General features: G+C 62.8%; 236 protein-coding genes and 4 tRNA genes (2 of these 240 running past the window's edge). 173 read left to right on the top strand and 67 right to left on the bottom strand.

The window, feature by feature from the left end; genetic code table 11:
• The 3 genes from V9K84_RS15645 to V9K84_RS15635 all read right to left on the bottom strand — a co-directional run.
• Positions 1–594, bottom strand: partial view of a Bro-N domain-containing protein gene (locus V9K84_RS15645; protein WP_338791174.1) — the 5' portion only. The gene continues 201 nt to the left of window position 1, outside the view; the window shows 594 of its 795 coding nt (coding positions 1–594); its start codon is at positions 592–594; its stop codon lies off the left edge, out of view.
• A 95-nt stretch (positions 595–689) separates the two neighbouring features.
• Positions 690–1076 (bottom strand): LuxR C-terminal-related transcriptional regulator, encoded by a 387-nt coding sequence (locus tag V9K84_RS15640; protein WP_338791172.1) that lies wholly within the window; start codon positions 1074–1076, stop codon positions 690–692.
• Between the two features lie 130 nt (positions 1077–1206).
• Positions 1207–1932 (bottom strand): XRE family transcriptional regulator, encoded by a 726-nt coding sequence (locus V9K84_RS15635; RefSeq protein ID WP_338791170.1) that lies wholly within the window; start codon positions 1930–1932, stop codon positions 1207–1209.
• Positions 1933–2007: 75 nt separating this feature from the next.
• Between V9K84_RS15635 and V9K84_RS15630 the strand changes: the two genes are divergently transcribed.
• From V9K84_RS15630 to V9K84_RS15380, 51 genes are all read left to right on the top strand, one after another.
• The gene (locus tag V9K84_RS15630; protein WP_338791168.1) at positions 2008–2307 is read left to right on the top strand and encodes a YdaS family helix-turn-helix protein; all 300 of its coding nucleotides are present in this window, start codon (positions 2008–2010) and stop codon (positions 2305–2307) included.
• Between the two features lie 144 nt (positions 2308–2451).
• The gene (locus tag V9K84_RS15625) at positions 2452–2727 is read left to right on the top strand and encodes a hypothetical protein (protein WP_338791166.1); all 276 of its coding nucleotides are present in this window, start codon (positions 2452–2454) and stop codon (positions 2725–2727) included.
• Positions 2724–3026 carry a hypothetical protein gene (locus tag V9K84_RS15620; RefSeq protein WP_338791164.1) on the top strand — a complete coding sequence of 101 codons (303 nt, stop codon included), beginning with the start codon at positions 2724–2726 and terminating at the stop codon, positions 3024–3026. Before V9K84_RS15625 ends, V9K84_RS15620 begins: the two co-directional genes overlap by 4 nt.
• Positions 3023–3259, top strand: coding sequence for a hypothetical protein (locus tag V9K84_RS15615; RefSeq protein WP_338791163.1), 237 nt, complete (start codon positions 3023–3025; stop codon positions 3257–3259). The genes V9K84_RS15620 and V9K84_RS15615 overlap by 4 nt, the downstream gene beginning before the upstream one ends.
• The gene (locus tag V9K84_RS15610; RefSeq protein ID WP_338791161.1) at positions 3256–3546 is read left to right on the top strand and encodes a hypothetical protein; all 291 of its coding nucleotides are present in this window, start codon (positions 3256–3258) and stop codon (positions 3544–3546) included. Before V9K84_RS15615 ends, V9K84_RS15610 begins: the two co-directional genes overlap by 4 nt.
• On the top strand, positions 3543–3779 hold the full coding sequence (locus tag V9K84_RS15605; RefSeq protein ID WP_338791159.1) for a hypothetical protein: 237 nt from the start codon (positions 3543–3545) through the stop codon (positions 3777–3779). Before V9K84_RS15610 ends, V9K84_RS15605 begins: the two co-directional genes overlap by 4 nt.
• Positions 3776–4549 carry a Rha family transcriptional regulator gene (locus V9K84_RS15600; RefSeq protein ID WP_338791157.1) on the top strand — a complete coding sequence of 258 codons (774 nt, stop codon included), beginning with the start codon at positions 3776–3778 and terminating at the stop codon, positions 4547–4549. The genes V9K84_RS15605 and V9K84_RS15600 overlap by 4 nt, the downstream gene beginning before the upstream one ends.
• A complete protein-coding gene (locus V9K84_RS15595) occupies positions 4546–4860 on the top strand; it encodes a hypothetical protein (RefSeq protein WP_338791155.1) in 315 nt (104 codons plus the stop codon). Before V9K84_RS15600 ends, V9K84_RS15595 begins: the two co-directional genes overlap by 4 nt.
• Positions 4857–5462, top strand: coding sequence for a hypothetical protein (locus tag V9K84_RS15590; RefSeq protein WP_338791153.1), 606 nt, complete (start codon positions 4857–4859; stop codon positions 5460–5462). The genes V9K84_RS15595 and V9K84_RS15590 overlap by 4 nt, the downstream gene beginning before the upstream one ends.
• Positions 5459–5689 carry a hypothetical protein gene (locus V9K84_RS15585; RefSeq protein WP_338791151.1) on the top strand — a complete coding sequence of 77 codons (231 nt, stop codon included), beginning with the start codon at positions 5459–5461 and terminating at the stop codon, positions 5687–5689. Before V9K84_RS15590 ends, V9K84_RS15585 begins: the two co-directional genes overlap by 4 nt.
• Before the next feature lie 4 nt (positions 5690–5693).
• Positions 5694–6434: a helix-turn-helix domain-containing protein gene (locus V9K84_RS15580; RefSeq protein ID WP_338791149.1), complete on the top strand. Its 741-nt coding sequence runs from the start codon at positions 5694–5696 to the stop codon at positions 6432–6434.
• Positions 6435–6507: 73 nt separating this feature from the next.
• Positions 6508–7239 carry an ATP-binding protein gene (locus V9K84_RS15575; protein ID WP_338791147.1) on the top strand — a complete coding sequence of 244 codons (732 nt, stop codon included), beginning with the start codon at positions 6508–6510 and terminating at the stop codon, positions 7237–7239.
• Positions 7236–8648: a DnaB-like helicase C-terminal domain-containing protein gene (locus V9K84_RS15570; RefSeq protein ID WP_338791145.1), complete on the top strand. Its 1413-nt coding sequence runs from the start codon at positions 7236–7238 to the stop codon at positions 8646–8648. The genes V9K84_RS15575 and V9K84_RS15570 overlap by 4 nt, the downstream gene beginning before the upstream one ends.
• Complete coding sequence (locus V9K84_RS15565; protein ID WP_338791143.1) at positions 8635–9189, top strand: hypothetical protein; 555 nt, start codon at positions 8635–8637, stop codon at positions 9187–9189. The genes V9K84_RS15570 and V9K84_RS15565 overlap by 14 nt, the downstream gene beginning before the upstream one ends.
• Complete coding sequence (locus tag V9K84_RS15560) at positions 9186–9743, top strand: hypothetical protein (RefSeq protein WP_338791141.1); 558 nt, start codon at positions 9186–9188, stop codon at positions 9741–9743. The genes V9K84_RS15565 and V9K84_RS15560 overlap by 4 nt, the downstream gene beginning before the upstream one ends.
• Positions 9740–10039, top strand: a complete 300-nt coding sequence (locus V9K84_RS15555; protein WP_338791139.1) for a hypothetical protein — start codon at positions 9740–9742, stop codon at positions 10037–10039. The genes V9K84_RS15560 and V9K84_RS15555 overlap by 4 nt, the downstream gene beginning before the upstream one ends.
• A complete protein-coding gene (locus V9K84_RS15550; RefSeq protein WP_313326999.1) occupies positions 10036–10584 on the top strand; it encodes a hypothetical protein in 549 nt (182 codons plus the stop codon). Before V9K84_RS15555 ends, V9K84_RS15550 begins: the two co-directional genes overlap by 4 nt.
• A 149-nt stretch (positions 10585–10733) precedes the next feature.
• Positions 10734–11504: a hypothetical protein gene (locus V9K84_RS15545; protein WP_338791136.1), complete on the top strand. Its 771-nt coding sequence runs from the start codon at positions 10734–10736 to the stop codon at positions 11502–11504.
• 68 nt (positions 11505–11572) lie between these two features.
• The gene (locus V9K84_RS15540) at positions 11573–11905 is read left to right on the top strand and encodes a phage holin, lambda family (protein WP_229589072.1); all 333 of its coding nucleotides are present in this window, start codon (positions 11573–11575) and stop codon (positions 11903–11905) included.
• Between the two features lie 48 nt (positions 11906–11953).
• Positions 11954–12184, top strand: a complete 231-nt coding sequence (locus tag V9K84_RS15535; RefSeq protein ID WP_338791133.1) for a hypothetical protein — start codon at positions 11954–11956, stop codon at positions 12182–12184.
• Positions 12185–12199: 15 nt separating this feature from the next.
• On the top strand, positions 12200–12430 hold the full coding sequence (locus V9K84_RS15530) for a hypothetical protein (RefSeq protein ID WP_338791131.1): 231 nt from the start codon (positions 12200–12202) through the stop codon (positions 12428–12430).
• 12 nt (positions 12431–12442) lie between these two features.
• The gene (locus V9K84_RS15525; RefSeq protein WP_338791129.1) at positions 12443–12601 is read left to right on the top strand and encodes a hypothetical protein; all 159 of its coding nucleotides are present in this window, start codon (positions 12443–12445) and stop codon (positions 12599–12601) included.
• The gene (locus V9K84_RS15520) at positions 12601–12942 is read left to right on the top strand and encodes an HNH endonuclease signature motif containing protein (protein WP_338791127.1); all 342 of its coding nucleotides are present in this window, start codon (positions 12601–12603) and stop codon (positions 12940–12942) included. The genes V9K84_RS15525 and V9K84_RS15520 overlap by 1 nt, the downstream gene beginning before the upstream one ends.
• A 165-nt stretch (positions 12943–13107) precedes the next feature.
• Complete coding sequence (locus V9K84_RS15515; protein WP_338791125.1) at positions 13108–13581, top strand: terminase small subunit; 474 nt, start codon at positions 13108–13110, stop codon at positions 13579–13581.
• Complete coding sequence (locus V9K84_RS15510; RefSeq protein WP_338791123.1) at positions 13578–15275, top strand: terminase large subunit; 1698 nt, start codon at positions 13578–13580, stop codon at positions 15273–15275. The genes V9K84_RS15515 and V9K84_RS15510 overlap by 4 nt, the downstream gene beginning before the upstream one ends.
• Positions 15272–16672, top strand: coding sequence for a phage portal protein (locus tag V9K84_RS15505; RefSeq protein ID WP_338794411.1), 1401 nt, complete (start codon positions 15272–15274; stop codon positions 16670–16672). Before V9K84_RS15510 ends, V9K84_RS15505 begins: the two co-directional genes overlap by 4 nt.
• A gap of 13 nt (positions 16673–16685) precedes the next feature.
• Positions 16686–17561, top strand: coding sequence for a head maturation protease, ClpP-related (locus V9K84_RS15500; protein WP_338791121.1), 876 nt, complete (start codon positions 16686–16688; stop codon positions 17559–17561).
• Positions 17562–17575: 14 nt separating this feature from the next.
• Entirely contained in the window at positions 17576–18790 is a 1215-nt protein-coding gene (locus tag V9K84_RS15495; protein WP_338791119.1) for a phage major capsid protein, read from the top strand.
• Between the two features lie 43 nt (positions 18791–18833).
• Positions 18834–19220, top strand: coding sequence for a hypothetical protein (locus V9K84_RS15490; protein WP_338791117.1), 387 nt, complete (start codon positions 18834–18836; stop codon positions 19218–19220).
• Between the two features lie 3 nt (positions 19221–19223).
• On the top strand, positions 19224–19700 hold the full coding sequence (locus V9K84_RS15485; protein WP_338791115.1) for a head-tail connector protein: 477 nt from the start codon (positions 19224–19226) through the stop codon (positions 19698–19700).
• Complete coding sequence (locus V9K84_RS15480; protein ID WP_338791112.1) at positions 19700–20026, top strand: phage head closure protein; 327 nt, start codon at positions 19700–19702, stop codon at positions 20024–20026. The genes V9K84_RS15485 and V9K84_RS15480 overlap by 1 nt, the downstream gene beginning before the upstream one ends.
• A 10-nt stretch (positions 20027–20036) precedes the next feature.
• Positions 20037–20204 (top strand): hypothetical protein, encoded by a 168-nt coding sequence (locus V9K84_RS15475; protein WP_315403114.1) that lies wholly within the window; start codon positions 20037–20039, stop codon positions 20202–20204.
• Positions 20205–20207: 3 nt separating this feature from the next.
• On the top strand, positions 20208–20783 hold the full coding sequence (locus V9K84_RS15470; RefSeq protein ID WP_338791106.1) for an HK97-gp10 family putative phage morphogenesis protein: 576 nt from the start codon (positions 20208–20210) through the stop codon (positions 20781–20783).
• Positions 20776–21162, top strand: coding sequence for a DUF3168 domain-containing protein (locus V9K84_RS15465; protein WP_313327016.1), 387 nt, complete (start codon positions 20776–20778; stop codon positions 21160–21162). The genes V9K84_RS15470 and V9K84_RS15465 overlap by 8 nt, the downstream gene beginning before the upstream one ends.
• A gap of 54 nt (positions 21163–21216) precedes the next feature.
• Complete coding sequence (locus tag V9K84_RS15460) at positions 21217–21714, top strand: hypothetical protein (RefSeq protein WP_338791104.1); 498 nt, start codon at positions 21217–21219, stop codon at positions 21712–21714.
• Between the two features lie 12 nt (positions 21715–21726).
• Positions 21727–22065: a hypothetical protein gene (locus tag V9K84_RS15455; RefSeq protein WP_338791102.1), complete on the top strand. Its 339-nt coding sequence runs from the start codon at positions 21727–21729 to the stop codon at positions 22063–22065.
• Between the two features lie 23 nt (positions 22066–22088).
• Positions 22089–22307, top strand: a complete 219-nt coding sequence (locus V9K84_RS15450) for a hypothetical protein (protein WP_338791100.1) — start codon at positions 22089–22091, stop codon at positions 22305–22307.
• A 49-nt stretch (positions 22308–22356) separates the two neighbouring features.
• Positions 22357–22992, top strand: a complete 636-nt coding sequence (locus V9K84_RS15445) for a hypothetical protein (protein ID WP_176516368.1) — start codon at positions 22357–22359, stop codon at positions 22990–22992.
• Between the two features lie 6 nt (positions 22993–22998).
• On the top strand, positions 22999–26247 hold the full coding sequence (locus V9K84_RS15440; RefSeq protein ID WP_338791094.1) for a phage tail tape measure protein: 3249 nt from the start codon (positions 22999–23001) through the stop codon (positions 26245–26247).
• An 8-nt stretch (positions 26248–26255) separates the two neighbouring features.
• Positions 26256–26531: a hypothetical protein gene (locus V9K84_RS15435; protein WP_338791092.1), complete on the top strand. Its 276-nt coding sequence runs from the start codon at positions 26256–26258 to the stop codon at positions 26529–26531.
• Positions 26532–26674: 143 nt separating this feature from the next.
• Positions 26675–27259, top strand: coding sequence for a hypothetical protein (locus tag V9K84_RS15430; protein ID WP_338791089.1), 585 nt, complete (start codon positions 26675–26677; stop codon positions 27257–27259).
• Entirely contained in the window at positions 27259–27861 is a 603-nt protein-coding gene (locus V9K84_RS15425) for a hypothetical protein (RefSeq protein WP_313327023.1), read from the top strand. Before V9K84_RS15430 ends, V9K84_RS15425 begins: the two co-directional genes overlap by 1 nt.
• A 2-nt stretch (positions 27862–27863) precedes the next feature.
• Positions 27864–28262 (top strand): hypothetical protein, encoded by a 399-nt coding sequence (locus V9K84_RS15420; protein WP_338791083.1) that lies wholly within the window; start codon positions 27864–27866, stop codon positions 28260–28262.
• Positions 28262–31213, top strand: coding sequence for a DUF1983 domain-containing protein (locus tag V9K84_RS15415; RefSeq protein WP_338791081.1), 2952 nt, complete (start codon positions 28262–28264; stop codon positions 31211–31213). The genes V9K84_RS15420 and V9K84_RS15415 overlap by 1 nt, the downstream gene beginning before the upstream one ends.
• A 484-nt stretch (positions 31214–31697) precedes the next feature.
• Positions 31698–32219, top strand: a complete 522-nt coding sequence (locus V9K84_RS15410) for a hypothetical protein (protein WP_338791079.1) — start codon at positions 31698–31700, stop codon at positions 32217–32219.
• Positions 32220–32283: 64 nt separating this feature from the next.
• A complete protein-coding gene (locus tag V9K84_RS15405) occupies positions 32284–33066 on the top strand; it encodes a phage tail protein (RefSeq protein ID WP_338791077.1) in 783 nt (260 codons plus the stop codon).
• Positions 33066–33677, top strand: a complete 612-nt coding sequence (locus tag V9K84_RS15400; protein WP_338791075.1) for a tail fiber assembly protein — start codon at positions 33066–33068, stop codon at positions 33675–33677. The genes V9K84_RS15405 and V9K84_RS15400 overlap by 1 nt, the downstream gene beginning before the upstream one ends.
• Positions 33678–33734: 57 nt before the next feature.
• Complete coding sequence (locus tag V9K84_RS15395; RefSeq protein ID WP_338791073.1) at positions 33735–34229, top strand: glycoside hydrolase family 104 protein; 495 nt, start codon at positions 33735–33737, stop codon at positions 34227–34229.
• The gene (locus tag V9K84_RS15390) at positions 34226–34588 is read left to right on the top strand and encodes a hypothetical protein (RefSeq protein WP_338791071.1); all 363 of its coding nucleotides are present in this window, start codon (positions 34226–34228) and stop codon (positions 34586–34588) included. Before V9K84_RS15395 ends, V9K84_RS15390 begins: the two co-directional genes overlap by 4 nt.
• Entirely contained in the window at positions 34585–34926 is a 342-nt protein-coding gene (locus V9K84_RS15385; protein ID WP_338791069.1) for a hypothetical protein, read from the top strand. The genes V9K84_RS15390 and V9K84_RS15385 overlap by 4 nt, the downstream gene beginning before the upstream one ends.
• A 349-nt stretch (positions 34927–35275) precedes the next feature.
• Positions 35276–36010, top strand: coding sequence for an XRE family transcriptional regulator (locus tag V9K84_RS15380; RefSeq protein ID WP_088514463.1), 735 nt, complete (start codon positions 35276–35278; stop codon positions 36008–36010).
• A 138-nt stretch (positions 36011–36148) separates the two neighbouring features.
• On the opposite strand, the gene V9K84_RS15375 is transcribed toward V9K84_RS15380, so the two are convergent.
• Positions 36149–38158, bottom strand: a complete 2010-nt coding sequence (locus tag V9K84_RS15375; protein WP_338791067.1) for an acyltransferase family protein — start codon at positions 38156–38158, stop codon at positions 36149–36151.
• Positions 38159–38829: 671 nt separating this feature from the next.
• Here V9K84_RS15375 and V9K84_RS15370 point away from each other — a divergent pair.
• From V9K84_RS15370 to recX, 23 genes are all read left to right on the top strand, one after another.
• Positions 38830–39183: a phage holin family protein gene (locus V9K84_RS15370; RefSeq protein ID WP_043864289.1), complete on the top strand. Its 354-nt coding sequence runs from the start codon at positions 38830–38832 to the stop codon at positions 39181–39183.
• A gap of 106 nt (positions 39184–39289) precedes the next feature.
• Positions 39290–39646, top strand: coding sequence for a hypothetical protein (locus tag V9K84_RS15365; protein WP_088514464.1), 357 nt, complete (start codon positions 39290–39292; stop codon positions 39644–39646).
• Between the two features lie 103 nt (positions 39647–39749).
• Positions 39750–40271 (top strand): hypothetical protein, encoded by a 522-nt coding sequence (locus V9K84_RS15360; protein WP_043864287.1) that lies wholly within the window; start codon positions 39750–39752, stop codon positions 40269–40271.
• Positions 40268–40828, top strand: coding sequence for a phage baseplate assembly protein V (locus V9K84_RS15355; RefSeq protein WP_088514465.1), 561 nt, complete (start codon positions 40268–40270; stop codon positions 40826–40828). Before V9K84_RS15360 ends, V9K84_RS15355 begins: the two co-directional genes overlap by 4 nt.
• Positions 40829–40908: 80 nt before the next feature.
• Positions 40909–41235 (top strand): GPW/gp25 family protein, encoded by a 327-nt coding sequence (locus tag V9K84_RS15350; RefSeq protein ID WP_088514466.1) that lies wholly within the window; start codon positions 40909–40911, stop codon positions 41233–41235.
• Positions 41232–42113 (top strand): baseplate J/gp47 family protein, encoded by an 882-nt coding sequence (locus V9K84_RS15345; protein WP_088514467.1) that lies wholly within the window; start codon positions 41232–41234, stop codon positions 42111–42113. The genes V9K84_RS15350 and V9K84_RS15345 overlap by 4 nt, the downstream gene beginning before the upstream one ends.
• A 1-nt stretch (position 42114) precedes the next feature.
• Entirely contained in the window at positions 42115–42717 is a 603-nt protein-coding gene (locus tag V9K84_RS15340) for a phage tail protein I (protein WP_088514468.1), read from the top strand.
• Complete coding sequence (locus tag V9K84_RS15335; protein ID WP_088514469.1) at positions 42717–44633, top strand: phage tail protein; 1917 nt, start codon at positions 42717–42719, stop codon at positions 44631–44633. The genes V9K84_RS15340 and V9K84_RS15335 overlap by 1 nt, the downstream gene beginning before the upstream one ends.
• Before the next feature lie 2 nt (positions 44634–44635).
• A complete protein-coding gene (locus V9K84_RS15330; protein WP_043864281.1) occupies positions 44636–45073 on the top strand; it encodes a phage tail assembly chaperone in 438 nt (145 codons plus the stop codon).
• A gap of 67 nt (positions 45074–45140) precedes the next feature.
• Positions 45141–45326 carry a Com family DNA-binding transcriptional regulator gene (locus V9K84_RS15325; protein WP_080922947.1) on the top strand — a complete coding sequence of 62 codons (186 nt, stop codon included), beginning with the start codon at positions 45141–45143 and terminating at the stop codon, positions 45324–45326.
• A 10-nt stretch (positions 45327–45336) separates the two neighbouring features.
• Entirely contained in the window at positions 45337–45669 is a 333-nt protein-coding gene (locus tag V9K84_RS15320; protein WP_088514470.1) for a hypothetical protein, read from the top strand.
• A 109-nt stretch (positions 45670–45778) separates the two neighbouring features.
• Positions 45779–46945, top strand: a complete 1167-nt coding sequence (locus tag V9K84_RS15315; protein WP_088514471.1) for a phage tail sheath family protein — start codon at positions 45779–45781, stop codon at positions 46943–46945.
• 12 nt (positions 46946–46957) lie between these two features.
• Positions 46958–47467: a phage major tail tube protein gene (locus V9K84_RS15310; RefSeq protein ID WP_088514472.1), complete on the top strand. Its 510-nt coding sequence runs from the start codon at positions 46958–46960 to the stop codon at positions 47465–47467.
• Positions 47468–47476: 9 nt separating this feature from the next.
• Positions 47477–47776 carry a phage tail assembly protein gene (locus V9K84_RS15305; RefSeq protein WP_043864277.1) on the top strand — a complete coding sequence of 100 codons (300 nt, stop codon included), beginning with the start codon at positions 47477–47479 and terminating at the stop codon, positions 47774–47776.
• A 140-nt stretch (positions 47777–47916) separates the two neighbouring features.
• Positions 47917–49299, top strand: a complete 1383-nt coding sequence (locus tag V9K84_RS15300; RefSeq protein ID WP_088514473.1) for a hypothetical protein — start codon at positions 47917–47919, stop codon at positions 49297–49299.
• A 9-nt stretch (positions 49300–49308) separates the two neighbouring features.
• Positions 49309–50154 carry a phage tail protein gene (locus V9K84_RS15295; protein ID WP_088514474.1) on the top strand — a complete coding sequence of 282 codons (846 nt, stop codon included), beginning with the start codon at positions 49309–49311 and terminating at the stop codon, positions 50152–50154.
• Positions 50129–50335: a tail protein X gene (locus V9K84_RS15290; RefSeq protein WP_088514532.1), complete on the top strand. Its 207-nt coding sequence runs from the start codon at positions 50129–50131 to the stop codon at positions 50333–50335. Before V9K84_RS15295 ends, V9K84_RS15290 begins: the two co-directional genes overlap by 26 nt.
• 64 nt (positions 50336–50399) lie before the next feature.
• Entirely contained in the window at positions 50400–51443 is a 1044-nt protein-coding gene (locus V9K84_RS15285) for a contractile injection system protein, VgrG/Pvc8 family (RefSeq protein ID WP_088514475.1), read from the top strand.
• Between the two features lie 26 nt (positions 51444–51469).
• A complete protein-coding gene (locus tag V9K84_RS15280; protein WP_088514476.1) occupies positions 51470–52021 on the top strand; it encodes a glycoside hydrolase family 19 protein in 552 nt (183 codons plus the stop codon).
• Positions 52018–52512 (top strand): lysis system i-spanin subunit Rz, encoded by a 495-nt coding sequence (locus tag V9K84_RS15275; RefSeq protein WP_088514477.1) that lies wholly within the window; start codon positions 52018–52020, stop codon positions 52510–52512. Before V9K84_RS15280 ends, V9K84_RS15275 begins: the two co-directional genes overlap by 4 nt.
• A gap of 59 nt (positions 52513–52571) precedes the next feature.
• Positions 52572–53054 carry a nicotinamide-nucleotide amidohydrolase family protein gene (locus tag V9K84_RS15270; RefSeq protein ID WP_054914980.1) on the top strand — a complete coding sequence of 161 codons (483 nt, stop codon included), beginning with the start codon at positions 52572–52574 and terminating at the stop codon, positions 53052–53054.
• A 106-nt stretch (positions 53055–53160) separates the two neighbouring features.
• On the top strand, positions 53161–54243 hold the full coding sequence (gene recA, locus V9K84_RS15265) for a recombinase RecA (protein ID WP_043864269.1): 1083 nt from the start codon (positions 53161–53163) through the stop codon (positions 54241–54243).
• A 14-nt stretch (positions 54244–54257) separates the two neighbouring features.
• Positions 54258–54725, top strand: coding sequence for a recombination regulator RecX (gene recX, locus V9K84_RS15260; RefSeq protein WP_043864268.1), 468 nt, complete (start codon positions 54258–54260; stop codon positions 54723–54725).
• A 53-nt stretch (positions 54726–54778) separates the two neighbouring features.
• On the opposite strand, the gene V9K84_RS15255 is transcribed toward recX, so the two are convergent.
• Both V9K84_RS15255 and V9K84_RS15250 read right to left on the bottom strand, forming a co-directional pair.
• Positions 54779–55897 (bottom strand): LOG family protein, encoded by a 1119-nt coding sequence (locus V9K84_RS15255; RefSeq protein ID WP_088514478.1) that lies wholly within the window; start codon positions 55895–55897, stop codon positions 54779–54781.
• A 343-nt stretch (positions 55898–56240) separates the two neighbouring features.
• The gene (locus tag V9K84_RS15250) at positions 56241–56660 is read right to left on the bottom strand and encodes a quorum-sensing-regulated virulence factor family protein (protein ID WP_043864266.1); all 420 of its coding nucleotides are present in this window, start codon (positions 56658–56660) and stop codon (positions 56241–56243) included.
• A 246-nt stretch (positions 56661–56906) separates the two neighbouring features.
• Here V9K84_RS15250 and V9K84_RS15245 point away from each other — a divergent pair, with 246 nt between their 5' ends.
• The 3 genes from V9K84_RS15245 (at position 56907) to V9K84_RS15235 (ending at position 58972) form a co-directional block, all read left to right on the top strand.
• The gene (locus tag V9K84_RS15245) at positions 56907–57617 is read left to right on the top strand and encodes a tRNA-uridine aminocarboxypropyltransferase (protein ID WP_088514479.1); all 711 of its coding nucleotides are present in this window, start codon (positions 56907–56909) and stop codon (positions 57615–57617) included.
• A gap of 264 nt (positions 57618–57881) precedes the next feature.
• Complete coding sequence (erdR, locus tag V9K84_RS15240) at positions 57882–58532, top strand: response regulator transcription factor ErdR (RefSeq protein ID WP_043864264.1); 651 nt, start codon at positions 57882–57884, stop codon at positions 58530–58532.
• 77 nt (positions 58533–58609) lie between these two features.
• The gene (locus tag V9K84_RS15235; protein ID WP_054914977.1) at positions 58610–58972 is read left to right on the top strand and encodes a diacylglycerol kinase; all 363 of its coding nucleotides are present in this window, start codon (positions 58610–58612) and stop codon (positions 58970–58972) included.
• Here V9K84_RS15235 and V9K84_RS15230 read toward each other — a convergent pair.
• Positions 58969–59895, bottom strand: coding sequence for a LysR family transcriptional regulator (locus V9K84_RS15230; RefSeq protein ID WP_088514480.1), 927 nt, complete (start codon positions 59893–59895; stop codon positions 58969–58971). The genes V9K84_RS15235 and V9K84_RS15230 overlap by 4 nt on opposite strands.
• Before the next feature lie 121 nt (positions 59896–60016).
• On the opposite strand from V9K84_RS15230, the gene fpr reads away from it, so the two are divergent.
• A complete protein-coding gene (gene fpr / locus V9K84_RS15225; RefSeq protein WP_043864261.1) occupies positions 60017–60796 on the top strand; it encodes a ferredoxin-NADP reductase in 780 nt (259 codons plus the stop codon).
• A gap of 115 nt (positions 60797–60911) precedes the next feature.
• Here the strand turns inward: fpr and tsaA are convergent, their stop codons facing one another.
• The 5 genes from tsaA to rimO all read right to left on the bottom strand — a co-directional run bounded on the left by tsaA (position 60912) and on the right by rimO (position 64853).
• Positions 60912–61607 carry a tRNA (N6-threonylcarbamoyladenosine(37)-N6)-methyltransferase TrmO gene (gene tsaA, locus V9K84_RS15220; RefSeq protein WP_043864304.1) on the bottom strand — a complete coding sequence of 232 codons (696 nt, stop codon included), beginning with the start codon at positions 61605–61607 and terminating at the stop codon, positions 60912–60914.
• A 7-nt stretch (positions 61608–61614) separates the two neighbouring features.
• Entirely contained in the window at positions 61615–62076 is a 462-nt protein-coding gene (locus tag V9K84_RS15215; protein WP_088514481.1) for a DUF1456 family protein, read from the bottom strand.
• A gap of 41 nt (positions 62077–62117) precedes the next feature.
• Entirely contained in the window at positions 62118–62828 is a 711-nt protein-coding gene (locus tag V9K84_RS15210; protein ID WP_088514533.1) for an rRNA pseudouridine synthase, read from the bottom strand.
• A gap of 130 nt (positions 62829–62958) precedes the next feature.
• Positions 62959–63426 (bottom strand): acetyltransferase, encoded by a 468-nt coding sequence (locus tag V9K84_RS15205; RefSeq protein WP_054914976.1) that lies wholly within the window; start codon positions 63424–63426, stop codon positions 62959–62961.
• Positions 63427–63515: 89 nt separating this feature from the next.
• A complete protein-coding gene (gene rimO, locus V9K84_RS15200) occupies positions 63516–64853 on the bottom strand; it encodes a 30S ribosomal protein S12 methylthiotransferase RimO (RefSeq protein WP_058541505.1) in 1338 nt (445 codons plus the stop codon).
• Positions 64854–65120: 267 nt separating this feature from the next.
• Between rimO and V9K84_RS15195 the strand changes: the two genes are divergently transcribed.
• Positions 65121–67019, top strand: a complete 1899-nt coding sequence (locus V9K84_RS15195) for a potassium transporter Kup (protein ID WP_043864257.1) — start codon at positions 65121–65123, stop codon at positions 67017–67019.
• A 74-nt stretch (positions 67020–67093) separates the two neighbouring features.
• Here the strand turns inward: V9K84_RS15195 and V9K84_RS15190 are convergent, their stop codons facing one another.
• The 4 genes from V9K84_RS15190 to V9K84_RS15175 form a co-directional block, all read right to left on the bottom strand.
• Positions 67094–68386 (bottom strand): AcvB/VirJ family lysyl-phosphatidylglycerol hydrolase, encoded by a 1293-nt coding sequence (locus V9K84_RS15190; protein WP_088514482.1) that lies wholly within the window; start codon positions 68384–68386, stop codon positions 67094–67096.
• Positions 68386–71028 (bottom strand): bifunctional lysylphosphatidylglycerol flippase/synthetase MprF, encoded by a 2643-nt coding sequence (mprF, locus tag V9K84_RS15185; RefSeq protein WP_088514483.1) that lies wholly within the window; start codon positions 71026–71028, stop codon positions 68386–68388. Before mprF ends, V9K84_RS15190 begins: the two co-directional genes overlap by 1 nt.
• 224 nt (positions 71029–71252) lie before the next feature.
• Positions 71253–71329: transfer RNA gene (locus tag V9K84_RS15180), tRNA-Met, on the bottom strand.
• Positions 71330–71461: 132 nt separating this feature from the next.
• Positions 71462–71538: transfer RNA gene (locus tag V9K84_RS15175), tRNA-Met, on the bottom strand.
• A 213-nt stretch (positions 71539–71751) separates the two neighbouring features.
• Here V9K84_RS15175 and dinB point away from each other — a divergent pair.
• Positions 71752–72816, top strand: coding sequence for a DNA polymerase IV (gene dinB / locus V9K84_RS15170; protein WP_043864254.1), 1065 nt, complete (start codon positions 71752–71754; stop codon positions 72814–72816).
• 45 nt (positions 72817–72861) lie between these two features.
• Here the strand turns inward: dinB and V9K84_RS15165 are convergent, their stop codons facing one another.
• From V9K84_RS15165 to V9K84_RS15155, 3 genes are all read right to left on the bottom strand, one after another.
• Positions 72862–73809 (bottom strand): lipoprotein, encoded by a 948-nt coding sequence (locus tag V9K84_RS15165; RefSeq protein ID WP_043864253.1) that lies wholly within the window; start codon positions 73807–73809, stop codon positions 72862–72864.
• A 20-nt stretch (positions 73810–73829) separates the two neighbouring features.
• Positions 73830–75545 carry a proline--tRNA ligase gene (locus tag V9K84_RS15160; RefSeq protein ID WP_088514484.1) on the bottom strand — a complete coding sequence of 572 codons (1716 nt, stop codon included), beginning with the start codon at positions 75543–75545 and terminating at the stop codon, positions 73830–73832.
• 166 nt (positions 75546–75711) lie between these two features.
• The gene (locus V9K84_RS15155; RefSeq protein WP_078480041.1) at positions 75712–76986 is read right to left on the bottom strand and encodes an OprD family porin; all 1275 of its coding nucleotides are present in this window, start codon (positions 76984–76986) and stop codon (positions 75712–75714) included.
• A gap of 771 nt (positions 76987–77757) precedes the next feature.
• Between V9K84_RS15155 and V9K84_RS15150 the strand changes: the two genes are divergently transcribed.
• Positions 77758–78183, top strand: coding sequence for an HIT domain-containing protein (locus V9K84_RS15150; RefSeq protein WP_088514485.1), 426 nt, complete (start codon positions 77758–77760; stop codon positions 78181–78183).
• Between the two features lie 3 nt (positions 78184–78186).
• Positions 78187–78393, top strand: coding sequence for a SlyX family protein (locus V9K84_RS15145; RefSeq protein WP_043864249.1), 207 nt, complete (start codon positions 78187–78189; stop codon positions 78391–78393).
• 115 nt (positions 78394–78508) lie between these two features.
• Here V9K84_RS15145 and V9K84_RS15140 read toward each other — a convergent pair whose 3' ends face one another.
• Positions 78509–79096 (bottom strand): cold-shock protein, encoded by a 588-nt coding sequence (locus tag V9K84_RS15140; RefSeq protein ID WP_043864302.1) that lies wholly within the window; start codon positions 79094–79096, stop codon positions 78509–78511.
• Positions 79097–79399: 303 nt separating this feature from the next.
• Here V9K84_RS15140 and V9K84_RS15135 point away from each other — a divergent pair, with 303 nt between their 5' ends.
• The 18 genes from V9K84_RS15135 to V9K84_RS15050 all read left to right on the top strand — a co-directional run bounded on the left by V9K84_RS15135 (position 79400) and on the right by V9K84_RS15050 (position 93092).
• Complete coding sequence (locus tag V9K84_RS15135) at positions 79400–79870, top strand: Dps family protein (RefSeq protein ID WP_043864248.1); 471 nt, start codon at positions 79400–79402, stop codon at positions 79868–79870.
• Between the two features lie 275 nt (positions 79871–80145).
• Positions 80146–80475, top strand: coding sequence for a ribbon-helix-helix domain-containing protein (locus tag V9K84_RS15130; RefSeq protein WP_054914974.1), 330 nt, complete (start codon positions 80146–80148; stop codon positions 80473–80475).
• Between the two features lie 110 nt (positions 80476–80585).
• On the top strand, positions 80586–80807 hold the full coding sequence (locus tag V9K84_RS15125; RefSeq protein WP_043864246.1) for a zinc ribbon domain-containing protein: 222 nt from the start codon (positions 80586–80588) through the stop codon (positions 80805–80807).
• Between the two features lie 96 nt (positions 80808–80903).
• Complete coding sequence (gene aspS / locus V9K84_RS15120; RefSeq protein WP_043864301.1) at positions 80904–82679, top strand: aspartate--tRNA ligase; 1776 nt, start codon at positions 80904–80906, stop codon at positions 82677–82679.
• Between the two features lie 121 nt (positions 82680–82800).
• On the top strand, positions 82801–83547 hold the full coding sequence (locus V9K84_RS15115) for a YebC/PmpR family DNA-binding transcriptional regulator (RefSeq protein WP_043864245.1): 747 nt from the start codon (positions 82801–82803) through the stop codon (positions 83545–83547).
• Positions 83548–83663: 116 nt separating this feature from the next.
• Positions 83664–84188 (top strand): crossover junction endodeoxyribonuclease RuvC, encoded by a 525-nt coding sequence (gene ruvC, locus V9K84_RS15110; protein WP_043864244.1) that lies wholly within the window; start codon positions 83664–83666, stop codon positions 84186–84188.
• Positions 84189–84296: 108 nt separating this feature from the next.
• Positions 84297–84905, top strand: coding sequence for a Holliday junction branch migration protein RuvA (gene ruvA / locus V9K84_RS15105; RefSeq protein ID WP_043864300.1), 609 nt, complete (start codon positions 84297–84299; stop codon positions 84903–84905).
• Entirely contained in the window at positions 84906–85961 is a 1056-nt protein-coding gene (gene ruvB / locus V9K84_RS15100; protein WP_043864243.1) for a Holliday junction branch migration DNA helicase RuvB, read from the top strand.
• 125 nt (positions 85962–86086) lie between these two features.
• The gene (ybgC, locus tag V9K84_RS15095) at positions 86087–86542 is read left to right on the top strand and encodes a tol-pal system-associated acyl-CoA thioesterase (protein ID WP_043864242.1); all 456 of its coding nucleotides are present in this window, start codon (positions 86087–86089) and stop codon (positions 86540–86542) included.
• 2 nt (positions 86543–86544) lie between these two features.
• A complete protein-coding gene (gene tolQ, locus V9K84_RS15090; RefSeq protein ID WP_043864241.1) occupies positions 86545–87240 on the top strand; it encodes a protein TolQ in 696 nt (231 codons plus the stop codon).
• A 14-nt stretch (positions 87241–87254) separates the two neighbouring features.
• Positions 87255–87707 carry a protein TolR gene (gene tolR / locus V9K84_RS15085; RefSeq protein ID WP_043864240.1) on the top strand — a complete coding sequence of 151 codons (453 nt, stop codon included), beginning with the start codon at positions 87255–87257 and terminating at the stop codon, positions 87705–87707.
• Positions 87707–88792: a cell envelope integrity protein TolA gene (gene tolA / locus V9K84_RS15080; RefSeq protein ID WP_043864239.1), complete on the top strand. Its 1086-nt coding sequence runs from the start codon at positions 87707–87709 to the stop codon at positions 88790–88792. Before tolR ends, tolA begins: the two co-directional genes overlap by 1 nt.
• A 47-nt stretch (positions 88793–88839) precedes the next feature.
• Positions 88840–90090: a Tol-Pal system beta propeller repeat protein TolB gene (tolB, locus tag V9K84_RS15075; RefSeq protein ID WP_213085823.1), complete on the top strand. Its 1251-nt coding sequence runs from the start codon at positions 88840–88842 to the stop codon at positions 90088–90090.
• Positions 90091–90142: 52 nt separating this feature from the next.
• Entirely contained in the window at positions 90143–90640 is a 498-nt protein-coding gene (pal, locus tag V9K84_RS15070; RefSeq protein WP_042121796.1) for a peptidoglycan-associated lipoprotein Pal, read from the top strand.
• A gap of 6 nt (positions 90641–90646) precedes the next feature.
• A complete protein-coding gene (gene ybgF / locus V9K84_RS15065) occupies positions 90647–91459 on the top strand; it encodes a tol-pal system protein YbgF (RefSeq protein ID WP_054914972.1) in 813 nt (270 codons plus the stop codon).
• A gap of 158 nt (positions 91460–91617) precedes the next feature.
• The gene (queE, locus tag V9K84_RS15060) at positions 91618–92265 is read left to right on the top strand and encodes a 7-carboxy-7-deazaguanine synthase QueE (RefSeq protein ID WP_043864236.1); all 648 of its coding nucleotides are present in this window, start codon (positions 91618–91620) and stop codon (positions 92263–92265) included.
• A gap of 15 nt (positions 92266–92280) precedes the next feature.
• A complete protein-coding gene (gene queC / locus V9K84_RS15055; protein ID WP_058541509.1) occupies positions 92281–92955 on the top strand; it encodes a 7-cyano-7-deazaguanine synthase QueC in 675 nt (224 codons plus the stop codon).
• A gap of 61 nt (positions 92956–93016) precedes the next feature.
• Positions 93017–93092, top strand: a tRNA-Lys gene (locus tag V9K84_RS15050).
• A 158-nt stretch (positions 93093–93250) separates the two neighbouring features.
• Here V9K84_RS15050 and V9K84_RS15045 read toward each other — a convergent pair.
• Complete coding sequence (locus tag V9K84_RS15045; protein WP_078480038.1) at positions 93251–93601, bottom strand: DUF2493 domain-containing protein; 351 nt, start codon at positions 93599–93601, stop codon at positions 93251–93253.
• 25 nt (positions 93602–93626) lie between these two features.
• Entirely contained in the window at positions 93627–96338 is a 2712-nt protein-coding gene (gene mgtA, locus V9K84_RS15040) for a magnesium-translocating P-type ATPase (protein ID WP_088514486.1), read from the bottom strand.
• A gap of 1055 nt (positions 96339–97393) precedes the next feature.
• Here mgtA and V9K84_RS15035 point away from each other — a divergent pair.
• From V9K84_RS15035 to nadA, 6 genes are all read left to right on the top strand, one after another.
• Entirely contained in the window at positions 97394–98584 is a 1191-nt protein-coding gene (locus tag V9K84_RS15035) for an FAD/NAD(P)-binding oxidoreductase (protein ID WP_058541512.1), read from the top strand.
• Between the two features lie 26 nt (positions 98585–98610).
• Positions 98611–98973, top strand: coding sequence for a DUF1641 domain-containing protein (locus V9K84_RS15030; protein WP_078480035.1), 363 nt, complete (start codon positions 98611–98613; stop codon positions 98971–98973).
• Between the two features lie 26 nt (positions 98974–98999).
• Positions 99000–99818, top strand: a complete 819-nt coding sequence (locus V9K84_RS15025) for a methyltransferase domain-containing protein (RefSeq protein ID WP_088514488.1) — start codon at positions 99000–99002, stop codon at positions 99816–99818.
• A 215-nt stretch (positions 99819–100033) separates the two neighbouring features.
• Positions 100034–100903, top strand: coding sequence for an oxaloacetate decarboxylase (locus tag V9K84_RS15020; protein ID WP_043864299.1), 870 nt, complete (start codon positions 100034–100036; stop codon positions 100901–100903).
• Between the two features lie 40 nt (positions 100904–100943).
• A complete protein-coding gene (locus V9K84_RS15015) occupies positions 100944–102434 on the top strand; it encodes a YdgA family protein (protein WP_088514489.1) in 1491 nt (496 codons plus the stop codon).
• Between the two features lie 209 nt (positions 102435–102643).
• A complete protein-coding gene (nadA, locus tag V9K84_RS15010) occupies positions 102644–103702 on the top strand; it encodes a quinolinate synthase NadA (protein ID WP_043864228.1) in 1059 nt (352 codons plus the stop codon).
• Between the two features lie 82 nt (positions 103703–103784).
• Here nadA and V9K84_RS15005 read toward each other — a convergent pair whose 3' ends face one another.
• Positions 103785–105218 carry a M48 family metalloprotease gene (locus V9K84_RS15005; protein ID WP_043864227.1) on the bottom strand — a complete coding sequence of 478 codons (1434 nt, stop codon included), beginning with the start codon at positions 105216–105218 and terminating at the stop codon, positions 103785–103787.
• A gap of 128 nt (positions 105219–105346) precedes the next feature.
• Between V9K84_RS15005 and V9K84_RS15000 the strand changes: the two genes are divergently transcribed.
• Positions 105347–105586: a sulfurtransferase TusA family protein gene (locus V9K84_RS15000; RefSeq protein ID WP_043864226.1), complete on the top strand. Its 240-nt coding sequence runs from the start codon at positions 105347–105349 to the stop codon at positions 105584–105586.
• A 23-nt stretch (positions 105587–105609) separates the two neighbouring features.
• Positions 105610–106680, top strand: a complete 1071-nt coding sequence (locus V9K84_RS14995; RefSeq protein WP_043864225.1) for an AI-2E family transporter — start codon at positions 105610–105612, stop codon at positions 106678–106680.
• A 30-nt stretch (positions 106681–106710) separates the two neighbouring features.
• Here V9K84_RS14995 and V9K84_RS14990 read toward each other — a convergent pair whose 3' ends face one another.
• Complete coding sequence (locus V9K84_RS14990; protein WP_043864224.1) at positions 106711–107184, bottom strand: peroxiredoxin; 474 nt, start codon at positions 107182–107184, stop codon at positions 106711–106713.
• Positions 107185–107195: 11 nt separating this feature from the next.
• The gene (locus V9K84_RS14985; RefSeq protein ID WP_043864223.1) at positions 107196–107756 is read right to left on the bottom strand and encodes a glycine cleavage system protein R; all 561 of its coding nucleotides are present in this window, start codon (positions 107754–107756) and stop codon (positions 107196–107198) included.
• 260 nt (positions 107757–108016) lie between these two features.
• Between V9K84_RS14985 and dapA the strand changes: the two genes are divergently transcribed.
• The 9 genes from dapA to V9K84_RS14940 all read left to right on the top strand — a co-directional run bounded on the left by dapA (position 108017) and on the right by V9K84_RS14940 (position 115093).
• Positions 108017–108895, top strand: a complete 879-nt coding sequence (gene dapA / locus V9K84_RS14980; RefSeq protein ID WP_043864222.1) for a 4-hydroxy-tetrahydrodipicolinate synthase — start codon at positions 108017–108019, stop codon at positions 108893–108895.
• A 17-nt stretch (positions 108896–108912) separates the two neighbouring features.
• Positions 108913–110028 carry an outer membrane protein assembly factor BamC gene (gene bamC, locus V9K84_RS14975; RefSeq protein ID WP_043864221.1) on the top strand — a complete coding sequence of 372 codons (1116 nt, stop codon included), beginning with the start codon at positions 108913–108915 and terminating at the stop codon, positions 110026–110028.
• Positions 110029–110787, top strand: coding sequence for an MBL fold metallo-hydrolase (locus V9K84_RS14970; protein WP_043864220.1), 759 nt, complete (start codon positions 110029–110031; stop codon positions 110785–110787). It abuts the gene before it with no gap.
• 30 nt (positions 110788–110817) lie between these two features.
• A complete protein-coding gene (gene purC / locus V9K84_RS14965; protein WP_010223163.1) occupies positions 110818–111528 on the top strand; it encodes a phosphoribosylaminoimidazolesuccinocarboxamide synthase in 711 nt (236 codons plus the stop codon).
• Positions 111529–111620: 92 nt separating this feature from the next.
• Positions 111621–111710 (top strand) — tRNA-Ser (locus tag V9K84_RS14960).
• 249 nt (positions 111711–111959) lie between these two features.
• Positions 111960–112085: a hypothetical protein gene (locus V9K84_RS14955; protein WP_254996984.1), complete on the top strand. Its 126-nt coding sequence runs from the start codon at positions 111960–111962 to the stop codon at positions 112083–112085.
• Between the two features lie 64 nt (positions 112086–112149).
• Positions 112150–113367: a YcaO-like family protein gene (locus V9K84_RS14950; protein WP_054914966.1), complete on the top strand. Its 1218-nt coding sequence runs from the start codon at positions 112150–112152 to the stop codon at positions 113365–113367.
• Positions 113368–113447: 80 nt separating this feature from the next.
• Positions 113448–114713: an aminotransferase class I/II-fold pyridoxal phosphate-dependent enzyme gene (locus V9K84_RS14945; RefSeq protein ID WP_088514490.1), complete on the top strand. Its 1266-nt coding sequence runs from the start codon at positions 113448–113450 to the stop codon at positions 114711–114713.
• 188 nt (positions 114714–114901) lie between these two features.
• Positions 114902–115093: a YhfL family protein gene (locus tag V9K84_RS14940; RefSeq protein WP_043864211.1), complete on the top strand. Its 192-nt coding sequence runs from the start codon at positions 114902–114904 to the stop codon at positions 115091–115093.
• Positions 115094–115255: 162 nt separating this feature from the next.
• On the opposite strand, the gene V9K84_RS14935 is transcribed toward V9K84_RS14940, so the two are convergent.
• Positions 115256–115483 carry a YdcH family protein gene (locus tag V9K84_RS14935; RefSeq protein WP_043864210.1) on the bottom strand — a complete coding sequence of 76 codons (228 nt, stop codon included), beginning with the start codon at positions 115481–115483 and terminating at the stop codon, positions 115256–115258.
• Positions 115484–115597: 114 nt separating this feature from the next.
• Here V9K84_RS14935 and V9K84_RS14930 point away from each other — a divergent pair, with 114 nt between their 5' ends.
• The 5 genes from V9K84_RS14930 (at position 115598) to V9K84_RS14910 (ending at position 120330) form a co-directional block, all read left to right on the top strand.
• Complete coding sequence (locus tag V9K84_RS14930) at positions 115598–115963, top strand: 5-carboxymethyl-2-hydroxymuconate Delta-isomerase (protein WP_058541519.1); 366 nt, start codon at positions 115598–115600, stop codon at positions 115961–115963.
• Between the two features lie 200 nt (positions 115964–116163).
• Complete coding sequence (locus tag V9K84_RS14925) at positions 116164–117798, top strand: phosphoethanolamine--lipid A transferase (protein WP_088514491.1); 1635 nt, start codon at positions 116164–116166, stop codon at positions 117796–117798.
• A 97-nt stretch (positions 117799–117895) separates the two neighbouring features.
• Positions 117896–119029 (top strand): ribonuclease D, encoded by a 1134-nt coding sequence (gene rnd, locus V9K84_RS14920; protein ID WP_043864207.1) that lies wholly within the window; start codon positions 117896–117898, stop codon positions 119027–119029.
• Positions 119026–119319: a YcgL domain-containing protein gene (locus V9K84_RS14915; protein ID WP_043864206.1), complete on the top strand. Its 294-nt coding sequence runs from the start codon at positions 119026–119028 to the stop codon at positions 119317–119319. Before rnd ends, V9K84_RS14915 begins: the two co-directional genes overlap by 4 nt.
• A gap of 78 nt (positions 119320–119397) precedes the next feature.
• Positions 119398–120330: a D-2-hydroxyacid dehydrogenase gene (locus tag V9K84_RS14910; protein WP_043864205.1), complete on the top strand. Its 933-nt coding sequence runs from the start codon at positions 119398–119400 to the stop codon at positions 120328–120330.
• A 99-nt stretch (positions 120331–120429) separates the two neighbouring features.
• Here the strand turns inward: V9K84_RS14910 and V9K84_RS14905 are convergent, their stop codons facing one another.
• Positions 120430–121023 carry a nitroreductase family protein gene (locus tag V9K84_RS14905; protein WP_058541521.1) on the bottom strand — a complete coding sequence of 198 codons (594 nt, stop codon included), beginning with the start codon at positions 121021–121023 and terminating at the stop codon, positions 120430–120432.
• A 152-nt stretch (positions 121024–121175) separates the two neighbouring features.
• Here V9K84_RS14905 and V9K84_RS14900 point away from each other — a divergent pair, with 152 nt between their 5' ends.
• Complete coding sequence (locus tag V9K84_RS14900; RefSeq protein ID WP_043864203.1) at positions 121176–121622, top strand: YcgN family cysteine cluster protein; 447 nt, start codon at positions 121176–121178, stop codon at positions 121620–121622.
• A gap of 23 nt (positions 121623–121645) precedes the next feature.
• Positions 121646–122866 (top strand): hypothetical protein, encoded by a 1221-nt coding sequence (locus tag V9K84_RS14895; RefSeq protein ID WP_088514492.1) that lies wholly within the window; start codon positions 121646–121648, stop codon positions 122864–122866.
• On the opposite strand, the gene V9K84_RS14890 is transcribed toward V9K84_RS14895, so the two are convergent.
• The 3 genes from V9K84_RS14890 to V9K84_RS14880 form a co-directional block, all read right to left on the bottom strand.
• Positions 122863–123228: a DUF2892 domain-containing protein gene (locus tag V9K84_RS14890; protein ID WP_043864201.1), complete on the bottom strand. Its 366-nt coding sequence runs from the start codon at positions 123226–123228 to the stop codon at positions 122863–122865. The genes V9K84_RS14895 and V9K84_RS14890 overlap by 4 nt on opposite strands.
• 66 nt (positions 123229–123294) lie before the next feature.
• Positions 123295–123765, bottom strand: a complete 471-nt coding sequence (locus V9K84_RS14885) for an RNA methyltransferase (RefSeq protein ID WP_043864200.1) — start codon at positions 123763–123765, stop codon at positions 123295–123297.
• A gap of 65 nt (positions 123766–123830) precedes the next feature.
• A complete protein-coding gene (locus V9K84_RS14880) occupies positions 123831–124205 on the bottom strand; it encodes a YajD family HNH nuclease (RefSeq protein WP_043864199.1) in 375 nt (124 codons plus the stop codon).
• 126 nt (positions 124206–124331) lie between these two features.
• Between V9K84_RS14880 and V9K84_RS14875 the strand changes: the two genes are divergently transcribed.
• Positions 124332–124610, top strand: a complete 279-nt coding sequence (locus V9K84_RS14875; RefSeq protein WP_043864198.1) for a hypothetical protein — start codon at positions 124332–124334, stop codon at positions 124608–124610.
• Here V9K84_RS14875 and V9K84_RS14870 read toward each other — a convergent pair.
• Together V9K84_RS14870 and V9K84_RS14865 are read right to left on the bottom strand one after the other, a co-directional pair.
• A complete protein-coding gene (locus V9K84_RS14870) occupies positions 124607–125080 on the bottom strand; it encodes a cyclic nucleotide-binding domain-containing protein (RefSeq protein WP_088514493.1) in 474 nt (157 codons plus the stop codon). The genes V9K84_RS14875 and V9K84_RS14870 overlap by 4 nt on opposite strands.
• A gap of 136 nt (positions 125081–125216) precedes the next feature.
• Positions 125217–127268, bottom strand: coding sequence for a S9 family peptidase (locus V9K84_RS14865; RefSeq protein ID WP_088514494.1), 2052 nt, complete (start codon positions 127266–127268; stop codon positions 125217–125219).
• Positions 127269–127352: 84 nt separating this feature from the next.
• Between V9K84_RS14865 and V9K84_RS14860 the strand changes: the two genes are divergently transcribed.
• The 6 genes from V9K84_RS14860 (at position 127353) to V9K84_RS14835 (ending at position 131585) form a co-directional block, all read left to right on the top strand.
• Complete coding sequence (locus V9K84_RS14860) at positions 127353–127844, top strand: hypothetical protein (RefSeq protein WP_043864195.1); 492 nt, start codon at positions 127353–127355, stop codon at positions 127842–127844.
• A 24-nt stretch (positions 127845–127868) separates the two neighbouring features.
• Positions 127869–128645 (top strand): class II glutamine amidotransferase, encoded by a 777-nt coding sequence (locus V9K84_RS14855; RefSeq protein WP_088514495.1) that lies wholly within the window; start codon positions 127869–127871, stop codon positions 128643–128645.
• 12 nt (positions 128646–128657) lie between these two features.
• Positions 128658–129179, top strand: a complete 522-nt coding sequence (locus tag V9K84_RS14850; RefSeq protein WP_054914961.1) for a DUF2937 family protein — start codon at positions 128658–128660, stop codon at positions 129177–129179.
• 71 nt (positions 129180–129250) lie between these two features.
• Positions 129251–129976 (top strand): 5-oxoprolinase subunit PxpA, encoded by a 726-nt coding sequence (locus V9K84_RS14845; RefSeq protein WP_338794410.1) that lies wholly within the window; start codon positions 129251–129253, stop codon positions 129974–129976.
• Positions 129973–130668, top strand: a complete 696-nt coding sequence (locus tag V9K84_RS14840) for an allophanate hydrolase subunit 1 (protein ID WP_088514497.1) — start codon at positions 129973–129975, stop codon at positions 130666–130668. The genes V9K84_RS14845 and V9K84_RS14840 overlap by 4 nt, the downstream gene beginning before the upstream one ends.
• Positions 130665–131585: a biotin-dependent carboxyltransferase family protein gene (locus V9K84_RS14835; RefSeq protein ID WP_088514498.1), complete on the top strand. Its 921-nt coding sequence runs from the start codon at positions 130665–130667 to the stop codon at positions 131583–131585. The genes V9K84_RS14840 and V9K84_RS14835 overlap by 4 nt, the downstream gene beginning before the upstream one ends.
• A gap of 40 nt (positions 131586–131625) precedes the next feature.
• Here the strand turns inward: V9K84_RS14835 and V9K84_RS14830 are convergent, their stop codons facing one another.
• The 3 genes from V9K84_RS14830 to V9K84_RS14820 all read right to left on the bottom strand — a co-directional run bounded on the left by V9K84_RS14830 (position 131626) and on the right by V9K84_RS14820 (position 134920).
• Positions 131626–132804: a VWA domain-containing protein gene (locus V9K84_RS14830; RefSeq protein ID WP_043864189.1), complete on the bottom strand. Its 1179-nt coding sequence runs from the start codon at positions 132802–132804 to the stop codon at positions 131626–131628.
• An 18-nt stretch (positions 132805–132822) separates the two neighbouring features.
• Positions 132823–133668, bottom strand: coding sequence for a MoxR family ATPase (locus V9K84_RS14825; protein WP_043864188.1), 846 nt, complete (start codon positions 133666–133668; stop codon positions 132823–132825).
• Positions 133669–133846: 178 nt separating this feature from the next.
• Positions 133847–134920: a DUF748 domain-containing protein gene (locus V9K84_RS14820; RefSeq protein WP_054914958.1), complete on the bottom strand. Its 1074-nt coding sequence runs from the start codon at positions 134918–134920 to the stop codon at positions 133847–133849.
• A 130-nt stretch (positions 134921–135050) separates the two neighbouring features.
• On the opposite strand from V9K84_RS14820, the gene cysK reads away from it, so the two are divergent.
• The 3 genes from cysK (at position 135051) to V9K84_RS14805 (ending at position 138404) form a co-directional block, all read left to right on the top strand.
• Positions 135051–136025, top strand: coding sequence for a cysteine synthase A (gene cysK / locus V9K84_RS14815; RefSeq protein ID WP_043864186.1), 975 nt, complete (start codon positions 135051–135053; stop codon positions 136023–136025).
• A 171-nt stretch (positions 136026–136196) separates the two neighbouring features.
• Positions 136197–137132, top strand: a complete 936-nt coding sequence (locus V9K84_RS14810; protein ID WP_043864185.1) for an aspartyl/asparaginyl beta-hydroxylase domain-containing protein — start codon at positions 136197–136199, stop codon at positions 137130–137132.
• 372 nt (positions 137133–137504) lie between these two features.
• Positions 137505–138404 carry a DMT family transporter gene (locus V9K84_RS14805; RefSeq protein WP_078481634.1) on the top strand — a complete coding sequence of 300 codons (900 nt, stop codon included), beginning with the start codon at positions 137505–137507 and terminating at the stop codon, positions 138402–138404.
• Here the strand turns inward: V9K84_RS14805 and V9K84_RS14800 are convergent.
• Positions 138386–139291: a DMT family transporter gene (locus V9K84_RS14800; protein WP_054914956.1), complete on the bottom strand. Its 906-nt coding sequence runs from the start codon at positions 139289–139291 to the stop codon at positions 138386–138388. The genes V9K84_RS14805 and V9K84_RS14800 overlap by 19 nt on opposite strands.
• 245 nt (positions 139292–139536) lie before the next feature.
• Here V9K84_RS14800 and aceK point away from each other — a divergent pair, with 245 nt between their 5' ends.
• Positions 139537–141258: a bifunctional isocitrate dehydrogenase kinase/phosphatase gene (gene aceK, locus V9K84_RS14795; RefSeq protein WP_043864182.1), complete on the top strand. Its 1722-nt coding sequence runs from the start codon at positions 139537–139539 to the stop codon at positions 141256–141258.
• A gap of 76 nt (positions 141259–141334) precedes the next feature.
• Here the strand turns inward: aceK and V9K84_RS14790 are convergent, their stop codons facing one another.
• Positions 141335–142123 carry a DUF6279 family lipoprotein gene (locus V9K84_RS14790; RefSeq protein WP_236066344.1) on the bottom strand — a complete coding sequence of 263 codons (789 nt, stop codon included), beginning with the start codon at positions 142121–142123 and terminating at the stop codon, positions 141335–141337.
• Positions 142124–142309: 186 nt separating this feature from the next.
• Here V9K84_RS14790 and V9K84_RS14785 point away from each other — a divergent pair, with 186 nt between their 5' ends.
• Positions 142310–143146 carry a S1-like domain-containing RNA-binding protein gene (locus V9K84_RS14785; RefSeq protein ID WP_043864180.1) on the top strand — a complete coding sequence of 279 codons (837 nt, stop codon included), beginning with the start codon at positions 142310–142312 and terminating at the stop codon, positions 143144–143146.
• On the opposite strand, the gene V9K84_RS14780 is transcribed toward V9K84_RS14785, so the two are convergent.
• A complete protein-coding gene (locus tag V9K84_RS14780; RefSeq protein WP_043864179.1) occupies positions 143147–143530 on the bottom strand; it encodes a hypothetical protein in 384 nt (127 codons plus the stop codon).
• A gap of 132 nt (positions 143531–143662) precedes the next feature.
• Positions 143663–145147: a NosD domain-containing protein gene (locus V9K84_RS14775; RefSeq protein WP_088514500.1), complete on the bottom strand. Its 1485-nt coding sequence runs from the start codon at positions 145145–145147 to the stop codon at positions 143663–143665.
• A gap of 242 nt (positions 145148–145389) precedes the next feature.
• Between V9K84_RS14775 and V9K84_RS14770 the strand changes: the two genes are divergently transcribed.
• From V9K84_RS14770 to def, 3 genes are all read left to right on the top strand, one after another.
• Complete coding sequence (locus V9K84_RS14770; RefSeq protein ID WP_043864177.1) at positions 145390–145581, top strand: CsbD family protein; 192 nt, start codon at positions 145390–145392, stop codon at positions 145579–145581.
• A 167-nt stretch (positions 145582–145748) separates the two neighbouring features.
• Complete coding sequence (locus tag V9K84_RS14765; protein ID WP_043864176.1) at positions 145749–146732, top strand: YihY/virulence factor BrkB family protein; 984 nt, start codon at positions 145749–145751, stop codon at positions 146730–146732.
• Positions 146722–147261, top strand: coding sequence for a peptide deformylase (def, locus tag V9K84_RS14760; protein ID WP_043864175.1), 540 nt, complete (start codon positions 146722–146724; stop codon positions 147259–147261). Before V9K84_RS14765 ends, def begins: the two co-directional genes overlap by 11 nt.
• On the opposite strand, the gene V9K84_RS14755 is transcribed toward def, so the two are convergent.
• Positions 147213–147665 carry a GNAT family N-acetyltransferase gene (locus V9K84_RS14755; protein WP_167400236.1) on the bottom strand — a complete coding sequence of 151 codons (453 nt, stop codon included), beginning with the start codon at positions 147663–147665 and terminating at the stop codon, positions 147213–147215. The genes def and V9K84_RS14755 overlap by 49 nt on opposite strands.
• A gap of 282 nt (positions 147666–147947) precedes the next feature.
• On the opposite strand from V9K84_RS14755, the gene V9K84_RS14750 reads away from it, so the two are divergent.
• Positions 147948–148205: a DUF2790 domain-containing protein gene (locus V9K84_RS14750; RefSeq protein ID WP_043864173.1), complete on the top strand. Its 258-nt coding sequence runs from the start codon at positions 147948–147950 to the stop codon at positions 148203–148205.
• 3 nt (positions 148206–148208) lie between these two features.
• On the opposite strand, the gene ada is transcribed toward V9K84_RS14750, so the two are convergent.
• The 3 genes from ada to V9K84_RS14735 form a co-directional block, all read right to left on the bottom strand.
• On the bottom strand, positions 148209–149279 hold the full coding sequence (ada, locus tag V9K84_RS14745; RefSeq protein ID WP_043864172.1) for a bifunctional DNA-binding transcriptional regulator/O6-methylguanine-DNA methyltransferase Ada: 1071 nt from the start codon (positions 149277–149279) through the stop codon (positions 148209–148211).
• Between the two features lie 93 nt (positions 149280–149372).
• On the bottom strand, positions 149373–149996 hold the full coding sequence (locus V9K84_RS14740; RefSeq protein WP_088514501.1) for a DNA-3-methyladenine glycosylase: 624 nt from the start codon (positions 149994–149996) through the stop codon (positions 149373–149375).
• 132 nt (positions 149997–150128) lie between these two features.
• Positions 150129–151454 (bottom strand): PLP-dependent aminotransferase family protein, encoded by a 1326-nt coding sequence (locus tag V9K84_RS14735; RefSeq protein WP_078481630.1) that lies wholly within the window; start codon positions 151452–151454, stop codon positions 150129–150131.
• A gap of 88 nt (positions 151455–151542) precedes the next feature.
• Between V9K84_RS14735 and V9K84_RS14730 the strand changes: the two genes are divergently transcribed.
• The 4 genes from V9K84_RS14730 to V9K84_RS14715 all read left to right on the top strand — a co-directional run bounded on the left by V9K84_RS14730 (position 151543) and on the right by V9K84_RS14715 (position 153881).
• Positions 151543–152499 carry a threonine dehydratase gene (locus V9K84_RS14730; RefSeq protein ID WP_043864169.1) on the top strand — a complete coding sequence of 319 codons (957 nt, stop codon included), beginning with the start codon at positions 151543–151545 and terminating at the stop codon, positions 152497–152499.
• 116 nt (positions 152500–152615) lie between these two features.
• Complete coding sequence (locus tag V9K84_RS14725) at positions 152616–152810, top strand: type II toxin-antitoxin system HicA family toxin (protein WP_238596464.1); 195 nt, start codon at positions 152616–152618, stop codon at positions 152808–152810.
• Positions 152807–153139 carry a type II toxin-antitoxin system HicB family antitoxin gene (locus V9K84_RS14720; RefSeq protein WP_043864168.1) on the top strand — a complete coding sequence of 111 codons (333 nt, stop codon included), beginning with the start codon at positions 152807–152809 and terminating at the stop codon, positions 153137–153139. The genes V9K84_RS14725 and V9K84_RS14720 overlap by 4 nt, the downstream gene beginning before the upstream one ends.
• 82 nt (positions 153140–153221) lie before the next feature.
• Positions 153222–153881 carry a LysE family translocator gene (locus V9K84_RS14715; RefSeq protein WP_078481629.1) on the top strand — a complete coding sequence of 220 codons (660 nt, stop codon included), beginning with the start codon at positions 153222–153224 and terminating at the stop codon, positions 153879–153881.
• A 194-nt stretch (positions 153882–154075) separates the two neighbouring features.
• On the opposite strand, the gene V9K84_RS14710 is transcribed toward V9K84_RS14715, so the two are convergent.
• Genes V9K84_RS14710 through V9K84_RS14700 form a run of 3 tightly spaced genes read right to left on the bottom strand, consistent with a single transcriptional unit; the run spans position 154076 to position 156322 of the window.
• Positions 154076–154855, bottom strand: a complete 780-nt coding sequence (locus V9K84_RS14710; protein ID WP_088514502.1) for an AraC family transcriptional regulator — start codon at positions 154853–154855, stop codon at positions 154076–154078.
• Positions 154856–154864: 9 nt separating this feature from the next.
• Entirely contained in the window at positions 154865–155335 is a 471-nt protein-coding gene (locus tag V9K84_RS14705; protein ID WP_043864165.1) for a MaoC family dehydratase, read from the bottom strand.
• Positions 155336–155377: 42 nt separating this feature from the next.
• Positions 155378–156322, bottom strand: a complete 945-nt coding sequence (locus tag V9K84_RS14700; RefSeq protein WP_088514503.1) for an alpha/beta hydrolase — start codon at positions 156320–156322, stop codon at positions 155378–155380.
• A 201-nt stretch (positions 156323–156523) separates the two neighbouring features.
• Here V9K84_RS14700 and fadD2 point away from each other — a divergent pair, with 201 nt between their 5' ends.
• Both fadD2 and fadD1 read left to right on the top strand, forming a co-directional pair.
• Positions 156524–158212 carry a long-chain-fatty-acid--CoA ligase FadD2 gene (gene fadD2, locus V9K84_RS14695; protein ID WP_058541533.1) on the top strand — a complete coding sequence of 563 codons (1689 nt, stop codon included), beginning with the start codon at positions 156524–156526 and terminating at the stop codon, positions 158210–158212.
• A 283-nt stretch (positions 158213–158495) separates the two neighbouring features.
• Complete coding sequence (gene fadD1, locus V9K84_RS14690) at positions 158496–160193, top strand: long-chain-fatty-acid--CoA ligase FadD1 (protein WP_088514504.1); 1698 nt, start codon at positions 158496–158498, stop codon at positions 160191–160193.
• 96 nt (positions 160194–160289) lie between these two features.
• Here fadD1 and V9K84_RS14685 read toward each other — a convergent pair whose 3' ends face one another.
• Entirely contained in the window at positions 160290–161597 is a 1308-nt protein-coding gene (locus V9K84_RS14685; RefSeq protein ID WP_054914947.1) for an FAD-binding oxidoreductase, read from the bottom strand.
• A 27-nt stretch (positions 161598–161624) separates the two neighbouring features.
• The gene (locus tag V9K84_RS14680; protein ID WP_088514505.1) at positions 161625–162989 is read right to left on the bottom strand and encodes a glutamine synthetase family protein; all 1365 of its coding nucleotides are present in this window, start codon (positions 162987–162989) and stop codon (positions 161625–161627) included.
• Positions 162990–163433: 444 nt separating this feature from the next.
• Between V9K84_RS14680 and hrpA the strand changes: the two genes are divergently transcribed.
• The 6 genes from hrpA (at position 163434) to V9K84_RS14650 (ending at position 172248) form a co-directional block, all read left to right on the top strand.
• Positions 163434–167345: an ATP-dependent RNA helicase HrpA gene (gene hrpA, locus V9K84_RS14675; RefSeq protein WP_054914945.1), complete on the top strand. Its 3912-nt coding sequence runs from the start codon at positions 163434–163436 to the stop codon at positions 167343–167345.
• A 194-nt stretch (positions 167346–167539) separates the two neighbouring features.
• Positions 167540–168661: a beta-ketoacyl-ACP synthase III gene (locus V9K84_RS14670; protein ID WP_043864158.1), complete on the top strand. Its 1122-nt coding sequence runs from the start codon at positions 167540–167542 to the stop codon at positions 168659–168661.
• 12 nt (positions 168662–168673) lie between these two features.
• A complete protein-coding gene (locus V9K84_RS14665; RefSeq protein WP_043864157.1) occupies positions 168674–169282 on the top strand; it encodes a sigma-70 family RNA polymerase sigma factor in 609 nt (202 codons plus the stop codon).
• Positions 169276–169509 (top strand): zf-HC2 domain-containing protein, encoded by a 234-nt coding sequence (locus tag V9K84_RS14660; protein WP_054914943.1) that lies wholly within the window; start codon positions 169276–169278, stop codon positions 169507–169509. Before V9K84_RS14665 ends, V9K84_RS14660 begins: the two co-directional genes overlap by 7 nt.
• A 206-nt stretch (positions 169510–169715) precedes the next feature.
• Complete coding sequence (locus tag V9K84_RS14655) at positions 169716–171029, top strand: porin (protein ID WP_043864155.1); 1314 nt, start codon at positions 169716–169718, stop codon at positions 171027–171029.
• Between the two features lie 94 nt (positions 171030–171123).
• On the top strand, positions 171124–172248 hold the full coding sequence (locus tag V9K84_RS14650) for a GNAT family N-acetyltransferase (RefSeq protein WP_088514506.1): 1125 nt from the start codon (positions 171124–171126) through the stop codon (positions 172246–172248).
• A 77-nt stretch (positions 172249–172325) separates the two neighbouring features.
• Here V9K84_RS14650 and V9K84_RS14645 read toward each other — a convergent pair whose 3' ends face one another.
• The 4 genes from V9K84_RS14645 to V9K84_RS14630 form a co-directional block, all read right to left on the bottom strand.
• Complete coding sequence (locus V9K84_RS14645; protein WP_058541540.1) at positions 172326–174155, bottom strand: ABC transporter ATP-binding protein; 1830 nt, start codon at positions 174153–174155, stop codon at positions 172326–172328.
• A 68-nt stretch (positions 174156–174223) separates the two neighbouring features.
• Positions 174224–174781: a peptidylprolyl isomerase gene (locus V9K84_RS14640; RefSeq protein WP_088514507.1), complete on the bottom strand. Its 558-nt coding sequence runs from the start codon at positions 174779–174781 to the stop codon at positions 174224–174226.
• The gene (locus V9K84_RS14635) at positions 174775–175590 is read right to left on the bottom strand and encodes an alpha/beta hydrolase (RefSeq protein WP_043864151.1); all 816 of its coding nucleotides are present in this window, start codon (positions 175588–175590) and stop codon (positions 174775–174777) included. The genes V9K84_RS14640 and V9K84_RS14635 overlap by 7 nt, the downstream gene beginning before the upstream one ends.
• Before the next feature lie 12 nt (positions 175591–175602).
• Positions 175603–176526 carry a LysR family transcriptional regulator gene (locus V9K84_RS14630; RefSeq protein WP_043864150.1) on the bottom strand — a complete coding sequence of 308 codons (924 nt, stop codon included), beginning with the start codon at positions 176524–176526 and terminating at the stop codon, positions 175603–175605.
• Between the two features lie 50 nt (positions 176527–176576).
• On the opposite strand from V9K84_RS14630, the gene V9K84_RS14625 reads away from it, so the two are divergent.
• The 5 genes from V9K84_RS14625 to V9K84_RS14605 all read left to right on the top strand — a co-directional run bounded on the left by V9K84_RS14625 (position 176577) and on the right by V9K84_RS14605 (position 180625).
• Positions 176577–176891 carry a hypothetical protein gene (locus tag V9K84_RS14625; RefSeq protein ID WP_043864149.1) on the top strand — a complete coding sequence of 105 codons (315 nt, stop codon included), beginning with the start codon at positions 176577–176579 and terminating at the stop codon, positions 176889–176891.
• A 107-nt stretch (positions 176892–176998) separates the two neighbouring features.
• Positions 176999–177598 carry an FMN-dependent NADH-azoreductase gene (locus V9K84_RS14620; protein WP_088514508.1) on the top strand — a complete coding sequence of 200 codons (600 nt, stop codon included), beginning with the start codon at positions 176999–177001 and terminating at the stop codon, positions 177596–177598.
• 249 nt (positions 177599–177847) lie between these two features.
• Positions 177848–178669, top strand: a complete 822-nt coding sequence (locus V9K84_RS14615; protein ID WP_143516630.1) for a hypothetical protein — start codon at positions 177848–177850, stop codon at positions 178667–178669.
• Positions 178670–178714: 45 nt separating this feature from the next.
• Positions 178715–179653: a hypothetical protein gene (locus V9K84_RS14610; protein WP_088514510.1), complete on the top strand. Its 939-nt coding sequence runs from the start codon at positions 178715–178717 to the stop codon at positions 179651–179653.
• Between the two features lie 93 nt (positions 179654–179746).
• Complete coding sequence (locus V9K84_RS14605) at positions 179747–180625, top strand: carboxylate/amino acid/amine transporter (RefSeq protein WP_043864146.1); 879 nt, start codon at positions 179747–179749, stop codon at positions 180623–180625.
• On the opposite strand, the gene V9K84_RS14600 is transcribed toward V9K84_RS14605, so the two are convergent.
• The gene (locus V9K84_RS14600; protein WP_043864145.1) at positions 180566–181867 is read right to left on the bottom strand and encodes a mechanosensitive ion channel family protein; all 1302 of its coding nucleotides are present in this window, start codon (positions 181865–181867) and stop codon (positions 180566–180568) included. The two genes, V9K84_RS14605 and V9K84_RS14600, sit on opposite strands and share 60 nt — an antisense overlap.
• A gap of 142 nt (positions 181868–182009) precedes the next feature.
• On the opposite strand from V9K84_RS14600, the gene V9K84_RS14595 reads away from it, so the two are divergent.
• The gene (locus tag V9K84_RS14595) at positions 182010–183338 is read left to right on the top strand and encodes a DEAD/DEAH box helicase (protein WP_088514511.1); all 1329 of its coding nucleotides are present in this window, start codon (positions 182010–182012) and stop codon (positions 183336–183338) included.
• A gap of 73 nt (positions 183339–183411) precedes the next feature.
• Here V9K84_RS14595 and V9K84_RS14590 read toward each other — a convergent pair whose 3' ends face one another.
• The gene (locus tag V9K84_RS14590) at positions 183412–183681 is read right to left on the bottom strand and encodes a hypothetical protein (protein ID WP_043864143.1); all 270 of its coding nucleotides are present in this window, start codon (positions 183679–183681) and stop codon (positions 183412–183414) included.
• A gap of 128 nt (positions 183682–183809) precedes the next feature.
• Between V9K84_RS14590 and V9K84_RS14585 the strand changes: the two genes are divergently transcribed.
• Positions 183810–184205 (top strand): hypothetical protein, encoded by a 396-nt coding sequence (locus V9K84_RS14585; RefSeq protein WP_043864142.1) that lies wholly within the window; start codon positions 183810–183812, stop codon positions 184203–184205.
• 98 nt (positions 184206–184303) lie between these two features.
• Positions 184304–185233, top strand: coding sequence for a DMT family transporter (locus V9K84_RS14580; protein WP_043864141.1), 930 nt, complete (start codon positions 184304–184306; stop codon positions 185231–185233).
• On the opposite strand, the gene V9K84_RS14575 is transcribed toward V9K84_RS14580, so the two are convergent.
• Positions 185181–186356, bottom strand: coding sequence for an MFS transporter (locus tag V9K84_RS14575; RefSeq protein WP_088514512.1), 1176 nt, complete (start codon positions 186354–186356; stop codon positions 185181–185183). The genes V9K84_RS14580 and V9K84_RS14575 overlap by 53 nt on opposite strands.
• Before the next feature lie 104 nt (positions 186357–186460).
• Here V9K84_RS14575 and V9K84_RS14570 point away from each other — a divergent pair, with 104 nt between their 5' ends.
• From V9K84_RS14570 to V9K84_RS14560, 3 genes are all read left to right on the top strand, one after another.
• Positions 186461–187360, top strand: a complete 900-nt coding sequence (locus tag V9K84_RS14570) for a LysR family transcriptional regulator (protein WP_088514513.1) — start codon at positions 186461–186463, stop codon at positions 187358–187360.
• Between the two features lie 111 nt (positions 187361–187471).
• Entirely contained in the window at positions 187472–187597 is a 126-nt protein-coding gene (locus tag V9K84_RS14565; RefSeq protein WP_286900691.1) for a PA1414 family protein, read from the top strand.
• Positions 187598–187641: 44 nt separating this feature from the next.
• On the top strand, positions 187642–187914 hold the full coding sequence (locus tag V9K84_RS14560) for a hypothetical protein (protein WP_338790865.1): 273 nt from the start codon (positions 187642–187644) through the stop codon (positions 187912–187914).
• A gap of 410 nt (positions 187915–188324) precedes the next feature.
• Here V9K84_RS14560 and V9K84_RS14555 read toward each other — a convergent pair whose 3' ends face one another.
• Both V9K84_RS14555 and speB read right to left on the bottom strand, forming a co-directional pair.
• Entirely contained in the window at positions 188325–189704 is a 1380-nt protein-coding gene (locus V9K84_RS14555) for a sodium:solute symporter (protein WP_043864137.1), read from the bottom strand.
• A gap of 138 nt (positions 189705–189842) precedes the next feature.
• On the bottom strand, positions 189843–190793 hold the full coding sequence (gene speB / locus V9K84_RS14550; protein ID WP_043864136.1) for an agmatinase: 951 nt from the start codon (positions 190791–190793) through the stop codon (positions 189843–189845).
• Positions 190794–191016: 223 nt separating this feature from the next.
• On the opposite strand from speB, the gene V9K84_RS14545 reads away from it, so the two are divergent.
• From V9K84_RS14545 to V9K84_RS14535, 3 genes are all read left to right on the top strand, one after another.
• Positions 191017–191910: a LysR family transcriptional regulator gene (locus tag V9K84_RS14545; RefSeq protein WP_043864135.1), complete on the top strand. Its 894-nt coding sequence runs from the start codon at positions 191017–191019 to the stop codon at positions 191908–191910.
• A gap of 136 nt (positions 191911–192046) precedes the next feature.
• Entirely contained in the window at positions 192047–193612 is a 1566-nt protein-coding gene (locus tag V9K84_RS14540; RefSeq protein WP_043864134.1) for a PAS domain-containing methyl-accepting chemotaxis protein, read from the top strand.
• A 76-nt stretch (positions 193613–193688) separates the two neighbouring features.
• Positions 193689–194282, top strand: a complete 594-nt coding sequence (locus V9K84_RS14535) for a DTW domain-containing protein (protein ID WP_088514514.1) — start codon at positions 193689–193691, stop codon at positions 194280–194282.
• Positions 194283–194288: 6 nt separating this feature from the next.
• Here the strand turns inward: V9K84_RS14535 and V9K84_RS14530 are convergent, their stop codons facing one another.
• From V9K84_RS14530 to V9K84_RS14520, 3 genes are read right to left on the bottom strand one after another with little or no spacing between them, the layout of a single operon-like run.
• Positions 194289–195644, bottom strand: coding sequence for an HlyD family type I secretion periplasmic adaptor subunit (locus V9K84_RS14530; RefSeq protein WP_043864132.1), 1356 nt, complete (start codon positions 195642–195644; stop codon positions 194289–194291).
• An 11-nt stretch (positions 195645–195655) separates the two neighbouring features.
• A complete protein-coding gene (locus tag V9K84_RS14525) occupies positions 195656–197809 on the bottom strand; it encodes a type I secretion system permease/ATPase (RefSeq protein ID WP_043864131.1) in 2154 nt (717 codons plus the stop codon).
• Positions 197810–197837: 28 nt separating this feature from the next.
• Entirely contained in the window at positions 197838–199211 is a 1374-nt protein-coding gene (locus V9K84_RS14520) for a TolC family outer membrane protein (protein ID WP_043864130.1), read from the bottom strand.
• Between the two features lie 510 nt (positions 199212–199721).
• Here V9K84_RS14520 and V9K84_RS14515 point away from each other — a divergent pair.
• Positions 199722–207572 (top strand): retention module-containing protein, encoded by a 7851-nt coding sequence (locus V9K84_RS14515; protein WP_338790854.1) that lies wholly within the window; start codon positions 199722–199724, stop codon positions 207570–207572.
• Positions 207573–207696: 124 nt separating this feature from the next.
• On the opposite strand, the gene V9K84_RS14510 is transcribed toward V9K84_RS14515, so the two are convergent.
• Both V9K84_RS14510 and V9K84_RS14505 read right to left on the bottom strand, forming a co-directional pair.
• Positions 207697–208062: a YbaN family protein gene (locus V9K84_RS14510; protein ID WP_058540758.1), complete on the bottom strand. Its 366-nt coding sequence runs from the start codon at positions 208060–208062 to the stop codon at positions 207697–207699.
• Positions 208063–208072: 10 nt separating this feature from the next.
• Positions 208073–208660, bottom strand: a complete 588-nt coding sequence (locus tag V9K84_RS14505) for a YecA family protein (RefSeq protein WP_054916593.1) — start codon at positions 208658–208660, stop codon at positions 208073–208075.
• A 245-nt stretch (positions 208661–208905) separates the two neighbouring features.
• Between V9K84_RS14505 and recQ the strand changes: the two genes are divergently transcribed.
• A complete protein-coding gene (gene recQ / locus V9K84_RS14500; RefSeq protein ID WP_043864126.1) occupies positions 208906–211038 on the top strand; it encodes a DNA helicase RecQ in 2133 nt (710 codons plus the stop codon).
• A 118-nt stretch (positions 211039–211156) separates the two neighbouring features.
• On the top strand, positions 211157–211591 hold the full coding sequence (locus V9K84_RS14495; RefSeq protein WP_043864125.1) for a MarR family transcriptional regulator: 435 nt from the start codon (positions 211157–211159) through the stop codon (positions 211589–211591).
• Here V9K84_RS14495 and V9K84_RS14490 read toward each other — a convergent pair.
• On the bottom strand, positions 211588–213777 hold the full coding sequence (locus V9K84_RS14490) for a patatin-like phospholipase family protein (RefSeq protein ID WP_043864124.1): 2190 nt from the start codon (positions 213775–213777) through the stop codon (positions 211588–211590). The two genes, V9K84_RS14495 and V9K84_RS14490, sit on opposite strands and share 4 nt — an antisense overlap.
• Positions 213778–213847: 70 nt before the next feature.
• Here V9K84_RS14490 and V9K84_RS14485 point away from each other — a divergent pair, with 70 nt between their 5' ends.
• A complete protein-coding gene (locus V9K84_RS14485) occupies positions 213848–214132 on the top strand; it encodes a SelT/SelW/SelH family protein (RefSeq protein ID WP_054916592.1) in 285 nt (94 codons plus the stop codon).
• A gap of 1 nt (position 214133) precedes the next feature.
• Here the strand turns inward: V9K84_RS14485 and V9K84_RS14480 are convergent, their stop codons facing one another.
• The gene (locus V9K84_RS14480; protein ID WP_088514516.1) at positions 214134–215018 is read right to left on the bottom strand and encodes a DMT family transporter; all 885 of its coding nucleotides are present in this window, start codon (positions 215016–215018) and stop codon (positions 214134–214136) included.
• Between the two features lie 140 nt (positions 215019–215158).
• On the opposite strand from V9K84_RS14480, the gene V9K84_RS14475 reads away from it, so the two are divergent.
• Positions 215159–215977 carry a UDP-2,3-diacylglucosamine diphosphatase gene (locus V9K84_RS14475; RefSeq protein WP_088514517.1) on the top strand — a complete coding sequence of 273 codons (819 nt, stop codon included), beginning with the start codon at positions 215159–215161 and terminating at the stop codon, positions 215975–215977.
• 25 nt (positions 215978–216002) lie between these two features.
• Here V9K84_RS14475 and V9K84_RS14470 read toward each other — a convergent pair whose 3' ends face one another.
• Positions 216003–216314 (bottom strand): DUF962 domain-containing protein, encoded by a 312-nt coding sequence (locus V9K84_RS14470; protein WP_043864120.1) that lies wholly within the window; start codon positions 216312–216314, stop codon positions 216003–216005.
• Positions 216315–216473: 159 nt separating this feature from the next.
• Between V9K84_RS14470 and V9K84_RS14465 the strand changes: the two genes are divergently transcribed.
• Positions 216474–217559, top strand: a complete 1086-nt coding sequence (locus V9K84_RS14465; protein WP_088514518.1) for an AraC family transcriptional regulator — start codon at positions 216474–216476, stop codon at positions 217557–217559.
• On the opposite strand, the gene V9K84_RS14460 is transcribed toward V9K84_RS14465, so the two are convergent.
• Complete coding sequence (locus V9K84_RS14460; protein ID WP_088514519.1) at positions 217516–218970, bottom strand: TrkH family potassium uptake protein; 1455 nt, start codon at positions 218968–218970, stop codon at positions 217516–217518. The genes V9K84_RS14465 and V9K84_RS14460 overlap by 44 nt on opposite strands.
• Positions 218971–219070: 100 nt before the next feature.
• Here V9K84_RS14460 and V9K84_RS14455 point away from each other — a divergent pair, with 100 nt between their 5' ends.
• Positions 219071–219634 carry a nitroreductase family protein gene (locus tag V9K84_RS14455; protein ID WP_088514520.1) on the top strand — a complete coding sequence of 188 codons (564 nt, stop codon included), beginning with the start codon at positions 219071–219073 and terminating at the stop codon, positions 219632–219634.
• Between the two features lie 128 nt (positions 219635–219762).
• Here the strand turns inward: V9K84_RS14455 and V9K84_RS14450 are convergent, their stop codons facing one another.
• Positions 219763–220329 carry the 3' portion of a HAMP domain-containing sensor histidine kinase gene (locus V9K84_RS14450; protein WP_088514521.1) on the bottom strand. Its footprint extends 771 nt past the window's final position, so the window shows 567 of its 1338 coding nt (coding positions 772–1338); its start codon lies beyond the right edge, outside the window; its stop codon occupies positions 219763–219765.

Raw genomic sequence — 220329 nt, 5'->3', positions numbered from 1 at the left:
CATCGCCAAGTAGACAGCGCGAGCCGTCACCGGCAATCCGGACTTCTTGATCAGCGTGGCCAAGGCGGCGGTTGTGTGGCTGGAGGTGTCGCCGTCTGGCGCATCGATCGCATACACCGGGAGCAGGTCGGCATGACCGATCTTCGCGGCGTACCGCTGGTACATGCCCAAGGTGGCCGACGGCGCCAGCTTCATGGTTCGCGCCATCGACTCGATCAAGATCGTCGCGTCGTTGGCGCTTGGTAGCTGTTGCTGCTGGGCCATCGAATAGCTGCCGGTGCGGCGGATGGTTGGCAGTACTTCGTGGGTCACCCAGCGCTTGAACGGCTTGGCTTCCGGCTTGCTGCTCGTGAGGATCGCCGAGTACAGGCCAGACTCATTGATAACGATAACTCCGCGCCCGCCAGTGGCCGGACCCAAACCGCCGATTTGGCGGTTTGACTTCTCGTCATCGTCGAGCTTGGAAGTCATCTTGTGCGCATCGCTGTAGCCCAGCACCTCGGCCACCTCCATTGCGACAAACCACGGTTCGCCGCTCTCATCCAGAATTACTTGGATCGAGTGGCCGTTGAAGCTGCGTTGAATCAAGTTCATCTGGTCTCTCCGAAAGGATGGGGTGGCGAAAGACCACCTCGTCGCTCAGGCTTGGTCACCGCGCAGGGATCTCGCTGGAAAGCCCTCGACGCTAACTACGCCGCCACCTGCTGCTCGACCCGCCGCGCCGCAACGCGAAGCTCTACCCGGCGCTCGCCGCCGTTGCCGCTGCGGCGGATGCGCATCGCTTGGTCGTCGCCGAGCATTCCGTGGATGGCCATCAGCAGGGCCAGTGCCGTCGCTGCCGGACTAATCAATCCGCGGCGCATCGCTTCTGCCACCAACTGGGCGCGCTTGATCACGCCGAGCTTTGTCGATGCCGAGAGCAGGCGCTTGTCGATAGTGTCCTTAGCCAGTCCGAACTCTCGTGCAGCTTCCTTGCTGGTCAGCCCACAAGCCACCGCCATGACGCACTGCAGCTCGCGCTCCGCCAGGCCCATTCCTAGGTTGGCGGTCCAGCGTCCAAAAGTCAGACCTGTCATGTGGCGGCTCCATGCGATTAAGAATGAAGAGAGTAAACATCATGTTTAGTTTTTGGTCAACACAAAACGTTTATGTTTTTTCTACAGGCATAAAAAAACCGCCACGCGGCGGTTTATAGGTGGGAGGGCTCTAAAGGAAAAGAGATGCTGGCATTTTTCCATCTACAACGGTGCCAACAACCTCCCACTCATCATCAAGGGCTTTGATCGGAAATGCGGAATTCAATGGTTTTAGGAAGACGTCTCCAGCTTCCCGCACGAGCTGCCTAAAGGCCGCTTCGTTCTCGGCCTTTAGGCGCGCCACGACGAATCGTCCGCTTTCAGGCTGTACGTCTGGATCCACCAAAATCAACGAACCCTCGGGAAATGTCGCAACGGACATGCTCATCATTGAGTAGCCGTTAACCCGTAGCCAGAAAGCAGTATCCCCAGCTTCAACGTCTGATGAGTGTCTAGCCCTTTCGTCAAAATCCGCTCTATCTCTCGTTTCGCGTGAGGCGCCCGCCTCTGCCCAGGATATTTCCGGGTACGAGGATGCTCTGCTTGCTCGGCGGGTTCTCCCAAGGTTTCGAGTCTTGAGCCAGCTCTGTAGCTCATCGGGGCTCATCTCGGCAAGCCGCTTGATGTCTTCTATCTCACCAGCTGTGAGTGGCTCACCTGCACCGCTCTGAAGCCAGTCCGGCTTCACGCCAAGAAATTTTGAGATAGTCAGAATCTGTCGGCCTGGAACGCCGCGAGCAAACCAGTTGTTTATGGTTTGCGGGCTAACCCTCAATGAGTGAGCTAGGTCGGACGGGGACTTTCCGCTCGCCCGCAGGGCGTACCTGAGCCTTTCGCCAGAGTGTTCAGTATTCATGCGAACGAGTCTACAGGCCTTGCCCTGTTTAAAAAATAAACGTATTGTTGATTCATCGCTCGAAATATACCCGGAATGTTTATGTCTATCACGCCCATAGATCAGGCAATAACCCGCGCGGGCTCAGGAGTTGAGCTGGCGAAAATTCTTGGCGTAACCCCTATGGCCGTTTCGCACTGGAAGGCTAGGGGGGTGCCTGCTCACCAGGTTTTAGCAATTGAGTCCGCTACGGGCGTATCGAGGCACACATTGCGGCCCGACATCTATCCGGAGCACCTCGCGCCAGCTATAGGAAATCTACAGTCGTTCAGCGAGCATGAGCAGTCCAACGAATCTGCTGTAAATCCATCCAGTGTTCAGCAGGGCTTCACATGAGCCCCTGCAATCCATCCCACTTTTTGCTGAGCGGTTGACCTTTTCGACCGCCCACAAAAAAGCCCAGCCTTAGCTGAGCTTCTTAGTCGGCACCCGCGCCAACGGGTGTCTCGGTACCACTTTGTCTTCAGAAAGGACAAAACAATGCAACACGAAAATACCACCGCGCCATCACTGGCGCAACTGTCGCAAGCAGATCTCAGCGCGCTGCGTCACCGCTTCCGCGCTGCCCATGGCGCCCAAGCCATCGCTCGAGTCTTGCTAGAGGACGCAGCGGACCTCGGTGCGCTACTGGAAATCCGCGACCGCGAGGGTCTACTCAGCGCTCTGGCCTGCTGTACCCATGAGCTGTACGCCTTCCACGAAGCTGCCTATTACGACGCAGTCAATCCTGACGATGCGGAAGGCGGTGCCCAATGACGGCTCTCGTAACCCGCGCTCAACGCTTTGTAGTCTCCGGCATTTCGTACCAAGTCGAAGCTGGAACGTCTTGCAGCACCACGCTGGCAGCAGCAGGCAGCATCCTGTCTGGGGTCAACATCATCCTCGGCGACCTCATTGCTGAAGACGAGTTCAGCTGTCAGCTGTTTGCTATTCGAACGCTCGTCATGCAGGTCGAGGCCCTGATCGGAGCTGTCGAGGATCCCGTCCGCGCAGCTGAACTTCTCGCGCCACAAGACCAAACCTCCCCAGTTCGTGGCGCGGAGGTGTCCCAATGACCACCACCGTCAGTGACCTGGGCGAGAAGGTTATGGCTCGCCTGCGCGCCATCAGCGGCCTGAGCTACGTGCTTATGGCGAATGACAGTTTCAAGGATGAAGCCCAGCAGGGCTTCCAGCCTCAGTTAGCGAGCGCCGATGAAGCCACCCTGCACGAAACCATCCACCTGCTTGATGAGGATGCGCAAGACCACCTCATCGGCATGATGAACGCTCAGGGGGTAGCCCAATGAAAACCCTTCAAAACATCGCAAACGAGGCCTACGACGATCTGCTGGTTCTCCATGAAAAGCTCGGCGAGTTCAAAACGATGTTCCTGGCTGTGAGTCAGTTGCTGTCCGAGCACGACACTGCTGGCCGGCTGGCAGGTATTGGGGCGCAGCAAGCCGAAGAGTGGGCCAGCAACACCGAGGACTGGGCGCGGAAGATGGATGAAAACCTCCGCAGCCTTGAAGCCCAACAACCCGTCGCGCCACAAAAACCTGCCGTTGCAAAACGTGGCGTGGGAGGTGCGGTATGACTCCGTCACTCAACGGCAACACCGACCTTGCCGACACCGTGCTCAAACTGATCTTCGACCGTGCCACTGAATCAGGCATTTCGACCACTGAGGTCAAAGTGCAGATCGTCTATCACCTGATCGTGGAAGTTCTGCTGTCCGACGTGCCGATGGCGCTGTTGTTGCAGATCGCGGCCCAAGCTGCAGACGACATTGAGCGCCGGCTTGATGAGATCGTTGGAGGTGCAGCATGAACCTGGTCACCACCGCCGCACTCACCATGTCGTCGAGGGAGATCGCCGACTTGGTTGGTTCCCGCCATGACAAGGTGAAGCAGTCGATCGAGCGCCTCGTAGAGCGCGCCGTAATCGTCCAACCCCCAATGGGGGATGAACACTTCACCGACTCTCTGGGGCGCCCGCGGACTGAATCCGTCTACCACGTCAACAAGCGTGACAGCTTCGTCGTGGTCGCCCAGCTCAGCCCAGAGTTCACTGCCGCGCTGGTTGATCGCTGGCAAGAATTGGAAGCGCAGCTTGCAGGTCGACCAGTTGTTCCGCAGAGCCTCCCTGAAGCTCTGCGCCTTGCTGCTGATCTGGCCGAGGAGAAGGCCGTGCTGGCGCTGGAGAACCAGCAGCAGGCCAAAAAGATCGAGGCCTTGGAAAACCTGTTCATGCCTGGCGAGACCGTTCCTCAGTTCGCCAAGCGGCTAAACGGCGTGAACTCCCAGTTGGTACTGGCATTCCTGGCCGAACTCAAGTGGATCTACGACACCGAATCCAACCCGGACCATTCGCCTAAGTATCGCGTGTACGCCATGGCGCGTGACAGACACCTGCTCACCGAAAAGCCCTACAAGGTCAGCGGCGAAGGCATGACGGGGTTCATCCGCTATGCCCCGGTGATGCTGGAGAAGGGCGCCCAACGCCTGCACGACCTCTACATGGAAGGCCGCTTGCCCATGAAAAAGACCTGGGACGGCAAGTTCTTCTACACCAAGTTCAACCCGGAGAATCCCCTGTGAGCAAGAAACCGACCTACGAACAACTCATGGGGCAGATCGCCGAGGCTGCCGTGGGCTATCAGCAGGCTGAAACCAAGCGCAACGCCCTGCGCCGCGAACTGAACGGTCTGTACAAGACCTACTTTGCCGCCTATGGCCATCCATACCCAGGCGAGCCACGCAAGCGCATTGACCCAGACGACGAGCGTTTCATGGGTGTCCTGAGCTTCACCGACGCGGCCTTCCAGCGCTGGCTCGATTCACGAGAGCTGACCACCAAGCTGAAACGCAAGCTGCGCGGACTCGTTCAGCGCCTGGAGCGTGCTCAATGAGCAAGGTCTCTGATTTGTTTCCTGCCCCGGACGGCCCTGCGGAAGTCATCAACGAGGAGCACTTCGCCAAGTTCGAAGATGCCGCCTTGCAGCTGATGTGCTTCGAGGTCATCGCCGATGCGGCTGAGGCGATCGAGGAGGGTACCACGCTGGATCGTCATGGCGAGGTCCACGTCGGGCTCATTGAGGCCTGTATGGCGCTCGCAGTGATGTTTCGCCGCCGAACTGGTCATGGCGTCCAAGAGGTCGCGTCAGATCACCTGGACCAGCAGCGGCGCAGCCTCCTTGAGTCAGGGGAGGCGGTCTCGCCAGCGATACCGATCAAGTCTTGGGCGCTGTTAAAGCCTCATGCGCCCGAAGCCTTCGATCAGCTGGACGATGCGGCTCTCGCTCGGGCTGGATTCAGCTATGCCAGAAGGTTCCGCGAGCATATCCAGGCCAACGGTCCAGAGCTGTTCGACCTTGAGCATGCACGTGTTCTCTCGATTGACGCGATGAGCGCACTCTCAGTTCTGGCTGGGCGCCTGGCTGCTGCTGATCCCGGCGAGCCGTCCGATCTGCACCTGATAGGCAACGCGCCAAGCTCGGAGACTCTCCAATGACCCCGATTCCAACCCCCCCCCAGGCGCTCCAGCAGCGCGATGGCGCCTCGATCATCAGCGGACCCTGGCCTACCTACACCCAGTTCAAGGGCTTTCCAGAGCGCGAGCGCTGGACGATCTACGAGCTAGCCAAGGCTGGGCGGCGTGCGATGGAAGACAAAGGCTTCGCTATGGGCGAGAGCTACGACCAGTTTGTCCAGCGGGTCACCGCTGAGTTGGAGATCTGAACCCATGAGTATGGAATTGATGGTCAAGGCCATGAAGACCAAGGTCGGCAATCCGCTGCGCAAGCTGGTGCTGATCAAGCTGGCGGACAACGCGAGCGACCAAGGCGAGTGCTGGCCGTCCTACCAGCACATTGCCGACCAGTGCGAGATCGCTCGATCGACAGTGAAAACACACATCCGCGAGCTGGAGAAAGCTGGCCTGGTACGCCGGGAGTTCCGTCGCAATGGCGAGTTGAACCAGTCCAATGTGTTCCACCTGACCCTAAGTGGTGGGGCGGGAGCTGCCCGAGGGGGTGGGGCGGCAGAAAACCCACCTGGGGCGGCAGAAAACCCAGGGGGTGGGGCGGGAGCTGCCCCCAGAACCAGTCACTCTTTTGAACCAGTCAATGAACCAGTAGAGCAGACGGTCGCTGACGCTCCCTCGGCGAAGAAGAAGGCGCCCAAGTTCGACCCAATCACCTGCAAGCCGGCCAACGTCAGCGAGCAGACCTGGGCCGACTGGTGCCAGCACCGCAAAGAGATCCGCAAGCCACTGACCGCCACCACCTGTGCGAAACAAGCCAAGACCCTAGCCGGCCACCACGCGCCTGATGCCGTGATCAACCAGTCCATCAGCAATGGCTGGACCGGCCTGTTTCCGGAGAAGGTGCTGCCTGCAGCCGGTGCCTACCAACAACCCCAGACAAGCGCAGTGCTGCATGTGCCCGCCCACCACCAGGAGATGTACCCTGATGACTTCATCTAAGTTCAGCTCGGAGCCACGGGTCACTGGCTCTTACACCGCTGACTGCCCGGTACCTGGGCATGACCAATACAAGGTGACCCGGGTCGAGCAGTTCGATGGCGACTGGAAGCAGACCGGCTGCCCGCGCTGCCAATGGGAGAGCCTGAACCTCCAGTGCGAGACCAGCGTGCGGGATGCTGCATACGCCGCCAAGGAAGCCGATGAGCTTAACCGCGACCTGTTTGCCACTGGCATCACGCCGCGCTTCCGTGGGTGCACGTTCGACAACTTCATCACCAATGCTGAATCAGCCAAGGTCCGCGCCCAGTCTATCTGCCGGCGCTACGCCGAGGAGTTCGAAGAACACTACCGGGCTGGGCGCGCCCTGATGCTGCTGGGTGAGGTCGGGAACGGTAAAACCCACCTGGCATGCGCGATCCTGCAGCACGTCGTGCGGGAGCACGCCGCCAAGGGTCTGATCATCACCGCCGAGGCGATCATGCAGGCCGTGACGGACAGCTTCCGCAGCAATGCCGGGCCTTCGAAGTCCGACCTGCTGGCCGAGCTGGCTGCTGTCGACCTGCTGGTGATCGATGAGGTGGGCATGCACACGCCGCGCCCAGGCAAGGATTTCATGCCGAGCCTGTTGCACGAGGTGATTGACAGGAGGTATCAGTTGGTCCGCCCAACAATCCTTGTCAGCAATCAGGACCGCGAGCAACTGCCGGCCTACATCGGGCCGCGGGCGATGGACCGCTTGCGCGAGAATGGTGGCCTGCTGGCGCCCTTCACTTGGGCCTCTGCTCGAGTTGGGGGTGGCGCATGATTAGTCAGGACTATCTGGACTGCATGCAGAACGAATCGCGCCTGCACAGCCCCGAGGCGGAGCACGCCCTCATCGGCGCAATGATTCACCAGTCGGCGCTCATCGATGACGTGAAGCTTGAGGTCGGTGATTTCTACCAGCCTGACTGCGCCGAGCTGTTCGAGCTGCTGCTGGCGCTCAAGTCGAAGGGGCGCCAGATCGACGTGGTAACGCTTTCTGATGCCCGTCCGAACCTGGCGGACGGGAGCAGCACGCTGGCCGTGGCCGCCCATATCGCCCGCAACACCCCGAGCGTCGCCAACTTCGCGGAGTACGCCCGGATCGTGAAGCAGCGATCGGTGGCTCGCCGCGTGATCGCCGCGGCTCACATCATGACGGAGCGCCTGAAGGACGGGGAACCGCTGGACGAAGTGTTGGCGCAGGGCCAGCAGGCCTGGGTTTCCCTGGAGGCGGAAGGGATCGATTCGCGCAAGCGTTATCGGTTCATCGGGGAGATTCTGCCAGAAGCCATCGATGGGGTTGACCGTAGGTTCAACCGCGAGGCGGTACTCGGCTTCGACACTGGGCTGCCATCTCTCGACAAGTTCATCCCTGGTATCTGCCCGGGACACATGGTGGTGATTGCTGGCGCCCCTGGTAGCGGCAAAACGACCCTGGGCCTGGGTATCGCCGAGCGAGTGGCGCTTGTGGCCAAGTCCACCTCGCTGGTGTTCAGCCTCGAGATGACGGATGTGGAGCTTACAAACCGCTCGTTGGCGTCGGTTGGTAGCGTTCAGCTCAAGCACATCACCGAAGGGCACTCGATGGCGGACAGCGATTGGCCGGGCCTGACTTCTGCGGTCAGCCGGCTGAACGGGGCGCCCCTGATCTTCTGCGACGATGCCTCCCTGACGATGCGAGATATCCGGCAGATCTGCCGCACGGTTAAGCGCGAGCACGGCCTGGGCTCTGTCACGCTGGACTATATCGGCCTGGTCAACGGAGAGAGCAAGTCGGCCAGCCGCTACGAGCAGGTCACCGACATCAGCAAGTCGATCAAGCGTTTGGCCAAGGAGCTCGGGGTGCCGGTGATGGTGCTGGCGCAGTTGAACCGTGGGCCTACCCAGCGCGCCAACAAGCGCCCCACCAAGAGTGACCTGCGCGACTCTGGCCAGATCGAAGCCGACGCTGACGTGGTGGTGCTGGTCCACCGAGACAGCGAATCCGAGGAAGGGCAGTCAGGCGTCACCGAGCTGATCGTGGACAAAAACCGCCACGGGGAGACCGGATTCTGCCGTGTTCAGCACCAAGGTGCTTACCACAGGTTTGCCGAGCTGGTCGGGTATCAGCCAAGCAACGAAGAAGTCGAAATGGGCAGGACATTTGCCGGCCGCCACCGAACCAAAGGAGCACAGCATGAATCTTTCTAATTTCGGGCCGCGCTCTGGCGCAGGCAGATCCACAACACCGGTCGTGACGGTGGCTGTGGCCAAGCGCGCTGGCGCCGAAAAGCCCACCACCACCCCAAGCCAGGAACCACGGGGCTCCAGTCATGATTCCATGCTGGAAAACGGGCGCTCCCCCACCACCAGGGTAACCAGCAGTGCCACCTACGGGCCAATCGAACTGCCTGCTACCTTGGCCGAATGCGAAGCTCTGCACGAGCGACTGGTCACTGACTCGATTCGCTTGGAGCTCGCGCTGAGCCAGGCCCAGGAGAGTTCGACCCAAGGGCGACCATACGACCGCAGCTGGTACCACCGGGCCAAGGCCGCACTCAAACACATCAACCATGACCGCACCCGCCTGCTGTACCGCTGCGGCCAGTTGCGCAAGGATGCCAAGGCCCAAACCCAGCAGCACCTGGATCGGGTCATCCTCGATGTGATCAAGGAAGCACTCCCGGCCGACCAGTTCATGGGGTATGTACGCATTGCTGAGGCGCGTGCAGCGTCGGGGGTGGGCAAGTGAACCTGCTCAAGTTGATCGCTCGGGTGCTGGCGCCCGTGCATGAGCAGGCAGGGTATCAGCCCGTTGTCGCTGACGGGGCTGCCGTGCTTCCGACATGGGCGCAGCTGGTCAAGGCGAAGCAATACCCTGAGGCAGAGCGAATAGCCGCCTCACTGCGTGACTATCCAGGTGACTGGGGTTGGGAGCACAAAGGGCACACGCTCAAGCACTTGCCGACAGGCTTTGTGCTGTGGGTAGCCAACGAGGACTACGGCCTGGGCGAGCGCTCTAGCGGACATACTTCGAAGTTCTCAGCGCCGGAGCAGGCGATCATCTGGCCCGCTGCCCAGGTCTGGCTGGCGTCTCACAAGGTCGGCTTCACCGGCCGCCTGCCCAGGGTGAAGATCACGAGCCGCAATGGGACCTGGTGGTGTGTCGCCGAATCGCATCCATGGGCTGGCGCTGGTGGCTCGCCTGCTGAGGCCTACCGGTCTTGGGCAAGGGCTGTATCGATCGAGGCGCGCACCGACAAGTGCCCCGGTGAAATTCTGCACGTATGGAGTGCCGCACAATGAGCAAGGTAACTGCGGCACTGCCGCGCAAGAGCCTCCAGGAGCACGAACGCCAGTTCCTGAAGATCGCAGGCCAGCATCTGGCCGAAGAGAAACTGGGTGGCGCTGCCGCTATGGCTTGCCTGCTCGACATGGTCGCCAGCTGGCACGCGACACGCGTCAACATCGAGTTCGGTGATTACTGTAAACGCTGGGTCACGGAGGGCAACGCCAAGAGCAAGCTGGCCGACAGACTGCTGCGCGACCTGCTGGGGCTGGATGACAACCCACCACCTCGCCGTATCCGGAGGGCTGCATGAGCGTTTACCGCGACGCCGAGCATGGCGTGGTTAGAGCGATGACTCTTGATGCCATATCGCTGCACAAGGGCCAGGCCTGGCAGGGCAAATATCAGCCCCCTGGCGCTCAGCCAGGCAAAAGCGACAACCCATGCCCCTTGGATCGCTTCGACCAGCTCACCCAGGACGCGATGACCCGCTCCCTGCTGCACAGGGTGCTTTCGCCGCTGCACTGGAACATGCTCGAGGCGTTCTACAAGGTCGACAGCAGCAAGTCGTTGCAGCAGGAAAGGGCGCTCGCCATCCAGTATGTGGCCAGGGCGGCACCTGGCAAGGCACATTGGCTGTTCAGGCAGAAGTGCGTGACGGCCTGGGCGGTGTCCAATCTGCCAGAAGGGTTCATGGTGCTGCACACTTGGGACAACCTCGACTCACCAACACCGGAAAAGACGCTGTACCGGTGGAGGTCAGATATTCGGAGGTGGCTCAAGCAGGAGCTGGACAAAGCCTTCGCCTCAGCTGCGGTTATCCTCGACGAAGCGGGCCTCATTGCAGAAGCCGCTTGACGCGGTGAGAAAATGAGAATCTAATTATCCACATTGCGGTTCTGCGTTTTGAAAATGCGAACCCCGAAAGCCTCGGCCAATGTGTCGGGGCTTTTTTCATTTCAGCCCTCGCCAAAGTGCGGGGGCTTTCTGTTTCTGGAGGTCAGCAAATGCGCTGCTCGATCCAATCCGCCAACTACACGCCCAAAACGCCATGCGGCAAGAAGGGTTCCGGCTGGAAGCTCGATCTGGCTTCAGGTGACTTCGAGATCAATTCTTGTGCCTTCGGCAGCGCCTCTGCCGCGCCCGAACGCCAGATGGTGTCGGTCGAGGTGGCCAGCTGGAGCAAGCACGACTTGCCCAAGAACGCCGCCAACCTGCTCCAGTTCTTGCAGGTCGAGCTGCAACGAGTTCCGGAAGAGTATCGCCACGCCGCAGAGTTCGAAGAGTTCGATGCGGGCTACGGCGATGAGTCGTTCAATGCTCGCTTGTTCCTTAGCTACTCCCGCCTTGAAACCGAGGAGGAGCTGGCTGATCGCCTGGAGAAGGCGAAGGTGGCCGGCACTCGGACAGTGCACGCCGGTGGTTGCACTACTGTGATTGTCGACGGAGTGGTTCGGTATCGTATTGGCAACTTAGACGCGCCGCTGCCAGAGCCTGAACAGCCAAAGACTTTCAAGGCTGATGGCGGTCAGGTCTATATCAGCGAGGCGCTCATTGATGAAGGCTCAATCGGCCCCGGCCCCGTCGCTATGCCAGAGTCGCAGTGCGTGGTGTCAGCGCACGAGTTCGCACTGAAAATGCAGGTCAACGCCCAGGGCCACTATGTGGTTGCTGGTATTGGGGTAGGCGCAAATCAAGACGAGCCCTCGCCAAATGAATGGGTCCGGCAGATCCTGCGCGAAGAGCTTCAACCTGGCGGAATGCTGCACCGCAACTGACTTCCTCATATTGCCCGCCTTGCGCGGGCTTTTTTTGGTTTCAGCTCCCCGAAAGGGAGGTATCGAGTATGTCCAACATGCCAGACAAACCAGACACCTGGGCGATTGCTCTTGCGTGGTTGAGCCAGCATTCGCCCCTCCTGTACGCGGCCGGTCTTTCATGCGCCATGGCAGTCCTTCGGATCACCTACGGAGGCGGCACCCGGCGCCAGATGTTGGTTGAGGGCGCCATCTGCGGAGGTCTGACCCTGACCATGATCAGCGGCTTCGAGTTCTTCGGGCTGCCCCAAAGCATGGCTGCCTTCGTCGGCGGCTGGGTTGGCCTACTTGGGGTGGATAAGGTGCGGGCCATCGCTGACCGAGTGACCGACTTCAAGCTGCCGGGCAGAAAGGCAGAGTAGTCCGCGCCACAAAATAGCAGTGCGCCGTTTCGTGGCGCGGAGACACTGATGAATCGACAGCAGATTGCCTGCGCACACAGCCTGTTCTACACCCGCGACCAAGTGCAGCGGCGATTGGATACGGTGCTGAGCGGCAAGGGCCTGTCACTGGCCATCACCAGCGACTATCAGGACGAGACTGTTCTGCACTCGGTGACCGAGCCTCTGGCAGATCACTTCAGGGCTGAGATTGCCGCAATCGATGACCAGCTCAAGCTATTGGGCTGGAACGGCGAGTAGCGCAGGGAGCAGAGGATGGCCAGAACGCGATCGCCTTACACATCCTGCAAGCTCTACGTGGACGGCGCCGAAGGCATTGCGGTCGGTGACTTCATCACTACGGCTGCCGGATCTGCCTATCTGGTGCAGACCCTCCGGGTCAGTCGCACGCGGCCAGAGCGCAAGCACATGAGCTGCCTGCGCTGGCCCATCGCTGAGGTGCCGCCTGATGCGCGGTGCTACCTGCTGACCTGGTACAAGAGATAAGGAGCACAGGCCATGGCTAAGGTCTACGCCACGATCGTCTGCCGCCATCGCTGGTGGTTGAAGTACTACCTGGCTGGCGTCCTGGTCATGTCCCACATCACTGGGCGCGAGCCGGACATGACTCGGGGGATGCGCTGGATCGAGCGTGCCATCGTGGTTGAGGTGCGCTGATGGGCAGACTCACCTCTCTCAAACCAGCCCTGCAGGCCCAGCCATCAAGGCTGGCTACGGTCAATCCTGAGTCATGGCGTACGGCCAAGGGAACGGCTGCCCAGCGTGGCTATGGGTACAAGTGGCAAGTAGCTCGGGCTGCATGGCTCGAGGCCCACCCGCTGTGCGTTTACTGTCAGCGCGAGGGGCGCGTGACTGCAGCGACTGTCGTTGACCACAGCACACCACACCGCGGCGACATGAAGATCTTCTGGGACCGCAGCAACTGGGTCTCGCTGTGCACCCATTGCCACTCCTCGGTCAAGCAGGCTGAGGAACGCGAGGCCGATCGATTTTTATAGCGTTATAAAAATCTTATTTTTCTAAGAAAAAAAGCATGAGAAGGGCTCTGGATTGAAAAATCCGGTCATGGGGGGAGGGGTGGGGTCAGAGTTCGTGGCTTCACGTAGCTAGACCACCTCTGCCCCCACGTGTGAATTTTTTTCCCGTTTCAGAGGTTTTTGTTAATGGCGTTAACATCGAAAAAGCGCCGTTTTGTCGAATCCAAGGCTGCTGGTGCCTCGAATCGCGAAGCGGCGGAGGCTGCAGGCTACGCGGCGGGCAGCGCTTCGGCGGCAGGTTCTCGGCTCGCAAAAGACCCTGATGTTGTTGCTGCCCTGGAGAAGTTAAAGGCGCCCCGAAATGTTAAGCCGGAGCCAGAGCGCGAGGCCGTCGAAACCGCTCCGGTGGGTGACGAGTCTGGCGATCTGGTCGACCTGCCCAACACCGACGACCCCCTCGTTTGGCTACTGGCGCTGATGAACGACCCTCAAGCCAAGATCTTTGATCGACGCAATGCCGCCCAGTCGGCGCTCCCGTACTTCCACGGGAAGAAATCCGGTATGGGCAAGAAAGAACAGAAGCTCGAAGATGCAGCGAAGGTGGGGGCTAGCGGCAACCGCTTCGCGCTGCGCGAGCGTCACTTGAAGGCCGTCAAATGAAGAAGTGGACAACCGCTTGCCCTGACTGGGAAAGCCGGATCGTCCGCGGGCAGTCGCTTGTCCCGCTGGAGCCCATCTTCCCGGAGCAGGCAGAAGACGCGCTCGATGTGTTCGGCAACCTTCGGATGGTGGATGCTGACGGCAGCCCCCTGATGGGAGAGACCTGTCGAAGCTGGGTGCTCGACTTGGTTGGCGCGCTGTTCGGTGCGTATGACGCGGAGGCCGGCCGCCGACTGATCACCAACTACTTCCTGATGGTCAGCAAGAAGAACGGTAAGTCGACGATCGCTGCTGGCATCATGCTGACGGCGCTGATCTTGAACACCCGACCGTCTGGTGAGTTCCTGATCCTGGCGCCGACGAAGGAAGCGGCAGATAACGCATTCAAACCGATCCGGGACATGATCGATGCGGACGAGGACCTGCAGGCCAGGTTCCATGTGCAGGAATACAACCGGATTGTCACCGACAACCTGAACAAGGCGAACCTGAAGGTAGTGGCGGCTGACTCGGCCACCGTCACCGGAAAGAAAGCCACCGGCGTGTTCATTGACGAGCTCTGGGAGTTCGGCAAGCAGGCCAAGTCGGCGAAGATGCTGGTCGAGGCTACCGGTGGCCTGGCATCGCGCCCTGAAGGGTTCGTTTTCTACTGCACTACCCAGTCCGATGAGCCGCCGGCTGGTGCCTTTAAAGACAAATTGCACTACGCGCGGAAAGTGCGCGACGGCGAAATCGAAGACCGGCGTTTCCTGCCAGTGATCTATGAATTCCCCAAGGCCATGATTGATCGGAACGAACACCGCGATCTGGCAAACGCCCATGTAACGAATCCCAACTGGGGGCTTTCTGTCGATCAGGAGGTGATCGAGCAGAAGTATCAGGAAGCCCAGGCGGTGGGCGAGAGCGCTGTTCGCGGCTTCCTGGCCAAGCACCTCAATGTCGAGATCGGCCTCGACCTGCGGTCAGATCGCTGGGCAGGCTCTGATCACTGGGAGTCTGCAGCCGAGGCGGGACTGAGCTTGGAAGGGCTGCTGGAGCGCTCCGAGGTTGTGACGGTGGGCATCGACGGTGGCGGCCTTGACGACTTGCTCGGCCTGACAGTGCTTGGCCGAGAGCCAGTCAGTCGGCAATGGCTCCACTGGTCTCACGCTTGGGCGCACAACATCGTGTTTGAGCGGCGGAAGGATATCGCCAGCGTGCTGATGGACTTCGAGAAGGCCGGCGATCTGACGGTTGTTGATCGACCAGGTGACGATGTTCAGCAGATCGCTGACATCATCTGCGACATCAGGGATCGTGGTCTGCTGCCCGAGAAGCTGGCTATCGGCGTCGATGCGGCCGGTATTGGTGACATCGTCGACGAGCTGACTACTCAAGAGCGCGGCATCACCATGGAACAGATCGTGGCGATCTCGCAGGGCTGGAAGCTCAATGGCGCGATCAAGACCACAGAGCGGAAGGTGGCCGGCGGTGAGCTGGTTCACTGCGGCAGCGCGATGATGAACTGGTGCGTCGGTAACGCGCGCATCGTCCCCCAAGGCAACGCAATCACCATCACGAAGCAGGCCAGCGGCTCGGCAAAGATCGACCCGCTGATGTCGACGTTTGACGCTGTGTCCCTGATGGCCCTGAATCCAGAAGCTTCTGGCGACCTTCAGGGCTTCTTTGATAACCCGATCATGGTAGGAATCTGATGGCCAAAAAGAAACCGGGCCGGGTTAAGGCTGCGCTGCAGAACTGGCTGGGGGTGCCCATCGGACTGAAGGATGGCGCATTTTGGCAAGAGTGGTTTGGCAGCTCCGCGTCTGGGAAGCACGTTTCGGTCGACAAGGCCATGCAGCTGTCCACGGTGTGGGCGTGCGTGAGGTTGCTGTCAGAGTCCGTCTCAACGCTTCCGCTCAAGCTGTACCGGCGCCTCCCTGATGGGTCTCGCGAGGTCGCCAAAGACCATCCGCTGTTCCGCGTGCTATGCCGCGTTCCGAACGCCGAGATGACCCCGCAGCGCTTCATGCTGCTGGTGGTGGCGAGCATTTGCCTTCGAGGCAATGCCTTCATCGAGAAGAAGATGATCGGCAGCAGGATCATCGCCCTGGTACCGCTTCTACCCCAGTGCATGAGGGTGAAGCGTGAGGACAACGGGCGCCTGAAGTACACGTACACCGAGAACGGCGTAGATCGCGACATTCCCGAGAAGAACCTGATGCACATTCGTGGCTTCGGCCTGGATGGGGTGTGTGGGATGCTCCCGGTAACCACCGGGCGGGAAATCTTCGGCTCGGCCATGGCCATCGAGGAGGCCGCCGCGAAGGTGTTCGCTCAGGGTATGCAGGCATCAGGCATCCTGAGCAGCGATTCCAAGATCACGCCGCAGCAGCGCGAGCAGCTGCGGGCCAGCATGCAGGCATTCATGGGGTCGAAGAACGCTGGCAAGATCATGGTGGCGGAGGCAGGCTTCAAGTACCAGGGCATCACGATGAACCCTGAGGCTGCGCAGATGCTGGAGTCCAGGTCTTTCGGGATCGAGGAGATGTGCCGCTGGTTCCGCGTTCCTCCGTTCATGGTTGGCCACATGGACAAGCAGTCCAGCTGGGCGGCCTCGGTTGAGGCGCAGAACCTTCACTTTCTCACCAACAGCCTGCGGCCATTGCTGGTCAACATCGAGCAGGAGATCACGCGCTGTCTGATCGGCGAGGCCGATGCCGACGACTACTATGCCGAGTTCGCAGTGGAGGGCTTGCTTCGCGCGGACAACGCGGGTCGAGCAGCCTGGTACAACACGGCCCTGCAAAATGGCTGGATGTCTCGCAACGAGGTGCGGCGACTGGAGAACTATCCGCCGATCCCGGGCGGCGACACCTACACGGTCCAGTCCGCACTCGTGCCGTTGGAGGAGCTCGGTAAGCCGGCAGCAGGGGTATCGCCGGCGGCCTCGGCATTCATGCTCAGGCTAGTCTCGGCGCGCAACAACGATGACCGAGAGGCCATCGACAAGGCGGTCGAACTGGCATCCCAGGCTCTGGAAGCTGGAAACCCAGACGGACCCATGATGGCCCACGCGCTGATATCGATGCCGCTGCTCAAAGCGGCCTGACCTGGAGTAACCCATGACCCTTAAGACACTACCGGCAGCGCCGGCGGTGCGGCCGCACGCGCGCGTCGAATCAGACCTACTGCCAAAGGCCATGGAGCGCTGGAATCCAGCGATCAGGGCGGCAGCCGGTGACGACTCCACCACCATCACCATGTACGACCCGATCGGCATGGACTGGTGGACGGGCGAGGGCGTCACCGCCAAGCGTGTCAGTGCCGCGCTTCGCAGCATTGGCGACAAAGACATCACCGTGAAGATCAACAGCCCAGGCGGCGATGTTTTCGAAGGCTTGGCGATCTACAACCTGCTGCGCGAGCACAAGGGCAAGGTGACCGTCCAGGTGCTTGGTCTGGCCGCATCGGCTGCATCGTTCATCGCCATGGCCGGTGATGAAATCCAGATCGCGCGAGCCGGTTTCATGATGATCCACAACGCCTGGACCATCGCTGCTGGTGATCGAAACGACTTCACCGAGGTTGCCGACTTCCTCGACCAGATCGACGGCACCTTGGCCGACATCTACTCGGTCAGAACCGGCGATGAGGTCGCAGCGATGCGCGCCCTCATGGACGTCGAGACCTGGATGGGCGGAAGCGGTGCTGTAGAAGCGGGCTTCGCTGACGGCCTTCTTCCATCGGACGCAGCGCAGGAAGACCCGCAGGCCAAGGCGCCGCACCAGATCGCAGCTCGTCGACTGGACGCGATTCTGGCCAAACAGGGCATGCCGCGCTCCGAGCGGCGCTCCCTTATTCAAGAACTCAAGGGTGGTACGCCTGGCGCTGCCCCCTCCGGTACGCGCAGCGCTGCCGACAACCAGGCCGACCTGGCCACCCACTTTGCCGATCTACAGGCCGCAATGTCGCGGTTCTCGGCAGCAGCCCTCAAGTAACCGGAGAACATCCCATGGCAGACAACACCGCTGACCTGCTGAAGCAGGTTTCCGCCGAGCTCAAGCAGGCCACCAGCGATTTCAGCCGCCAGGCCGAAAACGCGCTGGCCGAGGCCAAGAAGGCCGGCAGCCTGTCCGAAGAAACCAAAGCCGCCGTCGATGAGATGGCCACCAAGTTCAACAGCCTGACCGAGGCCGAGAAGCAACTGAAAGCCCAGCTGGGCGAGCTCGAGCAGGAATTCGCGCGCCTGCCCTCGCCTGGCACCCCGCAAGCCCAGGATAGCCTCGGCGGCGTCGTGATCAAAAGCGAAGCGCTGAAGCAGTTCGCGGCCAGCATCGAGGGCGGCAAGCGCGTCAACATTCCGGTCAGCGCCGCCTTGCTGTCCACCGACGTTCCGGCCGGTATCGTCGAGCCTCAGCGACTGCCCGGTATCGACACCGCGCCGAAGCAACGCCTGTTCATCCGCGACCTGATCGCCCCGGGTCGAACCACTGCGCCGGCCATCTTCTGGGTGCAGCAGACCGGTTTCACCAACGCCGCCAAAGTCGTGGCCGAGGGAACCGCCAAGCCGTATTCGAGCATCGAGTTCGCGTCGAAGCTCACCGCGGTGTCGACCATTGCCCACATGTTCAAGGCCTCCAAGCAGATCTTGGACGACTTCGCCCAACTGGGTTCCACCATCGACGTTGAAATGCGCTACGGCCTCAAGTACGTCGAAGAGCAGGAGATCCTGTTCGGTGACGGCACCGGCGTCCACCTGCACGGCATCGTCCCGCAGGCGTCGAAGTATGTCCCGGCCTTCGAGGTGGAGAAGCGGTCGGGTATCGATGACCTGCGTTTGGCGATGTTGCAGGCACAGCTTGCGCGTCTGCCAGCCTCTGGCCATGTCCTGCATTTCATGGACTGGGCGAAGATCGAGCTGACCAAAGACACGCTGGGCCGCTACATCCTTGCCAACCCGCTGGGACTGGCTGGCCCCGTGCTGTGGGGTCTGCCGGTGGTGGCCACCGAGGTCGCCGCATTCATGGGCAAGTTCCTGACCGGTGCATTCCAGACCGGGGCTCAGCTGTTCGACCGTGAAGACGCCAACGTGGTCATCTCGACCGAGAACGCCGACGACTTCGAGAAGAACCTGATCTCGATCCGCTGTGAGGAGCGTGCGGCCTTGGCGGTGAAGTGTCCGGAAGCGTTCATCTTCGGTGACTTCAACGCGCCGGTCACTCCGTAACCCTTAGCGAGGGCCGCCCGAGCGGCGGCCCCTGGAGGCATTCATGAAACTGAAAACCCTGAAACCTCTGTACCTGGGCGGCCAAACGCTGGCGGAGGGCGCGCCATTCGAGACTATCGAGCAGCATGGTCGCCAGCTGATCCAGAAGGGCTATGCCGAGCTGGACGAATCCGAACGTGAGGTGGTGGTGACCATCTCGCAGGAAGATGCCGCCGGCGCTGGCGTGCTGACCACCACCAGCCTGGATTCCTTCACCTTGCCGACTGTCCTGCCAGGCGCCGACTTCAAGGCGAAACACAAGGGCGGCGGCAAGTGGATCGTGGTTGACGCCGAGGGCAATCAGGTCGGCGAGTTCTCCGGTAAACAGGAAGAAGCCAATGCGGAAGCTGAGCGGCTGATCGCTGGCGTCGAGACGCAGGCCAAGGAGTAAGCCATGTCTGTGATTGCCATCGACCTCGCCATGGAGCACCTACGGGCTGACCCCGATGACCAGGTGCTGGTGCAGTCGCAACTCGACGCGGCTGAAGAATCGGCGATGAAATTCCTCAATCGCCGCTTCTACTTCGACCAGGCATCACTCGAGCAGGCTAAGGGCACCGTCCAGGCCTTGATGCAGCAGGCCAAGGCGGCAAATGCTGCTGCAGTGAGCGCCGCCGAGGCAGAGCAAGATCAAACACTGCGTTTTCGGCTACTCGACCACGCCCGCGAGGCGCTGGCGGATGCCTACGACAGCGCAGACGCTGTGGCCTATGGGATGGTGGTGACCCCGTCTATCCAGGCAGCGTGTTTGCTGAAGCTTGGCCACCTGTACGCCAATCGAGAGGAGGTCGTAACAACGGGCTCGGCCTCCGAGCTGCCGCTGGCTTCCCAGCACCTACTGATGCCGCACCGCATCCGGATGGGTGTGTGATGAGGGCTGGTCCTTTGCGTCATCGCTGCATCTTGGCCAGTCCGGTGCGCGAGCAGAACAAGTCGGGTGGCTTCACCGTGACCTGGCCACCTGTTGGCGAGATCTGGGCCGAAGTCACGTTGCCAACCGGCAGGGTCACGCCAGTCGCCGAGCAGTTGCAGGCCACGGTCACTGCCGAGATCCGCATTCGGCCCCGCAAGGATATCGCTGCTGGCTGGCGAATCACTGAAAAGCGCACCGGCGTCACCTACAAGGTCGAGGCCGCGTTGCTCAACAACGAACGGGACATGCTGCGCCTGTTGTGCTCATCAGTCCCCAACCCATGAGGTACACCCAATGAAAATTCGTGCACTGGGCCGTCTCTCGGGCGCCTCTGGTGATCGAGAGAAGGGCGAAGAGTTTGAGGTGGCCAAGGAGTACGCCGAGGGCCTGATTGCCCGCGGCTACGCCGAAGCGGTCACCGAGAAAGCCGAGAAGCCGAAGGCCGCCCCGGCCAAGGAGTAGGCGATGGCCCGTCGATCCAAGCTGCTTGGTGATTTCAAGCTGCGCCGCACGTTGCGCAACATCAACAAGACGATGGACAACGAGCTGAAGCCTGCCATGGAACAGGCGGCGGGGCGCATCCTGGCCACCCAGCAACAGCTGATCCCCAAGGACACCGGCGCTGCCGCCTCCGCATTGAGGGTCTACGTTTCACCCAGCGGTCTGGACGCGCAGATCGGTATACGCGGCAAGCGGGACAATCGCCGCTTCTACTACCTGCGCTTCATCGAGTACGGGACCAAGGGGTACTCCGGCACCCTGTATCAGCGGGCCGACCGAAATGCCGTTGGCGGGGTGCACACCAACAACCGCGACAAGTCACAACTGCGCGGGCGTCGAAACTCGATTCGTCAGCGCGACACCAAGAACAAGTCTGATGGGCGGAACTTCTTCGGGAAGTACCCAGATATTCCGGCCAGGCCTGCCCATCCGTGGCTGCGCCCTTCGATGGACGTGAACAGGGAGTATGTGATGGCGGATATCGAGACAGCGATTCGGCGCACGCTGCGCAAGGCGAGCCTGGGGGCCGGCAATGGCTGATCCATCCCTTGCGCTGCAGGAAGCGCTGTTCGCCCGTCTGCGTGCCGAGGTCGATTGTCCTGTGCTGGATGGGGCCGGCATCAACACCCCGATGCCCTATGTGTCCATCGATCGCGAGGTCTCGACCAACATCAGCCCCATCGCCGGTCGCAAGCGCGAGCAGCGCCTGATCTACCTGTCTGTCTGGTCTGATGCCGTTGGCCAGGCAGAGGTCAAGTGCATCAACGGCAAGATCATTGCCGCCCTCGACGAGCGCCGGCTGGTGCTTGAGCACGGGCGTGCGGTGTCTGTGCGCGTGCTCCAGGCCGACGCCCAGCGCGATGCTGATGGCACCACGTACCAGGGCTCGATCACCGTCCGCGTGATCACCACCCACTGATTTACCTACCGGCCGCCCTGCGGCTTTATCCAATGTGCCTTTGGAGGAACCCCCATGGCCGAAGACAACCTGAACACAGCCGCCGGCTGCCGCCTGGGCATTGGCGGCAAGACCGGTGCCGACACCGAAACCGAGTACAAGGCTGACACCTACGCCGACGTGGGCGAGATCGAAGACCTGGGCCAGTTCGGCGACACCTTCAGCAGCGTGACCTTCACGTCGCTCAAGGATGGTCGCGTGCGCAAGTACAAGGGCACTGCCGACGCTGGTGACCTAACCCTGACCGTGGGCCTCGACAACGGCGACGGGGGCCAGAATGCGGTGAAGACTGCCCACAAGGACCGCAGCAAGGGCGACTACAACATCAAGATCACCCTCAACGACGGCGATCCTACCGCTACCCCGGTGATCAACCCCACCACGTTCTACATGCGCGGCAAGGTGATGAACAACACCGTCGCACCAGGTGCGGCTGACAACGTCGTGCGCCGTAACATCACCATCGGCATCAACTCCGACATTCTGGAGCTGGTGCCGGCGCCCGCAGCCTAATAGGGAATCGCCATGAGCAAGACGTTGCACGGTACCGTTGAGGTCGAGGTTGGTGAGCGCACTCTGGTGTTGAAGCCGACCCTCAAGGCCGTACGCTTCATCGAGAGCCGTTTCGGCGGCCTGCGTGCGGCTTCGCATGGCCTGCACGCGGTCAGCGTAGATGCAGTGGCGCTCGTGATCGCAGCGGGAGCTGGGATCGAGGGCGAGGATATCAATCTGCTGACCGAAGAGGTTTGGCAGCATGGTGTTTCTGACCTCACGCTTGCCGCCACCAAGTTCCTGGGAGCGCTCTACAACCCACGCGGCGGTGAGCCGGGAAAGCCGCAAGAGCCGAAGGAGTCAGCGCCGTAGAGGATGGCAGCTACGTCGACCGGATGTATTCGGTCGCCGTGGGCTGGCTTGGCTGGGCGCCGGATGTGGCGTGGAGCACGCCACTTCCCGAACTGTTCTTGGCGATGGATGCACGAGTGGAGTGGGCGCGCATGACCAATCCCTTCGGCTCAGGTAAGCAGCAGGGCGCGAAGGAGAAGCCAGGTGCTTCGAGCGTTGCTGATAAGCTGAGGGCGGCGCTGACTGGGAGAAAGGCGCAGTGATTAGCGCGCTGATTTTGATACCCTTCGTATTTTTGAAGGGGTGGAAGTTATGCGTGAATGGATTTGTGCTGGGGCTCTGTTGATACTTGCGGGCTGTGGAGCAGGAGATCCCGAGCCCAAGAGTGCCGCCGAAGCCGCTGGGATCATCGACGACTGGATTCTTGCTGACTATCAGGACAATTCAATAGTGATCGGGAGCGATCCGGCCGATCCGACTTATGGCAAGTTTAAAGATCATATTCCTCGCGTTAATAGAGAAAAAAATGAAGTAGCCACCATGGTGGCCAAGAAATGTAAGCACGTGGTGAGTGTTCTGTTCATGCGCAGGGAAAGCTCTCTTGATAATTTGAAGTTTTTGGTGGATTGCCAGAACGGTGAGCGATTTGAGGTAAAAAGTTCAGAGCTAGTTGGAAGTGGGGCGATTCGCTCCAACTCAGACAGGTCGATTGGAAGATCTGACGCAATCGAAAAGTGCAAGGATCTAGTGAGTACTAAACTAGGAGCTTCACGTGGTCTGGATTTCCATACATTGTCAGACTCAAGTTATCATAAGGCTCAGAATGGTAATGTTAGGCTGGTTCTCGGGTTCGAAGAAAAGAATCCAAATGGCCTAGGTGTTAGGTGGCGCGCTGCTTGTACATTTGACACTGACTGGAATGGGGATGTGACAATAAACCCCAGTTAAAACAGATTGATTATTAAGCTCGGCTTGATGCCGGGCTTTTTTTTGGGTGCGATTATGGCTGATCAACAAATCCAGGGAATGCTTGTTCAGATCGAGGCGACCACCTCCCAACTGCGCCGCGAGTTGGCGAGCGCAGATCAGATGGTTGCGCGCAGTTCGCAGGCGATTGACCGCAATCTTGCGACGGTGGATTCGGCTTTCGACAGAGCGGGTGGGGCCGCCCAGCAGGCAGGAACTTTGATTCGCGGTGCTTTCGCTGCGGTTGCTGGTGCGGGATTGATCGGCAGCATAATCAAGCAAGTTGATGCTTATGGGCAGATGTCCGACCGGCTTAAAGCGGCAGCTGGTAGCGCGGACGAATATCAGAAAGTCCAGCAACATCTTATTCAGACTGCGCAGGAAACCTACCGCCCCTTGGCCGAAGCCCAGGAGCTGTACATCCGCACGGCCGACGTGATGCGCAGCTTAGGCTTCAACACTCAGCAGACCCTGGATATCACCGACAGCTTCAGTTTTCTGCTTGTTACCAATGCTGCGTCTGCCGACAAGGCAGGCTCCGCGCTCGACGCCTACTCCAAGGCGCTGCAGACAGGAAAAATCGAGGCTGACGGGTGGGTCTCCATACAAGGCGCAATGCCGACCATCGTGGACGCCATCGCATCCGGTACCGGAAAGAGTGCTGATGAAATCCGCAAGCTTGGGGTGCAGGGCAAGCTTTCTCTGGATGACTTAAACGCCGGCCTGCTGCGCACGGTTGAAGCCAACCGCAAGGCTGCTGCCGATATGTCCACCAGCGTCCAGGACGCGCTGAACAACATCGGTAATGCAGTCGGCACCTTCCTGGGGGGGCTAGAGGAACAAACTGGAGCTGTAGCAGGGCTATCTAAGTTGTTGCTGGTCCTGGCCGATCACATCGATCTCGTCGCTGCAGCGATGGGGGCTGCTGGCGCAGGCGCACTCACAATCTACACCGCGAAAGCATATGCCGCGGTGAAGGCGTTGTTCGCCCAGCGGGCTGCCGCCGTCAGAAGTGCTGAAGCTGCAGTGATCGCTGCGGATGCTCAAAGGTTATTGGCCCAGGCCCAGCTTCAGCAAGCTGAGGCCTCGGTTGCTTCCGCCACGGGATTGCAGCGCCTGGCACTGGTCCAGACCCAATTGATTCCCAAGCAGGCCGCGCTTACAGCTTCGACTGAGGCTCTCGCTCTTGCGCAGGCCAACGTTACGCGCGCTGCAACTGGCGGGCTCCTGACGGCCCTGGGCGGCCCGGTGGGGCTGGCGATTCTAGCCGGCACTGCGGCTGCCAGCTTCCTGCTGCTACGCGACAATGCCGACAAAGCCAGCGTAAGTCTCGACGAGCTGCAGAAGCCAGTCGCCCAGTTGCGCGAGGAGTTCGCCAAGCTCAACAAGGACCAGCGCGAAGCGTCGCTGGTGAAATGGCAGCAGGAGCAGGTCGCGGCCACAGACAAGGTCAAGGATGCCTATGGCAATCTGGCCCAGTCCATTCGCTCGGCCGTGGTGACCGCACCTGCGCGCGACTCCGGCGGGCAGTACAACAAGCAGTTGGCTGACTACCGTTCGATCATCGATCGGCTGAACGAGGCGCGCGCTGCCGGGGAAGATCTCTCGCCGACGCTCAAAGAGGTTGCCGATCGGTTGCAGATCCCGGTCAGCACGGCACAGCAATGGCTGACGCAGGCCGGCGCGGTCAGTAATGCCGATCAGCGCTCGGGAAAGATCGCCGAAACACTGCGGGTATTGACCAGCGTAACCGATCAGAACACCGCCTCGACCGAGGGGAACAACGCTGCCAAGGCCGGCATGAGCACTGCTGGCCAGACCTACCTCGAGACGCTGCAGAAGCAGCTGGCCGGCCTGCAAGACAATGGCGACATGATCAAGGTCGTCAATCGGTACCTGGCCGAGCACACCGACCTGACCGAGACGGATCGACAGGCTGCTCTCTCTTTCGCGAACGCCATCGAGGCTCAGAAGAAAGCCAACCAAGGCGCGAAGCAGGAGACCAAAGACGCCACCTCAGCACAGGCCAAGCTGAACCAACAGCTGAAAGAGGCTGAAACTGCTTTCCAGCAGTTGAAAAAGGTGTATGACCCGGTTGGAGCTGCAGCTGATGAGTTCAAGAAACAGGCCCAGAGCCTTGACCTGCTGCTCACCCAGAAGAAGATCACCACCGAGGAGTATGGCCGCGCGATTGCGGCGCTGGCCGGTCAATTCAACCAGGCCGTCCAGGCTTCCACCGGGCTCTCCCAGGCCATGAAGTACCAAGCCGACCTCGAGCGTCAGTTGGCTATTGCCCAGCAGCAGGGAGACGCCGCAGCGGCAGCGATCGGGATGGGCGACAAACGAGCAGGCCGTGCTCAGTCTCGCCTGGCGCTCGAGCAGGAGAACAACAACAAGATCTTGGCCCTGCGCGACGAGCTGGCCACCGCTTCGAACGAGAAGCAGCGTCAGGAGCTCGAAAAGCAGATCGCCCTGAGGCAGGAGTACGGCGCGAAGCTTGTGCAGGTCCAGGAGGACACGTTCAACAAGATCGATGCTGCCCAATCTGACTGGAGCAATGGCGCATCGGCTGCCTTCGAGAACTACCTCGACAGCGCCTCTGATGTGGCTGGCCAGACGCAGGAGTTGTTCACCAATGCTTTCGGCAACCTGGAGGATGGGGTTGTCCAGTTCGTGAAGACCGGTAAGTTCCAGTTCAAGGACTTCGCCGACGCGATCATCGAGGACTTGATCCGCATTCAGGTGCGCCAGGCGGCTGCAGGGTTCCTCAGTACGGCTTTCGGTTTTCTGGGTGGCGGTGGCTCGGCGCTGGGGCAGGGCACCATGACCGGATTCAGCGAGGGCTCGTTTGTAGCCAACGCCAAGGGCGGCGTCTATGACTCGCCGAGCCTTTCTTCCTTCTCGAACCAGGTGCACGACTCGCCGCAGGTGTTCGCTTTCGCCAAGGGCGCGGGTATCTTCGCCGAGGCTGGGCCGGAGGCGATCATGCCGCTGGCGCGCGGCCCGGATGGTTCGCTTGGGGTAGTATCGATGGGTACCGGAGGCAGCGACGGTGATCAAGCCCCTATCACCATGGGGAACATCACCCAGCACTTCCACTTCAACGGCAGCCCTGATGGTGTAACCAAGGAAGAACTGGCCAGAACGACGCGCCAGGCAATAAATGACGGTTACCAGATGATGCTGCGTGATTTCAAAACCAACGGACCAGGCCGTCAGCTACTTAGAAAGTCTTAGGAGGTGAAATGAAGATTACCGATCTGAATCTGGAAGAAATGCTCGGGGAGATTGCTGCTGCTGTATCTCCCTTCGTGTTTGGCGATCTGGGGCCTGAAACCCCGGCAAAGACCTATGTTGAGCGGACAGCCCTGCAGGGTGAGGTGATGGGCAGAATCATGGCAGTTTTGATGAAGGATGAGATCTGTGGCGATACGCTGGTCGAAGAGGTTGAGGCATGCTCGCGCCACGTTCACGAGCACACCCTGAAGCACCTAAGGTCAGCGATGATCAAAGAGGTCTGATAGGCGCGAGCAGGCTCACAATGGACGTGTTCGCAATCGCGCGATGACCGACATTCAGTAGATCTGGCTTATCACATCAGGCATCACTGGCAACGGTGAATCACCACAACCCGCTTCGGCGGGTTTTTTATTGGAGCTGCCAAATGGCGGAAGCATGGCCCGAAGACTTGGAGCCCACTGACATGACCTGGGGTGTGGTCTACAACAACCGGGCTTTCACCTCCTCGCTTAGCAACGCGCAGCAGATCACATCCCACCCCGGTGCGTACTGGACCTGTACGCTCAACTTCGGCGTGCTCTACGAGGAGGATGAGCGTGAGCTGACTTCGTTGCTGGGCCGCCTGCAGGGCATGCTCGGGACGGTAAACATTCCCTCCATCACCAGGATCAGGACTGACAACATTGGATCTCCAGTGGTGGCTTCTGCAGTAGCGCAGTCGACGAAAATTCAACTGCGCGGTATGACGCCTGGTGTCAGGGTGTTCAGCCGCGGTGATCACATCACCATCCTCGGTGAGATGTTCGAGGTGGTGGAGCACGTTAGTTCCGATGGCGCCGGCGTTGCGACGATCCAGGTCAACAAGCGTGTCCGCAAGGCGATTACAGCTGGCGCCGCCGTCGAGTACCGAAACCCCTATTGTGAGATGAGGCGGGCGGATGACACCAACCAGTGGAGCATTCAGCCCATCGTGTCCAATGGCAGCTACCAGTTCCGGGAGGCCTTCTGATGCCCTCATCGTTCCCTTTTAGCCAGAGCGTGGTGGATATCATCGCTCGCGGCCGTTTCATGACAGTGTATGCCTGCCAGCTCGACTTCGAAGATGGGCCGGTGTACGCCCACACGGGCACTGGTGACCTGGTGATCGACGGTATCACCTACCTGGGGGTAGGCCAGTTTGGCGAGGTTGGACAGTCGCAGGAGAGCGACAACTCCAACTCGCCCATGTCCGTCGAGCTGAGCCTGAACGGCCTGGACAGCTACATCATCACCGAGACGAACATCCGCGGCTGCCGTGGGCGCTCGGGCAAGCTGCTTTTCGTGGTGTTCGACGAGGCTGGTAATTACGCCGTGGACATCCTGTTCTCTGGGCGAATGGACGCGGCCACATTCTCTTACTCGGGCAACGGTGAGGACGGCAACAAGATCACTGTGCCGATCGTTGACCGGATGGCTGAATGGAGCCGTACCGGCACCGAGCGATTCACCGACGAGAACCACCGCGCCCGACACCAGGGCGACCGTTTCTTCTACGCGGTCGCTCAGCTGTCCGAGTGGCCGATCTACTGGGGCTCCAAAAAGGACGCGCCGACCTTCAACTACGAGAAATAGCGATGCGCAATCGAGACTGGACGATACGTCTGACCGAAGTGATCAAGGCCGCCTCCGAGCGGCCTTTTTCATGGGGCGAATTCGACTGCTGCCTGTTCGCGGCAGATTGTGCGGTGGCGGTCTGCGGAGTTGATCCAGCGGTGCTGTACCGGGGCGCTTACAAGACCGAGGCCGGCGCGAAGCGCGCGCTCAAGAAGAACCACGGAAGCCTAGAGGCTGCCTGGGACGCCCACTTTGCCCGGGTGGCGCCTGCCTTCATCCAGCGCGGTGACGTGGCCATGTACGACGCACCTGGTGGCAGGTCCATGGCGGTGTTCTGGGCCGGAGAGTTCTGGGCAGCGACCGATGACGGCGTTGCACGAGTCGTGTGCGAACCTACAGCAGCATGGAGAGTTGAGTAATGAGCGGAGGAGTCAAGAAGGTCGCTCAGGTCGCGGTCGGCGCTGTAATAGGTTTTGTTTCCAGTGGTGGCAATCCTCTTGGTGCTTTGTTTGGCGCCGGCCTGGCGTTCTACTCGGCGCAGCAGCAGGAGAAGCTAAACACAAAATCACCGCTTCGCGACAACGAGCCATCCGCACAGACTGTACGATCGTCCAAGGCCCCGGCGCGCTTTATCCTGGGCAGAGTCAGCACTGGCGGAGTGCTGGTGTGGGCACAGGAAGAGGCCGGCGCCCAGCGTGATAGGGAGTGGCTGCACCTGGTGTACGTCCTTTGTGAAGGTGCGGTCGAAGCGCTTGAGGACATCTATCTGGGTGAGGAGCTGATTGGCACCTATGGGGCAGATGCCACCTACGAGCTGGTGGTCAATCCGAGCCAGGTAAACGCTTTCCTCAAGGCCAACTGCCCGGACTGGAAGGATGAGCAGATTGGTCGCGGCCTGTCGTTCGTACGCCTGTCCCTGCGGTACAACGCCGAGAAATTCCCTTCTGGCATTCCAGATGCTCGCTTCGTCGTGCGCGGCCGGAACGATCTATACGACCCCCGCACCGGCATGGTCGGATACAGTGAGAACACCGCACTGCACATTCTGTGGTTCCTGCGCACTCGCTGCGGTGTGCCGGACGATGAAATCGTGTTCGAGACCTTCGCCAGCGGCGCGAACGTGTGTGATGAGTCTGTGGCCAATCCGGGTAACACTACCAGCCCGCGCTACCGCAGCAGCTGCGTCATCGGCGCCGATGAGCAGCGCACCAACGTGCTGCAGAAGCTGGAGGCGGCGTGCGGAGGCAAGGTCATCCGCGTGGGTGGTCGCTGGATGTTCCAGGCTGGCGCCTACTACGGCCCTTGGGACTTCGAGATCACCGAGGACATGGTGATCGGCACTATCACCGGCAGCACCGAGCCGACCAATGACGCTGCGATCAATACCATTCGCGGCACCTTCACCGACACGACCCAGTCCTGGACCGAGACGGACTACCCGGAAGTCAGCGTAGCCGAGTGGGTAGTTGCGGATGGCGGCGAGGCAGCGGAGACGCTGAGCTTTTCCTACGTCACCAATCCATACCAAGCCCAGCGCCTGGCCAACATAGAACTGCGCCGCCGTCGCGCGGGTGGAGTGATCAGCGTCCCGCTCAATCTGCTGGGCTACAACTGCCGGCCTGGCCGGGCCGTGCGCGCGAACTTGCCTTCACTGAACATCCTGGGCGAGTTCATCGTCACAGGCTGGTCGATGGGCACGAGCGAAGGTTGCACTGCGTCGCTGCAGGTCTACGATCCAGCGATCTTCGACGACGCCGTGGGCAAACCCTACAATCCGATTGGCTTCATCAACTTGCCGTCTGGCGGCCTGGGCAGCCCGACTGGCGTGGCCTGGACTGTCGACGAAACGGCCGAGGTAACTCAGGGGGTACTGAGCTGGTCAGCGCCAGTTGGTATTGTGACAGGCTACGCGATTACTGTGCGTCAGGCAGGTACTGCGGTGCAGGCGCTGCAGGCGCCTGAAACCACCCTGCAGGTGCCGCTGGCCGGCCTACCGTCGGGTAGCTACACGATGAGTGTTGCGGCCTTGGGGCCGCTGGCCCGATCAGGTGAAGCCAGCATCACGGTCAACATCAACGGCCCGGCAGCGCCCGAGGCGTGCGTGGTGAAGGCGACGATCGACACGATCACGCTGCTCCCGAGCAACGTGCAGCACGGCCTGAACGGTGGAACCTACGAGTACTTCTTCAGCATGGACCCGATGGCGACCGCTGGGCAGGCTGCGTATCTAGGGCAGGGACTCAGTCTGGTGCACACGGCGCTGGCCTTTTCAACCAACTACTTCTATTTCATTCGCGCTCGAAACGCCTATGGAGTGAGCGGGTTCCTCAAGGTCATCGCCTCAACCTCGACCGACGTAACCACCATGCTGCAGGCTCTTACCGGCAAGGTCGGCGAGAGCCAGCTGGGCAAAGAAGTCGTCGATAAGATCGACGGCCTGCAAGACCAGATTGACGCCCTGGACGGACTGAAAGCCTACGACAAGGATACGGCCTACGAGGAAGGTCAGATGGTCGTGGTCGACGGCCGGATTTACCAAGCGGTGCATGATGTGCCAGCCGACCCGAGCGGCGCCAATGCACCACCCAACGTTGCGTTCTGGCTTGACGTGGGGCAGTCGATCGAGACGGCCAATGGTCTGGCCCAGCAAGTCACCGCCAACACGACGAAGATCACTGAGGTCGACGGAAAGACCACGGCGACAGCCGAGAGCCTGCAGGCTCTGCGCGCGTCGGCTCGCGACGACGATGCCGAAGGCGATCTGGCCGGCGCACTGCACCAGTGGGACGCGACAGCAGCTTTCGGAGTGGAGGTGCGAGCAAGCGCGTCTCGCGACGAAGCGATCGTGCGCAAAACCGAAACGCTTGAGGCAACTCTGGCCGATACGGCGACGGCTGTGCAGACAGTCGCCCAGGCACAGGTCGACGCAGATGGCAGGGCGTCGACGATGTGGGCAGTGAAGATGCAGCTCAACTCGCAAGGAAAGTATGTCGTCGCCGGGATCGGGCTTGGCATCGAGAACGGACCAGCTGGACTGCAAAGCCAGTTCATCGTCAATGCCGACAGGTTCGCGGTCGTGAACGACATCAATGGGGCGCCCGTGTCTTTCTTCGCAATCCAGGGTGGACAGACGTTCATCGAAGCGGCGTTCATTCAGGATGGCACGATCACAAACGCAAAGATCGGGAGCTTCATTGCGTCGACAAACTATGTTGCTGGCGTGCAGGGGTGGCGCCTGAACAAAGACGGGACGTTTGAGATCAACGGCACGATAGCGGGGCAGGGTCGCACAATGATCACGCACCGGTCATATCGCGTGTGGGATGAAAACAACGTCAAGCGCGTGCAACTTGGAGATCTAACGGAATGACATACGGTGTCAGGACCTGGACTGCAAGCGCCCAGGTTGAAATGGACACTGACAGCTTTACTTATCAGGTCCTGCACAACCAAGTTTATAAACTATCGACAAACGCAGTAATTACAGTTCCGGTGCCTGAATTTAGCCCTTCCAATTGCGTCGCTGCGATACTTCCCACCCAGGCCGCAACGGGGGATTACGCATCAAATGCGATGCCATATCAGACAGTGGCGAATGGAGTGATTGTTATCCGGTCGCGCCACCCAAACGAGCCATTTCCAGAAGGTGGTTCGCTGATTCAGTTCAGGCTTCTCGTAATGAGGTATAAAATTTGAGCTTCGGTTTATATGTCAGAAATGACGCGAGCTATGTGCAGATAGACTCAGATACTCCGAGGCTATGTGCGCTGTACAGCGGCGCTTATGCGGCATCAGGTTCAAGTTCGGTAACAGTTACGTTTCCCTCGCCGATCAAGACTGCGGAACCGCCCTGCGTGTTTATCAGAAACTCGCCCAACCAGCCTGACGTGCTGTACTTCGGTATGACCATTCTCGGGGGCGCAGAAAACTGGACGGGGTTTCGCCTGGATTCTGGCAATGTGACGTGGCGTCCGGCAGGGAAGTGGTTCGTTGCAGTGTTCGCATCCCGCTCTGCAGCCGCGTGGGGCCTGCGAATGTGGGATGCAGTGGGCAACGTGATCTATGACTCAGGTGCGGCGCCAGTTATTTTCACGAAGGCCACAAACTCGTGGAGTTTCCAGGGGGTAGTGAACCTAACTATTGGCCAGGCCTACTACCATCGAGCCGAGGCGACTGGCGCGCTCGCAACTGATGAGTACTTCATGATCAACCCATTCTCCCGTGGAACGATGGCTCCCCAGCAGGTCGTATGGAACCAAACTGGCGTCAGGTTTAATTACAGTGAAAACAGGCTGCAGATGTATTCAGTTGGGTTCACCGGATGGAGCACCCTAGGACAGCCGGGCGCTGTTTTTGCGCGCTTGCCCGGCACCTGAGTTGCAATAACAAGAACATATACAAGCCCGCCTTGAGCGGGTTTTTTATTGAATGGAGAATCGCATGGCCTGGTCCAGAGCAGGGACAGTTTCAGTAACAAAGGGCTCAACAACTGTTACCGGGGTGAATGCAGACTTCGCGGCAAACTCGCGCGTCGGTGACGCATTTATCGGGCCGGATGGGATTGTGCGGGAAGTAACGAACGTTGCCAGCGCAACAGTGATTTCGATCTTCCCCGCGTACTCTGGCGCTACGGCCACAGGAGCGGCGTACGCGCTTGTTCCGGTACAGGGGTACGTGAAACAGCTCGCAGATCAAGCGCGCCAGATAATCCAGCAATGGGGCGGCACGCTAGCCGGGCTGGGCGCCGTATCAACAGAGGATGTTGTGCCTGTCGAAAAAGGTGGCACTGGCGGCAAAAGCCAGGCCGAAGCCAGGTCAGGGCTTGGCCTCAAGAGCGCAGCAGTGGCGGATATTGTCGGTACGGTGAGTGCTACCGGCGGCGCGATCATAGAACGAGGCAGCAATGCCAACGGCGACTACACGAAGTTTGCAGACGGAACGCTCGAGGGCTGGATCACAAACTCAAACTCGCAGTCCGTAAGCAACAACTCGGGCATCGAAATCTCCGTGACATACCCGGCTACGTTTGTTGGCACACCGACGATCACTGGGACGGCGGGGCTGGCAACGAGCGGTACAACTGGGCTCGCGGCACGCGTCGCGGTTGGCTTCCCGTTCGCCGCCCCGGGGTTGAGCAGCGCCAGGGTACACATTTTCAACACTACGGGGATCACCATCGGCGGCTTTTCATACTTCATCAAAATCAAAGGCAGGTGGCGGTAATGATCATCAAGCTTTCCCCGGTGCGCTCCGACGAGCGCCTTCATCTCGAAAAGATGGGCGATGTACTTCGCTTGAACGGCGCAACTCTGGATTTCGCTGCGCTGCCAGACGGCGCAACGCTGCCATCCGAAGCAGTCAGCAGCAGGTGGATCTGTGAGCCCGTAGAGCGGGTCGACGGTGAGCTGGTGGTGACTGTGATCATGCCGCACGGCGCGGATGCGAGTGAGCAATCGCGCTTCCCTGTCGACATCGTCAGCCCAGCAGATGGCCGGGTGCCACTGCCCACCGACCGCGACCCGCAGCCAGATGCGCCGGCGAGCTGGCCCGCAGGTGTCGGCGCAATCGACTGGAGTCAGATGGTCACGGCAGAGATGAAGCAAGAAGCCACTGCTGCACAGCTTCTCGGTGCCGTGCAGGCTGATGCGGCTAGCCGCCGTGCCGCTGCCGACTCAGCGATTGCCCCGTTGCAGGATGCCGTCGACATCGACGACGCGACCGATGCCGAGGTGCTTGCGCTCAAGGCCTGGAAGAAATACCGGGTCGCGCTGAACCGCCTGCCTGAGCAGCCAGGATACCCAATCGACATCGACTGGCCCGCGCCGCCGGCCTGACCACAGCTGTACACCGATACCCGCCTTGAGCGGGTTTTTTATTGCCTGGAGAAACGCATGGCTCGAATTTCCGACTCCCTGGCGGGCAGCAAGAACGCGCTCGCTTTCCTCGATATGCTGGCCTGGTCCGAAGGCACCTCGACTAGCAAGCACACCCGCGACGATGGTTATGACGTGGTTGTTGGCGGCATCGATAGCCCGAACACGTTCAAGAGCTACAGCACTCACCCTGGCGTGCTGGTGACAGTGAACAACAAGGGCCTGAAGTCCACGGCCGCTGGCCGGTACCAGCAGCTCCAGCGCTACTGGCCGCACTACCGCGACCTGCTCAAGCTGCCTGACTTCGGGCCCACCAGCCAAGACAGGCTGGCCCTGCACCTGGTCAAGGAGCGCGGCGCCCTGGCGGACGTGCACGCCGGCCGTGTCCAGGCCGCAATCACGAAGTGCCGGAACATCTGGGCCAGCCTGCCAGGCGCCGGGTACGGGCAGCATGAGCGCAAGCTGGATGACCTGCTGGCACACTACATCGCCGCCGGCGGGAGGCTGGCGTGAGTGGCCTGGCGTTGCGCCTCGCTGGCGGCGGCCTGTTGATCCTGCTCGGCATCGTAGTGGGCACATGGGCCACCACCAGCCACTTTCGCCCGGCTCTCGATCAGGTGCAGGACCAGGCATCCGTGTGCGCCGCCGCGCGCGAGAACCTCGCAGGTCTGGCGGCGGAGCAGGGTAAGGCCCTGGGCGAGCTGACCCTGGCCGCGAGCAAGCGCCAGGCCAGGGTAGAGCAAGCGGTCAGTGAGGCCAGGGCCAGCGCCCAAGGCGACTACGCCGCGGCGAACCGGCTGCAGCAGGAGCGCACCGGTGGCGACCAGTGCGCGGCCGCCACCTCGATCATCGACAAGGAGCTTGGCCTATGAGGCTGGTGCTGAACTCACACATCTGTAGGAGCGGAATGGGTATTTATCAGGCAGCAAGCCACGTAATCCGTGGCCTCGTCTGTGGGAGCGGGCTGGTGCTGGCGCTGGGGCTGGTCGGGTGTGCTGGGAAGAGCGAACCTCGGATTCAGTACGTGCGTGTCGAGGTGCCAGTGCAGGTGCCGTGCCGGGCGCCGGAGGTCGCGGTGCCGGCATGGGCGGCTGCCGGCCTGCTCAAGACCGACAGCCTGGAGGTGAAAGTGCGGGCGCTGCTGGCTGAGCGTCGGCAGAGGATCGGGTATGAGCGGGAGCTGGCTGCGGTGGCCGATGCGTGCCGATGACTTGCCCGCCATGCTGTCTAAAACTACACGTGAAAACCCCCATTTTGCTGGCCCGATCTCCAGTAAAAAGAGCAATGCATATTAGACAGTGAAAATGCATAGGCCGCACAGATCAAGGCCTAGAGCAGACCTTACCCCATACTGCTGCATCATCGGGGTGTGTGCGGAAAGATCGCTCATTACAGAAACTTGGCTCGCAGTGTCGTTTAGACCAAAGGCAGCGGGCAATGGTACAGGGATTTTTTCCCCGTTGCCGGGCCTAACGCTGCGCAGCGACCTTTTGCCCCTGGCATTTTGTTAATGCATATTTGAATTTGCATTTGTGCACGAGATGGGTACTATGCACGTTATGCAAAAACGCAACGTAGCTACCGTCTTGAGAGCATTGCTCGACCGCCACGGGATCTCCCCCACGGAGCTTCACCGTCGCACCGGCGTGCCCCAATCCACCCTGTCGCGGATTCTCAGCGAGAAGATCGTCGATCCTTCCGACAAGCATGTGTCGAAGATCGCCGAGTACTTCGGCGTGAGCACCGATCAGTTGCGCGGCCGTGCCGACCTGGGCGATACCCGCCCGGCGAACGCGCCGCGCGCCGACGTGCAGCTGCAGGACATCAGCCTGTGGGATGACGACACCCCCGTCGAGGACGACGAGGTGTCCATTCCGTTTCTTCGTGAGGTCGAGTTGGCAGCAGGATCAGGACGATTCGTCATCGAGGAAAGCGAGAAGGCCAGCCTGCGCTTCGGCAAGCGCAGCCTGCGTCACAACGGCGTGCAGTTCGACCAGGCCAAGTGCGTGACGGTGCGCGGCAACAGCATGCTGCCGGTGCTGCGTGATGGCGCCACGGTGGGGGTGAATGCGGGCAAGAGCGGCGTCGGCGACATTGTCGACGGCGACCTGTATGCCATCAACCACAATGGCCAGTTGCGCGTGAAACAGCTGTATCGCCTGCCCACGGGTATCCGCCTGCGCAGCTTCAACCGCGACGAGCACCCGGACGAGGACTACACCTTCCAGCAGATGCAGGAGGAGCAGATCAGCATCCTCGGGCATGTGTTCTGGTGGGGCATGTACGCCCGCTAGGTTCTACGCTTTCTCAGAAACCCGCCCCGGCGGGTTTTTTGTGCCTGCTCAAACCCCTTATTGATCCTTTTCCGGCAAGACCGATACCTGCAAAAGTTTGCGGGGTCGGCCCTGTCGGAGCAAGCATCAGCGCGCTGGCTACTTCGCCATTTCGGCGGTTTGTGCCGAGCGGGTAAGCCCTTCGGCCAGCGCGGGATAGACCTTGAGCGCCCCTGTGATACTCAGGTGATCATCATCGGAATACAGAAACGCGTTCCCCTCGACCAGCGGGCAAATATCCCCAGGGCACAGCGCGCGGTCGAAGTTGATGATTGTGGCGGATGTCTTGCGCAACGCCGCGTTCACGAATGCTTGATTGCGAACATGCTCTTCGCGGCTGACCGACAACTTCAAGTATTCGCGTTCTATACCTCGCCCACGCCGTAATACATCCTTGGGCTCATACCGCTGCTGCGGGTTATCCTCGATGAAGATAACATTCACGCCAATCTGGGCGTAGCGAGAAACGGTGTTATCCATTGCCCAGACAAGGTCATGGGTTGAGCTCTGGACCGTTGCCTTGGCGGACGGGGCTCTTGCAATGCCATTGAACTCCGAAGGGCGTGACGGTGATGAAGTGTAATACGTCCAGCGATTGATCAATATGACGTGCTTAATACCCGAGGCCCGAACGTCGTTGAAAATGCGCTCGTTCAATGCCTGGCAATTGTGTTTTTCAATTCCGGCTTCGCCACGTAGTGACTGGATACCCAGCAGCGAGGGGCAGCCAGATGTTCCCGTAAACTTCATGCCTACCTTATGGTCGCGTGCGAACTTCTCCAATGCCGGCACCAGGCTCAGTGCATGACTGTCACCGTACGCAAAGTACTCAACGGGCGCACCACGCTCACCCAGCCCACAGAACCAGCCATCCGGCTTCTTGTAGGCATAGGGTATTTCAAAACATTCGGCCGCTCGCTCAGTGACTTTTATACTGTTCTGGTAGGCCATGAGTTTTTGGTTTTGCGTTCGCTGCGCAATGCTGTCCTGCGTGTAGGTCGCATAGCCTGTTGCTCCGCAGCCAGCTGCCAGCAGCACGAGCACAATGACCTTGGAGCGTCCCTGCCACCTTGAACGCAGGGGAAGCTCCACCAGCCTGAATGTCAGCCAAGCCAGAAGAATAGCCAACAGTACGGCCGCTACGCGAATGCCGACAGTGGGTACTTCGCCTTCCACGATCCTTGCGAACGACAGCAAGGGCCAGTGCCACAGGTAGAGAGGGAAGCTGATCAAGCCGAACCACACGGCCAACTTGTTACCCAGCACCCTGCGATTGAACCAGGCATCAGGGCCCGCCGCAATGATCAACACAGCGCCCAGTACTGGAACGAGTGCCCATTTTCCAGGAAAGTTGAGGCCTTTGTTTATCCTGAAGAAACCGAATACCAGTAAACACACCCCCAGTACGGAAAGCACATGCCCAAGTCGTTTTCGCACGGCACGCGTTCTATAAAGGGTTAGCCAGGCGAGAAGCGTGCCGGCCAGCAACTCCCAGAAACGTGTATGTGGTGAATAGAATGTGGCGATCGCATCATGCTTGACGCCTTTGACGCTCAGAAAAAATGAGACAGCACCCAAGAGGATCGTCAAGGCCAGAACGTTGAACCTGAATCGCCACGCCACCCACAACAATATTGGCCAGACAATGTAAAACTGTTCCTCTACCCCCAAACTCCACAAATGCAATAGCGGTTTGGTTTCCACGGAGTTGTCGAAATAACCGACCTCACTCCATAGCACCAGGTTCGAGACGAAACCGGCACCTCCTGCGATATGTTTTCCCAGTTGCCTGAATTCATCATCCAGCAACGTGAACCAGCCGAAGCCATAACACGCTGAAAGTATCAGCAGCAGCGCAGGAAATATCCGTTTTATACGTCGTGCATAGAACTCGGTAAAACTGAATGCGCCCCGATCCAGGCTTTCAAAAATGATGGTGGAAATCAGATAGCCTGAGATGACAAAGAATATATCGACGCCGATAAACCCTCCCCTGAGCACACTGGGGAAGGCGTGATAGATAACTACTGCCAAGACGGCAACAGCCCGCAAACCGTCGATATCTGGGCGATATTTGGGATGAGAAAGATGAAGGGTAGGTTGTGTCATTTATAGGGTAAGCGCTTGATGTCCGACGGAGGAGAACAGCCCCGTAAAAGCGAGGAAAATTCCGCGATTATAGTCATTCGCGTCACTTCCAATGCAACGTTGATAGCGATGCCACAGCTATCTAGCTGCCCGCTCAGGAGCAACTGCGCAGATCTCACCGATCACGAGCAACCAGATGGAAACGGAATTCATCTGCTGGCGCCGGTCAAAATCCTCCGCTCCTCATGAGCCCGCTCTCGCCGATTCGCAGCCGGTGTTGACTGCAAAAACAGCGCTCAACCAACGTGGCGATAAGCCCTGCAGGCCCACCGCGCAAGGCCTGCATGCGTCAATGCAAAATCAAATGCATAAATATTTCCAAAAATGCATTGACTGCATATGCATTGGTGCATAACCTTTGTCTCAAGCCGGTCAGACACCGGCAGTGGCAAAGGCAGCGATGAACAGGCCTGAACTGTTCAGAGGGTTGGCAACTGACCCGGGTGTGCAGCGTAAAGCACCGTAAGCAGTTATCCGGCGGGCAGGCGGCCGCGGTCGGAGGAACAATTTGAGGCGGGATCGCACGGCGCACCAGCAGTGGCCGGCGATCCGACAACGCATTACTGAAAAGCCTGGGCGACCGGGCTTTTTGGAATGCCGAGTGATCGGCTGTTCAACAAGGGAGCACGAGCATGACAAACGAGCAACAGACGTTGCTGGAAATGCCGATCTGGCTGGTGATCGTCCTGGCATTGCTGGGCGGTCTGTCTGGCGAGATGTGGCGCGCAGACAAGGAGGGCGCCCGCGGCTGGGGCCTGTTCAGGCGACTGCTGCTGCGCTCCGGGGCCTGCATGGTCTGCGGCGTATCGACCGTGATGCTGCTGTATGCCAGCGGGCTGTCGATCTGGAGCGCTGCAGCCTTTGGTTGCCTGACCGCCATGGCGGGCGCCGACGTGGCCATCGGGCTTTACGAGCGCTGGGCTGCGAAGCGGCTGGGTGTGAAGGATTGCACACCTGCGCAACCAACCGACCATCCACCCCGCTGACGGGCGTCGGTGTTCGGAGGTGAAGGCCATGAGCCTCCAGTCATCGCCTGCGAGCGACACCTACAGGGCACACGCCCGCATTTGATCAATCAACGGAGAAAGACTCATGTCACTTACTGCTGAACAGATTCAGAACTGCAAGGCCCTGGTCACCAGCATCTGGGGCGCCAGTGTGGCAAACAACCTGGACTATAACGAGGAGGTCCTGGCCGTGGTAGGTACGGCGGTGAGCGAAATCGGCACATGCAGTGCTCTGCTGGCTGATTTGTTCCGGGCCCTGGTGATCGCCACCGGGGCGGGTGCCGCATTGATCTACTCACGCATGTGGATCGTGGAAGGCGCGCAGAAGATCGCCGATACCATCAACGACATGAAGGAGGCCAATCTGCAGGCCCGGGCCTGCATCGCCACTGCTGCCGCAACCTATCGATCGCCGCTTGAAATGGCATCGATGGGTATTTGAACCCTTGCAGTAGACCCGGCATCCATCTGTCACGCCCAGGTTCGCCTGGGCGTTTTCATTGCGATGCAATAACAGAACAGTGCACCGATAGCGAGGAGTGACCGTGAACGAACTTGGGACGTTACATCAAGCGATCAGCGCCACCCTGAGTGCGGGCATGCCCCAGTTGCGGCACGTGGAAGCGTTTGCGCTGCCGGACGAGAACACGGCCTTGCCTGCACTGATGCACACCCTCACCGGCATGAGGCCTGGCGTCGACCCCGGCGATGGGCGTACATGCGTTAACGCCTCGTTCGAGGCGAGGATTCTGGTGAGTAAAGCGCGCCAGCAGGCTTCGCTGGAAGCAATGACACTGGCCGCGCAATTGACCGCGCTGCTGCGCCAGCAGTTCTGGAGCCTGGGTTTCGTCGACGCCATCTCCCAGGTGCAGGCCCGCCCTTCAGCCATACCTGCCGAAGTACCCGGCACCCTGGAATGGCGGGTGCAATGGCAGCAGCCCGTTTACCTTGGCGACCTGCAGTGGCCCTGGCCAGACCAGCCACCCGGTTCGCTGCTGTTCGCCTTCAGCCCTGACACAGGGCCCGCGCACAAGGACAGCTACCAGGCACCGGAGGACATGGCATGAGTTACGCCAGCTCCATGCATGACCGAATGCTGGCGGCGCTGGTCATTCCATGTCGGGTGGTCGGCATCGACCTGGCAGCAGCGCGGGTACGGGTCTCCGATGGCGCCGGCTGGACCAGCGCCTGGGTGCGCTGGCACAGCCAGGCGGCGGGCAAGGCCCGTCACTGGCGTGCGCCGAGCCTGAACGAGCAGGGTGCACTGCTCAGCCCCAGCGGTGAGCCGGCGCAAGGCACCTTCGTACCGGGCCTGTACGGCAATGCCGGCGCGCCACCCGACAACCGCGAGCACGTCGAGGTATGGCGCTTCGATGACGGTGGCTCGCTGGTCTACGACTGGCAGGCCCGCAGCTACAGCATCGAGCTGCCTGGTGGCACCGTCAGCCTCAAGGTGGCCGGCAGCTCGCTGCTGGTCACCGACAACGCAATCACCCTGAACGCCGCCAACATTGCCCTGACCGGTGAGGTGAGCATCAACGGTGGCCTGCGTGTGACCGGTGACATCCTGGGGGCCGGCAAGATCATCGACACCGGCGGCAACACCGCCAATCACAAGCACTGAACCCCGCCCGCCGACGCGGGCTTTTTTATGCCTGGAGACAACATGGCTAGTGAATGCATTCAGGCCAGGGAGGTACCGCGATGATCGGCATGAGCCGCCACGGCGGGCAGACGCTGTCCGGCATCGGGCACCTGCACCAGTCCATCGAAGACATCCTCACCACCCCGCTGGGCAGCCGGCGCATGCGCCCCGACTACGGCAGCAAGCTGCGCCGTTTCGTCGACCTGCCAGTCAACGAGGGCTGGAAGAGTGCGGTGCAGGCCGAGGTCGCCCGCGCCCTGACCCGCTGGGAACCACGCCTGAAATTGCAGCGGGTGCGCGTGGTGGCGGTAGTGGGCGGGCAGATCAGCCTGCAGCTGAGCGGGCAGTACCTGGGCGACAGCCAACTGCTGGAGATAACGGCATGAGCAACGTGGAACTGTCGGCGCTGCCCGCGCCGCAGGTGCTGGAAGACCTCGACTTCGAGGACATCTTCCAGGATGACCTGGCGGCCTTTCGGTCGCACATGGGCGAGAACTGGGACGCGCTGCTGGAAAGCGACCCGGTGACCAAACTGCTGGAGGTGGGCGCGTACCGAAAGCTGCTCAATCGGGCGCGGGTCAACGATGCCGCCAAGGCGCTGCTGCTGGCCTATGCCCAGGGCAGCGACCTGGACCAGCTGGCAGCCAACGTGCAGCTCAAGCGGCTGGTGGTACAGGCCGAAGACGCGAACAGTGTGCCACCGACCCTCGAAGTGCTTGAGGAAGACGATGCACTGCGCGAGCGGGTGCAACTGGTGTACGAGGGCCTGACCACCGCCGGCCCGCGCAACAGCTACATCCTGCATGCACGCAATGCCTCGGGGCAGGTGGCCGATGCCTCTGCAGAAAGCCCGTCACCGGCAGTGGTGGAGGTGACGGTGCTGAGCCTGGAGGAGCACGGCATCGCCAGTGCGCAGTTGCTGGCCGAAGTGGCCGCCTACCTCAACGACGACGATGTACGCCCGGTGGCGGACCGCCTGGAAGTGCGCAGTGCCGAGGTGATTCCTTATCGCATCGATGCCGTGCTCTACATGGCCGGGACGGGGCCGGAGAACGAAGCGACCCTGGCCGAGTGCCAGCGGCGCCTGCAGGCCTGGGTCAACCCCCGACGACGCCTGGGCGTGGAGGTCTCACGCTCGGCCATCGATGCGCAGTTGCACATCGCCGGTGTGAGCCGGGTGGAGCTGCGCAACTGGACCGACATCCGCCCGAGCAAGGCGCAGGCGGCCTGGTGCACCGGGTTCGAACTGACACGGGGGGGCTGACATGCACAGCCTCCTGCCGCTCAACAGCACGTCGCTGGAACGGGCCGTCGAGGCGGCCTCCAGCGAAGACCTCAAGGTCACCCTGCGCACCCTGTACAACCCCGATACCTGCCCGGCGAACCTGTTGTACCAGCTGGCCTGGGCCTGGTCGGTGGACCGTTGGGACGACACCTGGCCCGAGGCGATCAAGCGCTCGGTGATTCGCTCCTCGTTCTATGTGCATGCCCACAAGGGCACGATCGGCGCATTGCGCCGCGTGGTGGAGCCGTTTGGCTATTTGATCGAAGTGATCGAGTGGTTCAAGGCCACGCCCCCGGCGGTGCCCGGCACGTTCGCGCTGAAGATCGGCGTGTCCGAGGCGGGGATCAGCGAACAGACGTACCAGGAACTGACCTGGCTGATCGACGACGCCAGGCCCGTCAGCCGACACCTGAGCGGCCTGGTCATCAGCCTGGAAACCGCCGGCTCGCTTTACCTCGGCGCCGCGCTGCAAGACGGCGACGAACTTGACATCTACCCGCCTGCGCCGGCCGACCTCACGGTCATGGGGGCCATCGGGCGTGGTGGGCGAGAACACACCATTGACTATCTGGACATTTACTAATGGTTGATCAGAACTCCCAGTTCTACGCGATCCTGACCAAGGTGGGGGCCGCGAAACAGGCCAATGCGGATGCCCTGGGCATTCCTTGGAAAATCACACACATGGCCGTCGGTGACGCCAGTCCGGCAGGGCTGGACAACCCGCCGCTGCCAATGCCCGACGCGAGCTGGACCAGCCTGCTCAACGAGTGGCGGCGGGCGCCGCTGAACCAGCTCAAGGTCGACGAAAAGGACAGTGCGGTCATCGTCGCCGAGCAGGTGATTCCGGCCGAGATCGGCGGTCGCTGGATTCGCGAGGTTGGGCTGTACGACGCCGACGGCGACCTGGTGGCGGTGGCCAACTGTGCGCCTACCTACAAGCCGTTGCTCAACCAGGGCTCGGGCCGTACCCAGGTGGTGCGCATGAACCTGGTGGTCAGCAGCGCCAGCAATGTGCAACTCAAGATCGATCCGGGTGTAGTGCTGGCGACCCGCGAGTTCGTGACCGAGGAACTGGCCAAGCGCGACTTCAAGCACTCGGTGCTGGCTGCGACCACGGCCGCGATCACCTTGAGCGGGTTGCAGACGATGGATGGTGTTGCGCTACAGGCGGGCGCGCGCGTGCTGGTGAAGAATCAGGCCGCTGCCAAGGACAACGGCCTGTATCTGGTTGCCAGTGGAGCGTGGACACGTTGCCCGGATGCGGACAGCAGCGCCAAGGTCACGCCCGGCCTGCTGGTGCTGGTGGAGCGGGGTACGGCCAACGGTGACAGCGCCTGGCAACTGACCACGGATGCCCCCATTACTCTGGGCGTAACGGCGCTGGCGTTTGAAATGGCGTTCGGGCGCAGCGGGGTTGCCGCTGGCACCTATCGCAGCGTGAAGGTGGATGCTTACGGCCGCGTTGTCGCCGCGACGAATCCGACCACGCTGAGCGGGTATGGCATCACCGACAGTTACACCAAAGCGCAGATTGAAGAGATGATCGCCGAGGCCTCGGCGATGCCGGTGGGAGTCATGGCAGCACTGCCGGTGAACAAGATCCCGCCAGGCTGGCTTGAGGTCGATAACAGTGCGAAGAGTATCGCTGCTTATCCCGACTTGGCTGCGTTCCTTGGCGGCGCCTACAACAACGGCACAGAACCGGCGGGTTACTTCCGTTTGCCGGAGTCGCGCGGCGCTGCATTGCGGGGCTGGGATCATGGCCGTGGTATCGACGTCGGCCGTGCGCTGGGTGACGAGCAGCTTGATGCGATGCAGCGGATTACTGGCAAATTTGGCATCCGTGGTGCCTATCAGGGCGGCGTTATGGTTGCCGATCAGGAAGGGGCTTTCAAAGCGTCCTCAACTACTACCGCCGGCTTTTATGTTGCAAATGGCAGCACCAGTGGAGCATTTCAGGGTACTGAGTTCGATACGGGGCTTGTAGCCCGTACTGCCTCTGAAACCCGCATGCGCAACGTTTCTGTGGTCTGGTGCATCAAGGCCTGGAGCGCACCGATCAATCAGGGAAACATTGATATTGCTGCGTTGGCCGCGTTGGCCGCTCAAGCGACCGAAACCAATTTGGGTATGGTGAGAATCGCCACCCAAGCGCAGGTCAACGCAGGCTTGGCCGATGATGTGCTCGTTACACCCAAAAAACTGCGCTGGGGGCTCACGGCCAGTTTCACTACCAACGGCTACCTGGTTTTCCCTTCCTGGCTTGGTGGGTTCACTGTGCAGTGGGGCTTGTTGTCAGGTAGCGCGGGAGTGCATGACCTCAACTTCCCTCTCGAATTTCCGAGCAGTGTCCTGCAGTTGATGCTCACCGGACAAGCCACCCAGGCGACCGTCGGCGAGTACAACGACCAGTGGGTGAACTCACTGTCGAAGTCGGGTGCGGTGATCTATGCAGAGGCCGCTCAATCCATACGTTGGCTCGCCCTAGGACGATAAATATGCAGCGCTACTACAGTCTCTCCACCGCTACTACCTATCTGGAGGGCATTCACCTGGAAATGCCACCGGACGCCCGCCCTATCACCGAAGCGCTTTTTCTTGACGTGATCGCCAATCCTGATCCGAGCAAGGTACGCTCCCACGGCCCCGATGGGCTGCCCATTCTGATTGAGCCCCCGCCGGTGGTACTGACTTTGGAACAACATTCGGCCCGCGAGCGCGCAGGCCGTGATTCGCAAATAGGTGCTACGGAATGGTTAGTCACTCGCCATAGAGATGAGCTTGACATGCAGTTGACTACCAGCTTGTCAGCCGAACAGTTCGCCGAGATGCTGCAGTACCGTCAGGCTCTGCGCGACTGGCCCCAGTCGGAGCTGTTCCCAGTTTCTGAGCACCGGCCGGTACCGCCGCTCTGGTTGGAAAGCATGACCCCCTGAAGCCCCGCACTGTCGGGGCTTTTTCATTCTTCAAGACCCTTCAGCAGAAAATCTTAAGGCTTTGCAGATGTTGAAAGATTGCAGATGCGGCAGATGCAAACGACTGCTTGCCCGTATGGGCGAGTTCACCGAACTCCAGATCAAATGTTCCCGCTGCGGAACGTTGAATCATGTGAAGGCCACGAGCCTCGAACCATCGCCTGTGAGCGACATGAACGCGGAATGTTCCGCGACTCAGCATTCGACTCGATAGGTAAAAAATCATGGAACCAGTAAAAGTAGGCAAGCATTTCTTCAACGCTCACCCGACCACGGTGACTCAAGTCTTCAGCCCGGAAGAAAACAAGGAAGGCGTCTATCTGCGCACCGCCACCATTTGCACCGGCGGCGGCATCATCAACCTGTACAGCGGTCCCAAGGCACCTGCTCGTCTGGGTGACATGACGGTGCACGCCATCATGGGCGGAGTAGCCAGTAGCAACAACTGGCAGTACACCCAACCCTACCCACTGCTTATCCCTGCTGGCTACGGGCTGTGGACCGTCTCGAACAACTCTGTCGCCGCGATCTCGCTGACCTGGGACTTCCTCGCCTGATTTTGGCCACCGCACCTGTACCTGCAACGGGCGGTTCGCCCCGATAGTTGCCGATCCAACCTTACAAGGCCCTGCATTGCAGGGCCTTTTTCATACCCGGAGTTTACCCATGAGTGGTTTCTTTCACGGCGTCACCGTCACCAACGTCGACACCGGCGCACGCACCATCGCGTTGCCGTCGTCCTCGATCATCGGCCTGGTGGACACCTTCACCGAAGGCCCGACCGCCAGCGCCAAGTTCAACGACCTGGTGCTGATCACCAGCGAGCGTGAAGCCATCGCCGCCTTCGGCGCCGACGCGGCCATCACCCGTGCCTGCCAGGCCATCTACCAGCGCGCCAAGGCGGTCATCGTCGCCTGCGGCGTGGCCAAGGTGGCCGACGCCGCCGAGCAGACCTCCGCCATCATCGGCAGCGTGCTGGCCGACGGCAAGCGTACCGGCCTGCAAGCGCTGCTCGACGGCAAGAGCCGTTTCAACGCCCAGCCGCGCCTGCTGGTTACTCCAAAGCACAGCGCAACTCAAGCCGTCGCCACCGCCCTGGTGGCCCTGGCCGACAAGCTGCGCGGCCTGGCCATCATCGACGGCCCGGCCACCACCGACGAGGCCGCCCTGGCCTACGCCGAAAACTTCGGTGCCAAGCGCGCCTTCCTGGTCGACCCGGGCGTGCAGTACTGGGACACCACCGCCAGCGCCACCGTCGATGCAGCGGCCTCGGCCTGGGTCGCCGGCCTGTTCGCCTGGACCGACAACGAGTACGGCTTCTGGGCCTCGCCCTCGAACAAGGAGTTCGTCGGCATCACCGGCACCACCCGCCCCATCGAGTTCCTCGATGGCGACGAGACCTGCCGCGCCAACCTGCTCAACAACGCCAACATCACCACCATCATCCGCGATGACGGCTATCGCCTGTGGGGCAACCGCACCCTGAGCAGCGACCCGAAGTGGGCCTTCGTCACCCGCGTGCGCACCATGGACATCGTGATGGACGCGATTCTCTACGGGCACAAATGGGCAGTCGACCGCTCGATCACCGCCACCTACGTCAAGGACGTGACCGAAGGCCTGCAGGCGTTCATGCGCGACCTCAAGGCCCAGGGCGCGATCATCAACTTCGAAGTGTTCGCCGACCCGGAACTCAACAGTGCCAGCCAGCTGGAGCAGGGCAAGGTGTACTGGAACATCCGCTTCACCGACGTACCACCGGCCGAAAACCCCAACTTCCGCGTCGAGGTCACCAACCAGTGGCTGACCGAAGTTCTCGATAACGCAGCTTAAGGAGCACTAGCAATGGCAATGATTCCCGAAACCCTGGCGAACCTGAACCTGTTCGTCGATGGCACCAGCTTCCAGGGCGATGTCACCAGCCTGACCCTGCCCAAGCTCACCCTGAAAATGGAAGAGCACCGGGTGGGCGGCATGGACATGCCCATCGAGATGGACATGGGCATGGAGAAGCAGGAAGCCGGCTTCACCACTACCGGCGTGCGCCGTGAGTCGCTGAAGTTCTTCGGCCTGGCCGATGGCGCTGCGTTCAACGGCACCTTCCGCGGTGCCTTCAAGGGCCTCAAGGGCGCTGTCACCCCGGTGATCGTGACCCTGCGCGGCGCGCTCAAGGAAGTCGACATGGGCGACTGGAAGGCCGGTGACAAGGCCGAGGTCAAGCACACCGTCGCCGTCACCTACTACAAGCTGGAAGTCGGCGGACGCCTGATCTACGAGATCGAACCCATCGGCATGAAGCGCGTGATCGACGGCGTCGACCAGCTCGCGGCACAACGTTCGGCCCTGGGCCTGTAAGGACTTCTCATGACCCAAGCAAAGATCCCCAGCTGGATGAAGCTGAGCGCCGACGGCGTGGTGGTGGCGCTGACCCGGCCCAGCGAAGCCAATGGCATCAAGGTCGACAGCCTGTCGTTGCGCTCGCCTACGGTACGCGACATTCGTGCGGCTCAGTCGGCCGGCAGCGGCGACGACGAGCAGCGTGAGCTGAACCTGTTCGCCTCCCTCGCCGAGGTGGGCATCAAGGACCTGGAGGGCCTCGCGCTCAAGGACTATGGCCGCCTGCAGGCGGGCTATTTTCGCCTGGTGCAAGACGACGAGCTTTGACCCCTCCCTTCAGAAGGTGGCCGCCAGGCGGCTTGCCCGTGAGCTGAATTTTTCTGCCACCGAGATCATGACCATGTCGTTCAACGACATGGTCTGGTGGCTCACGGAGTGAGCCGGTTTTGCACGCACAGGGGGACCGTATGGCAAACGCGTTAGCGTTGAAACTGGTTATCGGCGCCTCGGTCAGTTCGACGATCGGCGCATCATTCAAGCTGCTTGAGGCGCGGATCCGGCAACTCAGGCAATTGAGCAGCGAAGGCAAGGGCGACCTGTACCCGCTCGGGCACGAGACGCTGGGCAACGGAATGCTCGACAGCGCTCCTGGTGACCCGCCAGGCGCGAGAACTCAAGCAAAGACCGGGGGCGCCGTACAGGCTGCTGAAACACAGGGCTCCCGGCACAGGCTGACATTGTTGAAGAGCATCGACGGGCACTTGCAGGTGATCAGTTTCCAGGTCGCCGATGTTGCGCGCCGGCTTTCGCAATCGAAGCCCGCCAGGGTATCCGTAAACATCAGATCGCAAGCGGCACCGCAGGCACCCGCAGGGGCAGCTGCGGCTGCTTCACTGGAGACTGCAGCGCCTGCATCTCTGCCAACCGATGGGACACCTGCGGCGGGTCGGGTATCCGACCCGCTCAGCAGGAGGATGGCGGGGAGCGATGATACCGAGCCCCCGGCAAAGGGGCCGCAGCCCATAGGCATCATCGCTGTTGCCAGTGATTTCAGGGCAGGGCCACGGAAGGCTGGCGTGCTGGGTGGCGACGCTCCCAAAGGCGCAAGGGCGCCGCAACGCGTGTTTGTCGTCAATGCCCAGGACTTTTGCTGCGGCGCGATAACTTCGAGAAGGGGTAGAGGGGGAAGAAAGAACAGCCCCTCCAGGCGCCGACCTTCATCTGCTCCGGTTGGGCGCTGGGAAAGCATCAAAGGTTACCTCGGCAAGGCTGTTCCGGCGATCAAGGCCGCTCGAGCGCCTGCAGCCGTCGAGGCCATCTACAAGTTCGGCAAGACCTTCCTCACTGCAGAAACCACCGAGCAGAAGGCCGAGGGATATGGTGGGGCAGTGGGCGGTTTTGGTGGCGCACTGGCCGGGGCTGCGCTGGGCGCTTTCGTTCCTGTCATCGGTCCTGCGATCGGTTCGCTGATCGGGGGTATTGTGTTCAGCGAGTGGGGCTCCTCGTTAGCCAAGAAGTGGTTTGCAGACGACGATGCTGCCAAGCCTCCTGCTGGCGAACCCACTCACTTGTCCAAGTCGCTGGGCGATGTCGCTCGTTCGATGAATCCCGGCGCTGGCGAGCCGATGACAATTCTGTCGTTGCCGCCTGCGCCACCTTCGATCAGCCCTGCGCCGCAGCCGATTGCCCAACAGATCACCTTCGCCCCGAACATGCCCATCACCGTGCAGGGCAGTGTCACCGACCCGGCCCAGTTGGCGATGAACATCGAGCCGATCATTCGACGTCAGTTCCTCGAACTGACCCGTCAGGCTTCGATGCGGCAACTGGCCGACCCCACATTTGTATAAGGAGCTGCCATGACCTACATGGACCAGTTGCATTCGGCCCTGCGGGCGCTGATCGCAGCGGGGGAGGCGGGCCGGCGCAGTGCCGACGAGATGCTGGAGCCCATGACCGGCGCCATCAGCGATATCGCCGAAGCCGCTGCGGCGCTCGAGGACATCCCCTACGTCGGGCCGCTGATCGGCGCCAGGCTGCAACGCACGATGCGCGCCATCAACCGGGCGCAGCGGGGCGTCGACAAGGTGCTGGGCCGTTACAGCCGCGCCGTGGCCAAGGTTGCGCTGGTGCAGGAGCGCATCGTCATCTTCGAGCAGAAGGCGGCCAAGGCTGCCGCAGCCATCAACAAGGTGGCGGGTCGCATCAGCCCATCGCTGGGCACGTCGCTGCCCACCGGCAGTTTCGCGCCGTCGGTCACGCCGGCAGCCGAGGTGGTCAAGCCGTTCCCGCACCTGCTCATTCTGCAGTCGTTGCAGGCGCAGGCGCAGCCTTACTACTTCAACCTCGACACCGCGACCTTCGATGAACTGCGTCGCCAGAGCGGCTTTCGCTGGGCGGGCCAGGAGCGCCTGAGCCGCCACCCGGCGCAGCAGGCGGTGGGGCTGGGCGAAGAGCGCATCACCCTCAAGGGCACGATCTTTCCCGGTGCCAAAAGCGGGCTCGGCCAGTTGCAGGCGCTGCGCAGCATCGGTCGGCAATTGCAACCACTGAGCCTGACCACCGGCTACGGCGAGGTACTGGGCAACTGGTGCCTGACCAGCATCGAGGAGGACCAGAGCAGCCTGGTGGCTGGCGGCATTCCTCGCAAACAAGGCTTTTCATTGGAGTTCGTGAGCTATGGCGATGATCTGCAGAACCTCTGACGGCGATCTGCTCGACACCCTCTGCCAGCACTACTACGGGCACCTCAACGGCAGCGTCGAAGCGGTACTCGATGCCAACCAGGGCCTGGCCGACCAGGCGCAGCCGTTTTGTGCCGGGGTGCTCATCAGGCTGCCCGCGTTGACGCCCGCCCGCCAGGCCCTGGTGCAGTTGTGGGACTGAGCTGGCGCGCCCCCCCTGCCTGCCAGCGCTGCGTGCGCGGGCAGGCCCTTCTGGAGCAGCAACCATGCAACCTGTGTTTCGCATCGTGGCCGATGGCAAGGACATCACCGCGCTGATCAATGATCGCCTGCTGTCGCTGCGTACCACCGACAAGCCGGGCATGGACTCGGACGAGTTCGAACTGCGTATCGACGATCGCGACGGCGAGGTGGCATTGCCGGCACGCGGTGCCTTCATCGAGGTGCATCTGGGCTACGCCGGCCAGGCATTGACCCGCCTGGGGCGCTACGCCGTGGATGAGGTGGAGCTGTCCGGGCCGCCCGACAGCATCGTGATCCGAGGCAAGGCCAGCGACATGCGCGGCAGCGGCAAGACCACCCGCAGCGGCAGCTGGGAGAACGTCACCCTGCAGCAGATCGTGCGCGACATCGCCGCGCGCAATGGCTGGCAGCCAGCGTGCCCGGTGACGCTGCGCATACCGCGCATCGACCAGTTCAACGAGTCGGACTTCAACTTCATCACCCGTCTGGGGCGCCTGTTCGACTGCACCGCCAAGGTAGCGAACGGCGCGCTGCTGGTGATGCCGCGCCAGGCCGGCAAGAGCGCCAGCGGCAAGGCCCTTGGCAACGTCAGGATCAGCCGTGGCGATGTGCGCAGCTGGCAGTTTCGCATGACCGACAAAGGCACCCACAAGGCCGTGCAAACCCGTCATCTGGACAGCAAGAGCGGCCAGCAGAGCGTGGTCGACCTGCCCAACGACGACGCGCCCGACGGCCTGTCGCCTGTGCACACCGACCGCCACCTGTACCCCAACCGTAGCGCTGCCGAGCAGGCCGCCAAGGCCCGCCTGGCGGCGCTCAACCGCAGCACCGCCAACCTGCGCCTGGAAATGCCGGGCCGCACCGACCTGTTCGTCGAACGCACCCTCGATGCTCAGGGCTTCAAGCCCGGCCTCGATGGCGAGTACCTGATCGAGTCGATCGAGCAGGTGTTCAGCGCGTCCGGGTGGAGCACCACGGTCGAGTGCAATGGCGGCAAGCAAGGCAAGGCCAGGGCCAAGGGCGGGCAGGGTAATGCCGGTCGTTCGCTCAAGGCCGGACAGGTCTGAACCCCTATGCATTTTGGAGAATGATGATGGTCATCACTCAGCAGAACTTGATGCAGATTCTTCCCAGTGCCGGCGCCAATGCCGGCATTTTTGTACCCGCCCTGAACACTGCCATGGCCGGTTGGGAAATCGACAACCCCCGACGCATTGCCGCCTTCCTCGCGCAGATCGGCCACGAGTCGGGCCACCTGCGTTACGTGAAGGAGCTGGGCAGCGATCGCTACCTGTCCCGTTACGACACCGGCGCCCTGGCCCTGCGCCTGGGCAACACGCCGGAGGCGGACGGCGACGGTCAGCGGTACTGCGGCAGGGGGCTGATCCAGGTTACAGGGCGCAACAACTACCGCGCCTGCAGCATGGCGCTGTTTGGCGACGAGCGTCTGCTGGAGTTGCCGCAGTTGCTCGAGCAACCGCGTTGGGCCGCCGAGTCGGCTGCCTGGTTCTGGCACTCGCGCGGGCTTAACGCGCTGGCCGACCGCGGTGAGTTCAACCGCATCACGCGGCATATCAACGGTGGCCTCAATGGCCTGGAGGATCGCCTCAAACTCTGGGCCCGCGCCCGCGAGGTGCTGTGTTGAACCGCTTGCACGCTGGCGTGCTGCTGAGCCTGGCGCTGCTGGCCTGCGCATTGACCTGGCAGGTCCAGGGCTGGCGCCTGGGCCGCCAGCTGGCGCAGCAGCAACAGGCCTGGGCATTCGAACGCCAGCAACTGGCCGAGCGTGCTGCCACCGAGCTGCAGGGCGAACGCCAGCAACGCCATGTGCTGGAGCGCCAGCTGGACTTGAACGACAATACCCATTATCAGGAGCTTCTCGATGCACAACAGGCTCAGGCACGCTTGCGTGATCGGCTGGCTACTGCTGATCTGCGGTTGTCGGTCCTTCTCGACCGCGACGCCACTCCCGACCTGCCTGCCGCCCCCGGCGCCGGCGGCCTGGATCATGGCGCCCCACGCGCCCGACTTGACCCGGCGCATGCTCGACGAATTATCGCCATCACCGATGCCGGTGACGCCGGACTGATCGCCCTGCGCGCCTGCCAGGGTTACATACGCGCGCTCACACCTTGAGTGTTCAGCCACGCCGATAGCTGGTGTAGGGTAGGCGCCAGACCTTCAAGGAGCCTGCCATGGACCCGATCACCGCACTTTCTGCCCGGCTGGGGGAACACCTGCGCCGTTACAATGCCCAAGTCACCACGGCCGAGTCCTGCACCGGCGGCGGTATCGCCGAGGCCATCACGCGTATTCCTGGCAGTTCGGCCTGGTTCGAAGCGGGCTACGTGACCTACTCCAACGCCCAGAAGACTCGCCAGCTGGGGGTAGACCAGGCACTGTTCCCGCAGGTCGGTGCGGTCAGCCAGGAAGTGGTCGAGGCCATGGTGCGCGGCGCCCAGGCTGCCAGCGGGGCACGCTTTGCCGTGGCGGTCAGCGGCGTGGCAGGGCCCGATGGCGGCTCGCCGGCCAAACCGGTGGGCACTGTATGGCTGGCCTGGGGCGACGGTGCGCATGTGGCCAGCGAGCGCCGGCACTTCGATGGCGACCGCGATGCGGTGCGCCGACAAACGGTAATCGCCGCCCTAGAGGGCTTGTTACAGCTTGGCGCAGAGTAAATCGCAAATCGGGGGTAGGCGGAAAGAAAACCCTGTGGAATAATACTGGCTACTTATACAGGTGTTGTGGCCGTCAGGCCCTATCGATGATTACGTGAGGACTTCAATGGACGACAACAAGAAGCGTGCCTTGGCTGCGGCCCTGGGTCAGATCGAACGTCAATTCGGTAAAGGCGCGGTCATGCGCATGGGCGATCACGATCGCCAGGCGATTCCGGCAATCTCGACCGGCTCGCTGGGTCTGGACATTGCTCTGGGCATCGGCGGCCTGCCAAAGGGTCGTATCGTCGAAATCTACGGTCCTGAGTCGTCGGGTAAGACCACGCTGACCCTGTCGGTGATCGCCCAGGCACAAAAAGCCGGCGCCACCTGCGCATTCGTCGACGCCGAACACGCCCTCGACCCCGAGTACGCCGGCAAGCTGGGCGTCAATGTCGACGACCTGCTGGTCTCGCAGCCGGACACCGGTGAGCAGGCCCTGGAAATCACCGACATGCTGGTGCGCTCCAACGCTGTCGACGTGATCATCGTCGACTCCGTGGCAGCCCTGGTACCCAAGGCCGAGATCGAAGGCGAAATGGGCGACATGCACGTGGGCCTGCAGGCTCGCCTGATGTCCCAGGCACTGCGCAAGATCACCGGCAACATCAAGAACGCCAACTGCCTGGTGATCTTCATCAACCAGATCCGCATGAAAATCGGCGTGATGTTCGGCAGCCCGGAAACCACCACCGGTGGTAACGCGCTGAAGTTCTACGCTTCGGTACGTCTGGACATCCGCCGTACCGGCGCGGTGAAGGAAGGCGACGAAGTGGTCGGCAGCGAAACCCGGGTCAAAATCGTCAAGAACAAGGTGGCCCCGCCGTTCCGCCAGGCCGAGTTCCAGATTCTGTACGGCAAGGGCATCTACCGCAACGGCGAGATCATCGACCTGGGCGTGCTGCACGGTTTCCTCGAAAAAGCCGGTGCCTGGTACAGCTACCAAGGCAGCAAGATCGGTCAGGGTAAAGCCAACTCCGCCAAGTTCCTGGCAGAGAACCCGGAAATCGCCGCGACCCTCGAGAAGCAGATCCGCGACAAGCTGCTGACCGGTGGTGTTGAAGCTGCAGCTGCTGCGGCTGCTGGTAAAACGGCTGCTGCAGAACCTGAAGATGATCTGGTCGACGCTGACGCCGACGCCAACTTCTGATTTGCAGATAAACCATGTCCGTCGTACTCGATACCCCCGTCGCCGTAAGGCGGACAGCTATGGACCTGCTCGCGCGACGCGAGCATGGTCGTGTCGAGTTGACGCGCAAGTTGCGTCAGCGCGGCGCTGAGCTCGAATTGATCGACCAGGAACTCGACCGTCTGACGGAAGAGGGCCTGCTCAGCGAAGCGCGCTATCTCGAAAGTTTCATCAGTTACCGCTCCCGTTCGGGCTATGGCCCTGCGCGTATCCGTGAAGAGCTCAGTCAGCGCGGTTTGCAGCGTAGTGATATCGAACAGGCCTTGCGTGAATGCGGCATCGACTGGCAAAGCCTGCTGATTGATGTATGGCAACGCAAGTTTTCCGGGCAACTGCCCTCCGATCCGCGCAGTCGCGCACAGCAAACCCGTTTTCTGGTCTACCGTGGTTTTTCCATGGAGATGGTCGGTCGTGTGCTGAGTGGTCGCAGCCTGGACGATTGAGCGATGGCCGACCCCGAAAAGGGGTAGGCCAGGCATGTTCACGGTGTGGCTGTTCAGGTGACCTTGAGGGGTTCACGTGTCCGTTGCGGGGCTTCATTGTGCTGAGGCTTTGCCCAGTTTTCCGAGCGGTTGATGAAGTCCACCAGCTCGCGCAGGCGGCCCTGATCGCGTCCATTGAAGGCAAAAGCCAGGCGTGACAAGTGGCTGAACTGTGCCTCGTCATGCTCCTCGCCTGCATAGGCGTGCTGATGGAAGTCGCCACTCAGGCGCAGGTCGGCGAAGGACTGCTGGATGTCGAGCAGGGCCGCTTCGCTGAGCGGGTGGTGTGTGCGAATCACGAACTGGTTCTTCAGCCAGCGGCTGGAGTGGTAGTTGCTGTAGAACTGGTTGATTTCCGCTACCGCATCGTCGGCGTTGTTCACCAGGCGCACCAGCTTCAGATCGTTCGGCAGGATGTAGCGATTGCCTTCGAGCTGGCGGGTAATGAAGTCCAGTGCATCCTGCCAGAAGGTCCCCCCCGGTGAGTCGAGCAGTACCACCGGCACCAGCGGACTCTTGCCGGTCTGGATCAGGGTCAGCACTTCCAGGGCCTCGTCCAGGGTGCCGAAACCGCCCGGGCACAGTACCAGCGCGTCAGCTTCCTTGACGAAGAACAGCTTGCGAATGAAAAAGAAGTGGAACGGCAGCAACTTGTCCGTTCCATCCACCGTGGCATTGGCGTGCTGCTCGAAGGGCAGGGTGATGTTGAAGCCCAGGCAGTTGTCGACGCCTGCGCCTTCGTGAGCCGCAGCCATGATGCCGCCCCCGGCCCCGGTGATCACCATCAGGTCCGAGCGCGCCAGGGTCGCACCCAGCTCGCGGGCCAGGGCATACATGGGGTGTTCGACCGGGGTGCGTGCCGAGCCGAACACGGTGACCTTGCGTCGCCCCTTGTACTGGTGCAGCACACGGAAGGCGTGGTCGAGTTCACGCAGTGCCTGCAGGGTGATCTTGGCGCTCCAGCGGTCGCTGTCATCGTGCGCCATGCGCAACACGGTCAGCATCATGTCCCGGTACAGTGGCAGGTTGGGGCTGTTGGGGGCGACCAGGTTGAGCTGTTGTTCGAGGTGGGTCAGGTCGATTGCATTGTTCTTGAAATGGTTGGCTAGCAATTCGTTGGTCTGGTACGGCATTCAACTTCTCCTTTTGCAGCAAAACCTTCGGCCTGGCCGCACATCGGTCAGGCCCCTCTGCTTGTCCGCAAAGTGAAAGGTCCTGGCTATAAATCTAGACCTTGTCGCAGGGTTATGCCGGTGTCGATCGTGGGCTCGCGAGGACGCGGCAGGCAATGGGCTGTACATGATGTTCAGGTGGGAGCCGGGCGGACAAGCCGGGCCCAAACTGCAGTACAGGCCAACAACCGGGGCCTGAAGTGACAAGGCCTGTAGTGACCGTGCGTAGAGTACGCGTCACATTCAGGCCTTGATCGCTGAGCTGCGCGCCGATGGCGAGCAGCGGCGCAACAGAGAACGCTGGTTACTTCTTCTTCTGCCCGGAAACGCAACTGGCCTTGTTGAACGACTGGTCGATCACCGGGCGGTTGGTCTTGTACTCGGTGAAACGGTAGGTCAGCACGGCACCGCGGTCCATCAACTGGCGAAAGCCGGTGTTACGGCACACGCTGTCTCCCAGTTGGCCGCGCATGACTTCCGGGTTTTGCTGCATTTTTTGTGCATGGCCGGCGCGAACGCTGAGGTGGTTGATCAACTGGTTGCCTTCGACAGTGTAGCCCTGATCGAGAATGTCTTCGTTGATTGCCCGAGGGGTACCCACGCTGCTTTCCTTGGCGACTTCTTGAAGCTTCTGGTTCAGGGCGTACTCTTGCTTGGAGACGGCATGCGCGCCCAACGGCAGGGCAAGCAACAGGCTCAAGGATGGGGCAATGAAACGCAGCATGAATCTCTCCTGGTTCGATAACTGGCGATTTGACCGGTCATTGCGCGCAGTGTTCCGTCACAGGCGCGATGGCAGTACTGGCAGGTCTGTACAGGCTGGAGATTATAAGGGAGTAGCGCGCAACGCTGCACGGCAAATACGGCCAGTGGAGGCGGGCTCTGGTAAACTGCCGGGGTTTTAGTCTCGCTGAGCCTGCGTCGTGCCCTGCCTTTATTGCCATCCCCATTGCCACCGTTGCGTCCTGTCATGAGCCATGCCGTCTCGCGCCTGCGCGCCGAGCGCCTGGCGCGCAGTGTCAAACCCTTCGTCGCGCGCGGCTCGCGTGCGCCACGCTGTCCCGGCTGCCGGGTAATCCCCGAGTACTGTCTGTGTGCCTGGCGCCCGCGGGTGCAGGCGCACTCGGGCATTTGCCTGCTCATGCATGACACCGAACCACTCAAGCCTACGAACACGGGCTGGCTGATTGCCGACGTGATCGGTGACACCACGGCGTTTGCCTGGGAGCGCAAGGCGGTGGATGCACAGTTGCAGGCGCTGCTCGATGATCCACAGTGGCAGCCCTACATCGTTTTCCCGGGTGAATTCGTGGCGCCGGAGCGAGTGGTCAGCAGCGTCGCCCCAACGTCGGGCAAGCGCCCGCTGTTCATTCTGCTGGATGCCACGTGGCCCGAAGCCCGCAAGATGTTTCGCAAAAGCCCGTACCTGGAACGGTTCCCGGTGCTCAATCTGCAGCCTGAACAGATCTCGCGCTACACATTGCGCCGCTCGCGGCGCGACGACCATTTCTGTACCGCTGAAGTGGCAGCCATGTGTCTGGAACTGGCCGATGACCAGCAGGCCTCCCAGGCACTGGATGCCTATCTGGACGTATTCAGCACCCATTATCTGGGCGCCAAGAACAGGCTTGTGCTGGATGAAGACGATGCCGTGCACCAAAAACTGCGGCCCTTCCTATAGTTCAAGGGGCAAGTACGTCACTTTGCTTCATAATGTGTGCACTGGCGGCATGGGCTACGAGACAACCACCGGGCTTTGAACTTGACCACCCGGTCCGGGCTCGGCATCCTTGGCGCCGATTCGGGCACGACGAAGGCTTGAATGCTGTTTTCCTGGCCCCGACGTGCCTTTTTGGCTTCCGGCACTGCCGCCCGATGCCCTTGAGCTGCCCCGCCAGGCGCCTCCACGCTGGCTGCGCCTGCACAGAACAGGATCATTAGATCGATGGCCACATACGAAATCCTGATTGCCGATGACCACCCGCTGTTTCGCAGTGCGCTGCGCCAGGCCGTTACCCTGGGCCTTGGTCCGGACGTTCGACTGGTTGAGGTGGCAAGCATCGCCGAACTGGAAACCCGCCTGGCCGAGAAAAACGACTGGGACCTGGTGCTGCTGGACCTGAACATGCCCGGTGCCTATGGTTTCTCGGGGCTGGTGCTGCTGCGCGGTCAGTATCCGCAAATTCCGGTGGTGATGGTCTCGGCCCAGGAAGAGGCGGCCGTGGTGGTAAAGTCCCGAGAATTCGGTGCCAGCGGCTTTATCCCAAAATCCAGCCCGCTGGAGCAGATTCAGGACGCGGTCAAGAAAGTGCTCGATGGCGATGTCTGGTGGCCGCCGCAAGCCTTCGAGAAGATCGATGTGTCCGCTGAAGCCAAGGCCGCCAGCGAGGGCCTGGCCAGCCTTACCCCACAGCAATTCCGCGTGTTGACCATGGTGTGCGAAGGCCTGCTGAACAAGCAGATTGCCTATGAGCTGAGCGTGTCGGAGGCCACCATCAAGGCCCACGTCACCGCGATCTTCCGCAAGCTGGGCGTGCGTACGCGCACCCAGGCCGCGTTGTTGCTGCAACAATTGGAATCGGTTTCAACGAGTTAAGGCCACTGGCCTTCACGCTTTTTTGACTCGGCGTGCACTAGCCTGCATCGCTCCTCATTGGGTTCAAGTGGCTTTCTATGTCGCCTTTCAAGGGCCAGACCGGCCTTAAACGAGTGTTCAACGCCGCCGGCTATTCGTTCGACGGCCTGCGCGCCGCCTTTACCGGCGAAGCGGCGTTTCGTCAGTTGGTGCTGCTCAACGTGGTGCTGATCCCGGTCGCCTTCTGGCTGGATGTAAGCCGTGCCGAACGCGCGATCCTGATCGCGGTGTGCCTGCTGGGGCTGATCGTCGAGCTGCTCAACTCTGCCGTGGAAGCCGCGATCGATCGTATTTCCCTGGACCGCCACCCGTTGTCCAAGAACGCCAAGGACATGGGCAGTGCTGCCCAGTTCGTGGCGTTGAGCATCGTGGCGGTGGTGTGGGCGGTGATTCTGCTCTAGGCAATGTGCGGCAGCACGATTTCGTCGCTGCGTCGTACCCCGGCGGTAAAGTTGCGGCACAACTCCAGAAACTCGCGCATCGCCGAGGTCTGGTACTTCTGCTTGTGCCAGATGAAGTAGAACTGCCGCGCCAGGTCCAGTTCGGGGGTTTCCACCGCCACCAGGCTGCCGCGACGAAACGCATCGCGCAGCGCCAGACGTGAAATGCAGCCGATCCCGAGCCCTGATTCCACCGCGCGCTTGATCGCTTCGGTATGTTCCAGCTCCAGGCGGATGTTGAGTGTCGAGCGATGGTGGCGCATAGCCTGGTCAAAGGTCAGGCGCGTGCCTGAACCCTGCTCGCGCAGAATCCAGGCTTCATGGGTCAGTTCCTCAAGGCTGGCGCGACCCTTGAGCGCCAAGGGGTGCTGCGGCGCGCAGAACACCACCAGTTCGTCCTCGACCCAGGGCTGAACCTCCAGGTCGGGGTGGTTGCAATCGCCTTCTATAAGACCCAGATCAATTTCATAGTGCGCGACCTGATGCACGATATGGGCGGTGTTCTGTACATGCAGTTTGACCTGGCTCTCCGGGTGAACCTGCATGAAGCTGCCGATCAGCAAGGTGGCCAGGTAGTTGCCGATGGTCAGTGTGGCGCCCACTGCCAGAGAGCCGAAGCCGGACTTGCCGTTGAGCAGGTCCTCGATTTCCTTGGCCTGGTCGAGCAGGGCCACGGCCTGGGGCAGCAGCTGGTGCCCCAGTGCATTGAGGCTCAGGCGCTTGCCGGCACGATCGAACAGCTGACAGCTGGATTGCCGTTCAAGCTCGGTGATGGAGGTGCTCGCAGCCGACTGCGACAGCGCCAGTATCCCGGCCGCACGGGAGACGCTCTGGTGTTGCGCGACGGCCACGAAGACCTGAAGTTGACGCAGTGTAAATCGCATATCTATATAACCGATAAGACATATCTTGATAATTCATTTAACAGATATTGTCGCTCGCACTAAACTATCGCGCAATCGCGCTCACGGTCAGCGCTGCGTTATTTTTCAGGAGCCCCCGTACATGAGCAACATGAACCACGAACGTGTCCTCAGTGTTCATCACTGGAACGACACCCTGTTCAGCTTCAAGTGCACCCGCGACCCGGGCCTGCGCTTCGAGAACGGTCAGTTCGTGATGATCGGCCTGCAACAGCCTAACGGCCGCCCGCTCATGCGCGCCTATTCGATCGCCAGCCCTAACTGGGAAGAGCATCTGGAGTTCTTCAGCATCAAGGTGCCGGACGGCCCGCTGACCTCGCAGTTGCAGCACCTGAAGGAAGGCGACGAGATCATCATCAGCAAGAAGCCTACCGGCACCCTGGTGCTGGATGACCTGAACCCGGGCAAGCACCTGTACCTGCTGAGCACCGGCACTGGCCTGGCACCGTTCATGAGCGTCATCCAGGACCCGGAAACCTACGAGCGCTTCGAGAAAGTGATCCTGGTCCACGGTGTGCGCTACGTCAACGAAGTGGCCTATCGCGAGTTCATCACCGAGCACCTGCCGCAGAACGAGTTCTTCGGCGAGGCGCTGCGTGAAAAACTGATCTACTACCCCACCGTCACCCGCGAGCCGTTCGAGAACCAGGGACGCCTGACTGACCTGATGCGCAGCGGCAAACTGTTCAGCGACATCGGCCTGCCGCCGATCAACCCGCAGGACGATCGTGCGATGATCTGCGGTAGCCCGAGCATGCTGGATGAAACCAGCGAAGTCCTGAACAGCTTCGGCCTGAAAGTCTCCGCGCGCATGCGCGAGCCAGGTGACTATCTGATCGAGCGTGCGTTCGTCGAGAAGTAAGCAGGCAGTACCAATAAAAAACGCAGACCTTGGTCTGCGTTTTTTATTGCCCGGGATTTGTGGTGCGGCATTCGCCGGCGCGGCCAGCGTTCCTGCTACCTTGCGGGTGCCGGCCCTACGCCTCGCGCACCACCTCCAGCACCCGGATCGTATCCAGCTGAGGGTAGTGCCAGCGTACCTGCACGTCCCAGAACCCGACCCCGTACACCCGCTCGACCGGGGGCACCTGATAGGCCGGGCGCGGATCCTGTGCCAGGCATTGTTCTATCAGCTCCACCAACGGCTCTGCGAGACGCAGCGCATGCGCATGGGCCTGCTGCAGTGCCGAGTCGCTCCACTGCACCGTGATCGGCGCAGGCGGGGCGCTGGCCATGTGATTGACCGCCCCGGCTACGCTGTCGGCATAGGGTACATAGGGCTTGATATCGATGACCGGCGTGCCGTCCAGCAGGTCGATGCCCGACAGCAGCAGTCGCCCGGCCTCGACGCCCTCCAGTTTCACCACCGACTGCCCGATGCCGTTTGGCCGGTGGGTGGCGCGGGTGGCGAACACGCCCATCGACGTGTTGCCGCCCAGGCGCGGCGGGCGCACCTTCAGGCGCGGCTTCTCTTCCAGGGCCTGATGAAACAGGAACAGCAGCCACACGTGGCTGACCTGCTCTAGCCCGGCAACCGCTTCCCCCTGATCGAAAGGCGATACCAGCTCCAGCACCCCGCGCGCAGCCGGAGCCAGCTGCGGTTGGCGCGGGATGGCGAACTTCTCCTTGAAGCAGGAGCGCACGTAGCCGACCGGCTCGACACTGTAGGCCATGATCGAATCAGCCACGCACTCGCAGGGTCAGGCCCTTGAGGAAGTTGCGCAGCAACTGGTCGCCACAGGGGCGGTAGTTGCTGTTGCCGACCTTGCGGAACAGGGCGCTGAGTTCAGGCTTGGATACCGAAAAATCCGCCGCCTTGAGAATGGCATGCAGGTCGTCTTCCTTGAGCTCGAAGGCCACCCGCAGTTTTTTCAGGATGATGTTGTTGGTGACCGGCACTTCGACCGGCAGAGGCGGGCGACTCTCGTCGCGGCCACGCTTGAACACCACCAGGCCATCGAGAAAATGCGCGATGACTTCGTCCGGGCAGCGCACGAAGCCTTCTTCCTCGTCTTTTTTCAGGTAGCTGGCAATGTCGGCATCGCTGACGTCAAAACCGTTGATGCGGGTGATCTCTGCCAGTTTGGCATCGCTGATATCCAGCATGTAGCGCAGGCTGCGCAGCACATCGTTGTGAATCATTGGACAATCCTGATCAAGTGGCAACGCCCGAGTGGCGAGGCCTAGAATTTTTCTTTGCTGGACAGGTAGCGCCACTGGCCCAGCGGCAGCTTGCTCATGGCCACGCCGCCCAGGCGGATACGGCGCATGCTCACCACGCTGACACCGACACTGCGGCACAGCAGTTCGATCAGCCCCGGCGTCGGGTTTTTCAGCACCATGCGCAGGCGCGTCTCGTTCTGCCAGCTGGCCTTGATGCGGGGCAGTTCCTGGCCCTTCCAGGTGAAACCGCGGTTAAGGCGTTCGAGACCATGGGCGACCATCTCGCCGCTGACCTCGACCACATACTCCTGCTCCAGCTTGGCCAGGTCCGAGGTGACCTTGCGCACGGCACGCCAGTCCTGGCTGTACACCTGCAGGCCGCTGGCGCCCTGTTGCAGCTCGGCGACGCAGGTCAGCCGGGCAAAGTGGCCTTTGAGCGGGCGATGCCCTTCGGCGTGGGCCTCGGACAAGGTGGCCGGGGTCATGCTCAGGCGAGCGCTTTCGCTGTCCTGGTCGGCGGCCTGGTGCAGCAGCAGGGTTACCGGTTCCAGGGCTTCGGCCTTGGCGCCCGGCAGCAGGGCGACGACCTGGCCGTCGACCTTGAGCTGTGGCTCGTCGACGACGTTGCCGTCAACGGTCACCCAACCGCCTTCGATATAGAGTTCGGCCTCCCGTCGGGAGCAGCCGACCAGTTCGATAAGGCGTTTGGAAAGACGAATGGGTTCAGACATGACGGCGGCCGTGGCACAGGGAAAGGCGCCCATTGTAACCGCCCGGGCGAGCGAAGGCCCGGCTACATTCGTGCCGGGCGGCTATTAATGCCGTGAGGGGATGATTTTCGGATCGGCCTTACAGCGTCCTTCAGCCCGTGCTCGCAGACTGTGTACGACCTAGCCTGAGGTGAAGCAGGGGGTAGGGTTTGCCCATACCGTCCTTTTCCGAGCGCCCGATGACTTCGAAGCCTTGGCTGGCATAGAAGCCGATGGCCTGGGGATTCTGCTCATTGACGTCGAGCTCATCGGCGTTCAGCTCATTGATGGCATGCCGCAGCAACTGCTTGCCGATGCCCTGACCGCGATACTGCGGGTCGACGAACAGCATTTCGACACGCCCGGCCGCTACACCCGCAAAGCCGGTGATGCGTTGCTGGCTGTCCTTGCAGCAGATCAGCATCACTGCATCCAGGTACTTGGGCACCAGTTCACGCAGCAGCACGATGTAGCTTTCGGGGAGAAAATCGTGGGTGGCACGTACCGAGGCTTCCCATACCTGCAGCAGGCGAGGGTAGTCGTGGGGGCTAGGGGTTTGCACGGTGGAATGCGCGCGCATCGCAGGGTCTCCTGAGGTGTCCGTACTGGACACGATAGTCCAATAAAAAGCCCCGCCATGATGGCAGGGCTTTTCCAGGCCGCAAAGCGTCAGACAGGCTCGGCCCACAGGTCGTATTCGTCGGCATCGGTGACGACGCACCAGACCTTGTCCCCCGGCTTGAAGCCGTGGTCGCCGTCGATGAACACATTGCCGTCGATCTCCGGGGCGTCGAAGAAGCTGCGGCCCACCGAGCCCTGCTCCTCGACTTCGTCGATCAGCACTTCGATGCGCTTGCCGATGCGCAGTTGCAGGCGTGCGCTGCTGATGGCCTGCTGGTGGGCCATGAAGCGATCCCAGCGGTCCTGCTTGACGTCATCAGGAACCACGGGCAGGTCCAGGTCGTTGGCCGGTGCGCCTTCGACGGGCGAGTACTGGAAGCAGCCGACGCGGTCGAGCTGAGCTTCGGTGAGCCAGTCGAGCAGGTACTGGAAGTCTTCCTCGGTCTCGCCGGGGAAGCCGACGATGAAGGTGGAGCGGATGATCAGCTCCGGGCACTGTTCGCGCCATTTCTTGATGCGTGCCAGGGTCTTGTCTTCGAAGGCAGGGCGCTTCATCGACTTGAGCACCTTGGGGCTGGCGTGCTGGAACGGGATGTCCAGGTACGGCAGCAGCTTGCCGGCGGCCATCAGCGGGATCACGTCATCGACGTTCGGGTACGGGTACACATAGTGCAGGCGCACCCACACGCCCAGGCTGCTGAGCGCTTCGCACAGCTCGAGCATGCGCGTCTTGACCGGCCGGCCGTTCCAGAAGTCGGTCTTGTACTTGACGTCGACGCCGTAGGCGCTGGTGTCCTGGGAGATCACCAGCAGCTCCTTGACGCCGGCCTTGACCAGGCGCTCGGCCTCGCTCAGCACCTCGCCCACCGGGCGGCTGACCAGCTTGCCACGCATCGACGGAATGATGCAGAAGCTGCAGGTGTGGTTGCAGCCTTCGGAAATCTTCAGGTAGGCGTAGTGACGCGGGGTCAGCTTGACACCCTGGGGCGGCACCAGGTCGATCAGCGGATTGTGGTCCTGACGTGGTGGCACCACTTCGTGCACGGCGTTGACCACCTGCTCGTACTGCTGCGGCCCGGACACCGACAACACGCTGGGGTGCACGTCGCGAATGTTGTTGGCGTCGACACCCATGCAGCCGGTAACGATGACCTTGCCGTTTTCCTTGATGGCCTCGCCGATCACTTCCAGCGATTCGGCCTTGGCCGAGTCGATGAAGCCACAGGTGTTGACCACCACCACGTCGGCATCCTCGTAGGTGGGCACGACTTCATAGCCTTCCATGCGCAGCTGGGTCAGGATGCGCTCGGAATCGACCAGGGCTTTGGGGCAACCCAGGGAAACGAAGCCGACCTTTGGCGTGGTGGGCGTGGCGGTGGTGGACATGGTTAACCTCGGTGTAGAGGGGCTGCTTGGCACGCGAAGGTGGCAGCCCTGACGGGCGCTTTGGGGCGCCTCTGATCAAAAAGTGCGCAATTCTAGCGAGGCACAACGCGCTTGACTAGCAGAAATGCGACGAACGCTGCGCTATGCTTCGCGCCATCGCTCCCGCGTCGTTCAGCGCTGCGTTCGGCACGCTGCGACGGGTTGCAAAAATGATAGCGCCTGGCGCGAATTTCGCCGGCCTCTGGGTCTTGGTTGCGGGAGTGGTTGATGGTTCAGGCAAGCAGTCAGGCCAATGCCGGGCATACGGCGGCAAAGCCGCTGAGCCTGCTGGTGGCGGCAGTCGGGGTGGTATACGGCGATATCGGTACCAGCCCCTTGTATACCCTCAAGGAAGTCTTCTCCGGCGGCTATGGGGTGCCGGTCAACCATGATGGTGTGCTGGGCATCCTGGCGTTGATCCTGTGGTCGCTGATCTGGGTGGTGTCGATCAAGTACGTGCTGTTCATCCTGCGCGCGGACAACCAGGGGGAGGGTGGCATCATGGCCCTGACCGCGCTGGCCCGACGAGCGGCTGCGCCTTATCCCAGATTGCGTGCGCTGCTGGTGGTGTTCGGCTTGTTCGGTGCGGCGCTGTTCTATGGCGACAGCATGATCACCCCGGCGATTTCGGTGCTGTCGGCGGTCGAAGGCATGCAACTGGCGTTCGATGGCATCGATCACTGGGTGATACCGGTGGCGCTGGTCGTGCTGGTGGCGCTGTTCCTGATCCAGAAGCACGGTACCGCGCGCATCGGCATTCTGTTCGGGCCGGTGATGGTGGCCTGGTTCGTGGTGCTGGCGGCCCTGGGCGTGCACGGCATCGTCCAGCGCCCCGAAGTGCTGCAGGCGCTCAACCCGATCTGGGCCGTGCGCTTCTTCATCGTCCACCCCGGCATGGGCGTGGCGATTCTGGGCGCCGTGGTGCTGGCGCTGACCGGGGCCGAGGCCTTGTACGCCGACATGGGGCATTTTGGCCGCAAACCGATCGCGCGAGCCTGGTTCGCGCTGGTGCTGCCGGCGCTGGTGCTCAACTATTTCGGTCAGGGCGCATTGCTGCTGGAGAACCCCGAAGCGGCACGCAACCCGTTCTACCTGCTGGCCCCCGGCTGGGCGCTGGTGCCGCTGGTCGGGCTGGCCACCCTGGCCACCGTGATCGCTTCCCAGGCGGTGATTTCCGGGGCCTTCTCCCTCACCCGACAGGCCATCCAGCTTGGTTATGTGCCGCGCATGCAGATCCAGCACACCTCCAGCGACGAGCAGGGGCAGATCTACATCGGGGCGGTCAACTGGTCGCTGATGGTCGGAGTGATCCTGCTGGTGCTGGGCTTCGAGTCCTCCGGCGCGCTGGCGTCGGCCTATGGCGTTGCGGTAACCGGGACCATGCTGATCACCACCATCCTGGTGTCGGCGGTGATGTTGCTGCTGTGGAAGTGGCCACCGCTGCTGGCGGTACCGGTACTGCTGGGCTTTCTGTTCGTCGACGGGCTGTTCTTTGCCGCCAACGTGCCCAAGGTGCTGCAGGGCGGGGCATTCCCGGTGCTGGCAGGGATTGCGCTGTTCATCCTGATGACCACCTGGAAGCGCGGCAAGCAGATCCTGGTGGAGCGCCTGGATGAGGGCGCGTTGCCATTGCCGGTGTTCATCGCCAGCATCCGCGTGCAGCCGCCGCACCGTGTGGAAGGTACGGCGGTGTTCCTGACCGCGCGTTCGGACGCGGTGCCCCATGCGCTGCTGCACAACATGCTGCACAACCAGGTGCTGCACCGCCAGGTGGTGTTGCTCACCGTGGTCAACGAGGATTCACCGCGGGTACCGCCACAGCGGCGTTTCGAGGTGGAGGGGTATGGCGAGGGGTTCTACCGGGTGATCCTGCATTTCGGCTTCATGGACGAGCCGGACGTGCCGGCGGCGTTGAAGCTGTGTCACCTGGACGAGCTGGATTTCAGCCCCATGCGCACCACCTACTTCCTCAGCCGCGAGACGGTGATCGCATCCAAGCTGGTGGGCATGTCGCGCTGGCGTGGGGTGCTGTTTGCCTTCCTGCTGAAGAATGCCAACGGCAACCTGAGGTTCTTCAACCTGCCATTGAACCGGGTGATCGAGCTGGGTACGCAGGTGGAGATCTAGCGGGACCTTTCGCCGCCAAGGCGGCTCCTGCAGGATGCGATCCGTTGCAGGAGCCGGCCTTGCCGGCGAGGCTTCTACTGTTCAGCGACGCTGGACTTTCCCTGGCGCGTTTCGATCTCGCTGATCAGGCGTTTGGCCAGGGCCGGGTAGTTTTCGTCGAAGTGGTGCCCGCCGGGCAGCTTCACGCGCTCACCCACGGCGGTATGGTCGGTGCAGCCGCTTTCATCGGCTTCTTCTTCACCATAGATGCACAGCACCTTGCTCGGCGGCATCCTGGCCATCTCAGGCCCGGTTGGCGCCTCTTTGCCGGCATTGCCCAGCCAGCCCTCGACCTCGATCTCGAAACTGCCACTGCGCGCGAACGCCAGCAGAATCACCGCATCGATGCGCTTCTGGTCTTCGGGTGGCAAGCGGTTGTAGATCGCCGGCAGCACGTCGGCACCGAATGAATAGCCGGTCAGTACGAAGCGTTTGGTACCCCACTTCTGGCGGTAGTGCTGCATCAGCTCGGACAGGTCGACTGCGCTCTGCTCCGGTGTCTTGTGCTGCCAGTAGTAGCGCAGGGTATCGATGCCCACCACCGGGTAGCCCAGCTTGGCCATCTCGCCCGCCACGTCGCGGTCAAGGTCGCGCCAGCCGCCATCGCCGGACAGGAACAGCGTCACGGTGTCGGTGGTCTGGCCGGCCGGCACTTCCACCACCGGAATGCTCAGTGCATTGCCATCCACGCCCAGCAGGGCCTGGGTCAGTTGGGCCTTGAGCACCTGGGGCAGGTGGATGTCGTAATCGCTGATGCTGGTCTGTGCATTGGCCTGGTCGCGCACGAAGGCGGCGCTGGCGTCATCCGGGTTGTCGTTCCAGGCCACGTTCCAGTGACCATGGGCGGCCGACTTGGGCAGCGCGGCGCTGCAGCCGGGCTGCTCGATGCTGAACCCCACGGAGATGGCCTGGGCCTTGTCGTTGGTCTGCCCGGCCAGCCAGCTCCAGGCCAGCCCGGCTCCCGGGCCGATGCCGGCAACCAGCGTCGGCGTGCCCTGCAACTGTTGCAAGGCCTGCTGCAGCGCCTGCTGCTGCAGGTTGCAGTCGCTCGGCGGCAGGATCACCTGTACCAGCTGGGCGCGGGCACTCTGGCTCAGGTCGATCAGTTGCTTGTCGCTCAGGGCCTGGTCCTGCGGCACGGCCACGGCCACCAGGTCCTTGCCTCGCGAGCTTGGGGTAACCCGCACCAGGCTGCTGCCATCGGCCAGGGTCAAATGTTCAAGGTGCGGTTGCGGGGCAGGGCGGGCCCACAGCCAGAAGCCCAGGGCCGCCGCGAGCAGGGCCAGCACCAGGGCGGCCAGTACATGAAGCCAGTAGCGTCGAATCATCAGCGTTTCACCAATCCGGTCAGGCCGCCTGCAATCAGGGCGGCGGTATCGGCCAGGGCCACCAGGGGATCGAGCCCGGCGGGTACGGCCATATAACGGGGTTCCCAGTCAGGCTGGAACTTGTCTTTGAAGCGGCGCAGGCCCTGGAAGTTGTACAGTTGCTCGCCGCGCTGGAACACCATCGAGCCCAGGCGCTGGGTCAGAGGTGCGCCGCGACGCGGCTGCAGCCCGGACAACGGCACCATGCCGAGGCTGAAGCGCGCATATCCATGCGTCTTGTAGTGTTGGATCAGGCCGATCATCAGAAACTCCATGGTCAGCTTTGGTGCTTGCGGGTGCGCGCGCATCAGGTCCAGGCTGGCCAGCTCGCGGCTGTGGGTTTCGAGCAGGTTGGCAAAGGCCACCGGCTGGCCCTGGAAGCGAATCAGCGCGATGCGGAAGTGTTGCAGGTACTCTGCGCTGAAGCGGCCCAGCGAAAAGCCTTTTTCGCGCACGTTCTTGCTTTCGAGCCAGGCATCGGAAATCACCTTCAGTTCCTCGAGCGGGGCTTGCCCGGGCTCGTGGATCTCCAGGCTCAGGCCGTCGCGCCCGCCGCGGTTCCAGGTATAGCGCAGGTCTTTCATCTCCTTGCCCTTGGCGTCGAGGTCGAAGCGCACCAGGTCCACGCGGGCCTCTTCGCCCAGCTTGATCGCGGTCAGGCCGATGTCCATGTAGAAAGGCAGGTTCTCGGCACGCACCTGGTAGAACACCGGTCGAGCGTGATGGATATCGCACAGGTCGCGAAACTGCCAGATCATCTCGGCGCGGCGCTGGGCCGGGCCGATCGGGTCGTACAGCGCCACCAGGCTGCGCCCGCGGCGGGCGTACATCAGGAAGGCGTCATCCTGAGGGTGGAACAGCAACGCCTTGTCGCCGGTCAGCGCCAGGCCGCCATCGGGCTGGTCGGAGCTCTGCAGGATGCGGTTGGCCCGTTGCAGCTCGTCACCCGTGGGCAGGTGGATGGTAGGGCGTGCGGTACGCAGCAGCCAGGTCAGTGCAACGATCACCAGCAGTACCGCGCTACCGAGTAATGAGCGCAGCCCGCGCGGGGCATCGGCGTCCAGGGTGAACTGCCACCACAGCTGGTGGCTGTAGGGCACGTCCTGGTAGGCGAACAGCAGCAGCCACACCGACGCGCCGATCACGCAGGCACTGGCCACCACGTAGACCGGTGAGAAGGGCAGCTCGAGCAGTCGGCTGGGCCGGTAGAACGAACCGCGGAACACTGCCAGCAGGCAGGCGGTAAGCGTCAGCAGGCTGGCCTCTTCCCAGTCGAAGCCCTTTAGCAGCGACAGCAGGGCGCCGACCAGCAGCAGCACGGTGGTGAGTATCCAGGCTGCCGACAGGCGCCGCCGCAGGCCCTGGGCCAGCAGCAGGCACAGCACGCCGATCAGGCTGGCGCCGAAGTGCGAGGCATCGATCAAGCGGTGCGGCACCAGGAAACCCAGGTGCTCCAGGCGCGTGTCGATTTCGGGCGTCGCCCCGGAGAACAACAGCACCACGCCCGACAGGAACACCAGAATCGCCAGTACCGGTGCGGCAAGCCCGGAGGCCACCTTCATGGCCTGGCGCGCGAACAGAAAGCGCTTGGCTTCGCTGGCCAGCAGGACCACGCAGGCCACCAGCAGCGGCAGCACGACATAGATCAGGCGGTACAGCAGCAGCGCAGCGGCAAGTGGCGCAGCCCCCAGCTGGTCGGCGAAGGCGGCCAGCAGGATGGCCTCGAAGACCCCGACCCCGCCGGGCACGTGGCTGAGCACACCGGCAGCCAGGGCCAGCAGGTACACCAGCAGGAACGCACCGAAGGGCGGAGCCTCGGGCAGCAGCAGGTACAGCACCGTGGCGGCGGCGGCCACGTCCAGTGCGGTGATCAGCAGCTGCAGCAAGGTCAGGCGTGCGCCCGGCAGGCGCAGCGTGCGTCGGCGTATGCGTACCAGCAGGTTGTCGGCCAGCGGCTGTTCCGGCAGTCGACGCCGGTACAGCCCGTAGGCCAGGGCCATGCTCAGGCCCAGTACCGCGAAGGCGATGGCGGCCAGTACCGGGGCCGGCGTGCGCAGCGCCATGGCCGCGGCGGGCAGGTTGCTCAGGGTGGCCAGCGCTGCCAGCGGCGGCAGCGCGCAGCCCAGCGACAGGCTGGCAAACAGCGTCATGCGGGCCACTTCGGCACCGCCTATGCCGTGGCGGGCGTACAACCGGTAACGCACCGAGCCTCCGGACAGCAGCGACAACCCGATCGCGTTGCCGATGGCGAATGCACAGAAGCCGCCCATGGCCAGGGTGGCTGAAGGCAGCCGGACCCCGGCATAACGGCTGGCTGACCATTCATAGCCCAGCAGGATGACAAAGCCTGCGACCGTGGCCAGCAGCGCACCGGCCAGGGCGGGCTTGGGCACACTCAGCAGCGAGTCGTGCAGGGCATAGATATCCAGCTCGCTGAGCAGATGGCGACAGGCAATCAGGGCGATGCCGAACAGTAGCAGGGTGACCGCCAGGCCGATCGGCTGACGATACCGGCTGAGCAGTTCCAGCCAGCGCAGGCGATGCGGGGCGATGGGCTGGGCGGCGCTAACGGGGGTTTCTGCTTCGGGCGTTTGTGGGCGCATCAATCACCTTTTTGGATTGCGCGCGACTGGACGATGTATCCGACCAAGTTACCAATCCCTATGGAAAAATAATGTCTGAATCTTACTCGCGATCATGCCGATCCGCGCCCATCAGGATAGTTAAAGAAGTTTCATGCTGCCGCAAGGGCATGGAGAGGAGGGGAAGGTATTTTTCACAAGACGCAAAAAAGGCCACTTTTTTCAAAGTGGCCTTTTCTGTTGTTTGGTTGCGGGAGCCGGATTTGAACCGACGACCTTCGGGTTATGAGCCCGACGAGCTACCAGACTGCTCCATCCCGCGTCTGTGGGGCGGATTCTACAGCGTATGGAGATGCTGTCAATGCTTAATTGTTGATTTACAACAAAAACCTGCTATGGGCCAAACAGCGCCCAACAAAAAAGGCCACTTTTTCAAGTGGCCTTCTCTGATGTTTGGTTGCGGGAGCCGGATTTGAACCGACGACCTTCGGGTTATGAGCCCGACGAGCTACCAGACTGCTCCATCCCGCGTCTGTGGAGTGGATTCTACAGATATCTCAGAACGTGTCAACCGCTAAAACCCAGAAATCCTTTTTTGTTCAATTGCTTAGCGTTTGTGATCTGGCTGCGGGCGCGCTAAGGCGGGGGCTGCAGGGCATTTGCCTGCGGTGACGGGTGCAGGGTGCAGCCGGTGGTGACGAGTGAGATACTGCGCGTACGAATCAACGGTGTTAACGGTCATCCATGTCCCAACGCAAGATCATCCACATCGATTGCGACTGTTTCTACGCAGCCATCGAGATGCGCGACGACCCGCGGCTGGCCGGCAAGCCTCTGGCCGTGGGTGGCTCGGCCGACCGGCGCGGGGTGATTGCTACCTGCAACTACGAAGCGCGGGCCTTTGGCGTACGCTCTGCGATGTCGTCGCACCACGCGTTGAAGCTGTGCCCCGACCTGACCATCGTCAAGCCGCGCATGGATGCCTATAAGGAAGCCTCGCGGGAGATTCACAACATCTTCCGCGAGTACACCGAGCTGATCGAGCCATTGTCGCTGGATGAAGCCTATCTGGACGTATCCGACAGCCCGAAGTTTTCCGGCAGTGCCACGCGCATTGCCGACGACATTCGCCGGCGGGTGTCCCAGCGCCTGCACATCACGGTATCGGCGGGGGTGGCGCCCAACAAGTTCCTGGCCAAGATTGCCAGTGACTGGCGCAAACCCAACGGCTTGTTCGTGATTACCCCGGCACAGGTGCAAGACTTCGTCGCCTGCTTGCCAGTGACCAAGCTGCATGGGGTTGGCAAGGTCACGGCTGACAAGCTGGGGCGCCTGGGCATTGTCGATTGCAAGGATCTGCGCGAGTGGGACCGCCTGGCCCTGGTCCGCGAGTTCGGCAGTTTCGGCGAGCGTCTTTACGGGCTGGCGCGCGGCATTGACGAGCGGGTGGTGCACAACGACAGCCGGCGCCAGTCGGTGAGCGTCGAGAACACCTACGACAGCGACCTGCCGGACCTGGCCAGCTGCCTTGAAAAACTGCCTGAACTGCTGGAATCGCTGGGCGGTCGCATGGCCCGGATCGACGACAGTTACCGGCCGGGCAAGCCGTTCGTCAAGGTCAAGTTCCATGACTTCACCCAGACCACCCTGGAGCAGGCGGGGGCGGGGCGTGATCTTGAAAGCTACCGGCAACTGCTCAGCCAGGCTTTCGCGCGTGGCGCCAAGCCGGTCAGGTTGCTGGGAATTGGCGTGCGGTTGCACGACTTGCGTGGGGCGCATGTTCAGCTGGAGCTGTTCACGCCCGAATGAAACGCCAGGCATCGTGGTCGATGCCTGGCGTTCATGGTGCTGGGGCTACTTCGCGCCGGGGTCTGCCACCAGGCGGCCGGCATCCCTGGTCAGCGCCTTGAGAAACTCCTGTTGCAGCTCCGGATCATTGCGGGTCAGCTCGATCAGGCTCTGTTCCAGCTCGCTGGCTTCCTCTTCCAGGCCGAGTTCGGACAAGCGCTTGACCCGGTGCACCCACTCGCTCACCTCGTCGTCTTCAAGGTCGTCGTAGATCAGCTCATGGGCTTCGACCAGTTTGCCGCGCAGCGTTGGGCTGAGCAGCAGGCTGGCGTCGGCACGCACGTTGTTTTCTTCATCGGCCACGGCCAGGTGCAAGGTGCCCACCTGGGTCAGGTTCTGTTCGGTGAACGGGCTGTCGAGCAGGTTCAGGCGCAACACACCATTGCGGTCGGTGGTCAGCTCGTGGGTGAGCTTGCCAGCCTTGACCTCGACCGGGCGTTCGCCCCACGGCAGGCTGGTGTACTCCTGGCGTTTGTCCTTCTGCACTTCGCTGATACTGGCCAGGTTCTGTTGCGCACGGCCGTTGGACTGCACGTTCATGAACGGGTTGAGCCCGGCCACGCCATAGCTGAGCCAGTCATGGGTCACGCTGTCGGGCAGGTTGCCCAGTGCGAACACGTTGACCACATTGGCGCCGATACCGGCAACCACGGCCACTGCGCCCAGCGGGATCTCGTAGATTTCGCGCCAGGGTTGGTAGGGCGTGTAGCGATCATAACGACGGGTCACTTCGAATTCGGTGACTTCGAAGTTCTTCTGTTCGTGAACGCGCACGCGCCGTTGCGGCAGCTCGAGTACCTTGGGCTCTCCGACATCGATCTGCAGGCTGTGCTCGAGCAGCTTGCGCTCGATCCGCTCCTCATGCTCGCTGCGCTGGGACATCTGGTTGGCGCAGCCGCTGAGCAGCACGGCGCCGCACAGGGCGGCGCCTCCGAAGGTGATTCGCTTGAACATGGCTACTCTTGTGTTGGCTATCAGCGACGAATACGGGCTTGCAGGAACGACAGCACCTCGGCCACGGGCAAGGCCTGGGTCTCGCTGTCCTTGCGGTACTTGTATTCCAGGTTGCCTTCGGCCAGGCCCCGGTCGCTGACCACGATGCGGTGCGGGATGCCGATCAGTTCCATGTCGGCGAACTTGATCCCCGGGCTGGTTTTCTTGTCACGGTCGTCCAGCAGCACTTCGAAACCGGCGGCGGTCAGCTCGGCGTAGAGCTTGTCGGTGGCTTCGCGCACTTCGGCGGTTTCGTAGCGCAGCGGTACCAGGGCGATCTGGAATGGCGCGAGGCTATCGCTCCAGATGATGCCCTTGTCGTCGTAGTTCTGCTCGATGGCAGCGGCGACCACGCGCGAAACACCAATGCCGTAGCAGCCCATGGCCAGGGTCACCGGCTTGCCGTTCTCGCCCAGCACCTGGCACTTGAGTGCTTCGCTGTACTTGGTGCCCAGCTGGAAGATGTGCCCGACTTCGATGCCGCGCTTGATCATCAGCGTACCCTTGCCGTCCGGGCTCGGGTCGCCGGCTACCACGTTGCGCAGGTCGGCGATTTCCGGTACGGGCAGGTCGCGCTCCCAGTTCACGCCGAAGTAGTGCTTGTCGTCGATGTTGGCACCGATGCCGAAGTCGCTCATGAATGCCACGGAACGGTCGATGATGCACGGCAGCGGCAGGTTCAGCGGGCCCAGGGAACCGGCGCCGGCGCCGATGGCGTCACGCAGTTCGGCGTCACTGGCCATCACCAGCGGGCTGGCCACCTGTGGCAGGTTGGCAGCCTTGATTTCGTTGAGCTCGTGGTCGCCGCGGACGATCAGGGCAATCAGCTTGCCTTCTTCGGCGGCATGCACGATCAGGGTCTTGACGGTGCGCTCGATAGGCACGCCGTAGTTTTCGACCAGGGCAGCGATGGTTTTCGCGTCCGGGGTATCGACCAGGCGCAGCTCCTCGGTGGGGGCAGGGCGCACGGTTTCCCGTGGGATCGCTTCGGCCTTCTCGATGTTGGCGGCGTAGTCGGAGCTGTCGCTGAAGATCACGTCGTCTTCACCGGACTCGGCCAGCACATGGAATTCGTGGGACCAGCTGCCACCGATCGAGCCGGTGTCGGCCTGCACGGGGCGGAAATCCAGGCCCAGGCGGGTGAACACATTGCAGTACGCCTGGTGCATGCGGTCATAGGTTTGCTGCAGGGATGCCTGGTCGGCATGGAAGGAGTAGGCATCCTTCATGATGAACTCGCGACCGCGCATCAGGCCGAAGCGCGGACGGATCTCGTCGCGGAACTTGGTCTGGATCTGGTACATGTTCAGTGGCAGCTGTTTATAGCTGCTCAGCTCGTTGCGCGCGAGGTCGGTGATGACCTCTTCGTGAGTAGGCCCCACGCAGAACTCGCGACCATGGCGGTCCTTCAGGCGCAGCAGCTCTGGGCCGTACTGCTCCCAGCGGCCGGACTCCTGCCACAGTTCAGCGGGCTGAATGGCCGGCATCAGCACTTCCAGGGCGCCTGCGGCGTTCATTTCCTCGCGTACCACGGCTTCGACCTTGCGCATCACGCGAAGGCCCATCGGCAGCCAGGTATAAAGGCCGGATGCGAGCTTGCGGATCATGCCGGCACGCAGCATGAGCTGGTGGCTGATGACGACCGCGTCGGAAGGGGTTTCTTTTTGTGTGGCGAGCAAATATTGACTGGTGCGCATGGTAGGCCGTTGTCGGTTGCTTAACTGAAATGACCCCGCATTGTACGGGGGCGATTCGGTGACGTATAGGATGGTGGCGCGGGAAACTGCGCCAAGTGCATCAACACAAAAGAAAAAGCCCGGCAGGGCCGGGCTTTTTCGAGCTGGGGTCCGTGAGCCGGAAGGCTTACAGGATGCTCAGCGGGTACTCGACGATCAGGCGCAGTTCGTCGATCGAAGGCGACGAGTTGTTGTACACCGCATCGCTGGAGCGGTAGGTGGCCTGGCGAACGCGGAAGCTCAGGTCTTTGGCCGGGCCTTCCTGCAGTACGTACTTGGCTTCGATGTCGCGTTCCCACTCTTTGCCGTTGTTGCCGGAGGAAACGTTGGCATCGGTACCGCGGATGTAGCGGGTCATGAAGCTCAGGCCCGGTACGCCGAAGGTGGCCATGTTGATGTCGTAGCGAGCCTGCCAGGATTTCTCGTCTTCGGAGTTGAAGTCCGAACGTGCCACCGAGTTGGCCAGGAACACGGTACCGCCGCCGTCGACGCCGTAGGCGTAGCCGCCGTCGCCGCTGATGCGCTGGTGCGCCAGGGTGAAGGTGTGCGCGCCGATGGTGTAGGCGGCGGACAGGCTGAATGCACGGCTGTCGATCTTGTCGCCGTCGTAGGCTTTTTCCAGCGCGGCGCCGGTGCTCTTGGTGTTGTAGAAGTTGAAGTCGAACACCAGGCCCTGCTCGTCGTTGATCGGCAGGCTCCAGTTCACGTTGGCGTAGTATTTGCGCCAGTAGTCTTCGACCTTGGAGTAGTAGAGGCTGGTGCTGAGCTCGTCGCTGAACGCGTAGGTGCCGCCCAGTACGTCGGCCTTGGTCAGGTGGATGCCGCCGTCACGGTTGGTCTGGTCTTGTGCAGTGATGCTGGTGAAGCGACCGGCGTTGAGCGTCAGCCCCTTGATTTCGTTGCTGGTGATCAACGCGCCCTGGGCCATTTCAGGCAGCAGGCGGCTGTCGTCGGTGGCCAGCACTGGCAGCGAGGTGAACTGGTCACCCACTTTCAGGACGGTGTCGGAAATCCGGAACTTGATGGCTGCGCCGCCTTTGGAGTAGTCGTCCTGCGAGCGTTCGTCGGAGCCGGTCGGGAACAGGCCGGTGCCGGCAGTGCCCTTGCCGCCGTCCAGTTTCAGGCCCAGCATGCCGATTGCGTCGACGCCGACGCCGATGGTGCCTTGGGTGAAGCCCGACTCGAAGGTGCCGATGAAGCCTTGGCCCCACTCTGCAGCGCGGCTCTGCGCGGTGTTGGGGACGTTGCGGTAGTCACGGCTGAAGTACAGGTTGCGAAGTTTGACGTTCAAGCTGCTGTCTTCTACAAACCCCTTGGATTCATCCTGAGAAGACGCCATGGCCAGCTGCGAGGTGCCTGCCGCTACGGCCAGGGCGATTATGCTCCACTTCATCACGCGCATCGTGATTTGCTCCTTTGGTTTTGGAAGATTACGGCCTTGCCCCCTGGTTTTTTTATGGGGCGGCTCTTTCTTTTTTGAGTCGGCGAAATGTATATCACGCTGACTGTCGTTGGCGATACTTGCGAAAGGAACCTTTCATTAACTTTATGGTCCCGTCGCAAACGGTTAAATCCCTGTCGCAAATTACGCCCCGGCATGACCGGTGCGTTCAACTACAGCGCTGTTTCGCAGAGCAGCAAAGGCAGCGCAATCACGCCAAGCCTTTGATGCCAAAACTCCCTGGTTGCCCTTGCAGCTGTTGTTATTTGTCGCACTCGGCTTGCTTATGCAGGCGCCATGCCGACGTTGGGCAGAGATGAATGCAACAAGCGTGCTCAATTGCGCGGTGCGTTGATGAAATTTTCACATTTCGTTGGCCAAAGGGCGCGTGGTGCCCGAAAACCGGGGGTGTACAGATCTTTTGGTTTGAGGGTCGATGCCGTCGCGGAATAAGCAAAAAATCGACTTTGAAGTCAAAACGTTACCGGCTTGTAGGACAAGTGAGTAGTTTTCGGTAGGAGGCGGTGCTGATTGTGTTCGCGAGGCGCTATTTTGGTGCGAAAAGTAGCGTTTTGTTACCGGAGTGAGCGGACCTCCTGCGTGCAGTGTGGTCTGCCTGCCCCGGGATGGAGCGCCATGTACTCATGCCTGTGACTCCAATCGGGAGTATCCTTGCGTCAATCACCTGCCGGGTGCAGGTATCGGGATTGAAAGGTGCGAGGAGATTGTTCTGTGTTTGCTCTTGATTCACGTTTGCAACAAGACACGATTGCGTTGGGGGACTTTCCTCTTTGTCGCTTGTTACTTAGTAAGGATGCTAACTATCCGTGGTTCATTCTGGTGCCGCGGCGTCCTGCTGTCAGCGAAGTATTCGAACTTGATGAAGAGGCGCAGCAGCAACTCTGGCAAGAGACCACGTTGCTGGCCAAGTTGCTCGACGGGCTGTTCGATGCCGACAAGATGAATGTCGCGACCCTGGGCAACGTCGTGAGTCAGTTGCACATGCATGTGATCGTGCGACGCCAGAGCGATGTGGCATGGCCTGGCCCGATATGGGGGCGCGTGCCGGCGCTGGTTTATACAGCCGAGGCGCTGGCTCATGTGCGCCGCATCGTCGAGCGTGAGCTTGGTGATTATCTTCAACCGATCGAGGCTTGAATCATGACCCTGGAAGCACGGGTAACCGAGTTGGAGAGTCGTCTGGCATTTCAGGACGATACGCTGCTGGCGCTGAACGATGTGCTGGTGGAGCAGCAGCGGGTGGTTGAGCGGCTGCAACTGCAGATGGGCGCGCTGCTCAAGCGTTATGAGGAGATGGTGGGGCAGTACGAGTCCAACGAGGAAGAAGCGCCGCCCCCGCACTATTGATGCATGTGCCTCGCGCAGTGTGTTAAAGGCTCAGTGCAGATCGACAGCAGATCAGTGAGTAGGCGTAAAAAAACCGCGATCGGCCAAGTGGCCGTCGCGGTTCTTCACACGAGGATCAGCGACGCGGTGCCGCAATCACATCCTCGGCCTGCAAACCCTTGTCCCGGTTCATCACCGAAAACTCCACACGCTGACCCTCCACCAGCACCCGGTGACCCTCGCCACGAATGGCCCGGAAGTGCACGAAGATGTCATCGCCGGAATCCCGCGAAATGAATCCAAAGCCCTTGGACGTGTTGAACCACTTCACGGTGCCCGTGTCGCGGTTGCTCATGTCGTAGGCAGGTGCCTGGCTGCGCGCACGGCCAACCTTGGCCAGGCCCGCCACCAGATGCAGCAGCACGGCCAGCAGGGCGCAGACCATGGCCGCGACATTGCCCAGCTCCGGGCGCAGCAGCACAGTGACCGCTTGCAATACCACTGCAAGCACCAGCAGCGCGCTGGCAGTGTGTTGCAGGTACTGGCGCGCGCCGCGGTAGTGCATTGGCAGCACAGGCACCAGGATCAGGTTGAGCAGCCCGAACAGCGCCAGGTAGATGGCATCGGGTTGTTGCAGGAAAGGGACAGCTTCGCCCCTCAGGCTAGGAATCAGGGACAGCAGCAAGGCAGCTGCGCCCGTCAACAGGTGAACGATCTTGAACATGGTGGTTTGGCTCACATTTTATTCAGGCATATCACAGGAAGAGCTGAACCCACGGTGCGCGGTTACCGATGAGGCGCCAAAGCGTGGCTGCAGCCTATGCGCCATTGCACAAAAAATGCGCAATGACGGCACGGTGCCTATTTAACAGCAAAGCCGGGTGCTTCTCAAATCAGCGGGCCAAACGGGCCGCGCGGCTGCAGCTCTGTGTCGCACGCCAGACCGGCAATCGGAGCTGCAGGCACGCGCAACTCTTGGTACAGTGCTTCCAGCATGTTGAACTGACATCACAGGAAGGAAATGTACATGGCAATTGATATTGGTATCAGTGAAGAAGATCGCAAGTCCATTGTTGACGGCTTGTCGCATCTGTTATCGGATACATATGTACTGTACTTGAAGACCCATAACTTCCACTGGAACGTGACCGGGCCGATGTTCAATACACTGCACTTGATGTTCGAAGGCCAGTACAACGAACTGGCCCTGGCAGTCGATGCCATCGCCGAGCGAATTCGTGCACTGGGCTTCCCGGCGCCGGGTACTTATTCCACCTACGCCAAGTTGTCCTCGATCAAGGAGGAGCCAGGTGTGCCGGCGGCCGAAGAGATGATCAAGCAACTGGTCGATGGCCAGGAAGCCGTGGTGCGTACCGCGCGCAGCCTGTTCCCGTTGCTGGACAAGGTCAGCGACGAGCCGACCGCCGACCTGTTGACCCAGCGCATGCAGGCCCATGAAAAGACTGCCTGGATGCTGCGCTCGCTGTTGGCCAAGTGAGTGTTCGGCGCCTGTAAAGGCGCCTGTTGAAAGACGCAAGCCCGATTCTTCCTTAGAGGAATCGGGCTTTTTTAATGGGTACTTCCTGCGTGCTGCGGCCGGCGTGGAACAGTTTCAGCAGGTGTGGTACATGAACTCAACTAAAAGGTTATTCCTACGCTGCGCAGGCTCGCGGTCTGCTGGTTGCAATACGATGAACAGCGCTTCATAGGCAGGTGCCTGGATAGCAAGTATCCCGGTGATGAACTTCCTGTCAGTCAATGCGTGGGATGAATATGTCGCGAGTCGTGAATGAACGTGCATGCACCGCCGAGCAACTTCGTATGGCCCCTGGTGATCCTTTTCAGGCAGATTTCAATATGGGCCTGGCGCGCCCGCTGTCGCGTTCGGTGCGACTCAACGGCTTCGCCACCTGCTTGCGCCTGGAAGAGGTCTACTGGAAAATCCTCGAGCGCATTGCCGCCGCCAACCGGTGTACGGTCAATGCGGTGCTGTCCCATGTGGACCGCGAAGTCCACCTTCGCCACGGCGGCGTCAAGAATTTCAGCGGCCTGGTGCGGGTGATCTGCGTGGTCTACGTGCTGGGGGGCGGCGCCAAGCCCTGAACCATTCGTGCGCTGGCACGGCGGGCGGGCTGCACAGCCCCGGTTAACCATATATAATCCCGCTTTTTGCTGCGTGGCGCGGCCCGCGCAGTGGTCAACGAGATACGCCAATGCCCCTGTACGACTATCAATGCGGTTCCTGCAGCCACCAGATGGAAGTTCTGCAGAAGATCAGCGCAGCGCCGCTGACCGATTGCCCGGCCTGCCAGGCACCTGCCCTGAAGAAGCTGATTTCTGCCCCGGGCTTCCGCCTGGGCGGCACCGGCTGGTATGAAACCGACTTCAAGACCGGCACCAAAAAGAACCTGGCGGGCGCCGACAAGGCCGACTGAGTTGAACTGTACTGCCAGGGTCTTGCACTATGGGGCCCCTGGGGCCGGCAAGGTCCACACCCGAATTCACGAATGACGAGAAGCGAAACCACCATCATGATGCGCAGCCACTATTGCGGCCAACTGAACGAGAGCCTGGAAGGTCAGGAAATTACCCTTTGCGGCTGGGTCCATCGTCGTCGCGACCACGGCGGGGTGATTTTCCTCGACATCCGTGATCGCGAAGGCATGGCTCAGGTCGTGTTCGACCCGGACCGCGCAGAAAGCTTTGCCGCCGCCGACCGCGTGCGCAGCGAGTACGTGGTGAAGATCACCGGCAAGGTGCGTCCGCGCCCTGCAGGCGCAGTCAACGCCAACATGGCCTCGGGCGCCATCGAAGTGCTGGGCTACGAGCTCGAAGTGCTGAACGAAGCGGAAACCCCGCCGTTCCCGCTCAACGAGTACTCCGACGTGGGTGAAGAGACCCGCCTGCGCTATCGCTTCATCGACCTGCGTCGTCCGGAAATGGCCGAGAAGCTGCGTCTGCGCTCGCGCATCACCACCAGCATCCGTCGCTTCCTCGACGAAAACGGCTTCCTCGACGTCGAGACGCCGATCCTGACCCGCGCTACCCCGGAAGGCGCGCGTGACTACCTGGTGCCAAGCCGTACCCACGCCGGCAGCTTCTTTGCCCTGCCGCAATCGCCGCAGCTGTTCAAGCAACTGCTGATGGTGGCCGGTTTCGATCGCTACTACCAGATCGCCAAGTGCTTCCGCGACGAAGACCTGCGCGCCGACCGCCAGCCGGAATTCACCCAGATCGACATCGAGACCAGCTTCCTGGACGAGACCGAGATCATGGGCCTGACCGAAAGCATGATCCGCAAACTGTTCAAGGAAGTCCTGGACCTGGAGTTCGGCGAATTCCCGCACATGACCTTCGAAGAGGCCATGCGCCGCTACGGTTCGGACAAGCCTGACCTGCGCAACCCGCTGGAACTGGTGGATGTGGCCGACCAGCTGCAAGCGGTCGACTTCAAGGTGTTCAGCGGCCCGGCCAACGACCCGAAATGCCGCGTTGCCGCACTGCGTGTACCGGGCGGGGCGAGCATGCCGCGCAGCCGTATCGACGAGTACACCAAGTTCGTCGGCATCTACGGTGCCAAGGGCCTGGCGTACATCAAGGTCAACGAGCGCGCCAAGGGCGTCGAGGGCCTGCAGTCGCCAATCGTCAAGAACATCCCCGAGGCCAACCTGAACGTGATCCTCGATCGCGTGGGCGCGGTCGATGGCGACATCGTGTTCTTCGGTGCCGACAAGTCCAAGATCGTCAGCGAAGCCCTGGGCGCGCTGCGCATCAAGGTCGGCAACGACTTCAACCTGCTGACCTGCGAATGGGCACCGATGTGGGTTGTCGACTTCCCGATGTTCGAAGAGAACGACGACGGCAGCTTCACGGCGCTGCACCACCCGTTCACCGCGCCAAAATGCTCCCCTGAAGAGCTGGAGGCCAACCCGGCCACCGCGCTGTCGCGCGCCTATGACATGGTGCTCAACGGCACCGAACTGGGTGGCGGTTCGATCCGTATCCACCGCAAAGAGATGCAGCAGGCCGTGTTCCGACTGTTGGGCATCGAGGCGGCGGAACAGGAAGAGAAGTTCGGCTTCCTGCTCGACGCGCTGAAGTTCGGTGCACCGCCGCACGGTGGCCTGGCCTTCGGTCTGGACCGCCTGGTGATGCTGATGACCGGCGCCCAGTCGATTCGTGAAGTGATCGCCTTCCCGAAAACCCAGAGCGCGGCGTGCGTCATGACCCAGGCCCCAGGCCTGGTCGATGCCAAGGCACTGCGCGAGCTGCACATCCGTCTGCGCGAACAGCCCAAGGCTGAGTAAGCGGGCCCGGGGCGCATCCACTTGGATGCGCCTTTGCGTTACGGCATACCGAATTGATTGCCCACGCCAGGTTTTTCCGGGCGGGGGCGTGGTTTTGTTTCAAGGATTTCTGGAGTCAGTTATGGCGGGTCATTCCAAGTGGGCGAACATCAAGCACCGCAAAGAGCGCCAGGATGCCAAGAGAGGCAAGATCTTCACCAAGTGGATTCGTGAGCTGACCGTCGCCGCCAAGCAGGGCGGTGGCGACCCGAATTCCAACCCGCGCCTGCGCCTGGCGCTGGACAAGGCCTTGGGCGCGAACATGAGCCGCGACATCATCGATCGCGCCGTGGCCCGTGGTGCAGGCGCAACCGAAGCCGACAATGTCGAAGAGCTCAGCTACGAAGGCTACGGCCCGGGCGGCGTGGCGATCATGGTCGAGGCCATGACCGACAACCGCAACCGCACCGCCGCGGCCGTGCGCCATGCCTTCAGCAAGTGCGGTGGCAACCTGGGCACCGATGGCTCGGTGGCCTATCTGTTCGAGCGCAAGGGGCAGATCAGCTTTGCCGCCGGTGTCGATGAAGACGCGCTGATGGAAGCGGCGATGGAGGCCGATGCCGACGACGTGGTCAGCAACGAAGATGGCTCGTTCGACGTGTTCACCTCGTTTGCCAGCTTCTATGCGGTGCGTACTGCCCTGGAGGCTGCCGGCTTCAAGGCTGCGGACGCGGAAATCGTCATGCAGCCGACCACCAGCGCCGAACTCGACCTGGAGGGCGCACAGAAGGTGCTCAAGCTGATCGACATGCTTGAAGACCTGGACGATGTGCAGAATGTGTATTCCAACGCCGAAATTCCTGACGAAGTCATGGAACAACTCGGCTAAGGTTCAGTTCTGGCGTACTCGAGGCCGGATTCGTCCGCAGGCACCTTGTGCCCGTGACGGGTCCGGCTTCTGTCTTTTTAATGGCGCCCCGGTGCGCCACTGGTTGCGCAGGCGATATGACTCTGATTCTTGGTATTGACCCCGGCTCGCGGATTACCGGCTATGGTGTGGTGCGCCACACGGCGCGCGGGTGCGAGTACGTGGCCTCCGGTTGCATCCGTACCGGCAGCGGCGAGCTGCCCGAGCGCCTGCAGGTGGTATACCGCAGCGTGCGCGAAATCATCCAGTTGCACGGGCCGGTGACCATGGGTATCGAGCGGGTGTTCATGGCGCGCAACGCCGACTCGGCGCTCAAGCTCGGCCAGGCGCGCGGCGCCGCCATCGTCGCCGGGGTCGAAGAGGGCCTGGAGATCGCCGAGTACAGTGCCACCCAGGTCAAGCAGGCGGTCGCCGGTACGGGCGGGGCCAACAAGGAACAGGTGCAGATGATGGTCATGCACCTGCTCAAGCTCACCCAGAAGCCGCAGATAGACGCCTCCGATGCCCTGGCCATCGCCCTGTGCCATGCCCATACCCGTTCCAGCCTGGTGCCGCACGGGCTGGGCGCTGCACGCAGCCGCAGTGGCCGCCTGCGGCTCTGATAGCATCATCGGTTAACACAATTTCGCTTGCCGGCCACCGCCGGCTTGCAATCATGGCGGCTGATGGCGGGCTTGATCGCCCCGGCGCCCTGGATAAAGGACCTGAACGTGATTGGACGTTTGCGCGGTACCCTGGCTGAAAAGCAGCCGCCGCACCTGATTGTCGATGTCAACGGCCTGGGCTACGAGCTCGAGGTGCCGATGACCACCCTGTATCGCCTACCCAAGGTTGGCGAGGCAGTGACGCTGCACACCCACCTGGTGGTACGTGAAGACGCGCACCTGCTGTATGGCTTTCACGAAAAGCGCGAGCGCGAGTTGTTCCGCGAGCTGATCCGCCTCAACGGCGTAGGGCCCAAGCTGGCCCTGGCATTGATGTCGGGCCTGGAGGTCGACGACCTGATACGCTGCGTGCAGGCCCAGGACACCTCGGCGCTGGTCAAGGTGCCGGGGGTGGGCAAGAAGACCGCCGAGCGCCTGCTGGTCGAACTCAAGGACCGCTTCAAGGCCTGGGAAACCGCGCCAAGCCTGTTTACCCTGGTGTCCGACGGCCCGCAGCCGGTGGCAAGTGCCTCCACTGCCGAAACCGATGCGGTCAGCGCGCTGATCTCGCTGGGCTACAAGCCGCAGGAAGCCAGCCGCGCCGTGGCGGCCATCGATGCCAAGGGCCTGAGCAGCGAAGAGCTGATCCGGCGCAGCCTCAAGGGGATGATTTAAGTGATCGAAGCCGACCGACTCATAGCCGCTACCGGGCGCGACCGCGAAGAGGTCCAGGACCGGGCGATCCGGCCATTGCGCCTGGACGAGTACATCGGGCAGCCAGTGGTGCGCGAGCAGATGGCGCTGTTCATCCAGGCGGCACGTGGGCGCAGCGAGTCGCTGGACCATACGCTGATCTTCGGCCCGCCGGGCCTGGGCAAGACCACCCTGGCCAACATCATCGCGCAGGAGATGGGCGTTTCGATCAAGAGCACCTCCGGGCCGATCCTCGAGCGTCCGGGCGATCTGGCGGCGCTGCTGACCAACCTGGAACCCCACGATGTACTGTTCATCGACGAGATTCACCGGCTTTCGCCGATCGTCGAGGAAGTGCTGTACCCGGCCATGGAAGACTTCCAGCTGGACATCATGATCGGCGAGGGGCCGGCCGCACGTTCGATCAAGCTCGATTTGCCGCCGTTCACCCTGGTCGGGGCAACCACCCGCGCCGGCATGCTGACCAATCCGCTGCGCGACCGTTTCGGTATCGTGCAGCGCCTGGAGTTCTACAACACCGCAGACCTGGCCACCATCGTCAGCCGCTCGGGCGGGATTCTGGGCCTGCCGATCGAGGACGAGGGCGCCTTCGAGATCGCCCGGCGCGCCCGCGGCACCCCGCGTATCGCCAACCGCCTGCTGCGTCGTGTACGCGACTACGCCGAGGTGCGTGGCAAAGGTGACATCACCAAGGCCATCGCCGACCTGGCGCTGAACCTGCTGGACGTGGACGAGCGTGGTTTCGATCACCAGGACCGGCGCCTGCTGCTGACCATGATCGAGAAGTTCGACGGTGGCCCGGTGGGTGTTGACAGCCTGGCAGCGGCGATCAGCGAAGAACGTCACACCATCGAGGACGTGCTGGAGCCCTACCTGATCCAGCAGGGCTACATCATGCGCACACCCCGTGGGCGCGTGGTGACCCGGCACGCCTACCTGCACTTTGGCCTGAACATTCCGGGCCGCATGGGCGAGTCGGTCAACGGCGAGGGTTTTTCCGACCTGGCCGATGAATGACAGACTTATCCGGCGTTTTCGTGGTCCTATCGGCGGACACGCATGAGTCGCGCTGGCAATACGACATAATCCGTTAAAAACAGTTGGTGGGGCGGATTGGCAAGCTGAGGAGTTAGCACTAGAGTATGCGCGCGCAAAATGGGGTTGAGTCGTTCGCACATCGCTGTCGCGTCTATTACGAGGACACCGATGCGGGCGGCGTGGTGTATTACGTCAATTATCTGAAATTCATGGAGCGTGCCCGCACCGAGCGGTTGCGCGAGCTGGGCTTTGCCCAGTCTGCGATGGCAGAACAGAACACCTTGTTCGTCGTTCATTCCAGCGAGGCGCGCTACCACGCGCCGGCCCGCCTGGACGATGAATTGCGGGTCACCGCACAAGTGCTTGAATTGAATCGTGCCAGCCTGCGCTTCGTGCAGCAGGTCTGGCGCGAGCGTGATGCAACGCTGCTCTGCGAGGGGCAGTTCCTGGTGGCCTGTGTGCGCGCCGATACGTTCAAACCCCGGGCCATTCCTTCCGAGCTGCGTGCAGCCTTTGTGGCGGCGGATGGTGCGGGTAACCAAACAATTGCAGGAGATTAAGCGTGGAAGCTAACGTCGTCGACCATACCTCCATGTGGAGCCTGGTCAGTAATGCCAGCATCGTGGTGCAGCTGGTCATGCTGATTCTGGTGGCCGCATCGGTGACCTCGTGGATCATGATTTTTCAGCGCAGCACCATGCTGCGTGCCGGTCGTCGTGCGCTGGAAAGCTTCGAGGAGCGCTTCTGGTCGGGCATCGACCTGTCCAAGCTGTACCGCCAGGCCGGTAGCAACCCGGACCCGGACTCGGGTGTGGAGCAGGTCTTCCGTGCCGGCTTCAAGGAGTTCTCGCGCCTGCGCCAGCAACCGGGTGTCGACCCTGACGCCGTGATGGAAGGCGTTGGCCGGGCCATGCGCGTGGCCATCTCGCGTGAAGAAGAGAAGCTCGAACAGAGCCTGCCGTTCCTCGCCACCGTCGGTTCCACCAGCCCGTACATCGGTCTGTTCGGTACCGTATGGGGCATCATGAACTCCTTCCGCGGCCTGGCTTCGGCCCAGCAGGCGACCCTGGCCACTGTGGCTCCGGGTATCGCCGAGGCACTGATCGCCACCGCGATCGGCCTGTTCGCCGCAATCCCGGCAGTTATTGCCTACAACCGTTTCGCTGCACGCAGTGAAGTCTTGATCGGCCGCTACTACACGTTCGCCGACGAGTTCCAGGCCATCCTGCACCGTAAAGTGCACACCAGCGAAGAGTGATCAGGTAAAAGCCCATGGCTCGAGTTCGACACAAACGCAAGCCGGTCGCGGAGATGAACGTGGTGCCCTACATCGATGTGATGTTGGTACTGCTGGTCATCTTCATGGTGACCGCACCGATGCTCAACCAGGGCGTGAAGGTCGACCTGCCCAAGGTTTCCAGCGAAGCCTTGCCGCAGGACAACAACGTCCAGATCCTTACCATTTCGATCAAGGCCGACAAGACCTATTTCTGGAACCTTGGCAGCGAAGTCGACACCGAAAAGCAGATGGACAAGGCCATGACCTTGCCGCAAATGACCGACGCGGTGACCAAGATCATCGCGGCCGGACGTGACCAGGGCAAACAGACCCAGGTGTTCATCCGTGGCGACAAGGCCGTCGACTATGGCGCGGTGATGGGCGCCATGGGCGGGTTGCAGAAGGCCGGTGTCGGTAACGTTGGCCTGATTACCGAGGCGCCCTGATGCAACAGCGAGAGCCATCCGCCTCGGAAAGCTATTTCTGGCCCAGCGTCTGGGCCATCGCGCTGCACGTTCTGGTGTTCGGCATGCTGTTCGTCAGCTTTGCCATGACCCCGGAACTGCCGCCGGCCAAGCCTATTGTCCAGGCGACCCTGTACCAGCTGAAGTCCAAAAGTCAGGCCACCACCCAGACCAATCAGAAGATTGCGGGTGAAGCGAAGAAAACCGCTGCGCGCCAGACCGAAGTCGAGCAGATGGAACAGAAGAAGGTCGAGCAGCAGAAGCAGGAAGCGGTGAAGGCTGCGGAACAAAAGAAAGAAGAGGCGGCTCAAAAGGCCGAAGAAGCCCGCGAGGCGGCCGAAGCCAAGAAGGCCGACGAGGCCAAGAAAGCCGACGAGGCCAAAAAAGCGGACGCGGCCAAGAAAGCCGAGGAAGCCAAGAAGGTCGAAGAGAAACAGCAGGCCGACCTCGCCAAGAAGAAAGCCGAGGAAGAGGCCAAGAAACAGGCAGCAGAAGAGGCCAAGAAGCAGGCCGCTGAAGACGCCAAGAAGAAAGCCGCCGAGGATGCCAAGAAAAAGGCAGCCGAGGATGCGAAGAAAAAAGCGGCAGCCGAAGAGGCCAAGAAAAAGGCCGCCGAGGATGCCAAGAAGAAAGCCGCAGCCGATGCGGCCAAGAAGAAGTCAGCAGAAGCGGCGCGCAAGGCGGCGGAAGACAAGAAAGCCCAGGCCCTGGCCGAGCTGTTGTCCGACTCTACCGAACGGCAGCAGGCGCTGGCCGACGAGCAGGGTGACCAGGTGGCCGGCGACTTCGACGACCTGATACGTGCCCGCGCAGCCGAAGGCTGGGCGCGCCCACCTTCTGCACGCAAGAACATGACGGTGGTCCTGCAGATTGGCATGTTGCCCGATGGCACCGTGACCACGGTGAGCGTTGCACGCTCCAGTGGTGATGGTCCGTTCGATGCTTCTGCGGTAGCAGCGGTCAAGAACATTGGCCGCCTGACCGAAATGCAGGGCTTGAAACCGAGCGAATTCAATCCCTATCGTTCATTCAAGATGACATTCACACCTGAGGATCTAGCCTTGTGATTAACCTTCTTAGAGGACTGCTGGTCGTTCTCTGCTGCGCAGCAGGGATGGCCGTTGCAGAAGAAAAGAACATCCTGGTCACCAGCGGCAGTGACCGTGCCACGCCGATCGCGGTCGTGCCGTTCGCCCTGCAGGGTGGCAGTGTGCTGCCCGAGGACATGGCCGATATCATTGGCAATGACCTGCGCAACTCCGGCTACTACGCGCCGATTCCGCGCCAGAACATGATCAGCCAGCCTAGCCAGGCCAGCGAAGTCATCTTCCGCGACTGGAAGGCCCTGGGCGCCCAGTACGTGATGGTAGGCAGCATCGTGCCAGCGGGCGGTCGCCTGCAGGTGCAATATGCGCTGTTCAACGTCGCCACCGAGCAGCAAGTGCTGACCGGCAGCGTCTCGGGCACTACCGACCAGCTGCGTGACATGTCGCACTACATTGCCGACCAGTCGTTCGAGAAGCTCACCGGCATCAAGGGTGCGTTCTCCACGCGCATGCTGTACGTCACCGCCGAACGCTTCTCCAAGGACAACACTCGTTACACGTTGCAGCGTTCGGACTACGACGGCGCCCGCGCCGTGACCCTGCTGCAGTCGCGCGAGCCGATCCTGTCGCCGCGCTTCGCGCCAGACGGCAAGCGCATTGCCTATGTGTCGTTCGAACAGCGTCGTCCGCGTATCTTCGTACAGCACATCGACACTGGCCGTCGTGAGCAGATCACCAACTTCGAAGGCCTCAACGGTGCACCAGCCTGGTCGCCCGATGGTTCGCGCCTGGCGTTCGTGCTGTCCAAGGACGGCAACCCTGACATCTATGTGATGAACATGGCTTCGCGCCAGATGTCGCGTGTCACGGCCGGCCCGGGTATCAACACCGAGCCGTTCTGGGGCAAGGATGGTTCGACCATCTATTTCACGTCGGATCGTGGCGGCAAGCCGCAGATCTACAAAACCAACGTTTCGGGTGGTGGTGCCGAGCGTGTAACTTTCGTGGGTAACTACAACGCCAACCCTAAACTGTCGGCGGATGAAAAGACCCTGGTAATGATTCATCGCCAGCAAGGTTTCACCAACTTCAAGGTGGCCGCGCAGGATTTGCAGCGAGGAAGTGTAAAAATCCTCTCTGAAACAAGTCTTGATGAGTCACCCACTGTTGCGCCCAACGGCACCATGCTAATCTACGCCACCCGCCAGCAGGGCCGGGGAGTCTTGATGCTCGTCTCTCTCAACGGACGCGTGAGGCTCCCGCTTCCTACCGCTCAAGGCGAAGTCAGAGAACCGTCCTGGTCCCCTTACCTGAACTGACGCGGCGCTTTACGTAACACTTAACACATTGGGGTTCATTAGGAGTTTCACGATGGAAATGCTGAAGTTTGGTAAGTTTGCTGCGCTGGCTCTGGCCATGGCTGTAGCTGTAGGTTGCTCCTCCAAGGGCGGCGACAACGCTGGTGAAGGCGCTGTTGATCCAAACGCTGGTTACGGCGCTAACACCGGTGCTGTTGACGGTTCCCTGAGCGAAGAAGCCGCTCTGCGCGCAATCACCACCTTCTACTTCGAATACGACAGCTCGGACCTGAAGCCAGAAGCCATGCGCGCTCTGGACGTTCACGCCAAAGACCTGAAAGGCAATGGCGCTCGCGTCGTCCTGGAAGGCAACACCGACGAGCGTGGTACTCGCGAATACAACATGGCCCTGGGCGAGCGTCGTGCTAAAGCCGTACAGCGCTACCTGGTACTGCAAGGCGTTTCCCCAGCCCAACTGGAACTGGTTTCCTACGGCGAAGAGCGTCCAGTTGCTACCGGTAACGACGAGCAATCCTGGGCTCAGAACCGTCGCGTCGAACTGCGTAAGTAATTCGATATGCGAACGTGCCGCCGTGCTGTAACCGTCCTGGCTCTCGCCCTGCCACTCGTGGCCTGGGCCGAGGTTCCTGTTGTTGATGACAACGCTGGCTATAACGGCGCAAGCAGTTATCCGCCAGCGGGTTATGGTACGAGCGGCGCCTACGCCGGGGGAGGGGTTTCGGCCCCTGCCTCGGCGCAGGGTCAGCTGTTCATGCAATTGCAGCAGATGCAGGATCAGATTTCGCGCCAGCAAGGCGTGATCGAAGAACTGCAAAACGATGTAGCCCGCCTGAAACAGGAAGGCCTGGAGCGTTACCAGGACCTGGATCGGCGTATCGGAGCCGGCGGTGCACCCGCTGCAACTCCAGAGAATTCCTCCACCGGTGGTGATGTAGCCGCCGGTGCCGCTGCAGGCGCGGCCACCGCCCCTGCGGCCAGTAGCGAACCTGGCGATCCGGCGAAAGAAAAGCTCTATTACGACGCTGCTTTCGACCTGATCAAGGCCAAGGATTTCGACAAGGCCAGCCAGGCATTCAATGCCTTCCTGCGCAAGTACCCCAACAGTCAGTACGCCGGCAATGCCCAGTACTGGCTGGGTGAAGTGAATCTTGCCAAGGGCGACCTGCAGGGCGCCGGCCAGGCGTTTGCCAAGGTCAGCCAGCTGTATCCGAAGCACAGCAAGGTGCCGGACTCGCTGTACAAGCTGGCCGATGTCGAGCGCCGCCTGGGTCACACCGACCGGGTCAAGGGTATTCTGCAGCAGGTGGTCACCCAGTACCCGGGTACCTCCGCCGCACAGTTGGCCCAGCGCGACCTGCAGAAGCTCTGAACTGCCCGCCTGGAAGAAACCCGCGCTAGTCGCGGGTTTTTTCGTTAGAATCGATGCCCTTTTATTGACACACGCTGCTGCGAACTACGCGATGCCGGGTTCGCTGCAGTGCCTGACGGAGGCGGACAGCCTGTTTAGCTGTTACGCCCGTGGCGACTATGCAAGACACATTACGAATTACCGAAGTTTTTTACTCGTTGCAGGGTGAAACGCGTACCGCTGGGCTGCCCACGGTATTTGTACGTCTCACCGGCTGCCCTTTGCGTTGCCAGTATTGTGACAGTGCCTATGCCTTCAGTGGTGGCACCGTGCGCAGCCTCGACTCGATTCTCGAGCAGGTGGCTGGTTTTCGCCCGCGTTACGTGTGCGTCACTGGCGGTGAGCCATTGGCCCAACCCAACGCCATCCCCTTGCTCAAGCAATTGTGCGACGCCGGCTATGAGGTGTCGCTGGAAACCAGCGGAGCACTGGACATCTCGAAGGTCGACCAGCGCGTCAGCCGGGTGGTGGACCTCAAGACGCCGGGCTCCGAAGAGATGCACCGCAACCTCTACGAGAATATCGAGCTGCTGACCCCGAACGATCAGGTCAAGTTCGTCATCTGTTCCCGTGAAGACTATGACTGGGCGGTATCCAAGCTGATCCAGTATGGTCTGGAGAAGCGTGCCGGGGAGGTGCTGTTTTCGCCGAGCCACCATCAGGTCAAGGCCAGCGACCTGGCCGACTGGATCGTGGCCGATAATTTGCCGGTTCGTTTTCAACTGCAGTTGCACAAGCAATTGTGGAACGACGAGCCGGGACGCTGATTGGGGAGTGATGTCATGACTGAGAAACGTGCGGTAATCCTGCTGTCTGGTGGCCTGGACTCGGCCACGGTGGTCGCGATGGCCAAGGCCGAAGGCTACAGCTGCTATACCATGAGTTTCGACTACGGCCAGCGTCATCGCGCCGAACTGGACGCCGCTGCGCGAGTTGCCCGTGACCTGGGTGCAGTCGAGCACAAGGTGATCGGCCTGAGCCTGGATGGTATTGGTGGTTCGGCGCTGACCGACAGCAGCATCGATGTACCCGAGACGCCGGGTGAAGGCATTCCAGTGACCTACGTACCGGCGCGCAATACCGTGTTCCTGTCGTTGGCGCTGGGCTGGGCCGAGGTGTTGCAGGCGCGGGATATCTTCATCGGCGTGAACGCGGTGGATTACTCGGGCTACCCGGATTGCCGTCCCGAGTTCGTCGAGGCATTCGAGCGCATGGCCAACCTGGCCACCAAGGCCGGTGTCGAGGGGCAGGGCTTTCGCATCCAGGCACCGTTGCAGAACCTGAGCAAGGCGCAGATCGTTCAGGCGGGCATGGCGCGTGGTGTCGACTACAGCCTCACTGTGTCGTGCTATCAGGCTGACGATCAAGGCCGTGCCTGTGGCAAGTGCGACAGCTGCCGCCTGCGTGCAGATGGCTTCCGGGCAGCCGGCGTGACCGACCCTACCCGATATTTTTGATTTTTTTTACGGTGGGGTGTTGATTTCCTTAAGGAAATCAGTATTATACGCCCCACGCAACGGGTCGTTAGCTCAGTTGGTAGAGCAGTTGGCTTTTAACCAATTGGTCGTAGGTTCGAATCCTACACGACCCACCATTTCGAAAAACCCGCTTTCCATGAGAAAGCGGGTTTTTTTTCGTCTGTTGAATTTCCCTCCCTGTTCAGCAACTGAACCATGATCTGCGGGTTGACCTGGAGTTTGCGTTCGCGCCAGCTCGGCTGGGTGCGAGCTGGCGCGGGAGGGGGTCACCGGTCTACGGGTTGCCTGCCGAGAGTGTCTGCAGGCCCTGGCTTCGGGCCTGGTCGAGCAGTTCTTCAGTGTCTGCCCCGCCGGGCAGTGCGAGCACGATGTCCGGTCGGCTATCGGCCAGCATGAAGCGGTTGCGCAGGCGTTCGGCCTGTTTGCCGTGGTGCTGCCAGTTGGGTGGGTAGCGCACGATGTGGGCTGCGTTTTCCCGGGCCCAGTCCTCGATATGCGCACCGAGGAACTGACTGCCACCGTGGATGACCACCTGCACCGGGTGCAGGCGCTGGAAAGCTTCCAGAACCTGCCGGCACACCCGGCTGTCGGCGTAATGGCGGCCGGCGCAAATCAGTACGCGCATAGGCGTTCTCCCTGAGCCACGTTCTTCAGAACCACTGCTTGAAGCGGCGGATGTACAAGGTCTTCATGGTCTGGGCGACCACGCAGTAGCTGAGCAGTGTGCCCACCAGCCAAGGGAAGTATTCCCACGGCAGCGGAACCAGGCCGACCATGCTGCCCAGCGGCGAGAAGGGCACGTAGATTCCCAGCGCCATCACCAGCCCCGTCGCCAGCATTACCGGCAAGGCTGCAGTGCTCTGGATGAACGGGATCTTGCGGGTGCGCAGCATGTGCACCACCAGGGTCTGGGACAGCAGCCCTTCGATGAACCAGCCCGACTGGAACAGGCTGGCCATTTCCACGCTGTTGGCGGCGAACACATACCACATCAGCGCGAAGGTGGTGATGTCGAAAATGGATGATGTTGGCCCTATCCACAGCATGAACCGCCCGATGTTCCGGGCATCCCATTTGCGTGGCTTGGCCAGGTACTCCTTGTCCATCTTGTCCCATGGCAGCGCCAGCTGGGAGAAGTCGTACATCAGGTTCTGCAGCAACAGGTGAATCGCCAGCATCGGCAGGAAGGGGATGAAGGCACTGGCGACCAGCACCGAGAACACGTTGCCGAAGTTGGAGCTGGCGGTCATGTTCAGGTACTTCATGATGTTGCCGAAGGTCTCGCGACCCTTGATCACCCCTTCCTCCAGTACCATCAGGCTCTTTTCCAGCAGGATGATGTCTGCCGACTCCTTGGCAATGTCGGTGCCGCTGTCCACCGAGATGCCGACGTCGGCGTCGCGCAGGGCAGGGGCGTCGTTGATCCCGTCACCCAGAAACCCGACGGTGTGGCCGTTGGCTTGAAGGGCCTTGAGTACGCGGGACTTCTGCAGTGGCGTGAGCTTGGCGAACACCGTGCGCTCTTCCACCCGGCGCGCGAGCACCTCATCGTCCATGTGCTCGATGTCGCGGCCCAGTAGCGGCTCGCCTGCCTCCAGGCCCACTTCCCGGCAGATCTTGGCGGTAACGGTGGGGTTGTCGCCGGTGAGTACCTTGACCGTCACGCCGTTGTCGCGCAGTGCGGCGATGGCCGGGCCGGCGCTTTCCTTGGGCGGGTCGAGGAAGGTCAGCAAGCCTTCGATGATCAGCTCGCGCTCATCACTGGCGCTGTACTGGGTCTGCGTCTGGCCTGCGGCTATTTGGCGGGTACCCACCAGCAGCACGCGAAAGCCGTCGCGGTTATAGGCCTCGGCGAGTTTGAGCAGGGCCGAACGGCGCTCGGCATCCAGGCTTACGGCAGTGCCCTGCTGGCGGACCCGGCTGGCGGTCTCCAGCATCTCTTCCACGGCGCCCTTGCACACCAGCAGGTGACCACCACTGGCATCGGCCAGAATCACCGACAGACGCCGACGTACGAAGTCGAAGGGCAGTTCGTCGACCTTGCGCCAGGCTGCCGGAGGGGTGAACTGCTGATTGTCCTCGGCGAAACTGACCACGGCACGGTCCATGAGGTTTTTCATGCCGCTCTGGTGGTGGCTGTTGAGCCAGGCCAGTTGCAGCACCTCGTCGCAGCGGTTGCCACCGACATCGACATGGTGTTCGAGGATGATGCGGTCCTGGGTCAGGGTGCCGGTCTTGTCGGTGCACAGTACGTCCATGGCGCCGAAGTTCTGGATCGCGTTCAGGCGCTTGACCACTACCTTGCGCCTGGCCATGGCGGCCGCGCCCTTGGCCAGGTTGGCGCTGACGATCATCGGCAGCATTTCCGGGGTCAGGCCAACCGCTACCGCCAGGGCGAACATGAAGGCTTCGGCCCAGTCCCCCTTGGTGAAGCCGTTGATCAGCAGCACGATGGGCACCATCACCAGCATGAAGCGGATCAGCAGCCAGCTCACGCTGTTGACCCCGCGGTCGAAGGCGGTGTGCGCGCGGGAGCCGACGATGGAGCGGGCCAGTGAGCCGAAATAGGTACGAGCCCCGGTGGCGACCACCACGGCCGTGGCGGTCCCGCTGACCACGTTGGTGCCCATGAAGCAGATGTTGGGAAGGTCCAGCAGGTCCTGTTGGTCGGCGGCCTGGGCCTTGGCGGATTTTTCCTGCACCGCACCCAGGGTGTCGTACTTTTCCACTGGCAAGGCTTCGCCGGTCAGTACCGCCTGGCTGATGAACAGGTCGCGGGACTCGATCAGGCGAATGTCTGCGGGGATCATGTCGCCGGCAGACAGCTGGATGATGTCGCCCACCACCAGTTCGCGCATGGGTAGTTCTCGAACCCGCGCCTGGGCCCCTAGCTGCTCGCGCCGCAGCACGGCTGCGGTGGTGCGCACCATCGCCTTCAGGGCTTCGGCGGCCTTGGCCGATCGGTGTTCCTGCCAGAAACGCATCACGCCGCTCGCCAACACCATCACCAGCACGATGATCACGCCGGTCAGGTCGGTTTCTTCGCCGGCCTGCAGCGGCAGCCAGAAGTCGGTGAAGAAACTGATACCCGTCAAGGTCATCAGCACATAGATGAAGGGGTTGTTGAAAGCGTGCAGCAACTGCACCAGTGCATGGGGCGGACGGTCATGGGCGACTTCGTTGTGGCCGTCCCGTTGCAGGCGGCCCTGGGCTTCTTCTTCGGTGAGTCCGGCGGGGCTGGAGTTGACGTTGGCCAGGGTAACGGCCAGGCCGTTCTGGGCTTCGCGCGCGGCGCGCATCGACAGCTTGTTGCTGTCACGGGTGGGGTGGGTGTGGCGGGGTGTTGGGTTTTTTACAGTCATGGTCTGTGCTCCTGCCGCCTGCTCGCGGCACGACACACCGACAACTCAACTAATCATAGGCGAGTGAAAGTATGTCGAGTCGCGGGCAGGCGATCGATTCGAAGAGTGGGATCTTTAGCGGTGACGTTCGCTGCCTGTTGAATGAACGTGCACAGGCAGCGAACCGACTACTGGCCTCTTCCATAATGTGCTCCACAGATTTTTATTAATGCGAAGGCAATAAAGTGCCGGCGAATTTTCCAACTAGGAAATTCGTTTTTTAATAAGCGCAAAGTTGCCGTTTATTCAAGGGGAAGTACGCACCCCGAATGCATGCAAACCTGGATCAGGCGTGCTGCAGAAACAGGGCGGCGCCCCGACTCGGTGGGTCCTGACTGTCGTCCAGGCTCCAGCGCTGCTGGCGTTGGCCGCTTGTGGAGCAGATGCGCCAACGGGCCCGCAAGGCGCTGCTGGCAGGGGAGTCGCAGGGGAGCCTTGGCGCACGCACGGGCTGCCTGGGCGCGCGCAGAAGCCTGGCCCGCAGGGCTGAAGTGAAGGCGCGTACGCCCGGTATTGCAGAAGAAGTGAAGTACATAACGTGTGCCTCGCGACCGGACGAACCGGGGAGGCAAGCCACGTTGGAGCATCAAGCCCTAGCGCAGCTTACCCGACCGCGGAGTCGAGTCCCGTCATTTTCAGGGTTAAGTGCCTGGCGTTGCGCAGCGGCAATGACCAGACAGCGTCTAGATACTATGTCCATTGGCTTCTTTGGTGAGTTGAAAAAAGGCCGGATTTCCGGCCCGCGCAATTTACTCAGGAGGGGGAGCGAAGTCAACAGCAATCAGGCGTGAAAATTGAAACGTTAATAAAATTTCACACAAAGCAGCCAGCGGCAGAGGAGAGTCTGCCTGTGCCAAGGAATAATGCTAAGTGGGCAGAGTTTCACCGGTGGAAGGGTAATATTTTTTTGAAACAGCAATTAATGTCTGTTTTGCTATAGCGATTCTGTATATGGCATTTTTTTATAATTGCTATGGTACTTGGCATGGATTCAAAACCAGCCAGGGAGTGGGGCTATGTCTAAAACTATTGTCGTCGTGGGGGGAGGTGTAGGCGGCACGATGCTCGCCAATCAATTGGTCAGACAACTTTACCCGGAAATACTCAAACACCAGGTCACGGTCAAACTGCTGTCGAATTCGCCGGATCATTATTACAAACCTGCCTTCATGTACGTTGCCTTCAACAGCTATTTCCAGGAAGACCTGAAACGGCCCGAGCGTTCGCTGTTGCGACCTGAAATCGACTTCCAGGTGGAGGAGGTGACCCGCTTCGACTTCACCGGGCAAACCCTGCACACCCGCTCTGGAAGGCGCGTGGGCTATGACTTTCTGGTGATCGCGACGGGCTGCGTACCCGCTCCCGAGCGCATCGAGGGGCTGCAGGAGGCGGGGGATCATTTCTATCAATACAAGGCGGCGCGACAATTGGCGCAACGTCTGATGACGATTGAAAAAGGGCGCATCTTCATATCCGTTTCTTTCCCACAGACGCCCAATGTTCCGCACCAGTGCGGTATTGCGCCGGTGGAAACTACCTTGATGCTGGATGACTTGCTGCGCCGTCGCGGTGTTCGCAATAACATTGAAATTGTTTATACCTATCCGACCACTGCGCAATTGCTCAGAAACTGTCTGTTCATGCAGCGGCCAACCGGAGAACTGTTGCCCACCCTTTTTGAACAGAAGAACATCAGGTTTCAGCGTGGCTTCACCCTGGACCGCGTGGACCCGGATCAACGTATTGCCTATTCGGCCGAAGGCCAGGCGCAGCCGTTCGACATCCTGATGGCGACCCCACCCATTCGTGCAGTGGACGCGGTGATACAGAGCGGTGCGTCCCAGGCCCCCAACAACGAGGGCTGGCTGCCGACCAACCACGAGACCCTGCAGGTCTACGGCCTGGAGAACGTCTACGTGATCGGCGACACCATGGACCTGCCCATCAGCAAGGCGGGCGGTGCCTGCCATAACCAGGCACCGGTGGTGGCCAACAACATCGCCGGCGAGATTCGCCTGGGCACCCCCTGCGCCGTCTACGACGGGAAGGTCCAGGCCGTTGCGCAGATGGGCCTCAACGCCGGCATGCCACTGACCTACAACTACCAGCAGGATGTGGTGCCCACCCCGCCGACCAAGCTGGGCGGCCTGTTGCGCAATGGATTCAACCGGGGCCTCTACTGGGCGGTTGCCCGTGGAATGATCTGAGTCGAGCGGTGCAGGAGTACGTCGATATGGAAACCTTCGAGCCTACCGTGGAACACCTTGCTCACCCGGGCGTTGATGCCCTGATGAAAAAACTCGAACCGCTGCTGGTCAGTGGTCGCATGGACAACATCATCGACTTGCTGTCGCTGGGGTCCGACCTGGTCGACCTGCTCGACACCGCGATGGTGGACAAGCTGGCCCATGGGTTCGAGGACGTGACAGCCCTGACCTGGACCGTGGGCAACGCGCTGCGCATGGCGCAGGCGCAGAGCAGCGATACCCAGCCACCAAGCCTGCTTGGCCTGGTGCAACTGCTGCGCGAGCCGCAAACGCGACGTGGTATCGCTCTGGTGTTGAGGGTGTTGAACAATCTTGGACGGCAATATTGATCGCATGGAGCGAGAGGAACGTGGCAATGCTTGTAAAACAGCAACAGGGTCTGCGCGGGAGTACGACCTGGGACCCGCAAGGCTATCAGCAGTTTTCGCGTTTGAGGGAGCGTCCGGTGATCGAGCTGCTCGATCACCTGCCGTTGCAGGCACCAGCGTCCATCTATGATTTGGGCTGTGGTACCGGAATCGCCACCCGGCTGCTGGCCGAACGCTGGCCGGAGGCACAGTTGTTCGGCGTCGACAGCTCGGCAGAAATGCTCGCCGAGGCCCGAGCCCTGCCGGTCAATGCCCAATGGCTGAACAGCGACATAGGCCAGTGGGAGCCCGAGCAGCCGGCAAGCCTGCTGTTCGCCGCTGCCGTGCTGCATTTCATGGAGGACCACGAAAACCTGCTGCCGCGGCTGCTCGGCAATCTGCACGCCGGCGGCTACCTGGCGCTGCACATGCCCAACTGGCGGGATGCACCCTGGTACCACCTGATGCTCAGGGCCCTGAGCGAATGCGGGCCTGCGGGCCGGGTGATCGGCACGCTGGAGCTGCGCAAGTTCATGTCGGCGCGTAATGTCCTGTCCCTGGACTGCTACTACCGGTTGCTGGCGCCGCTTACCAGCAAGCTGGATATCTGGGAAACCGAGCATCTGCAGGTGGTCGAAGGCCAGTCGCCGGTGTTCGACTGGGTCAAGGTTTCGGCACTGCGCCCGGTGCTCAGCTCCCTGGATGACGAGGACCGGGAGGCGTTTCTGCGCAAGTACCTCAGGCTTCTGGAAGCGCACTACCCGCGTGAGGACGACGGGCGCACGCTGTTCCCGTTCAAGCGCACCTTCATCGTGGCCTCGGTCTGAGATTGCCCTTGGGCGGTCACTCTCGACAGCCCTGCAAACCGCGACTGGTCTCTCCCTCAGAATGAGGGGGGCAGCGCGTGCAGGGCTTCTGAAGGGGGGCGTTTTCGTTTTCTGTTCGCTTATTTTTGTTTGGGTTCGGGTCTGGCGACTGTCGGAGTGTCGGGCAGGAATGGTATGTTCTCCTCCAGAATGAAGATGAAGAAACTGGAATGATCATGCCTAGAGCCTCCCACCAAGATTTGCGCCGTGCCTTTCGTAAACTCCTGGCCTCCCCGGTCTGCTATCACACGGCTTCCGTGTTCGACCCGATGTCTGCGCGAATCGCCGCCGACCTCGGCTTCGAAGTCGGCATCCTGGGCGGCTCGGTGGCTTCGTTACAGGTGCTGGCGGCTCCGGACTTTGCCCTGATCACCTTGAGTGAATTTGCCGAGCAGGCCACGCGCATCGGGCGTGTCGCACAGCTGCCGGTGATCGCCGACGCCGACCACGGCTACGGCAACGCGCTGAACGTGATGCGCACCGTCACCGAGCTCGAGCGCGCCGGCGTGGCTGCGCTGACCATCGAAGACACCCTGCTGCCTGCCCAGTTCGGGCGCAAGTCCACCGACCTGATCAGCATCGACGAAGGCGTGGGCAAGATCCGCGCTGCCCTGGAGGCTCGCGTCGACCAGGAGCTGTCGATCATCGCGCGCACCAATGCCGCGCTGATCCCGGTCGAAGAAGTCATTGCCCGCGTGGTTGCGTACCAGAATGCTGGCGCCGACGGCGTGTGCATGGTCGGCATTCGCGATTTCGATCACCTCGAAGAGATTGCCCGCCACGTCAGCGTGCCGCTGATGCTGGTGACCTACGGCAACCCGCAGCTGCACGACGACACGCGTCTGGCCGAGCTGGGCGTGCGTATCGCCGTGGATGGCCATGGCGCCTACTTCGCCGCGATCAAGGCCACCTACGACTGCCTGCGCGAGCAGCGCCGCATCACCAGCAGCGCCTCGGACCTCAGTGCCACCGAACTCACCCATACCTACACCGTACCCGGCGACTACATCGTCTGGGCGCGGGAGTTCATGGACGTCAACGAGTAACATCGCTTCACCTCAATATGGATAGCAAACGGATCAATTCATGAAGAAAACACTGGGAGTGGTGTGCGGGCTTGCCGTCGCCGTAGCGGCCGTATGCACGGCCGGGGCGTGGTATACGGGCAAGCAGTTGCCTGGCGTGCTGGAGCACGCTACCGCACAGTCCAATCTGCAGATGCAAAAGTCGTTCAAGGGCCTGGGTGCCACGGCGCGGCTTGAGCTGGTATCGCTGGAGCAACACCTGTTCAGCAGTGTCGCGCGTTACAGGTTCACCGTGCAGAACCTGGAGCTGGGCGATGAGCCGAGCAACCTGGAACTGACCCTGGTCGATCGCATCGAGCACGGGCCGTTTCCCTGGCAGCGGGTCAAGGCATTCAAGCTGATGCCGGTGATGGCGGCATCCAGCACCTCGATCGAGAAGGATGCCACCACAGCCGAATGGTATGCGGCCAGCGGTGATGTCTCGCCGGTGCAGGGCGAGTTCAGCCTGGGCTATGACCAGTCGTATGACGGCACGTTGAGGCTGATGCCGCTGGACATCGCCAAGGACGGTTCGTCGGTGAAGTTCTCCGGCTTCGACCTGGGCATGAGCGGTGACTTCGAAGGCAAGCGCCTCAAGCTCGACGGCAGCATGGGCACCTTGCAGGTGTCGATGGTCGATAGCGAGACGCCGCCGCTCAAGTTCGACCTCAAGGGCCTGAAACTGGTTGCAGACCTCACCCTGACGCCCTACGACTTCTATGAAGGCCAGGCCGACGTGACCCTGGGCGACAGCGCCTTCACCTTTGGCGATCGCCAGGTACCGCTGACCGTCAAGGGTGTGGAGCAACGCAACACCTACAAGGTCAACGGCGACAAGGTCGATGCCAGGGCCGCCTACAAGGTCGACGCCATCACCTATGACGGCAAGGCCGTGGGCGGCGGGCAACTGGTGGTGGCGGTCAACCGCTTCGATATCCCTGCGCTGCAGGCGATCATGGCGATCTATGAGAAGCACATGCCCCAGTTGCAGGAGACGGCCGCTGCCGGCCAACCGCCCGAGCTGGAGCTGAATGCCGAAGAGCAGGCGCTGATGCAGGTGCAGATGATGCAGTTGCTGGCGGGCAAGCCTCAGGTGGCCGTGGAGGACCTTTCCTTCAAGACCGCCAACGGTGAAAGTCGCTTCAACCTCACCCTGGACCTGGCCAAGCCGACGTCGGCCGACCTGCCTTCCGATCAGCTGGTGCGCCAGATGATCGAGAAACTGCAGAGCAGCTTGTCGCTGTCCAAGCCGATGATCGGTGACCTAGCAGCCTTGCAGGCCAGCCTGGAAGGGCAGGACGAGGCGCAGGTCAAGCAGGCCGCAATGGCCGGCGAGATGGTCGGGCAGATGGCCTTGTATTCCAAGCTGGCCACGCTCAAGGGCAATGACATCATTGCCAACCTGCACTATGCCGATGGCCAGGTGGCCTTCAACGGGCAGAAGATGACCGTTGAAGAGTTCGCCGCGCTGGTGATGTCCAGCCTCGGCGGCCTGCAACCGGCAGGCAACTGACCGCTGGGCTGGCGGGCTTGCCCCGCCAGCCTGGTTTGGCAAAAAACCCTTTAGAATTCATTCGATTATCTGTAGCCTTCGGCAACCCATAAAACCCGAGGCCGCAGAGGGTCTTTGGTTCTGTCGTACAGGCTGAACCGTTATCCGATTTGCCAGGGCTCGGTGATACACTCGACTTACGCGCACTAGCGCCTGCAGGTCTTGCGAACATGACCCAGATTTCCGAACGCCTTCTGGTCCAGGCCCACCTCGACGCCAAGCAGCCCAAGCCGCTGACGCCCGAGCAAGAGGCTGACTACCGTGCCGCCATCGCCGCCGAGCTCAAGGCTCAGGACGCCGTGCTGGTGGCCCACTTCTACTGTGATCCGGTGATCCAGGCCCTGGCCGAGGAGACCGGCGGTTGCGTGTCCGACTCGCTGGAGATGGCCCGTTTCGGCAACCAGCATCCGGCCAAGACCGTGGTGGTGGCCGGTGTACGCTTCATGGGTGAGACGGCGAAGATCCTCAACCCCGAAAAGCGCGTGCTGATGCCGACCCTGGAGGCTACCTGCTCGCTCGACCTGGGTTGCCCGGTGGAGGACTTTTCGGCGTTCTGCGACAAGCACCCCGAGCGCACCGTGGTGGTGTATGCCAACACGTCGGCGGCGGTCAAGGCGCGGGCCGACTGGGTGGTGACCTCCAGCTGTGCGCTGGAGATCGTCGAAAGCCTGATGGATAACGGCGAGACCATCATCTGGGGGCCTGACCAGCACCTGGGCCGTTACATCCAGAAGAACACCGGCGCCGACATGCTGCTGTGGGACGGTGCCTGCATCGTTCACGAGGAGTTCAAGTCGCGTCAGTTGCTGGACATGAAGGCGCTGTACCCGGACGCGGCGATCCTGGTGCACCCCGAGTCGCCAGAGGCGGTGATCGACCTGGCCGATGCGGTGGGTTCCACCAGCCAGCTGATTGCGGCTGCGCAGCGCATGCCGAACAAGACCTTCATCGTGGCCACCGACCGCGGCATTTTCTACAAGATGCAGCAGTTGTGCCCGGACAAGGTCTTCGTCGAGGCGCCCACTGCCGGCAACGGCGCGGCGTGCCGCAGTTGCGCGCACTGCCCGTGGATGGCGATGAACACGCTTGAGCGCACCTTGCAGTGCCTGCGCGAGGGCAGCAACGAGATCTTCGTCGAGCCAGCGCTTATCCCGCAGGCACTCAAGCCACTCAAGCGTATGCTGGACTTCACCCAGGCGGCGCGGCTCAAGCTCTCCGGCAACGCCTGAAAGCAGCATCGCGGGTCGAGCCCGCTCCCACAAGGGGGCGGGGCTGAGCCGCGATATGGTGTGCGCGCTACCTTGATGCGTGTCAGCGCATCATGTCCTTGACCATCCGCTGCTGTTCCATCAGCTCGCGCTGACGGGCATCGATCTTCGACGACAGCACAAAGTTGTTGCCCGCCCGCTGCTTGGCGTAGTCGAGCTGCTGCAAGGCCTGGTCGAAGTCGCCCACCAGGGCAAAGTACTCGGCGCGAGCCTGGTGCAGGCCGATTGTGTTGCCCGACAGGCCGCGAACCTCCGCCACCTCATACCAGACATCCGGGTCTTGCGGCCGATTCTTGAGCAGCGCATCCAGTGCCTTCTCTGCCTCGGCCGGGCGGTTCTGCTTGAGCAGCAGGTCGATGCGTGACTGCTGCAGCGGGTAGTTACCCGGGTACAGGGCTCGCATCTTCTCCACCCGTTGCTGGGCATCGGCCAGGCGGTTGTTGGTGACGTCCAGGTCGATCTGCGCAAGGTTGTAGGTGATGTCGTTGGGTGCCTTGGCGAGCAAGGGCTTGAGGCTCTCGCGGGCCTCGTTGAGCTGGCCGCCCTTGATCTGCGCCAGTGCCAGGCCGTAACGCGCCGCATCCAGGTTGGGGTTTTCGTCCAGCAGGGCGCGGAAGCGCTTGGCACCCAGGCCCGGCGTGCCTTCGTAGGTCAGTTGCAGGCGTGCACGAATCAACTGGTAGCGCAGGCTGTCATCCACACCGCCCTTGGGGGCCTGTTCGGCACGGTTGCGGGTGTCGGCGACCCGCGACTCGGTAACCGGGTGAGTCAGCAGAAATTCCGGTGGCTTGGCGCTGTACTGGTACTGGCGCATCAGCCGTTCGAACATGGTCGGCATGTTGCGTGGATCGTAGCCGGCCTTTTCCAGGTTGAGGATGCCGATGCGGTCGGCCTCCTGTTCGTTCTGGCGCGAGAAGCGCCGTTGTTCCTGGATCGCGGCGGCCTGGGTGCCGGCAATCGCGGCGATGCCGGCATCGCCGGCCCCGGCAGCGGCGGCAATGATGCCCACCAGCAGGGCGCCCATCATCGGCAGTTGCATGCGTTGCTGGGCTTCCACGCCGCGGGCGAAGTGGCGTTGCGACAAGTGCGCCAGTTCGTGGGCCAGCACCGAGGCGTACTCGCCCTCGGTCTGGGCGTTCAGGAACAGGCCGCCGTTGACCCCCACGATCCCGCCAGGGGCGGCGAAGGCGTTGAGTTCCTTGCTGTCGATCAGGATGAACTCCAGGCGCCGGTCCTGCAGCTGGCTGGTTTCGGCAAGGCGGTAGACGCTGGTTTCGACGTAGTCCTTGAGCTGGGGGTCCGACAACTGGCGCACGTTGCCGCGCAGCAGGCTCAACCAGGCGCGGCCCAGTTGGTGTTCCTGTTGCGGGGAAACGATGGCCGAGCTGGCGTCGCCGAGTGACGGCAGGTCGTCGGCATGGCTCGGTAGAGCCAGCAGGCAAGCCAGCGTCAGCAGGGTAGGGCGCAGAAAATTCATGCACGAAGCTCGGGTCGACAAAGAACCTTACTGTAGCCGGCTCACACGTTGACGACCAGTGGCGGTATCCTACGAGGTCTGTGCATGCCGCTACCTGCCGTGGGCATGCACCTGCCTGGAGAAGCCCGATGACCGATGCCGTACCCTGCGACGCCGAACTGGATGCCAGCGGCCTGAATTGCCCCTTGCCGTTGCTCAAGGCCAAGATGGAGCTCAACCGCCTGGGCAGTGGTGCAGTACTCAAGGTGGTGGCCACCGATGCCGGCTCGCAGCGCGACTTCCGCACTTTTGCCCGCCTGGCCGGTCATACGCTGCTGCATGAGCAGGCCGACGCCGGGGTCTACACCTACTGGCTCAAGAAAGCCTGAACCCTTCTCTTTAAGGATCACCGATGTTCAAAGTGCTTCGTGGCTGGCTGCACCGCTATTTCTCGGATGAAGAAGCGGTGGTGCTGGCGGTGCTGCTGTTTCTGGGGTTCACCGCGATACTGACCCTGGGCGGCATGCTGGCGCCGGTGCTGGCGGGCATGGTGCTGGCGTTCCTGATGCAGGGCCTGGTCAATGCGCTGGAGCGCCTGCGGGTGCCCAGCAAGGTGGCGGTGGGGCTGGTGTTCCTGCTGTTCCTGAGCGCGCTGGCGGTGTTCCTGCTGGTGCTGGTGCCGTTGCTCTGGCACCAGTTGATCACCCTGTTCAACGAACTGCCGGGCATGCTTGGCAAGTGGCAGTCGCTGCTGTTGCTGCTGCCGGAGCGCTACCCGCATCTGGTCTCGGATGAGCAGGTGCTGCAGGCCATCGAGGCGATGCGCGGCGAGATCGGCAAGTTCGGTCAATGGGCGCTGACCTTCTCGCTGTCGAGCCTGCCGTTGCTGGTCAACATCATGATCTACCTGGTGCTGGTGCCGATCCTGGTGTTCTTCTTTCTCAAGGACCGCGAGCAGATCGCGCGCTGGGTCAGCGGCTACCTGCCGCGCGAGCGGGCCCTGATGACCCGCGTGGCCGAGGAGATGAACCGCCAGATCGCCAACTACATTCGCGGCAAGGGCATCGAGATCCTGATCTGCGGCGTGGCCACCTACATCGCGTTCATCGCACTGGGCCTGAACTATGCGGCGCTGCTTGCGCTGCTGGTGGGGTTGTCGGTGGTGGTGCCGTATGTGGGGGCGGTGGTGGTAACCGTACCGGTGACCCTGATTGCCCTGTTCCAGTGGGGCTGGGGCGACCAGTTCATCTACCTGATGGCGGTGTACGCGATCATCCAGGCGCTGGACGGCAACGTGCTGGTGCCGCTGCTGTTCTCCGAAGCGGTCAGCCTGCACCCGGTGGCGATCATCTGTGCAGTACTGCTGTTTGGCGGATTGTGGGGCTTCTGGGGGATCTTCTTCGCGATCCCGCTGGCTACGCTGTTCAAGGCGGTGCTCGACGCCTGGCCGCGGCGTGAGCCGGTGGTGGCGCCGCTGCTCTAGCCGCGGCGCACGCTTCGCCGGCGAAGCGCTTCAGCCCTTGTTCAATGCTTGCGCCTGCGCCAGCACCGCCTCCACATGCCCGGGCACCTTCACGCCGCGCCATTCCTTGCGCAGCACACCCTCGCTGTCGATCAGGAAGGTGCTGCGGTCCACCCCCATGTATTCCTTGCCGTACAGCTTCTTGAGCTTGATCACGTCGAACAGCTGGCACAGGGCTTCGTCCTTGTCGCTGATCAGCTCGAACGGGAAGCCCTGCTTGGCCTTGAAGTTCTCGTGGGACTTGAGCCCGTCACGCGATACGCCGAACACCTCGGTGTTGGCCGCCTGGAACGCCGCGTACTGGTCGCGAAAGCCCTGGCCTTCGGTGGTGCAGCCCGGGGTGCTGTCCTTGGGGTAGAAGTAGATCACCACTTGGCGACCCTTCAGGCCGCTCAGGCTGACGGTCTTGGCGCCGGTGGCTTGCGCCTCGAAATCGGCGACGGGTTGGTCGAGTGCTACGGCCATTGCGGGTTTCCTTACATGGGGTTCTGTGGGCGCCACGGTTCGATCAGCGCATCCAGGTTCAGGGCGTCGGAGAAGTCCAGGAACTGGTCACGCAGCCAGCTGATCTGGGTGCCGGCCGGCAGGGTCACGGTGAACGTGGCGTTGAGCATGGTGCCGCCGGTCTGTGGTGCCTGATAGGTGTCGCAGGTCAGGTTCTCCAGCTCGACGTTGTGGTCGATGAAGAACTGGCACAGCTCGTTGATGATGTCGGGGCGGTACGCGGCACTGACATAGGCGACGTAGGGCAGCGACAGCGGGCGCACTTCGAGTTCGGCGCTACGCACCACATTCACGGTGAAGGTGTGCTTCTTGGCAAGGGTCGGCAGCGCCGCTTCGAAACGCGCCAGGGCGTCCCAGCTACCGGTGACCTGCAGCACCAGTGCGCTGCACTCGCCGTGGCGGGTCAGGCGCGAGGTGACGACCGAGCAGCGATTGTCGTTGCTGGCCCGGCACAGAATGTTGGTCAGTTCCATGGGGTTGGCGCCCAGGGCACTGATGACAAGGAATTGTTCGCGAACGGTGGGGGTGGACATGCAGCATTCCTAAAGCGATGAGCGGTCGGTACGTGACGGGGCAAATAGGCTTGTCGGCGTGGTTCCGTGGCTCAGGATCGAGGGCTCGGGCACTGTCGGGGCGCGTTGTCGGCAGCCCGGCGGGCCGCTGTGTACCGATCAAAGAGAGAAGGGTAGCGAAAATGGTCGCCGAGGGGAATGCTCCTGCCGCCTGCTTCGCTTGTGCAAGCCCTGTGGCGCCAGTACCATTACCGCTCTCTTTTTCCGGCAGGAGCAGCTTCATGATTGCGGGCAGTATGGTGGCATTGGTCACACCCATGGATGCACAAGGGCGTCTTGACTGGGACAGCCTCAGCAAACTCGTGGACTTCCACCTGGAAAACGGCACCCACGCCATCGTTGCGGTCGGTACCACCGGCGAATCGGCGACCCTGGATGTCAATGAGCACATCGAAGTCATCAAGGCCGTGGTCAAACAGGTCAACGGTCGTATTCCGGTGATTGCCGGTACGGGTGCCAACTCCACCAGCGAAGCGGTGCACCTGACCCGCAATGCCAAGGACGCCGGTGCCGACGCCTGCCTGCTGGTGGTGCCTTACTACAACAAGCCGACCCAGGAAGGCCTGTACCAGCACTTCAAGCACATTGCCGAAGCCGTCGACATCCCGCAGATCCTCTACAACGTGCCCGGCCGTACCGCCTGTGACATGCAGGCCGAGACCGTGATCCGTCTCTCGAGCGTGCCGAACATCATCGGCATCAAGGAAGCCACCGGCGACCTCAAGCGTGCCAAGGCGATCCTGGATGGCGTGAGCAAGGATTTCATCGTGCTGTCCGGCGATGATCCGACCGCCGTCGAACTGATCCTGCTGGGCGGTAAAGGCAACATCTCGGTGACCGCCAACGTCGCCCCGCGCGAAATGGCCGACCTGTGCAACGCCGCTCTCGAAGGCAAGGCCGACGAGGCCCGCGCCATCAACGAAAAACTGATGCCCCTGCACAAGGACCTGTTCGTCGAAGCCAACCCGATTCCGGTGAAGTGGGCTTTGGTCGAAATGGGCCTGATGCACAAGGGCATCCGCCTGCCGCTGACCTGGCTGAGCGAATCCTGTCACGATACGGTACGCCAGGCCATGCGCCAGTGCGGCCTGAAGTTTTAATTGAGGACGTACACCGCATGAAGCGATTGGCTGGTCTTTCCGCCCTTGCCTTGATCATCTCCAGCACCAGTGGTTGTGGCTGGCTCTGGGGCGAAGAGGGTTACTTCCGTGACCGGGGCAGCGATTATCTGGAGGCCACTCAAAAGCCGCCGATGCAGCTGCCGCCGGATGTCAGCAACGTCAAGCGCCTTGACCCGCTGCTGCCGATTCCGCGCAACGTCGCCGACGACAACGTCAAGGGCGAGTTCGAAGTGCCGCGTCCACAGCCGTTGGCGGCAGGTGCCGACATCAGCGATTTCAGCCTGCAGAAGAGCGGCGCTTCGCGTTGGGTCCTGGCCCAGCGCGCCCCGGCCGAGGTGTGGCCGGTGGCCCACCAGTTCTTCGAGGACAACGGCTTCCGCATCGCCGAAGAGCGCCCGCAGACCGGCGAGTTCAGCACCACCTGGCAGCGTTTCGACGAGTTGTCGGCGTCCATGGCCCAGCGCCTGGGCGGTGTTGCAGGCAGCAGCAACAATGAAATCCGTGCCCGGGTTCGCATCGAGCCGGGCGTACAGCGCAATACCAGTGAAGTCTATGTGGTGACCGTCGAGCGTGCTGCCGGCAGCACCGCCGAACAGGACTTCCCGGCACGCGCCGAGAACACCGGTGTGGACGCTGCACTGGTCGACGAAATGCTTGCCAGCATGACCCGCAGCGCCGAGAAGGGCGGTTCGGTATCGCTGCTGGCGGCCCGTGACTTCGATACCCCGAGCCGTGTCAGCCTGAGCGAAGACGGTAGCGGCAACCCGGTACTGAACCTGGGCGCCGACCTCGATCGCGCGTGGTCCAGCGTCGGCCGTGCCCTGGAACAGGGCGAATGGCGGGTTGAGGACATCAACCGCAGCCTGGGCCTGTACTACATCAACCTTGCCGAAAAAGCCGAGGCCAAGGACCAGGAGCCTGGTTTCTTCAGCCGCCTGTTCGGCAGCGCGCCGAGCAAGGAAGAGCGTGAAGCCCGCGCCGAGCGCTATCAGGTACGCCTGAGCAAGGTGGGTGACAGCGTGCAGGTGACGGTCGAGAAGAACATCAACACCGTGGCCCCGGCCGATGTGGCCCGTCGCGTGCTGAGCGTCATCCAGGACAACCTGGGTTAAGTGCGCTTCGCCGTACTCGGAAGTGGCAGCCAGGGAAATGGCACGCTGATTGTCAGTGGCAGTACCTGCGTACTGGTCGATTGCGGGTTCTCCCTGCGCGAAACCGAGCGGCGTCTGGCGCTGCTCGGCGTGTCGGCGGCGCAGTTGAGCGCGGTGCTGGTGACCCACGAGCATGCCGACCACGTGCATGGGGTGGGTTTGCTGGCGCGGCGCTACAATGTGCCGGTGTACCTCAGTCGTGGCACCTTGCGCGGGATGCGCAAGCCCGTGGAGCCCAGCGGCTTCCTGGCAGCTGGCGATACCCTGCAGCTGGGTGCATTGAGCATTGCCGCCGTTGGCGTCAGCCACGATGCGCTGGAGCCCTTGCAGTATGTGTTCAGCGATGGCCGCCGCCGGTTTGGCGTGCTGACCGACCTGGGCTCGTACGACGCGGCCCTGCTCGACAGCTATCAGGGCCTGGACGCCTTGCTGATCGAAGCCAACCATTGTCGCGACATGCTGGGCCGCGGGCATTACCCGATGTTCCTCAAGCAGCGCGTGGGTGGCGACTACGGACATTTGAACAACCACCAGGCCGCGCGCCTGGTGTCGGAGTTGGGCTGGCAGAACCTGCAGCACCTGGTGCTGGCCCACCTCAGCAGCAAGAACAACCTGCCACAGCTGGCCCGGCAATGTTTCGTCGACGCCCTCGGGTGTGACCCGGACTGGCTGCAAGTGGCGAATCAGGATTACGGGCTCGACTGGCGCGAAATCGCCTAGCCCATTTCAATTTAGCAAGCGGAGCCCATCATGGAAAAACGTGAAGAACTCTACCGCGGCAAAGCCAAGTCGGTGTACAAGACCGACGACGCCGACCGCTTGATCCTGCTGTTTCGCAACGACACCTCGGCGTTCGACGGCAAGCGTATCGAACAGCTCGACCGCAAGGGCATGGTGAACAACAAGTTCAACGCCTTCATCATGCAGAAGCTTGAAGAAGCCGGCATTCCAACCCAGTTCGACAAGCTGCTGGGCGACAACGAATGCCTGGTCAAGAAGCTCGATATGATTCCGGTCGAGTGCGTGGTGCGCAACTACGCAGCCGGCAGCCTGGTCAAGCGCCTGGGCGTGGAGGAGGGCATCAAGCTGGAGCCGTCGACGTTCGAGCTGTTCCTCAAGAACGACGAGAAGGGCGACCCGTTCATCAACGAATCCCACGTGGTTGCGTTCGGCTGGGGCACCGCCGAGCAGCTGGTGAAAATGAAGGCGCTGTCGTTGAAGGTCAACGAAGTGCTGAGCAAGCTGTTCGACGACGCTGGTCTGCTGCTGGTGGACTTCAAGCTCGAGTTCGGCGTGTTCCATGGCGAGATCGTGCTGGGTGACGAGTTCAGCCCGGATGGTTGCCGCCTGTGGGACAAGGAAACCCGCAAGAAGATGGACAAGGACCGCTTCCGTCAGGGTCTGGGCGACGTGATCGAAGCCTACGAAGAAGTTGCCAAGCGTCTGGGCGTGCCGCTGTAAGCGCGTGACTGACGCAAGCGCCTGATACCACGCGAATTTTTTTCACAAGAAGCTTTGCGTTTGGGAAAACTGCTGGTATCATGCGCGCCACTGGAGAGATGCCGGAGTGGCCGAACGGGACGGATTCGAAATCCGTTGTACTGGCAACAGTACCTAGGGTTCAAATCCCTATCTCTCCGCCATACATGCAAGAGCCCCTGAAACCTACGGTTTCAGGGGCTTTTTGCTTTTCGCGTGCGCACAGCAATTGTGCGTAGGAAACACTGTTCCCTGTTTCGGCGCATTCTGGCACTCAAGTAACACCCCATAAACCACGTATTCACGCCTGGAGTCAGGACTTTTCCTATGGGCAGTGAAAGTGGCCGGTATTACTCTCGACCTGCACCTGAAAACAAGTGCGCACATGAATCCATCATGAAAAGGATATTTCCATGGGTAAGTACTGCTGCATGTATATCAACGAGTTCAAGGTCGACCAACCTGCTGAAGACGAAGTGGACAGCGTCAAGCTGGAAGAAGAGTTCACGCCAGAAGAAGCTGCTGTACTGGCTGAGTGATGAAAATGAATGAGGCGCTTGCTGCGCCTCATTTTTCTTTCAGCGTATATGGAAATTCCAGCCGATGAACATGATTGCTCCCGAACGAACGTTGTCATTGCAAGATGCAGAAAGTGTGATAGATCAGCACTTTATCAACGAAGGAATACAGGTAACCCTGAACCGTTACGGTAGCCCGCTGTCCAGCACTGTGGCCACGCTTGAATTCCCCTTTGACAGCCGTGACATGGAGTCTGTCGGCTGCGGAAAAGGGTATGAAGCAGAGGCGCGCATCGGCGCCAAGTATGAAGCGTATGAACATAGCATGGGGCCACTTCAACTACGCTCCCATAGCGCCTTGCAGTGTTTTGATTCGGTTGTTTCCCAACCGGCCCTGCAGGACGTACTGCCGGTGCAGATGCTTCGTCATTCGAAGACTGCACAGATGGCTGTCATCCACTTTGCGGCGCATGAAGCATCAGGCGGCGCTGATCTGCACTACCCGTCATTCCTGATCAATCATCAGTATGCCAATGAAGCCATCGCTGGCGATGATACCGACTATGGCGCTGCGCGCCGATATTCCTGTGGTACGGGTGTGGCAGCAGGCTACGGGTTCGCCGAGGCGGCGATACATGCCGCGAGCGAAGTCATAGAGCGCCACGGTATCGGCCGCTTTATTGCACAGCACTTCTTTTACGAGTGCAAAACACCCATAAGAAAGATCGCTCACGCCTCGATGCCGCAAGCATTGCTGCAAACCTTGCGCGATGCGCAAGGTGCCATCGGGGCCTCGATCGAAGTGTTCGACGCCACCAGCCAGATACCCTATCCCGTTTTCATTGCCTATTGCCCAGACAAGACAATCGCCGATGTGCATGTGGTTGGCGGTGGCTGTTCGCTGTACCCGAGCCACGCCGCGGCACGCGCCATCAAGGAGCTGGTGCAGCAATACAAAGTCGCCGAAGGCCTGGAAGAGGTCACCCGGGAATGGACAGGTTCAAGGAACAACCTGGCACGGCACCCACGGCTGCTGCGGTGCCTGCGCCTGGCGTTTGATTCGACGCAGCGCGCCAGGATGACATCTGCCCCCATGCCACGCGACCCGGACAGAATGCCACTGGATCAACATTTGCTGCACCTGAAGCACGAGTGCTTCAAGGCGGATCATCCCATCTGGGTAAAGGAGCTGCATTGCAGCGCGGCCCAAGTGAGCCTGGCCTGTGCCGTCATGCCGAAAATGGAAAGGTTCTCCATCGTCTCGCTGGGTGGAAAAGTGGTGCCTTGCTACAAGTACGAGTAAACGGCACCACCCTCAGGTCGCCAGGGGCAGGTCATCATCAACGGGCTGGATCAGCCCTCTCTTTCGGAATCAGGCCATTCATGAGCCCAACCAAAAACGTGAGCCCGCGTGAACGGCAGCGCCGTGATTATCTGCTGTCTTCGCCACTCGGCGCTGCTACCCGCGCGATCCACCTGGGGCAACATGAGGCGGGCCTGGATCAGTTTCCAGTGCCCGCACTGATCTGCAATTCCGCGGCACTGTTGGACTCCGTAGAAGCGGGGAGGGACATGCTCGGCAATGCAGAGGAGGAAAACTTTGCCTACCAGCGCTACGCCAACCCCACCGTTTCCGTCCTGGAGGCGAAGTTTCGTGCCATCGAACACTGCGCCTACAGTCTGGCAGTCAACAGCGGAATGACCGCCTGCCTGCTGGTCTTTCGCGCGCTGCTTGGTGCAGGTGACCATGTCATCGTGCCCCGCGGCCTGTTCTATGAAGTGATCGAACAGCTTGAGCATGAAACACGTCAGCGTGGCATGACGCTGTCGGTCATTGAAGCGTACGAAACGGCGGCGTTTCAGGCGGCCCTGCGGCCCGACACCAGAATGATCTTTATCGAGGCACCCACCAACCCGGCTTTTCTGGACATCAATATTGCGGAACTTTCGAAACTTTGCATGAAGAACGCCGTTCTTCTGGTTGTCGACAATACCTTTCTAACGCCACTTTGCCAGAAGCCGTTGTCGCTGGGGGCGGCAGTGACCTTGTATTCCACCACCAAGCATATCAATGGGCACGGTGATGTAATGGGCGGGATGGTAAGTACCAATGACCCGGATCTGTTCAAGGCATTGAAGTCTCACAGGGAAAGTGCCGGGCTGATCCTCGACCCGTTTTCGGCCTGGCTTACGGTGCGTGGTTTGAGAACACTTGCGCTCAGATTGAAAAAGCATGCCGACAATGCACTTGCGGTCATTGCCATGTTGAATCAGGAGTTTCCCACGTTGCAATGGCGTGCCGTATGGTCGACCAGGAGCGCACAGGCCAACGGCATTGATCCGTCATTGCATACAGGTCTTATTGCCATTGTGCTGCCTTCGCAGGAAGCGGGCACAATCTTTGTTAGTCAACTGCAATTGATACGAACAGGTACCACCTTCGGGAACATTGAATCCCTGTGTTATCACTACGGTAGTTTTGCCCGAGCAGGCGGCACCGACCTGGAGCGAATGGGCGTACCTCGCGGGTTGGTCCGGATCTCTGTGGGGCTGGAAGACACCGACGATATCAATGCAGACATCAGGCGCGCACTGCGCCTTGCCATGCTCACCGAAGCCTCGGCAGCAGGCGAAGTGTCGCTGGTGTGAAGCTCGAGAATCTGAGCCGAAAATCAGAATGACCGTCGAAGTCGATTCGCAGGCCCTGCCCGGGCAACTAGCACGAACGTTCCATAAGACTTTGAAAGGTGTAACAAATCTTTTGATTTATTGTGCTGACCTCCCTACAATCGCCGCGCCATCAGTAAGACGGCGAATCGTAATTTAAGGGATTTAGAATGAAAAAGTTTATCAAGGCATCGGTCGCAATCGCTGTTGTTTCGGGTGTTGCTCTGCTGTCCGGTTGCACTGGCCAAGTGTACAACCAGCCAAAGAACTGCTCGTACGATTACCTGTTCCACCCTTCGGTTTCCATCTCCAAGGTTATTGGTGGCTGCGGTCCAATCGACAAACTGCCGCAGCAGCAGTAAGTTTGGCGTGATCAGGCCATTGCGGCCTGATCAAGAAACCCCGACACGCCAAGTGTCGGGGTTTTTTTTGGCTTGCCAATTACCTGGCACAAAGTTGATGTCAAAATGATATTAACTGTTGTGTCAACTAAGATTTATCCAGCACGGCAAGCGGTACAACGCCTAGGCTTTGAGATGGTCGACGATCTCATCCTTGGTCAGCAGCCGTTTCTTGCGCAGTTCCGTCACCTGATCGTCTGTGGCGCTGCCGCTTTCTGCCTCGACTACTTGGGCGTCGATCGCGTTGTACTTCTCGTGCAACGTACTGAGCCGCGGGTCGGTTTTCTTTTTTTCGTCGAAGGCTTCCCTGGTCAGATTCAGGTCTGCAAGCAAATCGTGTTTGACCGGCATCTCTTCACCTCTGCTGATAGGTTGGTGGGCATGAACCTTCAGGATAGACGCGTTTGCCGCCCCCCGCAGATGGGGTAGTCTGTCGAATCATTTACCCCGACGGACGCCCGAGTCATGCCCCATCTGCACCTGGAATACAGCGCCAACCTGCGCGAGCTTGAAGTCGACAAGGTTCTGCTGCGCCTGAATCACGCGCTGGTCGGCAGTGGTCAGTTCGCCCAGGAACTGGATATCAAGAGTCGCGCGCGCGCCTTCGAACATTTTCGTGTGGGCGTGGCCCCGGTCGAGCGGGCATTTGTCTGTGTGCGGCTGTCGCTGCTCAGCGGCCGCTCCCCGGAGGTCAAGAAGCAGCTCTCGGGCAGCCTGCTCGAGGTGCTCAAGGATGCGGTGGTCGAGGTGAGCGGTCGCGAGCTTCAGTTGAGTGTCGAGCTGGTCGACATGGACCGCGACAGCTACGCCAAGGTGCTGTTGCCCGCCTGACCGCTGTTCGGGGGCAGGGCGACAAGGCCCTGTTCCTGAATAAAGGCTGAACAAGAAGTGTTCTGCCCTTCGTTCAATAAAGTGCAATTATTTGTTGGCGTCTTTTTCACGAAAAATTGATGGCACCCTGCCTACAGTCCGCCTTGTTTTTAATTGATGTTGCAATGACATCGTCCCGGACTTTCAAGAAGCGAAGCGCCATGTTCAAGTTAAAACCCCTGCGTGCCGAATGGGTAACGTTGATCGCCAGCCTGTACCTGTTGATCGGTTTCAACGCGGTGCTGTGGCAGCATGTTTTCAGTATCGTGCCGGGGGATGCCCCGGGCCTGGTGCTGCGCCTGGCGTTTGCCGTGCTGGTGTTCTGCGCGTTCAACCTGGTGCTGACCCTGGTGGCCTTCCGGCCCGTGCTCAAGCCGGTGCTGACGGGGTTGTTCCTTGTCAGCGCGGGGGTGGCCTACTTCATGAACCGCTACGGCGTGCTGATCGATGTGGGCATGTTGCGCAATACCATGGAAACCAATGCTACCGAAGTGCGTGATCTGCTCTCGTTCACGTTGGCCGGCTATATCCTGTTACTGGGCGTAGTGCCGAGTATTCTTTTATATAAAACCCCGATTCTTTATCGCACCTTCCCCCGCGAGTTGTTGAGCAAGTTGGTGGTCGGTACGGCCAGCGCAACAGTACTGGGCGCGGTGGCATTGCTCAATTACCAGGGGCTTTCCTCGTTGTTTCGCAATCACCATGAACTGCACCTGATGGTCGTGCCCAGCAACTATGTCGGCGCCGCAGTAGCCTATGTCAGCGAGCAGCTAGGCAGCGCGCATGTACCGTTGCGCCGCATTGGCGAAGATGCCGTGCGCCCGCTGGCGGTAACGCCCCAGGCCCGCAAGTCGTTGACCGTGCTGGTGGTGGGCGAGAGCGCCCGCGCTCAGAACTTCGGCCTGCTCGGTTACGACCGCGATACCACGCCTCAGCTGAGCAAGGAGGCGGGGCTGGTGGCCTTCAGCGACGTGCATTCGTGCGGCACCGAAACGGCGGTGTCGGTACCCTGCATGTTCTCCACCTTCACCCGCAAGCAGTATGACGCCAGCAAGGCTAGGAACCAGGAGGGCCTGCTCGACGTGCTGCAGCGTGCCGGCATCGCGGTGCACTGGCGCGACAACCAGTCCGGCTGCAAGGGCACCTGCGATCGCGTGGCGTTCGAGGATGTCAGCAACCTCAAGGACCCGGCCCTGTGCGCCGACAGCGAATGCCACGACGAAATCCTGTTGAAGGGGCTGGAGGCGATGCTAGACAACCTGCAGCAGGACACCGTGCTGGTACTGCACCAGATGGGTAGCCACGGGCCGGAGTACTTCAAGCGCTACCCCAAGGCCTACGAGCGTTTCACCCCGGTGTGCCGCAGCAATGCCCTGGACAAGTGCGACCGCCAGAGCATCATCAATGGCTACGACAACACCCTGGTGTACACCGACCACGTGCTGGCCACGCTGATCGACGTCTTGCGCAGTCGCCAGGACAAGGTCGATACCGCCATGCTGTACCTGTCCGACCATGGCGAGTCGCTGGGTGAGTACAACCTGTTCCTGCACGGCACGCCCTACATGCTCGCTCCCGAGCAGCAGAAGCACATACCGATGCTGGCGTGGTTTTCCGATGGCTATCGCAAGGACTACGCCGTCGATACCGACTGCCTGCAGCGCTCGCGCAACCAGCCGCTGAGCCAGGACAACCTGTTCCATTCGATGCTCGGCCTGCTGCGGGTGCACACCTCGGTGTACGACCCGCAACTGGACATGTTCGCCAGTTGCCGTCCGGTGGTCGCTACACACTGACCGCGTGCGCAGGCTGGCGAGGGAACGGCGGTCGAGCGGTTTCCCGGCGGTGGCCTGCGCCGTATATACTGCGCGCCATTGTTCGTGGGAGAGCCTTGTGGCCATCGATATTCACTGGATTTGCGACGACCGCAGCCTGGCCGAGCACTGCCGACAGTGGCGGCAGTTGCCTTATGTAGCGCTTGATACCGAATTCATGCGGGTTGACACGTTTTACCCCATCGCCGGTTTGATCCAGGTCGGCGACGGGCAGCGTGCCTTTCTGATCGATCCGTTGCTGATCGGCGACTGGCAGCCGCTGGCCGAGCTGCTCGAAGACAGCGCCGTGACCAAGGTGCTGCATGCCTGCAGCGAAGATCTCGAAGTGCTGATGCGCCTGACCGGCAGCCTGCCGGCGCCGCTGTTCGACACCCAACTGGCCGCCGGCTACCTGAATCTCGGGTTCTCCATGGGCTATTCGCGACTGGTGCAGGAAGTACTCGGCATCGAGCTGCCCAAGGGCGAGACCCGTTCGGACTGGCTGCAGCGCCCGCTGTCGGAAACCCAGGTCAGCTACGCCGCCGAAGATGCCGTGCACCTGGCCGAAGTCTACGAGCGCCTGCGCCCGCAGCTGTCCGAAGACAAGAATGCCTGGGTGCTGGAAGACGGCGCCGAGCTGGTGGCCCAACTGCGCCGCGAAACCGACCCCTACGAGCTGTACCGTGATGCCAAGCTGGCCTGGAAGCTGTCGCGTGCGCAACTGGCGGTACTGCGCGAGCTGTGCGCCTGGCGCGAACGCGAGGCGCGTGCGCGCAACCTGCCGCGCAACCGGGTGCTGCGCGAGCAATCGCTGTGGCCTCTGGCCCGTACCCAGCCCGACAATCTGTCGGCCCTGGCCAAGATCGAAGACATGCACCCGCGCACCATTCGCCAGGATGGCGAGTTCCTGCTCGAGCTGATAAAGAAGGCCGCCAGCGTGCCGCCCAGCGAGTGGCCGCCGGCCCTGCCCGAGCCCTTGCCGATCGAGGCTTCGGCGCTGCTCAAGCAGCTGCGTGCCATCGGTCAGGCCGAAGGCGAGCGCCTGGGCATCGCGCCCGAACTGATGCTGCGCAAGAAAACCCTCGAGGCGCTGCTCAAGAGCGGCTACCCCAACGGGCCCTATCAACTGCCTGATTCGTTGCGCGGCTGGCGCCGCGAGCGGATGGGCCAGGCGCTGCTCGATTGCCTGGCCGGCACCGGAGACCAGCCATGAAACGTATCTGCTCGATCTACAAGAGCCCGCGCAAGAATGAAATGTACCTCTACGTGCTCAAGGCCGATGGCCTGGAGCGCGTGCCCGAGGGGCTGCTGCCGGCCTTTGGCAAGCCGGTGCATGCCTTCGACCTGGTGTTGACCCCCGAACGCCAACTGGCCCGCGAAGACATCACCCAGGTGCTGGCCAATCTGGAGAAGCAGGGCTACCACCTGCAGATGCCGCCACTTGAAGACGAGTACATCGAGCATCTTCCCGAAGAGCTGTTGCGGCGCAACGATCCGGTCTGAGCTTTTTTCTGTCTTGCATGGCGCGGCCCGCGCAGTGAGCGGGCCAGCGCCGTGGTTTATGCCAAGGTTATCCAAAACATGCGCGTTCTGATCGTTGAACAGGATCATGCCCTTTACGCTCGCCTGCTGCGCGAGATGGCACCGGACCTCGAGGTAGTGACCAGCGGCGACTCTGCCGAACTGTCGAAGCTGGCAGCAGAGTGCCCGGTGTGGCTCGGCCAGCCCGATCTGCTGGCCACCCTGCTGCGTCAGGGCCACGGCCCTGCCTGGGTGCAGTCGACCTGGGCCGGCATCACCCCGCTGCTGGTCGACGGCTTGCCGCGTGGCTATCGCCTGACGCGGGCGGTGGGCATCTTTGGCCAGGTGATGGCCGAGTACGTGCTCACCTACATGCTCGGCCATGAGCGCGAGGTGCTCGCGCGCGTGCTCAGCCAGGTGGAACGCAAGTGGGACGGGCGCCTGGGGCGCAGCCTGGAAGGGCGGCGCGTGCTGATCGTGGGCACCGGTGACATCGGCCAGCAGGTTGCCGAGTTCCTGCTGCCCTTCGGTGTCACCTTGTATGGCGTGGCCAGCCAGGCCCGCGTACAGGCGCCGTTTGTCGAGGTGGCCGGCCTGGATGAGCTGGGGCGGTTGGTGGGCGAGGTGGATTATGTGGTCAACCTGCTGCCCGACACGCCTGCCACGCACGACCTGTACAACGCCGCGCTGTTCGCCAGGTTCAACCCCCAGGCGCTGTTCATCAATGCCGGGCGTGGGGTGTCGGTGGTCGATGCCGACCTGGTCGAGGCGCTGAAGCTGGGGCACCTGGCGGGCGCGGTGATCGATGTATGCCGCCAGGAGCCGCTGCCGCAGCGTCATCCGTTCTGGACCGCCTGGGGCCTGCTGCTGACCGGGCACAGCTCGGCGCCGACTTCGCCGACGGCGATGGTGCGTTTGTTCGTGGAGAATCTGCGGGCATACGAGGCGGGGCAGGCGTTGCGTGGCGAGGTGGATTTCGAGCGGGGCTACTGACTGAAACCGCGTCGCAGCCGTCGTTGGCAAGGCCGGCGCCTACAGGAGATCCTTTAGGCGCCGGCCTTGCCGGCGAACGGGGCGCCGCGAACTTCAGCCCTACAGGCTGAAATCACCCTCGGCCGCCAGCTCGCTCAACGGCTTGCGCGGGCTTGGCACTTCACGGGCCTGCAGGTACTCGGCCAGGCTGGCCTTGTCGCCCAGCTTGCCGATGGCGACCATCGCATGCAGTTCATAGCCGTCCGGAATCTTCAGCTCCTTGCGCGCCAGCACTTGGTCGAACCCGGCCATGCCGTGGGTATGCCAGCCACTGATGCTGGCCTGCAACGCCAGGTGGCCCCAGGCCGAGCCGGTGTCGAAGGTGTGCCACAGCGCCGGGGTTTCTTCGCTGGCGCCTGGGGCGGTAAAGGTGGTCTTGGAAATCACCAGCACCAGCGCCGAGGCGTGCTGGGCCCAGCTGCGGTTGAATTCGTTGAGCAGGCCCAGGAAGCGCTCCCAGTTCGGCGTGTCACGGCGCGCGAACAGAAAGCGCCATGGCTGCGAGTTGTAAGCCGAGGGGGCCCAGCGCGCCGCTTCGAAGAAGCTCAGCAGGGTGTCTTCGGCAATCGGTTCGGCGGTAAACGCCCGGGGCGACCAGCGCTGGATGAACTGCTCGGCAATGGCATAGTCGGCAACGCGAGGGTTGGCACTCATGGAGGGGTTCCTGACGGGGTGGGAAAACACACAGCCTGTCAAACTACTGCGTGGCGCCAGCCCTGACAAGCGGTCTGGCAAAGCCCGGCCACACGCCCTAGACTGGCGCCGCCACGCGCGCGCACTTGAATTGAAACAGGACAAAACGCACCATGCCTGCCACCCAACCCTTCTGGATCAGCAAGCCCCTCGATCAGCTCGATCGCCAGGAGTGGGAGTCGCTGTGCGATGGGTGCGGCCTGTGCTGCCTGCAAAAGCTCGAGGACGAAGACGACAACAGCGTCTACTACACCAGCATTGCCTGCAAGCTGCTCGACCTCAAGACCTGCCAGTGCAGCGATTACCCCAACCGCTTTGCCTCGGTACCCGACTGCATCCAGCTCACCCCGGGCAAGGCCGACCAGTTCAAGTGGCTGCCGCCCACCTGTGGCTATCGGTTGGTCAGCGAGGGCAAGGACCTGCCCAGCTGGCATCACCTGGTCAGTGGCGATCGTGAGCAGGTGCACAAGCAACGCATTTCGTGGTCTGGCCGCATGCTCAGTGAAGACAGCGTGGCCGAAGACGATTGGGAAGACTATCTGATTTTCCGCGCCGGCTGAGGCTGCGGCGCAAGGGGATGTGAATGGAGATACGTCGCTGTTTGCTGGGGGCTGCGCTTTTGCTGGCGAGCCATGGCGCTTGGGCGAAGAAGGTCGACCTGGATTACCACGTGCGCCTGTTGCCCCAGAGCGGGCAGGCCGAGGTGCGCCTGACCCTGGCCGACGGCGCAGCGGTGCGCAGCCTGGATTTCGACCTGGGCAAGGAAGCCGTCTACAGCGATTTCAAGGCCGATGGCGCCTGGCAGTTGCAGGCCGGAGCACGCCGTGGCCTGTGGCAGCCGGGGGCGGGAGTGTCCAGCCTGAGCTACCGGGTACAGCTTAACCATGCCCTGAAGAACGCCGGCTACGACAGCCGCATCACTGCGCAATGGGCCTTGTTCCGGGGCGATGACCTGGTGCCTGCCGCACGCCTCGACCAGCAGGACGGCACCGAGCTGGTCGCGCGTCTGGTGTTCGAGTTGCCGGGCGACTGGAAGAGTGTCGAAACGCCCTGGCCGCGGATTGGCAAGCAGCGTTTCCGCATCGACAACCCTTCGCGCTTGTTCGACCGGCCTACCGGCTGGATGCTCGCCGGCAACCTGGGCAGCCGGCGCACCCGTCTGGGCGAGACCGAGGTCACCGTCGCCGGGCCCCAGGGCCAGGGCCTGCGGCGCATGGACACCCTGACCCTGCTGACGTTCGTGTGGCCACAGCTGCAGAGCGTGTTCCCGCGCAACCCGCCCAAGCTGCTGCTGGTGGGCGCCCGCGACCAGTTGTGGCGCGGCACCCGGGCCGGCTACCACTCGATCTACCTCAACAGCAATCGCCCATTGGTCAACGAGAACGGCAGCAGCCCGTTGTTGCGCGAACTGGTGCGGGTGTTCGCCCAGGTCAACGACCAGGAGCGCAGTGACTGGATTGGCGAGGGGCTGGCCGAGTACTACGGCATCGAACTGCTGCGCCGTGCCGGCGGCATCACCGACGACCGCTACCAGGCGGTTCAGGCCCGGCTGGCCAGGCAAGGTGAAAAGGTCACCACGCTGCGCGGCGAGCAGATCACCGATGCGGGGGTGGCCCGTGCGGTGTTGCTGCTGCAGGCGCTGGACCGCGAGATCCGCCTGCACACGCATAACCAGCGTTCGCTGGACGACGTGACCCAGGGCCTGATGCGCCTCAACAGCGTCAGCACCGCGGAGTTCATCCAGCTCAGTGAAAACGTGCTGGGACGTGGCTCCGAGGTGCTGGACACCAAGCTGTTGCGTTAGGCCTTGGGGCTTTTGAGCGAGTCGTTGCCGGTGACCGTGGCGCTGTGGGTGGCCGCTTGCGCATTGGCCTTCAGCACGCTGAGCTCTTCACCGGTGCGTTCGATCTTGCTGCGGATCTGATCCAGGTCGCGGCGCCCGCGCTCGATCAGGCTCTTGGCCGAACTGTGTCCGGTGATGCCCCGGGCCAGCGCCACGCCGCCGATGGCGATCTGGATCAGGCCGAAGAAACCGCCGCGACGCAGCCCCTTGCCGACCATCACCACACCCGTGGCCAGGGAGCCAGCGCGCTCCCAGCCTTGCACGTTGTGTTCGGTCTTGCTCTGAAACGGTGTGGCCAGGGTCAGGGTCTTGTTCTGGGACATGGTCGTACTCCTGTGGGGGCATGGATAGTCAGCAGACCGCCAGGGCCGCCAGGACGTTCCCGCGGATTACTTGAATTTGGGCCCGGAGCGGGTGTTCAGGCCCTTGGCCATGCGGTCGTAGAGCACCACGTTGACGGTGGCAGCGAGGTTCATGCAGCCATTGGTCGGGATGTAGATGGTCTCTTCGCACCAGGCGCGTACGTCGGCATCCAGCGAGCCGTCTTCAGGGCCGAAGATGTAGATCGCGCGGTCGGGGTGGGTGTATTCGGGCAGCGGGCGGGCGCCCTCGACCAGTTCGACGGCAACCGGTGTGCAGCCCAGCGGGATGATCTTTTGCAGGTCGTCGATGCCGATCAGCGGGATGTCATAGTGCACCCGCTTGGTGTCGGTGACGAAGTCGCGGGCGCGCTCGTAGCGCTTGCCGGTGTAGAACACCGAGTTCACGCCATAGCAACCCGCCGCACGCATCACCGAACCGACGTTCTCCGCTGATTTGGGGTTGAACAGACCAATGCAGCTGTACCGTTTGTTCGCCACGTGCCGGGGCCCTTGAGAAAAAAGACGCGATTATACGGGCTTGCCGGCACGGGTGGGGCGCAGGGTCAGTCTTTCTTGAGCAGCCCGGCCAGCCCGGCGAATGGGTTATGGGTGGCCTTGGCGATGCTTGGGCTGGCGGTGGAGCCTTCGCTGAAGTACTGCTGGTCGGTGTAGCGCGAGTGCTCGTTGTCGTGGCAGTACAGGCACAGCAGTTCCCAGTTCGAACCGTCCTGGGGGTTGTTGTCGTGGTTGTGGTCGCGGTGGTGCACGGTCAGTTCGCTCAGGCGCTTGCCGGCGAATTCGCGGGCGCAGCGGCCGCACACGTGGGGGTACATGCGCAGGGCCTTGTCGCGGTAGCCCATTTCCTTGTCGCGCTTGGCATCGGCGAGGATGCGGTCCAGCCGCGCGGTGGCGGCGGCGGAAGAGGTTGCCGAACTCATGGTTGTACCTTTCTCGGGCTTGTTACGGTTATGCCGTGAAGTTTAGCGCCATGACGGGCATTTCGGACAGGCAAACCGCAGCGCTTGCGCGTAGCCTGTAGGCAGCACTCTCCAGGAGCCCGCCCCATGCGCCATGCGAGCATTGCCCTGCTGTTGATTGCCTGGCTCGGCCAGGCCCAGGCTGCGGACCTGCAGCCACGCACCCTCGCACCGGTACCGGGTGCACCGGGTACGCCCACGCCCACCCCTTACCCGCAGGTGGCCCCGTCGACCATCCCTCGTGCAGGTCAGGGCTCGTCGGGTGCGCCGCTGTTGCCGCCGATTCCCTTGCCCAGCCCGCCGAAGGACCAGCCGCTGCCAGGGCTTGCGCCGGATGCCGGCAAGGACAAACCGCGCGAGGGCTAGACCTGCTGCGAGAGACGCTGGCCGTCGAGCATGCGCAGGCGACGCGACAGTGCCACGGCCAGGGCGCGGATGATCTTGGCGGCCACCTTGGGCGTTTCGTTGAGCATTTTTTCTAGTGAGTCCTTGCCCAGGTTGAGCAGTTGACAGTCGCTGGCGGCCACGCAGCTGGCCGATCGGCGTTCGCCGTCCAGCACCGCCATCTCGCCAAAGGCGCGGCCCTTGCGCAGGGTGGCGATCTCCACCTGATGCTCGTCGGGGTCGGTCTTGCGTACCGATACCTGGCCCGAGTGGATGATGCACATGAAGGTGCCGGCATCGCCTTCGTGGAAGATTTCCTCGCCCTGGGCGATGGTGCTGATGCTGAAGTAGCCGGCAGCGGTCTGAAAGTCAGGCGGCAGCAGTTGGTCGAACAGGCCGCAGTCCATGAGCATGTCGCGAATTTCGTTGTTCAGGGAGGTCGGGTCGGGCATCGCGGTTGGTCTTTTTCTTGGAGGTTTGTGGTGTCTGGTTTTCGCCGTCAAGGCCGGCTCCTGCAATGGCCAGTGCATAGCTTGCAGGAGCCGGCCTTGCCGGCGAATTGCTGATTCAGACAACAGAAATCCTGAATTACACCAGGCCCAGCACTTTAAATACGAACGCGTACTCCAGTGCCACGTCCTTGAGCCCCTGGTAGCGCCCGCTCATGCCGCCATGTCCGGCGCCCAGCTCGGTCTTGAGCAGCAGCAGGTTGTCATCGGTCTTGTGCACGCGCAGCTTGGCCACCCACTTGGCCGCCTCCCAGTACTGCACGCGGCTGTCGTTGTAACCGGCCACCACCAGCAGGGCAGGGTAGGCCTGGGCCTTCACGTTCTCGTAGGGCGCATACGCCTTGATGCGCGCGTGCACCTCGGGCTCCTGCGGGTTGCCCCACTCGTCATACTCGGTGACGGTCAGGGGCAGATCGGGGTCGAGCATGGTGTTGAGCACGTCGACGAACGGCACCTCGGCAATCGCCGCCTTGAACAGCTCGGGACGCTGGTTGAGCACCGCGCCGATCAGCAGCCCGCCGGCACTGCCGCCACTGATCGCCAGGTGCTCGGCATCGGTCACGCCGGTGGCGATCAGGTGTTCGGCGCAGGCGATGAAGTCGCTGAAGGTGTTGGGCTTGTGCTCCTGCTTGCCGGCCCGGTACCAGGCCTCGCCCAGTTCGCCGCCGCCGCGCACGTGGGCAATGGCGAAGGCCACGCCGCGCTCCAGCAGGCTCAGGCGCGCATGGGAAAACCACGGGTCCAGGCTTTCGCCGTAGGCACCGTAGCCGTACAGGTACAGCGGCACCGGCTTGCCGAGGTCCTCACGGCGCTGAACCAGGCTGATCGGTACCTGCGTGCCGTCGCCGGCGGTGGCCCACAGGCGCTGGCTGACGTAGGCGTCGGGGTCGAACGGGCCGAGCACCGGGGTCTGCTTGAGCACCTGCTGCTGACCATCGGCAAGCGTCAGCTGGCGTACCTGCGCAGGGCGGTTCAGCGCCTCGTAGCGCAGACGGATGCGTGGGCTGTCGAACTCCAGGCTGTCCTGCACGTACAGGCTGTAGGCTGCATCCGGCAGTTCGACGCGGTAGGCGGGCAGGCCGTGGGGGCGCACCTCGATGATCGGCAGGCCGCCCTCGCGCAGGCTCAGGGTCAGGGCGCTGGCGTTCAGGGTCAGCCCCTCGAGCATCACGGTGTCGCGGTGCGGCACCAGTACCTGCCACTGCTCGTGGGTTGGCAGGGTGTCGGCCGGGCCGTGGAACAGGGCGAAATTGATGCCTTGCTGGTTGCTGCGGATGAACCAGTGCCAGTGGCCGTTTAACTGGCCATGGTCAGGGTAGTACTCATGGCCTTCGACCCGTGGTGCCAGGCAGGTGAACGCCTGTTCCGGGGTGTGCGCATCCAGTACCCAGGCCTCGCTGGTGGTCTTGCTGTTGAGCAGCAGGATCAGCTGGCGCTCGGAGCTGGCGCGGTAGCAGTGCAGGAAGAAGCGACCGTCGGCCTCCTCGAACACCTGCACCGCCCCTTGGGTGCCCAGGCGATGACGCATCAGCCGGTGCGGGCGGTGGGTGTCGTCCAGTTCGGCGAAGAACAGCGTCTGGCTGTCGTTGGCCCAGGTCATGCTGCCGTCGCAGTCTTCGAACGGCAGCTGCTCGACCGCGCCGCTGGCAAGGTCCTTGACGTACAGGGTGTAGACCTCGTCGCCGCTGGTATCCAGGCTGTAGGCCAGGCGCTGGTGGTCGGGGCTGATGTTGAAGGCGCCCAGGCTGAGGAAGCCGCCGGCGGCCAGCAGGTTGGGGTCCAGCAGCAGCTCTTCGCGGCTTTCATCGACCGTCGGCGAATCGTCGGCCGGGCGTGGGCAGCGGTAATGACGCGGGTACTCGTCGCCGGCGGTGGTGCGGGTGTAGTAAAGGTAGGGGCCCCAGGGCGAGGCCAGCGACAAGTCGGTTTCGAGAATGCGGCCACGGATCTCTTCGAACAGCTGCTCGCGCAACCCGGCCTGGTCGGCCAGTTGCGCCTCCTGATAGGCGTTTTCCGCGTTCAGGTAGGCCAGCACCTCGGGGGTGTCCCGGGCCTGCAACCAGGCATAGGGATCGGTGCCGGCATCCTGGCGGGCGATCGGGGCTTGGGGGGCGTTGGCAGCTGCGGACATGCGGGGTTCTCTTTGCTGGGGCGCGCCTGCGCGCTGAAAAGTCGTTATCATAAGCATCTATTTGCCTAGCTTGCCACGGACGCCATGACCGAGAACGATTATCTGCTCGCCTGGGGACTCTATGCCCTGGCCGCCCTGGGTTGCCTGCTGGTGGGCTTTCGCCTGACCGCGTGGATGTGGCGCTGGTTGCGCGAGCCGCTGCGGGTGATCATGGCAGTGCTGCTGCTGACCCCGACCATCATCGACCCGGTGAAGGAGAAGTTCGCCCCGGCCATCGCCATCACTGCCCTGGACCTGGCCTTCAAGGTCGGCAACAACGTGCTGCGCGCCGCGTCCGACCTGGCCATGTACGGCATGATCGCGTTCATCCTGTATGGCGTGTTCGTGCTGCTGCGCTGGCCGCTGGAGCGCCGTGCCAAGGCCCGCCGCGCCGCTGCCGAAGCCGCCGCCAGGCGCGATGCCGACGAGCCGCTGGACGACCAGCCGTTCGCCGCCGACAGCCGTGACCGCTACCGCAGCGAACCCCCTGAAGCACCCGCCGGCGGCAGCCGCGAGCGCCTCGAACCGCGTTTGTAAGATCCGCCCTGGAGCGACCCCTGCATGTGTGAATTACTGGGCATGAGCGCCAATGTCCCTACCGATATCGTGTTCAGCTTCACCGGGCTGATGCAGCGTGGCGGACGTACCGGGCCGCACCGTGACGGCTGGGGCATCGGCTTCTATGAAGGCCGTGGCCTGCGCCTGTTCCAGGACCCGGCGGCCAGCTGCGAGTCGGAAGTCGCCAACCTGGTGCAGCGTTATCCGATCAAGAGCGAGGTGGTCATCGGCCACATTCGCCAGGCCAACGTGGGCAAGGTGTGCCTGTCCAACACCCACCCGTTCGTGCGCGAACTGTGGGGGCGCAACTGGTGCTTCGCACACAACGGCCAGCTGGGCGACTTCCAGGGGCAACGCACCTTCTACCGCCCGGTTGGCGATACCGACAGCGAGGCCGCCTTCTGCGACCTGCTCAACCGCATCCGCGAGGCATTCCCCGAACCGGTCGAGGTCGAGGAGCTGATCCCGGTGCTGGTGCAGGCCTGCGCCGAGTTCCGTGGCAAGGGCGTGTTCAACTGCCTGCTCAGCGATGGCGACTGGCTGTTCTGCTTCTGTTCGACCAAGCTGGTACACATCACCCGGCGCGCACCGTTCGGCCCGGCGCGGCTCAAGGACGTGGACATGATCGTCGACTTCCAGGCCGAGACCACGCCCAACGATGTGGTCACCGTCATTGCCACCGAGGCCTTGACCGAGGACGAGATCTGGCGCCGCTACGAGCCTGGCCAGTGGGGCCTGTGGCGGCGCGGTGAATGCATTGCCCAGGGTCAGGCCAGCTAAGGATCAGCCTTCATGTTCAGAAGTTACCTGCGTTTGCTGTTGTTTACCTTCGGCCTGCTGGTCGGTGTGCAGATCCCCGGGCTGATCAACGATTACACCCAGCGGGTCGAGGCGCACCTGCTCGAATCGCGCGAGGGCCTCAAGGGCTTCAATCAGACCGCGCAGCGCTTTTTCAATGGCGACCTGCAGGCGCTGGTACGTCACTACCGTGCCAGCGACGACCCGGTGTTCAACAGCGATGCCGACAGCATCGACAGCCTGGTGGCGCGCAATCGCCTGCTCGAAGAAGAGTGGCAGACCCTGCAGCGCCCGTGGCTGGTACGCACCTGGCACGTACTGGTGGCGGCCGACCCGGCCTTGCGCGAGGAAACCCTCAAGGGCTACAGCTACCAGATCCTGCTGGCGCCCGAGGCGATGGCCTGGGGCCTGGCCAGCGCCATGCTACTGGCACTGGTGATCGAGAGCCTGCTGATGCTGATCGGCTGGGCGATCCTCGGCGGTCGGCGCAAGCCGGTGGAGCCGAGCTGGCGCTAGACGGCCTCCGGGCCGCCCCCCCACCCGACACAGGAGCAACGCGCGTGAGCCGCCTGCTACTCAATTGCGACATGGGTGAAAGTTTCGGCAGCTGGAGCATGGGGCTGGATGCCGAAGTGATGCCCTTTATCGATTGCGCCAACATCGCCTGCGGTTTTCATGCTGGCGACCCGGGCATCATGCGCGCCACCGTGGCGCTGGCCGTGGCCGGGGGCGTGCTGGTGGGGGCGCACCCGGCGTACCAGGACCTGGCCGGTTTCGGGCGCCGCTCGATGGCCTGCAGCAATGAAGAGATTCGCGACCTGCTGCATTACCAGATCGGCGCGCTGGACGGTATCTGCCGTACCCAGAAGACCCAGGTGGCCTACGTCAAACCCCACGGCGCGCTGTACAACGACATGATGGCCGAGCCGGGCAAGCTGCGTGCGGTGATCGAGGCGGTGGCCGCCTACGACCGCAGCCTGCCGCTGATGCTGATGGCCACGGCCGACAATCGCGCGGCCCAGGCACTGGGTGACGAATATGGCGTCACGTTGTGGTTCGAGGCCTTTGCCGACCGTGCCTACGACCCCGCCGGACGCCTGCTGTCGCGGCGCCTGCCCGGTGCCGTGCACCACGACCCGGCCCTGATCGTCGAGCAGGCCCTGCGCCTGGCACGGGGCGAACCGCTGGTTGCCAGTGATGGCAGCGCAGTGCGCCTGCAGGCCCATACGCTGTGTGTGCATGGCGACAATGCCAGCTCGGTGGCTGCGGTGCGGCAGATTCGTCAGGCTCTCGATGCGCAGGCGGCGCCATGAAGTGGCGCGTCGAGGTGGTTGCTGTCGATTGCCTGATGGTGCGCCTGTTCGATGCGATCGATGAGTCCAACATGCCCTGGATGCTCGCTGCCACCCAGCGTCTGCGTGCAGCCTTTGCGGCGCAGCTGATCGATCTGGTGCCGTCGTACACCACCGTGATGGTGCATTTCGACCTGTCGCCCACCCAGGCCCGCGAGCGTATCGCGCAGGCGCTCGAAGGTCTTCGCCCCGACGAGGGCGGGGCAGGGCAGCGCCACGACATTGCGGTGTGGTACGACCCCAGCGTCGGGCCCGAGCTGGCCTTGCTGGCGCAGCGCAGCGGCGATTCCGTGGGGGGGGTGATCCGCCGCCACAGCGCGCGTGAGTACCAGGTGTTCGCCCTGGGCTTCGCCCCGGGTTTCGCGTTCATGGGGCTGGTCGAGGAGGCGCTGGCCGCGCCGCGCCTGGCCACCCCGCGCAAGCGCGTGGCAGCCGGCAGTGTGGGCATCGCCGAGCGCCAGACGGCGGCCTACCCGGCGGTGTCGCCCGGGGGCTGGAACCTGATCGGGCGTACCCCCAGCCGCCTGTTCGATCGCCAGCGTGAGGGCTACAGCCTGCTGCAGCCGGGCGACCGGGTGCGCTTCGTGGCGGTGGAGCGTGCCGAATTCCTTGCACTCGGCGGCGACGACACGCCCCTGCAGGTGTCGCCGTGAGCCGCTTGCTGATCGAGGCCAGCACGCCGCTGTGCCTGTTGCAGGATGCCGGGCGCTTTGGCGTGCGCCACCTGGGCGTGACCCAGGGCGGTGGTCTGGACTGGGTATCGATGCGCTGGGCCAACTGGCTGCTGGGCAATGCACCGCAGGCGGCGGTGGTGGAAATCACCCTGGGCGGGCTGACGCTGGTGGCCGAGCAGGCGTGCTGCCTGGCACTGGCCGGTGCTGACCTGGGCGCACGGCTCGACGACCAGCCGCTGGCGCCGTGGCGCAGTTTCGTGATGGACAAGGGGCAGCGCCTGCAGTTCACCCAGCCGCTGCAGGGTGTGCGGGCCTACCTGGCGGCGCCAGGGGGATTCGCTGCGCCGCAGGTGCTGGGCAGTTGCGCTACGGTGGTGCGCGAGGAGCTGGGCGGGCTGACGGGACTGGGCAGGGCATTGGCCCGAGGCGAGTGCCTGGGCTACGCCGGCAACGCGCCGGGTGTGCGTGAGGTGCCCGAAGGGCTTCGACCCGTGCCTGGTACCTGCACCGTGCTGGACCTGGTGATGGGGGCGCAGATCGGCGAGTTTGCCGGGCAGAGCCTGTTCGATGCCTTCAACCGCGACTGGACCCTGGACACCCGCGCCGACCGCATGGGCATGCGCCTGCTGGGCCCGGCGTTGCAGTATCAGGGGCAGCCGATGATCTCGGAGGGGATACCGCTGGGCGCGGTGCAGGTACCGCCGGATGGGCAGCCGATCGTGTTGCTCAATGATCGGCAGACGATTGGCGGCTATCCGCGATTGGGGGCGCTGACCCCGCTGGCGCTGGCCGGCCTGGCGCAGTTGCTGCCGGGGCGTGTGGTGCGGTTGCGGGCCGTGGTGCAGGAGATGGCATGGCGAGAGCAGCAGGTTTATCTGCAGAGGTTTGCCGACTGACAGGGCCTCTTCGCCGGCAAGGCCGGCGAAGGGTTCACCGCTACTTGGAGAGAAACCGCATCCCTTCCTCCAGCCCGCGCAAGGTCAGCGGGAACATCCGGTCCTCGACCAGCTCGCGCACGATGTTGGTCGAAGCGGTATAGCCCCAGGTGTCCTTGGGGTAGGGGTTTATCCAGATCAGCTTCTTGTACTTCTCCATGAAGCGGCGCATCCACACATACCCGGCTTCCTCGTTCCAGTGCTCCACGCTGCCACCGGGCTGGGTGATCTCGTAGGGCGCCATGGCCGCATCGCCCACGAACACCACCTTGTAGTCGGCGCCGTACTTGTGCAGCAGGTCCATGGTCGAGGTGCGCTCGGAGGTGCGGCGCAGGTTGTTCTTCCACACCGACTCGTACACGAAGTTGTGGAAGTAGTAGTACTCCAGGTGCTTGAACTCGGTCTTGCAGGCCGAAAACAGCTCTTCGCAGATCTTCACGTGGGCGTCCATCGAACCGCCGATGTCGAACAGCAGCAGCAACTTCACGCTGTTGCGCCGCTCCGGACGCATCTGGATGTTGAGCAGCCCGGCATCGCGCGCGGTGTGGTCGATGGTGCCGTCGATATCCAGCTCTTCGGCCGCGCCCTGACGGGCGAACTTGCGCAGCCGGCGCAAGGCCAGCTTGATGTTGCGCGTGCCCAGTTCCACCCCGTCGTCAAGGTTCTTGTACTCGCGCTGGTCCCATACCTTGACCGCCTTGCCCTGGCGCTTGCCGGCATCGCCCACGCGAATGCCCTCGGGGTTGAAGCCGCCCGAGCCGAACGGGCTGGTACCGCCGGTGCCGATCCATTTGTTGCCGCCGGCATGGCGTTCCTTCTGTTCTTCCAGGCGTTTCTTGAACGCTTCGATCAGCTTGTCCAGACCGCCCAGGGACTGGATCTGCGCACGCTCTTCATCCGTCAGGGAACGCTCGAATTCCTTGCGCAGCCAGTCTTCGGGGATCAGCGCCTCCAGGTGGTGGTCGAGGTTTTCAAGGCCCTTGAAGTAGGCCGAGAAGGCCCGGTCGAACTTGTCGAAGTGGCGCTCGTCCTTGACCAGGATGGCGCGCGCCAAATAGTAGAACTCGTCCATGTCGGCGAAGATCACCCGCTGCTTCAAGGCATTGAGCAGGTCGAGCAACTCGCGTACCGACACCGGCACCTTGGCCGCGCGCATTTCATTGAACAGGTTCAGCAGCATGGCAATGACCCCGTTGGCTCAGCGGTTGCCGCGCCGGCTCATGAACGCCAGGCGCTCCAGCAACTGCACGTCCTGCTCGTTCTTGACCAGCGCACCGGCCAGCGGCGGGATGGCCTTGGTCGGGTCGCGCTCGCGCAATACCGCTTCGCCGATGTTGTCGGCCATCAGCAGCTTGAGCCAGTCGACCAGCTCGGAGGTGGAGGGTTTTTTCTTCAGGCCCGGCACCTTGCGCACGTCGAAGAACACGTCCAGCGCCTCGCTGACCAGGTCCTGCTTGATGTTGGGGTAGTGCACGTCGACGATCTGCTGCAGCGTGGCGCGATCGGGGAAGGCGATGTAGTGGAAGAAGCAGCGACGCAGGAAGGCGTCGGGCAGTTCCTTCTCGTTGTTGGAGGTAATGATGATGATCGGGCGCTGTTTGGCCTTGATGGTCTCGTCGATCTCGTAGACGTAGAACTCCATCTTGTCGAGTTCCTGCAGCAGGTCGTTGGGGAACTCGATGTCGGCCTTGTCGATTTCGTCGATCAGCAGGATGACCCGCTCCTCGGCTTCGAAGGCCTCCCACAACTTGCCCTTTTTCAGGTAGTTGCGCACGTCGTGCACCTTGTCCACGCCCAGCTGCGAGTCGCGCAGGCGGCTGACCGCATCGTACTCGTAGAGGCCCTGGTGGGCCTTGGTGGTGGACTTGATGTGCCAGGTGATCAGCTTGGCACCGAAGGCTTCGGCCAGTTGCTCGGCGAGCATGGTCTTGCCGGTGCCGGGTTCGCCCTTGACCAGCAGCGGGCGCTCCAGGGTGATCGCCGCGTTGACGGCCAGTTTCAGGTCATCTGTGGCGACGTATGCGCTGGTGCCTTCGAACTTCATGTACCGATCCTCAAAAAATGGTCATGCGGTGACTATCATGCGACGACTATAACGCGGGGCTTGCGTGGCTGTGAACGCGGACGGGGTATTCAGTCTGTGGATGATTGGTCATGGAACCGGGGTGGCAGGCCTGGCCTCGTCGCTGGCTTGCCAGCGAAAGGGCCAGTACCGCCATGGATCAGTCAGCTTTCGGCGGCCCCTGTTCATACCGCGCATTGAATGCCTGCACGAAGCCGTTGCGCAGAATCTGCAAAAACGCCTCGAACGCGCTGATATCGCTGTGATGCACGCTGCCGCTAAGCTCCACGCGCGTGGCGAACTGGTTCTTGCGCTGGTTCTTGAGCACCGTTTCGGTACCGCCCACCAGGGCTTCCCAGATCGAGCGCAGAAACCCCTTGTCCTTGTTCTCCACGTCCTGCTGCCAGTTGAACACTTCGACATCGCGCAACAACGGCTTGATGTAGCCCTTGAGCTGGCCCTTGTTCGCCTCGGCCTCGATCACCACGTCGCCGTGCCCGGCATTGAAGTCGAACTTGCCGTAAGCGCTGGCAAAGTCGTTCATCTGGCGCAGCTGGATGCCGGTGGCGCGCAGGCGGAACTGGAAGTCCTCGAAGTTGCTCAGCGGGTCGAAGGTGGCCGTGCTTTCCACCCGCGCGTCGCCCAGCAGCCGGGCCTTGCCCTCGAAGCGGGCGTCGCGCTTGCCTTCGACGTCCACCACGTTGGTCAGGTTGTAGACGCTGGCGTTGAGCTGGGTCGCTTCAAGGCTGACCGGCGGTTTGGAATTGAAGTTGCGAAAGGTCAGGGTGCCGTCGTCTATGCGCAGCTCGTTGAGGGTGATCGGCAGCAGCTTGCTCAGCTGCGCGCGCCAGTCGGTGCCCTTACCGGTCTGCGACGCCTGGGTGTTGCCGCCATCGACGAAGTTCAGTTTCGGGCGCAGGAAGGTCACTTCGGCCACCACGGCATGGTCGTACCACAGTGAATGCCAGCTCACCGACAGGTCGATCAGCGGCGCCTCCAGAAACGGCACCGGCACCTTGCCCGTGGTCTTGACGATGGTCAGGCCGTTGATCTTGTAGGCACCCCGCCACAGGGCCAGGTCGACATCGGTGACCTGGCCGCGGTAGTCGCCCATGTCGGCGAGCTTTTCGTTCAGGTAGTTGCGTACCAGGATCGGCAGCGTCAGGTGCAGGGCCAGCAGCAACAGTGCAATGCCCAGCAGCCCCCACAGGGGCCAGCGGTAGCGGCGTTTCATCGGCGTGGGTTCCGTGATTGAGGATGACCGGTTGACCGCCGCACGGGCGCATCGGTTCGTTCGGGGTGGACGCACCGCAGGGGCAGGCATACCCTTGAAGTTTTCGCACGGTGCCAAAAGGACCCAAGCCATGAGCCGTATCTTCGCTGACAACGCGCACTCCATCGGCAACACGCCGCTGGTGCAGATCAACCGCATCGCCCCGCGGGGCGTGACCATCCTGGCCAAGATCGAGGGGCGCAACCCCGGCTATTCGGTCAAGTGCCGGATCGGCGCGAACATGATCTGGGACGCCGAAAGCAGCGGCCGGCTCAAGCCGGGCATGACCATCGTCGAGCCGACCTCGGGCAACACCGGTATCGGCCTGGCCTTCGTGGCCGCTGCGCGCGGCTACAAGCTGATGCTGACCATGCCGGCCTCGATGAGCATCGAGCGGCGCAAGGTACTCAAGGCGCTGGGTGCCGAGCTGGTGCTGACCGAGCCTGCCAAGGGCATGAAGGGCGCGATCGAGAAGGCCGCCGAAATCGTAGCCAGCGACCCGGCCACCTACTTCATGCCGGCGCAGTTCGACAACCCGGCCAACCCGGCCATTCACGAGAAGACCACCGGTCCGGAAATCTGGAACGACACCGACGGCGGGGTCGATGTGCTGGTTGCCGGCGTGGGCACCGGCGGCACCATCACCGGTGTGTCGCGCTACATCAAGAACACCCAGGGCAAGCCGATTCTGTCGGTGGCGGTCGAGCCGCTGGTGTCTCCGGTGATCACCCAGGCCCTGGCCGGCCAGGAAATCAAGCCCAACCCGCACAAGATCCAGGGCATCGGCGCAGGTTTCGTACCCAACAACCTGGACCTGTCGATGGTCGACCAGGTCGAGCTGGCCAGCGACGAGGAGTCCAAGGCCATGGCCCTGCGCCTGATGCAGGAGGAAGGCATCCTGTGCGGTATCTCCTGTGGCGCGGCGATGGCCGTGGCGGTACGCCTGGCCGAAAAGCCGGAAATGCAGGGCAAGACCATCGTGGTGATCCTGCCCGATTCGGGCGAGCGCTACCTGTCCAGCATGCTCTTCAGCGACCTGTTCACCGAGCAGGAAAACCAGCAGTAACCACCGCCAGGCTCCACCGAGGCTGATCCGCCTCAATGTTCGGCGCACTGCGTTGTTGCACAATTGCCAACACTGAATGTCCGGCCCCGGTTGTTTTTACCGGGGCCGGATCGGTTTATCATGTCCGATTATCCGGCAGCGATGGCCTGATCGAAATTCAAGGAGTGTTGCATGACCTTTTCCTTTGTCGCCAAGGCAGGTGTACTGCTGCTGTTCTTCGGCAGCACCCTGTACGTGCACCTGCGCGGCAAGGCGCGTTTGCCCGTGTTGCGCCAGTTCGTCAACCATTCGGCGCTGTTCGCCCCCTATAACGCCCTGATGTACCTGTTTTCCGGGGTGCCTTCCAAGCCCTACCTGGACCGTAGTCGCTTCCCCGAGCTGGACGTGCTCAAGGACAACTGGCAGGTGATCCGCGAGGAGGCCATGCACCTGTTCGACGAGGGCTACATCCGCGCCGCCGAAAAAGACAACGATGCCGGCTTCGGTTCGTTCTTCAAGAAGGGTTGGAAGCGCTTCTACCTGAAGTGGTACGACAAGGCGCTGCCATCGGCCGAGGCGCTGTGCCCCCGCACCGTCGAGCTGGTCAACAGCATCCCCAACGTCAAGGGCGCGATGTTCGCCCTGCTGCCGGGCGGCAGCCACCTGAACCCGCACCGCGACCCATTCGGCGGTTCGCTGCGCTATCACCTGGGGCTGTCCACGCCGAACTCGGACGACTGCCGCATCTATGTCGACGGCCAGGTGTACGCCTGGCGCGATGGCGAAGACGTGATGTTCGATGAAACCTACGTGCACTGGGTGAAGAACGAAACCGAGACCACCCGGGTGATCCTGTTCTGCGATATCGAGCGACCGCTGACCAGCCCGCTGATGACTCGCATCAACCGCAAGGTCAGTGCCTTCCTGGGCCGGGCCACCGCGCCGCAGAACACCGACGACGAGCGCGTGGGCGGGATCAACCAGGCGTATGCCTGGAGCAAACGCTTCAGTACCGTGATCAGCAGCCGGGTCAAGACCTTCAAGCGCGCCAACCCCAAGGCCTACCGCGTGCTGCGCCCGGTGCTGGCGGTGCTGGTTGCTTACCTGCTGTACCGCTGGCTGTTCTGACCACACTCGGTGCAAGGTTGGCCCCTGCCGGGGCGGGCCTTGCACCGTGTCGCGAGTGTGGCTATATTCACCCACAGTTCACCTCACCGAAGACCTGCACATGCCAGCTTCCCGCCCCACCACCGTATTCGCTACCGCGCCCGACGCGGTCGTGGTCGTGCGTGGGTCCCAGCAGCCGGTCATGATCAGTCACTACCCACCACCTGTCAGTAGCCCCGTGGCGTGCGTTGTCGCACCACCCGGCGTGGTTGTAGTGCTGGGCTGAGCGGCCACTGGCTGCGCCCCCACCACACCTGAACCCTACTGAATACGGCCGGCTGCATCGCGCAGCTCGACCGTTCGGCTTACTTGCCCGAATACAGGTGGCATTTCATGTCAGTTATCTCGAAACAATCCGTGGCCTCGGCGGCCACCACCAGCCTGTTCGTCCTGCTCTGGAGCAGCGGCGCCATCGTCTCCAAGCTCGGCCTGGCGCAGGCCTCGCCCTTTGCCTTTCTGCTGATCCGCTTTGCGATTGCCTTTGTCGGCCTGCTGCTGCTCGGCCCGTTGCTGCGCCTGCACTGGCCACGCGGTCGCGGCCCGTTGCTGCAAGCCATCGCCACCGGCTGCGTGCTGCTCGGTGCCTACCAGATCTTCTACCTGCTGGCGCTGGACCTGAAGGTGACGCCCGGCATCATGGCCACCGTGATGGGCGTGCAGCCTATCCTCACGGTGGTGCTGATGGAGCGCAAGCGTTCGTTCAGCCGCCTGTTCGGCCTGAGCCTGGGGCTGATCGGGCTGGTGATGGTGGTGTACCAGGGCATCGGCCTGGGCGGCATCTCGCTGGCGGGCATGCTGTTCGCGCTGCTGGCGCTGGCCAGCATGACGTTCGGCTCGATCATGCAGAAGCGCATCACCAGCAACCCGGTGGGCACGCTGCCCTTGCAGTACCTGGCGGGGCTGCTGATGTGCGCGCTGTTTGCACCGTTCCAGCCGCTGGCGGTCAACCCCAGTACCAGCTTTGTGTTCTCGGTGCTGTGGATGGGCCTGGTGGTGTCGTTGCTGGCGACCTTGCTGCTGTACCGGCTGATCGCCAAGGGCAACCTGGTCAATGTCACCAGCCTGTTCTACCTGGTGCCGGCGGTGACGGCGGTGATGGACTACCTGATCTTCGGCAATCGCCTGGCGGCCTTGAGCCTGCTGGGCATGGGCTTGATCGTGGTGGGCCTGCTGTTCGTGTTCCGCAAGCCCGCGACCAAGCCTGACACGGTGGATCAGTCGCTGGCCAGCTGACGGGCCTGGCGGGCCGGCTTGAGCACCAGCCACAAGGCCACGGCAATCAGCAGCCCGCCATACAGGTGCGCCATTGACAGGGGCTCGTCCAGTAGCCACGCGCCCCACAGCACGCCGAAGGCCGGGATCATGAAGGTTACGGTGGTGGATTTTACCGGGCCGATTTCGCTGATCAGGCGAAAGTACAGGATGTAGGCGAAGGCGGTGCACAACAGGCCCAGCCCCAGCAGCGACAACCACACCTGCCAGCCGCCCCAGCTGGCAGGTGGCTGGGTGATCACGCTGAAGCCGAACAGCGGCAGCAACAGCAAGGTGGCGCCCATCATGCTGCCCAGCGCCGACAGGCGACTGTCCAGGCCGCCCTGCTGGTCGAGCCAGCGCCGCGCCAGATACCCCGAGAAGCCATAGCAGGTGGTGGCCGCCAGACACGAGAGGGCGCCCTGCATGAGCCTGGCGTCGAAGGCCACCGGCCCCGCACCACTGAGAATGCCGACCCCGAACAGGCCCAGGAAGATGCCGCCCAGCTTGGGCAGGGTCATGGCCTCGCGAAAGAACAGCGCGCCGATCAGCACGCCCATCAGCGGCGTGGTGGCGTTGAAGATCGCCGAGTAGCCGGCGGGCAGCACCTGGGCGGCCACCGAGTAGAGCGTTGCGGGTATTCCCGAGTTGATCATGCCCAGAAACAGGCAGGCCTTGAGTTTGCCCTGGAAGTCCCAGCGCACGCGCAGCAGGGCGAGAATCACCAGCAACCCGGCGCAGGCGATGGAGACGCGAAAGAAGGCGGTGGGCAGGGTGCCCAGCACCGGCGCAATGATGCGCATGAACAGAAAACTGGCCCCCCACACGGCAGCGAGAATCAACAGTCGGGTGATGGCGATGGGGCTCACGGGGGTTCTCCGGGTAACAGGGGCAGGGGCGGGAGTTTACGGTAAAAGCCAGGGTGGGCTCTCTCGCTTTCTTGCGGTGTCAATTCGGGCGCTTTCGCCAGCACCGCTGGCTCCTGCTGTGGGGGCGGTATCTGTAGGAGCCGGCCTTGCCGGCGAAGGGCGCGAAACGGTTCCTAAGTAGGCTATCGCAGCCTTGCGTGACTGGCTAAGCTCAGGTCTTTGAAATTCCCGCAGAGGTCTTACCCATGCCCCAACAATGGCCGGCCGCCGCCATCGCCCGGATGATTCTCGATGGCTTCGACAGCTACCGTGAGCACTTTCGCCAGATCACCGACGGGGCACGCCAACGCTTCGAGCTCGCGCAATGGCAGCAGATCCAGACGGCCTCGGCGGCACGTATCAATCTCTACGAGGAAAAGGTCAGCGAGGTCAGCGGCTGGCTGGCCGGCGCTTTCGAGCCCGAGGTTCTGCTGGATGCGACGTTCTGGCCGCTGGTCAAGAGCGCCTACATCAGCCTGATCGACCCGCGCCTGGACGATGAGCTTTCCGAAACCTGGTACAACTCGATTTTCTGCAGCCTGTTCAGCCATGACCTGATCAGCGACGGCTGCATGTTCATCCATACCACGCGCCCGGCACTGCGCGCCCATGAGCGCGCCGCGCAGACCCGCACCTACCGCCCCCAGGGCGGGCTGGGCGAGATGCTCGCGCAGGTCTTCGCCGACTACGCCTTCGCGGTGCCCTTCGCCGACCTGCCTGGTGATCTGGCGCGCCTGGAGGCGCAGTTGCGCGAGAACCTGCCCGATTGGGTGTGCAAGGACCCGCAACTGCAGGTGGAGCTGTTTTCCTCGGTGCTCTATCGCAACAAGGGGGCCTACCTGGTGGGCCGGCTGTTCACCCACGATGAACAGTGGCCGCTGGTGATTCCGCTGCTGCACCACGAAGGCCACGGCATCGAAATCGATGCGCTGATCACCGATGAAGCCGATGTGTCGATCATCTTCTCGTTCACTCGCTCGTACTTCATGGTCGATGTGCCGGTGCCGGCCGAGTTCGTGGGCTTTCTCAAGCGCATCCTGCCGGGCAAGCACATCGCCGAGCTGTACACCTCCATCGGTTTCTACAAGCACGGCAAGTCCGAGTTCTACCGGGCGCTGATCAATCACCTGGCCAGTACCGACGACCGCTTCATCATGGCCCCCGGTGTGCGCGGCATGGTCATGAGCGTGTTCACCCTGCCGGGCTTCAACACCGTGTTCAAGATCATCAAGGACCGCTTCTCGCCGTCCAAGAGTGTCGACCGCGCCACGGTCATCGAGAAGTACCGCCTGGTAAAGAGCGTCGACCGCGTGGGGCGCATGGCCGATACCCAGGAGTTCGCCGACTTTCGCTTCCCGCTGGGCAAGTTCGAGCCAGAGTGCCTGGCCGAGCTGCTGGAAGTGGCGCCGTCGACCGTGGTGGTGGAGGGCGACACGGTGCTTATCCGCCACTGCTGGACCGAGCGGCGCATGACCCCGCTGAACCTGTACCTGGAAAACGCCAACGAGGCCCAGGTGCGCGAGGCGCTGGAGGACTACGGGCTGGCGATCAAGCAACTGGCGGCGGCGAACATCTTCCCCGGCGACATGCTGCTGAAGAACTTTGGCGTTACCCGGCATGGGCGGGTGGTGTTCTATGACTATGACGAGATCTGCTTTCTGACCGAAGCCAACTTCCGCTATATCCCGCCGCCGCGTTTCCCCGAGGACGAGATGGCCAGCGAGCCGTGGTACTCGATAGGGCCGCTGGACGTGTTCCCCGAGGAGTTCCCGCCGTTTCTGTTTGCCGATATCGGCCAGCGACGCCTGTTCAGCCAGTTGCATGGCGAGTTGTATGACGCCGATTACTGGAAGGGGCTGCAGGCGGCGATACGGGAGGGGAAGGTGATCGATGTGTTCCCGTACCGGCGCAAGTGCCGGGAGAACTGAGCAGCTTCGCCGGCCTTGCCGGCGCCAAGGGGAAGCGCGTCGCGCCTGTAGGAGCCGGCCTTGCCGGCGAATCGGTTCAGGATTGCAGGCACTTGAGCTTGCTGAAGTCCTGCTGCACCTTGGCCAGCCTGCCCTGCAGGTGCTGACGTTGCTGCTCGCTGCTCTGCGCCATCAGGTCCACCAGCAGGCTGCGCGCCTCCTGTTCGGTACGCTGGTAGGCCATGCGGTACTCCGGCGTCCACAGGCTTTCGCGCTGCTTGAGCAGTTGTTCCAGCCTTGGTTCGAATGCCTCGCTGCGCCGTTGCTCCATCGCCGCGCTGAACTGCGCCTGCCAGTGTGCGCGGTTGGCGATCCACTGACGGTTCTGTTCGCCCAACGCCTGTGACCACTGCGCCACGCGCAGGCGCTGCTGCGGGTTCAGTTCGCCCAGCCATGGCGTCAGGCGTTTTTCCATGCGCTGCTGGCGCTGCTCGATCTGCCTGGCCAGCGGCGTCTTCACGTACTTGGCCTCGCGCTCGCGAATGTCTTCGGCAAACGCCTCGCGCATGTCGCTGACCTGTTCGTCGTCCATGCCGCGCAGCAGCTGCGTGGCCGACGGCATGATCTGGTCGGCCACCTCGGCGATGGCCTGCTTGGCCTGCTCGGTGCGCAGCCTTAGCTGCGCGTCGGTGACCTCGTTGTGCGCGACCATCTGTCGAATATCGCCCAGCCATGTCAGATAGCCCGGCAGCTGTGTACGACAATGCCATGCCAGGTGCGCCTTGAGTCGTTCGTCCAGCCAGCCTTTCTGCTGGCGATTCATGCTCAGGTAGTCGCTCAGCGACCAGGGCACCAGTACATCGAGGTTGCGGTAGGCGAGGTCCATGCGGTTGCAGCCGACCAGCAGCAGCGTCGACAGCACCAGCAGCGAAAGGCAGCGAAACAACGTGGACAGGCAGGCATCCATGGGTGCATATCCTTGCAGGGGCGTGCTTGTGTTTATAGAACAACGGCGCGCCTGGCGGTTCCCGTAGCGTGTAGAATGCCAGCCTCGCAACGAGGATTTCAGCAAATGGCTTTAGTTGGGCGTTACAACACTTTGCAAGTGGTCAAGCACACGGATTTCGGTCTGTACCTGGACGGCGGGGCGGACGGCGAGATTCTGCTGCCCAACCGTTACATCCCCAAGGACACGCCCACCGAGGTCGAGGACTGGCTCAACGTCTTCGTCTACCTCGACAGCGAAGACAAGCTGATCGCCACTACCGAGAAGACCAAACTGCAGGTGGGCGAGTTCGCCAGCCTCAAGGTGGTGGAAATCAACAGCATCGGCATCTTCCTCGACTGGGGCCTGCCCAAGGACCTGTTGATGCCGTACTCCGAAGAAAAACGCCAGATGAAGGCGGGCGAGTACTGCGTGGTGCATGCCTACCTCGACAAGCGCACCCGGCGCATCACCGCCACCGCGCGCCTGGACCGCTACCTCGACAAGCTGCCGGCCAACTACAGCGTGGGCCAGGAAGTCGACCTGCTGGTGGTCGAGGAAACCCCGATGGGGTTCAAGGCCATCATCAACAACAAGCACTGGGGCCTGATCCACAAGAACGAAGTGTTCAAGTTCTTGCGTTCGGGCAAGCAGGAGAAGGGCTACATCAAGGAGCTGCGCAGCGACGGCAAGATCGCCCTGAGCCTGCAGCCGGTCGGCCAGGCCCTGGCCAGCACGCTGAACGACAAGATCCTCGACAAGCTCAAGGCCGCCAACGGCGTGCTGCCGGTCAGCGACAAGAGCGACCCGCAGGTGATCAGCGACCTGTTCGGGGTGAGCAAGGGCAACTTCAAGAAAGCGATCGGCGCCCTGTACAAGGACGGGCGCATCGTGATTCACGCCGACCGCATCGAACTGGTCTGATCAGACCTGCACGAAGGCGGCAAAACTCAGGTTTTCGCCGCCCGGACGCAAGTCCTGCAGCAGCGAGTCGCGGTCGGCGCTCAGCGCCAGGCTGATGGTCGAGCGACGCTTGCCCGGCTTGCGTACTTCCATCTTCTCCAGGTGCGCACGCAGGAAGTTGACCGGCACCTTGAGGTGCTGCAACTGGTCGGTCTCCGGGGTGTAGAGCAGCAGGTTGACCCAGTCGGCCACGCTCTTGGGCAGCACCAGCTTCACCGGCACATCGAACCACCACAGGCTGCGCTTGGTATCGAGCACGGCAAACAGGGTGTTGTCGCTGTTGAGCACAGGGCGTTCCAGCGCCTGGTTGCGACGGGCGATGGCGGTGGGTTTGTCGAGTTTCATGCAGGTTCCTACGGGTGACGCTTGAAAGGTCGGCCATTGTGCTGGGATTGCGCTGAAAACTAAAGCGGGGCCTGCTGACAGGGCCGACCATTCGCAGACAATCCCTGCCGACGAATGGCCACCCCGCGGTCCTCAGCGCGCCAGCGCCTTGCTCAACTCCGAGGTGGCCCCGTCGGACCGGGTGACCGTCGCGGTGAACGCCTGCAGCCCATCTGCTTGCGGCAATACATACTCGAACTGCGCCTGACCCCTGGCATCCGTCGCCACCATCACTTCGCCCAGATACTGCTCCGCTTCACCGGCCTTTGAGTCAGCATTGCCGAACACCTCCACCCGCAACAGGCTGTCGGGCTCGCCACTCACCTGGCCCAGCAAGCGGTCACCTTTGACTGCCTTGAGCAGCGGGGCCGCCTGATCGTGATTGGGTACCGGCTGGCAACCCTGCGGTGCGGCCTTGTCGGTGCAGATGATCGCCCGGTTGGTGCCCGACGGGTCGACACCGATGCCACGCGAGCCCACATAGAGCGCATGCTCCAGCGCCGGCACCGAAAACACGATGGCGCCGGTGCGCTGATCGGGCACGCACGAACCGCCCGCTTCGCAGCGCCGGATATCCTGGCTGTTGTTCCAGATGCGGTTGGCGGTCAGGCGGTTGCTGGTGGAGGTCGGCTCCGGGCGCAGCGCCACGCCGATGCGGTTGCCGTGGATCAGGTTGCCATCGAGGATGTTGCCCGCACCGCTGACGCTCACGCCAATGGAGTTGCCGGTAAAGGTGTTGGCCCCCAGGTAATTGCGCTGGCCCCAGTTGATCTGCAGGCCGTCGGAATAGTCCTCGAAGCGGTTGCGCACCACCGTGTTGTCATTGCCCCACAGGATCTCGATGCCCTGGGAGGGCTCCGCGTTGGCCGGGGTGGAGCGAAACAGGTTGTCGGCCACCAGGTTGAACGCCGCGCCGCGGGTCAGCTCCAGGCCGTCGCCGTTGTCCACCAGCTGGTTGCGCAGCACCTTGTTGTTCACCGTGGTGGTGGCGGTCGAATTGCCCTGGCCGTCGTCGCCGGTCAGCATGATGCCGGCGCCACCCTTGTTGGCGGTGATGCGGTTGTCCTGAATGACGTTGTGGCTGGCGCGGTTGACCAGGATGCCGATGCAGAAATTACGCACATCCAGGCCGGAAATCTCCACGCCCTGGGTATCGCGTATCACCAGCCCCGGGCCGGTGGTGGTGCGCACATTGGTGCCGAACTGTCCGGGCACGGCGCCAGGGCATGCGCGCGTGCCGTTGCCGACGATATAGGCCGAACCGTCGATGGCGATGTACTCGCCGTTGCGCTTCCAGGCCGCACCTTCGAGGCTTACCGGGCCGAGAATCGGCGGCAGGGCCGAAGCGGGCTTGATCACGTAGGGCGGCTGGCCGACCGGGCGGATCTCGATCCGGTAGGTGCCGGGCGCCTGGTTGTTGCGCTCGATGGCCCAGCGCAGGCTGCCGGGCTGCTCGTCGTCGGCATAGCGATCGACCACCAGGGTGGTCAGGGCGGCGGGCTGTACGGCAGGTGCTGCGTGCAGGGCATGGGCAGGTACGGCCAGCAGCAGGGCTGCCAGCAAGGGGGAGATACGCATGGGTAGTGATCGCTGTGTCTGTTGTTTTTATCGCGCCCGGGCTGCAGGGCGCTGGTGCCCGATTCTAGGCAAAGCCGACAACCCCTGGCGCAGGCCAGGCACGATTGGGGGCGATATTCGCCCGCTGTTTATCCATTGTGGGAATCCACACCGCACAAAAATATTTGAAACTCTCGCAGAAGCGGGCGGGTCCATTGACTGTCGACACTGACAGCTATTTGTTCCCCTTCAGGAGAAATGCCATGAGCAGCACTTCGGACAAAGCAAAAGGCTTGGCCAACGAAGCGGTAGGCAACATCAAGCAAGGCGTGGGCAAGGTGACCGATAACGATAAACTGCGCGCCGAGGGCAAGGCCCAGGAAGTCAAGGGCGAAACCCAGCAGGCAGTGGGCAAGGCCAAGGATGCGGTCAAGGATGCTGTGAAAAAGCCCTGACCGGCTGCGCGTGTAGCCGATAACGGCCATCTTCGGGTGGCCGTTCTGCTGTCTGTGGCAATCAATCGTAACCTCACAGACGTGGTCTACTAGACTACCGTCAGGTAAAACACCCCCCCAACGCTTGGATTACTGCCTATGACAGTGGAGCGGCGAAAGGAGACGCTATGATTTTCCCCAACTTGCACGGCCTGCCGTTGCATCGTGTTCTGGTGCGCACGGTAAGCGAGTTTCTCGATGACGAGATGTCCACCTATGCGTCGGCCCTGGCCTACCAGATGCTGTTTTCGCTGTTCCCCTTCCTGCTGTTCCTGATCGCCCTGATCGGGTTTCTGCATCTACCCGACTTCTTCACCTGGCTGCGCCTGCAGTCGGAACTGGTGTTGCCGCCCCAGGCGCTGGAGCAGGTCAACCCGGTGATCGACCAGTTGCAGCAATCCAAGGGCGGGCTGCTCTCGGTAGGTATCGTGATCGCCCTGTGGACCGCGTCGGCGGGCGTGCGCCTGATGATGAGCGCGATGAACGCCGCCTATGACGTGGTGGAAGGGCGCCCGGTGTGGAAGCGCATCCCGCTGTCGGTGCTGTATACCGTCGGAATCGCCGGCATGCTGCTGGCCGCCGCCGCCTTGATGGTGCTCGGCCCGCAGGTGATGGAATGGATCGCCTCGCAGGTAGGCATGCAGGAGTTCATCGTCACGCTGTGGACCATCCTGCGCTGGCCGGCCATCATCATCCTGATGATGGTGGCGGTGGCATTGATCTATTACGTGATGCCCGATGTGGAGCAGGAATTTCGCTTCATCACCCCCGGCTCGGTACTGGCGGTGGTGGTGTGGATCATCGCGTCGCTGGGGTTTGGCTACTACGTCAAGACGTTTGCCGACTACAACGCGATGTACGGCAGCATCGGTGCGATCATCGTGCTGTTGCTGTACTTCTATATTTCTGCCGCAGTATTGCTGCTGGGGGCGGAGATGAATGCGGTGATCGAGCACATGTCGGCCGAAGGCAAGGACCCTGGCGAGAAGGAAATGCCCGACGACGATGCGCCGGAACATGATAAAAAGCATGTTTCCGGGCTGGGGCGCGATCACTCCATCCCGTCCGATTCCGCGCCTGAACCCGTGAGCCGAGCCCCGCATGATTCGTGACATCCTGAAGATGGGCGACGAGCGCCTGTTGCGCGTTGCACCGCCCGTACCGGCCCGTCTGTTCGGCACTGCCGAGCTTGAGCAGCTGATTGCCGACATGTTCGACACCATGCAGCACGTGGGCGGCGTGGGGCTGGCGGCGCCGCAGATCGGGGTCGACCTGCAACTGGTGATCTTCGGCTTCGAGCGTAGCGAGCGCTACCCGGATGCCGAGCCCGTGCCGCAGACCATTCTGCTCAACCCGGTGATCACCCCGGTGGGCACCGAGGTCGAGGATGGCTGGGAGGGCTGCCTGTCGGTGCCCGGCCTGCGCGGCGTGGTCAGCCGCTACCGGCACATTCGCTACAGCGGGGTCGACCCGCAGGGCCAGCCCATCGAGCGCTCGGCAGAGGGTTTTCATGCGCGGGTGGTGCAGCACGAATGCGATCACCTGATCGGTCGCCTGTACCCCTCGCGCATCCATGACTTCAGCAAGTTCGGTTATACCGAGGTGCTGTTCCCGGGGCTGGACCCGGCCAGCGACGACTGATCCCGCGCCAACGCGATCAACGATTTGCTGCGCTGATAGCGCGCCAGACGCTCATTGAGCTGCAGCGGCAGTGCGCCGGCAGGGCTGAACCCCAGTGGCTGGTAGAAGGCCAGCAGGTCCGGGTGGCAGAACAGCCACACCGTGCCCGGCTTGCCGGCGCAGGCATGCTCGATCAGTTGTCGTGCAATGTGCCGGCCGCGCCAGGCGGGTGCCACCAGCAAGCCGGTCAGCCAGAACCCCTCGGGTACCGCGCTCATGTTCACTGCGGCGACAAGCTCACCCGCACGCGCCACCCAGGCCTCGCCCTTGGCACTGGCACGCATGGCCGTACCTTGGGCGCGATAGAATTTGTTCAGCAAAGGGCGCTCGGCAGCGCTTAGCAGGCTGTAGCGTATTTCACTCACGGCGGTTTCCAGCAAGGGCTCTGGCACGGGCTTTTACACGGGCTTGGGTAGGCTGTCGAGGGCTTGCCGTGCGGTTATTGTTACCGAGGCGGTAACAGTGAATGTCCGGCTTCGGGCTTCAACCACCTTCGCAACCTTATAAACTTGACCCATCCCAGCCACTAGAAGCGTAACGGGATCGGTACTTCGTGTTATGTCCATTCGTTGATATGACAACTTCTCCGCGCCAACTCGGCTGATGAAGTCAAACACTTCGTTTGATTGCTTTGCAGGCCTAATACCATGAAAACCTTACTTGCACTTGTATTGGTGGGTGTCTCTTCGTTCGCCCTGGCGGACGAGGTCAAGACCGCTGCTGCGCAGCCGGTGGTCGAGCAATATGACTATTCGACCAACCTGGACATCGCCCGGGTGATAAGCCTCTCGACCCTGCCCAATGTCTGCGAAGTGGTGCCGGCCACCATGACCTATGAAGACCATCAGGGCCAGCGCCACACCATCGAGTACCGCGCCATGGGCGATGGCTGCAGCCAGGGCTGATCATTACAGGTCACTGGGCTGTTGTTCCCGGGCCAGGAGCGCCTGCTTGCGCTCCACGCCCCAGCGGTAGCCGGACAGGTTGCCATCACTGCGTACGACCCGATGACAGGGCACTGCCACCGCCAGGCTGTTGGCGGCGCACGCCTGGGCCACCGCCCTGACTGCCCTGGGCGCGCCAATGCGCTGGGCGATCTCGGCGTAGCTGGCGGTGCTGCCTGCCGGGATGCTGCGCAACGCCTGCCACACCCGCTCCTGGAAGGCCGTGCCGCGCAGGTCCAGCGGCAGGTCCAGGCCCAGGGCGGGCGCTTCTATGAACCCCACCACCTTGGCCACCCACTGCTCGAATTCGGCGTCGGCGCCAATCAGTTCGGCTTTGGGAAACTTGTCCTGCAGGTCGTGCAGCAACGCCTCGGGGTCGTCGCCCAGCAGGATGGCGCACACCCCGCGCTCGCTTTGGGCCACCAACAGCGCGCCGAGTGAGCACTGGGCAATGGCAAAGCGGATCGAGGCATTGGCGCCGCCCGCGCGATAGGCGGCCGGGGTCATGCCCAGCCGGGCGTTGCTGTCTTCGTAGAAACGGCTGTTGGAGTTGTAGCCAGCCTTGTACAGGGCGTCGGTGATCGAGCCCGGCTGCTCAAGCTGCCGGCGTACCTTGTGCGCGCGTCTGGCATTGGCGTAGGCCTTGGGGGTGAGGCCGGTCGCGGCCTTGAACACCCGGTGGAAGTGATACGGGCTCATGCCGACATGGGCAGCCACTTGCTTGAGGCTGGGCTCGACCTCGGCCGTTTCGATCAGCTGGCAGGCCCGGGTGACCTGGGTGGCATGCTGCTCGGCCAGTTGGCGCGGGTCGGCGGCGTAGTGCCGGCTGGGGCGATAGCCGGCGGCCTCGGCCTGGGCGGCAGTGTCGAAGAACTCGACGTTCTCCGGGCGCGGCAACCGTGACGGGCTGGAGGCGCGGCAGTAGACCCCGGTGGTGCGAACCCCATAGACGAAATCATCATCCGCCGCGGCGTCGCGGGCCAGCACGGCTTGCCAGCGTGGGTCGTTGACATCGATCGAAGGTGTGCGGGGCATGGCGTGTGGCTCTTGGCTGAGGGCGATGTGGTGAGGGTAGGTGGTGCCGTGCGGGGCGGCACTCCGGGTCTTGCGGTGGAATTCGCCCGGATTTCAGCCGGTGGCGGGTACGCGCCACAGGTACCAGGCGGCCACGGTGCGATACGGGCTCCACGGGGCGCCCAGTTCCAGCATCTGCTTGCGCGTGGGCTGGGCGGGCAGGGCGAACAGGCGACGGTAGCCTTCGCGCACGCCAAAGTCATCGGCGGGCAGGGTGTCCATGTGTTCAAGGGTGTAGATCAGCAACATCTCCACGGTCCAGCGTCCAACCCCGCGCAGTTGCGTCAGGCGCTCGATCAGGCTGGTTTCGTCGAGACGGCGGGCCAGCTCATGGTCGGGTACCAGGCCGTCGAGGCGAGCCTGGGCGATGCCCTGGATAGTGGCCAGCTTGCTCGCGGAAAACCCGCAGGCACGCAGTTGCTCGGGCGCGGTGGCCAGCAGTTGCTCGGGGCTGGGGAAGGCCTGCCCGGGGTACAGCGCCAGGAACCGCCGCAGGATCGCTTCGGCGGCCCTGGCGTGCAATTGCTGGTAGGCAATCGACCTGACCAGCGCCTGATACGGGTCGCGGGTGGGCAGCGGTTGGTGCAGGCATGGGCCGATGCGCTCGATATGCGCGGCCCACTTCGGGTCGAGGCTGGCCAGGTGGGCGCAGGCCTGGGTGTAGAACAGCGGGTTCATGCCGGTTTCCGTGGGTAAGGGAGCAGGTTCAGTGTAGAAAAGATGACTGGGGTTTCACTCCGGATGTTGCGATTGAATTGGAGGGCCTCTTCGCCGGCACCGGTACCGCTTTCTCTGCAGGAGCCGGCCCGCTCACCCTGAAACCACTGCCGCCACCCTTTCCAGCGCCTGCTTCAACTGCGCCCGGCTCTGCGCCGCCGACAGGCTGATGCGCACCGCTGCCCGGTCGCCCTGGCGCACCGCGAACACCTCGGCTGGCACCACTGCCACGCCGGCATCACGGCACGCTGTGGCGCGCACACCGTTGACCCAGACATGCGGCGAAGGCACATCCCCCACCAATGCCTTGCCCAGTATCCGCCTGGCCATCCGCCAGCGCTGACCCACTTCTTCACGCTGCCAGGCCACGCGTCGCGCCGCGGTGCCGTCATCGATCCAGCGGCAGGCGATCTCCAGGTCCAGCGGCGACACCGGCCAGTGTGTTGCCTGGGCATGCGGGTCGATGCGCGCCAGCAACTCGGCGCTGCCGACGATCCAGCCCAGGCGCAAACCGGCCGCGACGCTCTTCGACAGGCTGGTGACCAGCACGCCGCGCCCGCCCACCTGTGCCAGCAGCGCCGGGGTATCGGCCAGGGCACCGTAGACATCATCCTCGATCAGGGTCAGGGCATGGCGCTCGATCACTGCGGCAATGGCGGCCTGGCGCGCAGCGCCCATGCAGGCGCCGGTGGGGTTCTGCAGGGTCGGCGTCAGCACCACGACCCGCGCGCCGGTGGCACGTGCGACACGGTCCAGGTCGTCGGGCAGGATGCCCTGGCCGTCCAGCGCAACCTCGTGCAACGGCAGGCGCAACTGTCGACAGGCCGCCTTGATGCCGGGTGCGGTCAAGGCCTCGACCATCACGGCGTCTCCTGGCTGGCACAGCGAAAGCAGCACGTTGAACAACCCCAGCTGGGCACCGCCGCACAGCAGCACCTGGCGCTCGTCCAGTTGCAGGCCGCGCCGGCGCAGCCAGGCGGCGCCCTGAAGGCGCCCGCGCAGCAACTGTTCGGCACCCAGGTAATGCTCGAGCTGGCCGGCAGGGCCTTGTTCCAGCAGATGGCGCAAGGCATGCGCCAGGTCGGGGCTGCTGTCGTCGGCCACCGGCACATTGGTCGACAGGTCGATCTGCGTCGCTTGCTGGCCGGGTTGCTTGAGGCGGAACAGCGTTGCTTCCTTGCTGCCCGCCAGCACGTAGGTGCCTCGCCCTACCTCCCCGGACACCAGATGCCGGGCCGCTGCCTCGCGGTACGCCTGCTGGGTGGTGCTGGGGTTCAGGCCCAGGTTCCAGGCCAGGCGCCGCTGCGGCGGCAGGCGCTCGCCCACTTTCAGCTCGCCGCTTTCGATCGCCCGCGCAATCGCCTCGACCAGTTCGAGGTAGCGGGGCAGGGAGGTGTCGCCTAGGGTGGGGGTCCACATTTATTGTTGGCCATGCAATATAAGGGTTCACCCATACAATGCGGCGCGACTAGGATCAGGTCAATTCCCCTGGCCATCGAGGTGCCTCATGTTCGACCTGTCCGCCCTGCGCGACGCTGCCCGCCTGGTACACACCCGCGTTCCTGCCACGCCCCAGTACGCCTGGCCGCGCCTGGCCGAACGCGTGGGCTGCCAGGTGTGGGTCAAGCACGAGAATCACGCGCCCACCGGTGCCTTCAAGGTTCGCGGCGGGCTGCTGTACGTGCAGGCGCTGCTGGCGCGCTCACCCACGGTGCGCGGGCTGGTCACCGCCACCCGTGGCAACCACGGGCAGAGCCTGGCGCTGGCGGCGCGCAGTGCCGGGTTGCCGATCATCATCGTGGTGCCCGAGGGCAACTCGCGGGAAAAGAATGCCGCCATGCGCGCGCTGGGTGCGCAACTGGTGGAGCATGGCGCCGATTTCGACCTGGCGCGGGCCGAGGCGGCGCGACTGGCGCAGGTGCACGGATATGAAAGCGTGCCGCCGTTCCACCCGGACCTGATCCGCGGCGTGGCCACCTACGCGCTGGAGCTGTTCGAGGCCGTACCGGCGCTGGACTGCGTGTACGTGCCGATCGGCATGGGCTCGGGCATCTGCGGGCTGATTCGTACCCGTGACCTGCTGGGGCTGCACACCGAGATCGTCGGGGTGGTGTCCACCGAGGCCGATGCCTTTGCCTCGAGTTTCGAGCAGAACCGCATCGTCACCACCGAAACCGCCAACACCTTCGCCGACGGCATGGCATGCCGCATGCCCTTGCCCGAGGCGTTCGAGATCATCCGCCAGGGCGCGGCGCGGGTGGTGCGCGTCAGCGACCCTGAAATCGCCAACGCCATGCGCATCTTCCACGAAGACACGCACAACACCGCCGAAGGCGCCGGTGCGGCGGGGCTGGCGGCGTTGCTGCAGGAGCGCGAGCGCCAGCAGGGGCGCAAGGTGGCAGTGGTGCTCAGTGGCGCCAATATCGACCGGGAGCGCTATGCGCAGGTGCTGGCGGGTCACTGAAAGGTCCTGAATGACTCCTTTGGAAAAAATGCTATCTTATTTTGATAGCATTTTCCGATGAACAATCGATATCGAAAGACCCTCATGCCATTTTTCGGATACCGACCCTTTCTTCTGTGGTCTTCTCCGATATTGAAGCGCTGGTTCTCCATCTTGGGGGGCGGGTCATCGAGCGTGAGGGCTCAAGGCTCAAGCTGGTGCTGGGCGATCAGCAGTGGCGCTGCCACCGCCCGCACCCAGGCAAAGAGGCCAAGCGATATCAGGTTGAAGAAGCCCGTGAATTTCTCTCGCGGGCAGGAGTTCAGGTATGAGCAGCATGACTTACAAGGGCTATTCGGCTCGTGTCGAATACGACGCACGCGACGATATCTTCGTCGGGCGGGTACTCGGGGTTCGAGACATCATCAGTTTTCACGCAAGCTCCGTGAGTGCGCTGCATGAAGCGTTTAGCCTGGCGCTTGAAGACTACCTGGCCGATTGTGCTGAACAGGGCATCGCTCCCGAGAAACCGGCTTCTGGCAAGGTGATGCTGCGTATCCGGCCAGAGGTGCACGCCGCTGCCAGCATCGCGGCGCAGGCTGCAGGCAAGAGTCTCAATCAATGGGCCGATGAGGTCTTCGAGCGGGCCGCGCGGGCCTGAGCACGGCAATTTCTTCCAATACACCACCCTCCCTCACTGAGTCTAATGGCGCCTGCCCTTCATCGTCGGTAGTCGAGCGTTCATGCCATTTTCCAACGGATTTCTTCTCAGCCTGTCGTTGTGCCTGGATATCGGCGTGGCCAATATCGCCATGATCACCCTGGCCATGCAGCGCGGCTTTCTGCAGGGCTTCTGGCTGGGGCTGGGCACCTGTGTGGGGGATCTGATCTATGCCGTGGCGGCATTGCTCGGCATGACCGTGCTGCTGCAGTTCACCAGCGTGCGCTGGGTGTTGTGGGTGGGCGGTTCGCTTTTGCTGGTGTGGTTTGCACTGAAGATGCTGCTGGCCGCCTGGCGCGGCAATGCGCATATGGACACCAGCCAGCAGGTGGTGCGCGAATCGCCCTGGCGCGAGTTTCTGCGCGGCATCTTTCTGGCCATGTCTTCGCCCAGCGCGATCCTGTGGTTTGCCGCGGTCGGCGGGGTGCTGATCTCGCGCTCCGGCGCAGGCGGCATGCTCGAGGCCGGGTTGTTTCTCAGCGGGTTCTTCATTGCCGGGCTGCTGTGGTGCGCGTCGCTGTGCACCTTGGCCAGCCACGGCGGGCGCCTGCTGGGCGACCGTCTGCTGACCTGGTCGTACCTGGCCTCGGCGGGCATCTTCTGCTATTTCGCGGTGTACGTGATCGTATCGGGCTACCGCGAATTCATCCTCGCCGCGCCGGTCGCCGGGGCGGGTCTATAATCAGTCGGTCACCGGCAAGCAGGTGTCGCGCTCAGCGGAGGGCCTGTCATGAAAGGTCTGGATGCGAAAAAATCGGTCAAGAAGAAACCCGCCAAAACCGCCAAGGAAAAACGCACGGCAAAACGTTCCAAGGACGGGACGGCAGGCTTTTTGCCGCATTGACCGGTCAGGGCTGCGCCAGCAGCTCTTTTGCTTTATGAAGGCTTGAACGCCTGCCAGTAATGATGGGGCGTGGCGCCCATTACCCGGCGAAAACTGTTGATGAAATGGCTCTGGTCGTAGAAGCCCAGAAGCTGGGCCACATCCAGCGGGTGCAGGCCGGCGCGCAGGCAACGGCGTGCCTCGATCAGGCGCAGTTGCATGTGGTACTGCAGCGGTGCCAGCCCTGTGGCCTTCTTGAAGCTGCGCACGAAGTGGTACTTGCTCAACCCGGCCACCTGCGCAAGCTCGTCCAGCTCAAGCTTGTGCCCCAGGTGCTGGCGCATGAACTGCAGTGCCTGGGCCAATGCGTGGCTGTATTCGCCGGGCCTGCCGGGCGACTGCTCCAGCCATTGCGCCAGCAGGGCCAACAAGGCTTCCTCCTGATGGCCGGAGTGTGCCGGCGCACGGGCGAAGGCCACGATAGCCTGGCACAGCGCAGGCTGGTCGAACACGCCTTGCTCGAACAGCGGGCTGTTCAGGTTGTTCTGGCTGACCAACCGGGCAATCGCCTCGGGTGCCAGGTGCAGGCTGATGTACTCCACGCCTGCCGGGTCGAAGGTGGAGGCCTGCACCGCCAGCGGGTTGTACAGGGTCACCTGACCCGGCGCCGCCTGCAGCTCACGTCCGTCCAGCCAGATCTGCTCGCAACCGCTCAGGTTAACGCCCAGCACATACTCGTCATGGGCATGACGCGGAAAGCTGGCGGCGCTGGCCCTGACCCAGTAGGCCTCGACCAGGCCGCCCGCCTGCAGGTGCTCGGTCACCAGCGCCATGGGCCGCTATCAGCCGATGGTGATCGGCGGCGGGCTCACCAGGTCGACGCTCTGCTGCTTGCGCGGGGCGAGGATCTCGGCTTCGCCGTCCACCACCAGTTCGTCGTGCTGGTTGAACACGCGGGTGGCAATGCGCACGCGGAACTTGGGCAGCTTCTCGAGGATTTCCAGGCGTACGGTCAGGGTGTCGCCGATCTTCACCGGCTTCTGGAAGCTCATCTGCTGGCCCAGGTAGATGGTGCCGGGGCCGGGCAGTTCGCAGGCCACTGCGGCACTGATCAGCGCGCCGCTGAACATGCCGTGGGCAATGCGTTCCTTGAACATGCTCCTGGCCGCGAATTCGGCATCCAGGTGCACCGGGTTGTGGTCACCGGACATCGCGGCGAACAGCTGGATGTCGCGTTCTTCGACCGTCTTGCTGAAGCTGGCGGTCTGGCCCACTTCGAGGGCTTCGTAAGGCGTGTTGGTGACCTGGGTCATGCAGGCTGTTTCCTTCAAGGTTCGGACAAGGTGCGTACTGTATCACTCGCTGCGGGCAGGGCGGCCCTGGGTCAGCCCCTGCTCGAGCCAGGCGATGAGCGCCGCCGTCACCTCGTCACGGTTGGTTTCGTTGAGCAGTTCATGGCGTGCCTGCGGGTAGAGCTGCAATTGCACGCGCTGATTGCCGGCAAGGCGCAGGGCGCCGACCAGATCCTTCAGACGCTTGCCGGCGCTCACCGGATCACATTCGCCGCCCATCACCAGGATCGGCAGGTTGGGATCGATCTGTGCCAGGTGCCGCGGCTGGCTGATGTGTTCCAGGCCCATCAGCAGGTCGACCCACAGGCGGTTGGTGCAGCGAAACCCGCACAGCGGGTCGGCCACGTAGGCGTCGACCTCGGCGCTGTCGCGGCTGAGCCAGTCGAAGGCCGTGCGGTTGGGCTTGAACGCCTTGTTGAACGAACCGAACGACAGCCAGTCGATCAGGGCGCTGCGTCCCAGCGGGCCCTGGCGCCAGGCTTCGAGGCGGGCGATCACGCAGGCCGCGCGGTACAGCGCCGGTGGCTGGAAGTTGGAGCCGCTGAGCACCGCCCCCTGCAGGCTGGCGCTGTGGTGCAGCAGGTAGGCCTGGACGATGTAGCTGCCCATGCTGTGGCCGAACAGGAACAGCGGGGCGCCGGGGTGCTGCTGGCCGATGTGCTGGGCCAGGCTGGCCAGGTCGTTGACCACGCTGTCCCAGCCCTGGTGGCTTGCGAACAGCCCCAGGGTGCCGTGTTCGGCGGTGCGCCCGTGGCCGCGCTGGTCGTGGGCATACAGCGCGAAGCCGGCAGCGCTCAGGGCCTGCCCGAGGCGCTGGTAGCGCCCGGCATGCTCGGCCATGCCATGGGCCAGCAGCACCACGGCCCGGATCGGCGCGGCGGGCAGCCATTGATACACATGCAGGCTGCAATGGTTGCTGGCCGGCAGCCAGAACACGTCGTGGTTCATGGCGGTTCCCTTGCGCAAGTGGCTGATCCTGCAAGTGTATAGCCCATTTGTGTAATTGAACGGATGATGGCAACAAGATTCAGAATGTTAATGACAGGTCTTGGCATGTTTGCCCCCTGCGGCTTAACTGCTAACGTCGGCACACGATGCGATTTTCTGCATGCAGGCAGCCCACAGGCTCAGGAATGAGGACAAGAATAAATGCAAGCTGACTTCTGGAATGACAAGCGCCCCGCGGGCGTGCCCTCACATATCGACCTGACTGTCTACAAGTCGGTGCTGGAGGTGTTCGAGCGCTCCTGCAAGCGCTTCGCCGACCGCCCGGCGTTCACCAACCTGGGCGTCACCCTGACCTACGCCGATCTGGATCGCCAGTCCGCGGCCTTTGCCGGCTACCTGCAACAGCACACCGACCTGGTCCCGGGTGATCGCATCGCGGTGCAGATGCCCAACGTGCTGCAGTACCCGATTGCCGTGTTCGGCGCGATGCGCGCCGGGCTGATCGTGGTCAACACCAACCCGCTGTACACCGCGCGCGAGATGCGCCACCAGTTCAAGGACTCCGGCGCCCGTGCCCTGGTGTACCTGAACATGTTCGGCAAGCTGGTGCAGGAGGTGCTGCCCGATACCGGTATCGAGGTGCTGATCGAGGCGAAGATGGGCGACCTGCTGCCGCTGGCCAAGGGCTGGCTGGTGAACACCGTGGTGGCGCGGGTCAAGAAGATGGTGCCGGCGTATCACCTGCCCCAGGCGGTGCCGTTCCGGCAGGTGATGCGCCAGGGCCGTGGCCATGCGCTCAAGCCGGTGCAGGTGACGCTCGATGACGTGGCGGTGCTGCAGTACACCGGCGGCACCACCGGCCTGCCCAAGGGCGCGATGCTCACCCACGGCAACCTGGTGGCCAACATGCTGCAGGTGCTGGCGTGCTTTTCGCAGCTGGGGCCGGACGGGCAGAGAATGATCAAGGAAGGCCAGGAGGTGATGATCGCGCCGCTGCCGCTGTATCACATCTATGCCTTCACCGCGAACTGCATGTGCATGATGGTCACCGGCAATCACAACGTGCTGATCACCAACCCGCGCGACATACCGGGCTTTGTCAAAGAGCTGAAAAAGTGGCGCTTCTCGGCATTGCTGGGCCTGAACACGCTGTTCGTGGCACTGATGGAAAATCCGGATTTCAAGCACCTGGATTTCTCCTCGCTGAAGGTCACCAACTCCGGCGGCACGGCGCTGGTCAAGGCCACTGCCGAGCGCTGGGAGAGCATCACGGGGTGTCGCATCGTCGAAGGCTATGGCCTGACCGAAACCTCGCCGGTAGCCAGCACCAACCCCTACGGCCAGCAGGCGCGCCTGGGTACGGTCGGCATACCGCTGCCCGATACGGCGTACAAGGTGATCGATGATGACGGCAACGAGCTGGCCCTGGGCGAGCGCGGTGAGCTGTGCATCAAGGGGCCGCAGGTGATGAAGGGCTACTGGCAGCGTCCGGACGCCACCGCCGAGGTGCTCGATGCGCAGGGCTGGCTCAAGACCGGCGATATTGCAGTGATCGACCCGGACGGCTTCACGCGCATCGTCGACCGCAAGAAGGACATGATCATCGTGTCGGGCTTCAACGTGTACCCCAACGAGATCGAGGACGTGGTGATGGCGCACCCCAAGGTGGCCAACTGCGCGGCCATCGGAGTGCCGGACGAGCGTTCCGGCGAGGCGGTGAAACTGTTCGTGGTGCCACGCGATGGCGGCGTGAGCGTCGAGGAGCTCAAGGCCTACTGCAAGGCCAACTTCACCGGCTACAAGGTGCCCAAGCAGATCGTGCTGCGTGATTCGCTGCCGATGACCCCGGTGGGCAAGATCCTGCGCCGGGAATTGCGCGATATCGCCTGAAAGCCATTCGCCGGCCAGGCTGGCTCCTACTTTGCCGTGTAGGAGCCGGCCTTGCCGGCGAAGCTTTTGCTGAATAGACCCTTTACTCTAAAAATGACTACTGGGTATTCATTAGTCATTTATGTGACTTTGCGGCCCACTTTGGCTCTAGGCGCCCTCTGGCAAAGCTGCTACTCTCGGCGCGCTTCTGATGCTTCGGTTTGTAGCAATCCGTCATCACATATCAATAATAATCGCGTCGACTGCGGAGAAGATTTCGCTGTTGCTGGAGGAGTGGGCTTCCATGATCGAACACTTTTGGAAGGATAAGTACCCAGCCGGGGTTGCCTCGCAAATCAATCCTGATGAGTATCCGAACATTCAAGCGGTATTGAAGCAGTCCTGCCAGCGTTTCGCCGACAAGCCGGCGTTCAGCAACCTGGGCAAGACCCTCACCTATGGCGAGCTGTATGAGCTGTCGGGGGCGTTTGCCGCCTACCTGCAGCAGCATACCGACCTGCAGCCCGGTGACCGCATCGCGGTACAACTGCCAAACGTATTGCAATACCCCGTGGCCGTCTTCGGTGCGATGCGCGCCGGGCTCATCGTGGTCAACACCAACCCGCTGTACACCGCGCGGGAGCTGGAACACCAGTTCAACGATTCCGGTGCCAAGGCGCTGGTGTGCCTGGCCAACATGGCCCACCTGGCCGAAAAGGTCGTTCCCAAGACCCAGGTCAAGCACATCATTGTCACCGAAGTGGCCGACCTGCTGCCACCGCTCAAGCGTCTGCTGATCAATAGTGTGATCAAGTACGTGAAAAAGATGGTGCCGGCCTACCACCTGCCCAAGGCCGTCAAGTTCAACGATGCGCTGGCCAAGGGGCAGGGCAAGGCGGTCAACGAAGTCAGCCCCGACAGCGGCGATGTCGCCGTGCTGCAGTACACCGGTGGCACCACGGGTGTGGCCAAGGGTGCGATGCTGACCCACCGCAACCTGGTGGCCAACATGCTGCAATGCCGTGCGCTGATGGGCTCGAACCTGGGCGAGGGCTGCGAGGTCCTGATCACGCCGCTGCCGCTGTACCACATCTATGCCTTCACCTTCCATTGCATGGCGATGATGCTGATCGGCAGCCACAACATCCTGATCAGCAACCCGCGCGACCTGCCGGCGATGGTCAAGGAACTGTCCAAGTGGAAGTTCACCGGCTTCGTCGGCCTGAACACTCTGTTCGTGGCCCTGTGCAACAACGAGACCTTCCGCAAGATGGACTTCTCGGGGCTCAAGCTCACCCTGTCGGGCGGCATGGCCCTGCAGGTGGCGGTGGCCGAGCGCTGGAAGAGCGTCACCGGTTGCTCCATCTGCGAAGGCTACGGCATGACCGAGACCAGCCCGGTGGCGGCGGTCAACCCGGCCGAGCACAACCAGATCGGTACCATCGGCATTCCGCTGCCGTCGACCCTGTGCAAGGTGATCGACGACAATGGCAAGGAGCTGGCGCTGGGCGAGATCGGCGAGCTGTGCATCAAGGGCCCGCAGGTGATGAAGGGCTACTGGCAGCGCGAAGAGGCGACCACCGAGATCCTGGATGCCGACGGCTGGCTCAAGACCGGTGATATCGCGGTGATCCAGACCGATGGCTACATGCGCATCGTCGACCGCAAGAAGGACATGATTCTGGTGTCTGGCTTCAACGTTTACCCGAACGAACTCGAAGACGTGCTGGCGACCCTGCCGGGCGTATTGCAGTGCGCCGCCATTGGCGTGCCGGACGAGAAATCGGGCGAACTGATCAAGATCTTCATCGTGGCGCGGCCGGGTGTGACCCTGACCAAGGAACAGGTGATGGAGCACATGCGCGCCAATGTCACGGCGTACAAGGTGCCGCGCCTGATCGAGTTCCGCGATGCCTTGCCGACCACCAACGTGGGCAAGATCCTGCGGCGCGAGTTGCGCGATGAAGAGTTGAAGAAGCTGGGCCTCAAGAAGATCGCCTGATCTTCGTGTGGATCGTGCTGCACTCGTTCGCCGGCAAGGCCGGCTCCTACAGGAACACCGCAAATCCTGTAGGAGCCGGCCTTGCCGGCGAATGCCTCAACGCAGTTTCTCAAGCATCTGGTAGTACCACATCCCCGCCGCCAGCAATGGGTTGCCCAGCACATCGCCCATCGGCACCTTGATGTGGCTGCAGCCGGCAAAGGTATCGAATCGGCTCAATGTGCCGGTGATCGCTTCGGCCATGATCTCGCCCATGATGTGGCTGGTGGCAATGCCATGCCCCGAATACCCCTGGCAGTACCACACGTTGTCCGACAGCTTGCCCAACTGTGGAATGCGGTTGACCACGATGCCCATCGCGCAGCTCCACTGGAACTCGATCGGCACGCCCTTGAGCGCCGGAAAGGTCGCCTCGATGCACGGGCGCAGCTCCCCCGCGATATCCCGCGAATCACGTCCCGAGTAGTTGGCCCCGCCACCGAACAGCAGGCGCCCGTCTGCGGTCATGCGGTAATAGTCGAGCACGAAGCGGCAGTCGTACACCGCCAGGTCCTGCGGGTTTAGCTTGCGGGCCAGCTCGCCCAGTGGCGTGGTGGTCACGATGCCGCCCATGGCCGGGAAGATCTTGCCCTTGAGCTGGGGCTTTTCCAGCTTGTGGTACACGTCGCCGGCCAGCATCACCTGGCGTGCGTTGACCCGGCCCTTGGCCGTGACAACCGCAGGTTTGTCGCCATGCACGATCTCCAGCACTTCGGAGTTCTCGAAGATCAGCGCGCCCAGTTGGTGCGCTGCCCGCGCCTCGCCCAGGCACAGGTTGAGCGGGTGCAGGTGCAGGTTGCGCAGGTTCTTCAGCGCGCCCAGGTACAACGGGCTGTCCAGGTGCTGGCGCACCGCCTCGCGGTCGAGCATCTGCACCTGCTCGCCCATGCCGCGCCGCTGGGCTTCGTCGGCGAAGGCCTGCAGTTCGGTCATGTGCGCAGGCTTCATGGCCGCGTGCAGGTGGCCGTGCTTGAGGTCGCAGTCGATGGCGTAGCGTTCGACCCGTTGCTGGATGATGTCGTGGCCGCGAAAGCGCAGTTGCCAGATGAAATCGTCCACGTCATCGCCCAGGCGCTTGCGCATCTGTTTGCGCATGGCCTCGTCACCCGACAGGCTGCCGGTGACCTGGCCGCCGTTGCGCCCGCTGGCGCCCCAGCCGATACGGTTGGTTTCGACGATGGCCACCTTCAGGCCGCGCTCGGCCAGTTCCACCGCGCTGGCCACGCCGGTGAAGCCGCCACCGATGATCACCACGTCGACCTCGACCGTGCCCTGCAGGGTCGGGTACTGGGTGGTGTCGTTCAGGCTGGCGGTGTAGTAGGAGGCGCTGCGCTGGGCGGTGCCGTGGTTGAGGGCTGCATTCATGGGTGTGTTCCTTGAAGAATAGGGGGCTCAGGCCTGGGTCAGGTACCAGCGCCAGTCCTGCTCGCCGACCTCGGCCATGAACTGGCGGTACTCGGCGCGCTTGACCGCCAGGTACACCCCGAGGAAGGCCTCGCCGAACGCTTCGCGCGCCCAGCTGGAGCGCTCCAGCGCGGTCAGCGAGGTCAGCCAGTCGGTGGGCAGCAGCGTCTTGGCCTGGGCGTAGCCGTTGCCCTGCACCGGGGCGCCGGGGTCCAGTTGCTGGCGGATGCCATGGTGGATGCTGGCCAGAATGGCTGCGGCTGCCAGGTACGGGTTGGCATCGGCGCCGCAGATGCGGTGTTCGATATGTCGGGTATTGGCCGGCCCGCCGGGCACGCGCAGGCTCACGGTACGGTTGTCCACACCCCAGGTCGGCGCCAGCGGTGCATAGCTGTTGGCCTGGAAGCGGCGATAGGAGTTGGCGTTGGGGCAGAACAGCAGCAGCGAGTCGAGCAGCATGGCCAACATGCCGCCCACCGACTGGCGCAGCAAGGGCGTGCCGGCCTTGTCTTCGCTGGCGTACAGGTTGTGGCCGGCGGCGTCGGCCAGGCTCACGTGCATGTGCATGCCGGTGCCGGCCAGGTGCTCGAACGGCTTGGCCATGAAGCAGGCCTGCATGCCGTGCTTGTGTGCCACGCCCTTGACCAGGCGCTTGTAGCGCACCGCCTGGTCCATGGCCAGCAAGGCGTCGCCGTGCTCCAGGGTGATCTCCACCTGGCCGGGGGCGTATTCGGAAATCGCGGTACGCGCAGGAATGCCCTGGGCCTTGCAGGCGCTGTACAGGTCGGCCAGAAACGGTTCGATCTGCTCCAGCTCGCGCAGGCCGTATACCTGGGTAGCGCGGGGGCGACCGCCGTCGGTATCCAGTGCCGGTTGCGGGTGGCCCAGGTGATCGCGCTTCTGGTCGAGCAGGTAGAACTCCAGCTCGCAGGCCATTACCGGCTCATAGCCATCGGCCTTGAGCGCGTCGATCACCTTGGCCAGCAGTTGGCGTGGATCGGCGACGGTGGCCGGCAGGCCTTCGCTGGGGTGCATGCTCACCTGCAATGCCGCCGTGGGGATCTGCCGCCACGGCATGCGCACCAGGCTGCCGGCCAGCGGGTATGCGCGGCAGTCAATATCGCCCACGTCCCACACCAGCCCCGAGTTCTCCACATCGTCGCCATTGAGGGTCAGGCCGAGGATGGTGCTGGGTAGCGGCCGCCCGCTTTCATACACGGCCAGCAACTCCTCGCGGTGCAGCAGCTTGCCGCGGGGCACGCCGTTGGCGTCGAGGATGAACAACTCGATCATCTCGATATCGGGGTTGGCGGCCAGGAAATCCTCGGCCTCGGAAACAGGGGCAAACTGCATGGTGCACTCGCTTACGCCGTGACGGCGTACAGGATCGCGCGCCAGTGGGCACGTCGATCGGTCGACAGGGTTGGCCGCAACCGGGCCAGCGGTATCAGTGGGGTGCGAGGGCGGTATCTGGTGGGCGGGCATGGCGGCAATGCCACAAGGCCCAGAACGCGAGGATGCTATTGAACAGCGGATTTTCACCGGGGCGCGCCCGCACCTTCGGGAACGAAGGGCGCATCAGGGGGCGGGGCGTACACGCTGGCAAAGTCATGCACGGATACTCCCACGCGTGGGAAGGTTCATTAAATCGGCCTTTGTATACCTTCAGTTAATCAATGGCTAAACAATGGCCCTGCATGGCGAACCGTGCCGTGGCAGGGCAAATCTGCGACAATCCCCGACCAAACTACGCCGATCATGTGAAAGCAGGCTCACCTGCATTATTAAAAAGACGTCATGACTGACCAGAACGCCGCCATCGAGCAACTGCTGAAAAACCTTGACCACGCCATGATCGCCGAGCGCCATCGCCTGCGTCGGCAACTGCATGACCTGCGCAAGCGCCCAGACGAGGCCAAGCTGGCCCAGTGGGCCGCCCGGGTACAGGCCTCCTGCGATCAGGTCGCCGCGCGCAAGGCCAGCGTGCCGCGCATCCACTACGACGACAGCCTGCCGATCGCGGCCAAGCGTGACGAAATCAAGAAGGTGCTGGCCGCCCACCAGGTGCTGATCATCGCGGGCGAAACCGGCTCGGGCAAGACCACCCAGTTGCCCAAGATCTGCCTGGAACTGGGCCGCGGCCAGCATGGCCAGATCGCCCACACCCAGCCGCGCCGGATTGCCGCGCGCAGCGTGGCCACCCGCGTGGCCGAAGAGCTGGGTACGCCGCTGGGCGCGCTGGTCGGCTACCAGGTGCGCTTCGAAGACCAGAGCGATGCCAACACCCTGGTCAAGCTGATGACCGACGGCATCCTGCTGGCCGAAACCCAGCACGACCGCTTTCTGGAACGCTACGACACGATCATCGTCGACGAAGCCCACGAACGCAGCCTGAACATCGACTTCCTGCTCGGCTACCTCAAGACCCTGCTGCCGCGGCGCCCCGACCTCAAGGTCATCATCACCTCCGCGACCATCGACCTGGAGCGCTTTTCCAGGCACTTCAACGATGCGCCGATCATCGAGGTGTCCGGGCGTACCTACCCGGTCGAGACCTGGTACCGGCCGCTGACCAGCGAGCAGGACGAGGAGGGCAACCGCGTCGAGGACGATCTGACCGTCGACCAGGCGATCCTGGCCACCCTCGACGAGATTGCCGCCCATGAGCGCAGCATCGGCAAGGGCCCGGGCGACGTGCTGGTGTTCCTGCCCGGCGAGCGCGAAATTCGCGATGCCGCCGAGATGCTGCGCAAGGCACAGCTACGCCACACCGAAATCCTGCCGCTGTATGCACGGCTGTCGCCGGCCGAGCAGCAGAAGATCTTCCAGTCCCATCCGGGGCGGCGCGTGGTGCTGGCCACCAACGTTGCGGAAACCTCGCTGACCGTACCGGGCATTCGCTACGTGATCGACAGCGGCACGGCGCGCATCAGCCGCTACAGCTACCGTGCCAAGGTGCAGCGCCTGCCCATCGAGGCGGTGTCCCAGGCCAGTGCCAACCAGCGCAAGGGCCGTTGCGGGCGGGTCGAACCGGGCATCTGCGTGCGCCTGTACAGCGAGGACGACTTCAATGGTCGGCCCGCCTTTACCGACCCCGAGATCCTGCGCACCAACCTGGCCGCGGTGATCCTGCAGATGCTGCACCTGCGCCTGGGCGAGATCGACGCCTTCCCGTTCATCGAGCCGCCGGATGGCAAGGCCATCAGCGACGGCTTCAACCTGCTGCAGGAACTCTCGGCAGTCAATCGCGAGAACCAGCTGACCCCGCTGGGCCGCCAGCTGGCGCGCCTGCCGGTGGACCCGCGTCTGGGCCGCATGCTGCTCGAAGGCGCCAAGCAGGGCAGCCTGCAGGAGTTGCTGATCGTGGCCAGTGCACTGTCGGTGCAGGACCCCCGCGAGCGTCCGCCCGAGCGCCAGCAGGCTGCCGACCAGGCCCATGCGCAGTGGAAGGACAGCGACTCGGACTTCGCCGCGCTGGTCAACTTGTGGCGCGGGTTCGAAGAACAGCGCCAGGCCCTGACGGCCAGCCCGCTGCGCAACTGGTGCCGCAAGAATTTCCTGAATTACCTGCGTCTGCGCGAATGGCGCGATGCACACCGGCAACTGAGCCTGATCTGCCGCGACCTGCAGTTGAGCATCAACAAGGAGCCGGCCGACTACCCGCGCCTGCACAAGGCGATTCTGTCCGGGCTGCTCAGCCAGATCGGCCAGAAGACCGAGGACGGCGACTACCTGGGCGCGCGCCAGCGGCGCTTCTGGGTACACCCGTCCTCGGGCCTGGGCAAGAAACGCCCGCAATGGCTGATGACCGCCGAACTGGTCGAGACCACCAAGCTGTATGCGCGCATGGTGGCCAAGATCGAGCCGGACTGGATCGAGCCGCTGGCCGGGCACCTGATCAAGAAGAACCACTTCGAACCGCACTGGGAGAAGAAGCGCGGCCAGGTGGTGGCCTTCGAGCAGGTCACGCTGTACGGCATGATCGTGGTCGGCCGGCGCCCGGTGCACTACGGGCCGATCGACCCGCAGGCCTCGCGCGAGCTGTTTATCCGTCAGGCCCTGGTGGGCGGTGAGATCCAGTCGCGGGCCAAGTGCCTGGCAGCCAACACGCGCCTGCTCGAGCAGCTCGACGAGCTGGAGGCCAAGGCCCGCCGGCGCGACATCCTGGCTGATGAAGAGACCCTGTACGCCTACTACGAGGCGCGCCTGCCGGCCGAGATCCACCAGACCGCGACCTTCGACAGCTGGTACCGCGTCACCAGCCAGAAAGACCCGCAGTTGCTGATCATGCGCGAAGAGGACGTGCTGGCCCGCGAGGCCAGTGAAGTCACCGCCACGCAGTACCCCGATACCCTGCGCATCGGCGACCTGAGCCTGGCGCTGAGCTATCACTTCGAGCCCAACCACCCCCGCGACGGCGTTACCGTGAGGGTGCCGGCGCCGCTGCTGCCCAGCCTGCCGGGCGAGCGCCTGGAATGGCTGGTGCCGGGGTTGCTGGAAGCCAAGTGCATTGCGCTGGTACGCAACCTGCCCAAGGCCTTGCGCAAGAACTTCGTGCCGGTGCCCGACTTCGTCAAGGCCGCCTTGCAGCGCATGACCTTCGCCGACGGCTCGCTGCCCCAGGCGCTGGGCCGCGAACTGCTGCGCATGACCGGTGCGCGGGTCAGCGACGAGGCCTGGGCCGAGGCGGCTGCGCAGGTGGAAGGCCACTTGCGCATGAACATCGAAGTGGTCGATGCCCAGGGCAAGTTCCTGGGTGAAGGCCGCGACCTGACCGAGCTGACGGCGCGCTTCGTTGCTGCCAGCCAGGCCGCGCTGGCCGTGCCGCAATCGGCCAAGGCCCAGCAGCCGGTGCAAGCCAAGGTGTTTGCCGAGGTGGCCCAGACCGCCCAGCAGAAGATCGCCGGGCTGTCGATGACGGTGTACCCGGCGCTGGTGGAAGAGGGCGGTACGGTCAAGGAAGGGCGCTTCTCGACCCAGGCCGAAGCCGAGTTCCAGCACCGCCGAGCCTTGCAGCGGCTGCTGCTGCAGCAACTGGCCGAGCCGGCGAAGTTCCTGCGCGGCAAGCTGCCGGGGCTGACCGAACTGGGCCTGCTGTACCGCGAGCTGGGGCGTGTCGATGCGCTGGTCGAGGACATCCTGCTGGCCAGCCTGGATACCTGCATCCTCGACGGCGAGAGCAGCCTGCCGCGCGACGGTGCCGGGCTTGCTTCGCTGGCCGAACGCAAGCGCGGCCACTGGGCCGATCACGCCGAGCGCCTGGCCCGCCTGACCCTCGAGATACTCAAGCTCTGGCACGGTCTGCAGAAGCGCTTCAAGGGCAAGATCGACCTGGCCCAGGCCGTGGCGCTCAACGACATCAAGCAGCAACTGGCCAACCTGGTGTACCCGGGTTTTGTGCGGGAAACCCCGGGCATCTGGCTCAAGGAACTGCCGCGCTACCTCAAGGCAGTGGAGCTGCGTCTGGAAAAACTCGGTTCGCAGGTGCAGAAGGACCGCGTGTGGAGCGGCGAACTGAGCGGTCTGTGGGCACAGTACAAGGCGCGTGCCGACAAGCATGCCCAGGAGGGCAAGCGCGACGAGCAACTGGTGCTGTACCGCTGGTGGATCGAGGAATACCGCGTGTCGCTGTTTGCCCAGCAGTTGGGTACCAAGGTACCGATTTCCGACAAGCGCCTGGCCAAGCAATGGAGTCTGGTGGAAGCCTAATCCCCGGAACTTGTGGCACACTTGGCGAACTTCGCTACCGTGTCAGGTACCTGCCACGGTAGCTACAGAATGCAGCACAGCGTACTGCCCCGCTTGCCGGGTGCATTGCCTGTATTAATTGGTACTTTCGTGCCATTTGACCGACAGAACAGGCCGTTGCCCGGCAGGCAGCGGCCCCGAACAGAGGAACGACCGTGCATAACGTCGTCATCAGCGGCACCGGCCTGTACACCCCGGCCAACAGCATTTCCAACGAAGAGCTGGTCGAGTCTTTCAACACCTATGTGCAGCAGTTCAACGCCGACAATGCCGCTGCCATCGAACGGGGCGAAGTGCAGGCACTGGCCGAGTCGAGCGCTGCGTTCATCGAGAAGGCCTCGGGCATCAAGAGCCGCTTCGTGATGGACAAGGCCGGCATCCTCGATCCGCAGCGCATGAAGCCGCGCCTGCCGGAGCGCAGCAACGACGAGCCGTCGATCCTCTGCCAGATGGGCGTGGCCGCCGCCGAGCAGGCCCTGGCGCGTGCCGGGCGCACCGCAGCCGATGTCGACGCGGTCATCGTCGCCTGCTCCAACCTGCAGCGTCCTTATCCGGCCATCGCCATCGAAGTGCAGCAGGCTTTGGGTATCGCCGGTTTCGGTTTCGACATGAACGTGGCGTGTTCGTCGGCGACCTTCGGCATTCAGGTCGCCTGCAACAGCGTGCAACTGGGTCAGGCCCGTTCGGTGCTGGTGATCAGCCCCGAGATCTGCACCGGCCACCTGAACTTCCGTGACCGTGACAGCCACTTCATCTTCGGCGACGCCGCCACGGCGGTGCTGGTCGAACGTGCCGACCTCGCTACCTCGGCGCACCAGTTCGATATCGTCAGCACCAAGCTGCTGACCCAGTTCTCCAACAACATCCGCAACAACTTCGGCTTCCTCAACCGCGCGGCGGAAGAGGGTATCGGTGCGCCGGACAAGCTGTTCGTGCAGGAAGGCCGCAAGGTGTTCCGCGAGGTGTGCCCGATGGTGGCCGAGCTGATCGGCCAGCACCTGAGCGAAAACAACCTCAACGTCAGTGACGTCAAGCGCTTCTGGCTGCACCAGGCCAACCTGAGCATGAACCACCTGATCGTCAAGAAGCTGCTGGGCCGCGACGCGCTGGTCGAGGAGGCCCCGGTGATTCTCGATACCTACGCCAACACCAGTTCGGCCGGCTCGGTGATCGCGCTGCACAAGCATCAGGACGACCTGCCCAAGGGTGCCCTCGGGGTGCTCAGTTCGTTCGGTGCCGGCTACTCGATCGGCAGCGTGATCCTGCGCAAACGTTGATCGCCCACGCCAGTGACGGCTGACGAACAGCGCTTGCTCGACCGCCTGCTGGCGGGAGAGCAGCGCGCGTTCGCCGAACTGGTTCAGACCTGCCAGGGCGCCATGCGCGCGGTGGCCTATGCCATCGTCGGCGAACGTGGCGCCGACGAGGTGGTGCAGGATGCCTGGCTGGCGGCGGTACGCGGTCTGGCGGGCTTCCAGCGCCGCTCCAGCCTCAAGACCTGGTTGCTGACCATCACCGCCAATACGGCCAAGACCCGTTACCGGCAAAACCGCCGCGAGGTGCTGCTCGACGACCTGCCGGCCCCCCATGGCAGCATCGACGACGCGCGTTTTGCCAGCGACGGTCACTGGCTGCTGGCGCCTTCGGCTTGGCACGAAGACAGCCCCGAGGCCCTGCTCAGCCAGGAGCAGTTGCGCGAATGCCTGGAGCACACCCTGCTCAGCCTGTCGCAACTGCAGAGCAGTGTGCTGTTGTTGCGTGAGCGCCAGGGCCTCGAACTGGTGGAAATCTGTAATCTGCTCGACCTGTCGCTCTCCAATGTGCGTGTGCTGCTGCACCGCGCACGCCTCAAGGTCTTCGCGACCCTGGAACATTTCGAGGACACAGGCCAATGCTGACCTGCAAACAACTGGTCGCCTGCTCCAGTGATTACCTGGACGGGCAACTGACCCTGGGCGAGCGCCTGATGACGCGCCAGCACCTGCTGTTCTGTCGCAATTGTCGTCGCTTCATCAAGCAGTTGCGCCTGGCCCAGGCAACCCTCAAGGCGTTGCCGCCGGCGCCTGTTGAGGGGGCCGAGGCCCTTGCGGCGCGGCTGGCCGCCGAGCGCCGGGCAACGCGCTGAAACCCCGCAACCAGCCCTGCAACGGGGCTGATTGTCTTATTCACATTCGAAGTAAAAAGTTCCCCTGTCACTAAATATTTATCTAATAGCCACTGATCTGAAATAACCCCCCGCCAAGATTCGTCCCCAGCACAAGTGGCCTGAGCCGCGTGTTTTTTCAACGTAATCAAGACCATAAACGTTATGAACGTAGGGGAGTTCCTTCGATGATCCGTAAGCACTTCGCAGGTTTCGCAGCCAGCGCCTTGGCAATGGCCGTTACCGCCCAGGCTTTCGCGGGCACCGTGACTACTGACGGCGCCGATATCGTAGTCAAGACCAAGGGTGGCCTGGAGGTCGCTACCGCTGACAAGGAATTCAGCTTCAAGCTGGGTGGCCGGGTCCAGGCCGACTACAGCCGCTTCGACGGTTTCTACACCAAGAACGGCGATACCGCCGATGCGGGCTACTTCCGCCGTGCCTACCTGGAACTGGGCGGTGTGATGTACACCGACTGGGCCTACCAGATCGCCTACGACTTCTCGCATAACTCCGGTGGCGACAACCGTTCCGAAGACGGTTACTTCGACGAAGCGTCGCTGGCCTACAACGGCTTCAAGCCGGTATCGATCAAGGTCGGTCGCTTCGACCCCGAGTTCGGCCTGGAAAAAGCCACCAGCTCCAAGTGGGTGACTGCCCAGGAGCGAACCGCTGCCTACGACCTGGTGGACTGGACCAACTCGCACAACGGCGGCTTCGGTATCCAGGCATCGGGTAATGCCGGTGACTCGCTGTACGGTTCGGCCGGCCTGTTCGCCAAGGACGCCACCAACCAGGACAAGGACGGCGACAGCTCCAAGCAGTTCAACCTGCGCGGTGTGTTCGCACCGATGCACGAGGCCGGCAACGTACTGCACGTTGGCCTGAACTACGCCCAGCGCGACCTTTCCGACACCGCGTTCGACGGCCGTATCCGCAGCCGCCTGGGCATGCGTGGGGTGAGCACCGACGGTGGCCAGGACGCCGGCAACAACGGCAACCGCCTGGTGCTGGGCGGCAACGCCACCACCCCGGCCGGTGCCTACGACACCGACAAGGCCTGGGGCCTGGAAGCCGCCTACGCGCTGGGCCCGTTCTCGGTGCAGGGCGAGTACATCAAGCGTGATGTTCAGGCAGACGACTCGGCCTTCTCCGACATCAAGGCCAAGGGTTACTACGGCCAGGTGGCCTACACCATCACCGGTGAAGCGCGTGGCTACAAACTCGGCAAGTTCGACAGCATCAAGCCTTCCAACAAGCAGATTGGTGCGTGGGAAGTGTTCTACCGCTACGACCACCTGAGCGTCGACGACAACAACGGCGCATTTGCCGACATCGGTGACGTGGAAGCCAAGGTGCACAACCTGGGTGTGAACTGGTACGCCAACGAGTCGATCAAGCTCAGCGGCGTGTACGTCAAGGCCAAGACCGACAACGCGCAGAACGCTGCCGGCGACGACAGCGGCGACGGTTTCGTGATGCGCGCGCAGTACGTGTTCTAAGCGTTACCCCTGCAACACACTCCTTCATCCGTTAGATCTTCGCCCCGCACCTGCGGGGCTTTTTTTTGCTCGCACGAGGGGGCAGACTGCGCGCATGCCCATCTCAATTCTGCCGCACCTTGCCGATATCGACGCCGCCACCTGGGATGCCCTGGTGCCGGATGCCCAGCCGTTCCTGCGCCATGCCTTCCTGCGCAGCCTGGAAGACAGCGCCAGCGTCACCCCACGCACCGGCTGGGCACCGGCCCACCAGGTCCTGACGGACACTCAGGGCCAGGTGCGGGCGGCCATGCCGGCCTACGTGAAGACCCATTCGTTCGGCGAGTACGTGTTCGATCACGGCTGGGCCGACGCCTGCGACCGCGCCGGTATCGACTATTACCCCAAGCTGCTGTGCGCGGTGCCGTTTTCACCGGTCAGCGGCGCGCGCCTGCTGGGTGACGCGCAGGCGGCGGGTGAGCTGATCGACGGCGTCAGCGATGCTTTGCTCGAACAGGGGCTGTCGGGCCTGCACGTGAACTTCACCGACCCGGCCAGCGACGAAGTATTGCGTGGGCGTGCGGGCTGGATGGAGCGCCTGGGGTGTCAGTTTCACTGGCGCAACCAGGGTTATCGGGACTTCCAGGATTTTCTCGACAGCCTCAGTTCGCGCAAGCGCAAGCAGATGCGCAAGGAACGCGAGCAGGTGGCGGGGCAGGGTATCGAGTTTCAGTGGTACCACGGCCATGAGCTGAGTGAGGCGCAGTGGGATTTCGTGTACGCATGCTATGCCAACACCTACGCCGTGCGCCGCCGTGCCCCGTACCTTACCCGGGCGTTTTTCAGCCTGCTGGCCGAACGCATGCCCGCGTCGATCCGCGTGGTGATGGCGCATCAGGGCGGGCGGGCGGTGGCGATGGCGTTCAGCCTGGTGGGCGGTGACAGCCTGTATGGGCGCTACTGGGGCTGCCTGGCGGAGTTCGATCGGTTGCATTTCGAGACGTGCTTCTATCAGGGCATGGACGTTGCCATTGCCGAAGGGTTGCAGCGTTTTGATGCCGGGGCGCAGGGCGAGCACAAGCTGATTCGCGGGTTCGAACCGGTGATCACGCGGTCCTGGCATTACCTGCTGCATCCGGGGTTGAAGGCGGCCGTGCAGGACTTTCTGGCGCAGGAGCGGGTGGGGGTGCTGGGGTATGCCGAGGAGGCGCGTACGGCGCTGCCCTTCAGGCAAGTCTGAACGCCAAGCCCGCTCCCGCAGGCGCAGTAAAATCCCTGTGGGAGCGGACTTGACCCGCGATACCGTCGCCGCGGTGTTCAATCGACCCCGACAAACCCACCCGTCTGGTGATGCCACAACCGTGCGTACAGCCCCTGGTGCGCCAGCAGTTCGGCATGGGTGCCCATCTCGGCAATCCGCCCCTGCTCCAGCACCACCAGCCGGTCCATCCGCGCGATGGTCGACAGGCGGTGCGCAATGGCGATCACCGTCTTGCCCTGCATCAGGGTCTCCAGGCTCTCCTGGATGGCTGCCTCCACTTCCGAATCCAGCGCCGAAGTGGCTTCGTCCATGATCAGGATCGGCGCATTCTTGAGCAGCACCCGCGCAATCGCGATGCGCTGGCGCTGGCCGCCGGACAGTTTCACGCCACGCTCGCCCACATGCGCATCGAAACCGGTGCGCCCCTGGGCATCGGACAGCTGAGGGATGAACTCATCGGCCCGCGCCCGGCGCACCGCCTCCCACAACTCCTCTTCTGTCGCATCCGGCCGGCCATACAGCAGGTTGTCGCGAATCGAGCGGTGCAGCAGCGAGGTGTCCTGGGTGATCATGCCGATCTGTGCGCGCAGGCTGGCCTGGCTCACCTGGGCGATGTCCTGGCCGTCGATCAGGATACGGCCACTTTCCAGGTCGTACAGGCGCAGCAGCAGGTTGACCAGGGTGGACTTGCCGGCGCCCGAGGGGCCGATCAGGCCGATCTTCTCGCCGGGGCGAATGTCCAGGGTCAGGTTGCTGATGATCCGGCTGCCCTGACCGTAATGAAAGTCGACATTATCGAAGCGCACCGCGCCGCGATCGACCTTGAGCGCCGGAGCATCTGGCGGATCGGTGACGGTGACCGGCTGGGCGATGGTCTTGAGGCCATCCTGCACCATGCCGATGTTCTCGAAGATGCCGTTGACCACCCACATGATCCAGCCCGACATGTTGACGATGCGGATCACCAGGCCGGTGGCCAGGGCGATGGCGCCCACGGTGATCAGCGACTGGCTCCACAGCCACAGCGCCAGGCCGGTGGTGGTGACGATCAGCAGCCCGTTGAGGCTGGTGATGACCACATCCATGCTGGTGATCACCCGCGAGGCCAGCTGGGTCTTTTCGGTCTGCTCGCGAATCGCTTCGCGGGCGTACTGGCGCTCGAAGTCGGTGTGGGCGAACAGCTTGAGGGTGGCGATGTTGGTGTAGCCATCGACAATGCGGCCCATCAGCTTGGAGCGCGCATCCGATGACACCACCGAGCGCTCCTTGACCCTGGGCACGAAATAGCACAGTGCGCCGATGTAGGCGAAGATCCAGACGGTCAGGGGCAGCATCAGGCGCCAGTCGGCCTCGGCGAACAGCACCAGCGAGCTGATCGCGTAGATCAGCACGTGCCACAGGGCGTCCACCGCCTGCACGGCCGAATCGCGCAGCGAGTTGCCGGTCTGCATGATGCGCTGGGCGATGCGCCCGGCAAAATCGCTCTGGAAGAAATTGAGGCTCTGCTTGAGCACATGGGTGTGGTTCTGCCAGCGGATCATGCTGGTCATACCCGGGCTGATGGTCTGGTGCACCAGCAGGTCGTGCAGGCCGAAGAACAGCGGGCGCAGCAGCAGCGTGACCACCACCATCCAGATCAGCTCGCTGGCGTGATCGCTGAAGAAATCAGGGTTTGGCGCGCCCTGGGCCAGGTCGATGATGCGGCTCAGGTAACTGAACAGCGCCACTTCGATGAGCGAAGCCACCAGCCCCACCACCAGCAGTGCGGCAAAGCTGGGCCACACCTGGCGCAGGTAGTAGAAATAGAACGGCAGGACCTTGCCCGGCGGCGATGCGGTCGGTGCTTCGCGAAAGATGTCGATCAGCTTTTCGAAATAGCGATACAACCTCAAAACTCTAACTCCTGTCTGACTCGACCGGGCCGGTCGTGGTTCACGTCCCTGTGAACACGGGCTCAGTCAATGCGTTTGGCGGACTTGATCAGCACGGGATCGACCGGTACATCGGCCATGCCGTTCTTGCGCGTGGTCGGCGAGTTGACGATCTGGTCGACCACGTCCATACCCTTGACCACCTTGGCGAACACGGCGTAGCCGGCATCGCGGCCCGGATCGAGGAAGGCGTTGTCGGCCACGTTGATGAAGAACTGGCTGGTGGCCGAGTTCGGGTTGGATGTGCGGGCCATCGACAGGGTGCCGCGGGTGTTGTGCAGGCTGTTGCTGGCCTCGTTGCGGATCGGGTCCTTGGTCGACTTCTGTTGCATCTGCGCGGTGAAGCCGCCGCCCTGGACCATGAAGCCCGGGATCACGCGGTGGAAGATGGTGTTGGTGTAGAAGCCGCTGTCGACATACTCGAGGAAGTTCTTGGTCGAGATGGGCGCCTTGACCGGGTCCAGTTCCACTTCGATCTGGCCGAAGCTGGTGTCGAGCAGTACGTGCGGGGCTTTTTCGGCAGCCATCAGGCTGGTGGCGAAGACGACCGAGCAGGCGCCAAGCAGAAGTTTTTTCAGCATGAACTCAATGATCCTTGAGAAGTGGTTGAAGCCGTTGCCAGAAACTGCAGCAGGGTCTGGTTGAACAGCCGGGGTTGATCCAGCGGTGTAGCGTGCCGTGAATCTTCGATGACCGCCAGTCGTGCTTGAGGAATAAGCGCGACGTAGCGCTGCTTGAGCTGTATCGGGGTGTAATCGTGGTCGGCGCTGATGACCAGCGTAGGACAGCGGATCTGGCCCAGGCGTTCCTGTACCCCCCAGCCGACGATGGCATCGAAGCTGGCCAGGTACGCACGCTTGTCGTTGCGCGCCCAGCGCTCGGCCATCTTGCGTCGCAACTCGGCCTGCTCCGGCTTGGGAAACAGGCGTGCGGCCAGGCCTTTGCCGATGGTCTCCAGGCTCAGCAGGCGGGCCAGGCTCCAGCGCTTGAACCATTGCCAGTAATCGTCGCGGCTGCGTAGCTTGACCTCGGGTGCGCTGTTGACGATGCACAGGCTGCGCAACCGGTGGGGATGGTCGACGGCAAACTGGAAGCCGATCATGCCGCCCATCGACAGGCCAGCCAGGTGCACCGGGCCGGTGTTCAGGTGCTCCAGCAGGGCCAGCAGGTCGGCGCTGAAGCCGGCGATGCTGTAGCGCTCGCGAGGCTTGTCGGAGCGCCCGTGGCCGCGCACATCGAGCAGGATCACGCGGTACTGACGGGCCAGCTCCGGTACCTGGTATTCCCAGTCCTGGCAGCTCGAGCCCAGGCCGTGCAGCAGTACCAGGGGCTCGCCCTGGCCATATTCCTCGTAATGCAGGGTGCAACCTTCATGTTCGAAATAGGCCATGGGCGTTACCTGTCAGGCTTGGGCGGGGGCGGCGAAGGGCACGTCCAGCGGCGCAGTGTCGAAGTTGCGCAGCAACTCGATGAGGATCTGCGTGGCCGGGCCCAGGGGTTTGTCCTTGTTCGAGTAAAGGTAGAACAGCGGGTGACGGCTGCCACCCTGGTCCAGCGGCAGTGGCTTGAGCACGCCTTCGCGCAGTTCGCGCTCGATCAGGTGGCGTGGCAGCCAGGCAAAGCCCAGGCCGCTGCTGACGAAGGTGGCGGCGGTGGCCAGGCTGCCGACCGTCCAGCGCTGTTCGGCGCCCAGCCAGCCCACATCCCGCGGTTGTGCCCGGCCAGAGTCGCGGATCACCACCTGCAACTGGCTCTCCAGGTCCTGGAAACTGAGCTCGCGGCCCAGGCGGTGCAGGCTGTGCTCGGGGTGTGCAACGGCCACGAACTCCACCGCGCTCAATTCGGTGCCCAGGTAGCCGGGGATGCTGAAGCCGCTGATGGCAAGGTCCGCCACCCCTTCGTGCAGCACTTCCTCGACCCCTGACAGCACCTCCTCGCGCAGGCGCACCCGGCAGCCGCGACTTTGCGGCATGAACGCACTCAGGGCACGTACCAGTCGGGCATTGGGGTAGGCGGCATCGACCACCAGGCGCACCTCGGCTTCCCAACCCTGCTCCATGTGATGGGCGAGGTCTTCGAGCTGGCTGGCCTGCTTGACCAACTGGCGCGAGCGGCGCAGCAGCACGCTGCCGGCATCGGTGAGCACCGCCTTGCGCCCGTCGATGCGCAGCAACGGCACGCCGAGCTGGTCCTGCATGCGGGCCACGGTATAGCTCACCGACGATTGGGAGCGGTGCAGGGCTTCGGCGGCCTGGGCAAAGCCGCCGTGGTCGACCACCGCCTGCAGAGTCCGCCACTGATCCAGGGTAACGCGCGGCGCTTTCATCTTCGGCTCCTGTTGTCCTAAGCTGGCGCACTTTCATGGAGAGCGCCGTTATGAAGAAAATCTGTGTTGCACTGCTGGCCCTGCTGCCGCTGACGGCCCTGGCCTACCCCATCGACGTGACCAAGAACACCGATGGGGTGAAGCTTGACTACACCACCTACGACACCGACCGTGACATCGGCTCGATCAGCCTGAACAACTACGGCGATGTGGCAGCGACGTGCAAGGTCACCTTCCGCAACGGCCCGGAGGCCCCCAGGGTACGGCGCATACAGGTACCGGCGAAAAAGAGCGTCGACGTGACGGCCAAATTCAACCGCGAAATCCTCAAGCTGCGCATCGCGCTGGACTGCAAGCCGCAATAAAACAGGTTAACTGATAGGTTTAACCCAGTTTTTACGCTTTTTTATCGATAGGTCAATCTCTAATCTTGCCTCCATCGACTTAGCGAACTTGCCGATGGAGGCAACCCATGTCCCGCGTACTGATCATCGAAAGCAGCGCCCGCCTGCAGGACTCCGTGTCTCGTCAGCTGACCCGTGATTTCATCAGCCAGTGGCAGGCGGCCAACCCGGCCGACCAGATCAGCGTGCGCGACCTGGCATTGAACCCGGTACCCCACCTGGACAGCCATCTGCTGGGTGGCTGGATGAAGCCCGAAGCCCAGCGCAGCGCCGAAGAGGTGCAGGCACTAACACGTTCCAACGAACTGACCGACGAAGTGCTGGCCGCCGATGTACTGGTGCTGGCGGCGCCGATGTACAACTTCACCATCCCCAGTACGCTGAAGGCCTGGCTCGACCATGTGCTGCGTGCCGGCGTCACCTTCAAATACACCCCGACCGGCCCGCAGGGCTTGCTGACCGGCAAGCGCGCCTATGTGCTGACGGCCCGCGGCGGTATCCACGCCGGGGCCGGTAGCGACCATCAGGAGCCCTACCTGCGCCAGGTGATGGCCTTCATCGGCATTCACGAGGTGACGTTCATTCACGCCGAGGGCCTGAACATGGGCGGCGACTTCCACGAAAAAGGCCTGAACCAGGCCAAGGCGCTGCTGGCTGCGGTAGCTTGAGCCGTACCGATTTTCCCCCCGCCTGACACCTTTGCTCCTTTGGGTGTACCTGCCCGGTCAGACACTGGTTTGACCGGGCTTTTTTGTGGGTGGTTATGAAACTTGTCATTGCCAGGTTGATTGTTTATAGAGAACTGACAGTTTTGTCAGGTGCGCGCTTGAATGCCTATCTGTTTAGATGCGGGTGACGGACAGACTTTCGGCAGTGAAAGTTTGTAACTTGCCTCGCGGATATAAGGATGCGTACCTATGCCTGCTAAAGTAGGGTCCAAACTATATGCCTGGGATGCCCCGACGATCGACTGTTCGATTCCACATCCCGATTACCCCAAAGACCCGTCGAGAAAGTATTTCAAGATATCGGCGATCTTCAACTGCGGCAGCAATACGGATTTTTTGTCAGTCAGGACGCTTATATCAGCCGGTATGTACCCCGGTGACAGGGTCAGGGTAAGAATTGTCGAACCTTCCGGTATCATTTTCGATTTGCCCGTGCAACCCATCAGTAACCCGCCGGAAGCGCTGTACTCTTCTTGTCCAAAAGCGCTGATGTACAGCAGTTCCGGCCAAACGGCACAGGTGAATTTCGCGCTGAGCAGGGATGGCGGACCCTGGGTGGTTTCGCAGAGTCGTTACTTTTCGGTGGAACGCCAAAGTTTAGATCCATTGACCCGGCCAAGACTTGATCGCGGTTCTCGCTGGGTCCAGATTACCTATCCCCAATGGCAACCTTCACACAAGGTTCGTCTAAGAGGTTTCACCATGACAGGGCATGAGGACCTGGGGTGGAAACCCATGACGGGGGGTACTGCCCAGTTTGAAATTCCACTGAGCTGGTTTCAGCAGAACAGAGGCAAGCAAGTGTGGCTCAATTATGCGCTTGAAGCGGTTACGGGCTCGGACTACCAATTTTCCAGGCTGCTTTATATCCCGAGCCTGGAGGTGCCCCCGGCATCTGAGGAGGCGCCTGAGGTCCCTGAGAAAGTGCCGGTGAAAAAACCTGCGAAGGCGTCAGAAGCACCTGCGAAAGTGCCTGGCAAACCTGCGAAACGCCCGCCAAGCAAGGCGTGACCCGCAAGCAAGGGTTCAAAGCCGGCGCGAGCGCAGGGAGGCACCATGTTGAACACGTTCACACTGTTGCTGTTGATCAGCCTGATGACAGCCTGCGCCAACCGGGCGCCGGTGCAGCCTGCCAATGACGAGGTTGCGCAGGCAAGCTCGGTGTCGCCAACGGTCCAGGCCGCTGCGTTGCAGTCCCGTGCAGGTACGGCGGCTGTTTCCGGAGCCACGGTTGCACGCCACCTGCAGGAACGTTACCGCGACACCCGGCAGAACTGTAACGCCTCCAGCGCGCCGGCCTTTCTGTGCAGCGGCATCCTCATGCGCGCTACGCAGAACAGCCCGGCGTTTCATTCGTGGAACCCGAACCCCACCGCCTCGGGCGTGTCGTTCTCCTACCTGCGTGCCGACTCTGCGTTCAGTCGGTTGGCCTATGGGTACACTAACGGCTTCATCTTCGTGCCTATCTTGTACGCCAACAATCAATACAAGCCCCGTGTGTTGTGCTCGTTTCCTGTGGACGCCGATTCCAACAGGCGAGAATCGCAGGGGTGCGGGCAGAATGTCGGTTATCCCATGGTGAGCCGCGAGTGCAGGGCGCAGCGCATCGGTACAGCGGAACAATGGCTGGCGCATTACAACGCCAACCGGATCAATGCACGCCAGTGCGGCTTCAATGTTCGCGATGAACTCAACAAAGAAGGCGCCATCGCGTTCTATCAGAGCCTGCGTGCCAGAAACCTGCCCGGCGCCAACCTTGGCGGCATCCAGAACGAAGTGCGCATGGCCCTGTGGCCGCAGAACATCGGTCGGCAATTGCCGATGGAAGCCTTCTTCTATATTGGCGGGAGCGCGAGCGGAAGGGCGGGGGCGCAGGCGGATCAGCGGGACTTCTTCAGCCAGACGGGCATCCTGGTGCCGATCATCGCGGTGACCTTGCCCTCTGGCGCCACCCCCGCACGGTTCCAGTTCATCACGGCCGATCAGACCCGTTGAGCCAGCTGGCACCTTGAGTGCAGGCGTTTCAAAAGCGGTTGCCGGCCCGTTGGTCAACCGCTAAGGTCGCCGCCTGCATATCAGGGGGCATACATGGGCTACTTATTGATCGTCGCGCTGATCCAGGCGTTTTCCTTCAGCCTGATCGGCGAATACCTGGCCGGGCATGTCGACAGCTACTTCGCGGTACTGGCGCGGGTACTGCTGGCCGGCCTGGTGTTTTTGCCGTTGACCCGCTGGCGCAAGGTCGAGCCGCGCTTCATGCGGGCCATGCTGCTGATCGGCGCGTTGCAGTTCGGCATCACCTATGTGTGCCTGTATTTGAGCTTTCGTGTGCTCAGCGTGCCCGAAGTGCTGCTGTTCACCATTCTTACACCCTTGCACGTGACCCTGATCGAGGATGCCCTGAACCGGCGCTTCAATCCGTGGGCACTGGTGGCCGCACTGGTGGCGGTGGGGGGCGCAGCGGTGATTCGCTTCGACCGCATCAGCCCGGACTTCTTCATGGGCTTTGTGCTGCTGCAACTGGCCAACTTCACCTATGCCGCCGGTCAGGTGCTGTACAAGCACCTGGTTGCCCGTTACCCCAGTGACCTGCCGCACTACCGACGCTTCGGCTACTTCTACCTGGGCGCCCTGCTGGTGGTGCTGCCGGCCTTCCTGCTGTTCGGCAACGCGCAGCATCTGCCCAGCACCGACGTGCAGTGGCTGGTGCTGCTGTTTCTGGGATTGTGCCCGACGGCGCTGGGGCTGTACTGGTGGAACAAGGGCGCCTGCCTGGTTTCAGGCGGCACCCTGGCGGTGATGAACAACCTGCATGTGCCGGTCGGGCTGTTGCTCAACCTGCTGATCTGGAACCAGCACGAGCCGCTGGGCCGGCTGTTCATCGGTGGTGCGGTGATACTGGCCTCGCTATGGCTCAGCCGACTCGGTGCTCAACGCCCGTTGCTCGCGAACGGCACCGGCCGGTAGCAGCCCGGCGCGCAGGTCGCTGCCGCTGGGTTGCTGGTACAGGCCCAGACCGAACTCGGGCATCACGGCCAGCAGGTAGTCGAAGATATCGCCCTGGATACGTTCATAATCGGCCCAGGCGGTGGTGCGGGTGAAGCAGTAGATTTCCAGGGGCACGCCCTGGGCGGTGGTCTGCATCTGACGCACCATGCAGGTCATGTTCGGCTGGATGTCCGGGTGGCTTTTCAGGTACGCCAGGGCATAGGCGCGGAAGGTGCCGATGTTGGTCATGCGCCGGCGGTTGGCCGACAGCGCTGCCACAGGGCCCTGGGCTTCGTTCCAGGCCTGCAGTTCGCTGCGCTTGCGGGTCATGTAGTCGGTGAGCAGGCGCACCTTGCCCAGGCGTTGCTCCTCTTCATCGGTCAGAAAGCGCACGCCGCCAGCATCGATGAACAGGCTGCGCTTGATGCGCCGACCGCCGGCCTGCTGCATGCCACGCCAGTTCTTGAACGATTCGGACATCAAGCGCCAGGTGGGGATGGAGACAATGGTCTTGTCGAAGTTCTGCACCTTGACCGTGTGCAGGGTGATGTCCACCACGTCGCCGTCGGCGCCTACCTGGGGCATCTCGATCCAGTCGCCGACGCGCAGCATGTCGTTGCTGGTCAGTTGCACGCTGGCCACGAACGACAGCAGGGTGTCCTTGTACACCAACAGGATCACCGCCGACATCGCACCCAGGCCCGACAGCAGCAACAGCGGCGAGCGGTCGATCAGGGTGGCGACGATGATGATCGCGCCGAACACGAACAGCACCATCTTGGCCAGTTGCACATAGCCCTTGATCGAACGGGTACGCGCATGTTCGGTGCGGGCATAGATATCGAGCAGGGCATCGAGCAGTGCACTGATGGCCAGCACCAGGAACAGGATGGTGAACGCCAGCGCCACGTTGCCCAGAAAATGCTGGCTGGTGGCGCTGAGCTCCGGCACCAGCTTGAGGCCGAACTGCACCACCAGCGAGGGCACCATCTGCGCCAGGCGCTGGAAAACCTTGTTGTGCAGCAGGTCGTTGAGCCAGTGCAGGGCTGGCTGGCGGCTCAGCAGCCGGACGGCGTGCAGGATCATGAAGCGTGCCACACGCCCCAGTACCAGGGCGGCCAGCAGCAGTACCGCCAGGCCCAGGCCGGCGTGCAGCAGCGGGTGCTGATCGAGGGTGCCCCACAGATCCAGGGCGTTTTGCCAGAACAATTGAATATCCATGCCGTAGTAAAGGTGTCCGCAAAAAGAGTGGAAGTGCAATTAGAACGCGGAAAGTCGTGACAATGCCAAAAGAAATTCGGCGTGAGCGCCGGAAAACGTTACCCTATATGGCTGAATTTCTGCACTTGCCCGAGGTACACCCGTGTTTTCCCAATTCGCCCTGCACGAACGCCTGCTCAAAGCCGTGGCCGCACTGAACTTTGTCGAGCCCACGCCTGTGCAGGCGGCGGCCATCCCCCTGGCGCTGCAAGGGCGTGACCTGCGGGTGACGGCGAAAACCGGTAGCGGCAAGACGGCCGCCTTCATGCTGCCAGTGCTCAACCGCCTGGTGGACCTGAAGCAGAGCCGTGTCGAGATCCGTGCCCTGGTGCTGCTGCCGACCCGCGAGCTGGCCCAGCAGACCCTCAAGGAAATCGAGCGTTTCGCCCAGTTCACCTACATCAAGGCCGGCATGATCACCGGTGGTGAAGACTTCAAGGAACAGGCCGCCATGCTGCGCAAGGTGCCGGACATCCTGGTCGGCACCCCGGGGCGCATGCTCGAGCACCTCAATGCCGGCAACCTGCACCTTGAACATGTGCAGGCGGTAGTGCTGGACGAAGCCGACCGCATGCTCGACATGGGCTTTTCCGAAGACGTCGAGCGTCTGTGCAACGAGTGCGCGAACCGCGAGCAGACCCTGCTGTTCTCGGCTACCACTGGCGGTGCCGGCCTGCGCGACATGATCGGCAAGGTACTCAAAGACCCCGAGCACCTGATGCTCAACACCGTCAGCCAGCTCAACGACGGCACCCGCCAGCAGATCATCACCGCCGACCACAACCAGCACAAAGAACAGATCGTGCAGTGGCTGCTGGCCAACGAGACCTACCAGAAGGCAATCATCTTCACCAATACCCGGGTGATGGCCGACCGTATCTACGGGCACCTGGTGGCCAAGGACATCAAGGCATTCGTGCTGCACGGCGACAAGGACCAGAAGGACCGCAAGCTGGCCATCGAGCGCCTCAAGCAGGGCGGCGCCAAGGTGCTGGTGGCGACCGACGTCGCGGCCCGTGGCCTGGACGTGGACGGCCTGGACCTGGTGATCAACTTCGACATGCCGCGCAGCGGCGACGAATATGTACACCGTATCGGTCGTACCGGGCGCGCCGGTAACGAAGGCCTGGCAGTGTCGCTGATCTGCCATGGTGACTGGAACCTGATGTCGAGCATCGAGCGCTACCTCAAGCAGAGCTTCGAGCGCCGCACCATCAAGGAAGTCAAAGGCACCTATACCGGGCCGAAGAAGGTCAAGGCGTCGGGCAAGGCCGCCGGGGTCAAGAAGAAAAAGACCGACAAGAAGACCGACAAGAAGGTGGTGGCCAAACGCAAGCCGACCGCCAAGCCCAAGCCCAATGCTCCCTCCCTGGTGAGCCAGGACGGCATGGCACCGCTGAAGAAGCGCAAGCCGGCACCGTCTGCCGAGTAAGGTTGCAGGGCCTATTCGCCGGCAAGGCCGGCTCCTACAGGAGCTGTCTTGCCAGCGACGCGTCATCCTCGATTCAGACTTTCTTCTCTGCCGCCTTCAGTTCCTGCATGCGCTTGTCGATCAGCTGGCATTTGTCCGGCAGGTCCTTGCTCTCGGTTCCCAGCTTCATCCCCTGCAATTCTTCATTGATCTCCTTGGCCTTCTGCGGGTTCTGCTCCGTCAGTTTGCTGACCTCCTTGGCCAGCTCCTCGCGTTTCTGCGTGGCCTCTTCCAGCGTGCAGGCCCAGGTGGGCACGGCAAATAGAAGGGCAGCGGCAGCGGTGATGCTCATCAGCGTTTTCATGGTCGGACCTCGTGTTCCATTACGGGCGAAGGTGTTCGGTGGAGGGCTGTGCCGGCCGGAAAGTTCAGTCGAACCGCTTCCGCGCGCGCCTGTCACACCCTTACATCCCCTTGCTGGAGGTTGGACCGATGAGCACTACCTATGACTGGGACCTGATGGAGCGCCTGCTGCACGAAGTGCAGAACGGCGCCGGCCACAGCTTTACCCCGCGCCCGTATGCCGAGCAGCATGCTGCCGGCCTGGCTGCCAAAGGCGATGCAGTGCCGGAGCTTGATCATCTGAAGACCAAGGCCTGCGAATACGAGAAGCTGCTGTTCGAGCGCGGCTTTATCGAGACGCGCCCTGAAGAGGAAGGGGGCAATGGCGAGAACTTCGTCCTTACCCAACGAGGCTCGCGCCTGCTCAGCCTTATCGACAGCGCAATCCCGGGCAATGATCATCCGCGCCAGGTGTTGAACGAGCAGGCTGATGCACTGGATGAGGCGACCTTCGACGAAGTGGCGTCAAAGGCACAAATCGCCTGATCGGGCTGGTAATCGCTGGCAGCAGGCCCTGATAATCGGCGCTGGATCCACTATTGCCGAGAGCCTGCCATGCCGTGCCGCGATAATGGGGGTCGCCCTTGAGCGCCCTTCGTAAGAATACCGACACCTTTGCTCTGCAGGTCATGCTGGGCCTGTGCCTGATCTGGGGCATCCAGCAGGTCATGATCAAGTGGGCCGCGCCGGACATCGCACCGGTGATGCAGGCCGCCGCGCGCTCGGGCATCTCGGCACTGATGGTCGCGTTGCTGATGTGCTGGCGGGGTGGCTGGGAACAGCTGGGCACCACCTGGAAGGGCGGTCTGCTGGCCGGTTCGCTGTTCGGCCTGGAGTTTCTGCTGATCGCCGAAGGGCTGCAACTGACGTCCGCGGCGCACATGTCGGTGTTCCTCTACACCGCGCCGGTGTTCACTGCGTTGGGGCTGCACTTCATGCTGCCCAGCGAGCGCCTGCGCCCGCTGCAGTGGCTCGGCATCCTGCTGGCGTTCGCCGGCATTGCCGTGGCCTTTGCCGGCGGACTGTCGCTGGACAACCTCGATGGGCGCATGCTGCTGGGCGATGCGATGGGCGTGATGGCCGGCATGGCCTGGGGCGCGACCACCGTCGTGGTGCGGGCTTCGCGCCTGTCGGAGGCACCGGCTACCCTGACCCTGTTCTACCAATTGATGGTCGGCTTCGTCGGCCTGCTGCTGATCGCGGTGCTGACCGGGCAGGTCGGCCATGTGACGCTGACCGCCACATCGATCAGCAGCGTGCTGTTCCAGGCGGTGGTGGTGTCGTTCTTCAGCTACCTGACCTGGTTCTGGCTGCTGCGTCGCTACCTGGCGTCCAACCTGGCGGTGTTCTCGTTCATCACCCCGTTGTTCGGGGTGACGTTCGGCGTGTTGCTGCTGGGCGAGCCGTTGAGCCTGAACTTCATCCTGGGCGCCGTCTGCGTGTTGCTGGGCATTACCCTGGTCAGTGCCGAGCAGTGGGTACGCAGGCGTCTGCGGCGCCTGCTCGGCCAGTAGCCGGGCGCAACAGCAGGGCCCCGGCGATGATCAGGCCGCTGGCGGCCACTACCAGCGCCGGTTGCAGGCTGGCGCTGAACTGATTGCTCAACGCCGCCAGCAGCGGGCCGCTGAGCTGGCCGAGGGCGAAGCAGGTGGTCAGCAGGCCGGCATTGCGGTGGGTGGCGTGGGGGGCCAGTTCGCGCGAGCGCTGCATCACCAACTGCATGCAGGCCAGAAACGGCGTGCCGCACAGCAGTACACCCAGCGCCAGGCCGGCGCCGCTGCCCAGCAGGCAGGCCAGTACCCCGGCGGCCTGCAGCCACAACGTTGCCATCAGCCAGCGCGCCGTGCTGCCGTGGTGCGGGCGGCGCAGGCTGACCAGCACCACACCCATGGCGGCAGCCAGGCCGAAGGCCGGCCAGAACAGGTCGGCCAGCCACTGGCCGTGAAAACGTGCGCTGGCCATCTGTGACATGAAAGTGGCCGGAATGATGTATCCCACCCCGTACAGTGCATAGATCAGCCCCAGCCGCCCGATGCCGGGTGTCGCACCCTGCGCGGTGGCCTTGTGCGCGGGCACTGGTTGCGGGTGTGGCAGCGCGGGCTGGATCACCAGCAGCATCAGCAGCGCCACGGCGGCGTAGATCAGCCACAGCGGTGCCGAACCCAGGCCCTGCAGATTGGCGCCCAGTGCCAGCATCCCCGTGAGCAGGATACCCATGCCAGGGCCGGCGAACACCAATGCGCCAAGACGCGGTTGCCGGCTTTGAGCGGCCAGGTGCTGAGTTATGCCGGTGAGCGTCACCACCACCCACGCACTGGCGATGCCGGTGCCCATGCGCAGTGCCATATGCGGCCAGAACCCGTGGGCCCAGAACGAGGCCAGGGTCAGCAGCACACACAGCCACAACCCGGCCAGCAGGCGCCTGCGCACCTGGGCGGGGCGGTGCGCGAACATCGTGTCGAGGGCGCCGAGCAGGTAGCCCAGGTAATTGGCGGCGGCTACCAGCCCGGCGGCGGTCAGGCTGATCTGGCCTTCGCTGATCAGGTGCGGCAGTTGCGGGGTGAGGGCGAATCGGCCGATGCCCATGGCCATCATCAGGGCAACGAAGCTGGCCAGCAGGCGCATTGTCGAGGACATGGTCGGGTTCCTGTGCGATGAGCGTTGACCGTCAGGCTACTGCGGGTTGACTTTCATAAAAATTGAATAATGATGAGAAACTTGTTCAGTTTTGGAGAATTTCCGTGGAGCTGAGTCAACTGCGCATCTTTCAGGCGGTTGCCGAAGAGGGGTCGATCACCCGCGCGGCCGAGCGCCTGCACCGCGTGCCCTCCAACCTGTCCACGCGCCTGCGCCAGCTGGAAGAGCAACTGGGTGTGGAGCTGTTTCGGCGCGAGCGCCAGCGCCTGCAGCTGTCGCCGGCTGGCAAGGTGCTGCTGGACTACAGCGCACGCATGCTGGCGTTGCATGACGAAGCCTTTGCGGCGGTTCAGGGGGGCGAGCCGGCGGGGAATTTCGTGCTGGGCAGCATGTACAGTTCAGCGGCCATTCATCTGCCTGAGTTGCTGGCGCGCTATCACCGAGCTTACCCGGCGGTGAACCTGCAGGTGCAGACCGCCCCCAGCGGCGAATTGCTCGAAGGGCTGCTCAGCGGGCGTCTCGACGCGGCGCTGGTGGATGGACCGCTGGCCCTGGCCGGGCTCGATGGGGTGCCCTTGTGCGAGGAGACCCTGGTGCTGCTCACCGAGGCCGACCACCCGCCGGTGCACAGTGCCCGGGATGTGGCTGGGCGTGCGGTGTTCACGTTTCGCCAGGGATGCTCGTACCGCATGCGGCTGGAGGCCTGGTACGCCCATGATCGTGCGGCGATGGGGCGGGTGATGGAAATCGAATCGTATCCCAGCATGCTGGCCTGTGTGATCGCCGGGGCGGGTGTGGCGTTGATGGCGACCTCGATGCTTGAAAGCCTGCCGGGCCGGGAACGGGTCACGGTGCACCCGTTGCAGTCGCCGTTCGACCAGACCACCACCTGGCTGATGTGGCGCAAGGGCATGTGCGGGGCCAACCTGAGTGCCTGGATAGCGGTGCAGGAAGCGGTGAAGGGGCAGGTGAGCGATGATGCCGAGGTGGCCCTGCGTGCCTGACTGAAATCAATAGAGAAGTTTTTACCCGGGCGTGATGCTGCACATGGGGCTATGATGAGTTTGTAGCGCCGCCGCCGTACTTCGCGCGCAGATGACCCGTGAGGGGGAGTTATGAGAAACGATCTGTTCAACTGGCTCCACGACCTGGCTGTGGCATTGGGGCTTGTCCCGCCACCCATGCAGCCTGTACCGATCCCTACCGATGAGGAGCAACGCAAACGCCAACCTCGGCGCTAGCGTGCTGCTGAAACCGACGCATTGCGCAATGCGTCGGTATTCTTTTGCGATTTTCAGCCGTCCCCATTCCCACAAAATCCCTGAAAGGCTTTGGCTTTGGCTTTGGCTTTGGCTTTGGCTTTGGCTTTGGCTTTGGCTTTGGCTTTGGCTTTGGCTTTGGCTTTGGCTTTGGCTTTGGCTTTGGCTTTGGCTTTGGCTTTGGCTTTGGCTTTGGCTTTGGCTTTGGCTTTGGCTTTGGCTTTGGCTTTGGCTTTGGCTTTGGCTTTGGCTTTGGCTTTGGCTTTGGCTTTGGCTTTGGCTTTGGCTTTAGTTCTTGATCTTGATCTTCCCGTCCCCCAGGAGGCCGAATGGAACCTGCGCGTAGTGGGGTGGAGGGCCATGGATGGCCCGTAAAGCGCCGACGGGCAGGGATGCCCGTTCGGCGTGGCCCCACGGAGCGTGGGTGGAATGAGGGACCCGTAGCGAAGCGTAGGGCCGGATGATGGACGGGAGCGGTTTTGCTTACTTTTTCCAAGAAAAAAGTAAGCCGCTGTAAGAGCGGAAGGGGCCCTTGCTGGCTGCATTCATGCTGGATAAGCCTGCGCTTGCCGATATTACAGAGCCTGTTGCTGATCCAAATTTTCGGACGTTGCGTTTCAGGCATGTAGCGCGTTGCTGCCTTCGCGGGGCAAGGCCCGCTCCTACAGGTCGTCCATGACCCTCCGCCCCGCTACCCGGGCGGGGCGTCCTATGCCAGATTCACCGCGCCCACCGGCCGACGCGACATCAAACTCACCACCACAAAACTCACCAACCCGATAGCCAGGCTGTAGTAGATCGGCGTATTGGCATCCATCCCATCCTTGAACATGAACACCAGCGCCGTCACGAACCCCAGCCCCATGCTGGTGATTGCCCCGGCCGTGGTTGCACGCTTCCAGTAGATTGCCCCGATCAACGGCACCAGCATGCCGCCCACCAGCAGGTTGTACGCCAGGGTCAATGCACTGATCACATCCACTACCACCAGCGCGATCCCCAGCACCGCAATACCCGTAAGCAAGGTAAACAACCGGTTGATGCCAAGGCTCGACTGCTTGCCGCCACGCAGCTTGGGCAGCAGGTCTTCGGTCAGCACCGTGGAGGCAGCCAGCAAGCCGGCACTGGCGGTGGACATCATCGCCGCCAGGGCCGCGGCAATCACCAGCCCACGGATGCCGTCGGGCAACGCTGACTTCACGATCGCCGCAAACGCATTGTTGGCATTGCCCAGGTCAGGCAGCAGCACATGCGCACACATGCCGATCAGGGCACACACCAGGCCGTAGATCACGCAGTACACACCGGCCGTGGTACCGGCCCGCTGGGCGACTTTTTCGTCACGGGCAGTGAACACGCGCTGCCAGATGTCCTGGCCGATCAGGATGCCGAAGAAGTAGATCAGGAAGTAGGTGATGATGGTGTCCCAACCGATGGTGGTCAGGTTGAAGCTGGCAGCCGGCAGCTTGGCCACCAGTTCGTCCCAGCCGCCCACCCGGTACAGGCAGATCGGCAGCAGGATGAACATCAGGCCCACGGTCTTGATCACGAACTGCACAATGTCGGTCAGGGTCAGCGACCACATGCCGCCAATGGTCGAGTAGACCACCACCACGCCACCACCGAGCAGGATGGCGCCCCAGAACGGCAGGTCGAACAGCACCTGCAGCACGGTGCCGATGGCCAGGGTAGAGGTCACGGCGATCATCAGGGCGTAGGCCAGCATGATCACGGCGCTGGCCTGGCGGGCCATGGGGTTGTAGCGCTTTTCCAGCACCTGGGTCACGGTGAAGATGCGCAGGCGCAGCAGCGGCTTGGCCAGGAACAGGTTCAGGGCAATGATGCCCAGGCCCAGCGCGGCGCACAGCCAGAAGCCGGAAATGCCGTGCACATAGCCCAGCTTCACGGTGCCGACGGTAGAGGCGCCGCCCAGCACGGTGGCGGCCATGGTGCCCATGTACAGGCTCGGGCCCAGGTTGCGCCCGGCCACCAGGTAGTCTTCGTGGGTCTTCGCGCGGCGCATGCCGAACCAGCCCAGTACCAGCATGCCGGCGGCGTATATCAGTACAACGAATATGTCCAAGGCCATGGGGTGTCTCCGATTATCTTTATTATGGTGAGATCGATCGCCGGTGGCGTGCGCCAGGCGTCATTCATCCGCAAGCGGGCCGCGTGTACGGCCCGCCGAAAGGCTCCATCCGGGGGTGAAACTCCAGGCCGATGGCCGTTAGCGATGCGCTACGCCAGGCAGAACACACAACATTTCGTACAACAGGTTGGCGCCGAGCAACGAGGTGTTGCCGGTGGTGTCGTAGGGCGGCGAGACCTCCACCAGATCGCAACCGATCAGGTCCAGCCCCTGGCAGCCACGGATGATCTCCATCGCCTGGATGGTGGTCAGGCCACCGATTTCCGGGGTGCCGGTGCCTGGTGCCCAGGCCGGATCGATGCCGTCGATGTCGAAGCTCAGGTAAACCGGACCACCACCGACCTTTTCACGCACTTCGGCCATCAGTGGCTCCAGCGACTTGTGCCAGCACTCCTCGGCCTGCACCACGCGAAAGCCCTGCTTGCGGCTCCAGTTGAAGTCTTCGGCGGTGTAGCCCTGGGCGCGCAGGCCGATCTGCACCACGCGGTCGCAGTCCAGCAGGCCTTCTTCGACGGCGCGACGGAAGGTAGTGCCGTGGGCGATCTTCTCGCCGAACATGTGATCGTTGACGTCGGCATGGGCATCGATGTGCACCAGCCCGACCTTGCCGTGCTTCTTGTGGATCGCGCGCAGGATCGGCAGGGTGATGGTGTGGTCGCCGCCCAGGGTCATGGGGATCACGTCGTGCTCGAGGATCTCGTCGTAGGCCTCTTCGATGATGCGCACCGCGTCGAGCAGGTTGAAGGTGTTGATTGCCACGTCGCCGATGTCGGCGACCGACAGCGAGTCGAACGGGGCGGCGCCGGTGGCCATGTTGTACGGGCGGATCATCACGGATTCGGCGCGGATCTGGCGCGGGCCGAAGCGGGTGCCGGAACGCAGCGAGGTGCCGATGTCCAGCGGGATGCCGATGAAGGCAGCGTCCAGGCCGGCGGCGCTGGGCAGGTGGGGAAGACGCAGCATGGTGGCGATGCCGCCGAAACGCGGCATTTCGTTGCCGCCCAGTGGTTGGTGAAGAATCTTGTCCACGGTCGGGCCTCACGGTTTGGATTGTTCTAGTTGTTGGAACCTGTCCGGCCACCCTGCGAGCAGGTGCAGCAATGCGCGAGGACAGGTGCATTGGCGCAGAGTCTGCAAAAGGTAGTGCGCCAAGAGAATCGCTACAGGCAAATACTTACTTCAGGTTTTCATGAACTAATGGCGATCAGCGGGTAGACTGGCGCGTATTCGTTGCCCTGTTGGAGCCCTTGCCATGGCCTCGGCCCTGCCTGATCTGAAATTGCTGCGCATCTTCGTCAGCGTGGTACGCCACCAGGGCTTCGCCAATGCCCAGCGCGAGCTGAACCTGTCCACGTCCGCCATCAGTACCTACATGAGCCAGCTGGAGTCGGCGCTGGGTATCGTGCTGTGCCACCGTGGGCGCGGCGGCTTCAGCCTCACCAGCAAGGGCGAACTGTTCCATCAGGAGACCCTGCGCCTGCTGGCCGAAATGGACGGTTTCGAGCAGTACGCGGCGGCGCTCAAGGGCGAGCTGCGCGGCACCCTGAACCTGGGGGTGATCGACTCCACGGTCGGCGATCGCGCATTGCCGCTGGCCGACGCCATCGGTGCCTATAGCCTCGAACACCCGGCCGTGCACCTGCACCTGTCGGTGTCCAGCCCCTACGAACTGCAACTGGGGGTGCAGGACAACCGCCTGGACCTGGCCATCGGCGCTTTCTCCACGCGCATGAGCGGGCTGGTGTATCAGCCGTTGTACCGCGAGCAGCATTGGCTGTACTGCAGCAACCGGCATTCGCTGTTCACCGAGCGGCGCATTCCCGAACAGGTGATCACCCAGCAGCGCATGGTCGGTCGAGGCTACTGGAGCCAGGCCGAACTGGCCCGCCACGGCTTCAAGCACAGCGCCGCCACGGTCGAGAGCATGGAGGCACAGCTGATCCTGGTACTGTCGGGGGCCTACATCGGCTACCTGCCTGAACACTATGCCCAGGCCTGGGTGGACAAGGGCGACCTGCGGGTGCTGTCGCCGGCGACCTTCGGCTATCAGGCGCCGTTCTCGCTGATCATTCGCCGGGGCCGCAGCCGCGAACCCTTGATCCAGACCTTTCGCGACCGCCTCAAGGCGCAGCTCACGCCAGCCTGATCGGATGCGCATGAAAATCTTTTGCGCAAATAGAAGAAAAATCCTTCAGACAAGCCCTACAAGCCCGTAAATGCTCTGCTAAACCTGTTCTTGCTTGTTGAAAATTCCCAACATCTTCCAAGCAGGGATCGCCGAGATGCGTACGAATCTGCCCGTCACTGAGCATGAAAGAACCTTCCCGAGCGATCAGCGCCTGATATCCACCACCGACCTCAACAGCCGCATCACCTACTGCAACGACGCCTTCGTCAGCATCAGCGGTTTTACCTACGACGAACTGGTGGGCCAGCCCCATAACCTTGTACGCCACCCGGACATGCCGCCCGCGGTGTTCGGGCACATGTGGGACACCCTCAAGCAAGGCAAGCCCTGGATGGGGGTGGTCAAGAACCGCGCGAAGAACGGCGATTTCTACTGGGTCAGTGCCTACGTGACGGCCATCTACGAGGATGGCCGTATCAGTGGCTACGAGTCGGTGCGCTCGGTGCCCACCCCGGACCAGATCCGTCGAGCCACGGCGTTGTATGCACGCTTGCGCCAGGGCCGGGGCGCCATGTCCTGGGCCGCGCGTGCAGCGGTGCAACTGGAGCTGGGCTGGCCGCTGGTAGGGGCGGCGCTGCTGTCGGCCGCCGGCTACCTGTGGCTGCCCCAGTACGCGGCGCTGGGCGTGTTGATGGCCAGCCTGCTCAGTGCCTGGTACCTGATCGAGGCCCATCACGACCGGATGATCCGGCGTACCCTGGCCGAGCACCCCAGGGCCTTCACCAGCCCGCTGGTAGCGCTGACCTACAGTGACAACCGGGGCCTGCAGGGGCAATTGGACCTGGCGATCATCAGCGAGGAAGCGCGCCTGCAGACCGCGCTCACGCGGCTGGTGGACGCCGGCGTCGGGGTCAAGGCACGGGCCACGCAATCGAGCGACCTGTCCGGGGCCCAGGCGCAGATGCTCGACCGCCAGCGCTGCGAGACCGACCAGTCGGCGGCCGCCATTGCGCAGATGGCGGCGACCATCCAGCAGGTCACCCACAACGTGCAGGACACCGCCACGGCGGCGTCCGATGCCGACCAGTTGGCCCGCCAGGGCAGCGACCTGGCACAACGAAGCCTGCAGGCAATGGGGAGCATGGCCGATGCGGTGACCGAGATCGGCCAGGCGGTGAACGAACTGGCCGGGCAAACCCAGTCCATCGGCAGCGTGGTGGATGTGATCACCTCGATCGCCGAGCAGACCAACCTGCTGGCGCTCAATGCCGCCATCGAGGCGGCGCGGGCCGGCGAGCAGGGCCGCGGTTTTGCCGTGGTGGCCGACGAGGTGCGGTCGCTGGCGCAGCGCACGCGGGTCTCGACCGAGGAAATCCACCAGATCATCGCCAGCCTGCGTGCCGGGGCCGAGCGGGCGGTGAGCAGTGCCAGCCGCGGCGAGCAGATCTCGCGTGACAGCGTGCACAGTGTCGAGGCCGTGCAGACCGCGCTGGTGGGCATCAGCCAGGCGGTCAGCCGCATCACCGGCATGAGCCAGCAGATGGCCACGGCGTCGGAACAGCAGAGTCATGTGGCCGAAGACATCAACCAGCAGATCACGCGCATCGCCCAGCTGTGCGACCACAGCGCCGGGCAGGCCAAGCAGGGCGCCGAGATCAGCCAGGACCTGCAGCGCATGGCCGACTACCTGTACAGCCTGGCCGAACGCTTCAATCGCTGAATCCGCGCGTTTGACCCAGGGCGGTGAGGTATTTCGCGGGCCTGCTGTGGCACACTTCGCGCCCCAGGAGAACCCGATGTCCAGAATTCACTGCGAGCGCTGCCTGCGCCCACAATCCCATTGCCTTTGCGCGTTGATCCCCCGCCTGGATAGCCGCACCCGTGTACTGCTGCTGCAGCATACCAGCGAAGTGAACCATGCCTTGAACACCGCCAGGCTGGCGGCGCTTGGCCTGCGCAATGCCGAGTTGCGGGTGGGCGAGGTGTTCGAGGATCTCGAGCAGTGGCTGACGCAGCCGGGGTATCGCACCGGCCTGTTGTTCCCGGGTGAGGGCGCGCAGGCGCTGCAGGCTTATGCTGGCGATGAGCGACCGTGGTTGCTGGTGGTGCCCGACGGCACCTGGCGCAAGGCGCGCAAGTTGCTGCATGTGAACCCTTTGCTGGCAACGTTGCCACGGGTCACGCTGGGCGCGTTGCAGCCGTCGCGCTACCGGTTGCGCAAGGCACCCGGGGAGGGCGCCTTGTCGACCATCGAGGCAGTGACGCAGGCGTTGAACGTGCTGGAGGCGCCGGCGCTGTTCGATGCGCTGCTGCGGCCGTTCGATGCCCTGATCGAGGGGCAGATTGCGGCGATGGGGCAACAGACCTACGAGCGCAACCACCTGCGTTGATGGGCGCTAGCGCTCGCGCAACGCCTCGGTGCGTGCCTTGAGCACCGGCTTGAGCAGGTAATCCAGCACGCTCTTGTGGCCGGTGATGATGTCCACCGTGGCGGTCATGCCCGGGATGATCAGCAACGGTTTGTTGTCCCCGCCCAGGTGGTTCTTGTCGGTGCGCACCTGGATCAGGTAGAACGCGTTGCCCTTGTCGTCCGTCACCGTGTCGGCGCCGATCAGTTCCAGCTTCGCCTTCAGGCCACCATAGATCGTGTAGTCGTACGCACTGAACTTGACCATCGCGGTCTGCCCGGGGTGCAGAAAGGCCACGTCCTGTGGGCGTACCTTGGCCTCGATCAGCAGGTTGTCTTCCAGCGGCACGATCTCCAGCAGGTCGCTGCCCGGCTGCACCACACCGCCAATGGTGTTGACCTTGAGCAGCTTGATGATGCCGTGCACCGGCGACACCACGGTGGTGCGGGTGACGCGGTCGTCGATGGCGATGCTGGTGGCGGTGATCTTCGAAAGCTCGGTGCGCTTGTCGTTGAGTTCCTTGGCCGCCTCCGAGCGAAAGCCTGCCTCGGATTCCTCGATCTTGCTGCGGATCTCCGCCGCCGCCGCTTCGGCCCGCGGAATCGCCAGGCTGGTGGCGTTCAGCGAGCCGCGAGCCTCCACCGCGCTGCGCTTGAGGCGCAGGATCTCCACCGGCGAAATCGCGCCGGTGCCCACCAGCGGCGTGGACATGTTCAGCTCTTGCTGCAGCAATGCCAGGCCCGAGCGGTACTGCTCCAGTTTGGAGCGAAACTCGGCCAGTTCCTGGGTTTTCTGCCGCAGTTGCTCGTTGAGCGTCTGTTTCTCGCTGGTGAGGCGGCGCTGGCGCGACTGGTACAGCGACAGTTCGTCCTCGGCCACCTGCGGGGCCTTGCTGCGTACCACCTCCGAGAGCTGGAAGGGGCGGCCCTCGGCCTCGGCGGACAGGCGCTCGACCTGCGCGGTCAGGGCATAGCGGTCGGCTTCGCTTTCGCCCTTGTTCGACAGAAAGCGCGTGTCGTCCAGGCGCAGCAGGGTGTCGCCCTTGTTCACCATCTGCCCCTCGCGCACGAAGATCTCGGTGACGATGCCGCCCTCCAGGTTCTGGATCACCTGCACCTTGCTCGACGGGATGGCCTTGCCTTCGCCCATGGTGACTTCATCGAGCACCGCGAATTTGGCCCACACCAGTGCCACCAGCAGCAAGCCTGCCGCCAGCCACACGGTGATGCGCGACAGGCGGGGCGAGTCCTGCAGCGTCGCGCCGGCCAGGTCCGGCATGTACTCGCGTTCGGCAGTCTTGCCGAAGCTGCGGATGTAATCGCCCAGGCCGGACAATGCAGACATGCTGATACCCCTCAGAGTGCAGAGCCGACACGGCCCTTGCGCAGTGCATCGATGACCGCGTCCTTGGGCCCGTCGGCCACCACCTTGCCGTTGTCCAGCACCACCAGGCGGTCGACCAGGCTGAGCATAGAGGTGCGGTGGGTGACCAGCAGCAGGGTCTTGCCCTGCACCCAGCCGTGCAGGCGCTGGCGCAGCTGGTCTTCGCTGCTGTTGTCCATATGGCTGGTGGGCTCGTCAAGGATCAGGATCGGCGGTTCCAGCAGCATCGCGCGGGCCAGCAGCACGGTCTGGCGCTGGCCGCCGGAGAGCAGCATGCCGCGCTCGCCCACCGGCCGTTCGAAGCCTTGCGGGTGCTGGCGGGCCAGTTCGCTCACGCCGGTCATCTCGGCCACTTCGAGCATGCGCGCATCGCTGACGTAGCGTGCGCCCAGGGTCAGGTTGTCGCGCAGGCTGCCGGCCAGCAGCGGCAGGTCATGGGCCACGTAGCCGAGCTGCTGGCGCAGGTCGGCGATGTCGAGCTGGCGCAGGTCGAGGTTGTCGAGCAGGATCTGCCCCTCTTCGGGTTCGTAGAAGCCCATCAGCAGGCGTGCCAGGGTGCTCTTGCCCGAGCCGCTGCGACCGATGATGCCGATGCGCTCGCCCGGCTTGACCGTGAAGCTCACGTTGTCCAGCGCTGCGGCGTTCTGCCCGTTGTAGCGGAAGGTCACCTGGCTGACCTGCAGCGCGCCGTGCAACTGGGTGCGCTCCAGGGTCTGCTGGCCGGCAGGGCGTTCCTGGGGCAGGGCCATCAGCGCGTCGGTGCTGTGCATGGTCAGCTGGGCCTGCTGGTAGCGGGTGATCAGCCCGGCGATCTGGCCCAATGGTGCGAGCACGCGGCTGCCGAGCATGTAGCTGGCCACCAGGGCACCCACGCTGAGGTTGCCGGCAATGATGCTGTACACCCCGGCGACGATGGTGGCCATGCCGCACAGCTGCTGGATGAACAGGGTGCCGTTGGTGGCCAGTGCCGAAAGGTTGCGCGCCTGTACGTCGAGGCGGGTGAGGGCGCCGTGGGTGCTTTCCCACTGGTGCTGGCGCTCGCTTTCGGCCCCGCAGGCCTTGAGGGTTTCCAGGCCGCCCAGGGTCTCGATCAGCAGCGCCTGGCGCAGCGCGCCCAGGCTCAGGCTTTTTTCCACGGTATCGCGCAGGCGTGCCTGGATGAACAGCGCAAAGGCGATGGTGATCGGAAAGGCCACCAGCGGAATCACCACCAGCCAGCCGCCCAGCAGGCCGATCACCAGCAGCATCAGCACCACGAAGGGCAGGTCGATGACGCTGGTCAGGGTCACCGCCGTGAGGAATTCGCGCAGGCCCTGAAAGTCGTGGATGCTCTGGGCGAAGCCGCCGATGGTGGCCGGGCGGGCCTTCATCGACATGCCGGTGATGCGCTCGAACAGGGTGGCCGACAGGATCAGGTCGGTCTTCTTGCCGGCCTGGTCCAGCAGGTGCGCACGCACCACGCGCAGCACCAGCTCGAACAGGGTGCCGAGCATCAGGCCGATGACCAGCACCCACAGGGTGGAGGTGGCCTGGTTGGGCACCACCCGGTCGTAGGTCTGCATCACGAACAGCGGCACCATCAGGCCCAGCAGGTTGATCAGCAGGCTGGCCAGCAAGGCGTCGCTGTAGAGCCAGCGCGACTGTTTGAGGGTGTCACGGAACCAGGCGTTGACCCTGGGCAGCAGCGGTGTGCGCAGGTCTTCGACCTCGTGGCGCGGGCGTGCGAACAGGGCCTGGCCGCTGTAGACGTCGGCCAGCTCCTGGCGGCTGACCCACTGCTCGCCGCCTTCGGCTTCACTGGGCAGTATCAGGGCCTGGTCGTTCTCGCCCCAGCGCCGCAGCACGGCGCTGCGGCCATCGGCAAGCAACAGCAGCACCGGCAGGTTGAGCGCCGAGATCGCGCCCAGCTCGCGGCGCAGTACCCGTGCCTGCAGGCCGGCCCGGGCCGCTGCGCGCGGCAGCAGGTCGAGGCTCATGCGTTGTTCGGCCAGCGGCAGGCCGGCACACAGGCTGCTGCGACTGACCGCAGCGCCGTGCAGCTTGCACAGTATCAGCAGCCCGTCGAGCAACGGGTCATCGAAGCTCTGGCGCGGGTCGGCGGTGCCGGCCGGCTGCATGCTGGTCATGGGCGGCTCCTCGGGCGGTCGAACGTGTTCAACGCAGGTCCGGCAGGGTGGCGTCGCTTCTGACTTCGCTGCGTGCAATGGCCTCCGGTGGCAGCGAGATCTTCTGTTTGCTCAGCAACTCGCCCATGTTGGCCAGCACCCGGTACATCGAGAACTCCTCGGTGTAGCGCACTTCGGTGTAGCGACGGTTGGCGTTGTACAGCTCGTTCTCGCTGTCGAGCAGGTCGAGCAGGGTGCGTTGGCCCAGGCCGAACTGATCCTGGTAGGCGGCGCGCACACGGGTGGTGGTGTCGGCGTATTCGCGTGCGGTCGGGGTTTGCAGGCGCGCGTTGGTCATGGCGTTCCACGACAGCGCGAGGTTTTCGTTGAGGGTGCGCAAGGCGTTGTTGCGGATGTCCATGGCCTGGTTGATCTTGTGCGCATCCGACTGCAGGCGGGCCTTGTCGCTGCCGCCCTTGAACAGGTTGTAGCTCATTACCACGCCGGCTCGCCAATCGCTGTTGGCATGCCCGGGTTCACCGGCGATGTTGTTGTTGGCGCCGGTGGCGAGCTCTGCATCCAGGCGCGGGTAGAACGGCGACTTGGCCACTTCGTACTGTTGCTCGGCGGCCTGGATGTCGGCCTGGGCCGACTTGAGGTAGGGGTTGTTCTGCAGCATGGCCTGGCGCGCCTGGGTCAGGTCGCCGGGCATCTCGCCCTTGATCGACACCGGGGTTTCCAGCTCGTCGGGGGCACGCCCGACCACGCTGATGAAGTTGGCTTCGGCATCGGCCAGGTCGACCTGGGCGGTGTACAGGTTGTTGTCGGCCAGCGCCCGGCGTGCGGTGGACTGGTCGAGGTCGGCATTGCTGCCCACGCCGCGCTCGCTGCGCAGGCCGATCTGGTCGTTGACGCGCAGGTGTGCCTGCAGGTTGTTCTTGGCCAGGGTCACCAGCTCGCGGCGCTTGAGCACTTCCAGGTACACCTCGATGGCGCGCAGGGCGATGGTCTCGGAGGTGGCCTGCACGTAGTAGGCGCGTGAATTGACCACGGCCTCGGTGCGACCCACTTCATTGGCGGTATTGAAGCCGTCGAACAGCATCTGGCGCAGGCGCAGTTCGGACTGGGTGTAGTTCAGGGTTTCCTTGTTGTGATTGCGGCTGCCGTCAGCGTTGAAGCCGCGGGTGTTGGTGTTGTCTGAACGTTCGCGTCCGTAGCCGGCCACCAGGTCGACGGTGGGAAAGTAGCCCCCTCTGGCCACCTTCACATCCTCGTCGGCGGACAGCCGGCTATTGATCCCGGCCTTGTTCTCCGGGTGGTAGTCCACGGCGCTCTGCACGGCTTGTGACAAGGACATGGCCTGCGCGTTGGCACAGATCATGGCGAACAGAATCGCGCTGCTGATGGGGGTCAAAACGCGCATGGATGACATCTCCCTGATTTCTTGTGGTCTCTCAATCGCCAAAAAAATGACGAAAAATGGAGGTCAAACCGTTTCAGGCTTGTAACAACAGAGCTAAGAACATTTAACGGCCAACCTAAGAAGTATTTCTCATAACCGATATGCGAAAAAAAACTTATGCGCTGTGCTCAAAGCAAGACATTGTTCTCTTCAGATAGCTCGAAAACAGGCGCAGATGTTGGCCTGTCAGGGCGTCCGATAAAGTTCCTCGTTTTTTGCAGCATTGGGTATGGAGTGAGCGGAGGGGAGGTCAACGCGGCGAAATATGGCGACAAAATTTTGGCTCATGGCCGATTGCCAGATCGCAGCGTGACTTAACCGGAGCATGGGCAGGCCGAATGCATTGATTTCGTTGAGATCGGTGCGTGCGGTCGCAAGGTTGTTCTCCGAGTCGGCCGGGCATTGCCCGCGCCAGGTTTCGCGATACCCCGGCACGTGTTTGCGAAAACCTTCGGCAATGGAGGCATGCTCATGGCTAATTTAATCGGTGTGGTCAGCAAGGTTGTCGGCCAGGTATTCGCGGTAGCGGCCGATGGCGGTCGACGTGCCCTGGTGGAAGGCGACCGCCTTTATGCCGGGGAACAACTGGAAACCGGCGCGGCCGGGGCAGTGGCGGTGCACCTGGAAAACGGTGCCGAGCTGACCCTGGGCCGTGACAGCAGCCTGCAGCTGTCTCCCGACCTGCTGGCCAACCATGCCTCGCACGTGAACGCGCCCGAGACGGTGACGCCCAGCCAGGCACAACTGACCGATGTGGAGAAACTGCAGCAGGCCATTGCGGCGGGCGCCGACCCCAGCCAGGAGGGCGAAGCTCCGGCGGCGGGCCCCGGCAACGGCGGTTCGCCAAGCGCATTGGGCGGCGGCCATTCGTTCGTGCAGCTCACCGAGGTGGGAGGGCACCTGGACCCGGTGATCGGCTTTCCGACGGCGGGTTTCAACAGCATCCCCGAGATTCCCGAACCCTGGATTGGCGCGCGGGGTGATGACCAGGGCCCTGGCGGTTTCGTGCCGCCGGTGATCCCGCCGGTTGAGCCGCCCATCGACCACCCGGTGACACTGGACGGGCTGGAGGTGAATGGCGGTGAACTGACCGTGTACGAGAAGAACCTGGCCGATGGCTCAAGCCCCGATAATGGCGCGCTGACCCAGAGTGGCAGCTTTACCGTGCATGCCCCCGATGGCCTGCACACGCTTACCGTCGGGGGCATCAACGTGGTGATCGGCGGGGTGGTCAGTGGTTTTCCGCAATCGATCACCACAGGGCTGGGCAATACCCTCACCATCACCGGCTACAACCCCGCCACAGGCGTGGTGAGCTACAGCTACACCTTGCTCGACAACGAAGCTCATCCCGCTGGCCAGGGCATCAACAACATCGGTGAGAGCTTCAGCGTGGTGGCCATCGACAGCGATGGCAGCAAGGCCACCGGCAGCCTGGACGTGAACATTGTCGATGACGTGCCGCAGGCCAGGCCCGACAGCGCCTCGGTAGTCGAAGGCGGTACCGTCACCGGCAACGTGCTGCACAATGACAGCCTGGGCGCCGATCGCCCGCCGGTCGAGCACACGGTGGTCGGTGTGCGGGCCGGCTCCGATACCTCGACATCGGCCATCGGCTCGCTGGGCGTGAACATTGCGGGTATCTACGGCACGCTGGTGCTCAACGCCAACGGCGAGGCGGTGTACAAGGCCGACCCCAACGCCGTGCCGCCAGCGGGCGCGACCGATGTGTTCACCTACACCATCCGCGATGCGGACGGTGACGAAAGCACCACGACCATCACCATCAACGTCACCGACAGCAAGCTCGTCGCCTGCCCGGACAGCGTCACGGTGTATGAAAAGGCCCTGGACCTGGTCCAGGACCCGCAAGACCTTGCGCCGGGCACTGTCGTGGGCAGCAACCCGGGCTCGGCGGGCGAGACCGCGACCGGAACGCTGGCCGGCTCGGTCGGTGGTGGCTCCGGCGCGCTGACCTTCACGCTGGTGGGCAGCAGCACCGGCGCCTACGGGCAGATCCAGATCAATGCCGACGGCAGCTACAAGTACACCCTGACGTCCGCGCCGCAGGTGGGCGGTGGCAACGACGGGGCCAATGTGGTCACCTCCGAAACCTTCACCTACAAGGCTACCGACGCGCTGGGCAACAGCGTCACCAGCACCATCGTGATCAAGATCGTGGACGATGTGCCACGGGCTGAGTCGGACAGCACCACGGTGGTGGAGGGCGGTACGGTCACCGGCAACGTATTGGACAACGACACGCTGGGTGCAGACGGCGCAGCCCAGGGCGGTGCGGTGGTGGGTGTGCGGGCGGGCTCCGATACCTCGACGTCGGCCATCGGTTCGCTGGGCGTGAGCATTGCCGGTACCTACGGCACGCTGATCCTGAACGCCAATGGCGAGGCAATCTACAAGGCCGACCCCAACTCGGTAGCGCCAGCGGGCGCGACCGATGTGTTCACCTACACCATCCGCGATGCGGACGGTGACGAAAGCACCACGACCATCACCATCAACGTCACCGACAGCAAGCTCGTCGCCTGCCCGGACAGCGTCACGGTGTATGAAAAGGCCCTGGACCTGGTCCAGGACCCGCAAGACCTTGCGCCGGGCACAGTGGTGGGCAGCAACCCGGGCTCGGCGGGCGAGACCGCGACCGGAACGCTGGCCGGCTCGGTCGGTGGTGGCTCCGGCGCGCTGACCTTCACGCTGGTGGGCAGCAGCACCGGCGCCTACGGGCAGATCCAGATCAATGCCGACGGCAGCTACAAGTACACCCTGACGTCCGCGCCGCAGGTGGGCGGTGGCAACGACGGGGCCAATGTGGTCACCTCCGAAACCTTCACCTACAAGGCTACCGACGCGCTGGGCAACAGCGTCACCAGCACCATCGTGATCAAGATCGTGGACGATGTGCCACGGGCTGAGTCGGACAGCACCACGGTGGTGGAGGGCGGTACGGTCACCGGCAACGTATTGGACAACGACACGCTGGGTGCAGACGGTGCAGCCCAGGGTGGTGCGGTGGTGGGTGTGCGGGCAGGCGCCGACACCTCTACCTCGGCCATCGGCTCGCTGGGCGTGAGCATCGCCGGCACCTATGGCACGCTGATCCTGAACGCCAATGGCGAGGCGATCTACAAGGCCGACCCCAACTCGGTAGCGCCAACCGGCGCCAAGGATGTATTCACCTACACCATCCGCGATGCGGACGGTGACGAAAGCACCACGACCATCACCATCAATGTCACCGACAGCAAGCTCGTCGCCTGCCCGGACGATGACATCAAGGTGTACGAGCGCGGGCTGGACCTGGTGCAGGACGCCTGGGACCTGGCGCCTGGCACGGTAGAAGGCAGCGCGCCGACCAGGGCCACGGAAACCTCGGTCGGCAACCTTCAAGGCCGGGTGGGCGGGGGCTCCGGTGCCCTGACCTACAGCCTGGAAGGCAGCGCCATCGGTAACTACGGGCAGATTCAGATCAACGCCGACGGCAGCTACAAGTACACCCTGACCTCGGCGCCGCACATCGGCAACGGCAACGACGGCGCCAACGTCGTGAGCACCGAGACCTTCACCTACAAAGCCACCGATGCGCTGGGCAACAGCGTTACCAGCACCATCGTGATCCATATCGTCGACGACATGCCCATCGCCGAATCGGACAGTGCCACGGTGATGGAAGGCGGTACGGTCACCGGCAACGTGCTGCTCAACGACATCCTGGGTGCAGACGGCGCAGCCCAGGGCGGTGCGGTGGTGGGGGTGCGGGCGGGCTCCGATACCTCGACGTCGGCCATCGGTTCGCTGGGCGTGAGCATTGCCGGTACCTACGGCACGCTGATCCTGAACGCCAATGGCGAGGCAATCTACAAGGCCGACCCCAACTCGGTAGCGCCAACCGGCGCCAAGGACGTGTTCACCTACACCATCCGCGACGCGGACGGTGACGAAAGCACCACGACCATCACCATCAATGTCACCGACAGCAAGCTCGTCGCTTGCCCGGACGATGACATCAAGGTGTACGAGCGCGGGCTGGACCTGGTGCAGGACGCCTGGGACCTGGCGCCTGGCACGGTAGAAGGCAGCGCGCCGACCAGGGCCACGGAAACCTCGGTCGGCAACCTTCAAGGCCGGGTGGGCGGCGGCTCCGGTGCCCTGACCTACAGCCTGGAAGGCAGCGCCATTGGTAACTACGGGCAGATTCAGATCAACGCCGACGGCAGCTACAAGTACACCCTGACCTCGGCGCCGCATATCGGCAACGGCAACGACGGCGCCAACGTCGTGAGCACCGAGACCTTCACCTACAAAGCCACCGATGCGCTGGGCAACAGCGTTACCAGCACCATCGTGATCCATATCGTCGACGACATGCCCATCGCCGAATCGGACAGCGCCACGGTGATGGAAGGCGGAACGGTCACCGGCAACGTGCTGCTCAACGACATCCTGGGTGCAGACGGTGCAGCCCAGGGCGGTGCGGTGGTGGGTGTGCGGGCGGGCGCCGACACCTCCACCTCGGCCATCGGTTCGCTGGGCGTGAGCATCGCCGGCACCTATGGCACGTTGATCCTGAACGCCAATGGCGAGGCGATCTACAAGGCCGACCCCAACTCGGTAGCGCCAACTGGCGCCAAGGACGTGTTCACCTACACCATCCGCGATGCGGACGGCGATGAAAGCACCACGACCATCACCATCAACGTCACCGACAGCAAGCTGGTGGCCTGCGCCGATACCGAGGTGAAAGTCTACGAAAAAGCGCTGGACCTGACCCAGGACCCGCAGGACCTGGCCCCGGGCACGGTGGTGGGCAGCAACCCTACCTCGCCTGGCGAGACGGGTACCGGCACCCTGGTCGGCTCGGTCACGGGCGGTTCCGGCGCGCTCACCTACACGCTGGTGGGCAGCACTACAGGTGCCTATGGGCAGATTCAGCTCAATGCCGACGGCAGCTACAAGTACACCCTGACCTCGGCGCCGCACATCGGCAACGGCGACGACGGGGCGAATATCGTCACGTCCGAGACCTTTACCTACAAGGCGACCGACCAACTGGGCAACAGCGTCACCAGCACCATCGTGATCAAGATCGTGGATGACGTGCCAAGGGCGGAGTCCGACAGCACCACGGTGGTGGAGGGCGGTACGGTCACCGGCAATGTGCTGGATAACGACACATTGGGGGCAGACGGCCCGGCCCAGGGCGGGGCGGTGGTGGGCGTGCGGTTCGGCGCCGACACCTCGACCTCGGCCATCGGCTCGCTGGGCGTGGGCATCGCCGGCACCTATGGCACCCTCATCCTGCATGCCAACGGCGAGGCCGAGTACAAGGCCAACCCCAATGCGGTGACGCAGGACGGTGCCCAGGACACCTTCACCTACACCATTCGTGACGCGGACGGCGACGAAAGCACCACCACCATCACCATCAATGTCACCGACAGCAAGATCGTCGCCTGCCCCAACAACGAGGTCACGGTGTACGAGAAGGCCCTGGACCTTAGCCAGGACCCGAACGACCTCGCCCCCGGCACCGTGACCGGCAGCGACCCCGGCTCAGCGGGTGAAACCGCGACCGGCAGCCTGGTGGGCTCGGTCAGCGGAGCCAGCGGCGCGATCACCTATACGCTGGTGGGCAGCAGCACGGGCGCCTATGGGCAGATTCAGCTCAACGCCGACGGCAGCTTCAAGTACACCCTTACGTCCGCACCCAAAACCGCAGGCGGGCTCAACGACGGCCCCAACGTGGTCACCAGCGAGACCTTCGTCTACAAGGCCACCGATGCGGCCGGCAATTCGACCACCAGCAACATCGTGATCAATATCGTCGATGACGTGCCCACAACGGCCGACGCCGTGCGTTCGACCACGCCGGGGCAGGTGGACACCAACGTCATGCTGATCATCGATGTGTCCGGCAGCATGGCCGACAATTCCGGGGTGCGCGGCCTGTCGCGCCTGGAGCTGGCCAAGGAGGCCATCGGCGCACTGCTGGACAAGTACGACGACATGGGCGATGTGAAGGTGCAGGTCGTCACGTTCTCCACCGGTGCCAGTGATCGCACCGACGTGTGGGTGACGGTGGCCGAGGCCAAGGCCCTGATCAAGGACCTGACCCCGGGTGGCTCGACCTATTACGACTCGGCAGTCAACGTGGCGCAGACGGCCTACCAGACGCCGGGCAAGCTGGAGGGGGCGCAGAGCGTCAGCTACTTCTTCTCGGACGGTGCGCCGACCTCGGGGCATGCCCTGACCGAAACGCGCACCGGCAACTGGGAGAACTTCCTGGGCGACAACGGCATCAAGTCGTATGCGATCGGGCTGGGCAGCGGCGTCAACACCGGCAATCTCAACCCGGCTGCCTATGACGGCAGTACCCACACCAATACCAACTCGGTGGTGGTCACCAACCTGGCGCAACTGGACAACGTGCTGTCGGGCACCGTGCAGGGCGCGCCGATCACCGGCAGCCTGATGAGCGGTGGCGACTTCGGTGCCGATGGTGGCTTCATCAAGTCGCTGTTGATCGACGGCACCACCTACACCTTCGACCCCAAAGGCAACGCCAACCAGCCCAGCTATGCAGCCAGTGGCGGCGCAGACCGCGGCACCTTCGACGCGAGCACCCACAGCATCACGGTCAAGACCGCGCTGGGCGGGACGCTGGTGGTGGACATGGACAACGGCCAGTTCACCTATACGCCGCCCAAGGACAGCGGCAGCAATCAGGTGGAGACCATCCGCTTCGTGGCCAGCGACAACGACGGCGACCTGAGCGGTGCCAACCTGGTGATCAACGTCAACACCAATGCTGCGCCGGTGGCCGGTGCCGATCATGTCATCACCAATATCCTTGCGCCGAGCATCAGCGTGCCGGCCGCCGCCTTGCTGGCCAACGACAGCGACGCCAACCACGATCGCCTGAGTGCGGCGCCGATCACCTTCAACACCGGCTGGACCAAGGGGGCGGATTTCACGGCCGGCAACGGCAAGACGGTCATCACCTTCACCGGCCAGGACGACACGCTGGCCAATCAGGAGCGGGTTCTGGCGCGCAGTGCCTTTACCGGCGCAGCCGGGTCGATGACCGCGGCGCTGGTGGTCAGTGGCTACCTGGGGGCGGTGAGTGCTGCCAATGGCAATGACGAAGACGTGATCAAGGTAAGCCTGCGCGAGGGCGAAACCCTGACCCTGGACCACAACCGCACCGCTGATCGCAACTTGCTGATGCAGTGGAAGGATGAGGGCGGCACCTACCATACCATCGCCGATGGCGGCAGTTTCACCGCCAGCCATGATGGGGTGTACAGCATCCATCTGGTCAACCAGGTCAATGACGACGGCGGCAAGGGCGCAGAAAGCTACCAGCTGAACATGTCGATCAACTACGCCGGGGCGCATGACTACACGCCCACCTACAACGGCACCTATACCGTCAGCGACGGCCATGGCGGCAGCGCCACGGGGGCGGTGGACATCACCTACCGGGCCGGCAGTACCCTGGAAGGCACCAGCCACGACGACGTGCTGCTGGCCGGGAGCGGTGATGACGTTCTCAATGGCGGTGCAGGCAACGACGTGCTGATTGGCGGCGATGGCAACGACAAGCTCTACGGGGGGGATGGCAACGACCTGTTGATCGGCGGCAACGGCAACGATCTGCTCGACGGTGGCGCTGGCAACGACACCGCCAGCTACGCCGGGGCGAGCGCTGGGGTGACGGTGAGCCTGGCGCTGACCGGTGAGCAGAACACGATCGGCGCCGGGCTCGACAAGCTGGTGTCGATCGAGAACCTGATCGGCTCCGACCACGACGACAAGCTGACCGGCGACGACAACGCCAACACGCTGATCGGCGGCCTGGGCAACGACATCCTGATCGGGGGCGGCGGTGACGATCTGCTGATCGGCGGGCCGGGCAACAATACCCTGACCGGTGGCGCGGGCAGCGATACCTTCCTGTGGCAACAGGGCAATACTGGCCACGACAAGGTGACCGACTTTACCCCGGGTACCGATCGGCTGGACCTCTCGCAATTGCTGCAGGGCGAGAACGCGACGTCGGCGTCGCTGGACGATTACCTGCACTTCACGGTGACGGGCACGGGCAACGGCGTGATATCGACCATCCAGGTGAGTGCGGTGGCCGGCGCGGCGCCGACCCAGACCATCGAACTGGCCGGCGTGGACCTTGCCCATCACTATGGGGTGACGGCGGGCGCGGGTGGGGTCATCTCGGCGGGGGCGGATACAGCCACGGTGATCAACGGGATGCTCAATGATCATTCGTTGAAGGTGGATACGGTGTGACATGAGGCGTAGATGGCGCAGCTGACCTGCCGCTGCCATCGCGGGCCAAGCCCGCTCCCACAGGAGCAATGAAGTAGCTGTGGGAGCGGGCTTGGCCCGCGATGGGGTGGGCGCGTGGTTGCGCCTAGGTACGCTTGCGCAAGGTCTTCTGCCGCGCGATGTACACGGTCACCAGTACCGCACTGGTGAGCATGAACCCGCGTGCCCACGGCAAGGGCACCAGGTAGCACGAAAAACCTATGCTCAGCCACATCAGCCCGATGGCGTATACCTTGGCCTTGAGCGGAATGCCCTCACCGCCCAGGTAGTCGCGAATCCACGGCCCAAGCCGCGGGTGATTGACCAGCCATGCGTGAAAGCGGGGCGAGCTGCGCGCAAAGCAGGCTGCCGCCAATAACAGAAAAGGGGTGGTCGGCAGCACCGGGAGGAAGATGCCGATCACCCCCAGCGCGACGCTGAGCCAGCCGATGGCCAGCAGCAGGTAGCGCATGGATGCAGACTCAGTGGTGGCGAGGCTTGAGCAGCGCAGGTTTCTCGTCCGGGGCATGGCACAGCAGGTACAAGGCCGTCAGCGCCTCGGGGATCTGCACGATCATGTCGTCCATCAGGTTGGCGTCGCTGGCGATGTCGGCGAACTCGGCCTCTTCGTCGAACAGGCCGGAACCGACCATGATCGGCAGCAGCATTTCGCTGACCTCTTCCTCGGCGCTTTCGAACCAGGCCGCTTCACGCAGGAACACCCCTTCCATGAAGCCGATGCACCAGCCGCGCAGCTCGGAGTCGTCCGGCTCGTCGCCAAGGTCCAGGTCGCACGGCAGCTCGAATTCCTCATCGCTGGCCAGTTGGCGGGCGATGTGGTCCTTGAGCTTGATCAGTGTGCTTTCGATTTCTTCGCGCTGGGCCTCGTCCTTGTAGTGCGGCGGCTCGGCGAACAGGGCGTCGATCCATTCACGCTCGGGAACGGCTTCGGAGCAGATCGACAGCGCGGTCAGGTAGCCGTGTGCGGCAACGTAGTCCAGCGCTTCTTCGTGCAGCTCGTCAGCGTCGAGGAAGGCTTGCAGGCGGGTTAATTGCTCAGCGAAGGACATTACAGGGCTACCTTGGGAATAAACGATGCTGGAATTCTAGCATCTTGCGGCGCCTGCGAGGCAAAGGATGACGCCTATCGCAGAGCCCCCTGCACGGGCGCCGTGTCCGGTATAATGCCCGGCTTTTGCGCCCGGTCACGCCAGCATGCGGCCCCGGCAAAAGCCGCTTACGCAATTTCAGGTGTGGCGGGGAAGCTTTTCATCCAGCCTGTGGCCAGGATGGTTCTGCGATTTATGGAGTTTTTATGCTCGAACAGGCTCAGCGCGTCCTCAAGGACATCTTCGGCTACGACAGCTTTCGCGGGCGCCAGGGGGCGATCATCGAATGCGTGGCCAAAGGCGGCGATGCGCTGGTACTGATGCCCACCGGCGGCGGCAAGTCGCTGTGCTTCCAGGTTCCGGGGCTGCTGCGCGAAGGCCTGGCAGTGGTGGTGTCGCCGCTGATCGCGCTGATGGACGACCAGGTGGCGACCCTCGACGAGCTGGGTGTCGCCGCGGCTTCGCTGAACTCCACGATGAGCGCCGACCAGCAGCGCGAACTGGCCATGCGCATTCGTCGCGGCGAGCTCAAGATGCTGTACCTGGCCCCGGAACGCCTGGTGCAGCCACGCATGCTGGATTTTCTGCGCAGCCTGGACATCGCGCTGTTCGCCATCGACGAGGCGCACTGCGTGTCGCAATGGGGCCATGACTTCCGCCCTGAATACCTGCAACTGGGGCAACTGGCCGAACTCTTCCCGAACGTGCCGCGCATTGCCCTGACCGCCACCGCGGACATGCGTACCCGCGAAGAGATCGTCACCCGCCTGCACCTGCAGAACGCCGAGCGCTTTCTGTCGAGTTTCGACCGGCCGAACATCTTCTATCGCATCGTGCCCAAGGAACAGCCGCGCAAGCAGTTGCTGGCGTTCCTCAACGAGCGGCGCGGCAACGCCGGCATCGTCTATTGCCTGTCGCGCAAGAAGGTCGACGATGTGGCCGCGTTTTTGTGCGAGCAGGGGTTCCCGGCGCTGCCCTATCACGCCGGCCTGCCTGCCGAGACCCGCGCCAGCAATCAGCGCCGCTTCCTCAACGAGGAAGGCCTGATCATGGTCGCGACCATCGCCTTCGGCATGGGCATCGACAAGCCCAACGTGCGTTTCGTGGCCCACCTGGACCTGCCCAAGTCGCTGGAAGCCTACTACCAGGAAACCGGTCGCGCCGGCCGTGACGGCCTGCCCGCCGATGCCTGGATGGCCTACGGCCTGCAGGACATGGTGATGCTCAAGCAGATGCTGCAGAACTCCGAAGGTGACGAGCGTCACAAACGGGTCGAGCAGCACAAGCTCGATGCCATGCTGGCACTGTGCGAAGAGACCCGCTGCCGTCGCCAGACCCTGCTCAACTATTTCGATGAAGAACTGCCCCAGCCCTGCGGGCACTGCGACAACTGCGTCGACGGCGTGCAGACCTGGGACGCCACCGAGCCTGCGCGCCAGGCGCTGTCGGCCATCTACCGTACTGGCCAGCGCTACGGCGTGGGCCATCTGGTGGACGTGCTGCTGGGCAAGGACAACGAGAAGATCCGCAGCTTCGGGCACGAGAAGCTTGCCGTGTATGGCGTGGGCAAGGCTCGCGCAGAAGGCGAGTGGCGTTCACTGTTCCGCCAGCTGGTGGCGCGTGGCCTGGCCGATATCGACCTGGAAGGCTATGGCGGGCTGCGCCTGTCCGATACGTGCCGGCCCTTGCTGCGTGGTGAAGTCACCCTTGAGCTGCGCCGCGACCTCAAGCCGCAGACCAGCAGCAAGAGCAGCAGCTCGGGCAGCCCGGCCAGCCAGCTGGTGCGCGGCGAGGAACGCGAACAGTGGGACGCCTTGCGCGCCCTGCGGCGCAAGCTGGCCGAGGAGCATGGCGTGCCGCCGTATGTCATCTTCCCCGACTCGACCCTGCTGGAGATGCTGCGCAGTCAGCCCGGCAGCCTCAGCGAGATGGCCCAGGTCAGTGGCGTGGGGGCACGCAAGCTGGAGCGCTACGGCCAGGCCTTCCTCGAGGTGCTGGGCGGCGCTGCAGAGGCCCCGGCCCCGGTCGCCGACCTGCGCCACGAGCTGATCAGCCTGGCCCGCGCTGGCATGACTCCGCTGCAGATCGCCGGCCAGCTGCAATGCAGTGAAAAGAACGTTTACAGCCTGTTGGCCGAGGCCATCGGTCGCCAACAGCTGTCACTGGAACAGGCGCTGGACCTGCCCGAGGACCTGATGGGCGAGATCCAGGACGCGTTCCTCGACGGCGAAGGCGAGTTGCCGCCGGTGTCGGCGATCATCGAGCAGTTTGGCGGACGCGTGCCTGAGGGCGTGCTGTATTGCGTGCGCGCCGCACTGGCGGCCGAGTTCGAGATGTAGAAAGGTTGTTTGTCATCATTTATGACGATTATGCAGCGCCTGCCGACGGCATGAGCCTTGCCTAAGGCCCAAGGGCATGATTAGCTGCCTATTAATTAGTTCTGATGATGAGTTTCCTATGCCGTTGACCGATCACCACCGTTTCGGGATGCAGTTGGCCCATATGTCCCGGGGTTGGCGCGCCGAGCTGGACCGCCGCCTGGCCGGGCTCAACCTGTCGCAGGCGCGCTGGCTGGTGCTGCTGCACCTGGCGCGCTTCGACGAGGCCCCCACCCAGCGTGAACTGGCGCAGAGCGTGGGGGTTGAAGGGCCGACCCTGGCCCGTCTGCTCGACAGCCTCGAGGCCCAGGGCCTGGTCAAGCGCCAGGCCGTGCTGGAGGACCGGCGCGCCAAGAAGATCGTGTTGTGCCCGCCCGCCAAGCCGTTGATCGACCAGATCGAGACCATTGCCAACGCCTTGCGCGTCGAGCTGTTCGAAGGCATCGACGAAGAAGAGCTGCGCGTGTGCATGCGGGTGCACGCGCGCATCCTGGGCAACCTGGAGAAGTCCTAGAAGGTCTGCCCCAGGTTGAGGTAGAACGCCTTCTGGTTCTCGGTGTTCATGCCGTAGCTGAAGTTCAGCGGCCCCAGCGGCGTTTCGAAGCCCAGGAAGATGCTCGCGGCGTTGATGTAGCCGCTGTCGAACTCGTTGTCGTTGTTCCAGGCGCGGCCGCGTTCCAGCGAGCCGCCCAGATACAGCGGGAAGTCCAGCGGCAGGTAGGAGCGCGGAGTCAGGCGCCGGTAGTAGACCATGCGCATCAGGCTCAGGTTCTGGCCTGACACCGAGTCCTGGCGAAAGCCCGACAGCTGCCGGGCGCCGCCCATCACGAAGCTCGAGGTGACCACCTCGGCATCATCCAGAGTCCGCGCATAGCGACCGCCGAATACCCAGGTGTTCGGCCCGCTGCTCAGGGCCTTGTCCAGTTTCATGTCCCATTGGCGATAGCGCTGGTCGGAGCCCAGGCCCGGCTCGAACTGGCGCAGGGTCAGGCTGACGTCTTCGCCGCTGTGGGGGAAGTAGACGTTGTCCAGGGTGTCGAACGAATACTTGAGGTCATAGAAGCCTTCGTTGAAGTTCACCTTGGGCAGGCCCTGTTCGCCGATGCGTACCTCGGCCTGCCCCCAGGCCTGGCCCACCCCCAGGCGCACTTCGCCGTTGTTGCCGATCTGGCGGCCCAGGTTGAGCCCGAAGCCATAGCGTTCGAGGCGGTACTCGGCGATGGGGTCGTTGTCCAGGGTGGCCTCGATGTTCTGCGAGCCGATGTCCAGGTAGGGCGCCACGAAGTAGCGCGACCCGGTATCCAGCGGCTGGTAGAACTCGCTATAGAGCTCCTGCTTGTCGCCGATCTGGGCCCGGGTGAGCCACTCGGCGCCCAGGCGGTTGATGCCGTTGACGCGGTAGCTGGCGCCCAGGTTGAAGGCGCTGTCGCCACGCAGGTCATCGGACAGGTTCAGCCCCAGCCGCAGATAGTCGGTGCCGCCACGTCGGCCCCGGGCGTTGATCACCAGGGTGTTCTCGTCGCCCTTGTGCACCACGCGGTACTGCACCCGGTCGAAGTAGTCCAGGCCGTACAGGGTGCCCATGTCGGTGCGCAGGCGGTCGAGCTCCAGCGGTTCGCCGATGGGCTGGCGAATGTAGTAGCGGATCACGTCGTCACTGACCTTGGAGTCGTTCTCGACCTTGATGGCGGTGATCACCGGGGTGCGTTGCCCGGCCGAGCGCGCCTCGGCCAGTTGCACCGCCGTGTCGTTGACCCGGCGCAGGCTGGCCAGGCGCGGGTCGAGCAGGCGGGTGGCGCGGTAGCCGGCGTCGATCATGTCCTGGGCCCGGCCGAAGTCGGTGACGCCAAAGCTCGACAGCGGCGGCTGTACCAGGATGTCGTCGCGGTGCAGCGAGGCCAGTTGCTCTTCGGAGTTGCGCCGGGTCATCAGGGTGATCGACTGGTTGAGCACATCGACCACCGTGGCCAACTGCTTGCGATTGCGCAGCGGCGTGCCGATATCGACGACGATCGCCATGTCCACACCCATCTCACGCACGATATCCAGCGGGATGTTATCGACCATGCCGCCGTCGACCAGTAGGCGGCCGTCCAGCTCGACCGGGGCGAACACCGCCGGGATCGACATGCTGGCGCGGATCACCTGGGGCAGGTGGCCCTTGCGAAACACCACTTTCTCGCCGCTGGCGATATCGGTGGCCACTGCGCGGAACGGGATCGGCAGCTTGTCGAAGTCACGGGTGTCACTGGCGTGGGCCAGCAGGCTTTCGAGCAGCAGCGCCAGGTTCTGCCCCTGGATCACCCCCAACGGCAGGCCCAGGCTGCCGTCGTCGCGAAAGCTCAGGCGCTGTTTGACCAGGAAGTCGCGGTCGTCCTGCTTGCGCCTGAAGGGGATGTCCTTGCGCGGCGGTGCATCGGACAACGCCTGCTGCCAGTCGATGGCCAGGGCCAGCTTCTCCAGCTCGTCGATCTTGTAGCCCGAGGCGTACAACCCGCCGATCACCGCGCCCATGCTGGTGCCGGCGATGGCGTCGATCTTCACCCCCTGTTCTTCCAGCGCCTTGAGCACACCGATGTGGGCCAGGCCGCGCGCCGCGCCGCCGGACAGCACCAGGCCGACCTTGGGCCGGGCGGCCTCGGCGGCGCAGAGGGCAAGGGAGGTAAGGGACAGCAACAGGCACAACAGCAGACGACGCATCGCGGCTCTCGGAGCAAAGGCTAAAGGTGGCTAGTATAAGCGCGACCACCTATCAGGAGACCGTTACCCCATGTCCGTATCCAAACCCGAAATTGTCATCACCTATTGCACGCAGTGCCAATGGCTGCTGCGCGCCGCCTGGCTGGCCCAGGAACTGCTGAGCACCTTCAGTGACGACCTGGCCCGGGTGGCCCTGGAACCGGCCACGGGCGGCAACTTTCGCATCACCTGCGATGGCGTGCAGATCTGGGAACGCAAGGCCGATGGCGGTTTCCCCGAGGCCAAGGTGCTCAAGCAGCGGGTCCGCGACCAGATCGATCCGCAGCGCGACCTGGGCCACAACGACCGCGCCTGACTCAGCCGCCGGAGGTGGCGGGTGCGGTGCGTGGTGCGCCGGCGGCCAGGCGGCTTGAAATCACGATGGCCAGAATGATCAGCACCCCGCCCATCAGCATGCGCAAGGTGGGCTGCTCGGCGAAGATCACCCAGGCCATGGCGATGCCGTAGACCGGCTCCATGGCAAACACCACGGCGGCGGTACGGGCCTTGATCACCGCCAGGCTGGCCACGAACAGGCTGTGTGCCACGCCGGTGCAGAACACCCCCAGCAGCCCCAGCCACAGCCAGTCCAGCGCGCTCACCGAAGGCAGCAGCGGGCCCGCCACCGGCAGCAGACACAGTGCCACCACGGCGTTCTGGCACAGCGCCGCCTGTACCGCCGGAATGTGCCGCGAGCCTGCACGGTTGAGCAGTGACAGCAGGGCGAACAGCAACCCGGAGAACAACGCCCACAGCAGCCCGCTGGTGGCCTGGCTGGCGAGGTCGAAATCGGGCGTCACCAACACCAGGCCGATGCTCACCAGCAGTACCAGCAAGGCTTCGTTGCGACGGATGCGCTCACGGAACAACAGCCCTTCCAGAATGACCGTGAACGCCGGGAAGCTGGCAAAGCCCAGGGTCGCGATGGCCACGCCGGCCACCTTGACCGCGACGAAAAAGCTGACCCAATGGCCGGCCAGCAACATCCCGGCCAATGTCAGCCCGCGCCAGTCCCGTGCCTTCAGGGGTTGCCAGTGTTGTCGGGCAACGCCGACGAAGATGGCCAGGGCCAGCACGGCGAAGGCCGCACGGCCGAACACGATGACCGACGGGCCGGCACTGGCCAGCTTGCCGAACACGCCGGTCAGGCCGAACAACAGCGCGCCTGCATGCAGGGCGCCCAGGGCGGTACGAGGGGTCATGGCGGGCGGTTGCCTTGGATCGGGAGCACAGGCCACGCAGTGTACATGCCCCGACGGCCTGTCACAGGACTGCCGCACAACGGTCATGGTCGATTCACTGCCCACAGGCAAGCTCGCACAAACTCTCCCGGAGCCTGCCCATGACCCATGCCGAGTTTGGCAAACCTTCGCGCAAGCAGCGCGTGCGCACGCTGTGGATCTCGGACGTGCACCTTGGCACCCGCGACTGCCAGGCCGAGCATCTGTCGCAGTTTCTCAAGGGCTACCAGGCCGATCGCATCTACCTGGTGGGCGACATCATCGACGGCTGGAAGCTGCGGGGTGGCATGTACTGGCCCCAGGCCCATACCAACGTGATCCGGCGCCTGCTGACCATGAGCAAGCGCGGCACCGAGGTGATCTATGTGACCGGCAACCACGACGAGTTCCTGCGTCGCTACTCCAAGCTGGTGCTGGGCAATATCCAACTGGTGGACCAGGCCGAGCACCTCACCGTCGACGGCAGGCGGCTACTGGTGATCCATGGCGACCAGTTCGACGTGATAACCCGTTATCACCGCTGGCTGGCCTTCCTGGGTGACTGGGCCTATGAACTGACCCTCACCCTCAACCGCTGGCTCAACCACTGGCGCGCGCGGTATGGCTATGGCTACTGGTCGCTGTCGGCCTACCTCAAGCACAAGGTCAAGACGGCGGTAAGCTTTATCAGCGACTTCGAGGAGGCGATTGCACGCGAATGCGTCAAGCGAGGGTTTCACGGGGTGGTGTGCGGGCACATCCACCACGCCGAAATCCGCAAGGTGGGGGAGGTGGACTACCTCAATTGCGGCGACTGGGTGGAGTCGTGCACTGCCTTGATCGAGCACTGGGACGGCACGATCGAGCTGTACCGCCTGGCCGACGCCCAGGCCTGGGAGGCCCTGCGCCAGGCCCGGGCGGTGGGTGAGCCCAGCCTCTAGGCCACGCGCAGGGGGCGGGCGATGGTCAGAACTGCACCTTGCCGCGCAGCATGTCGCGGTACAGGACAAAATCGCCCAGCAGGCTGTAGAAGGGGTAGGTGAAGGTGGCGGGGCGGTTCTTCTCGAAAAAGAAGTGGCCTGCCCAGGCAAAGCCGTAGCCGGCCACCGGGACCGCCAGCAGCAGCCAGCCGTTGGCACTGGCCAGGGCGTAGGCCAGCAGGGCGATCACCAGGCTGGTGCCGACGAAGTGCAGGCGGCGGCAGACAGGGTTGCTATGCTCACCCAGATAATACGGATAGAACTCGGCAAAGCTGTTGAAGCGTGGGGGGCTGTTCACTGCGTCGCTCCCGTATCGGTCGAAGGTGGCGAAACATGCACGGCGTGGAGCCTGAACCGAGTCTAGAATTGTGTCGCAGTATCAGTCAGTGACAATAAGCGCCACTTTAGTATCCTTTGCGTTCACCGCAGGAGCGGTCTTACCCAAAAGAAGCCAGCCATGAGCGAAAGAACCACGTCAGCAAGCTGGGCCTCGGGGATCGTCAAGGCACTTGAATTCGAAGGGCTCGATTGCCCTGCGCTGTTCAAGCAGCTCGGCCTGGACTTCGCCGCGCTGGACGACCCCGACGCACGTTTCACCCAGGACTCCATGACCCGCTTGTGGCAACTGGCCGAAGAGTTGTCGGGCAACCGTGCCATCGGCCTTAACATGGCGCGGGTGGTGCGCCCGGCATCGTTTCACGTGGTCGGCTATGCCTTGATGTCCAGCCGCACCCTGGCCGAGGGGTTCGAGCGCCTGGTGCGTTACCAGCGCATTATCGCGGAGAGTTCCGACCTGAGCTTTCGCCTGGGGCCGGAAGGCTACTCGCTGGTGCTGACCGTGCATGGCGATCACCTGCCGCCCACCCGGCACAGCGCCGAGGCCTCGCTGGCCTGCGCCCTGGCGCTGTGCTGCTGGTTGAGCGGGCGCACCATCCAGCTGCGCCGGGTGCTGGTACAAGGCCCGCAGCCTCAGGATATAGAACCCTACAAGCAGGCGTTTCGTGCGCCGCTGGTGTTTGGCGCGCCCCACGATGCGCTGGTGTTCGAGCGCGCCGACATGGAGGCGCCGTTGCCCACGGCCAACGAGGCCATGGCGATTTTGCACGACCGTTTTGCCGGCGAGTACCTGGCGCGTTTTTCCGAAAGCCGGGTGACCCACCGTGCACGTCAGGTGCTGTGCCGCATGCTGCCCCAGGGCGAACCCAAGCGCGAAATGGTCGCCCAGGCCCTGCACCTGTCGCAGCGCACGCTGCAGCGGCGCCTGCAGGAGGAGGGCACCAGCTTTCAGACCCTGCTCGACGATACCCGTCGCGAACTTGCCGAGCAGTACCTTGCGCAGCCGAACATGACATTGCTGGAGGCTGCCTACCTGCTGGGTTTTGCCGACCCGAGCAACTTCTTCCGGGCCTTCCGGCGCTGGTTCGACCTCACCCCCGGGGAATACCGCACCCGTATGGAGCTGGCGCGCAGTGCCGGCCCCGAGGCGTCGGCCCAGGGCGTCAGTGTCGCCAGAACGCCGGCATGCACAGAACCAGCACCGTAATGATTTCCAGGCGGCCCAGCAGCATGCCGCCGGCCAGGATCCACTTGGCGGCGTCGGGCAGGGTGGCGAAGTTGCCCGCCGGGCCGATGGTTTCGCCCAGGCCCGGGCCCACGCCGGATACGGTGCTGGCCGCGCCGGTCAGGGCAGTCATCCAGTCCACGCCCAGCAGCGAAAGCAGCAGCGCGATGATGCAGATGGTGATGGCGAAGAAGAACGAGAAGGTCAGGATCGATCGCACGATCTCTTCGTCGAGGCGGTGACCGTTGTATTTCTGCTTGATCACCGCGCGCGGGTGAATCAGCTGGTTGAGGCTGGCCTTGAGCAGGATGTAGGCCACCTGGAAGCGGAAGATCTTGATCCCGCCCGCGGTCGAGCCCGAACAGCCGCCGATGAAACCCAGGTAGAAGAACAGCATCAGCGAAAAGTTGCCCCACAGGCTGTAGTCGCCCAGGGCGAAGCCGGTGGTGGTGACCACCGAGGTCACGTTCAGCGCCACGTGGCGCAAGGCATCGAACCACGGCAGGCTGGTGGTGGCCCAGTACCAGGTACCCAGCACCACCCAGGTGGCCACCAGCAGGCCGAGCAGGCCCTGTACCTGCTGGTCCTTGATCAGTGCCTTGCGATTGCCACGCATCGTGGCCACGTAGAGGGTGAACGGCACACTGCCCAGGATCATCACCACCACCGCCACCCAGTGCACGGCCGGCTTGTCCCACTTGGCCAGCGACTGGTCGGAGGTGGAGAAACCGCCGGTGGAAATCGCCGACATGGCGTGGTTGATGGCATCGAACGGGCTCATGCCGGCCAGCCAGAACCCCAGCCCGCCGATGGTGGTGATGCCCACGTACACCGCCACGATCGACTTGGCGACCATGTGCGAGCGGGGCATGACCTTTTCGGAGCGGTCCGAGGACTCGGTCTGGAACAGGCGCATGCCGCCGATGCGCAGCAGCGGCAGGATCGCCACCGCCATGCCGATGAAGCCGATGCCGCCCAGCCAGTGCAGCAACGAGCGCCATATCAGGATGCCCGGCGACATGCTGTCCAGGCCACTGAGCACGGTGGCGCCGGTGGCGGTGATGCCCGACATGCTCTCGAAGAAGGCATCGGTGTAGCTGATGTGCTGGGTCAGCAGGAACGGCAGGGCGGCGAAGATGCACACCACCAGCCAGCTGCTCACGGTGAGCAGGTACATGTCGCGCGGGCGCAGGTGCACGTGCTCGGGGCGCCCGGGTATGACCAGGGCCAGGCCGGCAATGAAGGTGATCAGGCTGGCCCACAGAAACGACGGCAGGTCGCCGGTGCGCTCGTAGATGACCAGGGTGGCCATGGGCACGGTCATGCTGATCGCCAGGGTAATCAGGAAGATGCCGATAATGAAACCGATGATCCTTAAGGTCGGCAACGCCATGTGATCTGCTCTGGGTTGAAACGGAGGGGCGCCATTCTACCTATGGGCCTCTTTAAGTAAACGGTAGAATAGCCTCACATTTCTCGACAGGGGGTAGCCGATGGAGGCTCTCGACGCATTGCTCAACCGTGTTTCCGTTCCTCGCCTGGTAGAGCCGGCACCTGATGCTGCGCAGCGCGAGTTGCTGTTTCGGGCGGCCTCGCGTGCGCCGGACCATGGCCAATTGCGGCCCTGGCGGTTCCTGACCATCGAAGGCACGGCCCGCGAACAATTGGGGGCGCTGCTGGCCGAGGCGGTGCAGGCGCAGGGCGAAGCCACCGAGGCAGCGCTGGAAAAGGCCCATGCCATGCCGCTGCGGGCGCCGTTGCTGATTGTGGTGATCGCGAACGTGCAGGATCACTTCAAGGTTCCCAAGTCCGAGCAGCGGCTGGCGGCCGCGTGTGCGGCGCATGCCATTCTGCTGGCGGCATATGCCCAGGGGATCGGGGCGGTGTGGCGTACCGGCGAGCTGTCCTACAGCCCGCAGGTGGCCAAGGGCCTCGGGCTGTCGGATACCGAAGAGCTGATCGGCTTCCTGTATGTGGGCACGCCGCTTAACCCGCCGCGTACGGCGCCGGTGGTTTCTGTCGAGGCGTTTGTCAGCGCCTGGGAGCAGCCCCGCTAAGCTATACAGGCATCAGATGGCCCTTTCGCTGGCAAAGCCAGCTTCCACAGGTACGCAGCTGCCCTTGAGGACGGTGACATGCCTGTGGGGGCCGGCTTGCCAGCGAAGAAGCCACCACCCGTCTTTATTCAGGCGCTAGCCGGCCCCGCCACCGGCAACTCCAGCGTCGCCACGAACCCGCCCTGCGCATGGTTGCCCAGCACCAGGCTGCCACCATGACGTTCCGCCGCCTTGCGCGCGATCGCAAGGCCCAGGCCATGCCCGGCCGTGGTCTGCCCCGGGGCGCGGTAAAACGGCTCGCCCAACTGCGCCAGGTGCTCGTCGGCCACCCCCGGCCCGTGGTCGCGCACCGTCAGCACGATACGCTCGCCTTCACGCTGTGCACTCATCTCGATCGGTTGCCCCGGCGGATTGAAGCGCACGGCATTGCGCAGCAGGTTGTCCAGCGCACGTTCGATCAGTGTCGGCCAGCCCTGCAGGCTCAGCCCAGGCGTGTCGTGTAGCTGGATGTCCTGTTCCGGCGCTGCGAGCTGAGCATCCTTGCGCACGCTGGCCAGCAGCGCATTGAGGTCGACCGGTTCTGCGCTGGCGCTTTCGGCATCCACCCGCGCCAACACCAGGATTTCGCTGATCAACGCCTCGAGGCGGTCGCACTCGCGGGTCAGGCGCGGCCAGTAGGCCTGCTGCTGTGCAGG

This window comes from Pseudomonas sp. AE27 (assembly GCF_037113495.1).
In the GTDB taxonomy this organism is placed as follows: Bacteria; Pseudomonadota; Gammaproteobacteria; order Pseudomonadales; family Pseudomonadaceae; genus Aquipseudomonas; species Aquipseudomonas palmensis.
This window is presented reverse-complemented; position numbering and strand designations above follow the sequence as displayed.

Bases quoted from the DNA above. Each gene is read 5' to 3' on its own strand.
- V9K84_RS15640 (WP_338791172.1), bottom strand. From the start codon at position 1,076: ATGACAGGTCTGACTTTTGGACGCTGGACCGCCAACCTAGGAATGGGC.
- V9K84_RS15635 (WP_338791170.1), bottom strand. From the start codon at position 1,932: ATGAATACTGAACACTCTGGCGAAAGGCTCAGGTACGCCCTGCGGGCG.
- V9K84_RS15630 (WP_338791168.1), top strand. From the start codon at position 2,008: ATGTTTATGTCTATCACGCCCATAGATCAGGCAATAACCCGCGCGGGC.
- V9K84_RS15625 (WP_338791166.1), top strand. From the start codon at position 2,452: ATGCAACACGAAAATACCACCGCGCCATCACTGGCGCAACTGTCGCAA.
- V9K84_RS15620 (WP_338791164.1), top strand. From the start codon at position 2,724: ATGACGGCTCTCGTAACCCGCGCTCAACGCTTTGTAGTCTCCGGCATT.
- V9K84_RS15615 (WP_338791163.1), top strand. From the start codon at position 3,023: ATGACCACCACCGTCAGTGACCTGGGCGAGAAGGTTATGGCTCGCCTG.
- V9K84_RS15610 (WP_338791161.1), top strand. From the start codon at position 3,256: ATGAAAACCCTTCAAAACATCGCAAACGAGGCCTACGACGATCTGCTG.
- V9K84_RS15605 (WP_338791159.1), top strand. From the start codon at position 3,543: ATGACTCCGTCACTCAACGGCAACACCGACCTTGCCGACACCGTGCTC.
- V9K84_RS15600 (WP_338791157.1), top strand. From the start codon at position 3,776: ATGAACCTGGTCACCACCGCCGCACTCACCATGTCGTCGAGGGAGATC.
- V9K84_RS15590 (WP_338791153.1), top strand. From the start codon at position 4,857: ATGAGCAAGGTCTCTGATTTGTTTCCTGCCCCGGACGGCCCTGCGGAA.
- V9K84_RS15585 (WP_338791151.1), top strand. From the start codon at position 5,459: ATGACCCCGATTCCAACCCCCCCCCAGGCGCTCCAGCAGCGCGATGGC.
- V9K84_RS15580 (WP_338791149.1), top strand. From the start codon at position 5,694: ATGAGTATGGAATTGATGGTCAAGGCCATGAAGACCAAGGTCGGCAAT.
- V9K84_RS15570 (WP_338791145.1), top strand. From the start codon at position 7,236: ATGATTAGTCAGGACTATCTGGACTGCATGCAGAACGAATCGCGCCTG.
- V9K84_RS15565 (WP_338791143.1), top strand. From the start codon at position 8,635: ATGAATCTTTCTAATTTCGGGCCGCGCTCTGGCGCAGGCAGATCCACA.
- V9K84_RS15555 (WP_338791139.1), top strand. From the start codon at position 9,740: ATGAGCAAGGTAACTGCGGCACTGCCGCGCAAGAGCCTCCAGGAGCAC.
- V9K84_RS15550 (WP_313326999.1), top strand. From the start codon at position 10,036: ATGAGCGTTTACCGCGACGCCGAGCATGGCGTGGTTAGAGCGATGACT.
- V9K84_RS15545 (WP_338791136.1), top strand. From the start codon at position 10,734: ATGCGCTGCTCGATCCAATCCGCCAACTACACGCCCAAAACGCCATGC.
- V9K84_RS15540 (WP_229589072.1), top strand. From the start codon at position 11,573: ATGTCCAACATGCCAGACAAACCAGACACCTGGGCGATTGCTCTTGCG.
- V9K84_RS15535 (WP_338791133.1), top strand. From the start codon at position 11,954: ATGAATCGACAGCAGATTGCCTGCGCACACAGCCTGTTCTACACCCGC.
- V9K84_RS15530 (WP_338791131.1), top strand. From the start codon at position 12,200: ATGGCCAGAACGCGATCGCCTTACACATCCTGCAAGCTCTACGTGGAC.
- V9K84_RS15525 (WP_338791129.1), top strand. From the start codon at position 12,443: ATGGCTAAGGTCTACGCCACGATCGTCTGCCGCCATCGCTGGTGGTTG.
- V9K84_RS15520 (WP_338791127.1), top strand. From the start codon at position 12,601: ATGGGCAGACTCACCTCTCTCAAACCAGCCCTGCAGGCCCAGCCATCA.
- V9K84_RS15515 (WP_338791125.1), top strand. From the start codon at position 13,108: ATGGCGTTAACATCGAAAAAGCGCCGTTTTGTCGAATCCAAGGCTGCT.
- V9K84_RS15510 (WP_338791123.1), top strand. From the start codon at position 13,578: ATGAAGAAGTGGACAACCGCTTGCCCTGACTGGGAAAGCCGGATCGTC.
- V9K84_RS15500 (WP_338791121.1), top strand. From the start codon at position 16,686: ATGACCCTTAAGACACTACCGGCAGCGCCGGCGGTGCGGCCGCACGCG.
- V9K84_RS15495 (WP_338791119.1), top strand. From the start codon at position 17,576: ATGGCAGACAACACCGCTGACCTGCTGAAGCAGGTTTCCGCCGAGCTC.
- V9K84_RS15490 (WP_338791117.1), top strand. From the start codon at position 18,834: ATGAAACTGAAAACCCTGAAACCTCTGTACCTGGGCGGCCAAACGCTG.
- V9K84_RS15485 (WP_338791115.1), top strand. From the start codon at position 19,224: ATGTCTGTGATTGCCATCGACCTCGCCATGGAGCACCTACGGGCTGAC.
- V9K84_RS15480 (WP_338791112.1), top strand. From the start codon at position 19,700: ATGAGGGCTGGTCCTTTGCGTCATCGCTGCATCTTGGCCAGTCCGGTG.
- V9K84_RS15475 (WP_315403114.1), top strand. From the start codon at position 20,037: ATGAAAATTCGTGCACTGGGCCGTCTCTCGGGCGCCTCTGGTGATCGA.
- V9K84_RS15470 (WP_338791106.1), top strand. From the start codon at position 20,208: ATGGCCCGTCGATCCAAGCTGCTTGGTGATTTCAAGCTGCGCCGCACG.
- V9K84_RS15465 (WP_313327016.1), top strand. From the start codon at position 20,776: ATGGCTGATCCATCCCTTGCGCTGCAGGAAGCGCTGTTCGCCCGTCTG.
- V9K84_RS15460 (WP_338791104.1), top strand. From the start codon at position 21,217: ATGGCCGAAGACAACCTGAACACAGCCGCCGGCTGCCGCCTGGGCATT.
- V9K84_RS15455 (WP_338791102.1), top strand. From the start codon at position 21,727: ATGAGCAAGACGTTGCACGGTACCGTTGAGGTCGAGGTTGGTGAGCGC.
- V9K84_RS15450 (WP_338791100.1), top strand. From the start codon at position 22,089: ATGTATTCGGTCGCCGTGGGCTGGCTTGGCTGGGCGCCGGATGTGGCG.
- V9K84_RS15445 (WP_176516368.1), top strand. From the start codon at position 22,357: ATGCGTGAATGGATTTGTGCTGGGGCTCTGTTGATACTTGCGGGCTGT.
- V9K84_RS15435 (WP_338791092.1), top strand. From the start codon at position 26,256: ATGAAGATTACCGATCTGAATCTGGAAGAAATGCTCGGGGAGATTGCT.
- V9K84_RS15430 (WP_338791089.1), top strand. From the start codon at position 26,675: ATGGCGGAAGCATGGCCCGAAGACTTGGAGCCCACTGACATGACCTGG.
- V9K84_RS15425 (WP_313327023.1), top strand. From the start codon at position 27,259: ATGCCCTCATCGTTCCCTTTTAGCCAGAGCGTGGTGGATATCATCGCT.
- V9K84_RS15420 (WP_338791083.1), top strand. From the start codon at position 27,864: ATGCGCAATCGAGACTGGACGATACGTCTGACCGAAGTGATCAAGGCC.
- V9K84_RS15415 (WP_338791081.1), top strand. From the start codon at position 28,262: ATGAGCGGAGGAGTCAAGAAGGTCGCTCAGGTCGCGGTCGGCGCTGTA.
- V9K84_RS15405 (WP_338791077.1), top strand. From the start codon at position 32,284: ATGGCCTGGTCCAGAGCAGGGACAGTTTCAGTAACAAAGGGCTCAACA.
- V9K84_RS15400 (WP_338791075.1), top strand. From the start codon at position 33,066: ATGATCATCAAGCTTTCCCCGGTGCGCTCCGACGAGCGCCTTCATCTC.
- V9K84_RS15395 (WP_338791073.1), top strand. From the start codon at position 33,735: ATGGCTCGAATTTCCGACTCCCTGGCGGGCAGCAAGAACGCGCTCGCT.
- V9K84_RS15385 (WP_338791069.1), top strand. From the start codon at position 34,585: ATGAGGCTGGTGCTGAACTCACACATCTGTAGGAGCGGAATGGGTATT.
- V9K84_RS15380 (WP_088514463.1), top strand. From the start codon at position 35,276: ATGCAAAAACGCAACGTAGCTACCGTCTTGAGAGCATTGCTCGACCGC.
- V9K84_RS15375 (WP_338791067.1), bottom strand. From the start codon at position 38,158: ATGACACAACCTACCCTTCATCTTTCTCATCCCAAATATCGCCCAGAT.
- V9K84_RS15370 (WP_043864289.1), top strand. From the start codon at position 38,830: ATGACAAACGAGCAACAGACGTTGCTGGAAATGCCGATCTGGCTGGTG.
- V9K84_RS15365 (WP_088514464.1), top strand. From the start codon at position 39,290: ATGTCACTTACTGCTGAACAGATTCAGAACTGCAAGGCCCTGGTCACC.
- V9K84_RS15355 (WP_088514465.1), top strand. From the start codon at position 40,268: ATGAGTTACGCCAGCTCCATGCATGACCGAATGCTGGCGGCGCTGGTC.
- V9K84_RS15350 (WP_088514466.1), top strand. From the start codon at position 40,909: ATGATCGGCATGAGCCGCCACGGCGGGCAGACGCTGTCCGGCATCGGG.
- V9K84_RS15345 (WP_088514467.1), top strand. From the start codon at position 41,232: ATGAGCAACGTGGAACTGTCGGCGCTGCCCGCGCCGCAGGTGCTGGAA.
- V9K84_RS15340 (WP_088514468.1), top strand. From the start codon at position 42,115: ATGCACAGCCTCCTGCCGCTCAACAGCACGTCGCTGGAACGGGCCGTC.
- V9K84_RS15335 (WP_088514469.1), top strand. From the start codon at position 42,717: ATGGTTGATCAGAACTCCCAGTTCTACGCGATCCTGACCAAGGTGGGG.
- V9K84_RS15330 (WP_043864281.1), top strand. From the start codon at position 44,636: ATGCAGCGCTACTACAGTCTCTCCACCGCTACTACCTATCTGGAGGGC.
- V9K84_RS15325 (WP_080922947.1), top strand. From the start codon at position 45,141: ATGTTGAAAGATTGCAGATGCGGCAGATGCAAACGACTGCTTGCCCGT.
- V9K84_RS15320 (WP_088514470.1), top strand. From the start codon at position 45,337: ATGGAACCAGTAAAAGTAGGCAAGCATTTCTTCAACGCTCACCCGACC.
- V9K84_RS15315 (WP_088514471.1), top strand. From the start codon at position 45,779: ATGAGTGGTTTCTTTCACGGCGTCACCGTCACCAACGTCGACACCGGC.
- V9K84_RS15310 (WP_088514472.1), top strand. From the start codon at position 46,958: ATGGCAATGATTCCCGAAACCCTGGCGAACCTGAACCTGTTCGTCGAT.
- V9K84_RS15305 (WP_043864277.1), top strand. From the start codon at position 47,477: ATGACCCAAGCAAAGATCCCCAGCTGGATGAAGCTGAGCGCCGACGGC.
- V9K84_RS15300 (WP_088514473.1), top strand. From the start codon at position 47,917: ATGGCAAACGCGTTAGCGTTGAAACTGGTTATCGGCGCCTCGGTCAGT.
- V9K84_RS15295 (WP_088514474.1), top strand. From the start codon at position 49,309: ATGACCTACATGGACCAGTTGCATTCGGCCCTGCGGGCGCTGATCGCA.
- V9K84_RS15290 (WP_088514532.1), top strand. From the start codon at position 50,129: ATGGCGATGATCTGCAGAACCTCTGACGGCGATCTGCTCGACACCCTC.
- V9K84_RS15285 (WP_088514475.1), top strand. From the start codon at position 50,400: ATGCAACCTGTGTTTCGCATCGTGGCCGATGGCAAGGACATCACCGCG.
- V9K84_RS15280 (WP_088514476.1), top strand. From the start codon at position 51,470: ATGGTCATCACTCAGCAGAACTTGATGCAGATTCTTCCCAGTGCCGGC.
- V9K84_RS15270 (WP_054914980.1), top strand. From the start codon at position 52,572: ATGGACCCGATCACCGCACTTTCTGCCCGGCTGGGGGAACACCTGCGC.
- recA (WP_043864269.1), top strand. From the start codon at position 53,161: ATGGACGACAACAAGAAGCGTGCCTTGGCTGCGGCCCTGGGTCAGATC.
- recX (WP_043864268.1), top strand. From the start codon at position 54,258: ATGTCCGTCGTACTCGATACCCCCGTCGCCGTAAGGCGGACAGCTATG.
- V9K84_RS15255 (WP_088514478.1), bottom strand. From the start codon at position 55,897: ATGCCGTACCAGACCAACGAATTGCTAGCCAACCATTTCAAGAACAAT.
- V9K84_RS15250 (WP_043864266.1), bottom strand. From the start codon at position 56,660: ATGCTGCGTTTCATTGCCCCATCCTTGAGCCTGTTGCTTGCCCTGCCG.
- V9K84_RS15245 (WP_088514479.1), top strand. From the start codon at position 56,907: ATGAGCCATGCCGTCTCGCGCCTGCGCGCCGAGCGCCTGGCGCGCAGT.
- erdR (WP_043864264.1), top strand. From the start codon at position 57,882: ATGGCCACATACGAAATCCTGATTGCCGATGACCACCCGCTGTTTCGC.
- V9K84_RS15235 (WP_054914977.1), top strand. From the start codon at position 58,610: ATGTCGCCTTTCAAGGGCCAGACCGGCCTTAAACGAGTGTTCAACGCC.
- V9K84_RS15230 (WP_088514480.1), bottom strand. From the start codon at position 59,895: ATGCGATTTACACTGCGTCAACTTCAGGTCTTCGTGGCCGTCGCGCAA.
- fpr (WP_043864261.1), top strand. From the start codon at position 60,017: ATGAGCAACATGAACCACGAACGTGTCCTCAGTGTTCATCACTGGAAC.
- tsaA (WP_043864304.1), bottom strand. From the start codon at position 61,607: ATGGCCTACAGTGTCGAGCCGGTCGGCTACGTGCGCTCCTGCTTCAAG.
- V9K84_RS15215 (WP_088514481.1), bottom strand. From the start codon at position 62,076: ATGATTCACAACGATGTGCTGCGCAGCCTGCGCTACATGCTGGATATC.
- V9K84_RS15210 (WP_088514533.1), bottom strand. From the start codon at position 62,828: ATGTCTGAACCCATTCGTCTTTCCAAACGCCTTATCGAACTGGTCGGC.
- V9K84_RS15205 (WP_054914976.1), bottom strand. From the start codon at position 63,426: ATGCGCGCGCATTCCACCGTGCAAACCCCTAGCCCCCACGACTACCCT.
- rimO (WP_058541505.1), bottom strand. From the start codon at position 64,853: ATGTCCACCACCGCCACGCCCACCACGCCAAAGGTCGGCTTCGTTTCC.
- V9K84_RS15195 (WP_043864257.1), top strand. From the start codon at position 65,121: ATGGTTCAGGCAAGCAGTCAGGCCAATGCCGGGCATACGGCGGCAAAG.
- V9K84_RS15190 (WP_088514482.1), bottom strand. From the start codon at position 68,386: ATGATTCGACGCTACTGGCTTCATGTACTGGCCGCCCTGGTGCTGGCC.
- mprF (WP_088514483.1), bottom strand. From the start codon at position 71,028: ATGCGCCCACAAACGCCCGAAGCAGAAACCCCCGTTAGCGCCGCCCAG.
- dinB (WP_043864254.1), top strand. From the start codon at position 71,752: ATGTCCCAACGCAAGATCATCCACATCGATTGCGACTGTTTCTACGCA.
- V9K84_RS15165 (WP_043864253.1), bottom strand. From the start codon at position 73,809: ATGTTCAAGCGAATCACCTTCGGAGGCGCCGCCCTGTGCGGCGCCGTG.
- V9K84_RS15160 (WP_088514484.1), bottom strand. From the start codon at position 75,545: ATGCGCACCAGTCAATATTTGCTCGCCACACAAAAAGAAACCCCTTCC.
- V9K84_RS15155 (WP_078480041.1), bottom strand. From the start codon at position 76,986: ATGCGCGTGATGAAGTGGAGCATAATCGCCCTGGCCGTAGCGGCAGGC.
- V9K84_RS15145 (WP_043864249.1), top strand. From the start codon at position 78,187: ATGACCCTGGAAGCACGGGTAACCGAGTTGGAGAGTCGTCTGGCATTT.
- V9K84_RS15140 (WP_043864302.1), bottom strand. From the start codon at position 79,096: ATGTTCAAGATCGTTCACCTGTTGACGGGCGCAGCTGCCTTGCTGCTG.
- V9K84_RS15135 (WP_043864248.1), top strand. From the start codon at position 79,400: ATGGCAATTGATATTGGTATCAGTGAAGAAGATCGCAAGTCCATTGTT.
- V9K84_RS15130 (WP_054914974.1), top strand. From the start codon at position 80,146: ATGTCGCGAGTCGTGAATGAACGTGCATGCACCGCCGAGCAACTTCGT.
- V9K84_RS15125 (WP_043864246.1), top strand. From the start codon at position 80,586: ATGCCCCTGTACGACTATCAATGCGGTTCCTGCAGCCACCAGATGGAA.
- aspS (WP_043864301.1), top strand. From the start codon at position 80,904: ATGATGCGCAGCCACTATTGCGGCCAACTGAACGAGAGCCTGGAAGGT.
- V9K84_RS15115 (WP_043864245.1), top strand. From the start codon at position 82,801: ATGGCGGGTCATTCCAAGTGGGCGAACATCAAGCACCGCAAAGAGCGC.
- ruvC (WP_043864244.1), top strand. From the start codon at position 83,664: ATGACTCTGATTCTTGGTATTGACCCCGGCTCGCGGATTACCGGCTAT.
- ybgC (WP_043864242.1), top strand. From the start codon at position 86,087: ATGCGCGCGCAAAATGGGGTTGAGTCGTTCGCACATCGCTGTCGCGTC.
- tolR (WP_043864240.1), top strand. From the start codon at position 87,255: ATGGCTCGAGTTCGACACAAACGCAAGCCGGTCGCGGAGATGAACGTG.
- tolA (WP_043864239.1), top strand. From the start codon at position 87,707: ATGCAACAGCGAGAGCCATCCGCCTCGGAAAGCTATTTCTGGCCCAGC.
- tolB (WP_213085823.1), top strand. From the start codon at position 88,840: ATGGCCGTTGCAGAAGAAAAGAACATCCTGGTCACCAGCGGCAGTGAC.
- pal (WP_042121796.1), top strand. From the start codon at position 90,143: ATGGAAATGCTGAAGTTTGGTAAGTTTGCTGCGCTGGCTCTGGCCATG.
- ybgF (WP_054914972.1), top strand. From the start codon at position 90,647: ATGCGAACGTGCCGCCGTGCTGTAACCGTCCTGGCTCTCGCCCTGCCA.
- queE (WP_043864236.1), top strand. From the start codon at position 91,618: ATGCAAGACACATTACGAATTACCGAAGTTTTTTACTCGTTGCAGGGT.
- queC (WP_058541509.1), top strand. From the start codon at position 92,281: ATGACTGAGAAACGTGCGGTAATCCTGCTGTCTGGTGGCCTGGACTCG.
- V9K84_RS15045 (WP_078480038.1), bottom strand. From the start codon at position 93,601: ATGCGCGTACTGATTTGCGCCGGCCGCCATTACGCCGACAGCCGGGTG.
- mgtA (WP_088514486.1), bottom strand. From the start codon at position 96,338: ATGACTGTAAAAAACCCAACACCCCGCCACACCCACCCCACCCGTGAC.
- V9K84_RS15035 (WP_058541512.1), top strand. From the start codon at position 97,394: ATGTCTAAAACTATTGTCGTCGTGGGGGGAGGTGTAGGCGGCACGATG.
- V9K84_RS15030 (WP_078480035.1), top strand. From the start codon at position 98,611: ATGGAAACCTTCGAGCCTACCGTGGAACACCTTGCTCACCCGGGCGTT.
- V9K84_RS15025 (WP_088514488.1), top strand. From the start codon at position 99,000: ATGCTTGTAAAACAGCAACAGGGTCTGCGCGGGAGTACGACCTGGGAC.
- V9K84_RS15020 (WP_043864299.1), top strand. From the start codon at position 100,034: ATGCCTAGAGCCTCCCACCAAGATTTGCGCCGTGCCTTTCGTAAACTC.
- V9K84_RS15015 (WP_088514489.1), top strand. From the start codon at position 100,944: ATGAAGAAAACACTGGGAGTGGTGTGCGGGCTTGCCGTCGCCGTAGCG.
- nadA (WP_043864228.1), top strand. From the start codon at position 102,644: ATGACCCAGATTTCCGAACGCCTTCTGGTCCAGGCCCACCTCGACGCC.
- V9K84_RS15005 (WP_043864227.1), bottom strand. From the start codon at position 105,218: ATGAATTTTCTGCGCCCTACCCTGCTGACGCTGGCTTGCCTGCTGGCT.
- V9K84_RS15000 (WP_043864226.1), top strand. From the start codon at position 105,347: ATGACCGATGCCGTACCCTGCGACGCCGAACTGGATGCCAGCGGCCTG.
- V9K84_RS14995 (WP_043864225.1), top strand. From the start codon at position 105,610: ATGTTCAAAGTGCTTCGTGGCTGGCTGCACCGCTATTTCTCGGATGAA.
- V9K84_RS14990 (WP_043864224.1), bottom strand. From the start codon at position 107,184: ATGGCCGTAGCACTCGACCAACCCGTCGCCGATTTCGAGGCGCAAGCC.
- V9K84_RS14985 (WP_043864223.1), bottom strand. From the start codon at position 107,756: ATGTCCACCCCCACCGTTCGCGAACAATTCCTTGTCATCAGTGCCCTG.
- dapA (WP_043864222.1), top strand. From the start codon at position 108,017: ATGATTGCGGGCAGTATGGTGGCATTGGTCACACCCATGGATGCACAA.
- bamC (WP_043864221.1), top strand. From the start codon at position 108,913: ATGAAGCGATTGGCTGGTCTTTCCGCCCTTGCCTTGATCATCTCCAGC.
- purC (WP_010223163.1), top strand. From the start codon at position 110,818: ATGGAAAAACGTGAAGAACTCTACCGCGGCAAAGCCAAGTCGGTGTAC.
- V9K84_RS14955 (WP_254996984.1), top strand. From the start codon at position 111,960: ATGGGTAAGTACTGCTGCATGTATATCAACGAGTTCAAGGTCGACCAA.
- V9K84_RS14950 (WP_054914966.1), top strand. From the start codon at position 112,150: ATGAACATGATTGCTCCCGAACGAACGTTGTCATTGCAAGATGCAGAA.
- V9K84_RS14945 (WP_088514490.1), top strand. From the start codon at position 113,448: ATGAGCCCAACCAAAAACGTGAGCCCGCGTGAACGGCAGCGCCGTGAT.
- V9K84_RS14940 (WP_043864211.1), top strand. From the start codon at position 114,902: ATGAAAAAGTTTATCAAGGCATCGGTCGCAATCGCTGTTGTTTCGGGT.
- V9K84_RS14935 (WP_043864210.1), bottom strand. From the start codon at position 115,483: ATGCCGGTCAAACACGATTTGCTTGCAGACCTGAATCTGACCAGGGAA.
- V9K84_RS14930 (WP_058541519.1), top strand. From the start codon at position 115,598: ATGCCCCATCTGCACCTGGAATACAGCGCCAACCTGCGCGAGCTTGAA.
- V9K84_RS14925 (WP_088514491.1), top strand. From the start codon at position 116,164: ATGTTCAAGTTAAAACCCCTGCGTGCCGAATGGGTAACGTTGATCGCC.
- V9K84_RS14915 (WP_043864206.1), top strand. From the start codon at position 119,026: ATGAAACGTATCTGCTCGATCTACAAGAGCCCGCGCAAGAATGAAATG.
- V9K84_RS14910 (WP_043864205.1), top strand. From the start codon at position 119,398: ATGCGCGTTCTGATCGTTGAACAGGATCATGCCCTTTACGCTCGCCTG.
- V9K84_RS14905 (WP_058541521.1), bottom strand. From the start codon at position 121,023: ATGAGTGCCAACCCTCGCGTTGCCGACTATGCCATTGCCGAGCAGTTC.
- V9K84_RS14900 (WP_043864203.1), top strand. From the start codon at position 121,176: ATGCCTGCCACCCAACCCTTCTGGATCAGCAAGCCCCTCGATCAGCTC.
- V9K84_RS14895 (WP_088514492.1), top strand. From the start codon at position 121,646: ATGGAGATACGTCGCTGTTTGCTGGGGGCTGCGCTTTTGCTGGCGAGC.
- V9K84_RS14890 (WP_043864201.1), bottom strand. From the start codon at position 123,228: ATGTCCCAGAACAAGACCCTGACCCTGGCCACACCGTTTCAGAGCAAG.
- V9K84_RS14880 (WP_043864199.1), bottom strand. From the start codon at position 124,205: ATGAGTTCGGCAACCTCTTCCGCCGCCGCCACCGCGCGGCTGGACCGC.
- V9K84_RS14875 (WP_043864198.1), top strand. From the start codon at position 124,332: ATGCGCCATGCGAGCATTGCCCTGCTGTTGATTGCCTGGCTCGGCCAG.
- V9K84_RS14870 (WP_088514493.1), bottom strand. From the start codon at position 125,080: ATGCCCGACCCGACCTCCCTGAACAACGAAATTCGCGACATGCTCATG.
- V9K84_RS14865 (WP_088514494.1), bottom strand. From the start codon at position 127,268: ATGTCCGCAGCTGCCAACGCCCCCCAAGCCCCGATCGCCCGCCAGGAT.
- V9K84_RS14860 (WP_043864195.1), top strand. From the start codon at position 127,353: ATGACCGAGAACGATTATCTGCTCGCCTGGGGACTCTATGCCCTGGCC.
- V9K84_RS14855 (WP_088514495.1), top strand. From the start codon at position 127,869: ATGTGTGAATTACTGGGCATGAGCGCCAATGTCCCTACCGATATCGTG.
- V9K84_RS14850 (WP_054914961.1), top strand. From the start codon at position 128,658: ATGTTCAGAAGTTACCTGCGTTTGCTGTTGTTTACCTTCGGCCTGCTG.
- V9K84_RS14845 (WP_338794410.1), top strand. From the start codon at position 129,251: ATGGGTGAAAGTTTCGGCAGCTGGAGCATGGGGCTGGATGCCGAAGTG.
- V9K84_RS14840 (WP_088514497.1), top strand. From the start codon at position 129,973: ATGAAGTGGCGCGTCGAGGTGGTTGCTGTCGATTGCCTGATGGTGCGC.
- V9K84_RS14830 (WP_043864189.1), bottom strand. From the start codon at position 132,804: ATGCTGCTGAACCTGTTCAATGAAATGCGCGCGGCCAAGGTGCCGGTG.
- V9K84_RS14825 (WP_043864188.1), bottom strand. From the start codon at position 133,668: ATGAAGTTCGAAGGCACCAGCGCATACGTCGCCACAGATGACCTGAAA.
- V9K84_RS14820 (WP_054914958.1), bottom strand. From the start codon at position 134,920: ATGAAACGCCGCTACCGCTGGCCCCTGTGGGGGCTGCTGGGCATTGCA.
- cysK (WP_043864186.1), top strand. From the start codon at position 135,051: ATGAGCCGTATCTTCGCTGACAACGCGCACTCCATCGGCAACACGCCG.
- V9K84_RS14810 (WP_043864185.1), top strand. From the start codon at position 136,197: ATGACCTTTTCCTTTGTCGCCAAGGCAGGTGTACTGCTGCTGTTCTTC.
- V9K84_RS14805 (WP_078481634.1), top strand. From the start codon at position 137,505: ATGTCAGTTATCTCGAAACAATCCGTGGCCTCGGCGGCCACCACCAGC.
- aceK (WP_043864182.1), top strand. From the start codon at position 139,537: ATGCCCCAACAATGGCCGGCCGCCGCCATCGCCCGGATGATTCTCGAT.
- V9K84_RS14790 (WP_236066344.1), bottom strand. From the start codon at position 142,123: ATGGACCTCGCCTACCGCAACCTCGATGTACTGGTGCCCTGGTCGCTG.
- V9K84_RS14785 (WP_043864180.1), top strand. From the start codon at position 142,310: ATGGCTTTAGTTGGGCGTTACAACACTTTGCAAGTGGTCAAGCACACG.
- V9K84_RS14780 (WP_043864179.1), bottom strand. From the start codon at position 143,530: ATGAAACTCGACAAACCCACCGCCATCGCCCGTCGCAACCAGGCGCTG.
- V9K84_RS14775 (WP_088514500.1), bottom strand. From the start codon at position 145,147: ATGCGTATCTCCCCCTTGCTGGCAGCCCTGCTGCTGGCCGTACCTGCC.
- V9K84_RS14770 (WP_043864177.1), top strand. From the start codon at position 145,390: ATGAGCAGCACTTCGGACAAAGCAAAAGGCTTGGCCAACGAAGCGGTA.
- V9K84_RS14765 (WP_043864176.1), top strand. From the start codon at position 145,749: ATGATTTTCCCCAACTTGCACGGCCTGCCGTTGCATCGTGTTCTGGTG.
- def (WP_043864175.1), top strand. From the start codon at position 146,722: ATGATTCGTGACATCCTGAAGATGGGCGACGAGCGCCTGTTGCGCGTT.
- V9K84_RS14750 (WP_043864173.1), top strand. From the start codon at position 147,948: ATGAAAACCTTACTTGCACTTGTATTGGTGGGTGTCTCTTCGTTCGCC.
- ada (WP_043864172.1), bottom strand. From the start codon at position 149,279: ATGCCCCGCACACCTTCGATCGATGTCAACGACCCACGCTGGCAAGCC.
- V9K84_RS14740 (WP_088514501.1), bottom strand. From the start codon at position 149,996: ATGAACCCGCTGTTCTACACCCAGGCCTGCGCCCACCTGGCCAGCCTC.
- V9K84_RS14735 (WP_078481630.1), bottom strand. From the start codon at position 151,454: ATGTGGACCCCCACCCTAGGCGACACCTCCCTGCCCCGCTACCTCGAA.
- V9K84_RS14730 (WP_043864169.1), top strand. From the start codon at position 151,543: ATGTTCGACCTGTCCGCCCTGCGCGACGCTGCCCGCCTGGTACACACC.
- V9K84_RS14720 (WP_043864168.1), top strand. From the start codon at position 152,807: ATGAGCAGCATGACTTACAAGGGCTATTCGGCTCGTGTCGAATACGAC.
- V9K84_RS14715 (WP_078481629.1), top strand. From the start codon at position 153,222: ATGCCATTTTCCAACGGATTTCTTCTCAGCCTGTCGTTGTGCCTGGAT.
- V9K84_RS14710 (WP_088514502.1), bottom strand. From the start codon at position 154,855: ATGGCGCTGGTGACCGAGCACCTGCAGGCGGGCGGCCTGGTCGAGGCC.
- V9K84_RS14705 (WP_043864165.1), bottom strand. From the start codon at position 155,335: ATGACCCAGGTCACCAACACGCCTTACGAAGCCCTCGAAGTGGGCCAG.
- V9K84_RS14700 (WP_088514503.1), bottom strand. From the start codon at position 156,322: ATGAACCACGACGTGTTCTGGCTGCCGGCCAGCAACCATTGCAGCCTG.
- fadD2 (WP_058541533.1), top strand. From the start codon at position 156,524: ATGCAAGCTGACTTCTGGAATGACAAGCGCCCCGCGGGCGTGCCCTCA.
- fadD1 (WP_088514504.1), top strand. From the start codon at position 158,496: ATGATCGAACACTTTTGGAAGGATAAGTACCCAGCCGGGGTTGCCTCG.
- V9K84_RS14685 (WP_054914947.1), bottom strand. From the start codon at position 161,597: ATGAATGCAGCCCTCAACCACGGCACCGCCCAGCGCAGCGCCTCCTAC.
- V9K84_RS14680 (WP_088514505.1), bottom strand. From the start codon at position 162,989: ATGCAGTTTGCCCCTGTTTCCGAGGCCGAGGATTTCCTGGCCGCCAAC.
- hrpA (WP_054914945.1), top strand. From the start codon at position 163,434: ATGACTGACCAGAACGCCGCCATCGAGCAACTGCTGAAAAACCTTGAC.
- V9K84_RS14660 (WP_054914943.1), top strand. From the start codon at position 169,276: ATGCTGACCTGCAAACAACTGGTCGCCTGCTCCAGTGATTACCTGGAC.
- V9K84_RS14655 (WP_043864155.1), top strand. From the start codon at position 169,716: ATGATCCGTAAGCACTTCGCAGGTTTCGCAGCCAGCGCCTTGGCAATG.
- V9K84_RS14650 (WP_088514506.1), top strand. From the start codon at position 171,124: ATGCCCATCTCAATTCTGCCGCACCTTGCCGATATCGACGCCGCCACC.
- V9K84_RS14640 (WP_088514507.1), bottom strand. From the start codon at position 174,781: ATGCTGAAAAAACTTCTGCTTGGCGCCTGCTCGGTCGTCTTCGCCACC.
- V9K84_RS14635 (WP_043864151.1), bottom strand. From the start codon at position 175,590: ATGGCCTATTTCGAACATGAAGGTTGCACCCTGCATTACGAGGAATAT.
- V9K84_RS14630 (WP_043864150.1), bottom strand. From the start codon at position 176,526: ATGAAAGCGCCGCGCGTTACCCTGGATCAGTGGCGGACTCTGCAGGCG.
- V9K84_RS14625 (WP_043864149.1), top strand. From the start codon at position 176,577: ATGAAGAAAATCTGTGTTGCACTGCTGGCCCTGCTGCCGCTGACGGCC.
- V9K84_RS14620 (WP_088514508.1), top strand. From the start codon at position 176,999: ATGTCCCGCGTACTGATCATCGAAAGCAGCGCCCGCCTGCAGGACTCC.
- V9K84_RS14615 (WP_143516630.1), top strand. From the start codon at position 177,848: ATGCCTGCTAAAGTAGGGTCCAAACTATATGCCTGGGATGCCCCGACG.
- V9K84_RS14610 (WP_088514510.1), top strand. From the start codon at position 178,715: ATGTTGAACACGTTCACACTGTTGCTGTTGATCAGCCTGATGACAGCC.
- V9K84_RS14605 (WP_043864146.1), top strand. From the start codon at position 179,747: ATGGGCTACTTATTGATCGTCGCGCTGATCCAGGCGTTTTCCTTCAGC.
- V9K84_RS14600 (WP_043864145.1), bottom strand. From the start codon at position 181,867: ATGGATATTCAATTGTTCTGGCAAAACGCCCTGGATCTGTGGGGCACC.
- V9K84_RS14590 (WP_043864143.1), bottom strand. From the start codon at position 183,681: ATGAAAACGCTGATGAGCATCACCGCTGCCGCTGCCCTTCTATTTGCC.
- V9K84_RS14585 (WP_043864142.1), top strand. From the start codon at position 183,810: ATGAGCACTACCTATGACTGGGACCTGATGGAGCGCCTGCTGCACGAA.
- V9K84_RS14575 (WP_088514512.1), bottom strand. From the start codon at position 186,356: ATGTCCTCGACAATGCGCCTGCTGGCCAGCTTCGTTGCCCTGATGATG.
- V9K84_RS14565 (WP_286900691.1), top strand. From the start codon at position 187,472: ATGAGAAACGATCTGTTCAACTGGCTCCACGACCTGGCTGTGGCATTG.
- V9K84_RS14555 (WP_043864137.1), bottom strand. From the start codon at position 189,704: ATGGCCTTGGACATATTCGTTGTACTGATATACGCCGCCGGCATGCTG.
- V9K84_RS14545 (WP_043864135.1), top strand. From the start codon at position 191,017: ATGGCCTCGGCCCTGCCTGATCTGAAATTGCTGCGCATCTTCGTCAGC.
- V9K84_RS14540 (WP_043864134.1), top strand. From the start codon at position 192,047: ATGCGTACGAATCTGCCCGTCACTGAGCATGAAAGAACCTTCCCGAGC.
- V9K84_RS14535 (WP_088514514.1), top strand. From the start codon at position 193,689: ATGTCCAGAATTCACTGCGAGCGCTGCCTGCGCCCACAATCCCATTGC.
- V9K84_RS14530 (WP_043864132.1), bottom strand. From the start codon at position 195,644: ATGTCTGCATTGTCCGGCCTGGGCGATTACATCCGCAGCTTCGGCAAG.
- V9K84_RS14525 (WP_043864131.1), bottom strand. From the start codon at position 197,809: ATGACCAGCATGCAGCCGGCCGGCACCGCCGACCCGCGCCAGAGCTTC.
- V9K84_RS14520 (WP_043864130.1), bottom strand. From the start codon at position 199,211: ATGCGCGTTTTGACCCCCATCAGCAGCGCGATTCTGTTCGCCATGATC.
- V9K84_RS14515 (WP_338790854.1), top strand. From the start codon at position 199,722: ATGGCTAATTTAATCGGTGTGGTCAGCAAGGTTGTCGGCCAGGTATTC.
- V9K84_RS14510 (WP_058540758.1), bottom strand. From the start codon at position 208,062: ATGCGCTACCTGCTGCTGGCCATCGGCTGGCTCAGCGTCGCGCTGGGG.
- V9K84_RS14505 (WP_054916593.1), bottom strand. From the start codon at position 208,660: ATGTCCTTCGCTGAGCAATTAACCCGCCTGCAAGCCTTCCTCGACGCT.
- recQ (WP_043864126.1), top strand. From the start codon at position 208,906: ATGCTCGAACAGGCTCAGCGCGTCCTCAAGGACATCTTCGGCTACGAC.
- V9K84_RS14495 (WP_043864125.1), top strand. From the start codon at position 211,157: ATGCCGTTGACCGATCACCACCGTTTCGGGATGCAGTTGGCCCATATG.
- V9K84_RS14490 (WP_043864124.1), bottom strand. From the start codon at position 213,777: ATGCGTCGTCTGCTGTTGTGCCTGTTGCTGTCCCTTACCTCCCTTGCC.
- V9K84_RS14485 (WP_054916592.1), top strand. From the start codon at position 213,848: ATGTCCGTATCCAAACCCGAAATTGTCATCACCTATTGCACGCAGTGC.
- V9K84_RS14480 (WP_088514516.1), bottom strand. From the start codon at position 215,018: ATGACCCCTCGTACCGCCCTGGGCGCCCTGCATGCAGGCGCGCTGTTG.
- V9K84_RS14475 (WP_088514517.1), top strand. From the start codon at position 215,159: ATGACCCATGCCGAGTTTGGCAAACCTTCGCGCAAGCAGCGCGTGCGC.
- V9K84_RS14465 (WP_088514518.1), top strand. From the start codon at position 216,474: ATGAGCGAAAGAACCACGTCAGCAAGCTGGGCCTCGGGGATCGTCAAG.
- V9K84_RS14460 (WP_088514519.1), bottom strand. From the start codon at position 218,970: ATGGCGTTGCCGACCTTAAGGATCATCGGTTTCATTATCGGCATCTTC.
- V9K84_RS14455 (WP_088514520.1), top strand. From the start codon at position 219,071: ATGGAGGCTCTCGACGCATTGCTCAACCGTGTTTCCGTTCCTCGCCTG.